This is a genomic window from Ancylobacter crimeensis, assembly GCF_023016805.1.
GTDB lineage: Bacteria > Pseudomonadota > Alphaproteobacteria > Rhizobiales > Xanthobacteraceae > Ancylobacter > Ancylobacter crimeensis.
This window is the reverse complement of sequence record NZ_JALKCH010000006.1, coordinates 57056-282016: the sequence shown is the minus strand read 5'-3', so window position 1 is coordinate 282016 and position 224961 is coordinate 57056. Positions and strand designations below refer to the sequence as shown.

Annotated in this window: 208 protein-coding genes, 2 tRNA genes, 3 pseudogenes and 1 riboswitch (2 of these 214 only partly in view); of the genes and pseudogenes, 128 read left to right on the top strand and 85 right to left on the bottom strand. The window is 66.0% G+C overall.

Annotation, left to right across the window (positions count from 1 at the left end; all coding sequences use genetic code 11):
* Positions 1-710, bottom strand: the 5' portion of a protein-coding gene (locus MWN34_RS11095) for an MFS transporter (protein WP_247029384.1). Its footprint begins 610 nt before the window's first position; the window shows 710 of its 1320 coding nt (coding positions 1-710); the start codon lies at positions 708-710; its stop codon lies off the left edge, out of view.
* Positions 711-903: 193 nt separating this feature from the next.
* On the opposite strand from MWN34_RS11095, the gene MWN34_RS11090 reads away from it, so the two are divergent.
* Positions 904-1797, top strand: a complete 894-nt coding sequence (locus MWN34_RS11090; protein ID WP_247029220.1) for a LysR family transcriptional regulator — start codon at positions 904-906, stop codon at positions 1795-1797.
* Between the two features lie 14 nt (positions 1798-1811).
* Here MWN34_RS11090 and MWN34_RS11085 read toward each other — a convergent pair whose 3' ends face one another.
* A complete protein-coding gene (locus MWN34_RS11085) occupies positions 1812-3341 on the bottom strand; it encodes a YifB family Mg chelatase-like AAA ATPase (protein WP_247029218.1) in 1530 nt (509 codons plus the stop codon).
* Positions 3342-3592: 251 nt separating this feature from the next.
* Between MWN34_RS11085 and MWN34_RS11080 the strand changes: the two genes are divergently transcribed.
* Genes MWN34_RS11080 through MWN34_RS11060 form a run of 5 tightly spaced genes read left to right on the top strand, consistent with a single transcriptional unit; the run spans position 3593 to position 9668 of the window.
* Positions 3593-4066, top strand: a complete 474-nt coding sequence (locus tag MWN34_RS11080) for a formate dehydrogenase subunit gamma (protein ID WP_247029217.1) — start codon at positions 3593-3595, stop codon at positions 4064-4066.
* Entirely contained in the window at positions 4063-5622 is a 1560-nt protein-coding gene (locus MWN34_RS11075; protein WP_247029216.1) for a formate dehydrogenase beta subunit, read from the top strand. The genes MWN34_RS11080 and MWN34_RS11075 overlap by 4 nt, the downstream gene beginning before the upstream one ends.
* Positions 5623-5634: 12 nt before the next feature.
* The gene (gene fdhF, locus MWN34_RS11070; protein ID WP_247029215.1) at positions 5635-8490 is read left to right on the top strand and encodes a formate dehydrogenase subunit alpha; all 2856 of its coding nucleotides are present in this window, start codon (positions 5635-5637) and stop codon (positions 8488-8490) included.
* Between the two features lie 16 nt (positions 8491-8506).
* On the top strand, positions 8507-9403 hold the full coding sequence (gene fdhD, locus MWN34_RS11065; RefSeq protein ID WP_247029214.1) for a formate dehydrogenase accessory sulfurtransferase FdhD: 897 nt from the start codon (positions 8507-8509) through the stop codon (positions 9401-9403).
* Positions 9404-9416: 13 nt separating this feature from the next.
* A complete protein-coding gene (locus MWN34_RS11060) occupies positions 9417-9668 on the top strand; it encodes a formate dehydrogenase subunit delta (RefSeq protein WP_247029213.1) in 252 nt (83 codons plus the stop codon).
* Positions 9669-9866: 198 nt separating this feature from the next.
* Here the strand turns inward: MWN34_RS11060 and MWN34_RS11055 are convergent, their stop codons facing one another.
* Positions 9867-10682, bottom strand: coding sequence for an aminoglycoside phosphotransferase family protein (locus tag MWN34_RS11055; RefSeq protein WP_247029383.1), 816 nt, complete (start codon positions 10680-10682; stop codon positions 9867-9869).
* Positions 10683-10887: 205 nt separating this feature from the next.
* Here MWN34_RS11055 and MWN34_RS11050 point away from each other — a divergent pair, with 205 nt between their 5' ends.
* Positions 10888-12717 carry a monovalent cation:proton antiporter-2 (CPA2) family protein gene (locus MWN34_RS11050; protein WP_247029212.1) on the top strand — a complete coding sequence of 610 codons (1830 nt, stop codon included), beginning with the start codon at positions 10888-10890 and terminating at the stop codon, positions 12715-12717.
* A 26-nt stretch (positions 12718-12743) separates the two neighbouring features.
* Here MWN34_RS11050 and MWN34_RS11045 read toward each other — a convergent pair whose 3' ends face one another.
* Positions 12744-12935 (bottom strand): hypothetical protein, encoded by a 192-nt coding sequence (locus tag MWN34_RS11045; RefSeq protein ID WP_247029211.1) that lies wholly within the window; start codon positions 12933-12935, stop codon positions 12744-12746.
* A 312-nt stretch (positions 12936-13247) separates the two neighbouring features.
* On the opposite strand from MWN34_RS11045, the gene gnd reads away from it, so the two are divergent.
* The 4 genes from gnd (at position 13248) to MWN34_RS11025 (ending at position 17679) form a co-directional block, all read left to right on the top strand.
* Positions 13248-14243, top strand: a complete 996-nt coding sequence (gene gnd / locus MWN34_RS11040) for a phosphogluconate dehydrogenase (NAD(+)-dependent, decarboxylating) (protein WP_247029209.1) — start codon at positions 13248-13250, stop codon at positions 14241-14243.
* Between the two features lie 6 nt (positions 14244-14249).
* Complete coding sequence (gene zwf / locus MWN34_RS11035; protein ID WP_247029207.1) at positions 14250-15815, top strand: glucose-6-phosphate dehydrogenase; 1566 nt, start codon at positions 14250-14252, stop codon at positions 15813-15815.
* On the top strand, positions 15812-16672 hold the full coding sequence (locus tag MWN34_RS11030) for a Cof-type HAD-IIB family hydrolase (protein WP_247029205.1): 861 nt from the start codon (positions 15812-15814) through the stop codon (positions 16670-16672). The genes zwf and MWN34_RS11030 overlap by 4 nt, the downstream gene beginning before the upstream one ends.
* Before the next feature lie 77 nt (positions 16673-16749).
* Positions 16750-17679 (top strand): glutaminase, encoded by a 930-nt coding sequence (locus MWN34_RS11025; RefSeq protein WP_247029203.1) that lies wholly within the window; start codon positions 16750-16752, stop codon positions 17677-17679.
* Positions 17680-17746: 67 nt separating this feature from the next.
* On the opposite strand, the gene MWN34_RS11020 is transcribed toward MWN34_RS11025, so the two are convergent.
* Positions 17747-17956: a DUF2735 domain-containing protein gene (locus tag MWN34_RS11020; protein ID WP_247029201.1), complete on the bottom strand. Its 210-nt coding sequence runs from the start codon at positions 17954-17956 to the stop codon at positions 17747-17749.
* Positions 17957-18507: 551 nt separating this feature from the next.
* Here MWN34_RS11020 and MWN34_RS11015 point away from each other — a divergent pair.
* Positions 18508-19542, top strand: coding sequence for a glutamine synthetase beta-grasp domain-containing protein (locus MWN34_RS11015; protein WP_247029200.1), 1035 nt, complete (start codon positions 18508-18510; stop codon positions 19540-19542).
* 91 nt (positions 19543-19633) lie between these two features.
* On the opposite strand, the gene MWN34_RS11010 is transcribed toward MWN34_RS11015, so the two are convergent.
* The gene (locus MWN34_RS11010; protein WP_247029198.1) at positions 19634-20059 is read right to left on the bottom strand and encodes an Lrp/AsnC family transcriptional regulator; all 426 of its coding nucleotides are present in this window, start codon (positions 20057-20059) and stop codon (positions 19634-19636) included.
* 135 nt (positions 20060-20194) lie between these two features.
* Here MWN34_RS11010 and ctlX point away from each other — a divergent pair, with 135 nt between their 5' ends.
* A complete protein-coding gene (gene ctlX, locus MWN34_RS11005; RefSeq protein ID WP_247029196.1) occupies positions 20195-21160 on the top strand; it encodes a citrulline utilization hydrolase CtlX in 966 nt (321 codons plus the stop codon).
* Between the two features lie 39 nt (positions 21161-21199).
* Here ctlX and MWN34_RS11000 read toward each other — a convergent pair whose 3' ends face one another.
* Positions 21200-22153: an arginase family protein gene (locus MWN34_RS11000; RefSeq protein WP_247029194.1), complete on the bottom strand. Its 954-nt coding sequence runs from the start codon at positions 22151-22153 to the stop codon at positions 21200-21202.
* 189 nt (positions 22154-22342) lie between these two features.
* Between MWN34_RS11000 and MWN34_RS10995 the strand changes: the two genes are divergently transcribed.
* The 11 genes from MWN34_RS10995 (at position 22343) to MWN34_RS10945 (ending at position 35231) form a co-directional block, all read left to right on the top strand.
* A complete protein-coding gene (locus tag MWN34_RS10995; protein ID WP_425532093.1) occupies positions 22343-23155 on the top strand; it encodes an ABC transporter ATP-binding protein in 813 nt (270 codons plus the stop codon).
* A 32-nt stretch (positions 23156-23187) separates the two neighbouring features.
* Entirely contained in the window at positions 23188-23973 is a 786-nt protein-coding gene (locus MWN34_RS10990) for a transporter substrate-binding domain-containing protein (RefSeq protein ID WP_247029192.1), read from the top strand.
* 85 nt (positions 23974-24058) lie between these two features.
* A complete protein-coding gene (locus MWN34_RS10985) occupies positions 24059-24751 on the top strand; it encodes an ABC transporter permease (protein WP_247029190.1) in 693 nt (230 codons plus the stop codon).
* A 9-nt stretch (positions 24752-24760) separates the two neighbouring features.
* Positions 24761-25456: an ABC transporter permease gene (locus MWN34_RS10980; RefSeq protein ID WP_247029188.1), complete on the top strand. Its 696-nt coding sequence runs from the start codon at positions 24761-24763 to the stop codon at positions 25454-25456.
* Between the two features lie 44 nt (positions 25457-25500).
* On the top strand, positions 25501-27003 hold the full coding sequence (locus MWN34_RS10975) for an aldehyde dehydrogenase (RefSeq protein WP_247029186.1): 1503 nt from the start codon (positions 25501-25503) through the stop codon (positions 27001-27003).
* Positions 27000-28259, top strand: coding sequence for a Zn-dependent hydrolase (locus MWN34_RS10970; protein WP_247029184.1), 1260 nt, complete (start codon positions 27000-27002; stop codon positions 28257-28259). Before MWN34_RS10975 ends, MWN34_RS10970 begins: the two co-directional genes overlap by 4 nt.
* Before the next feature lie 9 nt (positions 28260-28268).
* Positions 28269-28850 (top strand): cupin domain-containing protein, encoded by a 582-nt coding sequence (locus tag MWN34_RS10965; RefSeq protein WP_247029182.1) that lies wholly within the window; start codon positions 28269-28271, stop codon positions 28848-28850.
* A 100-nt stretch (positions 28851-28950) separates the two neighbouring features.
* Positions 28951-30213, top strand: coding sequence for a cysteine desulfurase-like protein (locus MWN34_RS10960; protein WP_247029181.1), 1263 nt, complete (start codon positions 28951-28953; stop codon positions 30211-30213).
* 182 nt (positions 30214-30395) lie between these two features.
* Positions 30396-32819 (top strand): GcvT family protein, encoded by a 2424-nt coding sequence (locus MWN34_RS10955; RefSeq protein ID WP_247029178.1) that lies wholly within the window; start codon positions 30396-30398, stop codon positions 32817-32819.
* A gap of 176 nt (positions 32820-32995) precedes the next feature.
* The gene (gene lldD, locus MWN34_RS10950; RefSeq protein WP_247029177.1) at positions 32996-34171 is read left to right on the top strand and encodes an FMN-dependent L-lactate dehydrogenase LldD; all 1176 of its coding nucleotides are present in this window, start codon (positions 32996-32998) and stop codon (positions 34169-34171) included.
* A gap of 352 nt (positions 34172-34523) precedes the next feature.
* The gene (locus MWN34_RS10945; RefSeq protein ID WP_247029176.1) at positions 34524-35231 is read left to right on the top strand and encodes a hypothetical protein; all 708 of its coding nucleotides are present in this window, start codon (positions 34524-34526) and stop codon (positions 35229-35231) included.
* On the opposite strand, the gene MWN34_RS10940 is transcribed toward MWN34_RS10945, so the two are convergent.
* Positions 35206-36087: a tetratricopeptide repeat protein gene (locus MWN34_RS10940; RefSeq protein WP_247029175.1), complete on the bottom strand. Its 882-nt coding sequence runs from the start codon at positions 36085-36087 to the stop codon at positions 35206-35208. The genes MWN34_RS10945 and MWN34_RS10940 overlap by 26 nt on opposite strands.
* A 294-nt stretch (positions 36088-36381) precedes the next feature.
* Here MWN34_RS10940 and MWN34_RS10935 point away from each other — a divergent pair, with 294 nt between their 5' ends.
* The 3 genes from MWN34_RS10935 to MWN34_RS10925 all read left to right on the top strand — a co-directional run bounded on the left by MWN34_RS10935 (position 36382) and on the right by MWN34_RS10925 (position 38328).
* Positions 36382-36543, top strand: coding sequence for a bifunctional aminoacyl-tRNA synthetase (locus tag MWN34_RS10935; protein WP_247029174.1), 162 nt, complete (start codon positions 36382-36384; stop codon positions 36541-36543).
* An 88-nt stretch (positions 36544-36631) separates the two neighbouring features.
* Complete coding sequence (locus MWN34_RS10930) at positions 36632-37042, top strand: hypothetical protein (protein ID WP_247029173.1); 411 nt, start codon at positions 36632-36634, stop codon at positions 37040-37042.
* Positions 37039-38328, top strand: coding sequence for a relaxase/mobilization nuclease domain-containing protein (locus MWN34_RS10925; protein WP_247029172.1), 1290 nt, complete (start codon positions 37039-37041; stop codon positions 38326-38328). The genes MWN34_RS10930 and MWN34_RS10925 overlap by 4 nt, the downstream gene beginning before the upstream one ends.
* Before the next feature lie 93 nt (positions 38329-38421).
* Here the strand turns inward: MWN34_RS10925 and MWN34_RS19805 are convergent.
* From MWN34_RS19805 to MWN34_RS10915, 3 genes and pseudogenes are all read right to left on the bottom strand, one after another.
* Positions 38422-38715, bottom strand: a pseudogene (locus tag MWN34_RS19805) (ankyrin repeat domain-containing protein); the annotation flags it as partial.
* Between the two features lie 18 nt (positions 38716-38733).
* The gene (locus MWN34_RS19710; RefSeq protein WP_247029171.1) at positions 38734-41589 is read right to left on the bottom strand and encodes an ankyrin repeat domain-containing protein; all 2856 of its coding nucleotides are present in this window, start codon (positions 41587-41589) and stop codon (positions 38734-38736) included.
* A gap of 55 nt (positions 41590-41644) precedes the next feature.
* Complete coding sequence (locus MWN34_RS10915; RefSeq protein WP_247029170.1) at positions 41645-42199, bottom strand: hypothetical protein; 555 nt, start codon at positions 42197-42199, stop codon at positions 41645-41647.
* A gap of 169 nt (positions 42200-42368) precedes the next feature.
* On the opposite strand from MWN34_RS10915, the gene MWN34_RS10910 reads away from it, so the two are divergent.
* On the top strand, positions 42369-42659 hold the full coding sequence (locus tag MWN34_RS10910) for a hypothetical protein (protein WP_247029168.1): 291 nt from the start codon (positions 42369-42371) through the stop codon (positions 42657-42659).
* Positions 42652-43377 carry a GNAT family N-acetyltransferase gene (locus MWN34_RS10905; RefSeq protein WP_247029166.1) on the top strand — a complete coding sequence of 242 codons (726 nt, stop codon included), beginning with the start codon at positions 42652-42654 and terminating at the stop codon, positions 43375-43377. The genes MWN34_RS10910 and MWN34_RS10905 overlap by 8 nt, the downstream gene beginning before the upstream one ends.
* Before the next feature lie 136 nt (positions 43378-43513).
* On the opposite strand, the gene MWN34_RS10900 is transcribed toward MWN34_RS10905, so the two are convergent.
* Positions 43514-43786, bottom strand: coding sequence for a hypothetical protein (locus MWN34_RS10900; RefSeq protein ID WP_247029164.1), 273 nt, complete (start codon positions 43784-43786; stop codon positions 43514-43516).
* A gap of 36 nt (positions 43787-43822) precedes the next feature.
* Here MWN34_RS10900 and MWN34_RS10895 point away from each other — a divergent pair, with 36 nt between their 5' ends.
* From MWN34_RS10895 to MWN34_RS10865, 7 genes are read left to right on the top strand one after another with little or no spacing between them, the layout of a single operon-like run.
* Positions 43823-44293, top strand: coding sequence for a hypothetical protein (locus MWN34_RS10895; RefSeq protein ID WP_247029162.1), 471 nt, complete (start codon positions 43823-43825; stop codon positions 44291-44293).
* A gap of 2 nt (positions 44294-44295) precedes the next feature.
* Positions 44296-45969, top strand: coding sequence for a type IV secretory system conjugative DNA transfer family protein (locus tag MWN34_RS10890; RefSeq protein WP_247029159.1), 1674 nt, complete (start codon positions 44296-44298; stop codon positions 45967-45969).
* Positions 45970-46004: 35 nt separating this feature from the next.
* Positions 46005-46334, top strand: a complete 330-nt coding sequence (locus MWN34_RS10885) for a hypothetical protein (protein ID WP_247029157.1) — start codon at positions 46005-46007, stop codon at positions 46332-46334.
* Positions 46331-47494 (top strand): hypothetical protein, encoded by a 1164-nt coding sequence (locus MWN34_RS10880; protein WP_247029155.1) that lies wholly within the window; start codon positions 46331-46333, stop codon positions 47492-47494. Before MWN34_RS10885 ends, MWN34_RS10880 begins: the two co-directional genes overlap by 4 nt.
* Positions 47491-47931 (top strand): hypothetical protein, encoded by a 441-nt coding sequence (locus MWN34_RS10875; protein ID WP_247029153.1) that lies wholly within the window; start codon positions 47491-47493, stop codon positions 47929-47931. The genes MWN34_RS10880 and MWN34_RS10875 overlap by 4 nt, the downstream gene beginning before the upstream one ends.
* Before the next feature lie 3 nt (positions 47932-47934).
* Positions 47935-48420 carry a hypothetical protein gene (locus MWN34_RS10870; protein ID WP_247029151.1) on the top strand — a complete coding sequence of 162 codons (486 nt, stop codon included), beginning with the start codon at positions 47935-47937 and terminating at the stop codon, positions 48418-48420.
* 8 nt (positions 48421-48428) lie between these two features.
* Positions 48429-48872, top strand: a complete 444-nt coding sequence (locus tag MWN34_RS10865; protein ID WP_247029149.1) for a hypothetical protein — start codon at positions 48429-48431, stop codon at positions 48870-48872.
* Positions 48873-48878: 6 nt separating this feature from the next.
* On the opposite strand, the gene MWN34_RS10860 is transcribed toward MWN34_RS10865, so the two are convergent.
* From MWN34_RS10860 to MWN34_RS10850, 3 genes are read right to left on the bottom strand one after another with little or no spacing between them, the layout of a single operon-like run.
* Positions 48879-49166, bottom strand: a complete 288-nt coding sequence (locus tag MWN34_RS10860; RefSeq protein WP_247029147.1) for a type II toxin-antitoxin system RelE/ParE family toxin — start codon at positions 49164-49166, stop codon at positions 48879-48881.
* A gap of 13 nt (positions 49167-49179) precedes the next feature.
* Positions 49180-49416, bottom strand: coding sequence for a CopG family ribbon-helix-helix protein (locus tag MWN34_RS10855; RefSeq protein ID WP_247029146.1), 237 nt, complete (start codon positions 49414-49416; stop codon positions 49180-49182).
* Positions 49417-49420: 4 nt separating this feature from the next.
* On the bottom strand, positions 49421-49621 hold the full coding sequence (locus MWN34_RS10850) for a hypothetical protein (RefSeq protein WP_247029144.1): 201 nt from the start codon (positions 49619-49621) through the stop codon (positions 49421-49423).
* 144 nt (positions 49622-49765) lie between these two features.
* Here MWN34_RS10850 and MWN34_RS10845 point away from each other — a divergent pair, with 144 nt between their 5' ends.
* Positions 49766-50125 carry a DUF7736 domain-containing protein gene (locus MWN34_RS10845; RefSeq protein WP_486187717.1) on the top strand — a complete coding sequence of 120 codons (360 nt, stop codon included), beginning with the start codon at positions 49766-49768 and terminating at the stop codon, positions 50123-50125.
* 143 nt (positions 50126-50268) lie between these two features.
* Here the strand turns inward: MWN34_RS10845 and MWN34_RS10840 are convergent, their stop codons facing one another.
* Positions 50269-50664: a hypothetical protein gene (locus MWN34_RS10840; RefSeq protein WP_247029141.1), complete on the bottom strand. Its 396-nt coding sequence runs from the start codon at positions 50662-50664 to the stop codon at positions 50269-50271.
* A gap of 64 nt (positions 50665-50728) precedes the next feature.
* Between MWN34_RS10840 and MWN34_RS10835 the strand changes: the two genes are divergently transcribed.
* Entirely contained in the window at positions 50729-51634 is a 906-nt protein-coding gene (locus MWN34_RS10835) for a recombinase zinc beta ribbon domain-containing protein (RefSeq protein ID WP_247029139.1), read from the top strand.
* Between the two features lie 533 nt (positions 51635-52167).
* Here MWN34_RS10835 and MWN34_RS10830 read toward each other — a convergent pair.
* The 3 genes from MWN34_RS10830 to MWN34_RS10820 are packed head-to-tail and all read right to left on the bottom strand — an operon-like array spanning position 52168 to position 54444.
* On the bottom strand, positions 52168-53592 hold the full coding sequence (locus MWN34_RS10830) for an exonuclease domain-containing protein (protein ID WP_247029137.1): 1425 nt from the start codon (positions 53590-53592) through the stop codon (positions 52168-52170).
* Positions 53593-53596: 4 nt separating this feature from the next.
* A complete protein-coding gene (locus MWN34_RS10825) occupies positions 53597-54115 on the bottom strand; it encodes an ImmA/IrrE family metallo-endopeptidase (protein ID WP_247029135.1) in 519 nt (172 codons plus the stop codon).
* A complete protein-coding gene (locus MWN34_RS10820) occupies positions 54112-54444 on the bottom strand; it encodes a helix-turn-helix transcriptional regulator (protein ID WP_247029133.1) in 333 nt (110 codons plus the stop codon). The genes MWN34_RS10825 and MWN34_RS10820 overlap by 4 nt, the downstream gene beginning before the upstream one ends.
* A 154-nt stretch (positions 54445-54598) precedes the next feature.
* Between MWN34_RS10820 and MWN34_RS10815 the strand changes: the two genes are divergently transcribed.
* The 7 genes from MWN34_RS10815 to hxsA all read left to right on the top strand — a co-directional run bounded on the left by MWN34_RS10815 (position 54599) and on the right by hxsA (position 60713).
* Entirely contained in the window at positions 54599-54820 is a 222-nt protein-coding gene (locus MWN34_RS10815) for a DUF2188 domain-containing protein (protein WP_247029131.1), read from the top strand.
* 203 nt (positions 54821-55023) lie between these two features.
* Complete coding sequence (locus tag MWN34_RS10810; protein WP_247029129.1) at positions 55024-55290, top strand: DUF3892 domain-containing protein; 267 nt, start codon at positions 55024-55026, stop codon at positions 55288-55290.
* A gap of 123 nt (positions 55291-55413) precedes the next feature.
* Positions 55414-57054 (top strand): hypothetical protein, encoded by a 1641-nt coding sequence (locus MWN34_RS10805; RefSeq protein ID WP_247029127.1) that lies wholly within the window; start codon positions 55414-55416, stop codon positions 57052-57054.
* 263 nt (positions 57055-57317) lie between these two features.
* Positions 57318-57557, top strand: a complete 240-nt coding sequence (locus tag MWN34_RS10800; protein WP_247029126.1) for a hypothetical protein — start codon at positions 57318-57320, stop codon at positions 57555-57557.
* Positions 57554-58963: a His-Xaa-Ser system radical SAM maturase HxsB gene (gene hxsB / locus MWN34_RS10795; RefSeq protein ID WP_247029124.1), complete on the top strand. Its 1410-nt coding sequence runs from the start codon at positions 57554-57556 to the stop codon at positions 58961-58963. Before MWN34_RS10800 ends, hxsB begins: the two co-directional genes overlap by 4 nt.
* Positions 58960-60063, top strand: a complete 1104-nt coding sequence (gene hxsC / locus MWN34_RS10790) for a His-Xaa-Ser system radical SAM maturase HxsC (protein ID WP_247029122.1) — start codon at positions 58960-58962, stop codon at positions 60061-60063. The genes hxsB and hxsC overlap by 4 nt, the downstream gene beginning before the upstream one ends.
* The gene (gene hxsA / locus MWN34_RS10785; RefSeq protein WP_247029120.1) at positions 60060-60713 is read left to right on the top strand and encodes a His-Xaa-Ser repeat protein HxsA; all 654 of its coding nucleotides are present in this window, start codon (positions 60060-60062) and stop codon (positions 60711-60713) included. Before hxsC ends, hxsA begins: the two co-directional genes overlap by 4 nt.
* Before the next feature lie 251 nt (positions 60714-60964).
* Here the strand turns inward: hxsA and MWN34_RS10780 are convergent, their stop codons facing one another.
* Both MWN34_RS10780 and MWN34_RS10775 read right to left on the bottom strand, forming a co-directional pair.
* Positions 60965-63340 carry a P-loop ATPase, Sll1717 family gene (locus MWN34_RS10780; protein ID WP_247029118.1) on the bottom strand — a complete coding sequence of 792 codons (2376 nt, stop codon included), beginning with the start codon at positions 63338-63340 and terminating at the stop codon, positions 60965-60967.
* Positions 63341-63741: 401 nt separating this feature from the next.
* Positions 63742-65115: a hypothetical protein gene (locus MWN34_RS10775; protein WP_247029116.1), complete on the bottom strand. Its 1374-nt coding sequence runs from the start codon at positions 65113-65115 to the stop codon at positions 63742-63744.
* Positions 65116-65225: 110 nt separating this feature from the next.
* On the opposite strand from MWN34_RS10775, the gene MWN34_RS10770 reads away from it, so the two are divergent.
* Positions 65226-65519, top strand: coding sequence for a hypothetical protein (locus MWN34_RS10770; RefSeq protein WP_247029115.1), 294 nt, complete (start codon positions 65226-65228; stop codon positions 65517-65519).
* A gap of 6 nt (positions 65520-65525) precedes the next feature.
* Here MWN34_RS10770 and MWN34_RS10765 read toward each other — a convergent pair whose 3' ends face one another.
* Positions 65526-66035: a recombinase family protein gene (locus tag MWN34_RS10765; RefSeq protein WP_247029113.1), complete on the bottom strand. Its 510-nt coding sequence runs from the start codon at positions 66033-66035 to the stop codon at positions 65526-65528.
* Positions 66036-66207: 172 nt separating this feature from the next.
* Positions 66208-66272: riboswitch (Fluoride riboswitch) on the top strand.
* 57 nt (positions 66273-66329) lie between these two features.
* Here MWN34_RS10765 and crcB point away from each other — a divergent pair.
* Positions 66330-66761: a fluoride efflux transporter CrcB gene (gene crcB / locus MWN34_RS10760; RefSeq protein ID WP_247029111.1), complete on the top strand. Its 432-nt coding sequence runs from the start codon at positions 66330-66332 to the stop codon at positions 66759-66761.
* A 240-nt stretch (positions 66762-67001) separates the two neighbouring features.
* Here crcB and MWN34_RS10755 read toward each other — a convergent pair whose 3' ends face one another.
* A complete protein-coding gene (locus tag MWN34_RS10755) occupies positions 67002-67418 on the bottom strand; it encodes a hypothetical protein (RefSeq protein ID WP_247029110.1) in 417 nt (138 codons plus the stop codon).
* 341 nt (positions 67419-67759) lie between these two features.
* On the opposite strand from MWN34_RS10755, the gene MWN34_RS10750 reads away from it, so the two are divergent.
* The gene (locus MWN34_RS10750; protein ID WP_247029108.1) at positions 67760-68671 is read left to right on the top strand and encodes an Abi family protein; all 912 of its coding nucleotides are present in this window, start codon (positions 67760-67762) and stop codon (positions 68669-68671) included.
* Positions 68672-68685: 14 nt separating this feature from the next.
* Here MWN34_RS10750 and MWN34_RS10745 read toward each other — a convergent pair whose 3' ends face one another.
* Complete coding sequence (locus MWN34_RS10745) at positions 68686-69003, bottom strand: hypothetical protein (RefSeq protein ID WP_247029107.1); 318 nt, start codon at positions 69001-69003, stop codon at positions 68686-68688.
* Positions 69004-69839: 836 nt separating this feature from the next.
* On the opposite strand from MWN34_RS10745, the pseudogene MWN34_RS10740 reads away from it, so the two are divergent.
* The 3 genes and pseudogenes from MWN34_RS10740 to MWN34_RS10725 all read left to right on the top strand — a co-directional run bounded on the left by MWN34_RS10740 (position 69840) and on the right by MWN34_RS10725 (position 70716).
* Positions 69840-70156: pseudogene (locus tag MWN34_RS10740) on the top strand (type II toxin-antitoxin system RelE/ParE family toxin).
* Complete coding sequence (locus MWN34_RS10730) at positions 70153-70455, top strand: helix-turn-helix domain-containing protein (protein ID WP_247029104.1); 303 nt, start codon at positions 70153-70155, stop codon at positions 70453-70455. The pseudogene MWN34_RS10740 and the gene MWN34_RS10730 overlap by 4 nt, the downstream one beginning before the upstream one ends.
* A 12-nt stretch (positions 70456-70467) precedes the next feature.
* Positions 70468-70716: a hypothetical protein gene (locus tag MWN34_RS10725; protein ID WP_247029103.1), complete on the top strand. Its 249-nt coding sequence runs from the start codon at positions 70468-70470 to the stop codon at positions 70714-70716.
* Positions 70717-70796: 80 nt separating this feature from the next.
* Here the strand turns inward: MWN34_RS10725 and MWN34_RS10720 are convergent, their stop codons facing one another.
* From MWN34_RS10720 to MWN34_RS10700, 5 genes are all read right to left on the bottom strand, one after another.
* Positions 70797-70991 carry a DUF6876 family protein gene (locus MWN34_RS10720; protein ID WP_247029102.1) on the bottom strand — a complete coding sequence of 65 codons (195 nt, stop codon included), beginning with the start codon at positions 70989-70991 and terminating at the stop codon, positions 70797-70799.
* A 94-nt stretch (positions 70992-71085) separates the two neighbouring features.
* Positions 71086-71874: a type II secretion system protein gene (locus MWN34_RS10715; protein ID WP_247029101.1), complete on the bottom strand. Its 789-nt coding sequence runs from the start codon at positions 71872-71874 to the stop codon at positions 71086-71088.
* 8 nt (positions 71875-71882) lie between these two features.
* Positions 71883-72662 (bottom strand): type II secretion system protein, encoded by a 780-nt coding sequence (locus MWN34_RS10710; protein WP_247029099.1) that lies wholly within the window; start codon positions 72660-72662, stop codon positions 71883-71885.
* A 384-nt stretch (positions 72663-73046) separates the two neighbouring features.
* Positions 73047-73862: a type II secretion system protein gene (locus MWN34_RS10705; protein ID WP_247029097.1), complete on the bottom strand. Its 816-nt coding sequence runs from the start codon at positions 73860-73862 to the stop codon at positions 73047-73049.
* A gap of 453 nt (positions 73863-74315) precedes the next feature.
* Positions 74316-74645, bottom strand: a complete 330-nt coding sequence (locus MWN34_RS10700) for a hypothetical protein (protein ID WP_247029096.1) — start codon at positions 74643-74645, stop codon at positions 74316-74318.
* 183 nt (positions 74646-74828) lie between these two features.
* Between MWN34_RS10700 and MWN34_RS10695 the strand changes: the two genes are divergently transcribed.
* A complete protein-coding gene (locus MWN34_RS10695; RefSeq protein ID WP_247029095.1) occupies positions 74829-75338 on the top strand; it encodes a hypothetical protein in 510 nt (169 codons plus the stop codon).
* Here the strand turns inward: MWN34_RS10695 and MWN34_RS10690 are convergent.
* Positions 75304-75978, bottom strand: a complete 675-nt coding sequence (locus MWN34_RS10690) for a hypothetical protein (RefSeq protein ID WP_247029094.1) — start codon at positions 75976-75978, stop codon at positions 75304-75306. The two genes, MWN34_RS10695 and MWN34_RS10690, sit on opposite strands and share 35 nt — an antisense overlap.
* A 97-nt stretch (positions 75979-76075) precedes the next feature.
* Between MWN34_RS10690 and MWN34_RS10685 the strand changes: the two genes are divergently transcribed.
* The gene (locus tag MWN34_RS10685; RefSeq protein ID WP_247029093.1) at positions 76076-76402 is read left to right on the top strand and encodes a hypothetical protein; all 327 of its coding nucleotides are present in this window, start codon (positions 76076-76078) and stop codon (positions 76400-76402) included.
* Between the two features lie 44 nt (positions 76403-76446).
* Here the strand turns inward: MWN34_RS10685 and MWN34_RS10680 are convergent, their stop codons facing one another.
* Together MWN34_RS10680 and MWN34_RS10675 are read right to left on the bottom strand one after the other, a co-directional pair.
* A complete protein-coding gene (locus tag MWN34_RS10680) occupies positions 76447-77184 on the bottom strand; it encodes an N-6 DNA methylase (protein WP_247029092.1) in 738 nt (245 codons plus the stop codon).
* Between the two features lie 10 nt (positions 77185-77194).
* Positions 77195-77434, bottom strand: coding sequence for a hypothetical protein (locus tag MWN34_RS10675; protein WP_247029091.1), 240 nt, complete (start codon positions 77432-77434; stop codon positions 77195-77197).
* A gap of 346 nt (positions 77435-77780) precedes the next feature.
* On the opposite strand from MWN34_RS10675, the gene MWN34_RS10670 reads away from it, so the two are divergent.
* Positions 77781-78068, top strand: a complete 288-nt coding sequence (locus MWN34_RS10670) for a type II toxin-antitoxin system ParD family antitoxin (RefSeq protein WP_247029090.1) — start codon at positions 77781-77783, stop codon at positions 78066-78068.
* Complete coding sequence (locus tag MWN34_RS10665) at positions 78061-78369, top strand: type II toxin-antitoxin system RelE/ParE family toxin (protein ID WP_247029088.1); 309 nt, start codon at positions 78061-78063, stop codon at positions 78367-78369. The genes MWN34_RS10670 and MWN34_RS10665 overlap by 8 nt, the downstream gene beginning before the upstream one ends.
* 10 nt (positions 78370-78379) lie before the next feature.
* Here the strand turns inward: MWN34_RS10665 and MWN34_RS10660 are convergent, their stop codons facing one another.
* Entirely contained in the window at positions 78380-78937 is a 558-nt protein-coding gene (locus MWN34_RS10660; RefSeq protein ID WP_247029086.1) for a tyrosine-type recombinase/integrase, read from the bottom strand.
* Positions 78938-79068: 131 nt separating this feature from the next.
* On the opposite strand from MWN34_RS10660, the gene MWN34_RS10655 reads away from it, so the two are divergent.
* The 5 genes from MWN34_RS10655 to MWN34_RS10635 all read left to right on the top strand — a co-directional run bounded on the left by MWN34_RS10655 (position 79069) and on the right by MWN34_RS10635 (position 81473).
* Entirely contained in the window at positions 79069-79533 is a 465-nt protein-coding gene (locus MWN34_RS10655; RefSeq protein WP_247029084.1) for a hypothetical protein, read from the top strand.
* Positions 79534-79636: 103 nt separating this feature from the next.
* Positions 79637-80416 carry a hypothetical protein gene (locus tag MWN34_RS10650; RefSeq protein ID WP_247029082.1) on the top strand — a complete coding sequence of 260 codons (780 nt, stop codon included), beginning with the start codon at positions 79637-79639 and terminating at the stop codon, positions 80414-80416.
* A gap of 48 nt (positions 80417-80464) precedes the next feature.
* Complete coding sequence (locus tag MWN34_RS10645) at positions 80465-80707, top strand: hypothetical protein (protein WP_247029080.1); 243 nt, start codon at positions 80465-80467, stop codon at positions 80705-80707.
* Positions 80708-80769: 62 nt separating this feature from the next.
* Positions 80770-81057, top strand: a complete 288-nt coding sequence (locus tag MWN34_RS10640; protein ID WP_247029079.1) for a type II toxin-antitoxin system prevent-host-death family antitoxin — start codon at positions 80770-80772, stop codon at positions 81055-81057.
* A gap of 5 nt (positions 81058-81062) precedes the next feature.
* Positions 81063-81473 (top strand): type II toxin-antitoxin system VapC family toxin, encoded by a 411-nt coding sequence (locus tag MWN34_RS10635; protein ID WP_247029078.1) that lies wholly within the window; start codon positions 81063-81065, stop codon positions 81471-81473.
* A gap of 61 nt (positions 81474-81534) precedes the next feature.
* Here MWN34_RS10635 and MWN34_RS10630 read toward each other — a convergent pair whose 3' ends face one another.
* Positions 81535-81942, bottom strand: a complete 408-nt coding sequence (locus MWN34_RS10630) for a hypothetical protein (RefSeq protein WP_247029077.1) — start codon at positions 81940-81942, stop codon at positions 81535-81537.
* A gap of 227 nt (positions 81943-82169) precedes the next feature.
* Between MWN34_RS10630 and MWN34_RS10625 the strand changes: the two genes are divergently transcribed.
* The 3 genes from MWN34_RS10625 (at position 82170) to MWN34_RS10615 (ending at position 83727) form a co-directional block, all read left to right on the top strand.
* Complete coding sequence (locus MWN34_RS10625) at positions 82170-83066, top strand: hypothetical protein (protein ID WP_247029076.1); 897 nt, start codon at positions 82170-82172, stop codon at positions 83064-83066.
* A gap of 56 nt (positions 83067-83122) precedes the next feature.
* Positions 83123-83443: a hypothetical protein gene (locus MWN34_RS10620; protein ID WP_247029075.1), complete on the top strand. Its 321-nt coding sequence runs from the start codon at positions 83123-83125 to the stop codon at positions 83441-83443.
* A gap of 131 nt (positions 83444-83574) precedes the next feature.
* Positions 83575-83727 carry a hypothetical protein gene (locus MWN34_RS10615; RefSeq protein ID WP_247029074.1) on the top strand — a complete coding sequence of 51 codons (153 nt, stop codon included), beginning with the start codon at positions 83575-83577 and terminating at the stop codon, positions 83725-83727.
* 383 nt (positions 83728-84110) lie between these two features.
* Here the strand turns inward: MWN34_RS10615 and MWN34_RS10610 are convergent, their stop codons facing one another.
* Positions 84111-85325, bottom strand: coding sequence for a hypothetical protein (locus MWN34_RS10610; protein ID WP_247029073.1), 1215 nt, complete (start codon positions 85323-85325; stop codon positions 84111-84113).
* Between the two features lie 301 nt (positions 85326-85626).
* Between MWN34_RS10610 and MWN34_RS10605 the strand changes: the two genes are divergently transcribed.
* Positions 85627-86043 carry a hypothetical protein gene (locus MWN34_RS10605; RefSeq protein ID WP_247029072.1) on the top strand — a complete coding sequence of 139 codons (417 nt, stop codon included), beginning with the start codon at positions 85627-85629 and terminating at the stop codon, positions 86041-86043.
* A 218-nt stretch (positions 86044-86261) separates the two neighbouring features.
* Here the strand turns inward: MWN34_RS10605 and MWN34_RS10595 are convergent, their stop codons facing one another.
* Positions 86262-86564, bottom strand: coding sequence for a hypothetical protein (locus MWN34_RS10595; RefSeq protein ID WP_247029391.1), 303 nt, complete (start codon positions 86562-86564; stop codon positions 86262-86264).
* Between the two features lie 275 nt (positions 86565-86839).
* Positions 86840-87211, bottom strand: coding sequence for a hypothetical protein (locus tag MWN34_RS10590; RefSeq protein WP_247029070.1), 372 nt, complete (start codon positions 87209-87211; stop codon positions 86840-86842).
* A gap of 79 nt (positions 87212-87290) precedes the next feature.
* Between MWN34_RS10590 and MWN34_RS10585 the strand changes: the two genes are divergently transcribed.
* Genes MWN34_RS10585 through MWN34_RS10575 form a run of 3 tightly spaced genes read left to right on the top strand, consistent with a single transcriptional unit; the run spans position 87291 to position 90633 of the window.
* Positions 87291-88856: a recombinase family protein gene (locus MWN34_RS10585; RefSeq protein ID WP_343311927.1), complete on the top strand. Its 1566-nt coding sequence runs from the start codon at positions 87291-87293 to the stop codon at positions 88854-88856.
* A complete protein-coding gene (locus MWN34_RS10580; RefSeq protein ID WP_247029068.1) occupies positions 88853-89734 on the top strand; it encodes a plasmid partitioning protein RepB C-terminal domain-containing protein in 882 nt (293 codons plus the stop codon). Before MWN34_RS10585 ends, MWN34_RS10580 begins: the two co-directional genes overlap by 4 nt.
* A complete protein-coding gene (locus tag MWN34_RS10575) occupies positions 89734-90633 on the top strand; it encodes a plasmid partitioning protein RepB C-terminal domain-containing protein (protein WP_247029067.1) in 900 nt (299 codons plus the stop codon). Before MWN34_RS10580 ends, MWN34_RS10575 begins: the two co-directional genes overlap by 1 nt.
* Positions 90634-90819: 186 nt before the next feature.
* On the opposite strand, the gene MWN34_RS10570 is transcribed toward MWN34_RS10575, so the two are convergent.
* The 5 genes from MWN34_RS10570 to acnA all read right to left on the bottom strand — a co-directional run bounded on the left by MWN34_RS10570 (position 90820) and on the right by acnA (position 96997).
* Positions 90820-90905: transfer RNA gene (locus MWN34_RS10570), tRNA-Leu, on the bottom strand.
* A gap of 62 nt (positions 90906-90967) precedes the next feature.
* On the bottom strand, positions 90968-92254 hold the full coding sequence (locus MWN34_RS10565; RefSeq protein ID WP_247029066.1) for a site-specific integrase: 1287 nt from the start codon (positions 92252-92254) through the stop codon (positions 90968-90970).
* Between the two features lie 284 nt (positions 92255-92538).
* Positions 92539-92892 carry a DUF2794 domain-containing protein gene (locus MWN34_RS10560; RefSeq protein ID WP_247029065.1) on the bottom strand — a complete coding sequence of 118 codons (354 nt, stop codon included), beginning with the start codon at positions 92890-92892 and terminating at the stop codon, positions 92539-92541.
* A 410-nt stretch (positions 92893-93302) separates the two neighbouring features.
* Positions 93303-94052, bottom strand: a complete 750-nt coding sequence (locus tag MWN34_RS10555) for a DUF1223 domain-containing protein (RefSeq protein WP_247029063.1) — start codon at positions 94050-94052, stop codon at positions 93303-93305.
* A 260-nt stretch (positions 94053-94312) separates the two neighbouring features.
* On the bottom strand, positions 94313-96997 hold the full coding sequence (gene acnA / locus MWN34_RS10550) for an aconitate hydratase AcnA (RefSeq protein WP_247029062.1): 2685 nt from the start codon (positions 96995-96997) through the stop codon (positions 94313-94315).
* A gap of 242 nt (positions 96998-97239) precedes the next feature.
* Here acnA and ccmA point away from each other — a divergent pair, with 242 nt between their 5' ends.
* The 10 genes from ccmA (at position 97240) to MWN34_RS10500 (ending at position 105804) form a co-directional block, all read left to right on the top strand.
* Entirely contained in the window at positions 97240-97869 is a 630-nt protein-coding gene (ccmA, locus tag MWN34_RS10545; RefSeq protein WP_247029061.1) for a heme ABC exporter ATP-binding protein CcmA, read from the top strand.
* Positions 97869-98537 (top strand): heme exporter protein CcmB, encoded by a 669-nt coding sequence (ccmB, locus tag MWN34_RS10540; RefSeq protein WP_247029379.1) that lies wholly within the window; start codon positions 97869-97871, stop codon positions 98535-98537. The genes ccmA and ccmB overlap by 1 nt, the downstream gene beginning before the upstream one ends.
* A gap of 293 nt (positions 98538-98830) precedes the next feature.
* Positions 98831-99385: a F0F1 ATP synthase subunit delta gene (locus MWN34_RS10535; RefSeq protein ID WP_247029060.1), complete on the top strand. Its 555-nt coding sequence runs from the start codon at positions 98831-98833 to the stop codon at positions 99383-99385.
* Complete coding sequence (atpA, locus tag MWN34_RS10530; RefSeq protein ID WP_247029059.1) at positions 99385-100914, top strand: F0F1 ATP synthase subunit alpha; 1530 nt, start codon at positions 99385-99387, stop codon at positions 100912-100914. Before MWN34_RS10535 ends, atpA begins: the two co-directional genes overlap by 1 nt.
* Positions 100915-100939: 25 nt before the next feature.
* Positions 100940-101818 (top strand): F0F1 ATP synthase subunit gamma, encoded by an 879-nt coding sequence (locus tag MWN34_RS10525; RefSeq protein WP_247029058.1) that lies wholly within the window; start codon positions 100940-100942, stop codon positions 101816-101818.
* A gap of 36 nt (positions 101819-101854) precedes the next feature.
* On the top strand, positions 101855-103291 hold the full coding sequence (gene atpD / locus MWN34_RS10520) for a F0F1 ATP synthase subunit beta (RefSeq protein ID WP_247029057.1): 1437 nt from the start codon (positions 101855-101857) through the stop codon (positions 103289-103291).
* Positions 103291-103530: an eL24 family ribosomal protein gene (locus MWN34_RS10515; protein WP_247029055.1), complete on the top strand. Its 240-nt coding sequence runs from the start codon at positions 103291-103293 to the stop codon at positions 103528-103530. The genes atpD and MWN34_RS10515 overlap by 1 nt, the downstream gene beginning before the upstream one ends.
* A 3-nt stretch (positions 103531-103533) precedes the next feature.
* Complete coding sequence (locus MWN34_RS10510) at positions 103534-103950, top strand: F0F1 ATP synthase subunit epsilon (RefSeq protein WP_247029053.1); 417 nt, start codon at positions 103534-103536, stop codon at positions 103948-103950.
* A gap of 191 nt (positions 103951-104141) precedes the next feature.
* Positions 104142-104813, top strand: a complete 672-nt coding sequence (tenA, locus tag MWN34_RS10505) for a thiaminase II (RefSeq protein WP_247029051.1) — start codon at positions 104142-104144, stop codon at positions 104811-104813.
* Between the two features lie 175 nt (positions 104814-104988).
* On the top strand, positions 104989-105804 hold the full coding sequence (locus tag MWN34_RS10500) for a GntR family transcriptional regulator (RefSeq protein ID WP_247029049.1): 816 nt from the start codon (positions 104989-104991) through the stop codon (positions 105802-105804).
* 26 nt (positions 105805-105830) lie between these two features.
* Here MWN34_RS10500 and infA read toward each other — a convergent pair whose 3' ends face one another.
* Together infA and MWN34_RS10490 are read right to left on the bottom strand one after the other, a co-directional pair.
* Complete coding sequence (infA, locus tag MWN34_RS10495; protein WP_013168254.1) at positions 105831-106112, bottom strand: translation initiation factor IF-1; 282 nt, start codon at positions 106110-106112, stop codon at positions 105831-105833.
* A 182-nt stretch (positions 106113-106294) separates the two neighbouring features.
* Entirely contained in the window at positions 106295-107890 is a 1596-nt protein-coding gene (locus tag MWN34_RS10490) for a DEAD/DEAH box helicase (protein ID WP_247029047.1), read from the bottom strand.
* A gap of 277 nt (positions 107891-108167) precedes the next feature.
* Here MWN34_RS10490 and MWN34_RS10485 point away from each other — a divergent pair, with 277 nt between their 5' ends.
* Both MWN34_RS10485 and MWN34_RS10480 read left to right on the top strand, forming a co-directional pair.
* Positions 108168-108896, top strand: coding sequence for a class I SAM-dependent methyltransferase (locus tag MWN34_RS10485; protein ID WP_247029045.1), 729 nt, complete (start codon positions 108168-108170; stop codon positions 108894-108896).
* A gap of 134 nt (positions 108897-109030) precedes the next feature.
* Positions 109031-110830, top strand: coding sequence for a uracil-xanthine permease family protein (locus MWN34_RS10480; protein WP_247029043.1), 1800 nt, complete (start codon positions 109031-109033; stop codon positions 110828-110830).
* Between the two features lie 15 nt (positions 110831-110845).
* Here MWN34_RS10480 and MWN34_RS10475 read toward each other — a convergent pair whose 3' ends face one another.
* Genes MWN34_RS10475 through MWN34_RS10460 form a run of 4 tightly spaced genes read right to left on the bottom strand, consistent with a single transcriptional unit; the run spans position 110846 to position 115608 of the window.
* Entirely contained in the window at positions 110846-112999 is a 2154-nt protein-coding gene (locus MWN34_RS10475; protein ID WP_247029041.1) for a SpoIIE family protein phosphatase, read from the bottom strand.
* On the bottom strand, positions 112999-113841 hold the full coding sequence (locus MWN34_RS10470) for a hypothetical protein (protein WP_247029039.1): 843 nt from the start codon (positions 113839-113841) through the stop codon (positions 112999-113001). Before MWN34_RS10470 ends, MWN34_RS10475 begins: the two co-directional genes overlap by 1 nt.
* Positions 113834-114580, bottom strand: coding sequence for a hypothetical protein (locus tag MWN34_RS10465; protein ID WP_247029037.1), 747 nt, complete (start codon positions 114578-114580; stop codon positions 113834-113836). The genes MWN34_RS10470 and MWN34_RS10465 overlap by 8 nt, the downstream gene beginning before the upstream one ends.
* Entirely contained in the window at positions 114577-115608 is a 1032-nt protein-coding gene (locus tag MWN34_RS10460) for an ABC transporter substrate binding protein (RefSeq protein ID WP_247029035.1), read from the bottom strand. The genes MWN34_RS10465 and MWN34_RS10460 overlap by 4 nt, the downstream gene beginning before the upstream one ends.
* Before the next feature lie 123 nt (positions 115609-115731).
* Between MWN34_RS10460 and MWN34_RS10455 the strand changes: the two genes are divergently transcribed.
* Both MWN34_RS10455 and MWN34_RS10450 read left to right on the top strand, forming a co-directional pair.
* Positions 115732-116199 (top strand): ATP-binding protein, encoded by a 468-nt coding sequence (locus tag MWN34_RS10455; protein ID WP_247029034.1) that lies wholly within the window; start codon positions 115732-115734, stop codon positions 116197-116199.
* 44 nt (positions 116200-116243) lie between these two features.
* Positions 116244-116546 (top strand): STAS domain-containing protein, encoded by a 303-nt coding sequence (locus MWN34_RS10450; protein ID WP_247029032.1) that lies wholly within the window; start codon positions 116244-116246, stop codon positions 116544-116546.
* Positions 116547-116562: 16 nt separating this feature from the next.
* On the opposite strand, the gene glpK is transcribed toward MWN34_RS10450, so the two are convergent.
* The 8 genes from glpK to glpD form a co-directional block, all read right to left on the bottom strand.
* Positions 116563-118080, bottom strand: a complete 1518-nt coding sequence (gene glpK / locus MWN34_RS10445) for a glycerol kinase GlpK (protein WP_247029030.1) — start codon at positions 118078-118080, stop codon at positions 116563-116565.
* 134 nt (positions 118081-118214) lie between these two features.
* On the bottom strand, positions 118215-119972 hold the full coding sequence (locus MWN34_RS10440) for an ABC transporter substrate-binding protein (RefSeq protein ID WP_247029028.1): 1758 nt from the start codon (positions 119970-119972) through the stop codon (positions 118215-118217).
* Between the two features lie 81 nt (positions 119973-120053).
* Positions 120054-120368 carry a DUF2160 domain-containing protein gene (locus tag MWN34_RS10435; RefSeq protein ID WP_247029026.1) on the bottom strand — a complete coding sequence of 105 codons (315 nt, stop codon included), beginning with the start codon at positions 120366-120368 and terminating at the stop codon, positions 120054-120056.
* 12 nt (positions 120369-120380) lie between these two features.
* Entirely contained in the window at positions 120381-121190 is an 810-nt protein-coding gene (locus tag MWN34_RS10430; protein ID WP_247029024.1) for a carbohydrate ABC transporter permease, read from the bottom strand.
* Entirely contained in the window at positions 121187-122089 is a 903-nt protein-coding gene (locus MWN34_RS10425; RefSeq protein WP_247029022.1) for a carbohydrate ABC transporter permease, read from the bottom strand. Before MWN34_RS10425 ends, MWN34_RS10430 begins: the two co-directional genes overlap by 4 nt.
* Entirely contained in the window at positions 122089-123177 is a 1089-nt protein-coding gene (locus MWN34_RS10420; protein WP_247029021.1) for an ABC transporter ATP-binding protein, read from the bottom strand. The genes MWN34_RS10425 and MWN34_RS10420 overlap by 1 nt, the downstream gene beginning before the upstream one ends.
* Positions 123178-123262: 85 nt before the next feature.
* Entirely contained in the window at positions 123263-124372 is a 1110-nt protein-coding gene (locus MWN34_RS10415; protein ID WP_247029020.1) for an ABC transporter ATP-binding protein, read from the bottom strand.
* Positions 124369-125937 carry a glycerol-3-phosphate dehydrogenase gene (glpD, locus tag MWN34_RS10410; RefSeq protein ID WP_247029377.1) on the bottom strand — a complete coding sequence of 523 codons (1569 nt, stop codon included), beginning with the start codon at positions 125935-125937 and terminating at the stop codon, positions 124369-124371. Before glpD ends, MWN34_RS10415 begins: the two co-directional genes overlap by 4 nt.
* 326 nt (positions 125938-126263) lie before the next feature.
* Here glpD and fgd point away from each other — a divergent pair, with 326 nt between their 5' ends.
* The 14 genes from fgd to MWN34_RS10340 all read left to right on the top strand — a co-directional run bounded on the left by fgd (position 126264) and on the right by MWN34_RS10340 (position 140758).
* The gene (fgd, locus tag MWN34_RS10405; RefSeq protein ID WP_247029019.1) at positions 126264-127268 is read left to right on the top strand and encodes a glucose-6-phosphate dehydrogenase (coenzyme-F420); all 1005 of its coding nucleotides are present in this window, start codon (positions 126264-126266) and stop codon (positions 127266-127268) included.
* A 37-nt stretch (positions 127269-127305) separates the two neighbouring features.
* Positions 127306-128076, top strand: a complete 771-nt coding sequence (gene cofE / locus MWN34_RS10400) for a coenzyme F420-0:L-glutamate ligase (RefSeq protein ID WP_247029018.1) — start codon at positions 127306-127308, stop codon at positions 128074-128076.
* On the top strand, positions 128073-129032 hold the full coding sequence (gene cofD, locus MWN34_RS10395) for a 2-phospho-L-lactate transferase (RefSeq protein WP_247029017.1): 960 nt from the start codon (positions 128073-128075) through the stop codon (positions 129030-129032). The genes cofE and cofD overlap by 4 nt, the downstream gene beginning before the upstream one ends.
* The gene (gene cofC, locus MWN34_RS10390) at positions 129029-129895 is read left to right on the top strand and encodes a 2-phospho-L-lactate guanylyltransferase (protein ID WP_247029016.1); all 867 of its coding nucleotides are present in this window, start codon (positions 129029-129031) and stop codon (positions 129893-129895) included. The genes cofD and cofC overlap by 4 nt, the downstream gene beginning before the upstream one ends.
* 172 nt (positions 129896-130067) lie before the next feature.
* A complete protein-coding gene (locus MWN34_RS10385; RefSeq protein ID WP_247029015.1) occupies positions 130068-131162 on the top strand; it encodes an ABC transporter ATP-binding protein in 1095 nt (364 codons plus the stop codon).
* Positions 131159-132301 carry an ABC transporter ATP-binding protein gene (locus tag MWN34_RS10380; RefSeq protein ID WP_247029014.1) on the top strand — a complete coding sequence of 381 codons (1143 nt, stop codon included), beginning with the start codon at positions 131159-131161 and terminating at the stop codon, positions 132299-132301. Before MWN34_RS10385 ends, MWN34_RS10380 begins: the two co-directional genes overlap by 4 nt.
* A gap of 42 nt (positions 132302-132343) precedes the next feature.
* Complete coding sequence (locus MWN34_RS10375) at positions 132344-133753, top strand: extracellular solute-binding protein (RefSeq protein WP_247029012.1); 1410 nt, start codon at positions 132344-132346, stop codon at positions 133751-133753.
* Between the two features lie 116 nt (positions 133754-133869).
* A complete protein-coding gene (locus MWN34_RS10370) occupies positions 133870-134790 on the top strand; it encodes a carbohydrate ABC transporter permease (RefSeq protein WP_247029010.1) in 921 nt (306 codons plus the stop codon).
* A gap of 16 nt (positions 134791-134806) precedes the next feature.
* Positions 134807-135643 carry a carbohydrate ABC transporter permease gene (locus tag MWN34_RS10365; RefSeq protein ID WP_247029009.1) on the top strand — a complete coding sequence of 279 codons (837 nt, stop codon included), beginning with the start codon at positions 134807-134809 and terminating at the stop codon, positions 135641-135643.
* Positions 135644-135655: 12 nt separating this feature from the next.
* Positions 135656-136606, top strand: coding sequence for an acetamidase/formamidase family protein (locus MWN34_RS10360; protein WP_247029007.1), 951 nt, complete (start codon positions 135656-135658; stop codon positions 136604-136606).
* 19 nt (positions 136607-136625) lie between these two features.
* Positions 136626-137798, top strand: coding sequence for an LLM class flavin-dependent oxidoreductase (locus tag MWN34_RS10355; RefSeq protein WP_247029005.1), 1173 nt, complete (start codon positions 136626-136628; stop codon positions 137796-137798).
* Between the two features lie 103 nt (positions 137799-137901).
* On the top strand, positions 137902-138414 hold the full coding sequence (locus MWN34_RS10350; RefSeq protein WP_247029003.1) for a hypothetical protein: 513 nt from the start codon (positions 137902-137904) through the stop codon (positions 138412-138414).
* Positions 138415-138452: 38 nt separating this feature from the next.
* Positions 138453-140015: a GMC family oxidoreductase gene (locus MWN34_RS10345; RefSeq protein ID WP_247029002.1), complete on the top strand. Its 1563-nt coding sequence runs from the start codon at positions 138453-138455 to the stop codon at positions 140013-140015.
* The gene (locus tag MWN34_RS10340) at positions 140012-140758 is read left to right on the top strand and encodes a phosphoribosyltransferase (RefSeq protein ID WP_247029001.1); all 747 of its coding nucleotides are present in this window, start codon (positions 140012-140014) and stop codon (positions 140756-140758) included. Before MWN34_RS10345 ends, MWN34_RS10340 begins: the two co-directional genes overlap by 4 nt.
* A gap of 1 nt (position 140759) precedes the next feature.
* On the opposite strand, the gene MWN34_RS10335 is transcribed toward MWN34_RS10340, so the two are convergent.
* Positions 140760-143063: a xanthine dehydrogenase family protein molybdopterin-binding subunit gene (locus tag MWN34_RS10335; protein WP_247029000.1), complete on the bottom strand. Its 2304-nt coding sequence runs from the start codon at positions 143061-143063 to the stop codon at positions 140760-140762.
* A gap of 156 nt (positions 143064-143219) precedes the next feature.
* Between MWN34_RS10335 and MWN34_RS10330 the strand changes: the two genes are divergently transcribed.
* The 3 genes from MWN34_RS10330 to MWN34_RS10320 are packed head-to-tail and all read left to right on the top strand — an operon-like array spanning position 143220 to position 147654.
* Positions 143220-145670 carry a xanthine dehydrogenase family protein molybdopterin-binding subunit gene (locus tag MWN34_RS10330; protein WP_247028999.1) on the top strand — a complete coding sequence of 817 codons (2451 nt, stop codon included), beginning with the start codon at positions 143220-143222 and terminating at the stop codon, positions 145668-145670.
* Positions 145667-146476 carry an FAD binding domain-containing protein gene (locus tag MWN34_RS10325; protein ID WP_247028998.1) on the top strand — a complete coding sequence of 270 codons (810 nt, stop codon included), beginning with the start codon at positions 145667-145669 and terminating at the stop codon, positions 146474-146476. Before MWN34_RS10330 ends, MWN34_RS10325 begins: the two co-directional genes overlap by 4 nt.
* Positions 146473-147654 carry a xanthine dehydrogenase family Fe-S subunit gene (locus tag MWN34_RS10320; protein ID WP_247028997.1) on the top strand — a complete coding sequence of 394 codons (1182 nt, stop codon included), beginning with the start codon at positions 146473-146475 and terminating at the stop codon, positions 147652-147654. Before MWN34_RS10325 ends, MWN34_RS10320 begins: the two co-directional genes overlap by 4 nt.
* A 21-nt stretch (positions 147655-147675) precedes the next feature.
* On the opposite strand, the gene MWN34_RS10315 is transcribed toward MWN34_RS10320, so the two are convergent.
* The 3 genes from MWN34_RS10315 to pxpB all read right to left on the bottom strand — a co-directional run bounded on the left by MWN34_RS10315 (position 147676) and on the right by pxpB (position 150297).
* Positions 147676-148431, bottom strand: coding sequence for a GntR family transcriptional regulator (locus tag MWN34_RS10315; protein ID WP_247028995.1), 756 nt, complete (start codon positions 148429-148431; stop codon positions 147676-147678).
* 91 nt (positions 148432-148522) lie between these two features.
* Positions 148523-149587 (bottom strand): 5-oxoprolinase subunit C family protein, encoded by a 1065-nt coding sequence (locus tag MWN34_RS10310; RefSeq protein WP_247028993.1) that lies wholly within the window; start codon positions 149585-149587, stop codon positions 148523-148525.
* Complete coding sequence (gene pxpB / locus MWN34_RS10305; protein ID WP_281502971.1) at positions 149584-150297, bottom strand: 5-oxoprolinase subunit PxpB; 714 nt, start codon at positions 150295-150297, stop codon at positions 149584-149586. The genes MWN34_RS10310 and pxpB overlap by 4 nt, the downstream gene beginning before the upstream one ends.
* A gap of 209 nt (positions 150298-150506) precedes the next feature.
* Here pxpB and MWN34_RS10300 point away from each other — a divergent pair, with 209 nt between their 5' ends.
* Both MWN34_RS10300 and cofH read left to right on the top strand, forming a co-directional pair.
* Positions 150507-151280: a LamB/YcsF family protein gene (locus MWN34_RS10300; RefSeq protein ID WP_247028991.1), complete on the top strand. Its 774-nt coding sequence runs from the start codon at positions 150507-150509 to the stop codon at positions 151278-151280.
* A complete protein-coding gene (gene cofH / locus MWN34_RS10295) occupies positions 151280-153769 on the top strand; it encodes a 5-amino-6-(D-ribitylamino)uracil--L-tyrosine 4-hydroxyphenyl transferase CofH (RefSeq protein ID WP_425532090.1) in 2490 nt (829 codons plus the stop codon). Before MWN34_RS10300 ends, cofH begins: the two co-directional genes overlap by 1 nt.
* A gap of 73 nt (positions 153770-153842) precedes the next feature.
* Here cofH and MWN34_RS10290 read toward each other — a convergent pair whose 3' ends face one another.
* From MWN34_RS10290 to MWN34_RS10270, 5 genes are all read right to left on the bottom strand, one after another.
* Positions 153843-154055 (bottom strand): hypothetical protein, encoded by a 213-nt coding sequence (locus MWN34_RS10290; protein ID WP_247028989.1) that lies wholly within the window; start codon positions 154053-154055, stop codon positions 153843-153845.
* A 116-nt stretch (positions 154056-154171) separates the two neighbouring features.
* Complete coding sequence (locus MWN34_RS10285) at positions 154172-155119, bottom strand: LLM class flavin-dependent oxidoreductase (RefSeq protein ID WP_247028988.1); 948 nt, start codon at positions 155117-155119, stop codon at positions 154172-154174.
* Positions 155120-155155: 36 nt separating this feature from the next.
* A complete protein-coding gene (locus tag MWN34_RS10280; RefSeq protein WP_247028986.1) occupies positions 155156-155947 on the bottom strand; it encodes a CoA-transferase subunit beta in 792 nt (263 codons plus the stop codon).
* Complete coding sequence (locus MWN34_RS10275) at positions 155937-156917, bottom strand: CoA transferase subunit A (protein WP_247028984.1); 981 nt, start codon at positions 156915-156917, stop codon at positions 155937-155939. The genes MWN34_RS10280 and MWN34_RS10275 overlap by 11 nt, the downstream gene beginning before the upstream one ends.
* A 10-nt stretch (positions 156918-156927) precedes the next feature.
* Positions 156928-157137, bottom strand: coding sequence for a hypothetical protein (locus tag MWN34_RS10270; RefSeq protein WP_247028982.1), 210 nt, complete (start codon positions 157135-157137; stop codon positions 156928-156930).
* 492 nt (positions 157138-157629) lie between these two features.
* Here MWN34_RS10270 and MWN34_RS10265 point away from each other — a divergent pair, with 492 nt between their 5' ends.
* Complete coding sequence (locus MWN34_RS10265) at positions 157630-158154, top strand: (2Fe-2S)-binding protein (RefSeq protein WP_247028980.1); 525 nt, start codon at positions 157630-157632, stop codon at positions 158152-158154.
* Positions 158155-158172: 18 nt separating this feature from the next.
* Positions 158173-158970, top strand: coding sequence for an FAD binding domain-containing protein (locus MWN34_RS10260; protein ID WP_247028978.1), 798 nt, complete (start codon positions 158173-158175; stop codon positions 158968-158970).
* 64 nt (positions 158971-159034) lie between these two features.
* On the opposite strand, the gene MWN34_RS10255 is transcribed toward MWN34_RS10260, so the two are convergent.
* The 6 genes from MWN34_RS10255 to MWN34_RS10230 all read right to left on the bottom strand — a co-directional run bounded on the left by MWN34_RS10255 (position 159035) and on the right by MWN34_RS10230 (position 165164).
* Positions 159035-159868, bottom strand: a complete 834-nt coding sequence (locus MWN34_RS10255) for an ABC transporter ATP-binding protein (RefSeq protein WP_247028976.1) — start codon at positions 159866-159868, stop codon at positions 159035-159037.
* Positions 159869-159911: 43 nt separating this feature from the next.
* Positions 159912-160715: an ABC transporter permease gene (locus MWN34_RS10250; protein ID WP_247028974.1), complete on the bottom strand. Its 804-nt coding sequence runs from the start codon at positions 160713-160715 to the stop codon at positions 159912-159914.
* Between the two features lie 96 nt (positions 160716-160811).
* A complete protein-coding gene (locus MWN34_RS10245; RefSeq protein ID WP_247028972.1) occupies positions 160812-161798 on the bottom strand; it encodes an ABC transporter substrate-binding protein in 987 nt (328 codons plus the stop codon).
* A gap of 553 nt (positions 161799-162351) precedes the next feature.
* Positions 162352-163287, bottom strand: a complete 936-nt coding sequence (locus MWN34_RS10240) for a 2-hydroxyacid dehydrogenase (RefSeq protein ID WP_247028970.1) — start codon at positions 163285-163287, stop codon at positions 162352-162354.
* Positions 163288-163437: 150 nt separating this feature from the next.
* Complete coding sequence (locus MWN34_RS10235; RefSeq protein ID WP_247028969.1) at positions 163438-164076, bottom strand: HutD/Ves family protein; 639 nt, start codon at positions 164074-164076, stop codon at positions 163438-163440.
* A 143-nt stretch (positions 164077-164219) separates the two neighbouring features.
* The gene (locus tag MWN34_RS10230; RefSeq protein ID WP_247028968.1) at positions 164220-165164 is read right to left on the bottom strand and encodes a LysR family transcriptional regulator; all 945 of its coding nucleotides are present in this window, start codon (positions 165162-165164) and stop codon (positions 164220-164222) included.
* Positions 165165-165253: 89 nt separating this feature from the next.
* Between MWN34_RS10230 and MWN34_RS10225 the strand changes: the two genes are divergently transcribed.
* The 7 genes from MWN34_RS10225 to MWN34_RS10195 all read left to right on the top strand — a co-directional run bounded on the left by MWN34_RS10225 (position 165254) and on the right by MWN34_RS10195 (position 170551).
* On the top strand, positions 165254-166711 hold the full coding sequence (locus MWN34_RS10225) for a 4-hydroxyphenylacetate 3-hydroxylase family protein (protein ID WP_247028967.1): 1458 nt from the start codon (positions 165254-165256) through the stop codon (positions 166709-166711).
* On the top strand, positions 166708-167193 hold the full coding sequence (locus tag MWN34_RS10220; RefSeq protein ID WP_247028966.1) for a flavin reductase family protein: 486 nt from the start codon (positions 166708-166710) through the stop codon (positions 167191-167193). The genes MWN34_RS10225 and MWN34_RS10220 overlap by 4 nt, the downstream gene beginning before the upstream one ends.
* A gap of 93 nt (positions 167194-167286) precedes the next feature.
* Complete coding sequence (argE, locus tag MWN34_RS10215) at positions 167287-168516, top strand: acetylornithine deacetylase (RefSeq protein ID WP_247028965.1); 1230 nt, start codon at positions 167287-167289, stop codon at positions 168514-168516.
* Positions 168517-168543: 27 nt separating this feature from the next.
* Complete coding sequence (locus MWN34_RS10210) at positions 168544-168966, top strand: RidA family protein (RefSeq protein WP_247028964.1); 423 nt, start codon at positions 168544-168546, stop codon at positions 168964-168966.
* Between the two features lie 11 nt (positions 168967-168977).
* Entirely contained in the window at positions 168978-169655 is a 678-nt protein-coding gene (locus MWN34_RS10205) for a DUF1028 domain-containing protein (RefSeq protein WP_247028962.1), read from the top strand.
* Positions 169656-169661: 6 nt separating this feature from the next.
* Positions 169662-170087 carry a GlcG/HbpS family heme-binding protein gene (locus MWN34_RS10200; protein WP_247028960.1) on the top strand — a complete coding sequence of 142 codons (426 nt, stop codon included), beginning with the start codon at positions 169662-169664 and terminating at the stop codon, positions 170085-170087.
* A 17-nt stretch (positions 170088-170104) separates the two neighbouring features.
* Entirely contained in the window at positions 170105-170551 is a 447-nt protein-coding gene (locus tag MWN34_RS10195) for a type II 3-dehydroquinate dehydratase (protein ID WP_247028958.1), read from the top strand.
* Positions 170552-170555: 4 nt separating this feature from the next.
* Here the strand turns inward: MWN34_RS10195 and aguA are convergent, their stop codons facing one another.
* Together aguA and aguB are read right to left on the bottom strand one after the other, a co-directional pair.
* Positions 170556-171644 carry an agmatine deiminase gene (aguA, locus tag MWN34_RS10190; protein ID WP_281502961.1) on the bottom strand — a complete coding sequence of 363 codons (1089 nt, stop codon included), beginning with the start codon at positions 171642-171644 and terminating at the stop codon, positions 170556-170558.
* A gap of 16 nt (positions 171645-171660) precedes the next feature.
* Positions 171661-172554 (bottom strand): N-carbamoylputrescine amidase, encoded by an 894-nt coding sequence (aguB, locus tag MWN34_RS10185; RefSeq protein WP_247028954.1) that lies wholly within the window; start codon positions 172552-172554, stop codon positions 171661-171663.
* Between the two features lie 261 nt (positions 172555-172815).
* On the opposite strand from aguB, the gene MWN34_RS10180 reads away from it, so the two are divergent.
* Together MWN34_RS10180 and MWN34_RS10175 are read left to right on the top strand one after the other, a co-directional pair.
* A tRNA-Gly gene (locus MWN34_RS10180) sits at positions 172816-172890 on the top strand.
* A gap of 395 nt (positions 172891-173285) precedes the next feature.
* Positions 173286-173453, top strand: a pseudogene (locus MWN34_RS10175) (DUF932 domain-containing protein); the annotation flags it as partial.
* Between the two features lie 407 nt (positions 173454-173860).
* On the opposite strand, the gene MWN34_RS10170 reads toward MWN34_RS10175, so the two are convergent.
* The 3 genes from MWN34_RS10170 to MWN34_RS10160 are packed head-to-tail and all read right to left on the bottom strand — an operon-like array spanning position 173861 to position 175402.
* A complete protein-coding gene (locus tag MWN34_RS10170) occupies positions 173861-174940 on the bottom strand; it encodes an acetamidase/formamidase family protein (RefSeq protein WP_247028953.1) in 1080 nt (359 codons plus the stop codon).
* Between the two features lie 31 nt (positions 174941-174971).
* A complete protein-coding gene (locus MWN34_RS10165) occupies positions 174972-175163 on the bottom strand; it encodes a DUF1427 family protein (RefSeq protein ID WP_247028952.1) in 192 nt (63 codons plus the stop codon).
* Between the two features lie 2 nt (positions 175164-175165).
* Entirely contained in the window at positions 175166-175402 is a 237-nt protein-coding gene (locus MWN34_RS10160) for a XapX domain-containing protein (RefSeq protein ID WP_247028951.1), read from the bottom strand.
* Positions 175403-175860: 458 nt separating this feature from the next.
* Here MWN34_RS10160 and MWN34_RS10155 point away from each other — a divergent pair, with 458 nt between their 5' ends.
* The gene (locus tag MWN34_RS10155) at positions 175861-178146 is read left to right on the top strand and encodes an acetamidase/formamidase family protein (protein ID WP_247028950.1); all 2286 of its coding nucleotides are present in this window, start codon (positions 175861-175863) and stop codon (positions 178144-178146) included.
* Between the two features lie 127 nt (positions 178147-178273).
* On the opposite strand, the gene MWN34_RS10150 is transcribed toward MWN34_RS10155, so the two are convergent.
* Both MWN34_RS10150 and MWN34_RS10145 read right to left on the bottom strand, forming a co-directional pair.
* Complete coding sequence (locus MWN34_RS10150) at positions 178274-179695, bottom strand: polysaccharide biosynthesis/export family protein (protein ID WP_247028949.1); 1422 nt, start codon at positions 179693-179695, stop codon at positions 178274-178276.
* A gap of 4 nt (positions 179696-179699) precedes the next feature.
* Positions 179700-180572, bottom strand: coding sequence for a glycosyltransferase family 2 protein (locus MWN34_RS10145; protein ID WP_247028947.1), 873 nt, complete (start codon positions 180570-180572; stop codon positions 179700-179702).
* Positions 180573-180880: 308 nt separating this feature from the next.
* Between MWN34_RS10145 and MWN34_RS10140 the strand changes: the two genes are divergently transcribed.
* Positions 180881-182134, top strand: coding sequence for a glycosyltransferase (locus MWN34_RS10140; protein ID WP_425532089.1), 1254 nt, complete (start codon positions 180881-180883; stop codon positions 182132-182134).
* A gap of 103 nt (positions 182135-182237) precedes the next feature.
* Here MWN34_RS10140 and MWN34_RS10135 read toward each other — a convergent pair whose 3' ends face one another.
* Positions 182238-183401: a glycosyltransferase family 4 protein gene (locus MWN34_RS10135; RefSeq protein WP_247028944.1), complete on the bottom strand. Its 1164-nt coding sequence runs from the start codon at positions 183399-183401 to the stop codon at positions 182238-182240.
* Positions 183402-183662: 261 nt separating this feature from the next.
* Here MWN34_RS10135 and MWN34_RS10130 point away from each other — a divergent pair, with 261 nt between their 5' ends.
* The gene (locus tag MWN34_RS10130; RefSeq protein ID WP_247028941.1) at positions 183663-184829 is read left to right on the top strand and encodes a glycosyltransferase family 4 protein; all 1167 of its coding nucleotides are present in this window, start codon (positions 183663-183665) and stop codon (positions 184827-184829) included.
* A gap of 1 nt (position 184830) precedes the next feature.
* On the opposite strand, the gene MWN34_RS10125 is transcribed toward MWN34_RS10130, so the two are convergent.
* Together MWN34_RS10125 and MWN34_RS10120 are read right to left on the bottom strand one after the other, a co-directional pair.
* Positions 184831-186390, bottom strand: a complete 1560-nt coding sequence (locus MWN34_RS10125; RefSeq protein WP_247028940.1) for an oligosaccharide flippase family protein — start codon at positions 186388-186390, stop codon at positions 184831-184833.
* Between the two features lie 206 nt (positions 186391-186596).
* Complete coding sequence (locus MWN34_RS10120; protein ID WP_247028939.1) at positions 186597-188129, bottom strand: hypothetical protein; 1533 nt, start codon at positions 188127-188129, stop codon at positions 186597-186599.
* 100 nt (positions 188130-188229) lie between these two features.
* On the opposite strand from MWN34_RS10120, the gene MWN34_RS10115 reads away from it, so the two are divergent.
* A complete protein-coding gene (locus MWN34_RS10115; RefSeq protein WP_247028938.1) occupies positions 188230-188457 on the top strand; it encodes a hypothetical protein in 228 nt (75 codons plus the stop codon).
* A gap of 42 nt (positions 188458-188499) precedes the next feature.
* Here the strand turns inward: MWN34_RS10115 and MWN34_RS10110 are convergent, their stop codons facing one another.
* Positions 188500-189087 (bottom strand): sugar transferase, encoded by a 588-nt coding sequence (locus tag MWN34_RS10110; RefSeq protein WP_247028937.1) that lies wholly within the window; start codon positions 189085-189087, stop codon positions 188500-188502.
* 414 nt (positions 189088-189501) lie between these two features.
* Positions 189502-190524, bottom strand: a complete 1023-nt coding sequence (locus tag MWN34_RS10105; RefSeq protein WP_247028936.1) for a glycosyl hydrolase — start codon at positions 190522-190524, stop codon at positions 189502-189504.
* Positions 190525-191105: 581 nt separating this feature from the next.
* Here MWN34_RS10105 and MWN34_RS10100 point away from each other — a divergent pair.
* The 5 genes from MWN34_RS10100 to MWN34_RS10080 all read left to right on the top strand — a co-directional run bounded on the left by MWN34_RS10100 (position 191106) and on the right by MWN34_RS10080 (position 206563).
* Positions 191106-193004 (top strand): non-ribosomal peptide synthetase, encoded by a 1899-nt coding sequence (locus MWN34_RS10100; protein WP_247028935.1) that lies wholly within the window; start codon positions 191106-191108, stop codon positions 193002-193004.
* Positions 193001-201124 (top strand): non-ribosomal peptide synthetase/type I polyketide synthase, encoded by an 8124-nt coding sequence (locus MWN34_RS10095; protein ID WP_247028934.1) that lies wholly within the window; start codon positions 193001-193003, stop codon positions 201122-201124. Before MWN34_RS10100 ends, MWN34_RS10095 begins: the two co-directional genes overlap by 4 nt.
* Before the next feature lie 41 nt (positions 201125-201165).
* Positions 201166-203817 (top strand): condensation domain-containing protein, encoded by a 2652-nt coding sequence (locus MWN34_RS10090; protein ID WP_247028933.1) that lies wholly within the window; start codon positions 201166-201168, stop codon positions 203815-203817.
* 52 nt (positions 203818-203869) lie between these two features.
* Positions 203870-204988 (top strand): alpha/beta hydrolase, encoded by a 1119-nt coding sequence (locus MWN34_RS10085; protein ID WP_247028932.1) that lies wholly within the window; start codon positions 203870-203872, stop codon positions 204986-204988.
* A gap of 738 nt (positions 204989-205726) precedes the next feature.
* Positions 205727-206563, top strand: a complete 837-nt coding sequence (locus MWN34_RS10080; protein WP_247028930.1) for a response regulator transcription factor — start codon at positions 205727-205729, stop codon at positions 206561-206563.
* A 793-nt stretch (positions 206564-207356) separates the two neighbouring features.
* On the opposite strand, the gene MWN34_RS10075 is transcribed toward MWN34_RS10080, so the two are convergent.
* A complete protein-coding gene (locus MWN34_RS10075) occupies positions 207357-209243 on the bottom strand; it encodes a GumC family protein (protein ID WP_281502960.1) in 1887 nt (628 codons plus the stop codon).
* 948 nt (positions 209244-210191) lie between these two features.
* Here MWN34_RS10075 and MWN34_RS10070 point away from each other — a divergent pair.
* Genes MWN34_RS10070 through MWN34_RS10045 form a run of 6 tightly spaced genes read left to right on the top strand, consistent with a single transcriptional unit; the run spans position 210192 to position 222197 of the window.
* A complete protein-coding gene (locus MWN34_RS10070; protein ID WP_247028926.1) occupies positions 210192-216245 on the top strand; it encodes a cupredoxin domain-containing protein in 6054 nt (2017 codons plus the stop codon).
* Between the two features lie 34 nt (positions 216246-216279).
* Entirely contained in the window at positions 216280-216882 is a 603-nt protein-coding gene (locus tag MWN34_RS10065; protein ID WP_247028925.1) for a hypothetical protein, read from the top strand.
* Positions 216883-216932: 50 nt separating this feature from the next.
* On the top strand, positions 216933-218816 hold the full coding sequence (locus MWN34_RS10060; RefSeq protein WP_247028924.1) for a hypothetical protein: 1884 nt from the start codon (positions 216933-216935) through the stop codon (positions 218814-218816).
* Positions 218813-219391, top strand: a complete 579-nt coding sequence (locus MWN34_RS10055) for an SCO family protein (protein WP_247028923.1) — start codon at positions 218813-218815, stop codon at positions 219389-219391. Before MWN34_RS10060 ends, MWN34_RS10055 begins: the two co-directional genes overlap by 4 nt.
* Positions 219388-220719 carry an ABC transporter substrate-binding protein gene (locus tag MWN34_RS10050; protein ID WP_247028922.1) on the top strand — a complete coding sequence of 444 codons (1332 nt, stop codon included), beginning with the start codon at positions 219388-219390 and terminating at the stop codon, positions 220717-220719. Before MWN34_RS10055 ends, MWN34_RS10050 begins: the two co-directional genes overlap by 4 nt.
* Positions 220720-220721: 2 nt before the next feature.
* Complete coding sequence (locus tag MWN34_RS10045) at positions 220722-222197, top strand: hypothetical protein (protein WP_247028921.1); 1476 nt, start codon at positions 220722-220724, stop codon at positions 222195-222197.
* A 12-nt stretch (positions 222198-222209) separates the two neighbouring features.
* On the opposite strand, the gene MWN34_RS10040 is transcribed toward MWN34_RS10045, so the two are convergent.
* On the bottom strand, positions 222210-223010 hold the full coding sequence (locus tag MWN34_RS10040; protein WP_247028920.1) for an inositol monophosphatase family protein: 801 nt from the start codon (positions 223008-223010) through the stop codon (positions 222210-222212).
* 339 nt (positions 223011-223349) lie between these two features.
* On the opposite strand from MWN34_RS10040, the gene MWN34_RS10035 reads away from it, so the two are divergent.
* Positions 223350-224699, top strand: a complete 1350-nt coding sequence (locus tag MWN34_RS10035) for an ABC transporter substrate-binding protein (protein WP_247028919.1) — start codon at positions 223350-223352, stop codon at positions 224697-224699.
* Positions 224700-224825: 126 nt separating this feature from the next.
* Positions 224826-224961 carry the 5' end (the start) of an SIS domain-containing protein gene (locus MWN34_RS10030; RefSeq protein ID WP_247028918.1) on the top strand. 416 nt of this gene lie beyond the right edge of the window, so only the first 136 of its 552 coding nucleotides appear in the window; it begins with the start codon at positions 224826-224828; its stop codon lies beyond the right edge, outside the window.

The window sequence follows — 224961 nt, the reverse complement described above, 5'->3', positions numbered from 1 at the left end:
GGCACGATGGGGGCTGGGTTGCCGCGCTCGCGGGCCAGGATGGCGCCGAGGCAGGCGAGCGCGGCGGCGATCAGGGCCGCGCTCTGCAGCGGGGCCTCCGCGATCCGGTCGGCTCCCCAGAACAGCAGCACGAACATCGCGGTGTTGAGGAGCAGGGTCAGCGCGTCGATGCGCTTCCGGCTGCCCGGTCGCGCATGCAGGGCCCGCCCGCCGGCAAGGATGACGAGGCCGAGCGGAATGTTGACGGCGAACAGCCAGGACCAGTGCGCGACCGACAGGATCGCCCCGGCGACGGCCGGGCCAGCCGCGGACGACGCCGCGACGGTGACGGCGTTGAAGCCGATGATGGTGCCCAGCATGCGCTGCGGCACCGCGAGGCGCAGGTTCATCGCCGCCAGCGCCATGATCGCGCCGCCGCCCAGCCCCTGGACGAAGCGGGCGGCGACCAGCACCGGCAGGCTGCCGGCGAAGGTGCAGCCCGCCGAGGCCAGCACGAAGAGCACGACGCCGGCGAGATAGACCCGCCGCGCCCCGAAGATCTCGCCCAGCGCGCCGCAGGGCAGCAGCGCGACCAGCACGGCAAGCTGATAGCTCGAGACGACCCACACGGTGTGGCTGGCGTCGGCATTGAGCGAGGCCGCAATGGAGGGCAGCGCGACATTGGCGATCGCGCCGTCCAGCACCACGAGGATCAGCGCCATGAGCAGCACGGCGACGGCGAGATGGCGCCGCGGCGAGGGCAGCCCGTCTTCGAACGGGGCTGCATGGGGGGCATCGGTCGTCGGTGTCGGCGTGCGCTGTTCCATGACCGGACGGATACCCCCGCATGGATGGTTGCACCAGACGCACAGATGAAAACCCATGCTTGCGTATAACGGCATGGGTATCTAGCCTCGGTGCGCGATGATCGATGTAGACCTCAATCTTTTGCGGGCGCTCGACGCGCTGCTGCGGGAGCGCAGCGTGACCGGCGCCGCGCGTCGCGTCGGCCTCAGCACCTCGGCCATGAGCCGAACATTGTCGCGGCTGCGATCGACGATCGGCGACCCGCTGCTGGTGCCCGCCGGCCGCGACATGGTCGCCACCCCCCACGCCGAGGCCATCGCCGACGAGGTGCACCGGCTGGCGGCAGCAGTGAGCGAGGTGCTGTCGCCGCCGCCGGCTCTGGACCTCGGCCGGGTGCAGCGCGACGTCGCGATCCGCGCCAATGACGCCTTCGTGCTGCTCCACGCCGCCCGGCTCAGCGCGGCGATCTCCGCGACGGCACCGGGCCTGCGGCTGCGCTTCGTGCCGAAGCCCGACAAGAACATCCAGGCGCTGCGGGATGCCGATGTCGATCTCGATATCGGCGTGGTGGGCGGGGAGGCCGCCGAGCTGCGCGGGCGCATCCTGTTCCGGGACCGGTTCGTGGGGGCGGTGCGGCGGGGCCACGCGCTGCTGGGCCCGGATCCGGTCGCGGTCGGCGACTATGCCGCCTGCGAGCATGTCGTCGCGTCCCGGCACGCCCGCTTCACCGGTCCGGTCGACGAGGCGCTCGCGCTGTTGGGCCTCACTCGCATGGTGCGGCTGGTGGTGCCGACCTATCAGGCGGTGCTCGCTGTGGTCGCGGCTTCGGATCTGGTCGGGCTGGTGCCGCGCTCTTTCTGCGGGCCGGCGCCGGATGACCGGATCGCGCTGTTCGACCTGCCGGTCGCCACGCCCTCGATCGCCGTCGCGCTGACCTGGCACCCGCGGATGGACGCCGATCCGCTGCATCAATGGCTGCGGGCGACGATCTTCAGGCTGTTCCGGGCGTAAGGGGCGGCGGATCGCTACGCCGCCGCCTGGCGGTCCGCGCTCGCCCGATAGGCCAGCGCCTCGGCGAGATGCGCGCGGCCTACGGTCTCGGCACCGGCGAGGTCGGCGAGGGTGCGGGCGACCTTGAGCACGCGGTGATAGCCGCGCGCGGACAGCCGCATCAGCCGGGCGGCGTCGGCCAGCAGCGCGGTGCCGGCGTCGTCGGGGCTGGCGATGGCGTCGAGCAGCGGACCGTTCGCCTCGGCATTGGTGGACAGGTCGGGCCGCCCGAGCGCGCGGAACCGCGCGGCCTGCAAGGCACGGGCTTGCGCCACCCGGGCGGCGACGGCGGCGCTGCTCTCGGTCGGGGCCGGACGCACGAGATCGACGGCGGAGACCGCCGGCACCTCCAGATGCAGGTCGATGCGGTCCAGCAGCGGGCCGGACAGCCGGGCCTGGTAATCGATGGCGCAGCGCGGTCCGCGCCGGCAGGTGTGGCCGGGCTGGCCGGCATGGCCGCAGCGGCAGGGGTTCATCGCCGCGACGAGCTGGAATCGGGCGGGATAGGCCACGCGGTGGTTGGCGCGGGCGATGACCGCCTGCCCGCTCTCCAGCGGCTGGCGCAGCGAATCGAGCACCGCCGGCTGGAACTCCGGCAGCTCGTCGAGGAACAGCACGCCGTTATGGGCCAGCGACACCTCGCCGGGCCGCGCCCGCATGCCCCCGCCCACCATCGCCGCCATGCTGGCCGAATGGTGGGGCGCGCGGAACGGCCGGCGGGCGGTGAGCGCACCGCCTTCCAGCGTGCCGGCGACGGAGGCGATCATCGACACGTCGAGCAACTCCGCCGGGCCGAGCGGCGGCAGGATCGAGGGCAGGCGCTGCGCCAGCATCGACTTGCCGGCGCCGGGCGGGCCGATGAACAGCAGGTTGTGCCGACCGGCCGCGGCGATCTCCAAGGCGCGCCGCGCGCTTTCCTGTCCCTTCACATCTGCGAGATCGGGCAGCAGCGCTTCGCCCTTCGTCAATTCGGGATGCGGACGCTCCAGCACCTGCCGGCCGGCGAAATGGTTCACCAGTTCGATCAGCGTCGACGCGGCGAGGATCGGCAGGTCCGGGCTCGCCCACGCGGCCTCCGGCCCGCAGGCGGCGGGGCAGATGAGGCCGTGGCCGCGCCCGTCCGCGCCGATCGCGGCCGGCAGCACGCCGGCCACCGGGGCCAGCCGCCCGTCCAGCGCCAGCTCGCCGAGCACGGTGTAGCCGTCCAGCGCGTCGGCCGGAATGGCGCCGATCGCCGCCATCAGCCCGAGCGCTATGGGCAGGTCGTAATGACTGCCTTCCTTGGGAAGATCGGCCGGCGCAAGGTTCACGGTGATGCGCCGCGCCGGCAGGGCAAGACCGGAGGCAATGAGAGCGGCGCGCACCCGCTCCTTCGCCTCGTTCACCGCCTTGTCGGCGAGGCCGACCAGGTTGAACGCCGGCAGGCCCGGCGCGACCTGGATCTGCACGTCGACCGGGCGCGCCTCCACCCCTTCGAACGCGACCGTCGCCACGCGCTGAACCATGCCTGCCTGCCTGGGAAAGTGCCTGCTTCCAATACCGCCAGCTTAAGGGCCGCTGCCGCTTCGTCAAGAACAGGAGTGGAACGGATCGGCGGCCCGGGGATTGGTTCCTTCGACCGGAGGCGCGACGGACGCAGCGTCCGCCGTGTTCACGATAGAATTTTTCTATTGCAGCACGGAAGTCCCGAATTGATTCAGTTTCAAGGAAGCTTCATGGTGTCCTTGGAAAATTTTAAAAGAAGGCCGGGAGAGAGATGCCGCATTACGAGCCCTGGAGTGAGGCGCGTGCCCGCGAGGTGATCAACGAGTTCGCGCATCTCGAAGGCCCCCTCATGCCGATGCTTCACGGGATCCAGGAAACCTTCGGCCATGTGCCGGAGGAGGTGGTCCCGATGCTGGCCGAAACCCTCAATCAGTCGCGCGCCGAGATCCACGGCGTGATCACCTTCTACCACGATTTCCGCCACGAGCCCGCCGGGCGTCATGTGCTGAAGCTCTGCCGCGCCGAGGCCTGCCAGGCCGCCGGCGGCGACGCGCTCGCCGCCCATGCCGAGGATCGCCTCGGCTGCAAGCTCGGCGAAACCACGGCCGACGGCCGCGTGACGGTGGAGCCCATCTACTGCCTCGGCCTGTGCGCCACCGCTCCCTCCGCCATGCTCGACGGGCGCATCGTCGCCCGCCTCACCGAGCGCCGCCTCGAGGCCCTGATCACGGAGGCGCAGTCGTGACCGTTCGCCTGTTCATTCCCAAGGACGCCTGCGCCATCGCCTGCGGCGCCGACGAGGTGGTTGCCGCCATCGAGGCCGCCGCCCGCAAGACCGGCACCGCCATCGAGATCGTGCGCACCGGCTCGCGCGGCATGCTCTGGCTGGAGCCGCTCGTCGAGGTCGAGACCGCCGACGGGCGCATCGGCTATGGTCCGGTGACCGAGGACGACGTCTATGGCCTCGTGGCTGCGGGCCTGTTCCAGGGCGGCGCGCATGAGCTGCGCATCGGCAAGCCCGAAGAGCATCCGTTCATGGCGAAGCAGACGCGCCTCACCTTCGCGCGCTGCGGCATCATCGACCCGGCCTCCTACACCGATTACTGCCGCCTCGGCGGCTATAAGGGGCTGGAGCGCGCGCTCCAGCTCGGCCCGGCCGAGATCATCGAGGAAGTGAAGAAGTCCGGCCTTCGCGGCCGCGGCGGCGCAGGCTTTCCGACCGCGATCAAGTGGAAGACCGTCGCCGATGCCAAGGACGACCGCAAATACATCGTCTGCAATGCCGACGAGGGTGACAGCGGGACCTTCGCGGACCGCATGATCATGGAGGGCGACCCCTTCCAGCTCATCGAGGGCATGACCATCGCCGGCCTCGCGGTGGGCGCCACCAAGGGGTTCGTCTACACCCGCTCGGAATATCCCCACGCCATCGCCGCGATGGCCAAGGCGATCGAGGTCGCCCGGCAGCACGGCATGCTGGGCGTGAACATCGCCGGCAGCCAGCACTCCTTCGACATGGAAGTGCGGATGGGCGCCGGCGCCTATGTCTGCGGCGAGGAAACCGCGCTGCTCGACAGCCTGGAAGGCGGGCGCGGCACGGTGCGCGCCAAGCCGCCGCTGCCGGCGCACAAGGGCCTGTTCCAGAAGCCGACCGTCATCAACAACGTGCTCTCGCTCGTCGCGGTCCCGCACATCCTCGCCGACGGTGCGCAGAAATATGCCGATTTCGGCATGGGACGCTCGCGCGGCACCATGCCGGTCCAGATCGCCGGCAATGTGCGCTATGGCGGCCTGTTCGAGACCGCCTTCGGCATCCCGCTCGGCGAGCTGATCAACGACATCGGCGGCGGCACCGCCTCCGGCCGCCCGGTCAAGGCGGCGCAGGTGGGCGGCCCCCTCGGCGCCTATGTGCCGACCTGGGACTTCGACCTGCCCTTCGACTACGAGGAATTCGCCAAGCGCGACGCGCTGATCGGCCATGGCGGCATCGTGGTGTTCGACGACACCGCGGACCTCGCCAAGATGGCCCGCTTCGCCATGGAGTTCTGCTCCGTCGAAAGCTGCGGGAAGTGCACGCCCTGCCGCATCGGCTCGACCCGCGGCGTGGAACTGATGGACCGCATCATGAGGGGCGAGCGGCGCGAGGCCAATCTCGCGGTGCTCACCGACCTCTGCCACACCATGAAGCTTGGTTCGCTCTGCGCCCTGGGCGGTTTCACGCCCTATCCGGTGATGAGCGCGCTCAAGCACTTCCCCGAAGATTTCGGTGCCGCCCCGCGCACCCTCGAAGCCGCCGAGTGAGGAGGACGCATCATGTCTCTCGTTCATGAGATCGATTACGGTACGCCCGCCCCGAAAACCGACAAGATGGTGACCCTCACCATCGACGGCGTTGAGATCAGCGTCGCCGAGGGCACCTCGATCATGCGCGCGGCGATGGAGATGGGGACGCAGATCCCCAAGCTCTGCGCCACCGACATGCTGGACGCCTTCGGCTCCTGCCGGCTCTGCCTTATCGAGATCGAGGGCCGCGCCGGCACGCCGGCCTCCTGCACCACCCCGGTCGGCCCGGGCATGAAGGTGCACACCCAGACCGAGCGGCTCAAGCAGCTCCGCAAGGGGGTGATGGAACTCTACATCTCCGACCACCCGCTGGACTGCCTGACCTGCGCCGCCAATGGCGACTGCGAACTTCAGGACATGGCCGGCGCGGTCGGCCTGCGCGAGGTGCGCTACGGCATGGAGGGCGCGAACCATTTCGCCCCGGCCTCCGAGCTCACCATGCCGAAGGACGAGTCGAACCCCTATTTCACCTATGACCCGGCCAAGTGCATCGTCTGCAACCGGTGCGTGCGGGCCTGCGAGGAAGTGCAGGGCACCTTCGCGCTGACCATCGCCGGCCGCGGCTTCTCGTCCCGCGTCTCGCCCGGCCAGTCGGAAGCCTTCCTCACCTCGGAATGCGTGTCCTGCGGCGCCTGCGTGCAGGCCTGCCCGACCGCGACGCTGGCCGAGAAGGCGCTGATCCAGATCGGCCAGCCGGAGCATTCCGTCGTCACCACCTGCGCCTATTGCGGCGTCGGCTGCGCCTTCAAGGCGGAGATGCGCGGCCAGGAAGTGGTGCGCATGGTGCCGTGGAAGGACGGCAAGGCCAATCGCGGCCATAGCTGCGTGAAGGGCCGCTTCGCCTGGGGCTATGCCATGCACCAGGACCGCATCCTGAAGCCGATGATCCGCGACAAGGTCTCCGACCCGTGGCGCGAGGTCTCGTGGGACGAGGCGCTGAGCTTCACCGCGCAGAAGCTGACCCATATCCGCGACACCTATGGCCGCCGCGCCATCGGCGGCATCACCTCCTCGCGCTGCACCAATGAGGAAGCCTATCTCGTCCAGAAGCTGATCCGCGCCGGCTTCGGCACCAACAATGTCGACACCTGCGCCCGCGTCTGCCACTCGCCGACCGGCTACGGTCTCAACCAGGCCTTCGGCACCTCGGCGGGCACGCAGGACTTCGATTCGGTCGAGGATTCCGACGTCATCCTCGTCATCGGCGCCAACCCGACCGACGGCCACCCGGTGTTCGGCTCGCGCATGAAGAAGCGGCTGCGCGAGGGCGCGAAGCTGATCGTGCTCGATCCGCGCCGCATCGACCTCGTGCGCTCGCCGCACATCAAGGCCGATTTCCATCTCCCGCTGCAGCCGGGCACCAATGTCGCCGTCGTCACCTCGATGGCCCATGTCATTGTCACCGAAGGCCTGGTGAACGAGGACTATGTCCGCCAGTTCTGCGACTGGGAGGAATTCCAGGACTGGGCCGAGTTCGCAGCCGACCAGCGGAATTCGCCGGAAGAGGTCGAGAAGCTGTCCGGCGTGCCGGCCCATCTCATCCGCGGCGCGGCCCGGCTCTATGCCACCGGCGGCAATGCGGCGATCTATTACGGCCTCGGCGTCACCGAGCATTCGCAGGGCTCAACCACCGTCATGGCGATCGCCAACCTCGCCATGGCGACCGGCAATATCGGCCGCCGCGGTGTCGGCGTGAACCCGCTGCGCGGCCAGAACAACGTGCAGGGTTCGTGCGACATGGGCTCGTTCCCCCATGAGCTGCCCGGCTACCGCCACATCTCCGACGACGCCACCCGCGCCACCTTCGAGGCGATGTGGGGCCGTCCGCTCGATCCCGAGCCCGGCCTGCGTATCCCGAACATGCTGGACGCCGCGGTCGACGGCACCTTCAAGGCCATCTACATCCAGGGCGAAGACATCCTGCAGTCCGACCCCGACACCCGCCACGTCTCGGCGGGCCTCGCGGCGATGGACCTCGTGATCGTGCAGGACCTGTTCCTGAACGAGACGGCGCGCTTCGCCCATGTCTTCCTGCCGGGCTGCACCTTCCTGGAGAAGGACGGCACCTTCACCAATGCCGAGCGCCGCATCCAGCTCGTGCGCAAGGTGATGGCGCCGAAGAACGGCTATGCCGACTGGGAAGTCACCCAGCTCCTCGCCAATGCGATGGACATGGGCTGGACCTACACCCACCCCTCGCAGGTGATGGACGAGATCGCGGCGCTGACGCCGAGCTTCTCCGGCGTGTCCTTCGCCCGGCTCGACGAGATGGGCTCGGTGCAGTGGCCGTGCAACGAAGCCAATCCCGAAGGTGTGCCGATCATGCACATCAACGGCTTCGCGCGCGGCAAGGGCAAGTTCGTCATCACCGAATATGTGCCGACCGACGAGCGCACCGGGGCCCGCTTCCCGCTGCTGCTCACCACCGGGCGCATCCTGTCGCACTACAATGTCGGCGCGCAGACCCGCCGCACCGCCAACGTCGCCTGGCACCCGGAGGATCGCCTCGAGCTTCATCCGAACGATGCCGAGCTGCGCGGCGTGCGTGACGGCGACTGGGTGCGGATCGACAGCCGCGCCGGCGCCACCACGCTGCGCGCGCTGATCACCGACCGCGTCGCGCCGGGCGTCGTCTACACCACCTTCCATCACCCGGACACGCAGGCTAACGTCGTCACCACGGACTTCTCCGACTGGGCGACCAATTGCCCCGAGTTCAAGGTGACGGCGGTGCAGATCTCGCGTTCCAACGGCCCGTCCGAGTGGCAGGAAGAATACGACGCCTTCTCGCGCCAGAGCCGTCGCATCGCGACGGCGGCGGAGTGAGGCGGAGCGTATCGCGATGATCCCGGTCGTTCGCCGTGCCCCGCGTCTTGCCGTCACCGGCGATGGCGTCGTGGCCGGCGAGCGGACCATCCCCGAGGAAGTGCCGGTCGCCATCGTCCATAACGGCTCGACCTATGCCGTGATGATGGCAACCCCGGCCGACCTCGAGGATTTCGGCGTCGGCTTCAGCCTCACCGAAGGGGTGATCCGCGATCTGTCCGAGATCGAGCAGATCGAGACCCTGTCCTTCGAGAAGGAAGGCCTTCCCGGCGTCGAGGTGCGGCTCTGGCTTTCGGGCGAGCGCGCCGCCGATGCCGCCGACCGGCGCCGGCGCCTCGCCGGTCCGACCGGCTGCGGCCTGTGCGGGGTGGAGAGCCTGGAGATCGCGGTGCGCCCTGCCCGGCAGGTCGGGGCGGGCCGCGCTTTCACCGGCACGCAGATCGCCCGCGCCATCGCCGCCTTGCGACCGGCGCAGGCATTGAACCGGGAAACGCGCGCGGTCCACGCCGCCGCCTTCTGGGAGCCGGAGGCCGGGCTGATCGCGGTGCGCGAGGATGTCGGGCGCCATAATGCGCTCGACAAGCTGGTCGGCCATCTGGTCCGCGAGGGCCGTGCGGCGGAGGGGGGCATCGTCCTGCTCACCAGCCGGGTGTCGATCGAGATGGTGCAGAAGACCGCGATGCTCGGCGCCGTCGTGCTGGTCGCAGTGTCCGCCCCCACGGCGCTGGCGGTCCGCACCGCGGAAGCCGCCGGCATCACCCTGGTCGCGGTCGCCCGCGACGACGGATTCGAGGTCTTCACCCACCCGCACCGGGTGCTGACGGACGATTCGCAGACCCAAGACCGCCTTAAGCAAGACACCACCCCTACGCACGACACGCAGAGCACGGACCAGACCGCCCATGTCGCATGACCCGGAAGAAACGATGCGCCGCCTCGTCTATATGGCGAACCAGATCGGCACCTTCTTCGACGCCCAGCGCAAGGAGACGGTGGTGCCGGGCATTGCCGGGCATATCGAGAAGTTCTGGGATCCGCGCATGCGCGCCCGCATGGAGGACCACATCGCGAAGACCGACGGCCAAGGCCTGAAGCCGCATGTGCTGGAAGCCTTCCGCACCCTCAAGCCGGTGAGCCGCACCGCGATTCCCCACGCCGTCGCCCCGGCCCATCACTGAGCCTCGCATCGTTGACGAAAAGCTGCCGTCTTCTCCGTGACGGCGGCTTTTGCGCGTGCCGGGCCTGGAGTATTTTCGAGCGACGTGGATACCGGTTCGCGTGAAGAAAATGCGTGGAAACGGAGACCGAGGGCATTTCCGGTGAACCGGTCTTCACCGGAAATGCCCTTGCCTCGTGAACGAAAGACCGGCAGGCCGTCACCGGTCCAGTTCCCCGGCGGCAAGCCGGGCAAGGGCGAGGGCGATGGCGGCGCGGGTGTCGTCGCCATCTTCCATGAACCACGCCGCCGATAGTCCGGCCCACGCCAGAATCCACAGCAGCAGCCGTCGAGGCTCCAGATCGGCCGCCGCCGCGACCACCGCCACGCGGCGCGCGAGGCGGCCGGGCACGCTCGCCACCGGCCGCGCCGGATCGGCGAGATCGGGATTGATGAAAAGATTGGCGAGGTCGAAGCCGGGTTCGCCCAGCAACCCTTTGGGGTCGATCGCGAGCCAGCCGCGCGCCACGAAATCCAGCACATTGCCGTGGTGCAGGTCGCCATGGAGCACACGCAGCCGGCACGGCTCGGCCAACAGCCCGCGCGCCGCCTGCGCGCTCCGCACGAGCAGGCCGCCATGGCGCGCCGCGGCCGACTCCAGTGCCCGGAACCACACCCCGAGCGGCACAAGCTCGGGAGGCGGCAGGGCGCGTGGACGATGCAGCCGCGCGGCGGTGGCGCAGAGAATCCGGCAGGCGTCGTCGTCCTGCCCCTCGCGCGCCATGTCGGCGAGCGCGCCGCCTCCGGTCGCCCGTTCCAGCAGCAGCGCCGTCCCGTCGCGGGCGAGGACGCGCGCCGCGCCGTCCCCCGCCCACCACGCCATCAGCGCCGCGCCGCGGCGCCTCTCCTCCCCGTCGGCGATCCTGAGCATGGCGGGCGCGCCGTCGCGGCGCACCGGCAGTAGCCGGGCGAGGGGCGTGGCGAGCGGCTCGCCATCGGGGACGAGGCGCCAGCGCTCGATCCAGGTGCGGAACATGGCGGAACGATAGCACGCAGCCATGCGGCTCGCCCGTTTGGCTCCTGCCCGGCCGCGAGCGACGGGTTGACGGCGTTCGCCCGCCCGCCCGACACTATGGACGATTGCCGTTACGGACGGTGCCCCGCGACCATCCTTCCGCCATGCCGTCCGGTCACAGACGGAAGGTCCGAAGGCCCGCGGACGACAAGCGAGGGAGCCGCCCATGCATCAAGACGCCCACAGCCTGCTGTTCGGCGCTTTGGTCTTCCTCGGCATGGCGGTCATCGCGGTTCCGCTCACCAAGCGGCTCGGACTGTCCCCCATCGTCGGCTATCTCATCGCCGGCGTCGCCATCGGGCCCTCGGGGTTCAAGGTGTTCAGCGAACCGGAGCGCATCCTCACCGTCGCCGAGATCGGCGTGGTGCTGCTGCTCTTCATCATCGGGCTGGAACTGCAACCCTCGCGCCTGCTTGCCTTGCGCAAGGCAATCTTCGGGCTCGGCACGGCGCAGCTCATCATCAGCGGCACCGCCATCGCGACGCTGGTGCATTATCTCGGCTATGGCTTCGACTGGCGCAGCGGCTTCGTCGCCGGTCTCGCGCTGGCGCTTTCCGCCACATCCATCGCGCTGCAATTGCTGGAGGAGAAGAACGGGCTGAATCAGCCCTATGGCCAGCGCGCCTTCGGGGTGCTGCTGTTCCAGGACATGGCGGTGGTGCCGCTGCTGGCGATGATGCCCCTCATCGCGCCCGGCGTGCACGAGCAGGAGAGCTGGGGAGAGGCGCTGGCCGATGTCGGGCTGGTGGTGCTGGCGGTCGCGGCGGTGGTGCTGGCGGGACGCTATGCGCTGAATCCCCTGTTCCGCATGCTGGCCCGCACCGGCGCGCGCGAGGCGATGACGGCGGCCGCCCTGCTGGTGGTGCTGGGCGCCGGGGCGCTGATGGCTTCCGTCGGCATGTCGATGGCGCTCGGCGCGTTCCTCGCGGGCGTGGTGCTGTCCGAATCCGCCTTCCGCCACGAGCTCGAAGCCAATCTCGACGCGTTTCGCGGACTGCTGCTGGCGCTGTTCTTCATGGGCGTCGGCATGTCGATCAATGCCGATGTCGTCATCAGCAATGCCGGTCTGCTGATCGCCGGAACGGTGCTCATCACCCTCGTCAAGGCGGTGTCGGTGTGGGCGGTGTTCCGCTTTTCCGAGGGGACGCGGGCGGATGCGGTGCGCTCGGCCACGGTGCTGACCTCGGCGGGCGAGTTCTCCTTCGTGCTGTTCCCGGTTGCCCTCAGTTTCGGTCTCATCAGTTCGCGGCAGTCCGACATGCTGTCCGCCTGCGCGGCGATGTCGATGCTGCTCGGGCCGCCGGTCTCGCTCATCGGCGAGCGCATCGCCCGCCGGCTGGAGCCCGCGCCCGTCGTGCCGGACGCCGATGATTTCTCCGACGCGCATGGCTCGGTGCTGGTGGTCGGCTTCGGCCGGTTCGGCCAGATCGTCTCCCAATGCCTGCTGGCGCAGGGGTTGGAGGTCACGATCATCGACAATGATGTGGAGATGATCCAGGGGGCCGGCCGCTTCGGCTTCCGCATCTTCTATGGCGACGGAACCCGGCTCGACGTGCTGCGCGCCGCGGGCGCGGAGAAGGTGCGGGTCATCGCCGTCTGCGTCGACAAGCGCGAGGTCACCAACCGGATCGTCGACATCCTGCGGACCAACATGCCCGACGCCAGGCTCTATGTCCGCTCCTATGACCGCACCCATTCGCTGGAGCTGCGGGCGATGGCGGTCGATTACGAGATGCGCGAGACGCTGGAATCGGCCCTTGCCTTCGGCGAATCGACCTTGCGGGCGGCGGGCATCGATGCCGAGACGTCGAAGGGTGTCATCGAGACCGTGCGCGAGCGCGATTACGAGCGGCTGCTGCGGCAGGAGGCGGAAGGCGTGGACTACGGCATCGACCGCGCCGAGCCCGAGCCGCTGGTCGTGCCCGGCCGCAGCGCCCAGCCCCTCAACCCGGAGGCCGAGGACGTGCTGCGCCACGAGACCGAGTTCTCCGGCTGATTCCGGGCGAATCGCCCGCGAGCTCATCAGTGGTCGCGGCGGCTCGGCAGCCAGTCCGGATCGAGCCGGCGGAAGACCGCGACCGCGAGCGCCAGCGTACCGAGCAGGATCCCGGCGCAGGCCTCGTCACCCAGCGCAGGGCCGTAGGCATGGATCGCAAGAAGGCCTGCCAGCAGAACGCCGGTTACGGAGATCAGGCGGGTGCGCATGCGGTGCATGGAGGTACCTCAGGATGCCGGGCCGGAGGGGCGACGCAGCCACATGACGCAGGATGAAGCGTTCCGGTTCCCGCCCGTATGGGTGTTTTCGTCGCATTTGAGCGCGTGTGACATTGATGCAGCCCGCAAAGCCGCGGAGTCCGGCCGGTTTTCTGCACAGCGCTGCGGCGAACCCCGCGGGAACTTGCGTCGGCCCCGCGCGCGTGGCGTAGTGTCGCGCGCCTGCCGCACAGCCATGTCATTGCTGCGCGTCGGTTTTCAGCCGGCCGTGCCGGCCGGTCGGCCGCTACCCCGGCGGCGATGGAGGAATGGATGCAACTCGGAATTGTCGGTCTCGGGCGTATGGGCGGTAACATTGCGCGGCGGCTCACCCGCGCCGGCCATTCCTGCGTGGTGTGGGACCGCAACGAGGCCGCGGTCTCCGACCTTGCCGCCGACGGCTCGACCGGGGCTGCAGGGCTGGAGGATCTGGTCGGCAAGCTCGATGCGCCGCGCGCGGTGTGGGTGATGCTGCCCGCCGGCGCGCCGACCGAGCAGACCGTGAACGCGCTGGCCGCCGTGATGGAGCCCGGCGATGTCATCATCGACGGCGGCAACAGCTTCTACAAGGACGACATCCGCCGCGCCGCCAGCCTGCGCGAGAAGGGCATCGTCTATGTCGATGTCGGAACCTCGGGCGGGGTGTGGGGACTGGAGCGCGGCTATTGCATGATGATCGGCGGCGAGAAGGCCTCCGTGGACCGGCTCGATCCGATCTTCGCGGCACTGGCGCCCGGCCGCGGCGAGATCCCCGCGACCCCCGGCCGCGAAAGCCGCGACCACCGTGTCGAGCAGGGCTACCTGCACACCGGCCCGGCCGGTTCCGGCCATTTCGTGAAGATGATCCACAACGGCATCGAATACGGCATGATGCAGGCCTATGCCGAGGGCTTCGAGATCCTGAAGCGCAAGGATTCGACCGAGCTGCCGGAAAACGAGCGCTACAGCCTCGACATGGCCGACATCGCCGAGGTGTGGCGGCGCGGCAGCGTGGTGTCGTCCTGGCTGCTCGACCTGTGCGCCATCGCGCTCGCCAAGAACGAGACGCTGTCCGATTTCTCCGGGGCGGTGGCGGATTCGGGCGAGGGGCGCTGGACCGTGATGGCGGCGATCGAGGAGGCGGTGTCCGCCGAGGTGCTCTCCGCCGCGCTCTACACCCGGTTCCGCTCGCGGCAGGACCACACCTTCGGCGAGAAGCTGCTGTCCGCCATGCGCTTCCAGTTCGGCGGCCATGTCGAGCAGCCGGTCACCCCGGTCAAGGAAGGTTGAGCGCACATGAACGACCAGGCAGTCCTGCCCGCCGGCTACGGCCAGGCGGTGCTCCCGGCGGATGCCGCGCCCGCACCGCCCTCCGCGCTCTTCATCTTCGGCGGCTATGGCGACCTGACCAAGCGCCTGTTGATGCCTTCGCTCTACAATCTCGCCCATGAGGGCGTGCTGGACGGGCATTTCGATGTGATCGGTGTCGACCACATCGAAGGCTCGACCGAGGATTTCCGCAACCACCTCACCGAATCGGTGCACCAGCTCGCGGCGGCCGGCCACGAGATCAAGGAGCCGATCTGGAACTGGCTGGTCCAGCGCATCGACTATCTGTCCGGCGATTTCGAAAATCCGGAAACCTATGACCGCATCCGCGAGCGGCTGGAAAAGCGGATGAAGGAAGCCGGCGACGGCAATGCGGTGTTCTATTTCGCCGTGGCGCCGCGCTTCTTCTCCATCATCGCCGAGCAGCTCGGCGCTGCCGGGCTGATGCAGGAGGGCGACAAGGCCTTCCGCCGCATCGTCATCGAAAAGCCCTTCGGCACCGATCTCGCCTCGGCGCGCGCTCTCAACCGCACGCTGCTCTCGGTGGGCGGAGAGAGCCAGATCTACCGGATCGACCATTTCCTCGGCAAGGAAACGGTCCAGAATGTCATGGCCTTCCGGTTCGGCAACGGCATCTTCGAGCCGATCTGGAACCGCGACCATGTCGAGCATGTGCAGATCACCGCGGCCGAGACGGTGGGCGTGGAAAAGCGCGCCCGCTTCTACGACGCCACGGGCGCGCTGCGCGACATGGTGCCGAACCACATCTTCCAGCTTCTCGCCATGACCGCAATGGAGCCGCCGAACTCCTTCGACGCCGACGCGGTGCGCACCGAGAAGGCCAAGGTGATCGAGGCGGTGCGGCGCATCCGCAAGTCCGACGCGCCGAACTACGTGGTGCGTGGCCAGTACCGCGCGGGCACCGTGCTCGGCCAGCATGTCGCGGACTATCGCCGCGAGCCGGATGTCGACCCCTCAAGCCGCACCGAAACCTATGTCGCGATGAAGTGCTTCGTCGACAACTGGCGCTGGAACGGCGTGCCCTTCTACATCCGCACCGGCAAGTCGCTGGCGGTGCGGCGCACCGAGATCGCGATCCATTTCAAGCGGGCGCCGGGCGTGCTGTTCCGCGACAAGCCGGATTGCGAACTCTCGCCCAACGTGCTGGTCATCAATGTGCAGCCGGACGAAGGCATTTCGCTGCGCTTCGCCGCCAAGGTGCCGGGGCGGCGGGTGCGGCTCTCCGAGGTGGATATGGATTTCCGCTATGCCGACTACTTCAAGGCGGCGCCTTCCACCGGCTACGAGACGCTCATCTATGACTGTCTCAGCGGCGACCCGACCCTGTTCCAGCGCGCCGACAACATCGAGGCCGGCTGGAGCGCGGTGGAGCCGATCCTGCAGGCGACCTCGGAAGGCCTGCTCGACATCCATGGCTATGTCGCCGGCACCAGCGGCCCGGTGATGGCGGAGGTTCTGCTGGCGCAGGACGGCTTCCAGTGGCTGCCGCTCGAACAGGGGCTGATGCCATGAGTGATGCAACCTCCCACGCTACGACGTCCAGCACTGCGAGCCCCACCTCGCCGATCCGGCTGATGGTGTCGGATGTCGACGGAACGCTGGTGAACCGCGAAAAGGCGGTGAGCCCCGCGACAGTGGAGGCGGTGGCGAAGCTGCGCGCGGCGGGCTGCCACTTCGCCGCGGTGTCGAGCCGGCCGCCGCGGGGCATGACGCTGCTGATCGAGCCCCTGAGGCTGGAGATCCTCGGCGGATTCAACGGCTCCTGCATCGTGCGGCCGGACCTTTCCGTCATCGAGCAGCATGTGGTGCCGCTCGCGGCCGCCCGCACCGCGATCGAGGTGATGAGCGCGCGCGGCGCCGACATCTGGGTGTTCGCCGACAATGAGTGGTACGTCACCAACCCGGCCAACCCCTATGTCGCCCGCGAGACCCGGACCGTCGCCTTCGACGCGATCGCGGTGAGCGATTTCGGCGACAGCATCGGACGGGCGGGCAAGATCGTCGGCACGTCGAGCGATTACGACATGCTGGCGCAGTGCGAAGCCGATCTTCAGGCGATGCTCGGCGACACCGCCTCGGCGCATCGCTCGCAGCATTACTACCTCGACATCACCCATCCGGGCACCGACAAGGGCCATGCGGTGGAGGTGTTCGCCCGCCATTTCGGCGTGGCGCTCGACGAAGTTGCGGTGATCGGCGACATGGCGAACGACCTGCCCATGTTCGCCAAGGCCGGGCTCGCCATCGCCATGGGCAACGCCACCGATGCGGTGAAGGCGAAGGCGGATGCGGTGACCGCGACCAATGCCGAGGACGGCGTGGCGCAGGCCATCGCGCGCTTCGTGCTGCCGCGCGCGCCGGGTGCCTGAGGGACTGGCCGACAGGTGACGCCGGCGCCGGCTTGCGGTATCGGCGGGGGAGGCCCGCCGAAGGAGGCACGTACCGCATGACGGACATCCAGCGCGTCGTCGAGGAGATCGCGGAGGAGATGCGCGCCCGGCCGGACCGTGGCGAGGTCGCGACCTATATTCCCGAACTGGCCCGTGTCGATGTCCGGCAGTTCGGGCTCGCCGTCATCGACACCGAGGGGAATGTCGCGGCGGCCGGCGATTGCGACGTGCCGTTCTCGATCCAGAGCGTGTCGAAGGTGTTCACCCTGACGCTCGCGCTCGGCAAGGCGGGCGACCGATTGTGGAAGAAGGTGGGGCGCGAGCCCTCCGGCAGCGCCTTCAACTCCATCGTCCAGCTCGAATATGAGAAGGGCATTCCCCGCAATCCCTTCATCAATGCCGGTGCCATCGCGGTGACCGACACCATCCTCTCCGGCCACCAGCCGCGCGAGGCGCTGGGCGAGATCGTGCGCTTCATGCGCTTTCTCGCCGACGACCAGAACGTGCACATCGACGAGGCGGTGGCGGCCTCCGAGCAGCGCACCGGCTTCCGCAATGCGGCGCTCGCCAATTACATGAAGGCCTATGGGGTGCTGGAGAACCCGGTGGATTTCACGCTGGGCGTTTATTTCCACCATTGCGCGATCGCGATGAACTGCCGCCAGCTCGCCATGGCGGGCCGCTTCCTCGCGCAGCGCGGCAAGCATCCGGTGACGGGGCTTTCGGTGGTGCCTCCGGAACGAGCGCGGCGCATCAATGCGGTGATGCTGACCTGCGGCCATTATGACGGCTCGGGCGAGTTCGCCTATCGCGTCGGCTTGCCGGGCAAGAGCGGGGTGGGGGGAGGCATCCTCGCCATCGCGCCGGGCAAGGCGTCGATCGCGGTGTGGGCGCCGGGGCTGGATGCCGCCGGCAATTCCCATCTCGGCCGCATCGCGCTGGAAGCGCTGACCCGGCGGCTGGGCTGGTCGATCTTCGGCGCCTGATCCCCACAAAAAAGGGCCGCACCTCACGGGAGCGGCCCCTCATGGGAGACAGGATACGCGCATGTCGTCAGTTCTTGCGCTCGTGTTCGGCGGCGTGCTCGGCATCCTGGATCGCCTCGGCATGGTACCAGCTGCCATCGAGGGCGGCGGCGATCTGCAGCGAGGGGATCTCGAAGGGCTGCGGGGCCTTTGCGCGGGCGCCCGTCAGGCCGGCGCGGCCGCCCTTCGGGAACTGGAAGATCTGCGCCCCTTCGGGGGCGATGGTCGGTGTCGGCATCGTCTTACTCCTTACGTGCTGCGCAGCGTGGCGTCAGCTCTTGAACCCTATATAGCATTCAATGCCCCGTTGTGCAGCAGATTGCCTAATCTAAAAGCAGTATTTGCCGTAAATTTCAGCACAATCCATATTGCCACGGCTCCCGGCAAATCTCCGCCCCCGACCTGTCGATACGAGCATCCGCCGAATATTTGTGCGCCCACAAATTGGACGTCTGCCGCGCTTCTGTGCCGATCGGATAGGCGGCCTGCCTTCCAAGTGGGCAAACCCTGCTTCGCCGTACCGTGGGTCGGTCGCCCGCTGCCGCCTCTCCGTTTGCGACATGGCAGCCCTGCGTTTTACCTCTCGCCGCTCACCGTCCCGCGAGACCCTTGGTCAACGGGGATCGGCGCCGCCTGTTCCATGGCCGGGCGTCGTGCGAATCACGGCGCGGGCGCGGGGTCGTCCCATCTGGCACGCTTCCTGCTTATGTCTTGCCAGCCTCTGGCGGTGGCGATGCCCCTTGCGCGGCATCGGCAAGCCTCGCGCTCCGAGCTTATGAGAGACCCGCAATGACGAAGTACAAACTCGAGTACATCTGGCTGGACGGCTACACCCCCGTCCCGAATCTGCGCGGCAAGACGCAGATCAAGGAATTCGACCATTTCCCGGCGCTCGAGGAGCTTCCGCTCTGGGGTTTCGACGGCTCGTCGACCATGCAGGCGGAAGGCCGCAGCTCCGACTGCGTGCTGAAGCCCGTCGCGTGCTACCCCGATCCGGCCCGCAAGAACGGCGTTCTGGTGATGTGCGAAGTGATGATGCCGGATGGCGTCACCCCGCATGCTTCCAACGCCCGCGCCACGATCCTCGACGATGAAGGCGCCTGGTTCGGCTTCGAGCAGGAGTACTTCTTCTACAAGGACGGCCGTCCGCTCGGCTTCCCGGAGCACGGCTATCCCGCGCCGCAGGGCCCGTACTACACCGGCGTCGGCTTCAAGAATGTCGGCGACGTCGCCCGCCAGATCGTGGAAGAGCATCTCGAGCTCTGCCTCGAGGCCGGCATCAACCATGAAGGCATCAACGCGGAAGTCGCGAAGGGCCAGTGGGAATTCCAGATCTTCGGCAAGGGCTCCAAGAAGGCGGCCGACGAAGTGTGGATGGCCCGCTATCTGCTGCAGCGCCTGACCGAAAAGTACGGCATCGACATCGAGTGGCACTGCAAGCCGCTCGGCGACACCGACTGGAACGGCTCGGGCATGCACTGCAACTTCTCCACGAAGTATATGCGCGAAGTGGGCGGCAAGGCCTATTTCGAGGCGCTGATGGCGCAGTTCGACAAGAACCTCGACGACCACATCGCCGTCTACGGCCCGGACAACCACATGCGCCTCACCGGCAAGCATGAGACGGCGCCGTGGAACAAGTTCTCCTACGGCGTGGCCGACCGCGGTGCTTCGATCCGCGTGCCCCACTCCTTCATCAAGAACGACTACAAGGGCTATCTCGAGGACCGCCGCCCGAATTCCCAGGGCGACCCCTACCAGATCGCTTCCCAGGTTCTGAAGACCATCTCGGAAGTCTCGACCGCGGCCTCCGCTGCGGCCTGATCGACCTTACCGAACGGCTTGAGATCCAGCGGCGCCGGTCCTCGTGACCGGCGCCGTTTTCGTCTGCAGCCGGCTCGCTTCCCCCGGTAACTCAGACCGAACTCAGCAGGATACTGGTTTCGCTGTTCAGCACCCCGTCTATGGTGCGCACCTGGCGAAGCACGCGGTCGAAATCGCTGAGGCTCGCGGCACGGATCTCGGCGATCAGGTCCCAGCCACCGTTGGTGGTGTGCAGCGCATGCAGCTCCGGCAGGCCGCGCAACGTCCGGATCACCGCGGTCGTGGAGCGGCCGGTCACCTCGATCAGCATCACCGCCCGGATCGCGGAGGCGTCATAGTCCTGTCGCACCCGCAGGGTGAAGCCGAGCACGGCGCCTGATTCCAGCAGCCGGTCGATCCGCTTCTGCACCGTGGCCCGCGTGATACCGAGGATGGTCGCCAGTTTCGACACCGGAGCCCGCCCGTCCTCGCGCAGGATGGCGATCAGGCGATGATCGAGATCGTCGAAGACGTGCATATCGGATCGATCATTCATACTGAGCAAAATGTTCAGAAGGATTGATAAATTTATACAGGATGGAGATTCTAGGCGCAAACTGCGTAGTCCTAGCATCCCCCTCGCATCGTTCATCGCCAGCGAGGGGTTTTAACCATGCACGCCGCCGCCATCCTGAGCCGTCCCGTCCCGTCCCACGCCAAGCGCTCCGTGCAGGCTCCCCGTGCGGTTGTGATGATCCGCCCGCATCACTTCACGCCGAATGAGGCGACGGCGGCGGACAATGCCTTCCAGTGCCCGGTCACCGGCAGCCGCGGAAGCCTCGCCTCCCATGCCTATCGGGAGGTGAGCGCGGTCGCGGAGGCGCTGGCACAAGCGGGCGTCGACGTGCACCTGTTCGAGGACGAGGGCACCGAGACGCCGGATTCGGTGTTCCCCAACAACTGGTTCTCCACTCATTCGGGCGGCCATGTCGCGCTCTATCCGATGTTCTCGCCCAGCCGGCGGCGGGAGCGGCGCGCGGATGTGGTGGAGATGCTCAAGCAGCGCTACCGCGTGCAGGACATCATCGACTATTCGGGGCTGGAGCAGGACGAGGTCTATCTCGAAGGGACCGGCGCCATGGTGCTGGACCATATTGAACGCGTCGCCTATGCCGCCCGGTCGAACCGGACCAATGAGATCGCGCTGGAGCGCTTCTGCACGCACTTCAATTTCGAGCCGGTGGTGTTCGATGCGGCGGATGCGGCGGGCCGGCCGATCTACCACACGAATGTGCTGATGTGCGTCGGCACCGAGGTTGCGCTGATTGGGCTCGACACCATCCGCGATGCGCGCCGGCGTGCCGAGGTCGCCGACCGGCTGTCCGATGCCGGGCGCGCGGTGGTGGCGCTGAGCCATCGCCAGATCGAGGACTTTGCCGGCAATGCAATAGAGCTCGACGGGCGCGGGGGGCGCATTCTCGCCCTGTCCGCCCGCGCCGCCCGCAGCCTCACCGCGGAACAGCGCGGGGTGCTGGAGCGCTCCGTCGAGCTATTGCCGCTGGAAGTGCCGACCATCGAACTTGCCGGCGGGTCGGTGCGCTGCATGCTCGCCGGCATCCACCTGTCGCCGCGCGGCTGAGGAGCGGCGCGCCCGGCCCGGCCGGGCGCGCCGGCATCGTCAGCGGGCAGCCTGCCGGGCCAGCACGCCCATCGCGGTCATGATGAGACGGGCGATATTGAGCGCGCCGAGGCCGCTGACATCGCGTTCCGGCATGAACTCGACGAAGTTCATCGCCGCGATCCGCCCGCGCGCGGCGGCACCCTTGATGAGATCGACCATCTGGTAATAGTTCAGCCCGCCGGGGCAGCGGCCGATGACTCCGGGCACGAGCGCGGGGTCCATCACATCGGCGTCGGTGGTGACGATGATGTTGGAGCCTTCCGGGATCAGGGCGAGTGCGGCCTCCACGCCCTGCCGGTGCAGTTCATATCCGGTGACGAAGCGCACGCCCCAGTCCAGCGCGTCCTGATAGTCCTGCGGGCGGGCCGAGCCGATGCTGCGCGCGCCGACCTGGACGATGCGCTCGATGTGCTTCATCTCGGAGGCGCGGCGCATGGTGGAGGAGAGGCCCTGTCGCTCGCCCATATATTCGTCGCGCCAGTCGATATGGGCGTCGAGCTGGAGAATGGTGTAGCGCTCGCCTGTCTCGCCAAGAGCCTCCAGGACCGGGATCGGGATGGAATCGTCGCCGCCGACCGTGATCGGCACCGCACCGCGGGCGCGAATGGTACGAATGGCGTTGCGGATGATCTCGCGGTTGCCGGGGGCATCCGCCTCGTCATAGGGCAGGTTGCCGCAATCGACCGCCGCCAGCTCGCGGCTCGGGAACATGGGGCCGCCCAGGTCGAAATCGTAGTGCCAGAGATTGGCGGCAAGCGAGACGGTTGCCGCCCGTAGCGCGTCGGGCGCGTGGCGGCAATAGGCGCCCACCGCGCTGTAGGGGCTCGCGCAGGGCGCGCCGATGAAGGCGACCGGCGCCTTGAGTTGGTTCAGGTCGCTGCAGGCTTCCAGACCCATGAAGGTCGAGGCGGCGGAACCGTAGAGGGCGGCGAGGTCGGGCGTGTCGGTCATTGGAGCCTCGATTGGGCGGGACGGGCGGGACAAGGCAAGGCAAGGCAAAGGCTAAGTCAGGACGACAGGGCGGCGGCTTCGGAGCTGCGGCGCAGCGCGCGGCGACAGTCCATGCCTTGTGTGAATAGGCATATCGCGTATGTCAAGTAACTTGACTTACGCGACAGACAGATGCCATGTACCCGCCCAATGGACGGGGGGCAGCACGGCGTGGACAGGGACAGCGAGGCAGCCGGCGCGCAGCCGATCATCGCGGCGCAGCGCATCTGCAAGGATTTCGGCTCGCTTTCCGTGCTGCGCGGCATCTCGCTCGAGGCTGCGAACCACGACGTGATTTCAATCATCGGCGCCAGCGGTTCGGGCAAGAGCACCTTCCTGCGCTGTCTCAACCTCCTGGAAATGCCGACCAGCGGATCCCTGCGCATCGGCGGCGAGGACCTCGACCTACGGCCCGGTCCGCAGGGACTCGTAGCCGGCGACAGAAAGCAGGTGCGCCGCATCCGCGCCATGCTCGGCATGGTGTTCCAGGGGTTCAATCTCTGGTCGCACATGAATGTGCTGGACAACGTCATGGCCGGACCGGTCCACGTTCAGGGCAGGTCGAAGGCCGAGGCCCGGGAGAGCGCGGAGCATTATCTCCAGCGCGTCGGGCTCTACGAAAAGCGCGACGCCTATCCCGCCTTCATGTCCGGTGGCCAGCAGCAGCGCGCCGCCATTGCCCGCGCGCTGGCCATGGAGCCGGCGGCGGTGCTGTTCGACGAGCCGACCTCCGCGCTCGACCCGGAACTCGTCGGCGAGGTGCTGAAGGTCATACGCGGTCTCGCCGAGGAGGGGCGCACCATGATCGTGGTGACCCACGAAATGGCCTTCGCCCGCGATGTCTCCTCGAAGGTCCTGTTTCTCCACAAGGGCGAGGTGGAGGAGGCCGGCCCGCCCGGCGAACTCTTCCGCGCGCCCCGTTCCGAACGCCTGAAAGCCTTCCTGACCCGGGCCGCCGTCTGAAACGCGGCCTCAATGAAAACTGGGGACTCTCGATGAAGAACTATCTGGCCCTCGGCTTCGCGCTGTCCTGCGTGATGGGCGCCCTCGCCGGCCCGGTCGCAGCGCAGGACAAGACCCAGGACAAGACCATCGTCTTCGCCACGGAGGCGGCCTATCCGCCCTTCAACCTGCTGACCTCGGACGGCAAGATCGTCGGCTTCGACGTCGATATCGCAATGGCCGCCTGCGAGAAGATGAAGCGCACATGCGCGTTCGTCCAGCAGGACTGGGACGGCATCGTCGCCGGCCTGCAGACCCGCCGCTACGACGCCATCTTCTCCTCGATGGGCATCACCGAGGAACGCAAGAAGCAGCTTCTCTTCACCGATCCCTATTACCGTCCCTCCGCCGCCTTCGTCGGCACGTCGGACGTGAAGGTCGACTTCAAGGATCCGGCGCTCGGCGGTGCCACGGTCGGCGCGGTGCCGGGAATCTATGAGTGTTATGTGAAGAAGGCCTATCCGAAGGCCAAGCTCACGGTCTATCCGAACTCCGATGCCCTTTATCTCGACCTGACCTCGGGGCGGATCGACCTTGCCTTCAACGGCATGGTGGCGATCACCAACTCCTTCCTGAAGAGCGATGACGGCAAGGGCTTCGCGCTGGTCGGCGAGCCGGTGCGCGATGCCGGCTGCCTCGGCGAGGGCGCCGGCGTCGCCATGCGCAAGGACGACGTCGCGCTGAAGGAGGCGCTGGACAAGGCGTTCAAGGACATGCGTGCCGACGGCACCTACAAGGCGATCAACGACAAGTACTTCACCTTCGACATCTACGAGTGATCCGGCGGAAGGCCGGCATGCCGCGCGCGAGCGGCCTGCCGGCCTCGCCCTTCCCGCAAGCTCCGGACGCCGTGAAGCCGCTCCCATGAAAGTGCTCACCGACTTCCTGCCGATCGTGCTGCACGGCATGCTGGTGACCGTCGCGCTCAGTCTCGGGGCGATGGTGCTGGCGACCGCGATCGGCCTCGGCGGTGCCTGGGCGCGGCTCGCCGGCAACCGGGCGGTGCGGCTGGCGGCGCTCGCCTATACGGTGCTGGTGCGCGGCATGCCGCCCCTGGTGCTGATGCTGCTGCTCTATTTCGGCGGTCAGACCGCCATCAACGCCACCGCCGACGCGCTCCGGCTCGAGCCGCTGCGGATCGAACCCTTCACCGCGGGCATCGTGTCGATCGGGGTTATCTTCGGCGCCTATCTCACAGAGACCTTCCGCGGCGCCTATCTCTCCATCCCGCAGGGCGAGATCGAGGCCGGCATCGCCGTCGGCATGCCGCCCTTGACGCTGGCTCGTGTCGTCGTCCTGCCGCCACTGATGCGGCTCGCCCTTCCGGGCTACTGGAACATCTGGCTGACGCTGGTGAAGTCCTGCGCGCTGGTTTCGGTGATCGGGCTCCAGGATGCGGTCTATGCCGCGCTTTCGATCGGCCGTTCAACCCGCGAACCCTTCACCTTCATGCTGGTCGTGATGGTGCTGTACCTCGCTTATACGGGGCTTGCGGACCTTGCCTTCCGCGCCCTCGGCCGCAGGCTCGCGCGCGGCACGCGCACGGCCGGGGTGTGAGGGCGCGCCATGTATGCCTTTCAGGTTCTTTCCGACCACATCCCGCTCTTCCTCACCGGTCTCGGCAACACCCTGCTGCTGCTGGTGCTTTCGGCGGTACTCGCCTTCGCGCTGGCGCTTCCTTTGGCGCTGGTCGTGACCCGCAAGGTGCGTGTAGCGACGCCGCTGATCGAAGCGGTGAGCTATATGTTCCGCGGCACTCCCCTGATTGTTCAGGTGTATCTGCTCTATTACGGCCTCGCCCAGTTCGCCTTCATCCGCGGCAGCCTGCTCTGGCCCTGGCTGCGCGAGGCCTGGACCTGCCTGCTCATCGCCTTCACGCTGGGCAGCTGCGCCTATCTCATCCAGATCCTGCGCGGCGCGATCGAAGCGGTTCCCCATGGCGAGGTCGAGGCGGCGCGCGCGATCGGCATGTCGCCCTTCCAGACGCTGCGCATCGTCGTGTTGCCCAATGCGCTGCGCCGCTCGCTGCCGAGCCTCGAGAACGAGACCATCTTCCTGCTGCACGCCACCGCCATCGCCAGCCTCGTGACAGTGATCGACCTGCTGGGGGCGGGGCGCAACTTCAACACCATCTACTATTTCACCTATGAAGGCTTCGCGATCGCCGGCCTGCTGTATCTGGCCATCGTCGGCTTTCTGCGCCTCACCTTCGCTCTCCTCGAAAAGAAGCTGCTGGTCCACCTGCGGCGCGCCGGCATCTAGCTGCGCGCCGCGCCGCTCCTGAGCGGTTGCGACAGGGAAACGCCATGAACATCGTCACCGCCACCCGAACCCCCGCCGATTGGCAGGCCCGCGCCGCGGCCCTGTCCATCCGTACCGAGGCTTTCATCGATGGGCGCTACCGTCCCGCCGTCGAGGGGCGCAGCTTCGAGAATGTGAACCCGGCGACGGGCGCGAAGATCGCGGACATCGCCGCCTGCACAACGGCCGATGTCGATCTCGCGGTAATCGCGGCGCGGCGCAGCTTCGAGTCCGGGGTCTGGTCGCGGTGCGATCCGGCCGAGCGCCGGCGCGTGCTGGTGCGGCTCGCCGACCTTATCCTCGTCCATGCCGAGGAGCTCGCTCTGCTCGAGACGCTCGACATGGGCAAGCTTCTGCGCGATTCGGCGATGCTGGACATTCCCGGCTCGGCCGAGGTGTTCCGCTGGTATGGAGAGGCCTGCGACAAGCTGAACGGTGAGGTGGTGCGGGCCGGCGAGGGTGCGTTCGCCCTCATCGACCATGAGCCGGTGGGGGTCATCGGCGCGGTGGTGCCGTGGAACTTCCCGCTCAAGATGGCGGCGTGGAAATGCGCGCCCGCCCTCGCGGCCGGCAACAGCGTCATTCTGAAGCCGGCCGAGCAGTCCCCGCTCACCGCGTTGCGCCTCGCCGAGCTGGCCGCGGAAGCCGGGGTGCCGGACGGGGTGTTCAACGTGCTGCCCGGATTCGGACACGAGGCGGGGCAGGCGATCGGCCTGCATGCCGGCATCGATTGTGTCGCCTTCACCGGCTCGACCGAGATCGGCAAGCGGTTCCTCAGCTATGCCGGCGCCTCGAACATGAAGCGCATCTGGCTGGAATGCGGCGGCAAGAGCGCCAATCTCGTCTTTCCCGAGGCGAAGGACCTCGACCGTGCCGCGACCTTCGCCGTGCAGGGCATCTTCTTCAACCAGGGCGAGGTCTGCTCGGCAACGTCGCGGCTCTTTGTCCATCGCGATATCGCAGAGGACTTCATCGCCCGCGTGCTGGCGAAGGTCGATGCCTACCGGCCGGGCGATCCGCTGGATGCGGCCTCGGGCATGGGTGCGATGGTGAGCGAGGAGCACACCGCGCGGGTGATGGACTATATCGCCATCGGCCGTGAAGGTGCGACGCTGGCCTGCGGCGGTGAGCGCGTTCTCGCCGAGACCGGTGGCTGTTTCATCGCCCCCACCGTGTTCACCGGCGTCGACCCTGCCTCGCGGCTGGCGCGCGAGGAGGTGTTCGGGCCCGTTCTCGCCATCTCCACCTTTGCGGACGAGGCCGAGGTCGTGCGCCTCGCCAATGATTCCGTGTACGGCCTTGGCGCCTCGGTCTGGACCAATGATCTCGCCCAGGCCCATCGCGTCGCACGCACTCTTCACGTCGGTTCGGTGAGCGTGAACACCGTGGACGCGGTGGATGTGCGCACGCCCTTCGGCGGGGTGAAGCAGTCCGGCAGCGGGCGCGATCTCTCGCTGCACGCCTTCGACAAATACACCGACCTCAAGACGACGTGGATCTCGCTGTGAACGCGCATGTGCGGCCCGGCCGCCTGACCGACGGGACGCGGCTGTGGTCGAGCCTCATGGACATGGCCCGGATCGGTGCCTTGCCGAACGGAGGCTGCTGCCGGCTGGCACTCACCGACGAGGATCGCGCCGCCCGCGATCTGTTCGTGCGGTGGTGCCGGGAAGAAGGCCTGACGATGCAGGTCGATCCGTTCGGCAACGTCTTCGCGACACGTGCGGGCCGGCGTCCGGATGCCGGCCATGTGCTGGTGGGCAGCCACCTCGACACCCAGCCGCATGGCGGCCGGTTCGACGGCGTGCTCGGCGTGCTGGCGGGGCTCGAGGCGGTGCGTGGATTGAACGCGGCCGGGATCGAGACGGAACAGGCCATTACGCTCGTGAACTGGACCAATGAGGAAGGCGTACGTTTTTCGCCTGGCCTCACCGGTTCGGCGGGCTTCATAGGCGCGATCGGGGCTTATGACGGCATGGCGGTGAGCGGGGTCGGACAGGTGCCGTTCCAGTCCGAGCTGCACCGGATCGGCTATGCCGGACGCGAGCGGTTCTCCGGGCGCATTGCCGGCTATTATGAGCTGCACATCGAGCAGGGACCGGTGCTGGAACGCGCGGGCGTTCCCATCGGCGTGGTCGAGGGCGTGCAGGGGGTGCGCTGGCTGGAGATCGACCTCGCCGGGGAGGATCGGCACGCCGGCACGACGCCCGCCGCCGACCGGCGCGACGCCTTCATGGCCGCCGCCGGCCTCGCCACGAGAATGCGCGGCGCGGCGCTCGCCCATGATCGCGCCTTCCGCATCACCTTCGGCCGCGTCGCGGTCGAACCCGGCTCGGTCAACACCGTGCCGGGGCGGGTCACGATGAGCGTCGACCTGCGCCATTCGGATGTCGGTCTGCTGGAGCGGGTGGAGCAGGAAATCACCGAGGCGGTTGCAGCCTTGCGCGGCACTGAGGGCGTCGTCGGCACGGTGCGCCGGACCATGGATGTCGCGCCGGTGGCGTTCGATCCGGCGATGCAGGACGTCATCGAGGGTGCCGCCTGCGAGATCGGCGCCGCCACGCGTCGGCTGCCGAGCGGAGCGATGCACGATGCGAGCAACCTCGCCCGCATCGTGCCCGGCGCCATGGTCTTCGTGCCCTCGCGGGGCGGCATCAGCCACAACGAAAACGAATGGACCGAGCCGGAGCACATCGCGGATGGTTGCGAGGTTCTGGCACGCGCCATGCTGCGCCATGCCATGGGAATGGTCGCGGCACATTAAGGGGTACCAATGGAAACGCCCGACGCGAATGTCAGGATCGGCGCCCGGCTCAAGCATGCCCGGCTGCTGATGGGCCTCAGCCTGGCCGAACTCGGCCAGCGGGTCGGCGTCACCGAAGGCTTCCTGTCCAAGCTGGAGAACGGGCGCTCGCAGGCCTCCATCGGAACGCTGCACAAGCTGGTGCAGGCGCTGGACACCAATATGAGCACGCTCTTCGCCGCTCCGCCGGAGGGCGAGGGAGCCGTGACCGTGGTGCGGGCGAATGAGCGCCCGCGACTCGAAACCGGGCACATAAGGGCCGGCAACAAGGTGGTGCTGGAGCGGCTGGTACCGCACCGGCCGGACCAACTACTGCAGATCAACATTCACGTCATTCCGGCCGGGGGCGGCAGCCCGGATGTCATCAGCCACGGCGGACAGGAGTTCGGCTATGTGCTGACGGGAGCCTTCACCCTCATCGTCGACGGCCATCAGCGCCGGCTCGCCGAGGGTGACTCCTTCTATTTCGATTCGTCGCTGCCCCATGGCTATCGCAACGAAGGCACCGCAGAGGCCCGCGTGCTGTGGGTCAATACCCCGCCGACCTTCTGACAGCGACAGTCAAGCTCTGATCCCTTAAGTCAAGTAACTTGACTAGTGCCTCACTCCTGCCTATTGACGAGTCCTTCCCATTCCAGCGCGAGACACGCTCATGGCCTATGATGTGCACGACGTCCGGCGGCATTTTCCCGGGCTTGCGCGCGAGCGCGACGGCAAACCGGTCGCGTTCCTCGACAATCCGGCCGGCACCCAGGTGCCGCTCTCGGTGGTCGACCGCATGGCTTCCGCCATGCTGCACACCAATGCCAATCTCGGCGGCGCCTTCGACACCTCGATCGAAGCCGGCGAGATGGTCGATGGCGCACACCGGGCGGCGGCGACGCTGGTGAATGCCGCCGAGACCGGCGAGGTGTTCTTCGGGCAGAACATGACCACGCTCACCTTCGCCATGTCGCGCAGCATCGGCTCGCTGCTGAAGGAGGGCGACGAGATCGTGCTCTCGCGCATGGACCACGACGCCAATGTCGCGCCGTGGCTGATGCTGGCGGAAGACAGAGGGCTGGTGGTGCGCTGGCTCGACTTCTCGCCGGAGACCTACGAGTTCGACCTCGCCGACCTCGCTGCCCTGATGAACCCGCGGACCCGTCTCGTCGCGGTCTGCTATGCCAGCAACATTACCGGCACCATCAACGACATCGCCGGCATTTCGAAGATCGCCCACGAGGCCGGGGCGCTGGTCTATGTCGATGCCGTGCAATACGCCCCGCACGGCCTGATCGACGTGCAGGCGCTCGGCTGCGATTTCCTCGTCTGTTCGGCCTACAAGTTCTTCGGCCCGCATTACGGCATCTTCTGGGGCCGGCGGGAGGTTCTGGACCGGCTGCGCGCCTACAAGGTGCGTGCTGCGTCCGGCGACCTGCCGTGGCGCTTCACCACCGGCACCACCAATCGCGAGCAACTCGCCGGCGTCCACGCCGCGATCGATTACATCGCCGGCCTGTCCCGCTTCGAACCGGCGCTCGGCACCACGGTGGACCTGCGCGGAAGGCTCGCCGCCGGCTTCAGGGTGATGAAGCGGCACGACGACATGCTGACCTTGCGGCTGATCGAGGGGCTGAAGCCTTTCAACCGGGTACGAATCCTCGGCATCACCGATCCCGCCGCCATCGCCCGGCGCGTCTCGACCGTGAGCTTTTATGTGGAGGAGGCTTCCTCCGCCGATATCGTGGCGCCCTGGAACAGCGAGGGCATCCAGGTCTGGAGCGGGCACAATTACGGTCTCGAGCCCAATAGGCGCCTGGGCATTCTCGAAAAGGGGAGCGGCATCCGCGTAGGGCCGGTGCACTACAACACGCCGGAGGAGATCGACCGCGTGATCGCCGCTGTGGACCGCTCGCTCGGCGAGAGAAACTGAGCCGGCCGAAGCTGATCCTTGCCGACGGAGATGAGGAGGGCCGTGGTTCGATGAACCGGGGCCTTTTCCGTCAGGCCGCCATGTTTCGGGGGATGGCGACGCCGTGGCCGGTGACGGCGGCCGGCGCTGATGAAATCATCTGCCCGAAAATGTGCCACGAGGCATAAATGAGCGGAGCGGTCATGAGCGAACATGTGCGTGTCGTGGTCATCGGGGGTGGTGCGGTCGGGGCGAGCTGCCTCTACCATCTTGCCCTGATGGGCTGGAGCGATGCGCTGCTGATCGAGCAGAACGAGCTGACCTCCGGCTCGACCTGGCACGCCGCCGGCAATGTGCCGACCTATTCCTCCAGCCTCACCCTGTTGAAGCTGCAGGACTATTCGGCGTCCCTCTATCGCCGGCTCGGTGCCGAGGTCGACTACCCGATCAACTACCATGTCGTGGGGGCGCTGCGCCTCGCCCATACCGACGAGCGCATGGCCGAGTTCCGGCACATCGCCGCCATGGCCGCGTTGAACGGCATGGCGTTCGACATCCTGGCGCCCGACGAGATCCCGGAAAAGCACCCCTTCATCGGGCTCGACGACCTCAAGGGCGCGCTGTGGGATCCCTATGACGGCGACATCGACCCCGCCCAGCTGACGCAGGCGCTCGCCAAGGGCGCCCGCGACCTCGGCGCCCGCGTGCAGCGCTTCACCCGGGTCATCGGGCTGGAGCAGCTCGCCTCCGGGGACTGGAAGGTGACCACCGACAAGGGCGAGATCATCGCCGGAGTGGTGGTGAATGCCGCCGGTTACCGCGCCGGCGAGGTGATGGCGCTCCTTGGCCGGCATCTGCCCATCGTCGCCATGCAGCACCAGTATCTCGTCACCGAGGACGTGCCGGAACTGGCGGGACGCGCCACGCGGCTGCCGCTGATGCGCGACCCGGACGTTTCCTACTACATGCGGCAGGAGCGCGGCGGCTTCATCCTCGGCCCCTATGAATGGGACGCCCGTCCGATGTGGCTCGACGGATTGCCGGCCGACTTCTCCTTCCAGCTCTGGAACGACGACCTCGACCGGGTCGCGCCGGTCGTCGAGGCGATCATCGAGCGGGTGCCGATCCTCGCCAGCGCCGGCATCCGCAAGGTGGTGAACGGCCCGATTCCCTATTCGCCGGACGGCAATCCCTATATCGGCCCCGAGCACGAGCTCACCAATTTCTTCCACTGCAACACCTTCAGCTTCGGCATCGCGCAGGCCGGCGGGGCCGGCAAATGCCTTGCCGAATGGGTGGTGGAAGGACGCCCGGAATGGGACCTGTGGTCGCTCGACCGCCGTCGCTACACCGGCTATGCCGACCAGGCCTTCACCGTGGCGAAGGCGGTGGAGGTCTACCAGAACGAGTATGCCCCCGCCTTCCCGAACGAGGAGCGGCCCGCCGGCCGACCTCAGCGCACCTCGCCGACCTATCCGCTGCTGAAGGAGCGCGGCGCGGTGTTCGGCATGCGCGGTGGCTGGGAGAGGGCGGTCTATTTCGACGTCGACGGCGTCGCGCCCGTCCCTTCTCTCAGCTTTGCCCGCCGCCGCAACTGGTTCGACCTCGTCGGCCGCGAAGTGGAGGCGGTGCGCACGGCCGCGGGCCTGATCGAGCTTGCCGGGCTCACGCGCCTTGAGGTCGGCGGCCCCGGCGCGGCGGCCTTCCTCGACCGCCTCCTCGCCTCCCCGCTGCCGCCGGTCGGTCGCGCCGGCCTCGGTTATGCTCTGGACGCGGCCGGCGGCATTCTCAGCGAATTCCTCGTTGTGCGGCGGGCGGAGGATGCCTTCCTCCTCACCGCGGCCGCTGCGGCGGAGTGGCACGATGACGACCTGCTGCGCCACGCCTTGCCGGCGGACGGCTCGGTGACGCTGCGGGTCGCGAGCCTCACGGAGACGCTGCTGGCGCTTGCCGGGCCGAAGGCGCGCGAGGTGCTGTCCCGGCTCACGGAGGCCGATCTCTCCAATGACGGTTTCCCCTGGCTCGGTGCGCGCACGATCCATGTCGCGGGCATCGAGGTGCTGGCGGTGCGCACCTCCTATGTGGGCGAGCTCGGCTGGGAGCTGCATGTGCGCAATGGCGATGCGGTCGCACTCTATCGCGCGCTGCTGGAGGCGGGGGAGGCATCAGGGCTCCGGGAATTCGGCCTCTACGCGCTCGAAAGCCTTCGGCTCGACAAGGGCTATCGTGGTTGGAAGACGGATATCGAGACCGGCTTCACCCCCTACGAGGCCTCGCTGGGCTGGGCGGTGGACCTCGGCAAGCCGGACTTCATCGGCAAGGCGGCGCTGCTGGAGGGCGGCATGCAGCAACCCCGGCAGGTTCTGGTGCCGTTCCTGCTGGACGAAGCCGGCGAAGCCGATGCCCCGGCGGCGGCGCCGGTCTTCGTCGCTGGCCAGCGGGCGGGCATGGTGACCTCAGGCGGCTGGAGCTACACGCTCGGCCGCAGCATCGGCCTCGCCATCGTGCCGCAGGAGGCCGCCGCGCGGGGTACGGCGATCGTTATCGAGATCTACGGCCGGCGCTGCCCGGCGACCATCGGTGCCGAACCTATGTTCGACCCCGCCAATGAGCGTGCGCAGGCATAGCAACGAGACAGCGACGCCGGTCATGACTCCCCCCGAAAGCCCAAGCGCGGGGGCGCGTGTTGCGGCTGGACAACCGCGTCCCGACGCCGCATACCGCTTGCCACAGCTCCCGGGGGGCGGGGCGAGGAATGGGGCAACGGGAGTCCGTAGGGGGCGCCGTTGATAGTGGAACGCCGATGATCATTTCCGCAGCAACCGACTACCGCGAAGCCGCCCGCCGCAAGGTTCCGCCCTTCCTGTTCCACTATGCCGACGGCGGCGCCTATGCCGAGCGCACGCTGCGCCGCAATGTCGACGACCTCTCGGAGATCGCGCTGCGCCAGCGCATCCTGCGCAACATGTCCTCCCTCAGCCTCGAGACGGAGCTCTTCGGCCGCAGGATGGCGATGCCGGTGGCGCTCGCCCCCGTCGGCCTGTGCGGCATGTATGCCCGGCGCGGCGAGGTGCAGGTGGCGCGGGCGGCCCACAAGAAGGGCATCCCGATGACGCTCTCCACCGTGTCGGTCTGCCCGATCGAGGAGGTGCAGGCGGCCTCGCCTTCCCCGCTCTGGTTCCAGCTCTACGTGCTGAAGGACCGCGGCTTCATGCGCAATGCGCTGGAACGCGCCAAGGCGGCCGGAATCAACACGCTGGTCTTCACGGTCGACATGCCCGTCCCCGGGGCGCGCTACCGCGACGCCCATGCCGGCATGTCCGGCCCGCACGGCCCGCTGCGCCGCGTCCTTCAGGCGATGACCCATCCCGCCTGGGCCTGGGATGTCGGCGTGATGGGCCGGCCGCACGATCTCGGCAACATCTCGGCCTATCGCGGCAACCCGACCGGGCTGGCCGACTATATCGGCTGGCTCGGTGCCAATTTCGATCCCTCCATCGATTGGAAGGACCTCGAATGGATCCGTGAGTTCTGGACCGGTCCCATGGTCATCAAGGGCATTCTCGATCCCGATGACGCGCGCGACGCGGTGACGTTCGGTGCGGACGGCATCGTGGTGTCGAACCATGGCGGCCGCCAGCTCGACGGCGTGCTCTCCACCGCCCGCGCGCTTCCGGTCATCGCCGATGCGGTGAAGGGCAAGCTGAAGATCCTTGCCGATTCCGGCATCCGCTCCGGTCTCGACGTGGTGCGCATGATCGCGCTGGGCGCCGATGCGGTGCTGCTGGGCCGGGCCTTCGTCTACGCGCTCGCGGTGGCTGGCGAAGCGGGCGTCACCCACATGCTCGACCTGTTCGAGAAGGAGATGCGCGTCGCCATGACCCTCACCGGCGCACACAGCATTTCCGAGATCACGCGGGACAGCCTGATCAATTACGGCGAAGCCCTCAAGGGAGCCCCCGACAGCAACGTCGGCTGATCCGCCCAAGGGCTTCCGGGCTCGCACGGAGAATGCTGATGTGTTCCCGGTTCTGGTTCGGTCTGGTCTGGAGGTTGCCACCTGTGGCGCCCGGTTCAGGGGCGAAGAACGCGTCCTGAAGAGGTCGACCGTCGCCGCGGCCGGATCGCGCGTTCGTGCCGGCAGAAGAGGCGGCGTGGCGGGTCTCGTGCGGCATCCACCTCCCGTCGCCGACCTGTAGGGACCGCGATTCCTGTCACCGCCGACCATGGACGGGCCGCGACTTGCATCCGGCAACGCCATGGGTGAGATACTGCCGGTCTTAGGTGCGGGCCCGGATGACCGGCAGTGCCGAGCGGAAGGCGTTGCGTCGATGAAGATCGTGTTCCGTTGCGATCCTGCCCTCGCCGATCATCTGCCGCGTCCGGTGGCGGCGGGCGACGCGCTGCCGGACTGGCTGAGACGCATGCCCGTCACGGCTCGCTCCGAGCTGACCGGGCAGGCCGTACGGACGGTGAAGCAGTGCCCGCCTTTCGTCGAGGCGATGCGGACCGGCTTCCTCATGCCGCTACCCTGCGACGTCCGGGTCGAGGCCGGTCGTTTCGAATGGGATTGGCAGATTCCGGGACCGAGCGTGCGCGAGCATCCCCGCGCTCCGCTGGCGTTCCACGTTCCGGCGCAGCTCTCCGGGATGCCGGGACACGATCCCCGCCACGCCGCGATCAAGTTCAACAGTTTCTGGACCATCGAGCTGGAGCCTGGCTGGTCGCTCTTTGCCACCCATCCCGCCAATCGCGAGGATCTGCCGTTCCGTACCCTGACCGGGCTGGTCCATGCCGATCTCTTCAACGACGCCGGCATCAATTTTCCGGCGCTGTGGACTGAGCCGGATTTCAGCGGCGTGCTGCCGAAGGGCCTGCCGGTCGTCCAGTGCTTCGCCGTTCCGCGTGAGCCGGCCGAACTGGTGTTCGAGTCGCTCGATGCTTCCCGCGCGGCCGGCTACAGCGCGCTGGTTCAGGCCGTGATGGCGGAGCCGGGGGTCTATCGCAAGCGCTTCAGGCCGCGCCGTCCGCGGGGGTAAAGGCCGCAAGGGACGGCTCGGGCGCCGCCGCCAATGTGCCGGTGAGGCCATCGAGATCAAGCCACAACGCGCCATGGGGTCCAGCCGTCAATGCCAGCGCTATGGCAGGTAACGTCGAGCGATCGAGCCGGTAGGCCCGGCCGAAAGCAGCGAAGGCTTCCTCCCGCACGCCACGTTCCAATTGTACGACGCCGAGATTGACCCACCCATCCGCCCGTTCCGGGCAGAGCGCCAAGGTGCGTGCGAAAGCTTCGGCGGCCGCAGCAAGAGCGCCGCAATCCTGCTGCGCAAGGCCGAGATCGAACCATGCCGCGGGCGATACCGGGGCAAGCGCAACCGCCCGCTCAAGGTAGCGGCACGCCGCTGCCGCGTCGCCGCGCCGCTGTGCGACATGGCCGAGCGTCGCGAGTGCCGGGGCATGGTCTGGATCGGCCCGCAGCACAGCGGCGAGCTGCTCGGCGGCGTCGTCCAGCGCACCGGTCTCGGCCAGCAATACCCCCGTCATGAAGGCCGGACGCGGGTCGGAGGGATCTAGGTGCGCGGCCCGGCGCAGCCGTTCCAGCGCTCGCTGCGGCTCCCCGGCGCGATAGGCGATACGGCCGGCCAGCGTCAGGGTCGCAATGTGATCGGGCTCACCGGCAAGTGCGGCGGCCACCTCGCTTTCCGCCTCCTCGAGCCGGCCGGCGGATTCGAGGAGCGCGGCAAGGAAACGCCGGGTCGGTGCATGGCCGGGCACATGAGTCGCCAGCGAGCGAGCGAGGGCCAGCGCCTCGCCGCGCCGCCCCGCCTCCAGCGCCCGCGCTGCGAGAGCAAGGCCGCGATCGGCGGCGGCAGGGGTGAGCGAGGGAGCGGGCATGGAGGGGTGATGCCTGGGTCGGGGAGAAGACGACCTTCTATATTAGGCACCTCGGGCATGGGATCCTGCAAGGGCGCCACCTTACCGCCCGCCTCTTGTTGAGGGTGTTGGATCCGTCGCGCCTTGATGGTGTGGCCGGACAGGACTTGATGGCGGTGGCGTCGACGGCCTCGCCCGGCGGCTTCCATCCTGAAGCCGAGAGATCGACCGCACTTCTGTGCCCAGCTCAAGGCGGTCCTCGCCGAGAGCCTGATCCACATGCGCGGAGAGAGCTATCGGACCGCCCAGATCTCCATGCCCTTCAAACTCGCGGGTGACATGGAAAATGAAGGGACAGAAATGGTGCGCCAGTCCGGCGAGAATTCAAACCGTTTGTCAGAACTCTTTGCCGAGTTCGCGAACTGGACTCATATCCTCAAGGATACGAGCTTGAACGTCTCCCCGCCGTCCCCGTGACGGCGCTGCCGGCTTTGATTTCACGCTTTTCCGCCTGACCACCCTCGGCCGCCGCGCGCAAGGCGGCCGATTTTCCCCTCATCCTCACATGAAAAAGCCCATTCATCTGCGCGGTCATGCCGCCGCACCGATATCCCTGCGCCTGACGCCGGAGGAGCGCCACCAGCTCGAATGCGACGCCGCCGGACGCAGCCTGAGCGCCTACATCCGGTCCCGCCTGTTCGGAGCCGATACCAAGGCGGAGACCACCAGCCAAACGTCCGGTCGTCTGGGTCCCGCTGAGCGCCAGAAGCTTCTTGCACAGATCCTGGCGAAACTTGGCGCCTCGAAGGCCCTCCCTTCGCTGAACGAACTCGCCGACGCGGCCCGGATCGGGGTGCTGCCCCTGACGCCCGACGTCCTCGCCGACATCCGCGGCGCCTGCCTGGACATTGCCGAGATTCGCGACGGCCTCTTGCGTGGGCTTGGACTCCGCCCGGCTGACGGGGGGGCACGATGATCCTTAAGGCGAGCCAACGCGGCGGCGGCCGGCAGCTCGCGCTGCACCTCCTCAACACACGCGACAACGACCATGTCGAAGTCGTCTCCGTCGACGGCTGCATCGCTGCCGACGTGGCCGGCGCCTTCGCGGAGATGTACGCCATCAGCCGGGCGACGCGCTGCCGACAGTACCTGTTCTCGGTCAGCCTCAGCCCACCCAAAGATGCGTTTGTGCAGGTGGCCGACTTCGAAGCCGCCATCGATCAAATCGCGGAGAAGCTCGGCCTCAGTGGCCAGCCGAAGGTCGTCCTATTCCATGAGAAGCAAGGTCGCCGTCATGCCCACTGCGTGTGGTCCCGCATCAATGTGGAGAAGATGCGGGCGGTCAATCTGCCGTTCTTCAAGGAGCGCCTGACCGAGCTGTCCCGCGAGCTCTACCTGACGCATGACTGGGATCTGCCCAAAGGACTCGCCGATCCGTCTTTCGCCGATCCGCTGAACTTCGGCCTCACAGAATGGCACGAGGCCAAGAACGCGAAGCGCGATCCGCGCGAGATCAAGGCGGTTATGAAGCGCTGCTGGGCACAGTCGGACAGTGCCGAAGCATTTACGGCGGCGCTAAAGGAGCGTGGCTTTTGGTTGGCGCAGGGCGACCGACGCGGCTTCGTCGCCTTGGACTATAAGGGGAATGTCTATTCGCTGAGCCGTTGGCTAGATGTCAAGGGAAAGGAATTGCAGGCTCGGCTCGGCGTACCATCCCGCTATCGATCCGTCGTCGATACGCAAGCCGAGATCGTATCGACCACGAGTGCGGTGGCACAACGGCTGCTGGAGGAAATCGAACGAAAGCAATCTGCCGATCTGCAGCCTTTGCTGGAACAACGCGTGCAGATCGTAGCGCGTCAACGACGGGAGCGGCGCGAAGTGGAACAGAGGCAGATTGCCCTGTGCGAGGCAGAGACGCGCAAGCAGACGCAACGCGTGCGGCGCGGCCTAATTGGCATGTGGGATTGGGTCACGGGCCGACGTCACAAACTCATTCAACAAGCCAAGTTGGAAATGCTCCGCCTTGAACAAGGCATTACCGAACAACGGGAAGCACTTCGTAAGAGGCAGCGAGACGAGATGGTTCGCCTGTACATTAAAATTTCGCGTGTACGCGGCCTGCATGCCAAGGTTCGCGACACGACGTGGCGCGCTCTTGACGAAGAAGTGCACAGTCCACCTATAATGTTTAGGCATGAAAAAGATATTCAGAAACATTTGGTTAGACGCAGAACGGATCTCGAGCTTGATCAAGGGTAGATAAAATACAATAATTGTCCAATCCGGACAATTTAGTCAGGATAATTTGAGAAAATTAACGGTGAAATATCAAATGACGCAATTTCTACCCTTCTATATATTAATGATTTCCTTTCCATGTTTAGCTCCCGAACCAATCAAAATCATTGCAATATCAGAATTATATTCATTATAAGCGTAATCTAGAGCCGTATTTCCTTCAAAATCAACCGCATTAATGTCTATATTCTTCAATCTCAATAGAAACTTTATAGAATCAATTTGATTCATTGTAGACGACAATATGAGGGCAGATATCCCTTGATTATTTGTTTTATTTACATCAGCTCCATTATCAATTAATATTGACAATATTTCAATATATCCATGCCCAGAAGCTGCGTGAAGGGCTGTAAATCCCGATACTCATATTTTGTCTATGTCCATATCGTAAGATATTATTAAATTTATCATTTTTAAATCGCCTATGTATGCAGAAATAAAAAGAGCATGCATTCCATCATTCATTGAATTGTTAATAGATCTGGAAGATTTATTTAATATATTCATTGCGAGTTGATGATTCTTGGCTTGACAAGCCATTATCAGCGCAGTGAGGCCGTTGTCGGCTGATGCAATATCCGGATCGGCTCCCCAATTAAGCAGCAGGGCAGCGGTCTCCGTGCGGCCTGCCTCACAGGCCGCCATCAGGGCGGTCCAGCCATTGTCGGTGGTGCCCTGGTTGACCTCTGCGTCGCGGTGGAGCAGCAGGGCAGCGGTCTCCGTGTGGCCTCCCGCGCAGGCCACCATTAGGGCGGTTCTGCCATCATCCGTCGTGCTCTGGTTGACCTTGGCACCGCGGTCCAGCAGCAGCTCAGCGGTCTTCGTGTGGTCTCGTGTGCAGGCCCCCATCAGGGCAGTCCAGCCAGTGTCCGTCATGCCTTGGTTGACCTCCCCGCCGCGATTGAGCAACAGCGCCGCGGTCTCCGTGTGGCCTCCCTGACAGGCCCCCATCAGGGCGGTCCTGCCGTCATCCGTCGCGCCTTGGTTGACCTTGCCGCCGCGGTCGAGCAGCAGGGCGGCTGTGTCCGTGTGGCCTGCCGCGCAGGCCGCCATCAGGGCGGTCCAACCATCGACCGTCATGCCTTGGTTGACCTTCGCTGAGTCCAGGCAACCTTCGGAGGCCGCCAACATAAGCGCGGGCCAGCGAGTTTCCGACTTGTCTTTAAATCGAGCGAGGCTCGCGAATAGAATATCGACGTCACCCGTCTTCAATCGTCCTTTGGACGCTTGCCAGTCATAGTGAATCACAAGCGCGGTACAGGACTGGCGCCAAAGCGGCCCTGCGCTCGCGGTGTGCAGATCGGCGACGTTCACGCGATCGGCGAAGCGGTTTATGAGCTTGGCTTCCAGGGATCCACGGCCTTGTCTGACGACATCCGCACCGCTGACGGATACTGCATGTCGGAGCAGGCTATCCGTAGGGAAGCGCTCTGGATCGAGGAAATGCAGAAGCGTCGACCACGCGCTCCGGACCTCGCTAAGCGCCCGATCGTCATTCAGTAGATTTCGTGTAAGTCGTTGTATCGTTTCTATGAAATTAAGCGCGCATTTTTCTTCATCGTCATTCATAAAAATCGAATAAATCATATTGATAAATGATGCTAATAAATCGTCGTCATTCTTCACTTCCTGTAAGAAAAAAATAAGGGAGTTTTCTCCGAGAATGTCGGGCTCAAACGGTTTCAGGATCTCAAGATCAGACGAGGAAACAATCCTGTTTGCCGATTGGGCCGCTACGTGCGAAAGACGGATGGGCGACCGATCGGATAGGATTTTCCTCGGAAGATTTTCCTCAAGATCCGAAAAGTCTACACCTCGCAACAAGGTGGCTATGGACACATAGGCGCCCACCCATATACCGATCGTCGCTGCGTGGGGATTGTCGTCCGATTGCACCCAGGGCAAGCGCGTCCGCCGGTCGAAATAATGCCGGATGAGATCCCTCCGGCTCCACTTCGAGATGTCTCTTTTGGAATCCCGAATGGCTTGCCCCAGCAGGGCGGCAAACAGCGGATGGCGAACGGCGTCGGGAGAGCCGGCCCGCGTACTACCGGACATCCGGTCCAATATCTTCTCGGCGGCGACGATGGCCGCGTCGTCGGGGGAAAATTCCCGAGCCTCCGTCCGTGCCGCTGTGGCGATGATTTCGCGGATGAAGCGCGAATCTTGCTTCTCGGCTTTGATTTCGATCGGGGAGGCTTCATACAACACACGGCTCTTGTGGCCGTCGATCCGCTTCTGATCGGTGAACGAACTGCCCCAGAAGAAGTCGTCATGAAGTATGTCGGGGTAGACGTGATCGACGACGAGGACCCGCACCTTGGGGCCACCATGGCGGAGGCATTTTTCGGCGATGGCCCTCATCACCCTCTCATAGCCATAGGTGTAGTCGATGACGATGAGGGTTTTGCGGGTGATCTCCCACTCTTTCCAGCTACTCGGATCGCGGCTCCGGACGAACCCAGCATCCCAGTCCGTATCGTTGCCATCGACCGGTACATAGGGGCGCATCCATTCGGACACTAGGCGGGTTTTTCCCGCGCCGGAGGAGGCCACGAGCGCGCAGATCAGGAAGGGCCGGTCATCCTTCATGAAGGCGTCGAGGCGCGCCTTCTCGGTCTGCCGATGCGAGAACGGGATCGAATAGTGATTGAACGGATTGAGCCAAATGCCCTCATGGGCGTCCGGCGAGCGGGCATCCGCTTCCGAGACGTAGGGGGGCCATTCGAACGGCGCCGAAGGCGTTGAAATCGGGGCGTTCTGATCGCCAGGCTTCGGCAAGGGTGCCGACGATTTTCGCGAGTTTGCGTGCTCAATCTTCGCGGCGCGTCGCAACTTCTCACGCTCTAGCTGCTCGCGTTCGAAATTCGCAAACTCTTCCTCCGGCGCGCGGCCCCAGATCGCTTGGGCGATCATGCTGGCCTGTTCGCGCAGGCGTTCCTTGTCGTGAAAAAATGTATTGTCTTGATGCATCCAGTATATGATCAGCAGAGCAATGTGATCATTGACATGCGGATCTTCGCGGGCGATATTACTTCCAAATATCGCAAAATCATCCTCAGACCGTTTTATTTTATGCCAATTAAATAATTGGGCGTGAATTTTTCGCCATCTTATTTTAGTGCGGAAAGTCTTTCGCAGGGCATCCCTCAGTGCTCGTCGATGCTCCGGCTCTGGGCGCCTGAGCGTCATGAACTGCTCAAAGGAAAGCTTCGCCACGGCAGAATCCAGATTGAGGACAACCCGCGTAACGCTAGCACTTCATCCTAGGGTTTCAATCGGGTCTTGGCGCCCGGGAACTTGGCTGACGCGCTCCGTCGACAAAATATCCGACCTCGGTGATCGCACCCGAGCTTCGATCGCGCAGCACGATCGCGGCGCCGTCGGAGCGATGGCGCTCTCCCCAGCGATACCATTCCTCTCGTGTCACTATTCCGGTTTGGGGGTCCCGTTCGACGATCGCGGGGCCGTGCGGGCGATGAAGCTGCCCGTCCTTCATCCACTCCTGGCGGACGACATTGCCCTGGGCGTCGTAGGTGACAAACGCTGGGCCCTTGTTGCGATGGCCGTACCCATGAAAGCACCAGCGCTCGCTGGTGACAGCGCCCGTGGCGACGTCGAAAGATTGGGCGCACGGTCCCCTGGTCCGATGCATGCGTCCGGCCGTGTACCACTCCTGGCGGATCGGCTTTCCCGACTGCACGTCGTATTCGATCAGCGCCGGGCCGTTTTCCCGGTCGCGCTGCTTGTCCCTGAACCATTCTTCGCGAACGGGCTTCCCCGTAGCCTCATCACGCTCGATCTGAACAATGTAGAAGTCTAAAACCAACGCCTGCGTACCTCAATGAGGTAACTATATACATAATGAAGTAAAATTGCAACATATAAACATCGTATCGGAACCTCGTAACGAATTATTAGCAGTTACGATGTTTTTCTGGCATGTTGTTCTCAAGAAATTCTGGGCAAGTTCCTCTCGCACCAAAGAGGAGGTCCCTATGCGTGGTGAAATTTCCAACTTTCCTGCTTGCCGCCAGCTCGCGGCTGTAGGCGCAACCCTCTGTCAGATCTGTCGTGACTGTCCCTATTCGGACCTCGCGAACGATCCTCTGAATGACGACCTGCCTCGGTCTGAAGACCTGGATACCCGACGGGAGCGCCATCTGCGGCTCAACGTCGAAGATGTCCTGGCGCGGCTGATTTTCCTGGAGCAGGAGAACCGAGATCTCCGGCGGGAGCTCGCCGACCGCCTGTTCGCGGCGGACAGCAAGGAGGGCGCCGATGTCTAGGTCCCTCGTCCCCACCATCCCCCCGGCCGCGTCGCGGCCGGGGGAGGCGATCAGCCCGGCGGCGGCTCGGTCGTCGACCCGGCACGAAAACCTGAACCTCGGCTTTGCGATCGAGACCGGTGCCGTCGGCGCCAATCTCGACCTCTTCGCCGAGGGGCGGCGCCTGCAGGCCCGCATGATCCAGTCCGATCAGCGGCACTTCCTGTTCGACAGCCTCCCGGACGACGCCTTCGCCCGCTCGGCGTGCATGGCGGTCGCCCGGAACGGCGACGAGGTATTCGGCACCGTGCTTGCGCATCCCGATGCGGACGGGGCGCTTCTCGTCCGTACGCTCATCGTGAACCCGGCCTACGCGGGTCTCAGGATGGGCTCGGCCCTGGCGAGCGCGGTCATCCTCGATGCCTTCGTTCGTGGCGTGTCGTTCGCGTCGGTGACCTGCGCCGTTCGGGTGCTTCGCGACGGCGGCCTCAACAAGCCTTCCGCGAAATCGCTCGATCGGATCGGCTTCGCCACCGAGCCGGGCATTCATAAGGCCCGGCTCGCGGGTACCCTCCGCGACCGGCATCTGGTGCCGACTGCGGAAGTCGACGAGTTCGGGTACTTCGTCCGGTATGTCCGGCTCCGCGGCGTGCGCGCCGAGGTGGTGGATCGCAGCGTGGCAATGCTCGCGGAATGGCGTGACATCCCCATCCCGCTCGATCGCCTGCTGGCGGAGTAGCCGAGCCGGCCGCCCCGGAAAAATTCTCCGACCGCCCTCTTGCGGCGGCATCGAACGCTTCCCATCGTCATGGTAGGCGGCATGGTCCTACCGGCCGTCATTTCCCCGCAAAGTCCGCTTCCACCGTGCCGGCGCCTCAATGCGCATGGCGGCGGACGGCCTCGCCGACGACGGCGCGGATGTCCCGCGCTTCGTCCGAGAGGATCGCGACGAGCTTCTCGGTGAACTCCAGATACACGTCCAGCGTCTGCTCGCGCTGCACATGCTTGAGAAGCATCTGCGCGACCGTCCAGGCGAGATCGAGCCTCTCCAGCTCGTAATCGGCGGTCCACGCCGACAGGGACGACAAGATCTCGCCTTTGAGGCGGGCATCGGCGTCGTGGGATGCGCCGTGATGAACATCCTGCATTTCAAAACTCCTTCCTGAAATCATGAGGTGACTATCATGTCCGAGGATACCAAATCCGGCGGCGGCTCCGCCAATTCCGGCGGCCGCGGTCCCATGCGGGAGGCCTTCAATCGCGACAACGATCTCGACAGCCAGATCGCGGCGTTGCCGCCGGAGACGCGCCGGAAGGTCGAGGTTCTCCAGGAGCTGAAGGGCGAACGGCTGGAGGCCGAGCATCGAGCGCAGCAGCGCAGCCACGGCTTCCGGCTGATGCGCACCAAGGTCGAACTGCTTGAGAACTATATTCGCGACCAGTCCGAGCGTCCGCCGGAGGTGCGGGCGGACCCGACGCAGGACCTCGTCATCATCAACGAGCAAGCCGAGCGCATGGTCGCCGAGCGCGAGGCCTTCTACCTCCGGAATATCGAGCGGGAAGCCGAGGCCAACATCCGGCAGATCATCGCCAGCGCGCGCAGTGGCGAGGACCGTTCCCGCCAGCCCGATCATGACCGCGAGCCGGAGCGGTGAGCATGGGCCGGCCGGTCAGCCCCTGGAGCGCGGCGCTGTCGGCCGCGCTGCTCTTCCTGATCTGGCGTTTCCTGGTCTCGATCGACGCCAGCCCGATCCTCATCTGGCTCTATGCTGGACTGGTCGGGCTGTTCGCCCTCGTGACGTTCCGCGGGCTCATCGCCGCCTTCCGCTGGAGCCGTCTGCTCAAGGCGATGCGCGAGCCTAGCGGGCTGTTCGGGCGCACCTCGTTCCCGACGGCGGCGGATGCGGAAGACCTCGGCCTGTCCTTCTCCAATGAGGACGGCAACGGCATTCCGCTCGGCGGCGTCGGCGACAGGATCATTTACTACAAAGGCCCGGCTCCAGTGAGTATTAGAGCCTCTACAAATGCCGGGAAGACAGAGTCAAGTTCTACGAATATTTGCTTCGCACTCGGCGTTCACCGCAACATCATCGCCACCGCAAAGGGCGCCGAGCTTGCGTGGTTATGTGGACGGTATCGAAGCAAGATACTCCGGCAGAACGTCGTCTATGTCGACCCTTGGCGGCTGATGAGGAAGCTCGGCCTGCCCTCGCACGACTTCAACCCGATCGGCCATCTTGTCGACTATGCCACCGGCGGCTCCTTCGAGCTCATCGACAAGGCCCGCGCCGCCGCGCTGATCCTGCTGCCAGAGCCGGACAGCGGAGGCGGAGGCGAAAACAAGATCTTCCGAATCCTCGGTCGCGATCTGATTACCTGGTGCATCGTCTATCTTGCCCTATGGCAGGCCGAGACCGGGGAACTCTCCTGCAATCTGCCCTACCTTTTTCGCAAGCTCAGCGGGTCGACCTCCGACGTCGAGGCCTTCTTCCGTGAGATGCTGCTGTGCGACGCCTATGAGGGCAGCGTGCGCCGCGGCGCCGAGCGCTTCCTCAGCCGGATGATGAAGGCGGAGAAGTTCGCCGAATCCATCCTGAGCGAGGCCATTGCCGCCCTGGACCTCTACGATCCGGCCGGGCCGCTCGGCGGGACAACCGAGCTCAGTGAGTTTGATCCGCGGGACTTGAAGAACCCCGATCGACCTACCACTGTCTTTCTTATCGTCCCGCCCGAAAAGACCACGCTGTATGGTCCGCATATCGGGCTGTGCATGAACACGCTGATCGACCTGTGCATCGAGGCGGACCGCTTTCTCCCCCAAGTTACTGTCGTTGCTAACGAATTCGCCTCTCTGGGCGTGATGCCTTCAGCGGTTCCCGCCCTCATGATGGGCAGGTCGCGGGGCTTACAGCTCATTACCTATGTACAGGATACTCTGAGCTACGCCCGCTACGCGAAGGAAGCCAGCGCCTTCACCACGCAGAGCGAGGTGGTCGTGGCCTGGTCGATCCGCAGCACCAAGGACAGTGAGGAATATTCCAAGCGGTCCGGCCAGCGCAGTGTGATCGTCGAGAGCAACAGCGTGCCGCAGCAGGCGGGAAGCCCCGCCGGCAATCATTCTCTGAGCCTCTCCGAGAAGAATATCCCCAATCTGCGGTCCGACGAGTTCCTGCAACTGCCCGACTTCACCGCGGCGGTCTTCTACAAGCAAAACCCGCCGATCATCGTCGACCTCGTCTCCTATCGCATGGTCGACGGCTGGCATCAGCACGCCGACCCGATGCCCGGCGCGCCGCCGCTGAAGGACCTGCCGGTCAAATACCGCGCCTGATCCCTTCCTGAACCCCCACATCTATGGAGACTGCCATGTCGCTGTTCCGGCGCGTGCCGTCGCGCGCTTCCACCACGCCCGTCTTCGATGGTACCGCCCGTGCGACCTTCTGGCCGGCGCTCGTCAAGGTCGCCGCCGTGCCGGCGATCGCGGTCGCACTGCTGGCCTGGTTCGGCCAGCCCGCGCTGCGCATCCAGTACTGGTACCACGGCACGACATCGGCCCCGGTCTATGACCGCTGCCTGTACCTGTCCGCCTTCTCCGGCTGGCACGACCGCCGGGTGACGCCGTTCGACGGCGACGATCCGTGCCCCGTCATCGACTTCCTCCCCATCACCGACTGGACCTTCGGAGTGCTGCCATGAACGCACGCCTGATCAATGCCGGCCTGCTGGTCGTCGCCTTCCTGGCGGCGCTGGCGAACTATGAGGGCCTCGCCCTCACCATCGACGCCCAGACCTTCTGGGACCGCGCCTTCTGCGCGGCGATCGCGATCGGCGTGATGTCGTCGATCCTGGTCTTCTGGCATCTCGCCTTCCACGTGGTGCCGCAGATGCTCGATCCCGACCATCGTCTCGTCGCCTGGCTGACGACGCTGTTCGGCACGCTGTGCATCGTCGGGCTCAGCGCCGCGCTGAACGTCGCCGCGCTCGGCGGTCACGAGGCCCGGCAGGTCGGGCTGCAGGAGGTGGTCGCCTCGGCGGAGCGCAGCTTCGCCGCCGGTAGCCAGGGGAGCGGGCGCTCGATCCAGCCGCTGCTGCCCGACCTCGACGCCTTCCGTACCTATCTCGCGGGACTGGCCGAATGCGAGGCCGAAGCGGGCTGCGTGACCTCGACCAAGGGCCGCAGCGGCGTCGCCGCAACCCTGCAGCAGTTGGCCGGCGCCGCCGGGACGATCGTCGAGGCGGTGAGCCGGTCGCAGGCCGATCTCGGCGCCAAGGGCGATGCGGCCCGGTCCTGCCTCGCCGCGATGCGGGCGGCGCTGACCAAGCCGGTCGCGATCGAGAGGCGCAGCGAGGAGGTCGCCCGGCAGGTCGACTGCTTCAACGCCGCCATGACGGAGGCGCGCGGCATCGACGGCGCCGCCCAGGTCGGCCAGGCGCTCGGCTCCTTCACCAGCGGCATCGTCATCCCGGTGACGGTGAAGACGGCGCAGCAGAAGGAGGCGGTCGCCCGCATCCTCGCGACCATCAAGCAGAAGGCCGACGAACTGGCCCGCCGTGCCGCGGCGCTCCCCATCAGCGAGGCGGCCGAGCCGGTGACGATGACCCGGCAGAACGCGCTGCAGGCCGTGGTCACCCATGCCTCGGCGATCGTGCCGATCTGGATCGTCGGCATCGCCCTCGACGTGCTGCCGCTGGTGCTCTTGGTGTTCGTCACCATCCATGCCGCGGCGGGGCGCAAGGATCCCGACGAGCGGATGCTCGACCGTCCGGTGCGCGACGTCATCGAGGCCCGCCGCGCCCTGCCGGAGATCGAGGCGCCGCGCCGCCGCCTGCCGGCTCCCAAGGAGGCGCGCCGGTGAAGCGGCTGGTCGCCCATCTTCGCGATTATGGGGCGGCCTGGCTGATGGGCGGGATTGCGACCAGCGTGGTCCTCGCCAGCATCCTCGCCGGAGAGGGCGGCCCGTTTCGACACACGACGGGCGCTGCCGTGCGGACCGGAGACGAAGTGTCGAATTTCGTGCTGTTCACCACGGTGCCGTATCGCGACCTGTCCGTCACCACCGGCACCGAATTCGCCTCCATGACCGACCGGAGCATCACCTCGCAATGGTGCTATCTGCGCCGCGACGGCCGCGACGGCGACCTCGTGCCCTGGGTCGAGCTCGCGAGTGCCCGATCCGGCGCATCGCCGTCCCTCAACCCGCTCTCGTCTTCCGCCCTTGCCGCGCTCGGCCTGACCTCGCCGGAGGCCGCCAGGCTCGTCACCACCCATTGCCGCTTTCAGAGGGAAAGCTGACCCATGCTGGACATCCCGTTCAAGATCTTTCCGCCGGCGCTGCTTGCCGGACTTCTTCTCTATGCCGGCATCACCGCGCTGTGGCTGCAGCCGCTGGTCGAGCGCCGTCTCGCCGACCGCATCTATATCCCTCAATGCGAGGCCGGGCTCATCAAGGCGCAATCGAGGGCGCGGGCCGAGCAGGACGGCAAGCGCAACGCCGCCCGGCAGATGATGGACATGTTCCGCAACTCGCCGCTCGGCCAGTTCCCCGGCTTCAACGAGATGATGGAACAGGGTCGCACCATGGCCGAGGCCGGCGTGCCGGAGCTTCCGAGCGCCGGGATCGACCACTCCTCGCGCTGCGCCTGCGCGGTATCCTCGGCCTTCGACGCCGCCCGCCTGCCGATGCTGCTGCATGTGATGAGCCTGCGCACCTACCAGCCCGCCGCGCTGACGGCGCTGCCCTTCACCGCCGGTACCTTCCTCGACAGCTCCTGCGCCTCCTGAGGTCGGTCATGGCCAAGCAAACGGACACGAAGCATCGTCTCTATTATTCCGATCGTCATGGCGTGCGGGTGAGCGGCACCTATCTGCGCACCCGCCACAAGGACCAGGCGCTGGCGCCGGTCACTTCGCTCCATGTCGGGCGCGATCCGCTCCATGTCGCGCTCGCCTGCGGGCTCGGCCTCGCGCTGTTCGCCCTGCAGTTCGGCGACCTGCTCTATGTGCCGGAACAACTCGGCCTTGTCGGCCTCGGCGCCACGATCCTGGTCGGGGGGTATTCCATTGCCGCGCTGGAGATGGGCAGCTACCGCCATGAGAGCCGGGTGCTCTGGGGAAATTATTGGCGCATGCTACGGATCCGCGATGCCATCATCGAGGCGCGGCAGGACCGGCTCGACGTCGAAGGCATGGTGCTCGCCGATATGGATGAAGATGACAATGAGGACGAAAGCTGAAGCTCTTTACGCCTCATCCGGCCACTGCCGCGCACCGTGCTGGACGAATAGCACTTCGATCGAAGTGTCGGTGACGCGATAGGCGACGATATAGGGCGTACCGGGAATGACGAGCTCGCGCGTGCCGGCGATCTCGCCGGCGCGGCCGATGAAGGGATTGGCTTCAAGAAGCCTGCCGGTCTTGGAATGGATGTCGTTGACCAGTTTCGCCGCCGCCCGCGGGCTGTGCTCGGCGACGTAATCGCCGATGGCGGCGAGCTCGTTCAGATAGCGACGGGTCCAGACGATGCGCACGCAGGCCCGGCTTTCAGGCGGGGCCGTATTTGCTCAGCACCGCGGCGATCTCCTGCTCGGTGGCGAAGTCGCCGCGATCGGCATCGGCGATGCCGTCTTCGACCCCGGCGATCCACTTCTCCTGCCAGGCGAGCGAGCGCCCATGCGCCAGCGCATCCTCGATGATCTGCTCGCGCGTGAGCGAGGACCGTGCCGCCAGCGCATCAAGGCGGCGGCTGAGATCGTCGGAGATGTCGGTCTTGTGCTTCATAGGTTCAGTCTGCCACAGGCGGGGGTAATTTACCAGAAATTTCCGTGGGATGAGACGTTGCAGCCGGGTGGCATTCCCGGAAGATCGCCTCCGCCTCTGCGAAGATGTCATCGACGGTACGCGGATTAATGCCGCTGGCTTTCGAGCGGGCCAGCCGCCCCCGCAACTCGTCGAGGGTCAGGATCTGATGCGTGGGCTCGGTCATGAGGTCTCCCTGAAGCGATGATGATCCGCTCCCATGCTGCTGGCGAGGCCGGGGCGCAGCCGGTCCGGCCTCGCCAGATGTTTGATTTGTAGTCACTTTTAGTTTTTGTTGAAATTGTCTGATTAATTTTAGTACAATATCTTCATGAATAGGAAATCATTTCATATAACGGAAGTTATAAGCATTGTTAGCGGCAAGATGGTGTCGACCTCGCACATGGACGGAATTCACCAAATGCTTGAGTTCATGTACGGCGAGCCGATCTATAGTCATCAGATTCCTAGGGCCGTCAGGGAATGCGCGCCGTATCTGCTCCGGCAGTTTCCTGCACTCGCCGACGAGAACGCCGATGATGTCACTGCGGAGACCTTGGGCGAATGGTCGTCGCGCGTTGCAGAAAAGTACGGGACCATGCTGAGCGTGGAGCCTCTTCCTGCCGGCGTTCATCTCACGTGCGATCCGATCAGCGAATTGGAAAGCATGAAGAACCCCGCGAAGCACTGACAGCGCAAACGTTCATTGCCGGGTCGGCCTTTTGAGAGCGCGGGTCAGAGTCCGCTGATCTACCTCATATTCCTGGCGAAGATGGCTTCGGTCATGAGGTCTCCCTGAAGCGATGATGATCCGCCCCCACGTCGCCGTCGGGATCAGGGCGCAGCCGGCTCGGTCACGATAGGCGTCTGCGACCGAAGATCCATTCCGGCGTCGCGTTGCCGGGGGCCATCCCGACCCAGTGTGGGATCCTCGCCCATCAGCTTGCGGACCCGGTCCGGCGTCGAAGCGTCGATGTCGCCTTCCATGTCGTCGAGCGCGTCGGCGGTCAGGTCCTTGTCGTCCAGCCTATCGCGGGCCTCGTCCAGCTTCTGCTGGAATTTGTGAAGCTGCGCGCGTTCCTCCATCAGGGCACGCTGCTGCTCGCGGTCGCGCATGAACGGCTCGAAGCGTTTTCTGGCGTCGGGAATCTGGTCGGCGCCAAGTTCCTCCGGCGAGACTTCGGTGCCGTGCTCGTCGAAGACGCGCTTGCCGTCCTCGGTCTTGAACACCCGGCGCCCGTCGGGAAGCTGCACCGCCTCGTTCAGCGCCTTGTCGATGCGCTCGGTGACCCGGGTGGAAGAGATCTTCTCCCGCCCGATCTATGCCGGACGCATCACCATCCCCGAATGGGACCTGCATCTCATACCCGCCAAGCATGAGGCCCTTGTGAGCTTCGAGACCTGGCAGGCGGTGCAGCGGCGCCGGCAAGGTACGGCCGTCGCGCCGGTGCGGAAGGACATCAATGAGGACTTCCCGCTCCGGGGCTTCGTCACTTGCGGCCACTGCAACCAGCCGATGACCGCCTGCTGGTCAAAGGGCCGCAGCGCCTATTATCCCTATTATCTGTGCGACACGCGCGGCTGCGTCGCCCATCGCAAGTCGGTGCGCCGGGAGACCATCGAAGGCGACTTCGAGAAGCTGCTGGCCGAACTCACGCCGAGCGAGGAGCTCTTCGTGCTCGCCTTCGAGATGTTCCGCGACCTTTGGAACGCCCGCACCAATGCCGCGCAGTCCGACACGTCGGCGCTGAAGCGCGACCTCGCGCAGATCGAGAAGAAGGTCGCGCAATTCCTCGACCGGATCGTCGAGACCGACAATCGCTCGGTCATCGCTGCCTATGAAGCGCGCATTCGCGATCTGGAGACTGAGAAGGCCCTTGTTGCCGAAAAGATCGGCCGAAGCGGCAAGCCGGTCGCCATGTTCGACGAGACTTATCGAACCGCTTTTTCGTTCCTCGCAAACCCTTGCAATCTCTGGGCTTCCGATCGCCTGGAGGATAAGCGCGCGGTCCTGCGACTCGTGTTTGCGGAGAGGTTGCCCTATGTCCGTGGAGAGGGCTATCGAACCGCAAAAACCTCCTTGCCCTTCAGGGCTTTAGGAGACTTCCGCATGGGAAAGTATGAAATGGTGCGGGTGGTCGGACTCGAACCGACACTCTGTCACCAGAAACGGATTTTGAGTCCGCTTATGCTAGAATAAGTGATTGATTTGTAAGGGGAATTTTTGAAAATTTTAAAAATGTGTAAGGATTTGTGTAAATGTGTAAGGCATGTGTAAGTCGAAATATAACGCGCCTATCTTGACCGAACCAGGCATCGGCACAAGCAGGGTCTCGAACCCACCCACAGGCAATTTACACGTCGTGCTCTCTTAGAAAATTCAACTTCTGGTAGACTGCCTCCAGCCCGGACCTTGCTAGGTATTTTGGGAGGGCGGCATTCTGAGTGTTTAGCCGCCACCGGAGTATGTTCGTTCAAGCCGACGAAGCCAGATTTGACCCGAAGCGGCCTCCCCGGCACGGCGTTGCGAATGGCCGCTTTGCGCCCCGATCTCGGCCGTAGCGATCGGACTTGCGGTTTCCTGAAAGCAGACGTTGCTGAGTACCGCATCACAGGTCATGGAGCGCCATAAGCGGAAGTTGTGATTAGCGCGAATACCAGACATTCAGCGAACCGATCAAAACTCGTCACCCGCTCTAACTTCTCGCCAGGCTTCGTTGGCCTGCTACCTCTCTACCTCACCTCAGAATGGCGTTCACTGCGGAATCGGTCGATACGCTCAATCCTTTCCATGATCCATCCACGATAATCCGGCAGCAGACCGATGGGATCGGCAGCGCCGGATGCCATCAACTCGTCGACGGCGGCGAGGGCCCCGCCAAGCGTCAGCGGCCCGTCGCGCTCCTCGACCAGCCTCTCTGCAAGATCGAGGTCGGCGGCAAGGCGCTCCGCTTCCGGCAGACTGCTCCGGTGCTCAGCGTGGATCAGACGCAGCCCGAAGGTCGTCAGGCGGGGATCATCGAAGTTCCGGACAATCCCGAGGCGCTGATCGCGCGGCGCGTCGTGGAAGTCGAATCTGCGCTGACTGTCGGCATCGCCGGGGAAGCCGCCATCGTAGAGCTGGCGTTCCGGAAAAGGGGAGAGCGGACGCTCTTCCCATGTCGCCGTGTAGACCGAGATTATCCTGGCACAAAGATCGGCATCATCCTTCATGCGCCGGGCCCGCTCCTCGGCCGTGTCCACGTCGAGATCGCCGAGCAGCTCGGCGGGAGCGGACCATAACTCCGTCAGCGCCGGACAGGCGTTGGTGGCGAGGCGGCGCACCGGCGTCCCCTTGCGGCAGATCTCCTGGCGCAATTCTTCATCGGACATCTCCGCCAGATGGTCGGGATCGGCGGTGAGGTCGAGACAGAAACGGCCATTGGCGTTTCCCGGCACAGAGCCGAGCAGCCCGACGGAACGGTGGCGCGCTTCACCACCGAAGAACTCCGTGAGGACAAAGCCGTCCTCCGATGCCACGAAATCCGCAACCGCCGCTTTATTGGCGAAGCGCTGGAAGCGCTGCCAAGTATCATCGGCCCGGTCCCGGACCAGCCGACACAGGTCAAGGGTCACGAGCGCGTCGGCAAGGGCGTCATGCGCCCGCACATGGGAGAGGCCATTGGCTTCCGCGATGTCGGGGAGCCTGAAACTTTTCCGACCGTCCGCGCGCAGGGGAGCGATCAGGCATTGGGGCGGAAGGGCATGCGCTGCCAGCGCGAGGGCCATGGCGTCGGCACGGCCGCAGCCCCTGCCGCTGGTCAGGTAGGGGTTATGAAGCGCTTGAAACAGGGCATGTCGCAGCATCTCCTCATCGAAGGAGATGGAATTGTAGCCGACGAAGATTGCTGGCGACCATTCCGTCAACTTCCGGCCTATGGCGCCGATCATGTCGTAGTGGGATGGGCGTTCCGGATCGGTCAGCTCGCCGATGCGCAGGCCGTTGGTCAGCAGTGCTGCAGGATGCGGTACGACATGCGGCTGGAGCCGCGAGTATGCCTCGAAGCGATCAAGTTCATTCAGTTCGTGGTTGGTGCGGACAGCCGCGAAATGGATGATCTGGTCAAAACCCTTCTTCAGCCCGGTCGTCTCCGTATCGAAGAAGACAAAGCCGGTCATGGTTCTACCCGCGCGGGGCCAGCCGGTAGCGCAAGGCCGAGGTACTCACCCGGAATTTGCGGGCAAGGGCTTCGAGGCGCTCGTCATCGTCGAGATCGAGACCGGCGGGGTCAACATAGTCCTCTAGGAAGGCGGTGGGCATCAGGAGCTCCGACGCGAAGGCATTCGCCTGGATTTCCAGTTGGTCAATGCCCTGGGAGGTCATGCCGTCGCGCATCAGGACACGAAACGCCTTGTCAAGATGGACTTCGGAGCGCAGATGCTCGGGATGAAGGACATGATGTCCGAGCTCATGCGCGATCGTGAATCGCTGCCGGTTGGGATGATGCAGGGCGTTGACGCCGATGATACTCACACCGTCGCGGATATAGGCCATTCCCGAAATCTCATCATCCAACGGCGCGTGCTGTAGGACGATTCCGCGTGCCTTCACGACGCGCTCGATAGGCACCGGCGCCGCCCGGACCGGGAAGTCCCGGATGATAGCTCGAGCCTTCTCGCGAGCCTCCTCGACTTTGCTCATGACTTCGCCTTGGCGGTAGCCTTGGCAATCATACTGTTGATCTGCGCTTGCGCATTCCGGCTGACCGGCTCCGAGAGCGTCAGCGCCTGATCCTCGAGCGAAGCCTCTGCCTGAACGGGAAGAAGATCGCCCACGTCAGAGAGGCCGAGCGCGGCGGCGATGCTGCAGGCATGATGCAGTAGTACGTTCTGCCGGCCGCCCTCGATATTGGCAATCGAAGCGCGGGACAGTCCCACGCGCGCCGCGAGCTGCGCCTGCGTCATGCCGAGATGGTCGCGTCTCAGAGCCACGGCCTCTCCGAACGCCACATAGAGTGAATCACCAATCATACGCCATGTTTGGTACGGTGCGAGGGGTGTGTCAACGCTGCAAACATTTGTTTGTATTGCAAACATGTTAATGTTGGCTATTGACGCCGGTGTCAGACTCGGGAATCCTTCTCCCATCGGCCGACACAGTGCCGGCCCACAGAAGGAACGGGTCATGTCCAAGCGTATTCATGTAGTTCCTCACCCTGACGGATGGGCCACCCGCCGCGAGGGCGCCTCGCGCGCTGGTTCGGTTCACGACACCCAGGCCGAGGCAAGCCAGGCTGCGCGGTCGACGGCGATCCGGGAGGGTGGCGAGGTGATCATCCACCGTCCGGACGGGCGCATCCGTGATGCCGATTCCTACGGCAACGATCCCTTCCCGCCGAAGGGCTGACAGCGAGGGTCGCGCCCTGCGCGACCCTTTTTCCGCCGGCCTCACCGGCTTTAAGAACGACAGGTGATACGAATGGCCAAGATTCCGAGCAACTGGCCGCCGATCCAGCGGCCTTCCCCTCCGCCCTATGAGCGCCCGTCGCCGCCGCCGACCGAGCGACCCCGGCCGCGCCCCAACTAGTCTTTCCAACGCAGGAACATCAAATGGCTTTGCTTCAGGTGAAATGCATCAGCAAGTTGCCGCGTAACGACACCTACGAGGGGATCACCCATCTTGGCGGTGACGGCTGGAAATGGACCCGTTCCCAGGTTATCGCGTCAATCGAGGCCGGCACGCACGGCTTCTACACGCTGGTGCGCGGCAATCACGCCACAGTCGGCGTTGTGAACGGCCCGAACGGCAAGTATGTCCGGACCTATGCCGACGGCAAATGGAACGACAACCTGCTGGCGCTCTACGAGTGTGTCTAGCTCTCAAAAGATGCGGCGGCTCGGCATAGGCCGGCCGCCGTTTTTGCCGCAACCCTTCCGGCATTCATCATGATGGAGAGCAATATGGGTTCTGTGCTCTCTCACTTTGAGTGATCAAAGGCCATGAAGTTCAAGAAACTTGGCCGGTACAGGACCGGCGGCACGGATGACCACATGCAACTCGGTGTGCCCCCGCCACGGACTCCGGACGGGCGAGTCTATCGCTTCTCACCTAATGAAAATGCCCATCCGCGCCACTTCGTGATCGGCCCGGTTGCGGCCGAGGTACCTTTGACCGACGGCCTGCGCGCCCGCATGAAACTTGAGCCGCGCTCTAGGCAGTGTGTCTGCCCTTACACCGGCGCGGTCGGCACCGATGATGACTTCCTACATCCCGAGGATCGCGACGCGGCTATCGAGGTGGTGAAGCATGCGGCAATGCAGGATGTCGAGGATGCAATCGTTGGCATGTTGACGTCAGCGTTCGGTGGTCGGACATCCCGGAAAGGCCCGATCAGCATCTCGATGAAGCTAGCCCGCGGTGCGCCGCCGCCGGCGCCGCGCTTCGCACGCCGGGATCTCATGCGTGAACTGGTCTGCGATCACTGCGGCCGCGACTATGGTGTCTTCGCGATCGGCCTTTTCTGTCCCGATTGTGGCGCTCCGAACCTCCGCCTGCATTTCGCGCGCGAGGCCGAGCTGGTCGGGAATCAGGCATCGATGGCCGAAGCACTTACCGACAGCAAGGAAGAGCTGGCGTATCGCTTGCTCGGCAACGCACATGAGGATGTCCTCACAGCGTTCGAGGCAACCATGAAGACCGTGTATCTGTACGGCAAGGTACAAGCTGGGATCGAGACGAGGCCCAAGGTCGGCAACGACTTTCAAAATGTGGAGAAGAGTGGGCGGCGCTTCGCGGAGTTGGGCCTCGATCCTTTCGATAGCCTAGCCGAACCGGAGATGGCGGCGTTGGAACTGAATATCCAGAAGCGCCACATCATCGGACACAATCTTAGTGTGATCGACGACAAGTTCGCCGTGCAGGCCGCAGACGCTAGAATCGGCGAGACGGTCCAGCTTGTCGGTGACGATATCCGCACATTCGCGGCGATCTGCCAGAAGGTTGTAGACGGGCTCGACGCATGGCTGGGAGGATCGCCGTCACCCACAATCAGTAGGCAGCCTCTACTGTTGACGATCAAGGAGCCGCAGATGGCACCTGACGATCCCCGCGGCCTTATGGGCCTCGATCTTCAGCTTTCTTTGCTGGCGCGGCGGATCGCACTATGGGCAGTCGAGCAGGACGCTGAGGGTATGCGAGATTCCGTCGACGGCGATACTTTGCGCGACGCTTTCAGCGAGAGTTCTGAGCAAGAACTTGGTGAAGCCATCGCCGAATTGAGCGTGGACAGCCTTGTCGAGGTATCTCATGCGATGGGTTCCGACGTGACGTCCTTTCGACCCAATCTCGAGCTCTACCTAACCTTTGATGGCATCGCGTTCGGCACCGATCCGCTCGTCGACGCGAGGACATTGGCCGAAATGGCCCTGGCGTGCGAGTACAGCGTCGATGTCGAGGCGCTTTTTAAGGCGACAGGCTGGACGTTGCGCCGCTTCAATCCGAGCATAGAATACGTGGCGTCGCAACTCTCGAACGACCGGGTGAGCCGCTACCACGGCACCAGTCTCGCCGTCGATTCCTTCTTCCTGATTGACGAAGATCGGGTGGTATTGAAGCGCTTCATCAAGCGCCTAAAGGGCTAGGCTACCGCAACTGACGCGGGCGTCGCCGCTGTCATCGCCCGTGTTCGCGAGCATCAACTTAGATTTGGAGACCGGCAATGCGATCGGGTCATTGACGGCTTTGTAGTCAACGTAGCTGGGCAGGGTTGCGTCAGGAAGCCGATCGGCACTTCAGAATATCAGAAATAACGACTGGCCAATTCTCGCCGAGATTGTAGATTGGGATCGCTTGGCCGTTTCTATATGGACGCGGTGGATCTTGGTCATTTGGTGCACGCGCCGTCATGCAAATCGATATTCCATCGCCGCTCGCCAACTTCATCGATGCAGCTCTGATTCGCCTGCAAGGCCAGTTTCCCGATATCGCTTTTGAGCGGACACAGGATGGCATTCGGGCAAGTGCCGGAAAGCAATCAGCGCCGGAACATCTTCGATCTGTCGTGCTACATGCGATCTACCGTGAAAAAATCTATACCGAAACGCTGCCCCTGCGCGAGGCTTTGCTGAATGTGGTGCTCAGGTGAACATCTGGCCTCTTCGCTTTCGCGACCTCGGCTGCGGCTCACTGCTTTTCGCTGATGACGCCGGGGGATTCTTCAAGGGAACCGAAGACTTTCTGCATCGCTATGCCTTTGATGCTCTCACCGACGAGGACCAAGCGTTTCTCCACGAAGGCGGCCATACCTTTCAGCGAGAACTCGATCTCTCCTATCTCGGTTTCGCCTATCGCTGGTGCGCGCGCCAGGCACCCCGCCGCCAACTGGGATATGTAATCCTCGTCCCGACGCTTCGTTGCAATCTGACCTGCAGCTATTGCCAAGTGTCGCGGGCGCCCGAAGGTGCGCGTGGCTTCGACTGGACCGAAGACACCCTCGACGCCGTGCTGGCCTTTATCGGGGGACTGGCAGCCCCGGAAATCAAGATCGAATTCCAGGGAGGTGAGCCGCTACTACGCCTCGACCTCCTTGAGCGCGTGCGGGATTTTTGCCGCCAACGGTTCGGCAAAGCCGAGTTCGTCGTGTGCACGAACTTGCAAGCGGTGAGCGCGGAGGCATGGGACTATTTGGCGGCACCGGATACCTTCATCAGCACTTCGCTCGACGGCGATGCAGTGACGCACCAGCGCCAACGTACCCGGTCAACCGAGCTTACTAATGCATTCTTTGGCAACCTTGACCGAGCCATCGAGCAGTTCGGTTCGAGCAAGGTCTCGGCTCTGCCAACCATCGACATTGAACGCCCGCCTGCGGTCGACGAAATCATCAGCAGTTTCGTGGACCGCGGCTTGCGATCGATTTATCTCCGTCCGATCAATCATCAAGGCTTTGCCCGTCGCGGCAGGGACCCTGATGTGGGTCTTGATCGCTGGAATGCCTGGCATGCGGCCTTCATCGAGCATCTGATCGAGCGGAACTTCCGTACAGGCACTATCCTTGAGGAGTATTATTTCAGTCAGTGTCTCAAGCGTGTGCTGCGCGCTGGCGCCGACGAGCATGTCGATCTGCGCAACCCCAATTTCTTCGCGTCGGACTACCTCGTCATTGACCACGATGGCGTGCTGTATCCAACGGATGAGGCCCGCATGCAGTCGCGCATCGGTCGGATCGATCTGTCAGTCGGCCATGTCCACCATGGCATCGACACCGAGAAGGTCGCTACGCTCAACGCGGCCTCGTGCAACAATTTCGACCCGGACTGCATCCATTGTCCCTATCAGCCGTTCTGCGGCTCTGATCTGGTCGACGACATTTCGCGATACGGCCGCATTGACCTCCCCAAGCAAGCCACATGGTTTTGCCGCCGCCACACAAGCCTGTTCGATAAGGTTTTCGAGCTCTTGTATCGCCGTGATGAGGCGACGCGCTTCTCTCTGAGCCGCTGGGCGGACCTGGAGAGCTGGCCCGAACATCTCGTGCGAGAGCACCAATGATTCCGCTCAGGTTCGCAGCTCGATCGTCACAGCCTGAACCCTTCGTCATGCGGCTTAACGCCGAGGTGCGGGCATACGAACTCGATAGAACGGGCCTGCGTACGGAATTTGATGGAGACCTGGTTGAGGTGGCGGGTCAGCGTCTGACCTATGCGAGCCCCCGGGGCACACTCGTCATCGACGGTACGACCGCCGAAGAGGTTGACGGCGACGTAGTGCTGGCGTTGCCTGGCGGACGGGCTGCCCAGCGACTGATCCGGGCAACATCACCCCACAACACGTTTTTGATCACCGAGCGCTGCGACCAGCTATGCCTAATGTGCTCTCAGCCACCGAAGCATCATCACGCGGATTTGCTGCCGTTCTTCGAGGCGGCGGCGCTGCTCGCGCCCGCCGGCACGACAATCGGCATCTCAGGGGGAGAGCCGCTGCTCTATAAGGCGGCGCTCCTGCCGATGATGCAGAGGGTCCTCACGCACAGACCGGACCTCGGATTTCACGTACTGAGCAACGCCCAGCATATCGACGAAGACGATCTGGATCCTCTGGCTGGCATGCGCGACCGCGTGCTGTGGGGCATTCCGCTTTATGCGGCCGACGCCGCCACGCACGATCGCATCGTCGGCAAGTCGGGGGCTTTCCTCCAGCTGATGGAGACCCTTCCCATCTTCGCCCGTGCCGGTGCATCGATCGAACTGCGTACGGTCATCATGCGCGAGAACGCTGCCTTACTTGCGCGCCTCGCCAGCTTCGTGATCATGCATTTGCCGTTCATCAACCGCTGGGCTCTCATGCAGCTGGAGAGCATCGGCTTCGGCCGGCAGAATTGGGACCGGCTTTTCTTCGACCATTCGACCGAGTTCACGCCGATTGCAGATGCCCTGAATATCGCAAAAGCGCGAAACGTCGAAGCCGTGCTCTTCAACTTTCCTCGCTGCACGGTCCCACAGCCTTATCGCGATCGCGCGCCGTCGACGATCTCAGACTGGAAACGACGCTATCTGGGGGAGTGCAGCGGCTGCCAAGAGCGGGACATTTGCGGTGGGTTCTTTGAGTGGTATCCAGAGGATCGAGGCTTCCAGAGGCTCGCTCGCATATGAAACGCAGGCTTTTTGCCATTCCCTCGCTGCTCGCGGCTGGCCTTCTCCCGTCAAAAGGCCTGGCCCTTCCGCTCAGCGCGCCGCCAGGCTTTGACCCCCAGAAGAGCAAATCGCTCTTCGACATCTTCAAACTCGACCACATTTATACGTTGGCCGGACATCGCAGTCATAGCTCGCATCGAAGCCATAGCAGCCACACGAGCCACCGCTCCTCGACTGGCGGCAGCTACTATAGTCCGAGCTATAGCCCCTCACCCTCCTACGCGACGCCCCTCTATGCGCCGCCGCCAGTTGTACCAACACGACCGGCCGCACCGGCCCCCACCATCAGCGGTTCACCAGCAACAGGAAGCTACGCGACGACGCCGGCACCGGCTCTGTCCGCGCCTGTGGAGATTGGACCAAACCCTGTTCCGCCGACGCGCACCGGACCGGTCCCCCTTCCTGGAAACACCGACAAGTTTGCGGCTATCGTTCGTCAGGTTCAGACCGCGATGGTTGCCTTCGGATATTTCAACGGGCCTGTTGACGGTAAGGTCGGCCCGCAGACACGCGAGGCACTGACGCGTCTGCAGACAGATTATGGATTGAAGCCGACAGGAACAATTACACCAGAGACATTGAATGCGCTGAGGATTGTTGCTCGATAGTATCGCTCATCCGGAAGCCCGCGCTGAGTCGTCGACAGAAATGCCGATTTTATTAGGACGTGTGAAATCAAGGTGGCGGCAGAGCTGACGTTGGAGCTTCGTTCGAAACCGGCTAGTTGTGGCGTCGTTGGCTATCGGTAGCAGCAGCAACCGTTCGCCCGTCCGCTCCCATCCCCGGGGTGAAGCTCCAAGAGAAAGCCTGACGAGCTCGTCTCGGCAGATATCGCTGAATCGGGCATTCACCTCGAAGATCAGAGCGGTAGCGCCGGTTCGTCGAGATCGACAACTTCCTGTTTGAACTCCTTCAGACCTAGTGCAGGACCGAACGCCGGATTGATTAGATAAAGCGTATCGGCGCCTCCCCGCTTGGCTCTAATCTTCAATGCCTTTAGGTCATAGGCGACATTAAAGATGAAGAGGTCGCTGTTCTCGGTGCGCACGCCGAGAACGCCGTAGTAGAGAAGAAAGTCGACCACGCCTTCAGCAACCTCTTGCTCAATGCCAGCCTCGCGTACGATGTTGTGCAGGGCCGCAGTGTCAAGGACGCTTGGCGCGTCGATGAAGTGGTAGAGTAAGTCCTTGGCCGAGGGTAAAACGTCGCCGAGCTCCCGATCGAGTTCAATCAGCAGATCCTGAGAATAGGCCCGCATCCCCTTCTCGATGTCGCCTTCACTGATCCGCGCCCGATTGAAATTACTGGCGAAGCCGCGGGCGTGATTGAAAATCTTCAGTACGTTGCGGGGCCTCATGAGGGAGCGGTCGATGATGAACGTCGAACTTTCCTCGCCATGATAGTGAGAGGTGCAGATTGTAGGCCAGATCTGCTCGAAAGACACTTCGGCCGCCTTGCCGTCAAGACCTGAGACGAGGCGAAGGCGTAACATCTCTCGCAGCATGTCCGGATCAGTCCAGTCCAGGGTCGCACGCATCTCCTTGCCGTAGTCAGCCGAGTTGGCCATCAGGTGCTCGTAGACGTCGTTCCGGACAAAGACGATGCAGCGGAACAGATGCCCTGCTCGCTGCATCTCCCGTTCGACCTTGCGGCCGGCGTCAATCAGGCAGCGCAGCGCGATGGCGTCGATGACGTCGACTCCCTGGGTCGACCATCCCTTGTCGAGATTGTCGAAGAGCACCCAGACGCTCTCCTTCTTCTCGAGATAGCGCGAGACGCGGTCGCGGAGCTTGCGAAGGTCGTGGGTATAGAGGAGTTCGGTGACCTGTTGCGTGGTGAGCTTGCGTGCGTCATCGCGGCCGTATCGGGCGGAGTATTGCTCGCTGATCCTTTGAGAGAGTGTGAGGAGGCGCTCCGAGAAATCTCCTTCCGCCGAGAAGTTATCCACCCTGTATGCGGCGTCGAGCTCCAGATAGAGCTCGTTGATCTCGTGGTTGAACTTGTAGGTATTGCGGTCTTTCTCGAGAAGCTTGTATGTCACCTCCAACAGGATGAGGTACTCCCAGAAAGCTGTGATAAGGTGCTGCCGTGCTCCCTCGGTCAGGTAGGACAGGATGTCATCCTTAAGTTTGAGCAGCTGATAGCCCTCGGGCTTAAGGTCCACGACGATATTGCGTTTGTCCATACGGATTTTGTCGCGCACACGAATGAATAGCGCCGTCTTTCCTGACCCTTTTCGACCAACCACGAGATTTACGTCCCCTCGCAATGCCCGGTCGTATTGGCTCGTCTTTAAGAAATACTGTGACAGCGTCGTCATCTCGTTCTCGGCGGTCGGGTCACCGATGGACATACTTTGCAGCAGGCCACCGGTTTCAATCGGCGCCGGGTCCGCTTGCTGCAGGTGATCGTTGATCCCAGGGCAGTAATCTGCGACCCGTTCGACGATGTCGTCAGGGAAGCGATAGGTCCTCACGGCATCGCGGATGTCGAGGGGTGCTTCATAACCAGCCGGCGACAGAATCAGAGTCGGCTTGTTCATTCCATGAGCCAAGCCCGCGACGAAGAGTGCTCGCACGTTGTGCACATCCGCGCCTTCGACGTCGGGTTGCTGCAGTAGAAGGACGACCCCAGCCGAGGCGGCCACCTGCCGCACGGCATCGGCTGCCGCCAGACGGGTGTCCTCGGTGGGCATGAAACTGCGGTATCGATAGCCCGCCTTCTTTACACGAGACACTACCATCGTCGCGGCGGCTGTTCGGGTCGGGGGTTCAATGAGATAAACCGGCGCCTTCCGATCAAGCGTCAGGTTGAATGGGAGCGAGGTTTCGTCAACGTGGCTTGTCAACCTGTTCCTGATGTCTTCGGCCGTGGCGTACTCGTGGTAGCCGAGCGTGTCGAAGATCCCGGCCTCCTTGGCGACGCTCTTATCACCGGCCGTTTCGGCATGTCGGATCAGGAAGGCGCGTTTCCCGCGGCCGACGGTGAATCCCACCTCGTAGATGACGTTCAGGTTGAGGTAGCTGATGTCCGCAACGACGAACGGCGCCTCTTCGATCTTCGCGAGGATCGGGGAGATCAGTGGGTTGCCGGGGATATCGTTGAAGACCCAGGGTTCGTAACGGATGGGTTGAGCGGCGACCGCGTTCGCACGCCGCACTCCCTCTAAGATGATAGACGCGACGGCCGGGTCACGCGACGAATACGCTACGAACGCAACCTTTTGTTCCAGCATTCTCCTCGTCGCCTCCCGCGTGAGATAGCAGGGAGATAGCCCCCACATCGGCAGTAAGATGAGGCGAACATGATGAGGAAACAACCTCAGCACCATCGCCTGATCGTCGGTAGGCCTGAGGCGGACCGGGTCTCGCGCGGTGGGAGAGGCGGTCCCGTGGGATAGACAAGTTGTACAGCCAGAAACCGGACCCGTTGAGAGTCCGAGAAGGGTCAATTTCTGCCTCGGTCACTCATCGGCGATAGGTCCGCTTCTCGTTTGAAGTCCCCAATAGCGGACAGTCTGCTACCGGCCCCATACCGGACGTTCAGACACGCGCTGGGGAATGTCTGCTTCTGGCGCGAAACGGTCGGGTCAACCGAGCTGGCCGGGCCTTACCCGGCCAGATCGACGACACCCGGTCAGGCGGCAATGGCTTGAGAAATGTCGATGCGTGCTTCGTCCTGCCCGCCCTCGACGGTCGCGGATTCTACGCTGCGCAGCGGTGCGGGCAACCACCCCGTTCCCGCCATGGCCTTCGCCACATAGCGGGCGGCTTCCTGCTTCTTGAGATTGGACACCGATACCGCCATGGGCGCGCTCGCTTCGCTCACGGCATGGACCAGTGCGGCCTTCGGCACGTTCCCGTAAAAGCCATCGGCGGTGCCCTGCCAGTGCTTGGTCATATCGAGCTTGAGGGCCTGTGCCAGTTGCTCGGCATGTCGCAGATGAAGCGGCGTTCCCTTCCAATGCCGCTCGCGCACCGCCGTGACCGACATGGCCGTACAGAAGGCCAGCAGGTTGAACAGGGTCATCGCATCGGCCTTGATGCACCACTCGAACAGGTCGGCCGCGTTCTCGGGGAGGATACCGACCCAATGCTCTTTCTGCTGCTGCAAGGCGGCATGGGCGGGGCAATCCTCCTGCGCTTTCACCCGGCCCGTCAGCTCGACCCGCTCCACGCGCAGCTTTATGCAACTTCTTGTCGTCGCATAGGGGTAAAGCAGTTCGAGCGTCATGGCGTGGACGGTCACGGCAAGTGCCATGGCGGTATCGCAGGAGAGTTCAAGACGTATCGCGGCGGTTTTGTGGGCGGTCAAATCCTCCACGATGGTCGCGGCATATTCGCCCTTCGCAGCATCGGGCTTCACGGTATCGGATGCACCCTGACGCTCGGGTCGCTGCTGGTCGTCGGGATGCACCAATCCGCGCAGGATATCGAGGGTTCCGTCACGGGTGATGCGGAGCAGCGCGCCTGCCTTCTCCAAGTCCTCGGGGCCATAGACGGGCGGGATGCTGTCATCCTCTTCCGGTTCTGCATCTTCCTCGCAGGTGTCGTCGTCACTCTCGCGATAGGTCTCGGCTTTGTCGTATTCCGCCCCCTCTTCGCCCGCCTCCTCGTCGTCCTCGGTCGTGAGAGGCTGCAACGGAACGATACGCCCGTAGCGGATGGAGTGGTCGGTCTCCAGTTCGGAGCGTACCCATTTCCAACCCTCGGCCCGTACCTCCGCTTCGGCGGCGGTGAGCTTGTCGGTAGCGAGCTGCATCAGCAATGCGCTGTCGGTGAGGAAACCTTCATTCTGCATGTCGAACAGGTCACGCATCACGGCTCCGCCTGCGGCGGTGTAGGCGTCGATGCCGACGAAACGCGCGAGTTTGTGCGTGGCGGGAATCGTGTTCTCGGTCAAGGCACGGCGGATGGTCGGTGGTGACAGATGCATGCGCTTGCGCTCGCCCCACAGGTTCCGCCAATGGTGATAGTGGCGAGATGTTTCAATATTGGCGGCAATTGGCACTCGCCGGGCTCGTTGAGGGGACCTTCACTGGTATCAATGGTGGCGACTCCGACACGGCACTGATCGGAACCAATGTTCCCGCTTCTCGGCTTAGCAAAGCCGGATGGAGCATGACCTACACCAATCTCAACTCCCCGAACTTCTTTCCGCTGAATCCCAGTCGGAACCTCTATGTTTTCGGGCTCGCATATACGAACGACATCACCTCGAACGCAGCCCTGAAGCCCGAGGAGGCATGGAACATCGATGTGAAACTGGACGATGGGCAACCTGCGAACGGTGCGATCATGGGCGGGCGCATCACGACCTGCACCACGGCCACGGCCAATACCGACACAAGCGCCACCTACCTGTTCAGCAGTAGCAGCATCGGCTGCGCGCTGATCTTCACCAAACCGTTCTGACGATGTTCACGCCCGCAACCTCGAAATCATCGAATGGCTCACCCCGTAGCTATTGGCGATGTCCTTGACCTTTTCCTCGCCCTTGTTCCGGCGTTCCAGCGCCTCGGCCCGCTGGTGCGCCGTGAGCTTCGGCTTGCGGCCCATCTTCACACCCCGCGCTCTCGCACGCTCGCGGCCTTCGACCGTGCGAGAGCGGATTAGCTCGCGCTCGAACTCGGCCAGTCCACCCAACACGGTAAGCATCAGGCGACCGTGCGGCGTGGTGGTGTCGGCCCATGCGTCGGCCAGCGAACGGAACAGCGCTCCGCGCTCCCCGATCGCGGCAAGGATGTTGAGAAGGTCGCGCTGCGATCGGGCGAGGCGATCGAGGCGCGTCACCATGAGCACGTCACCGGAGGCGAGTTGCTGGATGGCGCGGGCGAGCTGGCGGCGGTCGGTGCGGGCACCGCTGGCGGTTTCCTCGAACACGCGCACGGCTCCGGCGTCGCTCAACGCGGCCCGCTGCGCATCGAGCATCTGCCCGTCCGTTGACACCCTCGCATAGCCGTAGATCACGCCCATAAAACCCCATCACTTTCGCACCTGATTTATGCACAAAGTAACGTGTTGATTTTGCTGGGTCTAGAAGTTCGTGCAAAACTCCTGAATTTTGCACGACGATTGCCCATTGCTGCGGCTGCGGGTAATATGTAGGCAAGGGGATGGGGTTCCCCCTTCGACCGCCCGCCGTGGGCTGATGACTCCTAGCAACCGAACGGCACCTCCCCGGCCTCATGCCGGGCGTTTCGTGCCGCCAGAGCAGGAGCCACCATGTCTTTCACCACCACCCTCATCGTCATCCTCGGCGGCGCGCTCGGCACCTTCCTGCGCTACGCGGTGTCCGTCGCCGCCCTGCCCATCAGCCGCTCGCTGCCATGGGGCACCATCCTTATCAACATCAGCGGATCGTTCCTCATCGGCCTGTTCGGCACCCTGACCCTTGCCTCGGGCCGCTTCCCCGTTTCGGAGAATGTCCGGCTGTTCGTGATGATCGGCATCTGCGGGGGCTACACCACCTTTTCCTCCTTCAGCCTCCAGACCCTCGATCTGTTGCGGGCGGGGGCCTCGCTGCGCGCAGCGCTCAATGTCGGGCTATCCGTCGTGCTGTGCGTGGCGGCCGTCGCCCTCGGGCATGTCATCGCCGCGCATTTCAATGCAGGTGCGCGCCAGGTCGCGCAGCTCGCCATCGAGGAGGATGCCTAACCGCCCCCGAACAGGTCGCCCTGCCGCGACCGGGCAAGATGCTCCTGCCATTCCTCGGAGGCCTCGGGGCCGCCCCCGATGCACGGTTCCTCGGGCCATCCTTGATCGACTCGGCCTCAAAGCAACTCGCGTCGGCAAAGCTCTTTGGAACCTGCCGTCGGTATCTGGGTATTGAATTTCGAGGCGTCGAGCTTCGCCCGTTCGGTCTTCACTTTTAGGCTGCAACTCGGCAAAGCCGGATTAGCTGAAAATATCCGTCGCTTTGGAAGTAGGAGAGGGCTGGGGAGCGATAGCGCGCCAACGGCCGGGCTGCCCTGCACTCGCAATGAGACCCCGCTGCTTCAACCGATGCAGATAGGTGCGGAAGGTATTCTCCTTCAGCTCAAAGTTCGCATAGCGAGCGTTCTGGAACAGCTCGTAGGACGACAATGGCTTGTTGGCAGAGCGCAGTGCATCGAGCACCCTGTTCTCGATCATGATGCGCATGACGCTGTTCCTGCGACTGACCTCGCTAAGGCCACTCGCTTCCTGCCGCGCCTTCAAGAGCTGACGTTGCAGGGCACTTTTCTCCTGCGTCAGCTCGCGGATACGCACATCGATCTGCTCAATTTCGCGCTGAAGCCGGCGCTCGTAATAGGAAATCGGCTCATCGGCCACTGCGCGTTTCACTTTCTTTTTTGCAACGGATAGCGCGTTTCAAATATACAAAAAGTCATCAGATTTCAAGGCAGTTAGACGCATTGACTGGACATATAAAATATGATAGCAACGCTGCAGACCTGCAGCGTTGCTATCATATTCATGGTGTTGTGAATTAATTCTCGTTGCAATTACGAGTCCGGTTGCCATTATAGAAAACGACATGGCCGGCCCCTCTGCACATTTGTGTACGGGTCGGTCTTCGTTTTTAAGTCCCTTATTCTCTTACCCCCGTGACCATCTATCGGAAGCCATACCTCACCACTGACCAGCAGGTAGCCCTCTTAGTTTCGAGGGGGATGGTGATATCCGATATAGGCAAGGCAAAATCTTGCCTCGCGCGCATAGGGTATTATCGGCTCAGCGCGTACTGGTTTCCGTTCCGCAAGTCGCAGCAGGTCATTGACGCCGCCACGGGCCTTCCGGCAACGCAGGTGCTCGATGACTTTCAAGACGGAACCGACTTCCCGACCATCCTCGGCCTGTATGTCTTCGATAAGAAGCTGCGCATGATCGTCCTCGATGCGCTGGAACGCATCGAGATCGCCCTGCGGACGGAAATAGCCTTGCTGCTCGGCCAGCACGGGGCTTGGGCGCACCGCGACCCTCAGGTGCTCCATGGCAATTTTGCCCGCCGCAATAAGAAGGGCGCGACATTCACCCCGCACCAGGAATGGCTCGACCGACTGGACGACAAATTCCGCCGCTCGAAAGAGGACTTCGCCAAGCACTTCAAGGCGAGGTATTCAAGTAGCGACCCACCTATCTGGATAGCGGTCGAGTTGCTGGATTTTGGCGCGCTCTCGCATTTTTACGCCGGCATGACCATTGCGGACCAAGACACCATCGCGGCGCGCTATGGCCTCTCGGCCGGCAAGGCCTTCGAGGCGTGGTTGCGGTGCCTGAATGACGTGCGCAACATCTGCGCGCACCATTCCCGCCTCTGGAATAAACCGCTCGTGGCGCAGCCCCGCTGGCCAGCCTTGGGGGCAATCCCTGACCTCGACCACCTCGACGGCGACATCCACGGACAGACCCGTCTTTACGCCGCACTGGCAATCATGCGCTGCATGCTGAAGGTGGTGAACCCGTCCAGCTCATGGGGGCAACGGCTGGTGGAGCATCTCGACACCATGCCGGCCAATCCCATTCTGTCGCTCAAGAGCGCCGGCTTCCCCACGAACTGGCGGACCGAAGCCCTCTGGGCTTGAGGACGGTACACAGTTCACGGAGTGAAAGCGTTCCAGCCGCCCCCGAACAGGTCGCCCTGCCGCGACCGGGCAAGATGCTCCTGCCACTCCTCAGAGGCCTCGGCCTCAGCGAGCCATGCGCGTGTGAAGGCCTCGGGGCCGCCTTCGGCCTCGATGGTGCCGCAGGGCACGAAATGCGAGCGATAGCCCGTCGAGGTGATGGGGTTCGGCCCGTCGGAGCGCAGTTCTAAGTGGGAGATGACCCCGCCGAATTTTGCGGGCGCGAAGCGGATGCGGATAGGGAGCTGAGCCCATTGGAGGGTGGTGCTGAAAGTGTAATCGCTGTCGGTCATGTCGGCCCTTTCGTCATTGTTGAACACGCCCCTTGCGGGGACGCGGGACGTTTGATGGGGCGAACGAGCCCCATCGTCACCGACGACACGGGAGCGCAGCGAATGGAGCGGGCTGGAGATTGACGAGGGGGCGCGCGCCGTCATGGCTCGCGGTCATCCTCGCCGGGTGTGGGCGCTGACGATCGGGGCACAGATGTATGGCTGCATTATCCACCTGCACGGCTTAGAATCCGGCCGATGCCCTGGAACAGCGAAGCGATACAGGCGCTCATGCGCTATCGGGAGCGGCCTGACCCGTTCGTGCTGCACCTGTTCGACTGGTCGTATCGCGCCCATGGCTGTCTGGACGTGACCGAGCTTGCCGCGCGCGGCCGGGAGTTGATGGCGCAACGCTATAGCCAGCCCCCGGGACGGGATACCCGCCGAGGTATGGCGAGCGGTGTGGGAGGAAGCCCAACGGGCGCTGAAGCACATGCCGCTGTCCTGCCCCTATGTGACGGATCATCCGTGCTTTGCCGAAGCGCTCGCATGGATGTTGCCGGAGATCATGCAGCACCTGGTCGCAGCGGACGTTGCCCTAACGACGATCGGGCTCGTGCAACAAGGGTCGTGCTGGAACCGGAGGAGAGCGGCCGGATGTTGCGACTGCATGTGGAGGGCGCCCAATCTTTCCTGCTCCCTTATCCAGAGGCGCTGACCGCTCGTACCCACGCACTTCTCGTCGCGATCGGCGAAGTGATCAAGCAAGGCCCGGCCGGAGACGCGTCGGGGCCCGTGCCGTCGGGTCCGCCTGAATAAGCTGGACACGACTTATCATTTTTGCTAAGTTCTTTTGCATGTGGACAGTGGAATATCTGCCGGCGGCGCAGGCTGAAGAAGCCGCATTGCCGTTGGGCATGCAGGCCCGACTGGGACGGATGCTCGCTGTCATCCGCCAGAACGGCTTCCAGGATTTCCCGCGCGACTGGGTGAAGCCGCTCGAGGGCAAGCTGTGGGAGCTGCGGATCACCGGCAGGGATGGCATCGCGCGGGCGATCTATGTGACAGCGCCGGCCGGCGGGTCGTGATCGTCAGGATATTCGAGAAGAAGACCCAGAAGACGCCACGGAAGGAACTGGAACTGGCCCGGCAGCGGGCAAAGGAGGTGCTATGAGCAAGGTCAAGCTGATCAGTGCACAGGAGGTGCACGCACAGGACATGAAGGACCCGGCCTACCGGGCCGAATATGAGGCGCTGGAGGAGGAGTTCGCGCTGATCACCTCGATGATCCAGGCGCGCGCGCGGGCGCATCTGACGCAGGCCGAAGTGGCCGCGAAGATGGGCACGACCGAGAGCGCGGTGAGCCGGCTGGAGAGCGGGCGCACTATGCCGTCGACCCGCACGCTGAAGCGCTACGCCGAGGCGACGGGCACGCGCCTGCGCATCACCTTAGAGCCCGCGCCGCAAGGATAGGGATGCATCCGCATGACGAGCCACCGGTCCAGACACGCCTGCTCAGAAGCGATCCTCGTCTCGGCTGCTGCGCTTCACAAGGTCGGGGCGCTTGATGACGATGCGTTGCGGGCGCTTGCTGCGCGGCATGATTCCCGTCGTAAGGCATTCGCGACCACCAGCCTTTCTGCGTCCGATATCGATGCGATCGCGGCGTCGCGCATAGCGGCCGAGCATGCGTCTTTGGACAAACTGCCCCTAAAAGACGACCGCGATGGGTGAGCGGCCCACGATCGCGCCCGACGGCGCTCAACAGGCGGGGGCCGTGAAAGGGCGTGGCCTGCGCCGCACCCCTGCTGCCGCTAATACTCGCTGGGGAGCAGCAGTACGGCGTCGGTAAGGAAGAAGTGGATACCCTCGGCCGGGAAGTCGGTGAAGGTGAGGCGCTTGGTGTAGACCGGGCGACCATTGCCATCCTCGCAGGCGAGTTCGCCCGTCTGGTCGGAGGCCACGGTGAGCGCCCAGACCTGGAAGGGCTCTTTCGCGATAATCGGCACGGCGTGGGCCAGCGGGTGAAGATCTCTCCTGATCGTCGGCCTGCTGCCGGCCGGCCGATCGTGCGGCGCCACAATTGGTTCAGCAAGGCATGGATCAATAGGCCTTGTCGAACAGCAGCGCGCACAGCAGGCTATTGTCGCCCAGCAGATAGGCTGCGTCGAGGTTGGTATTGTCCGCAGCGTCGGTGCACGTGTCCCACTGGATCGCAATGGCCTTGCCCCGGCCGGGTCGGCCGTCGTCCAATTTGGTATCGATGTTCCATGCCTCCGCCGGACGAAACAGTGGGGCAATATTGGAACCGCTGGCCCGTGCCGTGCCGACCTGAAGCGTATGGCCATAAGGGATATCGAAGAAATAGGCTGGGGCGCTGCCCTCCTCGCTCAGCACGCGCTTGATGGTGAACCACAGACCCTTGCCTAGTTTGGAACTTGGCACATTCTGGGCCGTGGGGGTTATGCCGTTGTCCACCGTGAGGCCGGAGTACTCGCCCTCGATCAGGCCGGCGAGCGCCAGATGACGCCAGAACTGGAACAACTCGGTGCTCACGCCGGCGCCGACGTCCTTTCGATTGACGATGCCGCTACCGTCGCCGTCGCAGGCGCCGGGAGTCGTGACGGCCGCCCCGCCGTTGGCGGCGCAATCCACCGTGCTTGTCTGCCTGCCCCAGAACCGTGTCGCGTTGCTGAAATCGCCAGGGAGGGCCAGGTATTTATCGCGGAATGCATGGGTGGCGCTGCTGTAACGGCTGTACTCGGCGCTGACGCTGCGCAGTTCGGCGGCGCGGATGAGCGACTGCCCGGCGAGGATGCCGCCCGTGAGCAGGCCGAGGATGACCAGCACGATGGACAGTTCGACAAGGGAGAATCCGTGACGCGGATGCATGATCGCTCTCACCTCCGCGCCAGCGTGAAGGTGAGCGCGCACAGCACGTTGCTGTCGGTGAGGTTGTAGTCCCCCGGCGACGGGAAGGCCGTGTAGCAGGCGGAATTGGCATTTTCTCCGCCGCCTTGTACCGTGCCGAAATCGGGCTTGCCGTCATCGAGCTTGGCGTCGATGTTCCAGGCTTCCTGCGGTGCCAGCGCCGGGCCGGTCGCACTGGCACCGTAGCCGAAGAAGAACCCGATGCCCGCATTGGTCTGAGGCCCCCAGACCACCGTATAGCCGGTGCCGTAGGTCGCCCCGCCGAAGGCCGTGGCCCGGAACGCCGTGTTCGACAGTTTTCCCGCTGGATGGTTCTCCCCGATGACGAAGCGCGGCGAAGTCCCGACCACCCCGGTATAGCTTCCCTCGATGAGCCCCGCATTGGCGAGGTGCTGCCAGAAGCGTGTTCCCTCGTAATAAACGCCGTCCGATGTATCGAGCCGGTTGTTACCGTTGCCGTCGCAGGTGTGTGTGCCGGTGCCGAGCCCGTTCGGGCAGCTTGCCCCGTCGCTCGTCACCGAGCCCCAGAATTGGGTGGCGTTCGTCATGTCGCCCGGCGCGGCCATGTATCTGTCGCGGAACGCATGGAATGCCGACAGATAACGGCTCATATCCGCCGTCACGCTGCGCAGCTCTGCCACGCGTATCAGGCTTTGCCCCACCAGTATCCCGCCCGTGAGCAATCCAAGGATGACGAGTACGATGCTCAATTCGACAAGGGAGAATCCGTTGTAATGACTGGATGGCATAGGCCTCCTGAACGATGGTGATCGGGGAGTTAGAAGAACCTGTAAGAGTAAGGTCGCACCGGCCTTTAGTCGTAGGACCTGAACATACGCCGACGCCTCCCCGACCGCAGGGTCGAGGAGTGTGAGTAACGGTCACACAAACCGCTCTTACAGAAGCTTCTACACTCCGGAAACGCTTCGCATTTCTACGTTTTACTATAGACTATCAGATTATTATTTCTATTTATTTTTACCGAAGCCATCCTTCTGCACGCGCAGCGTGTCGGGAGTGGATTTACAGGCGCGACAGGTGAAGGCCTCTCCTGATCGTGCGCGCATCCCGCATCTGGGGCTCGGGCAAGGGCGCCACGATCTCACCCGAGCTTTTTCCGTTAAATCAACCTGCTAGAATGGGTTCACAAACAGAAAAGAACAGTACACAGTGCTGCTAGACATGTTGTATGTACCCGTATAGTCGGTATTGCTGCTGGATGTTGTGCACTGATTCGCAGCGCGCCATTGGGGTATGATAAAGCCGGTTCCCGGCTTTCCATCATCCAGCTTCACGTCAATGTTCCAGGCTTCATCAGGCAATAATACAGCCGTATTTGGAATATTTCCTCCGGTGTAAGCACCAAATGCTAGGTAATTTCTATAAACTGACGCTGTCGTACCGTAAAAACACTGGCTTCCATTGCTTCCGCAATTGTATTTTCCTCCGGCTCCCCATCCTGCATGGGTCAATTTCGATGACGGCGAATTGGTTCCCGGAACTACGCTAGCCGAATTATTGATGGCGAACCCTGTATAGTTCCCGTCAATGAACCCTGCGGCGGCCAGTTGCCTCCAGAACTGGTGCATTTCGTTGACATGCGTGGCTCCCGTGGCGCTGTTATCCCACGCGATCATCCCGTCGCCCGTGCCATCACATACACCCGTATCGACGACGGTCGCGCTGGAATTGGTCACACAATCGGTCGTGTTACGCATCCGCTGCCAGAAACGCGTCGCATTGGCCATATCACCGGGGATTGCCATGTACTTGTCACGAAATCCATTAATAGCGGAAATCCATCGTTGATATTCCGTTGCTACAGAGCGCAGCTCAGCCGCGCGGATGAGCGATTGCCCCGCCAATATCCCACCTGTGAGCAGGCCGAGAATCACGAGCACGATGCTCAATTCGACAAGTGAAAATCCTTTGCAATGACTCGACGGCATAGGTCTCCCGGACGATGGTGATCGGGGAGTTTCCAAACCTGCAAAAGAGAGGCGCACCGACCTTTAGCACAAGGTGCCTGAACATACGCCGATGCCTCCCCGACCGGATAGGTCGAGGAGTGCGAATAACGGTCACACAAACCGCTTTTGCTGAGGTTGGAACACCCCGGAAATGCTTCGCATTTCTACGTATTACTATAGACTAGCAGATTATTATTTCTATTGATTTCTACTGTGGTCATCCGTCTGTGCGGGACGCATCACGCGGACCGTGCCGTCCCAGCCTTTGGGGGCGCGCGCCGCCTTCGGGCGCGTACGGCGGCGAAGGAGGCGGCGCAGGCCTGAAAGGCCGATAGCGGCTCCAAGCACCCCCACGCCACCGTACAGGGCCAGCGGATGCAGGGCCGCGGCCGCGGTCATCTCGAACGCCTGCGCCACCAGCTCGTTGCCGTTTTAGCCCATGAGCCCGGCCGTGAAGTGGTAGGCGAGGAACAGCGCCGCCGCCCAGAAGGGCACAAGCACGAGCAAGCGCCAGCGTGACGGTGCGGGAAGCGGTCGGCCTAGGGCGACGGATTTTTCCTCCTGCCAGCGCGCATCCGCCACCACGTGGTTACGGCGGCCGTTCGAGACGATGGCGAGGAATCCGAGGATGAACGGCAGGAACTGGTTGGGGGCCTTGCCGTCGAACCACAGAATGAGGGTGATGATGAACCCCTCCCACAGCGCCAGGAACACGGGCAGGCTGCCAATGAAGCGGTCGAACAAGGTCGGCGGCGGCAACATGGGACGTCCCTATTGCCCTTGATGCCAGCAAGAAAACGGGACTTGCCGTTGTCGAGGTCGTGGGAATCGGCGTGTATTTCTTTGCAGGCTGGCATTCCTAGTGATAATTGGCCGGGCCAAACACGACGATAGCCTTATTGCTGTTCAATATCGCGACATCGGACGCTAAGCGCGGGGGGGCGCATGGAAAACGTCTTTGACTCCATCGGCAACGCCCTGAAATCGGCGGGAGAAGGCAGCCACGGCCTCGCTCGGGGACTGGAATACGTCACTGGCAATGCGACTGCCGCCGCTCTTTTCGCGCTGTTCCTATGGTTCGCACTCAGCCTCATTCGAGGTGCAGCAGGCGCGCGGCATTTCACCCTCTACGGCAACAGCATCCGCCTTCTCGGGGGCGCGGGCCTCGTCGGCCTTGCGCTGCTTGCGGTATACGAGGCCATCATCGAGCCGCCGCCCATCGCCGCGACGCCTGAAGACCGCGCCCTCGTTTACAAGGGGCTCACGGGGAAAGATTTCGTCGAGCCCAGCGCGGTCCTCACCACAAGCGAAAACCTAATAAAATGGGTATCATTCTTTAAATGGTATGCCTTGGTCTTCGTCATCATGGTCGTGGTCGGCAGCATCGTCGTGAAAAGCGGCCAGCTCTTCGCCCGCATGGCTAAGGCACGAGATTCTCACCGATCTCCTGAATGAAATTCCGTGTCTGATATTGTGTCGCGCATTCCTGCGCCCGCCACTCCCGCACGGCCGCTTCTATCCGCGGACGATTCCGATCGTGCCAACCCATAACATCGTATCCGTAACGGGCTCGAACAGCTTCATCCGCAGCATTAATGTCTCCAGACTTACCAGCTCTCATCGAACCCTGATATCCGACATCAATTACTTCTATTGCGTCATTTACCAGTTTCGTGTGTTTCCGAACGATATTCGGCCGTCCCTCCGATATTGAACAAGCGAATATATTCCGCACCTGCTCCCGCGTGAGTTTTTTCCGATCATTATCCGGCACGAAGGAAGTGAACGCCAAGGCTATCACGCCGGATTGTTTCTTATCGTATCCTATTCTTTGATAAAAATCCCTCGTATGGATCGCATATTCCTGAACATATGCGTTGCGATTACCTACGCCTATCTTGAGATCCAAATCGTTCTCAAGATCGATACAACCGCAGAGCGACGAGGCAAGGCCAGCCACCGCTAAAATTCGCAGATGAAAATCGCGCATCGAAGCCCCACACAGGAAGATCGCCCCATCTTCGGAAACCTTGCTTAGCTTGGCAACAGGACCGCGACTGCGACGGCAGCATAGATGGCGGAATTGCATTCCCATGACGGACACGCCCATCTTAATGAAAATGAAATATTATGCCGTTAATATTTCGATATTAATCGATCTTTATTTTGATAAACTACAATAAAGGATATTTATGTCAGATGACATCAACATTTCGCTAAACCAAACCGACAAATCCCGTTCAGCATCCATAACGGACAATCACGGAAATTCCGCCACCGTCCACCTCAAGGATCTTTCCAATATCAGGGCCGAGGCCAAGGACATAATTTGTGGTAACGGCGCTCATCCGCAGGGCGATGTGCAGATGCCGGAGAAATTGAAAGACAACCTCCTTCCTATTGGGGTTGGGCTTTTGCTGGGCGGGCATGCTTCGGTCGATCTGGGCGAGGATAAAAGCCCGTTGCAGACTGCCTGCGAGGGCGCACGCAAGGCCGCGGACAAAGGGCCTACCCGGTAGGGCGCCATAGGCGCCGCCACATTCCTCGAACCTGACCAGCCCCGCTACAGCAGCAGGAGCTGTTGCCCGGCGCGCAGGGCGGGCTCGGCCGGGCGGGCTTCGCTGCGCCAACGGGCGAAGGCCTCGCCATGGCAGGCGAGGAATCCCACCATGTCAGGCGTCCATGCCGCCTCGAAGCATTCGGGCCTGAGGCTGTCGGCATGGCGCACAAGGGCGGGCACGCCGCGCGCGGCGAGCTGGAGATAGGCCATCTTGAACGCCGTGGCCGACAGGTCGGCCGCCTCGACATAGAGCGCCTGGCCGATATCGTGCCCGGTCGCCGTGAGGGCATCGGCGGCAGCGATGACCATGCACCCCGCCCCGCAGGCGGGCTCGTCGAGCGTGACGAAACCGCGTTCGGCAATGACGGCAGGCGCATCGCCCATGGAGATCTCCGCCATCAGGCGGGATACCTCGTAGGGCGTGAAGAACTGCCCGGCCTCGGTATCGAGCGCGCCCAGCTCGGCGGCGATGCCGCCGAGGAAGTCACAGCCGCCCTCGATGAGGGCGAGCTGGATGAGGGCCAGTAGCTTCGGCAGCGCGCGTATGTCGTCGGCCGGGTAGCGCCTCACCACGTTCATGTACCGCGCCTCCAGCAGCTCGGCGCGCGGCGCGTCGGCGGTCTGTTTGGCGACGGCGCAATAGGCCAGCTCCAGGAAGTCACCGAACCGGTCGTACCGGGCGCGATCGCGCCCGATACTCCCGAGGGTGGCGATGAACTCCTTGTGGAAGGGGGTTTGCATCGCCGCCTCCCTACGCTTCGGATTTGGCGGTCGGGGTGCGCAGGTAGATGCGCCCGTCGATCGGCAGGGCATCGAGCACCAGGTCCCAACCTTCGCCGCTCTTGGCGGGGAACGCCGCGCCAATGGTCTTCCAGTGGACCTTGTCGTCCTTGCCTTCACGGCCGACGAGGGCGTTGAGGTAAACGGGTCTGCCTTCGGCCTGCTTGGATTCGGCCTGTTGGCGGGTCTGGGTGTTGCGGTTGTAAGCCATCGTTTGTCTCCTTTGGTTTGATGGGTCGCGTCCCGAAGGACGGCACCAAAGGAGCCCGGCGGATGAGGCCGCTTGTCCCCAACACGGGAGCGCAGCGAATGGAGCGGGCAGGAGCGGGACAAGCGGCCGACGCCGGGCATACGGGGCCCGTTCAAGCTTTCGGGCGCACCCTCAAAACGCAGAGGAACAGGGGCGGCACTGCTGCGGGCTCAGCCCACCAGCAGGCCGATCGAACATGCCGCTGAGCTATCAGCAGCCGGGCATGCGGGAGCGCAGCTTGGGGCATGGCCGCGAAAAGAGTGGCACAAAGTAATACAAAATGGCATTATGTGGGATGGAGGTTATCATGCAGAACGTTGAACGCCTGAGCATCACGCTCCCGGCCGACATGGTGCGGATGATCCGCGCCAAGGTGCAGGGTGGCGGCTACGCCTCGAACAGCGAGGTCATCCGTGAAGCCATGAGGGCATGGCAAGAGCAGGAGCAGCACCACGCTGAACGCCTTGCGCGTATCCGCGCCAAGATCGACGAGGCCGAGAACGACCCTCGCCCGTCCTTGGCGGAGGCCGAGGTGGAAACGCATTTTGCGGAGCGCCTGAAAAAGTCGCTCGCCGTTCCGGACGATCATGCGTGAGCTGACCTACCGCCCGGCCGCGCTGGACGATCTCGACGGAATTTACGACTACATCGAGCCGGAGAATCCGCGTCGCGCCTTCAGCTTCGTGGAAGATATCAGGAAGCGGTGCCGGACGCTCTGCGAGCACCCGGAACTCGGGCCTGCCCGGTCCGATATCAAGCCGGGGCTGCGCATCTATCCCATGTTCGGCCGCATCGTGGTCTTCTACCGCATCACCGAGAGCGCCATCGTGATCGTGCGCGTCTTCTCCGGCGGGATGGATTACGAAACGCTCATGCGGGATGAGCCCCTGGAATAGGGAGCGGTCACTACCATGTCCGGCTCGCCAACTGGCGCTCTTCCGGGCCGCTCACATCCATATAGATGACGGTCGAACGCGGGCTGGCATGGCCCATCCATTTCTGGATGAAATTGAGCTGGGTGCCGGCGATGACGTTACGCGCGCCGAAGCCATGGCGCAGGCCACGCGGGCAGGCCTGACGGCCATGCACATCGGCCAGCCGCATTGCGCGCTTTACCCAGCGGTAGGCCGTGCTGCGGTTGACGCTCCATAGCCGCTGGTCGGGCATGCCGCCCCTAGCGAGCGCGCGAAGCTGCGCCGCCAGCGGTGCGGGCAGGTGCACGAGGCGGTAGACCGTGGTGCGCCTTTTGAGGGTGCGCAGCACGACATATCCGGTCCCGACCCGCGACAGGCTCACTTCCAACGCCTCGGAGATCCGGCACCCGCTGACCGCCACGAGTTGCACGAAGAGGCTCTTGTGCAGCGGCAAATGCTGCGCGACCGCGCGAAGCCGCACGTACTCACTCCAGTCACAATATTTGCGCTGACCGTCGCCGTCGAACAGGTGAGAGGATGGCTGTTTCATGACTCATGTTTTCGATGCACCAAAATAGGCAATACGGTTGCATCAAAAAACTCTCAAGCGGTTTATGTCAGTATTTTTCGGATAAATGCTCCGATATGGACAATGTATTGAGAGTGATTCGATAGAATATCATGCATCAAAATTGCCTATTTTGGTGCATTATTCATAATTTACCCCCGGAACACGGCCATTTAGGGGCTGTGACGGGGACCTCCATGAACTCTCTCTTTCGATCACGTCGCGGCAGCCTGACGCGCTCCAGCGTCATCGGGTTGTTGGCCCTGGTGCTTTCAGGCGGCGGCGCGTTCGCAGAGAGCTGCGCCGATCTTATCGAAACGCAGGCCCGCATCGGGGCCATGAAAGGCAAGCTGCTGGCGACCTATCCGGGCACCGCCGCAACCTTGTTCGGCTGCGCCGCATTGGCCAACCAGCAGCCCGAGGGCGACCGCCTCGGCACGGTCCTCGTATGCGCGGGTGTGGCCTGTCTTTCGATTGGCGTCGGCACCTGCATGGAGCTCGGAACGGCCGCCTCGGAGCTGGAGAAGGCCGCAGAGGAAGTAAAGCGGCGCAAACTCGCCCTCGGATGCGGAGCCTGAGCCCATGGCCGCCGGATCACAGAGGAATCTTCTCCAAATCGTCACACTCAGCTTTGCCGTTCTCGTGTACTCGTCATGTATCCAACCAGGATACGGAGGCGATATGGCGTCGAAATCGAAACGAGCGGCACGGATTACAAAGGCTGTTGAAGCCGAAAAGGCACGATCCATCAAGGATGCGCTGAACGAGCTCAAATACATCGATGCCATATCCCTGGACGACACCCGCCTGAACTGCGCACAGGGCCTCACCCCCAAGCTCAAGGCTATGCAGGAAGCACGCAGCAACGGGTTCCCGGAGGTGTGGGAGTATTGCGCCGCTGCGGTCGACGCCGCCGCCGAACGCAAACTCTCCGCCGCCCTCTATGGCTCGCTCACGGTGCGGGAGATGGGCATCGGCAACCAGGTGGACAGCGAAGGTACCATGGAAGCCGTCGCCAACGGCGAGGATCTGCAGACCATGCTGGCCATCCGCCGCGCGGCCGCGAAGGGCGACAGCAGCTATACCGGCATCACAGGCAAGGTCATGCCGCTAAGGCCTGAGCTGGCCTATGACCTCGGCCATTATCAGGGGCAGGCGAAGCCGGAGAGCATTCCGGCGATCAGCGCCGGGGCGCAGGCGCAAGGTGTTGTCGCCTGCTATGCGGAAACGCCGCTCGATAGCATCACGCTCGACGGACATGTACTGCCTGCGACCAAGGCCTGTTTCATCGTGGGCGGCAATGCGGGCAAGCGCTATGCGGTGTCGCCCGAGCAGACGGGCTCGACCACGCCGCCGAACCCGGCCCCGGAGGACACAGGCGCACTCACGCCAGCACCGACGCCCGGCACGGCGATCGCCAACCGCGATGCCGACGTGCTGCGCTCGCCCCCGACGCGCTGAGGCTCCCCCTCACGTTCCCCATGTTCCCCGTCGTCGCTGGAGAAGACCATGGATGCATTTCAGGTGCAGAACCTAGAGCGCTATCTGGACAGCCTTGGCGAGTTCGAGCTTCGCCAAGTCAATATGTATGCCGTTGAAGCGTTCATGCATGTCTACGAGCCGCAGCACAACTCCTGGAGGGAGATGCGGCTCGTGGCCCGGAAGGCTGGCTTAGGCATCTCACAGGACGCGACTGGGTTCGCGCTCCTGAAGGAGATGGCGGACATGCTCTCGCATTACCGGCGGGGCTGAGCCTCCGCTCACCAGAAGGAAAACCGCTTGCGCACCAGACTAGTCTGGACTATATTTTCTTTATGGAACGTCGCTCACATACACTGACGCAAGGGGCCTGGACGATAGCGGAGGCCAAGGCCCGGCTGTCGGAATTGCTGCGTCGGGTCGAGAGGGACGGGCCTCAGCGGATCGGCACCCGGCAAGGGTATATGGTCGTCTCGGAAGCCGAATGGCAGCGATTGCAGGTCGCACGCCCGCCGCTCGGCCAATGGCTGCGGATGCATCTGCCGCAAGGCGAGGCGCTAGAGCTGCCGGCGCGGGACGAACCCGACCGCCCGAACCCCTTCGCGCCCGATGAGGCGGTGTGACGGGCGTGCTCCTTGACACCAATGTGATTTCCGAGATCACCCGGCCCGCGCGCAGCGAGCAGGTGATGCGCTTTCTCGACGCGCTCGAGGACGGCTATATCTCCGTCGTCACGCTGCATGAGCTGACCTACGGGCTGGAACGGCTACCCTCCGGCACACGGCGCAACGCCCTGTCGGAGGCGATCGCGCAGTTCCTCGCACTCTACAGCGACCGGATTCTCGGGATTGGCACGGCAGAGGCGAGAACCGCCGCGGTCCTGCGGGCGGGGCAGGCGGAACGTGGCCGTACGCTGCATCTTGCCGATGCGCTGATCGCCGGCACCGCCCTTGTCCACGGGCTCACCATCGCCACGCGCAACATTGCGGATTTCGAGGGGCTGGGCGTGCCGCTGCATGATCCCTGGGCCGATTCCTAATTCGGGACGGGGAAGCATTTTACGGCTTGCGCAGCCCCGGGAACCCTAGCTGGCACCCTTTTCACCGCGTTTTATCCGCGATTTCCCTGACCTTGGCGCTGGCGGCCGAGAGCGGCCCCTGTTCAACATCAATGGAGACCGACATCACCCCGTCACGTACAAGCGTATGGGCCTCCAAACTCGCACGGTCCTTGATGGCAGGCCCAAGGGCTGCCCCCATGCCCTTCAGCACCGGTTCGAGTTCCGCTTCGGACACCGGAATATGACGCCCGTCCTTGCGAACACTCCAATCAATCTGGGACTTGTCAGCCTTCGCGAGTGCGGCGGCGAAGTCCATATGCATCGATGATCCATCCGCGCAAAGCAGAGCCTGCTCCCCTCTAATGGTGCTGTAATCGATGCGGTTCCCTTCCGGGTCCGATGCAATAACCTCTACATTCTTAAAATCATTGCTCTTATCCTCTGCCATAAACACTCCGTAATTACCTATTTTCGGATGACACTACGCCATCCGTTCTTTTCATATTACATAGCCATTGTTACAGTTCAGGGTCATCTCTCTCCTTCCGCGCGATTCTGATGCCTAGACGGTCGCATCACGAACGGACTGCGACTTGCCCGCATCGGCAGCAGAAGGATTTACTTCCGCAACGGAGGGACACGCCCTATGCTACCAGCAATCGATGGGGAGCTTGGATGGCTGATACAGCTTCACGCCCAAGGCCGCTGCGCCGCAATCTTCCGCAAATCGTCACACTCAGCCTTGCCGCTCTCGTGTACTCGTCATGTATCCAACCGGGATACGGAGGCGATATGGCGTCAAAATCCAAAGTAGCGGCACGGAATACGAAGGCTGTCGAAGCCGAAAAGGCACAAGCCATCAAGGACAGGCTTAGCGAGCTCAAATACATCAATGCCATATCCCTGGACGAAACACGCTTGGTCTGCGTGCTGGGCGGCACCTCTCAGGTGAAGGCCCGACAGGAAGCACGCGGGAACGGGTTCCCCGAGGTGTGGGAGTATTGCGCCGCTGCGGTCGATGCCGCCGCCGAACGCAAACTCTCCGGCACCCTCTATGGCTCGCTCACGGTGCGGGAGATGGGCATCGGCAACCAGGTGGACAGCGAAGGCACCATGGAAGCCGTCGCCAACGGCGAGGATCTGCAGACCATGCTGGCCATCCGCCGCGCGGCCGCGAAGGGCGACAGCAGCTATACCGGCATCACAGGCAAGGTCATGCCGCTAAGGCCTGAGCTGGCCTATGACCTCGGCCATTATCAGGGGCAGGCGAAGCCGGAGAGCATTCCGGCGATCAGCGCCGGGGCGCAGGCGCAAGGTGTTGTCGCCTGCTATGCGGAAACGCCGCTCGATAGCATCACGCTCGACGGACATGTACTGCCTGCGACCAAGGCCTGTTTCATCGTGGGCGGCAATGCGGGCAAGCGCTATGCGGTGTCGCCCGAGCAGACGGGCTCGACCACGCCGCCGAACCCGGCCCCGGAGGACACAGGCGCACTCACGCCAGCACCGACGCCCGGCACGGCGATCGCCAACCGTGACGCCGACGTGCGGCGCTCGACCCCGCCGCGCTGAAACGCCTCCGCTTCCCCTGTCCCCTCAATGCCGCGTAGGCATCTGGAGCACCGTTCATGTATCTTCATGTCGACCTGAGCACCTTTGCCGACGATCTGCGTGATGTGGTGGCATCCTTCGCCAAGATCCAACTGGCGACGGACAAGCATGCCTCGCTGTCGCGCAGCCTGCTCGACGCCAAACATCCCAATCCGAAACAGGCGCGGTTCACTGTCGTCGCCAACTGCGCCGATTGCGGCACGAGCCTGCACCGGAACATTGAAACCATCTGGCAGCGAAGAAGCCCGGTACAGTTCTCCCTGACGGAGAAAACCTGCCCCCATTGCCGGGGACAGGGCGGGTTCCATTACGCAAAAACCCAGTCACTGCACGCGTAAGCCGGACAGACGGGCCCCTGACCATCTTCGCGCTGACGGCCGCGCCGGCAGAGGCAACGGGCGGCCCCTATGCCGTCTTGCCTTAGGAGCTTTCGCACCATGGCGCATACGATACGACAACGCCTGAATTCGTGACGTTCGAACGCGCTGTGCAGCTTGCGCGTCTGGCGGCCGCGAAGGATATCGCGCCCTATCTGCTGCTCTATCAGTTGGGCACGATGAGCGCCCCGGCGCTCGGTCAGTTCTGTCTGCGGCTCGGCTACGATGGTCCGTGCATTAAATAATAAAAGTAGTTTACTTAAGAAGTATATATTAAATTTAATTATGCGTGATCAAATAATCGAATCAAATGAGAAGAACGATGGCTCCGATATGTCGGAGTGTCGCGTTGTTCTCAAGAACGAGCAGCTACCGGAATCGCTCGGGCTCGTGGTGATGCGTGGCGCGGATATCAAGACAGGACCGATTCAATTCACTGCGGTTGAGTTGGACTGTCCTGGAGCGGCGGACGGTCCTGCGCCGTCTCCCGCGCCGACCTCGTCGACAGGTCGCGGTCGGTAATAATCAGCCTCCTCCTTGGTCGGAGGCTTCCGTTCAGTCTGCCAGTTTCTGGAAAATTCGCCGCCATTCACGTCAGATTTTGGGACGTTGCTTATAGGTCTGCCGCTCAGACGGCCGCACCGCGACCGGACTGCGGCTTGCCCGCATCGGCGGTCTGGACGGGCGCGGGTTTGGCGTCGCCGGAGAGGTCGGCGGTCTTCGAGCTATCGGCCGCACCCGCCGCTGCGGCGGGAATCGCCGCCTGTTTCGCCTGTGCCTTCACGGCATCCGGCGCAGCCAGGGCGAGCTGCATATCGTCGTCGGACGCGGCCCCCAGTGCAGCATAGGCCGTATCACGTTGTTTCATACCTACTGCCGCCTCCTCCTCCTTCTGCGCCGCCGTCACGGTACGGGTTCCCTCACCCTGCTGGGCATCTGTCCCAAGCCGTAATTTCTTCTCATCGGCCCTGCGTTCCAATGCTTGCGCGGTACGGAGGTCACTCCCGCCATAGACCTGCGTAAGCGCCGCTTCCGCCTCGGCGGTGCGCCGTGTGGCCTGGCCATGTCCGCCAGCGCCCTTGTCCTGTGCCTCCCGCTCGCGGTTCACACTTTCCAATTCCCTGAGAGACTGACGCCTGCGGGCGGCAATCCTGTCCTTAGCGGCCGGGGGCACCTTGTCGCTATCCAGCAGCTCATCATAGCCGCTGATCTGGTTGCGCAGACGGTCGCCATGGATGCCGAGGGCGCCGACGATATCGCCCTTGTCGCGCAGCTCCTGTTCCTTCTTCTTCAGCTCGCGCTCGCGTTCTTCCTGCTCGCTGAGATCCACGCCGTATTGTTTGCCCCAGGCGAGCATTTCACCCGCTCGCTCGGTGATACGGGCGCTGCCCTCGGTGAGCAGGCGGCGGGTTTCGGCGCTCGCCATATGCAGGGCGATGTTCCCTGCGGCGCTCACACCAACACCCGAGGCCTGCACGGCCTGCGCGGTGTCGGTCGCGGCGCGGGTGGATTCGGCTATCTGGTGTTTGAGCTGGGCAATGGTGGCGAGGTTTCCACTCTGTTCGACCTGCTGCAGGAGCGCCTGCAGGTCGCCCTCGCGGCGCTCGATCGCGGCCAGTTGCGGGTCGTTCGGCGCGGTCGCGCGAAGCTGGGCCCGTTGCTCGCGCAGCAGGGCCAACGGGCCTTCTATCTGGTGCGCCAGCTCGTCCTTGGCCTGTTGCAGCGGGTCGGGCCGTTCGCCGTGCAGCGCACCTTTGGCCTGCCCGAGGGCGCGGCCGAAGCGCTCGCCGTAATCTCCCTGCGTCGGGCGCATGGTCAGCGCCCTTTCCGCATCACGATGCATGCATCGTAAGTCATACACTTATCTCCCTGCCCGCCTCTCATTCGCGGAGGCGGTACAGGGTGATTGTTAGGTCATAATGGTTAATTACCGTTTAATTATGTGGATAATTTTGCATTATTTCTTTGGAGAAATAAATATAACTCAAGTTTAGTAAAGAATTAATGTTTTCTATCTACGATAATAACTGGAGACATCCTCTCCGCTAAAATTCCCAAATGTTACTTAAGCCGGGCCAAAAGCCCGGTTTTCTTTTATTGAGAAACGTATTTATTGATATAATCTGCTACTTCTATGAGGCTCTATGTCCGACAAACTACATCTGATTTCCGATTCCCTATCCGATTTCACCGTTGTCGATAACCGGGGCAACTCGGTTTCCATCCAGCTCGACGGGGCGCTGGCCTTTGAAAAGATAAAAGAAGGTTCAGTGACCTGTAACAACGGCATTTCAGGGCGCGACGATGGAAAAGCGATGGTCGCTACCGTAGATGGGGTCGAGTATCGGGGCGACAGCTACGTGAACAAACCCCGCCCGGGTATTGAACCGGACGGCCTTTCCAAGGCGCTGGAAAAGATGGGCCCTGTCGAGCGCCTTTTTACGGCCGCGAAGTTGCTCGTCACCGGGCATGTCGCGGTTGATCTGGGCGACGACAAAAGCCCGTTGCAGACCCAATGCGACCAGGTACGCAAGGAAGCCGACAAGGGCACGAAGCGTTAGGATGAGCGCACCCGACAGCAGATGGGGCGCCCTTTCCTCGCGGTTCTGCACGGCCGGGGTGCTGCTGGCGCTGTATGTGTCCCCGTTCGTGCTGCTGTACCTGACCGTGCGTCGCCTCCGGCGTTTCCGTCGCCTGCGGGGTCAGTTATGGTAGCGGCATTGGGCGATCAGCAATCGGTCGCCCTCGGCCCGGTAGACCAGGCGATGCTCCGTGGGGATCAGCCCGCTTCCAGGTCCACGAAGACCGAGAGGCCCGTTGCAACGGGCTCGATGGTCACGAGATAGCCGAGACGGTTGCTGATGGAGAGGCCGTTGATGACGGCGAAACAATCACCGTCATCGATGATGGTCCATACGCGTTCACGCGGCTGCGCGCGCACGAAATCCCATTCCTCGCCATAGGTCTCGAACATCAGTCCGTCGAAGGCAGCGGCGGGATAGAGCGAATTCGTCATCGGCGTATAGCGATCGAGGAAGTCGCTCCAGGATAGCTCAAGCGTGTCTTTCGGGGTTGCGGTCATGGGAGGTCCTTTCGTCATTGTTGAACATGTCCTCGGCCGAGGACGCGTGACGAAGGACGGCTCGCACCAGGCGTCCGGTCATCGACGACACGGGAGCCGCCTCGAGGCGGCGAATGGAGCGGGCTGGAGATTGACGGGGCGACGCGAGCCGTCAGGGTCAGCGTCTTTCCCTCGGCCCTGTGTGAAGGATGAAGAGGAGACGTGACTGTCGGAAGCCGAAGGTAATCGCTAGCAGTGATCATCGATCAGAGGGGGCGCGGAGCAGGTCATAGCCGCTAATCCATACGGTCGATGATTGCTAACATTTCGCGCAGCTTCCGCTTCGCATCAATGAGGCTTTTGTTCATCACCAGATCTGCCCGCCCAGTCAGTATCAAAACCGCCTCCATCACTCGATCGGAGTGTCGGCATAATAGGATCAAGAATTCTCCGCTTGGTCCGTTTTTGCCACTGAGCCAATTCTTCACTGCCCGCTCATTGGCGGTCGTTAATACAGAAATTGTCTTTACGGCGGCCCCTGTCATTCCGAATTCCTCGCGCAATGCCCGCGAAATAGCCGCAGCGAAGCCCCCCGATCCCAAGCGTTGCCCAGGAACATTTTTTCCATTTTGGGACCTATCATTTCGGTTCTTATCCGTGAGCGACATTCCCAGTGTTCCTTGCTTATGAGTCGAGGCCCAGCAGGGTAAATTTTGGGGATACCTCCCCTTTTAGCGGCTGATCGATGTGGCTCGATGGACACCATCATCTCCGGGCGCCGATGAGCCCGCCTCCGTCCGGGCGGCGCAGTACGTGCGCATGTCGACAGAGCATCAAAAATACTCGACCGAGAACCAGGCCGCAGCGATAGCCAAGTACGCCGAGGAACGCGGCTTCGACATTATAAGAACTTACGCCGACGAAGGTAAAAGCGGCCTTAAACTTGACGGTCGTGAAGCTCTACAACGACTGATAGAGGATGTCGTCTCGGGTTCAGCGAGCTTTCGCGTCATTCTTGTTTATGACGTGAGCCGATGGGGCCGCTTCCAGGATCCCGATCAGGCGGCTTATCTGGAGGCGATCTGCAAGAATGCGGGAATTCATGTTCGGTATTGCGCGGAGGAATTCGAGAATGACGGTAGTCTGACCGCCACCATTATCAAGAGCATGAAACGCGCAATGGCAGGAGAATATTGTCGCGAGTTATCGCGAAAAGTCTTTGATGGACAGTGTCGGCTGATAAGCCTCGGCTTCCGACAAGGAGGACTGGCTGGCTACGGTCTTCGTCGTCAACTAGTCGATGAGCACGGTCTTCCAAAGGCAGAATTACGGTTGGGAGAGCGAAAAAGCCTTCAGACCGATCGTGTCGTTTTGGTGCCAGGGCCAGAGGAAGAAGTCCGCACAGTACGCCGCATGTATCGTCTATTTGTGGATGCTCATCTCAATGAAAAACAGATCGCGATGGTGCTGAATGACGAGAGCAAACTAACCGATCTGGGGCGCCCGTGGACGCGCGGAACCGTGCATCAGGTGCTGACCAACGAGAAATATGTCGGTCACAATGTCTTCAATCGCGTGTCCTTTAAACTAAAAGAGCACCGGGTTCGCAATCCACCGGACCAGATCGTTCGCACCGAGAACGCTTTCGAGCCACTGATTGATTCTCATACATTCGGCTTGGCCGCTGCGCTCATCGCCGCGCGAAGCCAGCGCCTCTCGGATAATGAAATGTTGCAGAGGCTTGCCAATCTGCTTCGGGAAACGAGCACGTTGACGGCGCTAATCATCGACGAGCGTGACGACATGCCATCGAGCTCGGCATATTCGTCACGCTTCGGCAGCTTGCTCAGAGCTTATGAACTGATCGGCTATAGCCCTCAACGCGACTATCGCTATATCGAGACGAACCGCTTTTTGAGAACCCTTCATCCCGCTCAAATCACCGCTGTCATACAAGCAATCGAAATAGCCGGGGGAAGCGTACAGGTCGATCCGGCGTCCGAGCTCCTCTGTGTGAACGGCGAATTCACTGTGTCGGTCGTAATCGCAAGGTGTCTTACCACGGAAGGAGGGACTTCCCGCTGGAAGATCCGCTTTGATGCCGGGCTTCGGCCGGACATCACTATCGCGGTTCGCATGCGCGAGAATAACCGCGAGCTTCTCGATTACTACCTGCTGCCGCGAGTCGATTTTCCCGTCGAGCGGCTTCGTATCGCGCCCGCCAACGGCGTCTATCTGGATGCATATCGCGTCGATACTCTCGACGCCTTCCAGTCTCTTTCAGCCCGGGTCCCGGTCAGGAGGACGGCATGAGTCCAGCGGCTTCGCAGATTGTCTCCATTCCAGTTGACCAAATCCACATTCTTAATCCAAGGACCCGGAACAAGAAGATTTTCAATGAACTCGTGACCAGTATTGCGCGTCTCGGCTTGAAGAAGCCGATCACTGTCAGCACGAGATGCGATGGTAAAGGATATGAACTGGTCTGCGGTCAAGGAAGGCTGGAGGCCTTTGTCGTCCTCGGGCAACGCCAGATTCCGGCGATCGTCATCGAGGCTTCTGTCGAAGATTGCTATGTTATGAGTTTGGTCGAGAACTTGGCGAGGCGGCAGCACTCACCTTTGGAGTTGATCGAGGAAATCGGTGCCCTACGGGATCGGGGCTACTCGACGGCCGAGATCGCGGCAAAGACCGACTTTAGCGATGAGTATGTCTACGCCGTTTCATGCCTACTCGATCATGGGGAAAGGCGTCTCCTGGCAGGCGTGGAACGAGGCATTATCCCGGCGGCCATAGCTATGGAGATCGCGCGCGCTAAAGATGGCGAGGTGCAGCGCGTCCTGGCTGATGCATATGAACGCCAAGCACTGCCAGGCAACCAGGTGCTGGCAATTCGGCGCATCGTCGAGCAGCGCAATTTGCTCGGCAAACGGATCGTCGATCACGGGGCTGGCAAGGCCAGCAAGCAGCCGCTCTCGGCAGCGGCTCTCGTCCGAGCCTATCAAAAGGAGACAGACCGGCAGAAGTATATGGTGCGCAAGGCGTCGCTCGCTCAAGGACGCCTTCTGTTCGCAGTGAACGCGCTCAAGCGCCTATTGGCGGACGAGCACTTTGTGACCCTGCTCAGAGCCGAGGCGATCCACACGATGCCACGCCCGCTGGCGGAGCGGCTGGGCAGGGAGTTTGTCTGATGGAAAGGGAAGTCCGCAGCGCCTTTGAGCGTGAAATCATCATCCTACCCGTTGACGAGATCTTGCCACGTCGGCAAGTCACGGCGGCCCAGCGTTCAGGGGTCAAGTTTCGGCGGATAGCCGCCTCTGTCAAAGAGGTTGGGATCATCGAGCCGCTGATGGTGGCACGCCTCCCTAACGTATCGGATCGTCATGTGTTGCTTGACGGCCACATGCGCTGGGCGATCTTGCAGGAATTGGGTACCAGGGAGGTCCGCTGCCTCATTGCACATGACGATGAGGCTTTTACCTATAACAAACGGATCAATCGCCTCGCCACGATTCAGGAGCACTACATGATCCTGAGGGCCATCAAAAACGGGGTCTCCGAGGAGAAGCTGGCCAAAGCGCTCGATCTAAATATTGGGCAGATACAACGGCGCCGGACGCTTCTGGACGGCATCTGCCCTGAAGTCATCGAACTTCTTAGGGATCGCTCGGTCAATCCGGCGACATTCGATTCGTTGCGTCGAATGAAACCAATGCGGCAGATCGAGGTGGTCGAACTCATGGAGATTGCGGGAAATTGGACCGCTACCTATGCCCGGTCGTTGCTTGCCGCTACGAGGCAGGAAGATCTAGCGAAATCGGAGCGGCCAAAGAAAGTGGCCGGACTAACAGCCGAACAGATGGCCCGGATGGAGCGTGAGATGGCCTCCCTTCATCAGGATTTTAAGCAGATCGAGAGCAGCTATGGTGACGACATTCTCCATCTCGTCATCGTTTCCGGTTTTCTGGCGAAATTGATCGGTAACCCGGAGATAGAACGTTATCTCGTTCAACATCACCGCGAGCTGCTGGAGGGCTTTCGCTCCATAGTCGCCGCTACTAATTTGGACCAGGCAGGCGCGGCTGCTTAGGCTTTGATGAGTGTCTTGTGCGTCCGAAGGGCTTAAGTCCGGACAAGCCAGAACCGACACCATCATCCCTTTACCGGAGCCGTACGGACCCTTCCGTCATGGCAATGACTGGCGGTAACGGCGGCATGATCCGTTCGGGGCCTTCCCCCGTTCGAGGGAGGCTGCATGCCGATAGAGAGTGGGAAATGGTGCGGGCGGTCGGAATCGAACCGACATTCCTTTTGGGAGCGGCATTTTGAGTGCCGTGCGTCTACCAGTTTCGCCACGCCCGCATATCAGATCCACGCTATATAGCGGCCTTGCTGGTGGCGCAACCGATAAACGCTGCTTGAATTTACTTGCGTGACTTTGGCTTAAGTTTGTTCGGGTTCACTGATTTCGGCTTGATTTTTCGCGTATTGACTGAGGCTGCGCTAATAATGTTCTTCAAATGAACAGCGTAGTGTTTTTCGATCATCTCAACGCTTGTACGGCAGTTCTTGGCAAGTGCGTAGATATCCGCTCCTTCAAGAAGGCGCATACAAATATAAGTGTGGCGCAGGCTGTAGCAGGTACGCACATGCCCATCGCGATCGAACTTCAGTTCCAGTTCGTCCAGAACCGTGTTCATCAATTCGCGGGGCGTTTTGCCAAAAATCTTGGAGGTAGGCGATAGCTGTTTGCGTTTGCGAAGTCGTTCAAGCGGGTGAACGGCCCCCGGCATGCTTTTGCAGTGACCGACACCACGTTTGCCGCGAACCTCGATCTCAAGAATACGTTCGCCCGTTTCCTCATCCTTCACCACTTTGACATCGCGTAGTTCGAGCCGGGCGGACTCGTCGGGCCGGAGACCGGTGTTGACCATGAACAGCACGTAGTCATGGAAATTCTCGCACACCTCGCGCCAGCGCTCCTTCGGTGGGTCCTTGGCGCGTTCGCGGGTTGCCTCGTAGAGGGTCCGGTATTCCTCGGGCGAGAACCACGCTCGGTGCTCGACCTTCCCTGATGTTTTGTAAGCGGCAGACAGGTCGGGTACCACCTCGATCCACTGCTTGCGCTTCGCCGTTTTGAGGATCTGACGAAGGGTGACGATTTCGCTGTGCAGGGTGCTGCGCGCCGGGCGGCGCACCTCTCCCGTCTTGGGGTTGATGCGCGAAGTCAGGCGATGCACGCGGTAGTCCTGAACTTTCCCTTCCGTTACGTCGGCGACCGGCTTACCGGCGCCGAAAAATGGCTTCAGGTGCACGTCGATCTGCATACGCTTTTGCGCCACATAGGCGGCGTTGCGCTCGCCAGCGACGCTGATTTCGTACTCCTTGAAAAAGGTGTCGGCGGCCTCATCGAATGTTGGGCCGCTCGGCGTTCGCCTGCGCCGCCTATCGGGCGGCGTGTCGGTTCCGACCGAAGAGCGCTGAACGGTGCCGTTCAGCGGAGCGCCATTACGCCTGCGGTGACGCTCTTCGACGTAACGCTCCATATACCATTCGCGCGCAAACTCTTGAGCGAGTAGAAGGCTTTCTTCCTTGGTGGTCGCGCGATGGTTGCGGCCACCCATGTAGGTCGAGCACTGCCAGAACCGACTATTCTCCCGTTTGTAAACGTGGAGTTTGCCATCCATCAGACTGTGCGTTTCGAGCTCCATTCATATGCCAAAATGTGTAAGACATGTGTAAGGGTATCAGGCGCGTTTGAAATTGCAAATGTTTTTGATTTTATTGATATTTTTTCGTTCGAAATTTTTCGTAAGGGGATTTTGAGTCCGCCGCGTCTACCGGTTCCGCCACACCCGCAGCGGGCCCTCGACCATGCAAGATCCGGCGTCGCGAGAATCCTGTCGGGCAAGAATCCGGCTCGGTACGTGGGCACGCCGCTATGTGCCATGAGCGGAGGGCGGAAGTCCAGAGAGAGTGCGCCGCCCCCACGTGTTCAGTTCACGGCGCGCAGCGGCTTGTCGAGCACCGCGATGACGCGGGCGAGGTCGTGGCCGCGCTTGAGGATGAGCCCGGTCTGCGACACCACCGCATAGGCACCCTGCTTGCGGCTGAGGCGGGGATCCTTTTCGATGCGGTAGATCGGATATTCGGTGGAGCGCCGGAAGATCGAGAACACCGCCCGGTCCTTCAGGAAGTCGATGGCGTAATCGCGCCATTCGCCGATGGCCACCATGCGTCCGTAGAGATCGAGGATGCGGTCCAGTTCGCGCCGGTCGAAGGTTACGCAGGCCGGGCGCTCGCCCGCGGCAGCCTGACCGGGAAAGGCTATGGGTTCGATGTCCGCCACGCGGTCCTCCCCTCCTCGCTTCGCCGCGGCATTCGTGCGCGCGGCCATCAGCGGCCGGCCCGACGGGCGACGCACGGGGCGACGTGTCACCGGCCGGTCATGATCACTCCGCTCTCGCCGGGCATCAAGTCACCCCGTGCGATCATCGGCACATCACGCGCTCGTAACCGATTTCATGAAGTCGCCCGAATTCGGCCCTTCCGACGCCAAGCGGGCGGCCGATAACGTCACCATCGCGTGGGCCGGTCCGTAGGGCATCCGGTTCCCCAGCCCCCAGCCCCCTGGGTGTCCGGCGGACCGGCCTCCGATATGTTCTTGGTTCAATCCCCCGACCAATGTTTCTCAGGGCCGTTCGCACGGCCCTTTTTCTTTGCACATAGGCGGGCCATGAGCGGAAGGGGTGAGGGGCGTCAGCGCGAGATCGGCATCAGCGCCGCGCCGAGGATCGGGCCAGGGGCGACCGCGGTGCCCGATTGCACCAGCACCGCCACCGCATCCACATCCTCGCCGCGCAATTCGTCCAGCCTGGCGGTAAAGCGGGCCTTGCCGCCGGTCCAGTCTCCAAGCTTGAACCAGCCGCGCACGACATTGTGGTAGTCGACTGTCGTGCCCTCGTTCTCGCCGCGACCGATCTTCACGGTCTCGCTGCGGCTGACCGGGCAGAGCCACACCTCTCCGGCGCCGAGCCCGTTACCGATGGTGATGGCGAGACGATCATTGTCCGACTGCATCACGCTGACCGGCACCGTGAGGGGCGGGGCCTTGGCGAGCGCGGCATCGAGCGCCGGCTTGTCGTTGCCGACCGTCATCATCTGGCCGTTGATCACCACTTGGGGTGTGAACATCTTGCCGTCGCCGCGCATCCGGGCATAGGCCTTCTGCCGCACCGAATGGCCATGCTTGGCCAGCGTGTCCTTCCAGCCGAGATAGTCCCAGTAATCCACCGCCAGCGTGAGGGGCACATAACCCGGTGTCGCGGCCAGCGCGCCGAGAAGGGTGTCGGCCGGCGGACAGGAGGAGCAGCCCTGGCTGGTGTAGAGTTCGACCACCGCAACGGGAATGGCGCTGGTGGCGCCAGGCCCGGTGGGCGTCGCTGGTGCAGTGCTGTCGGCCCATGCGGCGAAGGGAGCGAGAACGCTCGCCAGCATGCCGACGAACATCGCCAGCCCCAATGGCGGTATGAGCCATGCGGGGCGGAGAGATCGGGTGGCGCTGTGCGCAGCCGGACCCGGCGTCGAGGCGGAGATCAGGTGCAAGGCGGCTCCCGGAGGCAGATCACTGGCTTGTCGCTTCAGCAGCTTCGTTGCCATTAAGGCCGGGGCGGCCGGCGGCACCAGTCACATTCGGGTGTCGCCGCTGCACGGAAAGGTGAGGTGGGAAGGGCGGCGGCTCGGCTCCGATCGCCACCCTCCCCATCACGTCACGCCGCAAGATTGCGCAGCACGTATTGCAGGATGCCGCCATTGCGGAAGTAATCCAGCTCGTCCAGCGTGTCGATGCGGCAGGTGAGCGGCACGTTCTTCACGCTCCCATCGCCGAACCGGATCTCGGCGGTTAGCGTCTGGCGCGGCTTGAGGTCGCCCTCGATGCCGCGAATGGTGACGATCTCGTCGCCCTTGAGGCCGAGCGTCTGCCAGGAATCCTCGCCCTGGAACACCAGCGGCACGATGCCCATGCCGACGAGGTTCGAACGGTGGATGCGCTCGAAGCTCTGGGCGATCACCGCACGGATGCCGAGCAGCTTGGTGCCCTTGGCCGCCCAGTCGCGCGAGGAGCCAGTGCCGTATTCCTTGCCGGCGAACACCACGAGCGGTACGCCCTCGCTCTTGTAGAGCATGGCGGCGTCGTAGATCGGCATTTCGGTGCCGTCCGGCCAGTGCCGGGTGAAGCCGCCCTCCTTGCCGCCCAGCATCTGATTCTTGATGCGGATATTGGCGAAGGTGCCGCGCATCATGACCTGATGATTTCCGCGCCGGGTGCCGTACTGGTTGAAGTCGGCCGGGCGCACCTGGTGGTCGCGCAGATAGACGCCCGCGGGGCTCGCTTCCTTGATCGAACCGGCCGGAGAGATGTGGTCGGTTGTGATCGAATCGAGGAACAGGCCCATCACCCGCGCCGAGAGGATATCGGTGACCGGCTCCGGCACCATGCCCATGCCCTCGAAATAGGGCGGGTTCTGCACATAGGTGGAGCGGTCGTCCCAGGCATAGGTCTCGCCTTGCGGGACGGCGATCTTCTGCCAGTTCTCGTCGCCCTTGAAGACGTCGGCATATTTCTCCTGGAACATCTTCTTGGTGACGTTCTCGCGGATGAAGGTCGCGATCTCCTGGTTCGAGGGCCAGATGTCCTTGAGATAGACCGGCTGCCCGTCCGAACCCGTGCCGAGCGGCTCGGTGGTGAGGTCGATCTGCAGCGAGCCCGCCAGCGCATAGGCGACGACCAGCGGCGGCGAGGCGAGGTAGTTCGCCTTCACATCCGGGTTTACGCGGCCTTCGAAGTTGCGGTTGCCGGAGATGACGGCGCCGGCGACGAGGTCGTTCTTGTTGATGGCTTCCGAGATCGGCTCCGGCAGCGGGCCGGAATTGCCGATGCAGGTGGTGCAGCCGAAGCCGACCAGATTGAAGCCGATCGCGTCGAGGTCATGCTGCAGGCCAGCGGCGTTCAGATAGCCCTCGACGACCTGCGAGCCGGGCGCCAGAGAGGTTTTCACCCACGGCTTCGAGGTCAGCCTCCTGGCGACCGCGTTGCGGGCGAGCAGGCCGGCGGCGATCAGCACGCTGGGGTTCGAGGTGTTGGTGCAGGAGGTGATGGCGGCGATCGTCACGTCGCCATGGCCGAGCGTGTAGTCGGTGCCTTCCACCGGCACCCGCTTGGCGGCCTCACCGGCCTTCTTGAACTCGCCTTCCAGCGCCGAGAGGAAGCCCGCCTTGGTGCCGGAAAGCAGCACCCGGTCCTGCGGGCGCTTGGGGCCGGCGAGCGAGGGCAGCACCGAGGAGATGTCCAGCTCGAGGATGTCGGTGAACACGGGATCAGCGGTGCCCTCGTGGCGCCACATGCCCTGCGCCTTGGAGTAGGCCTCGACCAGCGCGATCCGCTCGTCGCTGCGGCCGGTCTCGTCGAGATAGGCGATCGTCTCCGAATCCACGGGGAAGAAGCCGCAGGTCGCGCCGTATTCGGGCGCCATATTGCCGATGGTGGCGCGGTCGGCCAGCGAGAGGTGGTCGAGGCCGGGACCGAAGAACTCGACGAACTTGCCGACCACGCCCTTCTTGCGCAGCATCTGGGTGACGGTGAGCACAAGGTCGGTGGCGGTGATGCCTTCGTTCAGCCGGCCGGTGAGCTTGAAGCCGATGACCTCGGGAATGAGCATGGAGACCGGCTGACCCAGCATGGCCGCCTCCGCCTCGATGCCGCCCACGCCCCAGCCGAGCACGCCGAGGCCGTTTACCATGGTGGTGTGCGAATCGGTGCCCACGCAGGTGTCCGGATAGGCGAGGGTTTCGCCGTCCTCATCCCGGGTCCAGACGGTCTGGGCCAGATATTCGAGGTTTACCTGGTGGCAGATGCCGGTGCCCGGCGGCACCACGCGGAAATTGTCGAACGCCGACTGGCCCCATTTCAGGAAGCGGTAGCGCTCCTGGTTCTGCTTGTACTCCTCCTCGACATTCTTGCCGAAGGCGGCGTTGTTGCCGAAGAAGTTCACGATCACGGAATGGTCGATGACGAGGTCGACCGGCACCAGCGGGTTGATGCGCTTGGGGTCGCCGCCGAGATTCACCATGGCGTCGCGCATCGCGGCGAGGTCGACCACCGCCGGCACGCCGGTGAAGTCCTGCATCAGCACGCGCGAGGGGCGGTAGGCGATCTCGCGCTCCGCCTTGCCGCGATTGACCAGCCAATCCTTGATGGCGACGATGTCGTTCTTGGTGACCGAGCGGCCGTCCTCGAAGCGCAGCAGGTTCTCCAGCAGCACCTTCATCGAGAAGGGCAGCGCGGACACGCCCTCGAGGCCGTTTCGCTCGGCGTCGGGAAGGCTGAAATAGACGTAGGTCTTGGATCCGACGGTGAGGGTCTTGCGGCTTTTGAAGCTGTCGAGCGCGGTCACTTTGGACAGGTCCCCGATTGTATGGTCCCAGCGACGTACCGACCGGGTCCCAGGGCGGGCTTGGAGGGAAGCACACGGGCGGGCTATAGCTCGTCGGGCTTCCGTGGGACGGCGCGTCGTTCGAAAATCTATATAGAGCTATTTCAAACGACGATCATAGGGGGTTGGTGCGGTGCATCGACGAATTGCGCATTGCGATGTGGCGCGCCGGGAGGTGGCAGGGGACCGGAACGGGCGGGATCATGCGCCTGGTCGGTGAGGGCCTCGCCTGTACGCGCGGCCTGCGCCGGCTGTTCGCCGCGCTCGATTTCACCGTCGAGGCCGGCACCGCTCTCCTCGTCACCGGGCCGAACGGGGCGGGTAAATCCTCGCTGCTGCGCCTCATCGCCGGTCTTGCGGTGCCCACGGCCGGCGCCGTGCGGCTCGAAGGCGAGGGCGCCGATCCGGAGGCGGGCGTGGCGGAGCAGGCGCATTATCTCGGCCATCTCGACGCACACAAGGCGGCGCTCCCCGCCGCGCGCAACCTTGCCTTCTGGCGCGACGTGCTCGGTCGCAGCGGGCTCGGCGTCGAGGAGGCGCTGGAGACCGTCGGTCTCGGCGGTCTCGGCGGTCTTCCCGTCGCCGTCCTGTCGGCGGGACAGAAGCGCCGTCTGGCGCTTGCCAGGCTGCTGGTGGCGCATCGCCCCCTCTGGCTGCTCGACGAGCCGACCACCGCGCTGGACGTCGGCGCGCAGGCGCGCTTCGCCGAGATCATGCAGGCTCATCTGGCGCGCGGCGGCCTCATCGTCGCCGCCACCCATGCCCCGCTGGGACTGTCCGGCACCCGCGAACTCCGGCTCGGCCGCATCGCGGTCGAGGAGGTGCCGGCATGATGGGGGCCTTCCTGGCGGTGCTGCGCCGCGATCTGGCGCTCGCGCTGCGGGCGGGTGGCGGCGCCGGGCTCGGTGTCGTCTTCTTCCTGGCGGTCGTGGTGGTAACGCCCTTCGCCATCGGGCCGGACCTTGCCCTGCTCGGGCGGATCGGGCCCGCGATCCTGTGGATCGGCGCGCTGCTCGCCTCGCTGATCGGGCTCGACCGCCTGTTCGCCGCCGATGGCGAGGACGGTTCGCTGGACCTGATGTTCACGCTGGATCTGCCGCTCGAGTTGGTCGCCGCCGCCAAGGGCCTCGCCCATTGGATCGCGACCGGCCTGCCGCTCGTCGCGGCGGCACCGCTGCTGGCCCTGCTTCTCAACATCGAGCCGAAGGCGACCGGCGCGCTGGTCGCGACCCTGCTGGCGGGGACGCCCGCCATCACCTTTCTCGGCCTGATCGGGGCGGCCTTCGCCGGTGCCTTCCGGCGCGGCGGCCTGCTGGTGGCGGTCCTGGTGATGCCGCTCACCATTCCGGTGCTGATCTTCGGCGTGGCCGCGACCACCGCGGCGATAACCGGCCCGGTGCCCTTCGGCACGCCGTTTCGAATCCTTCTCGGTCTCGCGCTCGGCGCGCTGGTGCTGGGGCCGGTTGCCGCAGCGGCGGCGCTCCGGGTCGCGCGGAACTGAGCAGGTGGTGCGACGGCGCGGTGCAGCAATGCGCCGCACTCGGTCCAAGGGCATGAATTTGCTCGTTTCCGGCGACGGCGCATGAGCAAGGCTGCGCAACGTCATCTGGAGTCTCTCCACGGTCGCCGCATCGTGTTGCAGCACGGTGGAAGCCGTGTTAGGGAACCCGCCGACCGTTCGGGGATGGGGGCTTTTCCGAATTTCCGGGTCCGGTCGAAACCCTTGCAAATGTTCATGGCCCCGATGCGGCGCGCAAGCACCGACGCGGGCCGAGCCAAGCCGAGAGAGGCACGGTGGCCGAGACATTGATTTCCGGGGTGGCGGGACGCTACGCGAATGCTCTGTTCGAGCTTGCGCGCGAGGCTGGTGCCATCGATGCGGTGAAGGCCGACCTCGACGCGTTCGTGGCTCTGCTCGCGGAGAGCGACGACCTGAAGCGTCTCGTGCGCAGTCCTGTCTTCACGTCCGAGGAACAGGAGAAGGCGATCGCCGCTCTCCTCGCCAAGGCGGGCATCTCCGGCCTGTCCGGCAATTTCTTCAAGACGGTTGCCGCCAATCGCCGCCTGTTCGCCGTCGAGGCGATCATCCGCGGCTACAACGCGCTGGTCGCCGCCCACAAGGGCGAGGTGGTCGCCGAGGTGGCCGTCGCCCAGCCGCTTTCCGACGCCCATGCGGCGACGCTGAAGGGCGCCCTCGACGCGATGACCGGCAAGGATGTCCGGCTCGACGTCTCCGTTGATCCCTCCCTGCTCGGCGGGCTGAAGGTGAAGATCGGCTCGCGCCTGGTCGACGCCTCGCTCAGGACCAAGCTCAATTCGATCCGCACTGCGATGAAAGAGGTTCGCTGATGGATATCCGCGCCGCTGAAATTTCCGCGATCCTCAAGGAGCAGATCAAGAACTTCGGCCAGGAAGCCGAAGTTTCCGAGGTCGGCCAGGTCCTCTCCGTCGGTGACGGCATTGCCCGCGTCTACGGCCTCGACAATGTCCAGGCCGGCGAAATGGTCGAGTTCGAGAGCGGCGTGCGCGGCATGGCCCTCAACCTCGAAATCGACAATGTCGGCATCGTGATCTTCGGTTCCGACCGCGAGATCAAGGAAGGCCAGACCGTCAAGCGCACCGGCGCCATCGTCGACGTGCCGGTCGGCAAGGGCCTGCTCGGCCGCGTCGTCGACGCCCTCGGCAATCCGATCGACGGCAAGGGCCCGATCGAATCCACCGAGCGTCGCCGCGTCGACGTGAAGGCGCCCGGCATCATTCCGCGCAAGTCGGTCCACGAGCCGATGCAGACCGGCCTGAAGGCGATCGACGCCCTCATCCCGGTGGGCCGCGGCCAGCGCGAACTCATCATCGGCGATCGCCAGACCGGCAAGACCGCCATCGCGCTCGACAGCATCCTGAACCAGAAGCCCATCAACCAGGGTACCGACGAGAAGGCCAAGCTCTACTGCGTTTATGTCGCGGTCGGGCAGAAGCGCTCCACCGTCGCGCAGTTCGTGAAGGTGCTCGAGGAGCAGGGCGCGCTCGACTACTCCATCGTCGTCGCGGCCACCGCCTCGGACGCCGCCCCGATGCAGTTCCTGGCGCCGTTCGCCGGCACCGCGATGGGCGAGTTCTTCCGTGACAACGGCATGCACGCGCTCATCATCCACGACGACCTGTCCAAGCAGGCCGTGGCCTACCGCCAGATGTCGCTGCTGCTGCGCCGCCCGCCGGGCCGCGAAGCCTATCCCGGCGACGTGTTCTACCTGCACTCCCGCCTTCTGGAGCGCGCCGCGAAGCTGAACGACGAGAACGGCGCCGGCTCGCTGACCGCCCTGCCGGTCATCGAGACCCAGGCCAACGACGTGTCGGCCTATATCCCGACCAACGTGATCTCGATCACCGACGGCCAGATCTTCCTCGAATCCGACCTGTTCTTCCAGGGCATCCGCCCGGCGGTGAATGTCGGCCTCTCGGTCTCGCGCGTCGGCTCCTCGGCGCAGATCAAGGCGATGAAGCAGGTCGCGGGCAAGATCAAGGGCGAGCTCGCCCAGTATCGCGAGCTGGCCGCTTTCGCCCAGTTCGGCTCGGACCTCGACGCCTCGACCCAGAAGCTGCTGAACCGCGGCGCCCGCCTGACCGAGCTGCTGAAGCAGTCGCAGTTCTCGCCCCTCAAGGTCGAGGAGCAGGTGGTGGTGATCTTCGCCGGCACCAACGGCTATCTCGATCCGCTCCCGGTCTCCAAGGTTCGCGAGTTCGAGGATGGCGTGCTGCTGTTCCTGCGCTCCAAGCACGCCGACATCCTGGACACCATCCGCACCTCGAAGGAGCTGTCCAAGGACACCACCGCGAAGCTGACGGCGGCGCTCGACGCCTTCGCCAAGTCGTTCGCCTGAGCGGCGCGGAAGCGGATCGGCTCACATGGCCAGCCTGAAGGACCTACGCAACCGCATCGCCTCGGTTAAGGCGACGCAGAAGATCACCAAGGCGATGCAGATGGTCGCCGCCGCGAAGTTGCGGCGCGCCCAGATGGCCGCCGAGGCGGCGCGTCCCTATGCCGAGCGCATGGAAAGCGTGCTCGGCAACATCGCGTCGGGGATCGCGGGCGGGCCCGACGCGCCGCTCCTGCTCACCGGCACCGGCAAGGACCAGACGCACCTGCTGCTCGTGCTCACCGCCGAGCGCGGCCTGTGCGGCGCGTTCAACTCCTCGATCGTGCGCATGGCGCGCGATCGCGCCTTCGCCCTGATGAACCAGGGCAAGACCGTCAAGATCTTCTGCGTCGGCCGCAAGGGGCATGACCCGCTGCGTCGGCTGTTCCCGAACCAGATCGTCGACTTCGTCGAACTGCGCGCCAACAAGGGCGTGACATTTGCCGATGCCCAGGCGATCGCGGAGAAGATCTCGGCCATGTTCGTAGCCGGCGAATTCGACATCGCCACCCAGTTCTACAGCCGCTTCCAGTCGGTGATCTCGCAGATCCCGACGGCGCAGCAGATCATTCCCGCCACCTTCCCGGAAGCGAAGCCGGCGGATGGCGCTGCGGCGGTCTATGAATATGAGCCCGACGAAAGCGAGATTCTCGCGGATCTGCTGCCGCGCAGTCTCGCGGTGCAGGTCTTCAAGGCTCTGCTCGAGAACGGCGCCTCCGAACAGGGCGCGCGCATGAGCGCAATGGACAATGCGACCCGCAATGCGGGCGAGATGATCAAGAAGCAGACGCTCACCTACAACCGCACCCGCCAGGCCATGATCACGAAGGAACTCATCGAGATCATTTCCGGCGCGGAAGCGCTGTAATCGACGTCGACAGCGGATAAGATTTAGGAGACTGAAATGGCCATCGCTAAGGGACGGATCTCCCAGGTCATCGGCGCCGTCGTCGACGTCCAGTTCGACGATCACCTGCCCGAAATCCTCAACGCGCTCGAGACCACCAACCAGGGCAACCGCCTTGTGCTGGAGGTCGCGCAGCACCTCGGCGAGAACACCGTCCGCACCATCGCGATGGACTCGACCGAAGGCCTGGTGCGCGGCCAGGAGGTCAGCGACACCGGCGGCCCGATCATGGTGCCGGTCGGCGACGCCACCCTCGGCCGCATCATGAACGTCATCGGCCAGCCGGTCGACGAGGCCGGCCCGGTGACCGGCGAGACGATGCGCGCCATTCACCAGCCGGCCCCCTCCTATGCCGAGCAGTCAACCGAGGCCGAGATCCTCGTCACCGGCATCAAGGTGGTGGACCTGCTGGCGCCCTATTCCAAGGGCGGCAAGGTCGGCCTGTTCGGCGGCGCCGGCGTCGGCAAGACCGTGCTCATCATGGAGCTCATCAACAACATCGCGAAGGCGCATGGCGGTTATTCCGTCTTCGCCGGCGTGGGTGAGCGCACCCGTGAGGGCAACGACCTCTATCACGAGATGATCGAGTCGAACGTGAACGTCGATCCGCACGAGAACGGCGGCTCCTCGGCCGGTTCGAAGTGCGCGCTGGTCTATGGCCAGATGAACGAGCCGCCGGGCGCCCGTGCCCGCGTCGCGTTGACCGGCCTCACCGTCGCCGAGCATTTCCGCGACCAGGGCCAGGACGTGCTGTTCTTCGTCGACAACATCTTCCGCTTCACCCAGGCGGGTTCGGAAGTGTCGGCGCTGCTCGGCCGCATTCCCTCGGCGGTGGGCTACCAGCCGACGCTGGCGACCGACATGGGTGCGCTGCAGGAGCGCATCACCACCACCACCAAGGGTTCGATCACCTCGGTGCAGGCGATCTACGTGCCGGCCGACGACCTGACCGACCCGGCTCCGGCCGCCTCCTTCGCCCATCTCGACGCCACGACCGTGCTGTCGCGCTCGATCGCGGAAAAGGGCATCTATCCGGCGGTCGACCCGCTCGACTCGACCTCGCGCATTCTCTCGCCGCAGGTCATCGGCGAGGAGCACTACACCACCGCCCGCCGGGTGCAGCAGACCCTGCAGCGCTACAAGGCGCTCCAGGACATCATCGCGATCCTGGGCATGGACGAGCTTTCGGAAGAGGACAAGCTCACTGTGGCCCGCGCCCGCAAGATCGAGCGCTTCCTGTCGCAGCCCTTCCACGTCGCCGAAGTCTTCACCGGCTCGCCGGGCAAGCTCGTCGACCTCGCCGACACCATCAAGGGCTTCAAGGGGCTGGTGGACGGCAAGTATGATCACCTCCCAGAGCAGGCCTTCTACATGGTCGGCACCATCGACGAGGCGATCGAGAAGGGCAAGAAGCTGGCCGCCGAGGCGGCGTGATGCCGGACATGGCACAGCTCTCGCTTGCCGACGCGGTGAATGAGAGCTGTCCGTGGTCGGGCAAGCCGATCTCGGCCGATTCGCTGACCCTCTATCGGGGAGTGGTGGTCGGTTTCTGCAATCCGGGCTGCCGCGATAAGTTTGCCGCGGCGGTCGAGCATTTCGAGCGGGCGGCAGCGGCGCGTGGCGCTCTGCCGGAGCCCAACGACCCGTCCCACGCGCCGGGTGTCACGGAGTAGACGATGGCCAGCTTTCCCTTCGAACTCGTTTCGCCCGAGCGGCTCGTCTATTCGGGCTCGGTTACTGAGGTGATCGTTCCGGGTGCCGAGGGCGAGTTCACCGTGCTCGCCGGCCATGCGCCCTTCGTTTCAACGCTCAAGCCGGGCGTGCTGACGATCAAGGGCGACGGTGCGTTGCGGAAGCTGTTCGTGCGGGGCGGTTTCGCCGAAGCCAACCCGCAGGGACTGACGGTGCTCGCAGAAATGACCGTTCCGCTGACGGAAACCAGCATGGAACAGTTCACGCAGATGATTCGCAATGCGGAAGAGGATCTCGAGGACGCCCGCGACGATGCCACCCGGCAGAAGCGCGCGACCTATCTCGGCGATCTCAAGGCCGCAGCGCTTGCCATCGAGGCTGCCGGACGCGTCACGCACTGACAGGGTCGGCGCGCTTCGCGCCACGCCTTACATTCTTTGAAATGGCCGGGTCCTGCCCGGCCATTGTCATGTCCGATATCCCGTGCGATCCACGATCGCACCGTCCGGCATGGCGAAGGCGCCCGTCATGACCGACCGGCTGGGCGTCAGACGATCCGCCTGGATCAGCATTCGCGTCGAAAGGGTGCGAGATGAGCGAAACCTTCAGCAGCGCCGCCTGGTCCCGTACCCTGCCGATCTTCGAGGCGATCCGCACCATGCCGTTCGTGACGGCGTTGGCGGACGGGACTCTGCCGCTGGACCGCTTCCGACACTTCATCATCCAGGATTCGCACTACCTCATCGCCTTTGCGCGCGCATTGGCGCTGGCGGCGGCCAAGGCGCCGGAGGCCGCCGAGATCGTGCAGTTTTCCCGTGCCGCGCACGATTCCGTGGTGGTGGAGCGCGCGTTGCATGACGATTATTTCGTCCGCTTCGGCATCGCTCCGGAGGATTTCACGCAGACCCCGCTCTCGCCGGTTTGCGATCACTATGTGAATTTCCTTGTCGCGAAAGGCTTTGCCGAGCCCTATCCGGTGGTTCTGGCGGCAACGCTGCCCTGCTTCTGGATCTATGCCGAAGTCGGCCGCGACATCCTTGCCCGCGCGGTGCGGCCGAACCCCTACGATGCGTGGATCGACACCTATGCTGGCGAGGAGTTCCACGATGTGGTGCGCGCGGCGATCGCGGCCACGGATCGTGCCGCCGCGCAGGCCGATCCCCTCACCCTCGTGGCGATGCACGCCGCCTATCGGCGGGCCTGCCAGCTCGAATGGATGTTCTGGGATTCCGCCTGGCGCCTCGCCGATTGGCCAGTCGGCTGAAGGCCGGCTGCCGGCAACGGAGGGTGAATGATGCCCGGTCGGTTCCCGATGGCGGCAGCTTTCCCAGGGGTCGATGGACTTTCGTGGAAAATGCGTCGAACACTTGATGGAAGCACGTTTCCGTCGATGAGGCGATTCCGCCCGGTCGGACGGGACTCGAGGACGATCGAGAGGCATGACGACAGACGCAGCTACCGCGGGTCGGGGCCGAGCCGAGGAAGTCATTCGCACCCGTATACTCGATGCCATTCTGGAGCGGCGGCTGCCGCCCGGCGAGAAGCTGACCGAAGAGCGGCTGGCCCAGCTTTTCGGCGTGAGCCGCACCATCGTGCGGCAGGCCCTGGCACGGCTTGCACAGGACGGCATCGTCGAACAGCATGCCAACCGCGGCACCTTCGTCGCCGCCCCGACGCGTGAAGGCGCGCGCCATGTGCTGGAAGCCCGCTGCATCGTGGAGCCTGAGATCGCCGCCCTCGTCGCGGGGCGGTGCGCCTGTCAGGCCGGCATCCTCCGGGCTCATCTCGCGCGCGAGGATAGGGCCCGAGCGGCGGGCGACCGCGCGACCCTGGTGCGCCTGACGGGTGAATTTCACGTCCGCCTGGCCGAGCTTGCGGGCAATACGGTGTTCCAGCGACTGCTCACCGAACTGCAGGCGCTCAGCTCGCTGGCGATCCTGCTCTACGCCCGCGGCGGCCATGAGAGCTGCCCGCCGGAGGACCATGCCAACATCGTGGCCGCCATCGAGCAAGGCGATGCCGGGGAGGCGGCGCGGCTGATGCACGCCCATCTCGGCCATGTTGCGGCGGATCTCGATCTCGCCGAACCACCGGATCGGCCGACCGATCTTGCCGACGCGCTCGGCATCGGGACGACGGCAGAGGGCGAGGGAACGGGCGCACGCCGCGGCGCGGCGTCACGCAGGACAGATGCCGATTCCTCGCGCGCGATGCCGACCGGCGCTTCTCGCAGGGAGATCGCGCCCGGCCGCTGATCGCCGGAGGTTCCGTGGTTGTCCGCTCAGCGACGGCGACCCGGAGGCGGACGACGCTGGCCGCTGCCGATCGGCGGGGTCGGACCCCCCGTCTTGTGGCGGAAATTGATGCGCCCGCGCTCAAGATCATAAGGCGACATCTCGACGACGACGCGGTCGCCGACGATCGTGCGGATTCGATTCTTCTTCATCTTGCCCGCCGCATAGGCGAGAATCTCGTGCTCATTGTCGAGCACGACCCGGAAATTGCCGTCCGGAAGCACTTCCGTCACGGTGCCGTCGAACTCGAGCAGTTCCTCTTTCGCCATTCCTGGCCTCCTCGTCAGAACATCTCAGCGCCGTTCCGGTCGGGAGGCATCGCCGCATCGACCGGATGGCAGTCTGAATTCTTCAAGCCGAAGCCTTTTCGCCGCGAAGGTCGGAAGACGTTCGGGCAAGAAGGCTGCGGCCGCCGCAGGGGAATACTCCGGCGGCGGCACTTTGTCTCGTGTCAACGTGCGGGACGGCGTCCGGCATGGGTGCCGTCGCGGCGCGGGGCGTCGCCGCCCTTGCCAGCCGGGCGCTCGCCGCGCGGCTTCATGAAGCGCACGCCGGCGAAATCGCCGCCGCGCTCATGACGCTCGCCACGCGGATGATCGCCACGTGCATGTCCGTCCTGGCGGGGCTGACGCTCGGCGTGAGGACGATCGCCGTGGCTGCGCTCCCCATGGCTGCGCTCCCCATGGTTGCGCTCCCCATGGCCGCGTTCGCCGTGACGCTCGCCCTGCGGGCGTTCGCCGCGCGGAGAGCGGGCGCCGTTCTCGCCATCGCCCTGGCGCGGGCCGGAACGGAAGCGATTGCCGGCCTCGCCGTTGCGTGGACCGGGACGCCCGCCAGGGCGGCTACCGTCGCGGCGCTGATTGCGACCTTCGCCACGCCCGTCCCCACGCGGCTCGCCGGCATCCTCGCGCCGGTCGGTGCGGCGATCCTCGGAAGGGATCTGCAGGCGGATCAGGCGCTCGATGTCGCGCAGATAGGCCCGCTCCTCGCCGTCGCAGAAAGAGATCGCGATGCCCTCGCGGCCGGCGCGCGCGGTGCGGCCGATACGGTGGACATAGCTTTCCGGGATGTTCGGCAGGTCGAAGTTCACCACATGGCTCACGCCCGGCACGTCGATGCCGCGGGCGGCGATGTCGGTGGCGACCAGCACCCGCACCTTGCCATCGCGGAAGGCCGCGAGAGCACGTTCGCGCTGGGGCTGCGACTTGTTGCCGTGGATCGCCTCGGCGCCGATGCCGGCGCTCGCCAGCCCCTTCACCACGCGGTCGGCGCCGTGCTTGGTGCGGCTGAAGACGAGGGCGCGGTCGATGGTGGCGTCGGACAGCACCTCGGCGAGCAGGTTCGGCTTGCCGTTGCGGTCGGTGAAGATCACCTTCTGCTCGATCTTGTCGGCGGTCTTGGCGACCGGGGTCACCGCGACGCGCACCGGATCGGTCAGCAGGGCGCTGGCCAGCTTCTCGATCTCCTTCGGCATGGTGGCCGAGAAGAACAGGTTGCGCCGCACCTTCGGCAGCTTGGCGACGATGGCGCGGATGGCATGGATGAAGCCCATGTCCAGCATCTGGTCGGCTTCGTCGAGCACGAACATCTCGACGAGGTCGAGCCGCACCGCATTGTTCTCGACGAGGTCGACGAGGCGGCCGGGGGTCGCGACGAGGACATCGACGCCCGCCATCATGGCGCGGGCCTGCCGGCCGAGCGGCACGCCGCCGATGGCGAGCGCGGTCGTCGGGCGCACATGGCGGCCATAGAGGCGGAAGCTGTCGAGGATCTGGCCGGAGAGCTCGCGGGTCGGGCTCAGCACCAGAACGCGGGCGGAGCGGCGCTCGGGGCGGCGACGCTCGGTGGCGATGTGATGGAGGATCGGGAGGGCGAAGGCAGCGGTCTTGCCGGTGCCGGTCTGGGCGATGCCGATCAGATCGTGGCCGGCCAGCACATGGGGTACGGCCTGGGCCTGGATGGGAGTCGGGGTCTCGTGACTGGCCTCGGCCAGCGCTTTGAGAATGGGCTCGGCAAGGCCGAGCTCGGCAAAGCTGTTCAAGTGCATACTTTCAAATGCGAAGGGCGGCGAGCTGCCGGGCAAACCGGCACGCGCACCGCTCGACGCGGGGGGATGGTAGACACCCCGCGTGGCCTGGGACGTCGGCTCTCTTCGGATGACAGGGGGGCCGAAAACCGGCGCCGATACGGCCGCGCAAAGCGCATGACGAGCGGAGCGGAAATCGGGCAACGCGGCCCCGATACGGGGAGGACCCGTACACGCCGCTCTATGTGGCGCAAATGCGTGGTGATTTCAAGGCGCGGGCCACGTTATAGAGAGAGCCATGTATCCCGATGTCGTCGATCTTCGCAGCTATTACGCCCAGCCGATCGGCGTCGTCACCCGCCGGCTGATCGGCCGCGCCATCCGTGCGCGGCTGACGGACGTGACCGGCCTGTCCGTTCTCGGCATCGGCTATGCGACGCCCTATCTCGGCGTTTTCCGCGAGGAGTGCGAGCGGGCCCTGGCCTTCATGCCCGGCGCGCAGGGCGTGACGCGCTGGCCTTCCGCCGCACCGACACTGGCCGCCCTCGTCGACGAGACCGAGATGCCGCTGCCCAATGCGGTTATCGACCGCGTCATCGCCGTGCATCTTCTCGAGAACACGCCAAATGCGGCGGACGTGCTGAAGGAGGTCTGGCGCATCCTCGCCCCCGGCGGACGGCTGGTGTGCGTGGTGCCGAACCGGCGCAGCGTCTGGGCGCGAGCGGAAGGTACGCCCTTCGGCCATGGCCGTCCCTTCTCGCGCAGCCAGCTCACCGTGCTGTTGCGCGAGGCGCTGTTCACCCCCGTCGGCTGGGGCGAGGCGCTCTATGTGCCGCCGCTGGCGCGCAACTGGTTCCTGCGCACCGCCGTCGCATGGGAGCGGTCCGGCGCGCGCCTCGCCTTGCCCTTCGCCGGGGTGCATGTGGTGGAGGCGACCAAGCAGGTCTACAAGCCCGTGCCGGTGCGCAAGCGCGACCGACTGCGCGTGCTCGGTCCCGTGCTTGCGCCGCAGCCGATGGGCGGCTGACGGGTACGGCATGCGCGCTGCGGCAATCATGCGCGTGCCCGGCGATTGCCTCCGGCCTCGCGTCGGGTGAGTGTTTACCTCCAGGGATATAAGCCGCTCCGCCCTGTCACGCCCGCATCTGCCGCAGGATCAACATGTTCTCTCGCTCGTCCGCCGCTCATTCGCCCGCCGCCGGGGGCTTTTTGTCCGCCTTCCGGCTGCCGCCGTCCCGGAAGCGGCGCAAGCCGGCAGACCTGGCCTATGGCGCGGATGACCGTCCCGGTGCCGGGCTCATCTTCGGCCTCGGCGTGCAGCATGCCGGCATGGCGATCGCGCTGTCGTCCTATGCGCTGGTGGCGGCGAAGATGGCGGGGCTTTCGCTGGAGGACACCCAGTCCTTCCTCGCCTGCACCATCATCGGCATGGCGATCGCGACGTTCTTCCAGTCCTTCGGCGGGCGCATCGGTGCCGGCGCGCTGATCGTCCACCTGCCGGATCCGGTGATGGCGCCCTTCGTCGCTTCCATCGTGGCAGCCTACGGGCTGGGCAGCCTGGTGCCGCTCGGCATCACCGCGGGCATAGCGGGCATCGTCATCAGCCGGCTGCTGCCTCATCTGCGTCCGCTCTTCCCGCCCACCGTCATCGGCGTGGTGGTGTGCGTCGGCGGCTTCACGCTGATCTCCGGCGCGCTGAAGCATTCCCTGGGCCTCAACGCGACCTTTGCGGTCGACCTGCCAAGCATACTGATCTCCGGCGTCACGCTGGCGGTCATCGTCGGTTTCTCGATCTGGGGCAATCGGCCGATGAAGCTGTTCAGCCTCATGGCGGGCATCCTCGCGGGCGTGATCGTCGCGGCGTTGTGCGGCTATGTCGAGGGAGCGGAGCGCTTCGCCTCGGCGCCGGTCTTCGCCCTGCCGAAGCTGCCGAGCCCGGATTTCTCCGTTCCGGCGAGCGCGCTGGTGGTGGTCGGCATCGTCGCCCTGCTCGTGCAACTCGACACCTTCGCCAGCGTCGTCATCATGGACAAGATGGACGATGCCGACTGGCACCGCGCCGACATGAAGATGGTGGGCAGCAGCATCCTCGGCGCCGGCATCGCCAATATCGCGACCGGCTTCCTCGGCGGCATGACCAATGCCACCTCTTCCGCCAATATCGGCCTCGCCCACGCCACGCGTTGCACCTCGCGCTATGTCGGCCTGGCTGCGGCGGCGATGATCCTTCTGGTGGCGCTGATGCCGCTGGCGACGCTGGCGCTGACCCTGATCCCGGACGCGGTGATCGGCGGGGTCGAGATCTATGCCGCCGCCTTCTTCATCGTCTCCGGCCTCGAACTCGCCGCCTCGCGCGAACTCGACAGCCGCGGCGTGTTCATGATCGGCATCTCGATCACCATCGGGCTCGGCGTCATGCTGCTGCCCGGCATCGTCGCGAACGTGCCGGAGGCGCTGCACCACATGGTCGGCAGCGGCTTCGTCATGGCCGGCATCACCGCGGTGTCGCTGAACCTTCTGTTCCGGCTCGGCACCGCCATGAAGGCGCGGCGCGAGCTGCCATCTTCGCCGGCGGAAGCCTCGCAGGCCATCGTCGAGTTCCTGGAAATCCAGGGCGGCGCCTGGGCAGCGCGGCGCGAGGTGGTCAAGCGTGCGACGCTGGCCGCGCTGGAGGCGGCGGAGTTCATCGCCGGTGCCGGCGAAGGCCGCCATCCCATCGCGATCCAGGCGCGGTTCGACGAGTTCAACCTCGATGTCGACATCGTACACAGCGGCCCGCCGCTCGTGCTTCGTCCCGCCGTCGCCGCGCCCGACCTGAACGCCCTGTTCGACGCCGACGATGCGGCCATCGACGCGGCGATCGCCAATGTTTCCCATGTGCTGATCGAGCGACTGGCCGACCGGGTGCGCGCCGGCACGCGCGACGGGTTTGCCCACGTCACGCTGCATTTCAACCATTGATGCACCGCGTGCCGTTCAGCTCACGCTCGCCTCGCCCGGTCCGCGATAGCGCACCACGAGGCAGGTGAGGTCGTCGGCCGGCGGTGCGCCACGCTCGAAGCGGCGTACCGAAGCCCGCACCGCCTCGGTGAGGGCGGCGGGCGAGGTGTCCGGGGTGCAGGATGCGTCCAGCACGTCGACGAGCCGGGCATCGCCATAGGCCTCCCCGTCGGGATCGAAGGCCTCCGTCACCCCGTCGGTGAAGAGGAACAGCGTCTCGCCGGGCGCGAGCGTCAGCTCGCCCTCGGCATAGGGGAAGTCCTCCACCACCGCCACCGCCATGCCCCCCGTCGAGGGCAGCGTGAAGGGCGGATGACCGGCGTCGATGCGATAAGGCGGATTGTGCCCGGCATTGACATAGGTCACCCGGCCGCTTCTCAGGTCGAGCACGCCGTAGACGAGGGTTACGAACAGCATCTGGTCGTTCTCGGCGGCGAGCACGTCGTTGATGCGGCGCAGGCATTGCGCGGGCGAGGGCTCGAACAGCGCGGTCGATTTCAGCAGCGTGCGCGAGATCGCCATGAACAGCGCCGCCGGTACGCCCTTGCCGGAGACGTCGGCGATGACGAAGCCCAGGGTATTCCGGTCCAGCATGAAATAGTCGAAGAAGTCGCCGCCCACCTCATTGGCCGGCGTCATGTGGCCGCTCACCTCGATCCGGGCGTCGCGCGGCACGTCGCGGGGCAGGATGGCGAGCTGCACCTGCCGGGCGATCTCCAGCTCCTGCTGCAGGCCGGCCAGCTTGGTCTTGGTGATCAGGGCCTCGCGCAGCTCGTGCACCATGGAGGACAGGGTCTGGTGCTGTTCGACGATGCGGCGCGAGAGATCGCGCATCACCCCCGCCAGCCGCCGCAGCGGATCCTCCGGCGCGCCCTCCCCGGCCTTGCGGTCGAGCAGCGAGAGCACGCCTTCGCGGCCGACCGAATCGAGCGCGGCAGCGAGCCCCTCCAGCTCATGCCGGATCACCGCCTCCTGCCGGCGGCGGATGCGCTCGCGCTGCACGCGGGCGTCGGCGAGCGCGCGGGCGTTGCTGCGAAACGTGTCCACCGCCTCAGCGATGCGGCCGATCTCGTCGCGCGTGCCGGTCGCTTCCAGCCGGGCCGAAAGATCGCCGCGGGCGATGGCCTGCAGTGCGCCGATCGCGCTTTCCAGCGGACGGAAGCCTCGCCACAGATAGAGGTTGAGGCCGATGATCCCGATGAGCGACAGCGCCAGCGCGCCGATGAGCGAGGTCCGCGCTATGAAGCGCGACGGACCGAAGGTGTCGGTGATGTCGCGCAACGTGGCGACCGCGCCGGTCACGCTGCCGGTGATGTCGGTGATCGGAACGCTGATGAAGCTGAAATAGCGCCCGTCGATCCCGATCTGCTCCACCAGGGGCATGCGGGGGGTGAAACCGTTGCCGAGTTCCGGCACCGCCTGCTGCCACAATTCGGCATCGGTCGAACCGGCCGTGCGCCCGCGCAGCGTCACCAGCGTGGCACCGGCTTCGGTCAGCTCGGCGAAATGGGAGAGGATCTCTTCGGTGCTGCGGGCAATGAGGAGCGCCGTCGGGCCGTTGCCGATGTCGATCTGCCGGGCGGCGAGCAGCACATAGGCGTTCGCGGAGAGTTGGCGCAGGCCGGCGACCCGGCGGCCGCCCAGCACCCGGTCCAGCGTGCCGGCATCGAGGAGGGCGGTGGCGGTTGCGGTGGTCGTTCCCGCCCGAGCCGCTGTCCCTCCATCCGCTCCGCCGCCTTGTGCGGCGCCGGCCGGCGCCGGTGCGTCGAAGGCGCCGAAGGTCGCGACCGGCTCGCGGTCGGAGCCGATCAGCACCACCATGGTCCCGGTATCGCCGGGGCCGACCGCGAGGCCCTGTGCGGACAACGCCGCCAACATGCCGGCACGGTCTCCGGCATGAGCGGCGTTCCGAAAGGCGGGGCTGTCCTGCAGATCGTCCTGCAGAGCAGTGAGGCTGCCACTGGCGCCGCGCACGATCTCCTCCCACAGCGCCGAGCGGGAGAGCGTGGCGATGGAGGCGAAGCGGGCCTCGTCCTGCTGGTCGCTCAATCGGTTGGCGATGGTCAGCACCGCGAGCACCAGCACGAAGCCGATGGCGACGAGGAGGGTGATCCGGGTGCGCAGCAGCATCAGCGCCCGTCCTCGCGCACGGCCCCGGGCGCCGCCGTCCGACCGTGAAGGCTGCGGACCGCGGCCTCGATGCGTGGGCGGAGCTGGTCGTCGAAATCCACACCCAGCAGCTCTTCGGCATAGGCCTCGACCGCGGCCTGTTCCTCCAGCACGTGTTGTTCCCCGTTGCGCAGCGCGCGAAAGGTGCGGGCGATGCGGTCGCGCCCGCGCAGCATCGGGACGGGACTGCCCTCCCCGAAGCGCCCTTCCGCATTCCGGCGCAGATGGAGCGTCAGCTCGGCGCGCCGCGAATCGACACCCGCCCCCACGGTGAAGGCGGCGAGAAGGCCTGCGAGCGTGGCAAAGCCGAGCACGAGGGGGGCGATCATGCGATGCAGGGCGGTGAGCGAGCCGGTCAGCTCGCTGGCGTCGGTCAGCACCTCGATCTGGCCGTGATTGACGCCGTCCGCGATGAGCTGGGCGAACACGGTCTCGCGGCTGGCATCGCCGTTGCCGCTTTCGGAATCGGCGCGCAGCTCCTGCCCGTTGGAGAGCCGTACCACGATGCGGGCGACGCCGGGAATGTCGTGGGCGGTTCGGGCGAGATAGGCCTCGATGCCGGGCAGCTTCTCCAGCGGCACGCCATAGGTCAATGCCCGCTCGAATTGCTGCGCAAGGGCGTTGGCGACCGAGGTGCCGATGGCGGCGACGTCGTCGGAGGAATTGGTCTTGATGGTGTCGGTGAAGCGGGCGAGCGCGAAGCTCGCCCCCACCCAGCCGAGCAGGGCGACGACGAGGAAGGTCGCAAGGCCGCAGGCGAGCGTCGCCGCGTGGCGGAACAGGAAGCCCGGGCGTTCAGGCATCGTCGATCGCCCTGAGGTGGTCATTGGCACGTTCCGCAGCGCGATGTGCCTCGCGCCAGCGCTGCCGCGCCTCGAAGGCCAGCGCGCCGAGCCGGCTGCGCGGCGCGGCGTGCGACATCGTGCCGGTCAGCGTCCTGAGGGCGCGGGCGAAGGGGCGCTCCACGGTGTGGGCGAGAACGCCCATCAGCAGAGCAGCGAACAGCGCGCCGGCACCGGCCACCACGAGCGTGAGGCCGATGAGGTCCAGCCGCAGCGCCGCCTCCCGATTGGCCCGCTCGGCGTCCGAGGTGGTGATGGCGATACCCCCGCCGGTCTCGCCGATATCGTTCTCGATGCTGGTGCCGAAGATGATCTCGCCATGCTCGTCGAGCCGCCAGGGACTGTGGTGCTGCAGCGCCTCCACCCAGCTCGCCGGCACCGGTTCGCCGAGCGCGCCGCGATCCGTGCTGAACACCGCGCGCCCTTCCGGATAGAAGATGTCGATGGCGAGGATCTGTGGGTTGGAGATCTTCTCCCGCTCGATCAGCGCCTGCATGGTGCTGATCTGCTCCAGCGGCACGCCGAAGGAGAGGTTGGTTTCGGCGGCGGTGCGCAGCACGCCGAGCAGATAGGTGGAGCGCCCGCGCCCCACCTTCTGGCCGACCTCGCGTCCCGCGACATCTCCGAGCGTGGCCACGACCGCAGCCAGCGCCACCAGCGCCAGCACCGCGATCGCGACCAGCCTGCGGGTGACGCTCACGCAATGATCTCCGCGTAATTGAGCATCTCGATCGGCGGGTAGATGCCGAGCTTCTTGGCCACGGTGATGTTGATCGTCAGCGAGAACCGCTTGAGCGGCTGCACCGCGATCGTGCCGGGTGGAACCTTCTCGACGAGGATCTGCACCGCCTTGCTGGCCGCGAGCTGACCGATGGAATAGCCGCGCGCCACGAGCCCGGCCAGCGCGCCGAAGCGCACCGCTTCCTCGGAGGAGCCGAAGACCGGGATGCCGTGAGCCAGCGCCGCCTGATTGGCGTCGTGATACACGGTTTCGAAGAAGGGCTCGGGAGCGAGGTACAGCCATTGCGCACCGGCCTGCGCCATTTCGCCGACGAAGCCGGCGACATTGCCGGCTTCGGGCCGCCCATCCGCGCCGAGCGGGATGACGCGTTCCACGACGGTGATCCTGGCCCGCTCGCACCACGCCTTCACTTCGGCAATCATCGCCAGCGTTTCGCCCCGCCCATCGGAATGCAGCACTCCCAACGTGGTAAAGGGGCGGTAGGACTGCATTGCGCGGAGCTGGATGTCGGTCGGCACCAGCGAGATCGCGCCCGTGACGTTGCCGCCGGGATGCTCCAGCGAGGGCACGATGCGGGCCTGGATCGGGAAGGTGATGTTGGCGAAGACCACCGGCCGGTCGCGCACATAGGCCTGCGGATCGGGGGCGTCATACGGCCCGACCACGGCGAGCGTCGGCGGGCTGGAGGCGGTGTAGACGAGGTCCGGCGTCATCGCCTCGACCCGGGTCCGCAGCGAAGGCGCGGATGTTCCAGGCGTGGACGACGCATCCGACGCGCCGAGATCGAGCCGCAGCGCGCTGATGGCGGCCGGCACGTTCTCGGAGGCGAGGTAATCGCGAAAGCCGCGCTCGATATCCGTGTCGGGGCCGCGCGTCACCATCAGGATGCGGAAGCCCTCGGCCGCCCGCGCCAGCCGTAGCCGGCCAAGCACGGCCCCACCCAGGCCGGCGGCGCCTGCGCCGAGAAGCTGGCGGCGATGCAGCACAAGAGCCATCCTGTCCGCAGACATACCGATTCGGCGATCCGCTCACCGTGGTATCTTCTTAGTGCGTTTGCATATCCTGCGCGACCGTTGCCAGTGTCGCAACGGAAGAAAGTGGAGGCCGTGTTGGCTGACGAGGTGGGCGCGGATTCCGGTGACGGCTTCGCCGGCGGCGACAGCCTCGCCCTTGCGCCGGAGCTCAACGAATTGCCGCGCGCGGCCGGCTGGCTCGAGGCGCTCGCCAATCGCGACGGGCTGCCGGAGGCGGTGCTGTTCAAGCTCCAGCTCGGCCTCGAGGAAGCGCTCGTGAATGTGCTGTCCTACGCCTTTCCCGCCGAAGGCAAGGCCCGCGCGCAGATCCGGCTCGATTATGCGCGCGCGACGGGTCTGGCCCGCCTGCGGATCACCGACAACGGTGTGCCCTTCGACCCGACATGCAAGCCGGACGTGGTGAATGCCGCCTCGATCGAGGAGGCGGAAGTCGGCGGCCACGGCATCCAGCTGATGCGCCACCTGCTGGACGAATTTTCGTATTGCCACGTCGACGGCAATAACAGACTGATACTCGGCACCCGGCTCGACACCGCCGGATGACGGCGCCGCAGAACCCGCCTTTCGCAGACCCAAGGGCCTTTCCGATGCAGATCGACAGCGAGCAGCAGGACGACCACACCGTGGTTCGGGTGAAGGGGCGGCTCGACACCGTGCACGCCAAGACCTTCGAGGCTTCTCTGTGCGACACCATCCGGGACGTGCCCGGCGCCATCGTGATCGACATGAGCCAGGTCGACTACATCGCCAGCTCGGGCCTACGCTCCCTGCTCATCGCCGGCAAGCAGATGAAGGCGGCGCAGCGCGACCTCAGCCTGTCCGGCCTGCAGCCGCATGTGCGCGAGGTGTTCGACATTTCCGGCTTCGCGACGATCTTCCGCATCGTCTGACGAGCCTCGTTTCCCGTCAGGGCATGGTCAGCCGGCGCACCGCATCGTGCCAGCCGGCGAGCTTGCGCGTGCGCTGGGCCGGTTCCATGGTCGGCACGAAGCGGCGGTCGAGCCGCCAGCCGTCGGCGAAGCGCGCGGGCGGGGGAAACAGTCCCGCCCGCAGCCCCGCCAGATAGGCGGCGCCGAGCGCCGTGGTCTCCTTCACCACCGGGCGATCGACCGGCGCGGCCAGCAGGTCGGACAGGCGCTGCATGGCAAGGCTCGACGCCACCATGCCGCCATCGACCCGCAGCACCATCTCGCCGGGTGCCGCCTCGCCGGGCGTAGCGTGCCGGGCATCGCGCCAGTCGGTCTGCATCGCGTCGATCAGGTCGGCGGTCTGGTAGCAGACGCTTTCCAGCGTCGCGAGCGCGATCTCGGCGCCGGTGGTGGCGCGGGTGAGCCCGAACAGGGCGCCGCGCACGTCCGGATTCCAGTGTGGCGCGCCCATGCCGACGAAGGCCGGCACCAGATAGATCTCCTGCGCCGGGTCCGCGGCCAGGGCCAGCTCCTCGCTCTCGGCCGAGGTACGGATGATGCCGAGTCCGTCGCGCAGCCACTGCACCGCGGCCCCGGCGACAAAGATCGAGCCTTCCAGCGCATAGGTCCTGACGCCGTCGAGCTGGTAGGCAATGGTCGAGAGCAGCTTGTTCTTCGAGGCGACGACCGTGGTGCCGGTGTTGAGTAGCGCGAAGCAGCCGGTGCCGTAGGTCGACTTGATCATACCCGGCTCGAAGCAGGCCTGTCCCACGGTTGCCGCCTGCTGGTCGCCGGCGATGCCGCAGATCGCGATCGGCCCGCCGAACAGCTCCGGCAGAGTGGTGCCGAAATCGGCGGAGGAATCCTTCACCTCCGGCAGCAGCGAGGCCGGCACGCGCAGCAAGGCGAGCAGCTCCGGGTCCCACGCCCCGGTATGGATGTTGAAGAGCAGCGTCCGGGCGGCATTGGTGGCGTCGGTGGCGTGCACCGCTCCGCCGGTGAGATGCCACAGCAGGAAGCTGTCCACCGTTCCGAAGGCCAGTTCGCCGCGCTCCGCCCGCGCCCGCGCGCCGGGCACGTTGTCGAGGATCCAGGCGATCTTGGTGCCGGAGAAATAGGGATCGAGGATGAGCCCGGTGCGGGCCGACACCTCGGGCTCATGGCCGTCCGCCTTCAGCGCGGCGCACAGCTCTGCGGTGCGGCGGTCCTGCCACACGATGGCACGGTGGATGGCGCGGCCAGTGGCGCGATCCCAGACCACGGTGGTTTCGCGCTGGTTGGTGATGCCGATCGCCGCGATGTCGGCGGCGCTCGCATGGGCGCGCGCCATCGCTTCCCGGCAGGTGTCCAGCGTGGTCTGCCAGAGATCGTCCGCCTCGTGCTCCACCCAGCCGGAGGCCGGGAAGTGCTGCGGAAATTCCTGCTGTGCGCTGGCCGCGACCGAGGTGTCCGGCCGGAACAGGATGGCGCGCGTCGAGGTGGTGCCCTGGTCGATGGCGAGGATGCAGGTCGTCATGCGGAATCCATCTGGCGAAACCCATCTGGCGGAGCCCGTCGCCGAAGCGAGGCGGCAAGGATGCACCGTCGGCCGGCATGGTTCGAGGCGGCCCCGGCCCGGCGGGGCCGCCTCCTGTCGATCAGCCTGTTCGATCAGTCCCGCTTGGGCGGGGTGGCCGGCCAGGACTTGATGAGGGTGTCGTAGTCGACCGTCTCGCCCTGCGGCTTCTCATTGGCGAGCTTGGGCTGAGGGGCGAGGTTGCCTTCCTTCTTGGCAAGATCGACCCAATACTCCATCGGGTGCTTCTCGTTCAGCTTGGGACCGCATTCACCCTGGACACCGGACTTCTCGAGGCGCGCCATCACCGATTCCTGCGCCGCCGCGAGCGCATCCATGGCTTCCTGCGGGCTCTTGGCGCCCGAGGAGGCATCGCCGATGTTCTGCCACCAGAGCTGCGCGAGTTTGGGATAGTCCGGCACGTTGACGCCGGTCGGGGTCCACTGCTTGCGGGCCGGCGAGCGGTAGAACTCGATCAGGCCGCCGAGCTTGGGCGCGCGTTCGGTGAAGCTCTTGTCCCAGATGTCGCTCTCGCGGATGAAGGTGAGGCCGACATGGCTCTTCTTCAGCGAGACGGTCTTGGAGGTCACGAACTGGGCGTACAGCCAGGCTGCCTTGCGGCGATCGACCGGGGTGGACTTCAGCAGCGTCCAGGATCCCACGTCCTGGTAGCCGAGCTTCATGCCGTCCTTCCAGTAGGCGCCCTTGGGCGAGGGGGCGACGCGCCATTTCGGCGTGCCGTCGGCATTCACCACCGGCAGGCCGGGCTTCACCATGTCGGCCGTGAAGGCGGTGTACCAGAACATCTGCTGGGCGATGTTGCCCTGCGCCGGCACCGGGCCGGCCTCGGAGAAGGTCATGCCGGCGGCCTGGGCGGGCGTGTACTTCTTCAGCCACTCCAGATACTTCACGATGGAGTAGACCGCGGCCGGGCCGTTGGTGTCGCCGCCGCGTTCCACGGTGGAGCCGACAGGGCGGCAGCCTTCCATGCGGATGCCCCATTCGTCGACCGGCTTGCCGTTGGGCAGGCCGCGGTCGCCCGAACCGGCCATGGAGAGCCACGCATCGGTGAAGCGCCAGCCGAGCGAGGGGTCCTTCTTGCCGTAGTCCATGTTGCCATAGACCCGGACGCCGTCGATCTCCTTCACCTCGTTGGTGAAGAACTCGGCGATGTCCTCATAGGCGGACCAGTTCACCGGAACGCCGAGCTCATAGCCATACTTGGCCTTGAACTTCGCCTTGTAGTCCGGGTTGGTGAACCAGTCGTAGCGGAACCAGTAGAGGTTGCCGAACTGCTGGTCGGGAAGCTGGTAGAGCTTGCCGTCCGGGGCCGTTGTGAAGCTGGTGCCGATGAAGTCCTTGATGTCGAGGGTGGGCGAGGTGACGTCCTTGCCGTCGCCGTCCATCCAGTCGCTCAGCGCGATGGCCTGATGATAGCGGAAATGGGTGCCGATCAGGTCGGAATCGTTGACCCAGCCGTCATAGATGTTCTTGCCGGACTGCATCTGGGTCTGGATCTTCTCCACCACGTCGCCTTCCTGCAGAAGGTCGTGGGTCACCTTGATGCCGGTGATCTCGGTGAAGGCCTTGGCCAGTACCTTCGATTCATACTCGTGGGTGGTCAGGGTCTCGGAGACGACATTGATCTCCATACCCTTGAACGGCTCGGCCGCCTTGATGAACCAGTCCAGTTCCTTGAGCTGCTCGTCCTTCGACAGTGTCGAGGGCTGGAATTCCTGGTCGATCCACTTCTTGGCGGCGGCCTCGTCGGCGCGCGCGGCCACACTCCCGGCGAGGAGCGCCATCGCGCTCGCCGCCAGCATCAGCCGCATCCTGCGGTTCATCTGGAGCATTCGGTCTTTCCTCCCAGTGGCCGGCCTCTCGCCGGCGTTTCTTTCAGGGGCTCCGCCGATTGGCGCCGGCGGGGTTCGGGGTCACACGAAGCGGAACACCGCCAGCGCGTAGACGAGGCAGATGGGCAGCGCGAAGGTCAGGTCACCGCGCAGATCGGCGCTGGCGAAGGCCATCCAGCCAAGGCAGATGAAGGCGCTACCGAGAAGGGTGATGAACAGGCGGTCGCCGCGCGTGGTCGGGATGCGCAGCACGCCCACCCGCTCGCGCTCCGGGAAGCGGACCGCGAGGACGGTGAAGATGGCGAGCAGCAGCGCGATGGTGGCGAAGAAGGCCGCGGTCTGCCAGGTCCACGCCATCCAGGCGAGGCTGTCGGGCAGAAGGCTGGTCTCGTCCATGACAGGGCCTCCTCAGACCCGCCCCAGGGCAAAGCCCTTGGCGATGTAGTTGCGCACGAACCAGATCACGAGCGCGCCGGGGATGATGGTCAGCACGCCGGCGGCGGCGAGCAGGCCCCAGTCCATGCCCGCCGCCGAGACGGTGCGGGTCATGATGGCGGCGATGGGCTTGGCGTTGGTGGCGGTGAGCGTGCGGGCGAGCAGCAGCTCCACCCAGGAGAACATGAAGCAGAAGAATGCCGCGACCCCGATGCCGCTGGCGATCAGCGGCATGTAGATCTTCACGAAGAAGCGCGGGAAGGAATAGCCGTCGATCGCCGCGGTCTCGTCGATTTCGCGCGGCACGCCGGACATGAAGCCCTCGAGGATCCACACCGCCAGCGGCACGTTGAAGAGGCAATGCGCCAGCGCCACCGCCCAGGGCGTGTCGAAAAGCCCGATCGCCGAATAGAGGTTGAAGAAGGGAAGCGCGAACACCGCCGGAGGCGCCATGCGGTTCGACAGCAGCCAGAAGAACAGGTGCTTGTCGCCGACGAAGCGGTAGCGGGAGAAGGCATAGGCCGCCGGCAGAGCAAGGCCGATCGAGATGATGGTGTTCAGCACCACATAGCTGAGCGAGTTGATGTAGCCGGAATACCAGCTCGAATCGGTGAAGATCTTTATGTAGTGCTCGAAGGTGATCGCCCGCGGCCAGAGTGTGACGCCGCTGGTGATCTCGTAATTGGTCTTGAGGCTCATGTTCACGAGCCAGTAGATCGGCAGCATGAGGAAGAGGAGGTAGAGCACCATCACCAGTGTGGCGCCGCGCGAGGAACGGTTCATTGCGCGATCTCCGTCTCGGCGCGGCCGGAGCCGGCGTGGGTCATCACGGTGTAGAAGACCCAGCACACGGCCAGCACGATGAGGTTGTAGACCAGCGACATGGCCGCGGCCTTGCCGAGGTCGAACTGGCCGAGCGCCAGCTTCACGAGGTCGATGGACAGGAAGGTGGTGGCGTTGCCGGGCCCGCCGCCGGTCAGCACGAAGGGCTCGGTGTAGATCATGAAGCTGTCCATGAAGCGCAGCAGCACGGCGATCAGCAGCACCCGCTTCATCTTGGGAAGCTGGATGGTGGTGAAGATCGCCCAGCGCGAGGCGCCGTCGATGCGGGCGGCCTGGTAATAGGCGTCGGGGATCGACTTCAGGCCGGCATAGCAGAGCAGCGCGACGAGGCTGGTCCAGTGCCACACATCCATCACCACGATGGTGATCCAGGCGTGCAGCGCATTGCCGGTGTAGTTGTAGTCGAGCCCCAGCGCGCTCGCGACCCAGCCGAGCAGCCCGATGTCGGTGCGGGCGAAGACCTGCCAGATGGTGCCGACCACGTTCCATGGGATGAGCAGCGGCAGCGCCATCAGCACCAGCGTGGCGGCGACCTTCCAGCCGTCGCGGGGCATGGAGAGCGCGACGAGGATGCCGAGCGGCACCTCGATGGCGAGGATGATCGCGGAGAACAGCAGATTGCGCCACAGCGCCGCGAAGAAGCGGCCGCCGAGATCGGTGGAGGGGTCGAGCAGCTCGCCGAACCAGCCGAGGCCGTTCCAGAAGAACTGGTTGTTGCCGAAGGTGTCCTGCACCGAATAGTTCACCACCGTCATCAGCGGCACCACGGCCGAGAAGGCGACGACGAAGAAGACCGGGGCAACCAGCCACCAGGCACGATTGTTGAGGGTCTTTTCCATCAGCGGATGGCCTCGCCGGTCACGAGATGGCTGTCGGCATAGATGTGGATCTGGCGCGGATCGAAGCGGATGCCGGCCTCGGAGCCGTCGAGCCGCACCTCGCCCGGCACCATGGCGGCGAAGGGGCGGCCGGCGATCTCGGCGCGGGCGATGCGGGCGCGGCCGATGTCGTCGATGCGATTCAGCTTCGCCGGCACACCGTCGCCCGGCGCCGCCAGGGTGGCGAATTCCGGGCGTATGCCGAGCTCGATCCGGGCGCCCGCGGGCAGGTGCGGATAGGCGTGGGCCAGCGCCAGCGTGGTGTCGCCGATCCGCGCGGTCGATCCCTCGACCGTGGCGGGCAGCACGTTCATGCCCGGCGAGCCGATGAAATGCCCGACGAAGGTGTGGGCGGGCCGCTCGAAGAGTTCTTCCGGCGTGCCGGTCTGCACCACGGCGCCGTCATGCATGACCACCACCTTGTCGGCGAAGGTCAGCGCCTCGGTCTGGTCGTGGGTCACGTAGATCATGGTGAGGTCGAGCGCGCGATGGATCTCCTTCAGCATCGAGCGCAGCTGCCATTTCAGGTGCGGGTCGATCACCGTCAGCGGCTCGTCGAACAGGATGGCGGCGACGTCCGGGCGCACCAGCCCGCGGCCGAGTGAGATCTTCTGCTTGGCGTCGGCGGTGAGGTTCGAGGCCTTCCGGTCGAGGCTGGCGGACAGGCCGAGCCGGTCGGCGATCTCCTCGACGCGGGCGCGGATGCGTTCGGCCGGCACGCCGCGGTTCTTCAGCGGGAAGGCGAGATTCTGGCGCACCGTCATGGTGTCGTAGACGACCGGAAACTGGAACACCTGCGCGATGTTGCGGGCCTCGGTCGGCAGCCGCGTCACGTCCCGCCCGTCGAACAGGATGCGCCCGCGGGTCGGGATCACGAGGCCGGAGATGATGTTGAGCAGCGTGGTCTTGCCGCAGCCCGAGGGTCCGAGCAGCGCATAGGCGCCGCCCTGCTGCCAGACATGGTTGATCTCCTTCAGCGCATAGTCCTTCGGGCCCTGCGGATCGGGCCGGTAGGCATGGGCGAGGCCGTCGAGCGTGATGCTGGCCATGGGCGTTCCTCGGGCGGTTCGGCGGGTCGGGTGCCCGGTGGTCCGGGGTCGTCTTGTCGTTGGCGGCGGCCGAAAGGCCCGCGCGTCAGGCGGCCTGTTCGAGCTGCCGGCCGGTGCGCCGGCCTTGCGTGTCGAACAGCAGGATGTGCAGCGGGTCGATGTGCACCGCGACCGCCGCGCCCGGCTCCAGACGGCGCACGCCGGGCAGCAGCGCGGTCAGGCGGCGGCTTCCGGCCCCGGTCGCGACATCCACATGGACGAAGCTTTCCGAGCCGGTGATCTCGGAGACCGAGACCTCGGCATCGAGGCTCAGCGCCCCGGCGGGTGCCGGCGTGCCGGGGGTGGCGAGTTCGAGGTGGTGGGCCCGGACGCCGAGCGTATAGGTGCCGTCCGGCACGCTGGCGAAGACACCCGTCGCGGGAACGGGCGCCGCGCCGGAGAGACGCACCCGCCCGTCCGCCTTCACGATCTCCAGCGTGTTGATCGGCGGGTCGGAGAACACCCTGGCGGTGTCGAGGTCGACCGGATGGCGGTAGACCTGCGGCGTCGGGCCGAACTGGGTGAGCGCGCCCTCGCGCAGCGTCGCGGTGTCGCCGCCCAGCAGCAGCGCCTCGGTCGGCTCCGTCGTCGCATAGACGAAGATGGCACCGGTGGAGGCGAAGATGCGGGGCAGTTCCTCGCGCAGTTCCTCGCGCAGCTTGTAGTCGAGATTGGCGAGCGGCTCGTCGAGCAGAACGAGGTCGGCCCGCTTCACCAGCGCGCGGGCGATGGCACAGCGCTGCTGCTGGCCGCCCGACATCTCCAGCGGCCGGCGGTCGAGATAGGGATCGAGGCGCAGCAGCCGCGCCGCCTCGCGCACCCGGGCATCGATCTCGGCTCGCGGCAGTTTCTGGATGCGCAGCGGCGAAGCGATGTTCTCATACACGCTGAGCGCCGGATAATTGATGAACTGCTGGTAGACCATGGCCACCGAGCGGTGCTTCACCGGGAGGCCGGTGACATCCTTGCCGTCGGCGATGATGCGGCCGGAGGTGGGGGCGTCCAGCCCGGCCATGAGGCGCATCAGCGAGGTCTTGCCGGCCAGCGTCGCGCCGAGCAGCACGTTGAGGCTGCCGCGGGCGAGCTCCAGCGAGATGTCGCGAATGTGGGTCTGCCCGGCGACATCGCGGCGGACCTGTTCGAGAACGAGGCTCATCGCACTCCTCCCGCGGTTCGAAGCCGCGCGGTACCGCCGGCAAGGGTCTGGCGGACATAGTCCTCCAGCGCGATCGCCTGTTCGGCGGTGAGCCGCAGGCCGAGCTTGGAGCGTCGCCACAATATGTCGGCAGCGTTCCGGGCCCATTCCTCGCGGATGAGGTAGAGGACCTCGGCCTCGGTCAGGTCGGTGCCGAAGCTGCGCCCGAGATCGGCCGGTCCGCGGGCGCCGTCCAGCAGGCGCAGCGCGCGGGTGCCATAGGCGCGCACCAGCCGGCGGGTCAGTTTCGCATCCAGCCACGGATGGGCGCGCTGCACCTGACCGATCACCCGGCCGACGTCCCGCACGTCGAAATCCCCGCCCGGCAAGGGCTGGGCGCCGGTCCAGGACGGCTTGTCGCCGCCCGGCAGATGAGCCTTCAGCTTTTGGATGGCGTGCTCGGCGAGCCGGCGATAGGTCGTGATCTTGCCGCCGAACACCGAGAGCATCGGCGGCTGGCCGGCGGTCTCGTCGAGCTCCAGCACATAATCGCGCGTCGCCTCCTGCGCCTTGGAGGCGCCGTCGTCATAGAGCGGGCGCACGCCGGAATAGGTCCACACCACGTCGGCAGGCGTCACCGGCTTGCGGAAATATTCGCTGGCCGCGGCGCAGAGATAGGCGATCTCCTCGCTGCTCGCCTTCACCTCGTGGGGGGCACCGGTGTAGTCGCGGTCGGTGGTGCCGATCAGGGTGAAATCGCCTTCATAGGGCACCGAGAAGATGATGCGCCCGTCGGCGTTCTGGAAGATGTAGGCGCGGTCGTGCTCATAGAGCCGCGGCACCACGATGTGGCTGCCTTGCACGAGCCGCACCGAGGCCGGGGCGTTGGCGCGCACCACCTTCGCCAGAACCTCGTGTACCCACGGGCCGGCGGCGTTGACGAGGACGCGGGCAGAAACCTCCGAGCGGGTGCCGTCGATCCCGTCCTCGACGCCGAGGCGCCAGTGGGCGGGGGTCTCGCCCTCGGCCTCGTGGCGCTCGGCCGAGACCACCCGGGTGCGGGAGCGGATGTCGGCGCCGCGCTCGGCGGCATCGAGTGCGTTGAGGACGACGAGCCGGCTATCCTCCACCCAGCAGTCGGAATATTCGAAGGCGCGGGAATAGTCGGTGCGCAGCGGAGCGCCGGCGGGATCGCGCTTCAGGTCCAGCGTGCGGGTGGGCGGCAGCAGCTTGCGCCCGCCCAGATGGTCGTAGAGGAACAGCCCCAGCCGCAGCAGCCAGGCCGGCCGCAGCCCTGCATGGTGGGGCAGGATGAAGCGCAGCGGCCAGATGATGTGCGGGGCGATGGACCACAGCACCTCCCGCTCCAGCAGCGCCTCGCGCACCAGCCGAAACTCGTAGTGCTCCAGATAGCGCAGGCCGCCATGGATCAGCTTGGTGGAGGCGGAGGAGGTGGCGCCTGCAAGGTCGCCCTGCTCCAGCAGAACGACCGAAGCGCCGCGGCCTGCGGCGTCGCGGGCGATGCCGCAGCCATTCACGCCGCCGCCGATGATGGCGAGGTCATAGAACGGATCGAGCGTTCTCAGCGTCACGCGTCCTCTCCCGGCACGCCGTCCCTTAAAATGGGAGGCTTTCGTTTTATGTTCGAATTAAAGCCTAAAACGACATAATCGCGCTTGCAAGAGGTTCGAACGAAAGTTTTTCGGTTTCGAATAGATGCAGTGCGGCAGAAAAATGGCACATGTGGCCGCTCTGCCGACCCGGCTCCTCATTGCCTTCGTCCCGGCACGGGGGACCGGAGCGATATCTTTTGTAAAAGCCTGATATAAAAATAAAAATTCAATGATTGTGCTATATATGCAGATCATTCTATCCTGCGCGCCACAGCGGCCGCTGGTGGAGGGAGGATCGTGTGCTCAGGCTCGGTTACAAAGCATCTGCGGAACAGTTCGACGCCCGGACCCTGCTCGATTTCGCAGTTGCGGCGGAACGCGCCGGCTTCGATTCGGTGTTTGTCAGCGATCATTTCCAGCCCTGGAGGCACACCGGGGGGCACGCGCCTTCCGCCATCGCCTGGCTGGGCGCGGTGGGAGCCGCGACTTCGCGGATCGTGATGGGCACCAGCGTCCTGACACCCACCTTCCGTCATCATCCCTCCATGGTGGCGCAGGCCTTCGGCACGCTCGGCCAGATGTTCCCGGGCCGGATCATCCTCGGCGTCGGCACCGGCGAATCGCTGAACGAGGTGCCGGCGACCGGCGCCGCATGGCCGGAGATGAAGGAGCGTTCGGCCCGGCTGCGCGAGGCGGTGCGCCTCATCCGCCAGCTCTGGAGCGAGGAGCGCGTGACCTTCGAGGGCGACTATTACCGCACCGAGCGCGCCACCATCTATGACCGACCCGAACAGCCGGTGCCGATCTACATAGCCGGCGCAGGACCGATGATCGCCAAATATGCCGGTCGCGCCGGCGACGGTTTCATCTGCACTTCCGGCAAGGGCTGGGAACTGTATCGCGACACGCTCCTGCCCAACGTCGCGGAGGGCCTCGCCGCCGCGGGGCGGGATCCGGCGGGTTACGACCGGATGATCGAGATGAAGGTCTCCTTCGATCCCGACCCTGCCCGCGCCCGCGACGACACGCGGCTGTGGGCGGCGCTTGCGCTCTCGCCCGAGGAGAAGATGAGCGTGGAGGATCCGCTGGAAATGGAGCGTCTCGCCGACGCCCTGCCGGCCGAGCGGACGGCGAAGCGCTGGATCGTCTCGTCCGACCCAGACGAGCATGTCGCGCGCATCGGCGACTACATCGCGCTGGGCTTCCGGCATCTGGTGTTCCATGCTCCCGGCACCGACCAGGAGCGATTCCTGAAGCTCTATTCCACCGAGATCCTGCCGCGCCTGCGAGCCCTTCACGGCTGAGCGGCGCCGGCGCCCGATGAGGCCTCCAGACCCCGCGATGCAGCCGTCCGCCTCCCTCGAACTCCTCGCCCTGCCGGATGTGCCGCTCGTCGGGCCGGGCCAGGATCTCGCCGCATTGGTGCTGGACGGGCTGGCGCGCGCCGGGCGCAGCCTCGCGCCGGACGATGTGCTGGTGCTGGCGCAGAAGATCGTCTCCAAGGCCGAGGGCCGGCTGGTCGATCTTGAAACGGTCGTGCCCTCCGCGCCCGCTTTGGAACTTGCCGCCACCGTGCGCAAGGACCCGCGCTTCGTCGAACTGGTGCTGTCCGAAAGCACGCGGGTGGTGCGGGCCAGGGCGGGCGTGCTCATCGTCGAGCACCGGCTCGGCTTCGTCATGGCCAATGCCGGCATCGACCGCTCCAATGTCGCGGCCGGGGAACGGGAGCATGCGCTGCTGCTGCCGCTGGACCCGGACGCCAGCGCGGCGCGGCTGCGGGACGACCTCTCCGCCCGCACCGGCATCGCGCCCGGCATCGTCATCAATGACAGTTTCGGCCGGGCGTGGCGGCAGGGCACCATGGGCATCGCGCTCGGCGTCGCCGGGCTGCCGGCGCTGGTGGACCAGCGAGGCGAGAGCGACCTCTTCGGCCGCACGCTGGAGGTCACGGTCATCGGCTTCGCCGACGAGATCGCCTCCGCCGCCTCGCTGCTGATGGGACAGGCCGGCGAGGGGCGGCCGATCGTGCTGGTGCGCGGCCTCGCATCGCGCTATCCCCATGGCTGCGCGGGTGATTTGGTTCGGCCTGCGGGCGAGGACCTGTTTCGATGAGCGCGGATGCGCAGCTTCTGGCCCTGTCGGGCGGCATAGGCGGGGCAAAGCTCGCCCTCGGGCTCGACCGGGTGCTGCCGGCCGGCCGGCTCACGGTGCTGGCCAATACCGGCGACGATTTCGTCCATCTCGGCCTTCACGTCTCGCCGGACATCGACACCCTGCTCTATACGCTGGCCGGCCTCGACGACCCGGTGCGCGGCTGGGGCCGCAAGGATGAGACCTGGACCTTCATGGCGGCGCTGAAGGCGCTGGGCGGGGAGGACTGGTTCCTGCTCGGCGACGGCGACCTCGCCACCCATGTCGAACGCAGCCGGCTGCTGGCGGCGGGCGAGACGCTGTCCGCGGTGACGGAGCGCCTGCGCAGCCGTCTCGGCATCGGCTCGGCCGTCCTGCCGATGAGCGATGATCCCGTGCGTACGCGGGTGAAGACGAAAAGCGAGGGCTGGCTCGACTTCCAGCCCTATTTCGTCGGCCGGCGCTGCGAGCCGGAAGTGGAGGCGCTGGCCTTCGACGGGGCGGAGGACGCGCGCTTGGCGCCCGGGGTCGCGGCGGCGCTCGATGATCCGGCGCTGGCGGCCATCATCATCTGCCCGTCCAATCCCTATCTGTCGATCGACCCGATCCTCGCCGTGCCGGGCATGCGCGCGTCGCTGGAGAATCGCCGGGTGCCGGTGCTGGCGGTCTCCCCGATCATCGCCGGGCAGGCGGTGAAGGGACCGACCGCCAAGATGATGCGCGAGCTGGGGCTGGAGCCTTCGGCCGCCACGGTGGCGCGGCATTATGAGGGGCTGGTCGACATATTGGTCGTCGACGAAGCCGATGAAGGGCTCGCCGTGCCCGCCGGCATGCGCGCGGTGGCGGCGCCCACATGGATGCGCACGCTGGAGGACCGGACGCGCCTCGCCCGCCGAGTTCTCGAGGCGCTGGGATGGCAGGCGGGGGCAGCTTCATGAGTGACGGGAATGCGGGCCTCGCCGGGGGCCTTTGCGCGGTGGTGCCGGTCAAGGCCTTCGATGCCGCCAAGAGCCGGCTGGCCGAGGCCCTGCCGCTCGCCGCGCGCCCCGGCCTTGCGAGCGCCATGCTGGAGGATGTGCTCGCCGCGCTCGCGGCCGCTGCCGTGCTCCGTCCGGAACGGCTGGTTGCGATAAGGGTCGTGACCTCGGAACCCGGCGCGGCGGCGATCGCGGCCCGCCACGGCGCGGTGGTGGAGCCGGAAGCGGCTCCCCCGGCCGGCGGGCAGGGCCCGGAAGCCGGGCTCAACGCGGCGGTGGATGGCGCGGCGCGGCGCCTTGCCGCACAGGGGACGGAGGGCATGCTGGTGCTGCCGGCCGACCTGCCCTGCATCACCGCGGCCGAGATCGTCGGGCTGATCGATGCCCATGGTGCGGGCACGCCCGGCCGCAGCCCGGCGGTGACGCTGGCCCCGGCGCGGGCGGGCGGGGGCACCAATGCGCTGCTGGCGAGCCCGCCGGCGTTGCTGCCGGCGGCCTATGGGCCGGGCAGCCTCGCCCGCCATTCCGCCTCCGCCTCGGCTCGCGGGGTGCGCCCGCGCATCCATGGCTCGCGCGGCATCGCGCTCGACATCGACACGCCGGACGACCTCGCGGCGCTGGCCGGGATGCAGCCCGGCCCCTGCACGGCGCGCCTGCTGGCCGGCGAGCCGGCGCTTGCCGCCGATCCGGTGCCGGACGCGGAGGCGGCGCGGCGCGCTGAGGCGCAGGCCGCGGCGCAGGAACAGGCCGCGGCGGCCAAGGAGCGGCTCGGGGCCCTCTGGTCCATGCTGCGCACCGCGGTGCCGGGGTCCGGCCGGAGCTGACGCCGGTCCGCCGCCGCAGCATAGATTCGAGGCAGTCCGGCGCATTTGCAGGCAGCGGGGAGCGATCGTCGGTCCTTACGCTGCGTCCATTCATAAGTGTCTATAGACCAGCACACTTTGGCACAGAACTTGGATAATCCATCGACATAGCGCCGGAGCCCCGGAGAGCCCTATGTCGTCGATCGCCTTCCAGTCGGTTTTCAAGCGTTATGGCGCGGTGGATGCGGTGAAGCATCTCGATCTCGCCTGCGCGGCGGGGGAGATGCTGGCCCTGCTCGGCCCGTCGGGCTGCGGGAAGAGCACCACGCTGAAGATGGCGGCGGGCATCGAGCAGGTGTCGTCCGGCGAGATCTGGTTCGGCGAGCGTCCGGTCTCGCGCCTCGCCCCCGGCGCCCGCAACATCGCGATGGTGTTCGAGGATTACGCCCTCTACCCGCAGATGACGGTGTGGGAGAACGTCGCCTTTCCTCTCAAGGTGCGCGGCATGGCCGGGCAGCCGGCGGCGGCGCGGGTCGGGGAGGTGCTGCAGCTTCTCGGCCTCCGGCAGATGGCCGACCAGTCGGTGCGCGGCCTCTCCGGCGGGGCGATGCAGCGCGTCTCGATCGGCCGGGCGCTGGTGCGCGACCCGGAAGTGATCCTGTTCGACGAGCCGCTCTCCCATCTCGATGCCGACCAGAAGGTGCAGCTGCGTGCCGAGATCAAGCGGCTGCAGAAGCTGAGGCAGGTCACCTCCATCCTCGTCACCCACGACCAGACCGAAGCGATCGCCATGGCCGACCGGGTGGCGGTGATGAATCACGGCGTGCTGCAGCAGGTGGGCGCGCCGCAGGACCTTTATGAGCGCCCGGCCAACCTGTTCGTCGCCAATTTCATCGGCGAGCCGCCAATGAACCTGATGAAGGCGGCGTGGGACGGTCCCCGCGTGGTCGGCGAGGGCTGGGCCGTCACGCTGCCGGCGGCGCGGCGGGCGAAACTCTCCGACGGTGCCATCGTCGCCGGCATAAGACCCGAGCATGTGCGCCTGCTTCCTCCCGGCACGGCCGGCGATGCGCAGGGGGTCGTCTCCTATCGCGAGCCGCGCGGCGATGCCGACGTGCTGACCGTGGTGCTGGACGATGCCGGCGGAGTGAAGGGCGGGCGGATGGTGGCGGAAATCCCCGGTCCCGCCGCCTTCAGGGCCGGCGACCGGGTGAGCGTCGGGCTCGATGTCGGCCGGCTGCTGGTGTTCGACGCCGCCAGCCAGACCAATCTGGAGGCTGCATCGTGACCGCTGCCCATTCCGGTCTCATCGCGCGCGGCCTTGCCAAGAGCTTCGCCGTCGGGGGGGCCGCCCGCGAAGTGCTGACCGATATCGGCCTTGACGTGTCTCCCGGCGAAGTGCTGGCGCTCACCGGGCCTTCGGGCGCCGGCAAGACCACGCTGTGCCGGCTCCTGGCCGGGCTGGAGCGGCCGGACGCGGGATCGGTCGCGCTCGGCGGCAGGACGCTCGACGCCTTCGCACCGGGCCAGCGCCGGGTGGCGCTGATGTTCGAGAGCTACGCGCTCTATCCCCACCTCACCGTCCGCGGCAACGCGCTCTCTCCCCTTCAGGCGCCGGGTGGCCGCTTGCCGGCGGCGGAGGCGGAAAAGCGCGTCGACGAGGTGCTGGAGCTTCTGGAGATGGCCCATCTCGCGGCGCGCCTGCCGGGCGCGCTGTCGGGCGGCCAGAAGCAGCGCGTGGCGCTGGCGCGCCTGCTGGTGCAGTCGCCCGCACTCTATCTGCTGGACGAGCCGATTTCCCATCTCGACGCCAAGCTCCGCTACAAGCTGCGCGGGGAAATCCGCCGCCGCCTCGCCGCCGGGACGGTGCCCACGATCTGGTCGACCCCGGACGGCATGGAGGCGCTGTCGGTCGGCGACCGGGTGGCGGTGATCGCGGAGGGGCGGATCGAGCAGGTCGGCACGCCGGAGGACATCTGGCTGCGCCCGGCGACGACGCGGGTGGCGAAGCTGATCGGCGACCCGCCGATGAACCTCATTGAGGGCGAGCTCCTGCGCGAGGGCGGTGCGCTGTTCTTCATGCGCCGCGAGTTGCGGGTGCCGCTGGCGGGTGCGCTGGCGGCCGCCGCCGGCGAGGCGACGACACCGGCGGTGACGCTCGGCGTGCGCCCCGACGCAATGGGCTTCGCCGCGCCCGAGGTACCCGGCGCGGTGCAGGCCGAGATCTATTCCAACGAACCCTTCGGAAAGCACGCCATCGTCACCGCCGATCTCGGCGGGCTGCTCGCCAAGGTGAAGACCTCCATGGCCATCTCGCAGCGCTTCGGCGCCGATGGCGGCATCGGCCGGGCTGCCGGCCTTACACTTCCCGTCGGAGGGATGGTCCTCTTCGACGGCGCGAGCGGCCGGGCGCTTCCCGGCAACTGACGACGGACACAAGCCGCTAGGGCATCACAGAGGGACAGTGCGATGACGCGTAAGATCTGGTGTTTCGCCGCCGCCTTGGCGGCAACGACCGTGCTGGCGCCGCCCCTGCGGCCCGCGCTCGCGGACGAGGCCGCCTTCTATGCCAAGGCCGCCGCGCCCTACAAGGGCACCACCATCCGGGTGCTGGACGAGATCACCCCGCTGCAGGAGACGCTCTCCAAGATCGTGCCGGACTTCGAGAAGGAGACCGGGATCAAGGTCGAGTGGGAGCTGCTCAACCATTTCGAGGTGATCAACAAGGGCCAGGCCGACATGCTGTCGGGCCGCGGCCATTACGACGCGATCATGCTGCACGGCTCGCAGCTCGGCCCGATGCTCTCCGCCGGCGTCATCCTGCCGCTCGACGGCTTCGTCGCCGATCCCAAGCTGATGGACCCCGGCCTCAACGCCGCCGATTTCATCGCCGCGCCCTACAAGACCACCGCCTTCTATGATGGCAAGCAGTACGGCTTCATCAACTGGAACTACAACCACGTCTACTGGGCGCGCGCCGACCTTCTGAACGACCCGACCGAAAAGGCGGCGTTCAAGGCGAAGTACGGCTATGACCTCGCCCCGGCCAAGACCATCGAGCAGATGCGCGACATCGCCCAGTTCTTCACCCGCAAGAAGGGCGAGATGCTGGCCGGCAAGCCGCTGGAGAGCGATTTCTACGGAATCGTGCTGGAAGGCATCAAGGGCGGCTCGACCTTCTCGAACCTCTGGGTGAACTTCATCGAGAACTATGGCGGCGACGTTCTGGACAAGGACGGCAAGCCGACCTTCGACACCCCGCAGGTCGTGGCCGCGCTGAAGATGTGGCGCGAATTGTGGACCTATGCCCCGCCCGGCATCGCCGAATATTCGCTGGTGGACGTGCCGACCGTGATGGGCAACGGCATCGCCGCCCAGTCGCTGGCGTGGTCCGACTTCGTGCTGGGCATCGACAAGCCGGGCGTGTCTCCTTATGCGGGCAAGTTCGTCTACGGCCCGGTTCCGGCCAAGGCCGGCAACGAGGCGCACCGCCATGCCGACGCCGAGCCCTCGGTCACCGTCATCAACGCCGCCAGCAAGCAGCCGCAGGCGACCTTCCTGTTCCTGCAATGGCTCGCCGACAAGCGCCAGCAGGACAAGCTGATCGAGATGGGCCAGGGCGGCGTGCCGATCCGCGAGAGCTCGTGGGCGCTTCCCGCCATCAAGGACAGCACCAACCCGACCCTGTTCGCGGCGATGAAGTCCTCGCTCGACGTCGCGGTGGCGCGCCCGAAGATGGAGAAGTACCCGGAGATGTTCGACGCCATGAGCGGCATCGCCCAGCAGGTCGGCCTCGGCAAGATGACGCCCGAGGAAGGCGCCAAAGAGGGCCAGGCGACGCTCCTGAAGCTGTGCGGCGGCAAATCCTGCACGTTGTGATCGGCATCCGGTGACGGGCTGAATCCAAACCCGCGACGCCGCTCCCCGCACGCGGGGGGCGGCACGGCACGAGAGGGGCGGGAGCCGATTCCGCCCGCATCGCAACCGGAGGTTCCATGGCCAGCGCAGGCGACACGATCCTCGACGCACCGGCGCGCGCCGCGCCGCGCGAGCCCGCATGGTATCCCTATCTGCTGATCGCGCCGGCCATGCTGATGCTGGTGGTGGTGTCGCTGGTGCCGTTCCTCTACGCCATCTGGCTGAGCTTCCACGAGGCGAAGTTCGGCCGGGTGAAGGATTTCGTCGGCTTCGACAACTACCTGACCCTGCTCACCGACGGCCGGTTCTGGAACTCTATCGGGGTCGCGGCGACCTTCGTCTTCATCGCGGTGCCGATCGAGTTCATGCTCGGCCTCGCCGGGGCGCTGGTGCTGAACCAGAACGTGCGCGGGCGCTCCCTCCTCATCCCGCTGCTCTTCATGCCTGCGATGATGGCGCCGATCGTGGTCGGGCTCCTGTGGAAAATCATGCTGGCCGGCTCGTGGGGGTTCTTTTCCTACAACGTGCTGGAGCGCTTCCACATCCTCACCGACACCTCGGTCTTTGCTTCGCCGGATCTGGCGCTCTATGCGCTGATCTTCGTCGATATCTGGCAGTGGACGCCCTTCATGATGCTGGCCTTCTTCGCCGGCCTGCAGGCGCTGCCGCTCGGCCCCTACCGCGCCGCCGCGGTGGACGGGGCGAACCCCTTCCAGATGTTCCTGCACATCACCCTGCCGCTGATGACGCCGCTGCTGGCGGTGATCGGGCTGCTGCGCTTCATCGACGCCTTCAAGGTGTTCGACACCATCTACATCCTCACCAATGGCGGGCCGGGCACCTCCACCGAGACGCCGTCGATCCTCGCCAACAAGATGACCTTCGAGTTCTGGAACATCGGCGAGGCCTCGGCGCTGGCGGTGCTGGTGTGGATCGCCTTCTTCGCCTTCTGCTCGGTCTTCTACCAGGTCGCCAAGAAGCGCCTGAACGCGTTCTGAGGGGGAGATCATCGTCATGGCCGAGATCACCGAGCGTTCCCGAGGCCGGAGCGGCCTGTTCTGGACCGCCGCCGTCGTCGTCTACGCCCTCATCGTGCTGTTCCCCATCTTCTGGATGGCGACGATGATGGTGAAGCCGAACGACGCCATGTTCGCGCGTCCCACCCAGTGGCTGTTCACCCCGACGCTCGACCACTTCGCCTATGTGATCGAGCAGGGCTTCCACTGGAGCCTCCTCACCTCCTTCGTCCTGTGCACGGTGTCGACGGCCCTCGTCGTCCTCATCGGCACGCCGGCGGCCTATGCGTTCGCGCGGTTCGAGATGAAGGGCAAGGACGACCTGTTCCTCTTCATCCTCGGCTCGCGCATGGCTCCGCCGGTCTGCCTCGTCATCCCGTTCTACCTGATCTACGCCAAGGTCGGCCTGCTCGACAGCTTCCTCGGGCTGACGCTGGCCTACATGACCTTCAATCTCTCGTTCTATGTCTGGGTGCTGCGCTCCTTCTGCCGCGACCTGCCGGTGGAGCTGGAGGAGGCGGCGGCGCTGGAAGGCTGGTCGCGGGTGCAGATCTTCCGCCGGGTGGTGTTCCCGCTGCTGCGCAACGGGATCGTGGCGACGGCGGTGCTGTGCTTCATCTTCGCGTGGAACGAGTTCCTGTTCGCCTTCATGCTCGGCGGCTCCAGCGTGACCACGCTGCCGGTCTCGATCCCCAAGCTCATCACCAGCCAGGGCGTGCGCTGGGGCGAGATGGCGGTGGTCGGCATGACCGCACTGGTCCCCGTGCTCGCCGTCGTCTTCGTGCTGCAGCGTCACATCGTCCGGGGACTCACCCTCGGCGCCGTCAAGGGTTGAGGAGGAACCGCCATGGCCGAGCATCATCTGCCCTCTACCCCCAGCAATGTGCAGTGGGGCCTGTGGGATGCGAGCATTCCGCCGGTGCTCACCATCCGTTCCGGCGACACCGTCGTCATCGACACCCTGTCCGGCGAGCCGGAAGACATGCCGGACCCTGCCTCCGGCATGGCCATGCTGCCCGAGCATCAAGCCGTGTTCGACCACGCCTTCCGCGGCCCCGGCCCGCATCTGCTCACCGGCCCGGTGGCGGTGGAGGGCGCCGAGCCGGGCGACGTGCTGGAGGTGCGGATCCTCGACATCGCCTTCCGCTCCAACTGGGGCTGGAACATCCAGATGCCGTTCTGGGGCACGCTGCCGGAGGATTTCCCCACCCTGCGCCGGCTTCACATCCCCATCGACACCGCGCGAAACCTCGCTCTGCTGCCCTGGGGCCAGGAGCTGCCGCTGCTGCCGTTCTTCGGCAATTTCGGCGTCGCGCCGGCGCCGGAATGGGGTCGCCTGTCCTCCACCCAGCCGCGGGTCTTCGGCGGCAACATGGACAACAAGGAGCTCGGCGTCGGCGCGACCGTGTTCTTCCCGGTCTTCGTGAAGGGGGCGAACTTTTCGGTCGGCGACGGTCATGGCGTACAGGGCGACGGCGAGGTCTGCCTGACAGCGCTGGAGACCGCGCTCACCGGCACCTTCGCGTTCCACCTGCACAAGGGCATGACGCTGACGACCCCGCGCGCCGAGCGGGCCGACAGCTTCATCACGATGGGCTTCGACGAGGACCTCGACGATGCCGCCCGCATCGCGCTGCGCGACATGATCGCGTGGATCGCGGAGCGGTCCGGCCTCTCCCCGCAGGACGCCTACACGCTGTGTTCGCTGGCCGCCGACCTGCGCGTCACCCAGACGGTGGACCTCAACAAGGGCATCCATTGCGTGCTGCCGCGCAGCGCCATGCCGGCGCGGCGATGAACCGGCACGGGAGGAGGGCATGAACAGGAAGACACGCTTCGGCATCTTCATGCCGCCGTGGAATTCGCCGCCGACGCAGAACATCACCACCTCGCTCCAGCGCAATCTGGAGACGATCCAGTGGATCGACGCGCTGGGCTATGACGAGGCGTGGGTCGGCGAGCACCATTCCGCCGGCAGCGAGATCGTCGCCGATCCGATGATCTTCCTCGCCCATGCGGCGGCGCAGACCCGTTCGATCCGGCTCGGCACCGGCATCGTTCCGCTGCCCTATCACAACCCCTACCATGTGGCGGAACGGATGATCCTGATGGATCATTTGCTGCGCGGGCGCTTCATGGCGGGGTTCGGGCCCGGCGGCCTGCCGAGCGACGCCGCCATGTTCGGCCTCGATCCGCGCGAGCTGCGCCCGGCGCTCGACCACGATCTCGGCGTGCTGATGCGCCTGCTCACCTCCACGGAGCCGGTGAGCGTGAAGACCGACCGCTACACGCTGGTCGACGCGGTCTGCCAGCTCGCCCCCTTCACCGATCCGCTGTTCGATGTCTGCGTCGCCGCCACCCGCTCGGAGGCCGGGCCGCGCATTGCCGGCCGGCACGGGCTGGGGCTGCTCTCCACCGGCGTGATCTCGCCGCAGGAAGGCGAGCCCGCCCCGCCGCTGCACTGGGACGTCTATGCCGCCGAGGCCCGCGCCGCCGGCCATGTGCCGGATCCGCGCCGCTGGCGGCTGGTGGTCAACATCCATGTCGCCGAGACCCGCCGGCAGGCGATCGAGGACATGCGCTACGGCTATGATGCGTTCTGCGAATACACCCAGCGCACCATCGCCATGCCCGCCATCACCGCGCAGGGCGCCACCTTCGAGGAACGCATCGCCTGGATGAACGAGGGCGGCATCGGGGTCGTCGGCACCCCGGACGATGCGGTGGACTTCCTGAAACGCCTCGCCGCGCGGGCCGGAGATTTCGGCTGCATCCTGATGCTGGCCCATGACTGGGTGAACACCGAGGCCAGCCGCCGCCATTACGAGCTGTTCGCGCGCCATGTGGTGCCGCATTTCCAGCCAAGCCGCGCCCGCCTGCTGGAGGCCGAGCGCCGGGCGCAGGCGAGCCATGCCGGCGATCTCGCGAAGAACACCGCCGCCCTCAATGCCTGGCTGCCCGCCGGCCAGCGGCTGGACCTGCCCTCATGAGCGGCGGCCCGATGTTTGCTCGTCCATTCCGTTCGCGTCGTCCGGCGCTGGCGCCGGCCCTCTGCCGCCGCCGCGCCCGCGCGCCGTTCTCGTGAGGAAAGCCATGTCCGAGCCCGTCCGCCCTGCGATCGCCCACCGCGATCCCAAGCTGCCGCCGCTTCCCGACGTGCCGGAAGGCCCGGACTGGGCCGGGGGGCTCAAGGTGTTCGATGCACCGATGGCGACGGCGCTGCTCGCCGTCACCCGCACGCTCTACCCCCATCAGGGGCTGCGCGAGCAGATCTACCGGCGGGTGATCGCCCGGTTCGACGCCGCGGCGGCAGCCTCGCCCGTGGTGGCGCAGGGCTTCGCCGCCTTCGTCGACGGCGTGAACGGCGCCATGCCCCTGCCCTTCGCCGAGCTGTCGGAGGGCTTCCGCGAGCAGGTGCTGAAGAGGCTGGAGGGCACGGCGGCCTTCACCCTGGTGCAGCGGCTGACGGTCCGCTTCCTCTATGACGACGTCGAGGTGTGGGAGGCGTTCGGCTATGAGGGCGCGGCGGTCCATCTCGGGGGCTATGTGACGCGCGGCTTCGACGATCTCGACTGGCTGCCCACCCCGCAGCCCGGCGACTACTGAACCCCGCCCGCACCCTTCCGTTTTCAGGACGTCCTTCCATGACCCGTTACGAACACGACGATTCCGGCGTCGTCGTCATCATCGGTTCCGGCGCGGGCGGCGGCACGCTCGCCCATGAGCTCGCCCGGCGCGGCGTCGAAGTGGTGCTGCTGGAAGCCGGCAAGCATCTGACCGCCGAGGATTTCGTCAATGACGAATGGGCCGGCTACGAGATGCTCACCTGGCTCGACAAGCGCACCGCCTCCGGCACCTGGCGGGCGGCGAAGGACCACCCCACGTCGCCGAGCTGGAGCTGCCAGGTGGTGGGGGGCACCTCGGTGCACTGGTCGGCCTGCTGCTACCGCTTCGCCGAGCACGAATTGCGCGCGCGGACCGTCTATGGCGACATCCCCGGCACCACCCTGATCGACTGGCCGCTCACCCTCGCCGAGCTGGAGCCTTATTACGACCTCGCCGAGACCAAGATGGGCGTCACCCGCACCAACGGCCTGCCGCCCCTGCCGCCGAACAACAATTTCAAGGTCATGCATGCGGGCGCGAAGGCGCTCGGCCTCACCGTTTCCACCGGCCGCCATGCCATCAACTCCATTCCCTATGACGGCCGCCCTGCGACGATGCAGGACGGCTTCACCATCACCGGCGACAAGGTCGGCTCGCGCTGGTCGACGCTGAATGTCGAGATCCCGCGCGGCCTCGCCACGGGCAAGCTGGAGCTGCGCCCGCAGGCCCGCGCGGTGCGGATCGAGCATGACGACGGCGGCAAGGCCTCGGCTGTGGTCTATGTCGACGCGCAGGGTGTCACCCACCGGCAGAAGGCCCGCGCGGTGGTCCTGGCCGGCAATTGCGTCGAGAGCTCGCGCCTGCTGCTGCATTCCGCCAGCGCCCGCTTCCCGCAGGGCCTCGCCAATGGCTGGGGCCATGTCGGCCGGCACTATCTGCGCCATGTGGTGCAGACGGTGTGGTCGATCTTCGACAAGCCGGTGAACATGCATCGCGGCGAGCTGATGGCCGGCCTCGTCACCGACTACCTGCCGCACGACCCCGGGCGGGGCTTCGCCGGTGGCTATCTCATCGAGATGAACTCGATGGGCCTGCCCACCACCGCGGCCTTCCTCGATCCCGGCTGGTGGGGGCGCGACTTCGTTTCGGTCATCGAGCAGTACCGCAACATGGCCGGCATCTTCATGACCGGCGAGGACATGCCGCAGGCCGGCAACCGGGTGACGCTGACCGACGAGCTGGATGCCTTCGGCGTGCCGGTCGCCAACATCCATTATGACGACCACCCCAACGACCTCAGGATGCGCAATCACGGCTACAAGGCGCTCACCGCCATCCACAAGGCGGCCGGGGCGAAGCGCTGCGTCGAGGCGCCGGCCTATCCGGCGAGCCACAATATCGGCTCCAACCGCATGGCGGCGAACGCCGAGGACGGCGTGCTGGACGGCAACGGCCGGGCATGGGAGGTGCCGAACCTCTTCATCGCCGACGGTTCCGGCTTCGCCACCGGCGGGGCCTGCAACCCGACGCTCACCATCGTGGCGCTCGCCATCCGCCAGGCCGAATTCATGGCCGGCGAGATGGCGGCGGGCGCGTTGTGAGCGGGACCGGCGCCGGCGCGGACTTCACCGAGCCGACGCTCGGCTACTGGCAGGCGCTGCATGACGGGGTGCCGGCCGGGGTCGCCGATACCCCGCCCTATCGCTTCGGCTATCCGGCGCGGCTGCCGGATGGCCGGGTACTGGTGCTGCCGCTGCGCGCCGTCCCGCCGGGCGAGCGGGCGGTGGCTTCGCTCATCGCCAATCAGGCGAGCCATCAGGTGGTGGGGGCGCTCGCCGGCCATATGGCGGCGCTCGCACGCGATCTCGGCACGGAGCTCGTTGTCGGCCTGCCGACGCTGGGCCTCGCCTTCGCCGCGCAGGTGGCGGAACGGCTCGGCCAGACGCGCTACGCCCCGCTCGGCTATTCCGCCAAGTTCTGGTACCGCGAGGAACTGTCCGAGCCCGTCTCCTCCCTGACCTCGCCCGGCGGCGGCAAGCGGCTCAGGGTCGATCCGAACCTGCTGCCGCTGATCGAAGGCCGGCGCGTCGTGATCGTCGACGACGCCATCTCGACCGGCGCCACCGCCTGCGCCGCGGTGCGACTGCTGGCGCGGCTGGGTGCGGAGGTCGCCGGCATCGTGGTGGCGATGAAGCAGACACGGGCGTGGGAAGAGGCCGTCGCCGGACTGGCGGGCGAGGGGCTCGCCGTGCCCCCGGTCCGCGCCGTCTATGGCTGTCCGCTCTTCGCGCGCTTTCCCGAAGGCTGGGTGCCGGTGGAAGGCACGCTGCCCGACGCGCCTTAGATCACTTCGTCTTCGCCGCCTCGATCGCCTCCCACACCCGCGCGGGCGTCAGCGGCATGTCGAGATGGGCGATGCCGTAGGGCACCAGCGCGTCCATCACCGCATTGACGAAGGCCGGCGGCGCGCCGATCGCGCCCGCCTCGCCCGCGCCCTTGATGCCGAGCGGGTTGGTGGTGCAGGGCACGTTCTGCGTCGCGACCTGGAAGAAGGGCAGGTCGTCGGCGCGCGGCAGGCCGTAATCCATGAAGGAGCCGGAGAGCATCTGCCCGGTGTCGGGATCGTAGACCGTGTGCTCGATCATCGCCTGCCCGATGCCCTGCGCGATGCCGCCATGGATCTGGCCGGAGAGCACCAGCGGGTTGAGGGTGCGGCCGAAATCGTCGACCACGGTGTAGCGCTCCACCACGATCCGCCCGGTCTCGGGGTCCACCGCGACCTCGCACACATGGGCGCCGTTCGGGAAGGTGCCGATGTTCTGCTCGAAATCGCCGACCCCGGTGAGCCCGCCCGCCGCCCGCGCGACGTCGATCAGCCCCATCGTCCGGTTGGTGCCCTCGGCGCGGAACATGCCTTCATCGAAGGTCACGGCCTCGTCCGCCACGTCGAGCAGCCGCGCCGCCGCCGCCCGCCCCTTGCCGATCACGTCCGCCCCGGCGAGCCGCAGCGCGCCGCCGCCATGCACCATGGTGCGCGAGGCGACCGTGCCGCCGGCGGAGGGCAAGGGCTGGTCGGTGTCGCCGGTCTTCACCGTGATGAGGGCGGGATCGACGGCGAGCTGCTCGGCCAGCATCTGCACATAGGTCGTCTCGTGCCCCTGCCCGGTGGACTGGGTGCCGACATGGAGCAGGATGCGCCCCTCGGCGCCGATCTCCACCACCGCGCCCTCCTTGCCCGGCACGCCGGTGCGCTCGATGTAATAGGCGAGCCCGATGCCGCGCAGAAGGCCATCCCTCTTGCCGTCGCCTTTCGCGCGCCGGTCGGGGAAGCCGTCCCAGTCCGCCGCCGCCATCCCGGCCCGCATCACGGCGGCGAAGTCGCCGGAATCATAGGTCACGCCGGTGTCGGTGGTGTGGGGCATCTCCTCCGGCGCGATCATGTTGAGGGCGCGCAGGCGATCCGGGGCGATGCCGGTTTCGCGCGCCGCCTTGTCCACCAGCCGCTCGATGAGATAGGCCGCCTCCGGCCGGCCGGCGCCGCGATAGGCGTCCATCGGCGCATTGTTGGTGTAGGCGATCCGCACATCGGTCGAGACCTTCGGGATGCGGTAGACGCCCGGCGCCATGGGCGGACCGGACAGCGTCGGGCAATAGACCCCGAAGGCGGAGAGCGCGCCGCCGGCGCTCGCCAGCGTCTCCACCTTCAGCGCGGTGAAGCGGCCTTCGGCGCCGAGGCCGAGCCACGCCTTCGAGACATTGTCCCGGCCCTGCGTGTCGGAGAGGAACGCCTCCGAGCGCGAAGACTGCCAGCGCACCGGCCGGCCGAGTTCCCGGGCCGCGAACAGCACCAGCCCCTGCTCGGGATAGGGCACCGCCTTCATGCCGAAGCCGCCGCCGACATCCGGCGTGACGACCCGCAGCGCCTCGGGCTTCAGCCCGAACACCGGCTCGAACAGCCATGCCCGGATCATGTGGCTGCCCTGCGATCCGGTGACGAGGGTGAACCGGCCGCTCTCCGCATCGTGCAGGCCGATGGCGTTGCGTGGCTCCATGGAGGACACCACGATGCGGTTGTTGACCAGCTCCAGCTCCACCACCCGGTCGGAGGCCTCGAGCGCGGCGGTGGTGGCGGCGGCGTCGCCCAGCGCCCAGTGCACAGCGAGATTGCCCGGCGCTTCCTCGAACAGCAGCGGCGCGCCGTCCGCCAGCGCGCTCGCAGGATCGATGGCGACCGGCAGCTCGTCGATCTCCAGCACCGCCGCCTCCGCGGCCTCCACCGCCTGCGCCAGCGTCTTCGCCACGATGAAGGCGACCGGCTCGCCGACATGGCGTATCTTGTCGCGGGCGAGCAGGGGGCGCGCCGGGGTCGGCATCCGGCCGCCCTCGGCATGCTCCAGCACCACCACCGCCGGCAGGGTGCCGAGGCCGGCGGCATCGAGATCCGCAGCCGACCACGCGCCCAGCACGCCGGGCATGGCGCGCGCGGCCGTGAGGTCGAGGCGGCTTATGAGACCGTGGGCCATCGGCGCGCGCAGCACGAAGCCATGGGCCTCGCCGTCATAATGGTGGTCGTCGGTGAACCGCCCGGTGCCGGTGATGAAGCGCAGGTCCTCGACACGACGGAAGGGCTGGCCGACGCCGAACTTCATCACCCGGTCTCCACCTGTCCCGGCCGCCGTCAGGGGCGGTCCGGGAGATTGATACTGTTTATACGATCATCAGCACTTAAGTCTTGATAAGCTCGATAATTAAATAGGATAGTGCGTCCCACAAGCCGTTATCAGAACGTTTCTACGGAACCGCGCATGAGTGCTCCCAACGGTGTCCTGAACGGCGCAGACAGTGTCGCGGACCACCCCGCCGCCGGCTCTCCTTCGACCCGCGGCGTCGGCGCGCCGGTCCGCCGCAAGGAGGATGCGCGCCTGCTGGAAGGCCGCGGCCGCTTCATCGGCGACATGCGATTTCCGGGCCAGCTCGAGGCCGCGTTCTACCGCTCCCCCATCGCCCATGGCCGGATCCGGGCGATCCATATTCCCGACCATCTCAGGGGCCGGGCCTTCACCCATGCCGACATGGCGGGTCCGGCCGGCGGTGGCGTGAAGGACATTCTCGCCCGCACCGGGCTGCCCGGCTTCCGCGTCTCCGCCCAGCCGGCGCTGGCGGCGGAGAAGGTGCGCTTCGCCGGCGAGCCGGTGGTGATGGTGCTGGCCGAGAGCCGGGCCGAGGCGGAGGACCTCGTCGAGGAGATCGAGGTCGTCTTCGAGGAGCTGCCCGCCAATCACGACATCCTCGGTGCGGTCGCGCCCGGCGCGGCGCTGATCCATGAGGACTGGCCGGAGAACGTCTTCCTCGTCTCGCAGGCCGAGCGCAATTTCGAGGCCAGCCGGGCGATGCTGGACGCCGCTCCGGTCAAGGTGACACGTACCGTGCGCACGGCGCGCCAATGCATGGCTCCGCTGGAGGGCAAGGGCTGCATCGCGCTGTTCGAGCGCCATGTCGAGCAATTGACGCTGTGGACCTCCACCCAGATGCCGCACATCGTGCGCTCCGGTCTTGCCGAATGCCTCGGGCTGGAGGAGCGCAGGATCCGCGTGGTGGCGCCCGATGTCGGCGGCGGCTTCGGCTGGAAGGGCCTGCTGCAGCCGGAGGAGGTGTGCTGCGCCTGGGCGGCGCTTCGGCTCGACCGGCCGGTGAAATGGCTGGAGGACCGGCGCGAGCACCTGATCGCCGCCGCCAATTGCCGCGAGCACCATTACGTCATGACCGCCTGGGCGGATGCGCAGGGCCGCATCCTCGGCCTCGACGCCAGGGCCCATGTCGATGCCGGGGCCTATTCGGTCTATCCGTTTTCCGCCTGCCTCGAAGGCGCGCAGGTGGTGTCGAACCTGCCGGGCCCCTACGACATCCCGGCGTATCGCTGCACCGCGCTGTCGGTGTGCTCCAACAAGCCGCCGATCGTGCCCTATCGCGGGGTCGCCCGCACCGGAGTCTGTACCGCCATCGAGTTCATGGTGGAGGCGGTGGCGCGCGCGGCCGGGCTCGACCCGGTGGAGGTGCGGCTGCGCAACCTGGTGAGGCCGGAACAGATGCCGTTCCGCTCCATCACCGGCAAGGATTTCGACATGGGCGACTATCCCGAAAGCCTCCGGCGGGCGCGGGAGATGATCGGCGAGGCCGCGGTGCGGGCGCGGCAGAAGGCAAGCGAGGCCAAAGGGGAGACCGCAAGGGAGACAGACGCGCGGCGCATCGGGCTCGGTTACGCGGTCTATTGCGAGCAGGGTGCTCACGGCACCTCGGTCTATCACGGCTGGGGCATCCCCATGGTGCCGGGCTTCGAGCAGTGCGGGGCCCGGATGACGCCGGACGGCACGCTGGAGATCCGGGTCGGCAACCAGAGCCACGGCCAGTCCATGGAGACGACGCTGGCGCAGATCGCCTGCGAAATCTTGGGGCTCGATCCCGAGCGGGTGAACGTCGTGCATGGCGATACCGCGTTGACCCCCTATTCCACCGGCACCTGGGGCTCCCGCTCGGCGGTGATGGCCGGCGGCGCGGTGGCGAGCGCCTGCGAGGCGATGGCGGAGCGGCTGAAGGGCATCGGCGCCCATCTGCTGCAGGCCCCGCGCGACGCGGTGCGGATCGAGGCGGCGCAGGTCGTCGGGCCGCAGGGATCGGTGAGCTTCCGCGAGATCGCCCACACCTTCTACCGCGCCCCGCAGAACCTGCCGGCCGACGCCGACCCCGGCGGGCTCGATCTTGTTGCCGGCTATCGGCCGACGGTGGATACCGGCACCTTCTCCTATGCCAGCCATGCCGCCGTGGTGGCGGTGACCCCGGCGACCGGCGAGGTCGAGATCCTCGATTACGTCATCGTCGAGGATGGCGGGGTGCTCATCAATCCGATGGTGGTGGACGGCCAGATCTATGGCGGCACCGCGCAGGGCATCGGCACCGCGCTCTATGAGGAGATGACCTACGACGCCAACGGCCAGCCGCTGGCCTCGACCTTCGCCGACTATCTGCTGCCCGGCGCCGGCGAGATGCCGCCGGTGCGGATCGCGCATATGCAGACGCCCTCGCCCAACACCCGGTTCGGCCAGAAGGGCATCGGCGAAGGCGGCGCCATCGCCCCGCCGGCGGCGATCGGCAACGCCATCAACGACGCGCTGGCCGGGCTCGGCGTCGAGGTGACCACCTGCCCGATGACCCCGCGCCGGCTTCGCGAGGCTCTGGCGGGCGCGGGGAGCGCGCCATGAAGGCCGCGCGTTTCGACTACCACCGCCCCGCAGATCTCACCGCGGCGCTGACCGGCCTCGGCGCGGCGGGGGGCAAGCCCCTTTCGGGTGGCCAGAGCCTCGGCCCGATGCTGAACCTGCGCCTCGCCCGGCCGGCGGCGCTGGTCGATGTCGGCCGCCTCGCCGAACTGCGGCGGGTGGAGGAGCGGGCCGACGGGGTGCTCTATGGCGCGGCCATCACCCATGCCGAGATCGAGGACGGCGCGGTGCCGGACCCGACCGGGGGCATCCTGCCCGCCATCGCCTCCGGCATCGCCTACCGGGCGGTGCGCAACCGGGGCACGATGGGCGGCAGCCTCGCCCATGCCGACCCGGCGGCGGACTGGCCGACCACGCTGGCCGCACTTGGTGCCATCATCCACCTCACTGCACTGACTGGACCGCGCGAATCCCGCGTGCCGGACCTCATCCGCGGCGCCTTCGACACGACGCTTGAAGAGGGCGAGATCATCAGCGGGATTTTCGTTCCCCGGTTGAGCCCGGACGCCCGCTGGGGCTACCGCAAATCCTGCCGGAAGGTGGGCGAGTTCGCCGAGGCCATGGCCGCGGTGCTCATCGACCCGCCCCGCAACATCGCCCGCCTGGTGATCGGCGCCACGGAGACCCGCCATCTGGTGCTGGAAGGGCGGGATATCGAGGATTCCGCCGTCCTCGACGCCGCCCTTGCCGGCATCGGCATCGCCGCCGACCCGGCGAGGGCGCGCCTGTTCCGCGCGGTGGTGGCCGATGCGCTGTCCGCCGCCCAAACGTCGCATGTGTCCGCATGAGCCTCGTCAACCTCACCGTCAACGGGCGCGCCATCTCGGCGAATATCGAGCCGCGTCAACATCTTGGCGACTTCCTGCGCGAGAACCTGCTGCTCACCGCCACCCATCTCGGCTGCGAGCACGGGGTCTGCGGGGCCTGCACCGTGCTGATCGACGGCGCCCCCGCCCGCTCCTGCATCGCCTTCCCGGCGGCGCTGGAAGGAGCGAGGATCACCACGCTGGAAGGCCTTGCGGACGATCCCGTCGCCGCCGAGCTACGCGAGGCCTTCACCGTCGAGCATGGCCTGCAATGCGGCTTCTGCACGCCCGGCATGCTGATGATGGCGCGCGACATCGTGCTGCGCCGCCCGGGCGCCGGCGAGGAGGCGATCCGGCACGAGCTCGCCGGAAATCTGTGCCGCTGCACGGGTTATGTCGGCATCGTGCGGGCGGTGGAGAGCGTGGCGGCGAGACATGCCGGCGCGGCGCCGGTGGTGACGCGCGGGACCGAGGTCGCCCCGTCCGCCTTCGTCTCGCCCCTGACGCTGCCGGTCGCCGGGACGCTGGTCAGCAAGCAGGCGCAAGACGCCGTGACGCCGAAGGCCGCACCGGCGGCGAGTGCCGACATATCCTTCGAAACACTACACAATCCGGTGCGGATGACACAGCACTTCGAGGTGCCGGCGCCGCTCGGCGAGGTCTGGAATGTCTTCCAGCAACCGGAGAAGGTGGTGGCCTGCCTGCCGGGCGCGCGGCTGACGGCGCCCACCGACGGGCGCAGCTTCGAGGCCGAGATGGGTGTGAAGCTCGGCCCGATGGCGGCGACCTTCCGCGGCGCCGGAACCATCATGGCGGATGAGGCGACGCTCAGCGGGATCATTCGTGGACAGGGCGTCGATGGCCGCAGCGCCAGCCGGGTGCGGGCGGAACTGACCTACAGACTCGCCCCGTTGCAGGACGGTTCTGCCACTGCCGTCGCGGTGGAGATCGCCTATGAGTTGAAGGGCCCGCTCGCCCAGATGAGCCGCGGCACCATCGCCCGCGATCTCGCCGGCCGGCTGACGGAGATCTTCGCCGCCAATCTCGCCGCCGCCCTGACCGGCGTCCCGGCCGCGTCGAAACCCGCCGCGCTCGATGGCGGAGCGTTGTTCCTCGCCATGCTGAAAGGATTTTTCCTTCGGCTCTTCCGGAGAGGTTAATTCTTATATTTCAATGAATTGTCACTCGCCGCGCAGCAGGTCGACGTCGAGCTGAACGCAGTCGCCACGATAGATGATGTCAGCGACATAGATCACCGTGCCGCCCGCATCCGTTACCACCAGATGCGCCTCGACGGTGGGAAAGCCGATACCGGTGGCGAGCAGATTGGCGATGCGCGGCTCCACCGTGCCGACGATGAAGCTCTGCCGCGCCCGCTCCACATCGAGTTCCGGCAGCGAGGCGACGACCGCGATGGTCGGTTCGCGGCCGAAACGTTCCTCGGCGAGGCGATAGACCTCCTCGGCCAGATGAACGCGGGCAAAGGAATAGGGCTGGCCGCGCCGCGACTGCACGCTCTCGAAATAGCGATAGGCGCTCGCCGGTGTGCCGTCCTCCGGGCGAAGAACAGGGGCCGGAGCGGGGGTCGGGACGGGAAGGAAGCGCGGCACGTTCATGCCGATGGTGCCGGCCAGCGAGCGCCATTTGAGGTCGAGCTTGAGCCAGCGCTTTTCCTCCACCTGTCCGGCAACGAAGGTGCCCTTGCCCTGGATGCGGCGAACCAGACCCTCGGCCTCCAGCACCTCGACCGCCTGCCGGACGGTGACGCGAGCGACCTGGAACTCGGCTTCAAGCTCCTGGAGAGTCGATATTTTTTCGTTCGGCCGCCAGACCCCGTCCTCGATGCGCCGGCGGATCACGCCGGCAATCTGCAGATAGCGGGGCACCGGGCTGCGGCGGTAGTCGGGATTGGCGAGGACGGTGGAATCCTTGGGCATGAAGGTCCGCTGCGCAATCGTGAACGGGCAGGTTCGAGTCGATAGGGTTGTCCTGTCTTCTGTATCACGTAATCCGATTGTGCCATCCGCCTCAATCGAAAGGATGAACCTCTTCCAGCGCGCTGACGGCGCCGGAGATGAGGTTGCTCGCATAAAGCGCCGCCTCGTCGAGGCTGACAGGCGACCGCACGGGGGCAAGGGTGCCGATCGACCGCGCGATTTCCGCTTCGAGCTGCCGCCTCGCCTCCTCCGCCTCGGCGACCGACACTGCGACGAAGCGCAACGAGGCCCCCGGCAGCAGTCGCCCCGCGGCGGGAAGGTCGGCGGAAATCACGGTCGCGACCTTGGCATAGCCGCCGATGGTCTGGTGATCGACCAGTAGCACGATCGGCTGTCCGGAGCCCGGAACCTGGATCGAACCGGTGGCGATGCCGTCCGACACGATATCGGCACCGCGGACGAAGGAGAAGGCGGGTCCCGACAGCCGCATTCCCATCCGGTCGGCCTCGCGCGTCACCTCGAACGGCCCGCCCAGAAAGGCGGCGATACCCTCGTCGGTGAAGGCGTCCGCCTGCGGGCCGAGCACCACCCGCAGCGTCCCGGAAAAGGCGAGCGGCGGCGCGGCCGGGAGTTCGAGGCACGGACCATCGGCGGCGGCGGTCCCCACCGGCAAGAGGTCGCCCGCCGCGAGCGGCCGCCCTTCATGGCCGCCGAACCGCCCCTTGAGATCGGTGGCGCGCGAGCCGAGCACCGGGGCGACAGCGATGCCGCCGGCGACGGCAAGGCTCGCACAACCGGACCCGCGCAGCGGCCCGATGCGCACCGTGGCGCCGGTGGGCGCGTCGAAGCCGCGCCATGCGGGAAAGGCGAGGCTCGTGCCGCCGGCTTCCACCGTGATGGTCGCCTCCGCGCCGGCAAGCGCCAGACGCAGCGGCGCGCCGGTGACCTCGAAGGCCGGGCCGGCGAGGCGGCATTCGATGATGGCGGCGTCCTCGGCATTGCCGACCAGCGCATTGGCAAGGCGCATCGCCACCGGATCGAGCGCGCCGCACACCGGCACGCCGAGCGCCTGGTGGCCTTTGCGTCCAAGATCCTGCACGGTGGTCTGCGGGCCGGGTTGCAGGATGCGCAGCCCGGCACCGGGCGCGGTGTTCATCGGGCGGCCTCCCCGTCGCGACATTCGGGTTCATAGGCGCCGCGTGCCACCGCCGCGCGGATCGCCGCATGCTCGTCCGCCATCACGGGCCGGAACTGCACTCCGTCGCCGGGGGCGAACAGGGTCGGGGGCTCGCGCGCGGCATCGAAGAAGCGCACCGGCGTGTTGCCCAGCAGCCGCCAGCCGCCGGGCGATTCGATGGGATAGACTCCGGTCATGCGCTGGGCGATGGCGACCGAGCCGGGCGGCACCCGCACCCGTGGCGTCGAAAGGCGCGGAAGGTCGAGGCGCGGATCAAGATCGCCGAGATAGGCGAAGCCGGGCAGGAAGCCCTGCACATAGACGCGGTAGAGACCGCCCGAGTGGAGTGCGACCACCTCCTCCGGCGGCAGGCCGAGCGTGGTGGCGGTGTCGGCGAGATCCGGCCCGGCTTCGCCGCCATACAGCACCGGCAGCACCCAGATTCGCGCCGGCGCGGCCGTCGCCGTATCGCCCAGATCGCAGGAGCCGAGCGCGGCCTGGATGGATTCGGCCCCGGCGATGCGCGGGTCGTAATGCACCAGAAGCGAACGGAAGGTCGGAACCGTCTCGATCACGCCGGGCGGCGGGTCGGCCGCGATCCGCGCGGCGGCGCGATGCACCAGGGCGTTCAGCGCCGGGTCGATCGCCGCACCGAACTCGATGGCGAAGGCGGTGTCGCCGACGGGCAGGAAACGGGCAAGATCAGCGATGCTGCGAGCCGACAGGGGAGCCTCCTCGATCGGATGCGATGTGGGCGGCGCCCACCATCGCCCGATTTGGGCCAGGGAGGCGCCTTGCCGCTGGGAAAGTCATACTAAGAATAGTATGTTTCCTCTTGAAAGACATGATAATTTAATGTGTTAATCATATCCATAGGCCGAACCAATGGAGACTCGCCATGACCCTGCGCATCAATATTAACGCCGACATGGGCGAGGGCTATGGCCGTTACGACATCGGGAATGACGATGCCATTCTCGGTCTGGTGAAGAGCGTGAACGTCGCCTGCGGCCAGCATGGCGGCGACGCGACGGTGATGCGCCGGGTTTGCCTGAAGGCGAAGGAGAACGGTGTTTCGATCGGAGCCCATCCCGGCTTCAACGACATCTGGGGCTTCGGTCGCCGCAACATCCAGATGAGCGCGTCGGACCTCGAATATCTCGTGGCCTACCAGCTCGGCGCGCTCGCCGCCATGGCGAGCTATGCCGGTATCAAGGTAACGCATGTGAAGCCTCATGGCGCCCTCAACAACATGGCTGCGGTGAATGCCGATTATGCCATGGCGATCGGCCGGGCGATCAAGACGGTGGATCCCTCCCTCTATTATCTCGCGCTCTCCGGCTCGGAGATGGAGAAGGCCGCGCTGGCGCTCGACCTGAAGCTGGCCCGCGAGGCCTTCGTCGACCGGATGTATGACGATGATGGCAACCTTCAGTCCCGTGCCATTGCCGGCTCGGTGATCCGCGATCCGGCGCTGGCGGCGGAGCGCACCGTACGCATGGTCGAAACCGGCGAGATCCTCTCGGTGAACGGCAAGCGGCTGGCGACGCAGTTCGATTCGCTCTGCATCCACGGCGACGAGCCCACCGCGGTCGCGGTCGCAACCGCGGTTCAGCAGGGCCTCAAGGCCGCCGGCATCGAAATGGTGACGCTGCCCGAGATGATGGCCTGATGGCGGGGCTGGCGAGCGGATCTCTCGACGAGGTTGCCGGCCGCCTTGCCGGCGGCGGCCGGCTCCCGGAAGCCGACGCAATGAAACTGGCCGGCCTGGACGACCTCGGCGCGCTGATGCGTGCGGGCGCGCGGGTACGCGATGCCGGCTTTGGCAGCCTCGTCACCGTCTCGCGCAAGGTGTTCATCCCGCTCACCCAGCTCTGCCGCGACGTCTGCCACTACTGTACCTTCGCCCACCCGCCGAGGAGGGGCCAGCGCGCCTTCCTGACCCCCGACGAGGTGCTGGCGATCGCCCAGGCCGGAGCGCGGGTAGGGTGCGACGAGGCGCTGTTCACGCTCGGCGACAAGCCCGAGCTGCGCTACGCCGTCGCGCGTGAGGAACTCGCCGCGCTTGGCTTCGCCACGACGCTCGACTATCTCGCCGCCATGGCGAAGCGCGTGGCGGAAGAAACGGGACTGCTGCCGCACATCAATGCCGGTGTGATGGACGAGGCCGATCTGGCCCGGCTGCGTCAGGTCTCCGCCTCGCAGGGGCTCATGATCGAGACGACGGCCGCACGGCTTTCCGCGCGGGGCGGTCCGCATTTCGGCTCGCCGGACAAGCAGCCGACCGTGCGCCTCGCGACGCTGGAGGCGGCCGGGCGCGCGAAGGTGCCCTTCACCACCGGGCTCCTGATCGGCATCGGCGAGACGCGGGTCGAACGGATCGAGGCACTGCTCGCCATCCGGGCCTCGCATGAGCGGCACGGCCATGTGCAGGAAGTCATCATCCAGAACTTCCGCGCCAAGGCCGGGACCAGGATGGCCGATGCGCCCGAGCCGGCGCTGGAGGACCATCTCTGGACCGTGGCCGTGGCGCGGCTGATCCTTGGGCCCGGCATCAGCGTGCAGGCGCCGCCAAACCTTCGGCCGGACGGACTGGCGGCGCTCATCGATGCCGGCATCAATGACTGGGGCGGCGTTTCCCCGGTGACGCCGGATCACGTGAATCCCGAGGCGCCATGGCCGGCGCTGGCCGCGCTCGCGGCCGCGACACGGCGTGCTGGCAAGGTGCTGGCGCCACGCCTCGCCATCTATCCGCGGCACCTCGCGCAGCCGGATGTCTGGCTGGATTCCGCGCTGCGTGCACGGGTGCAGCGCCGCGCCGATGCCGCCGGGCTGGCCCATGAGAGCCTGTGGCGCGTGGGCGGGAGCGATACCTTCGGCGATACGGTGGTGGAGTGGCCCGGCGCGGCTTCGACGCCCGCCGCACCCATGCTCCGCGGGCCGGCGGGCGCGCTCGCCACGTTGCTGGAAAAGCCCTTCGCCGGGAGCACGCTAGGCGAGGTGGAGATCGTCCGGCTGTTCGAGGCACGCGGGGAAGAAGCCGAAGCGGTGTTCGTGGCGGCCGATGCTCTGCGCCGGGACAGGGTCGGGGAGCGCGTCTCCTATGTCGTCACCCGCAACATCAACTACACCAATGTCTGCTCCTATCGCTGCGGCTTCTGCGCCTTCTCGAAAGGCAAGGCGGCGGAACATCTGCGCGGCCGGCCCTATGAGCTCGATCTCGACGAGATTCGCCGCCGCGCCCGCGAGGCGTGGGCGCGGGGGGCGACCGAGGTGTGCATGCAGGGCGGCATCCACCCGGATTATTCAGGCCACACCTATCTCTCCATCGTCCGCGCGGTGAAGGCGGCGGTGCCGGACCTCCATGTCCATGCCTTCTCCGCGCTGGAAGTGCGGCACGGTGCGGCGACGCTGGGCGTCCCGGTGTCGGAATTTCTTGCCATGCTGAAGGCAGCCGGGCTGGGCACCTTGCCCGGCACGGCGGCGGAGGTGCTCGATGACGAGGTGCGCCGCCTCATCTGCACCGACAAGCTCACGACGCAGGACTGGCTCGACACCATCGCCAGCGCGCATCGGGTGGGGCTGAAGACCACCTCGACCATCATGTTCGGCCATGTCGATGGCTATGTGCACTGGGCCCGGCACCTGCTCCGGCTGCGCCATCTCCAGCAGGAGACGGGCGGGCTAACTGAATTCGTGCCGCTGCCGTTCCTTCACATGGAAGCGCCGCTGTTCCTGAAGGGCGGCACCCGTGCCGGGCCGAGCCGCCGCGAGGCCCTGCTGATGCACGCGGTGGCGCGGCTGGCGCTCGATCCGGTGGTGAGCCATGTGCAGGCGTCCTGGGTGAAACTCGGCGAAGGCGGGCTTGCCGCCGCGTTGCAGGCCGGCGCCGACGATGCGGGGGGCACCTTGATGGACGAATCCATCAGTCGCGCAGCCGGCGGCATCCATGGGCAGGAGTTTCCGCCTGCCCGGATGGAAGCCGTCATCCACGGGCTGGGGCGCATTCCGCGCCAGCGCACCACGCTGTATGGCGATGCGCCGGAAGCGCAGAGGCGGGCTTCGCTCGCCGCGCCCGTGCTCACGCCGCGCTTGGAGGCGCCGGCCGGGAAGCGGGCAAAGATCGGCAGCCTCGCGGCGCTGCGCGAACAATCCGCGTAATATTCGGTGTGGAGAATCTCTGTGTGTCGTCGCCCAGGCGATAAGGGCCGCGCAGAATCTCACTACGGCCGGATCAGCCGGGTCCGGGGCCGTGGCGGGCGGTGTCGGCGCTGAACATACGGGTCAGCCAGCTGCCGACGAGGCTGCGCGCGCTCTCAACCACATCGAATCCGCCCGCCATGCCCGCCTTGACGGCAGGGGCAGCACGACCGCTGTCCGAGATGGACGCGGTGAAGATACAGATCGCGATGGCCGCGGAACCGGCCATTCCCGACAGGACGCGCACGGGACCTCCCCAAGCTTTTCTTTAGAGCAATGCTCAGCTGTGGAGGTCGCGAAGTCAACAGAAACGGCCGGGTCAAAGCGATGTTTTGTCGCAAGGGCCGGAGGCGCCGCCCTCGTTCAGCGCCGCAGCAGCGGCAGCACGTCCCGCGCCAGCGCCTCGACCTGCTCGCGATGGTAGCGCCAGGGCACGAAGCAGATGTTCTTCACGCCGGTGGCGACATGAGCGGCGATCTGTTCGGCGCATTCCTCCGGCGTGCCGACGATGGCGCTGTCGAAAGTGGACTGGCTGCCCTTGGACAGGTCCCATTCCGCGTTCAGCCACTCCGTCATGAGGGGCATACCTTCCTCGCGCGGGCCGACATAGATCGGAAGCTGGTTGAGGCTGTCGAGGTCCGCCGGGTCGCGGCCGGCTTCCTCGGCATAGGCGCAGATCTTCGCCCAGGCCTCGCGATAGCCCTCCGGCGTGTAGAAATAGGTGAGCCAGCCGTCGCCCTTGGTCGCCGCGCGCTTCAGCACCACGTCGACATAGCCGCCGACCAGGATCGGGGGATGCGGCTTCTGCACGGGCTTGGGGAACATCACCGCATTGCGCAGGTTCAGCTCGTCCCATTCGCCGGTGACGCTCTCTTCGGTCCAGAGCCGGCGCAGGATGTCGAGGTTGCGGTCCATGATCCTGCCGCGGCGATCATGGGGGATGCCGACGGCGTCGAACTCCCGCTTGTACCAGCCCACCGCCGCACCGAGCGTGAGGCGCCCGTTCGAGATCAGGTCCATCGAGGACAGCTGCTTGGCGAGGATCACCGGGTTGCGCAGCGGCAGCACCAGAACCCCGGTGCCGATGCGGATCTTCGAGGTAAGGGCCGCGACCGCCGTGAGCAGCGAGAGCGAATCGATGATCGGGAAATTGGGGTCAGTGCCGAGCAGGATGTGGTCCCACACCCACAGCGATTCGAAGCCGAATTCCTCCATGCGCACGCCATAGTCGATCAGCGCGCGCGCATCCGGCATTTCCGGGAAGCGGGTGAAGTTGCGCATCGCGATGCCGTAGGAGACGGGTGCTGGCATGGGAGGTCTTTCCGCTGTGGGGCCGGAGACGGAGAATCAGGCGGTGTAGAGCCGCTCGGGGTCGAGTTCGCGCAGGATGCCGAGCTCATGGTCCGTGGGCGGCATGGTGACGGGCACATCCGCCGGCACGGGCAGCGGAAAGCCGGTCTTGGCCTTGATGGTCTCGGCGCTCACGCCGGGATGCAGGGCCAGCACGGTCATCGCGCGCGTCTCGGCATCGAAGCCGAGAATGCCGAGATCGGTCACCACCCGGAACATGCCGCCCGCCGGCAGGCCGGCGTCGCGCCGGCTGGTTCCGCCGTCGAGGAAGCCGGGCGATGTGATGAAGTCCACCTTCTCCACGAAGCGTCGCTTCTCGTGCTTCATGGCAACGATCATCTCGGCGAGGCTGGCGATGTCGTTGCCTCCTCCGGTGCCGGGCAGGCGGATCTTCGGACGTTCGGCATCGCCGATGAAGGAGGAGTTCAGATTGCCGTAGCGGTCGATCTGCGCACCGCCCATGAAGCCGACATCGACATAGCCGCGCTGCAGCATCAGCAGCACGTCTGTGATCGAGACCAGCATGTTGGCGCGCCGGGCGCAGCGCTGCTCATTGGTGGAGGGTGGCAGCTTGCCGGGCTCGACGAAGGGGCCGATCACCCCGCCTTCGAACAGGATGGTGAGGCCCGGCGCGCGGGTGCGCTGGGCGAGGATGGCGGCCAGAAGGGGAATGCCAACCCCGGCGAAGACGGTCTGCCCGTCCGCCAGCAGCCGCGCGCTCATCACCGCCAGCAGTTCCGATCCGGTATAGGCCGCGGCATCCGGCGCGTTTGCGGTTTCAGTCGTCATAGATGCTGCTCCCGCGGCGGCGGGCGTCGAGCAGCTCGGCCATGCCGATGCGCTCCAGATAGGCCGCCCAGTTCTTCGGTTCGTGATAGAAGCGCTCGAGATAGGCCTTGGCACCGGCATCGGGATCTTTCGCGGTCATTGCCGCATAGAGATCCATATGGCCGTAGAAGGGCTCATAGATGCCGTAGCACTCATGGGGCGCCGAGCCGAACGGCACCTCTACAACGGCATCCACGGTGAAGAAGCCGATCTTGGTCTGGTCGGGCGCGCGGCGGATCTGTTCGTTGGAGACGATGCGCTCGGTGGTGAGGATGACGCGCTTCGCCGCCATCGCCATGTCGACATCCATGAAGGTCAGGCCGTCGAGCTGGGCGTTGCCATAGGCGTCGCAGCGCTGGACATGGATGAGCGCGACGTCGGGATTGAGCGCGGGCACCAGCAGCAGCGTTTCGCCGGTGAAGGGGCATTCCATGGTGCGTGCGCCCTCGGCGCGGTCCAGCACGCCCGAGCCCAGCATGGAGCGCATCGGCATGAAGGGCACGCCCATGGCTCCTGCCTTGTAGCGCAGGCCCATCGCCATGTGGCTCCACTCCTCGAAGCGGGCGCGGCCGCTCTCGGTGTGGGCCCGCATGACCTTGGAGACGCCCCAGACGATGCCCTGGCTGAACCAGCTCGTCATGATGTGGCGGGACGCCCCGGAGGCGAACAGCAGGTCGCCCTCGGTGGAGATGATGGAGCGCGAGACGGCGAGGTCCTTCACGCCCCGCCGGATCAGCGCCCAGATCATCGCGAAGGGGGTGCGCGAGGCCGTGCAGCCGCCGAGCGAGACGTGCTCTCCATCGGAGACGAGCTTCGCCGCCTCTTCCAGCGACATCACCTTGTCGCGCAGCGAGCGGTCGCGGTCGCGGGTCGCCGCGCGCAGTTCGAGATAGGGCGTGACGCCGCCGCGCCGTTCGCCGGTGCTGTCCATCCCCGTCTCCTCAGGCTGCCGTCGCGACGCCGGCGTCGCGGTTCATGGCGGTGATGCGTTCGTCATGGGCGGCGAGCCGGTCGGTCACCCCCTTCCGGAACGAGGCGTGCCGGCGGCGCTCGAAATCCTCGACCGCGATGCCGCGCTCGGCAAGGTGGGTCACCGTGCGGCGATGGACGGCCGGATCCACGATCTCGGTGGGGAGGTCAAACGGGTTCATGCGCGTCCTGTGGGGGTCGGACGTGTCCCGATGTCCGGGTTTCACGATGATGAATGTCATACTATCTATAGTACCATTCAGACAAAATCTGCTGTCTTTGCAAGAGTGTCAATCGGTTAAATAATCAGGCGCGGCTGTTCCTTCCGCTTCTGTCGGCGGCAATGCGTGCGGCGCCACCGATGCTGCCGGCGGTTGGCGGATCTGTTGAGGAGAGACGGAGCCGTGGTCGCCGGCCATCGCGTCATCTGCGTGCTATCGGTCGTCATCATCCTATGTGCCGTATCACCATATTCCATTGTCGAAATCAGACGTCATATCCAACGCTTGTCACGATCAATCATTGGGCAGATGGCGCCGTATTTCGATGCAGATGATCGCATCGACGGTGTCCTCCGGTGGCCGGGAGCGGCGTGAAACCGATCGCCGCCTGCCGAAAGGCTGGCACGGGCGTTGCGACGTGCGTGCGGGAGCGCAAGCAGGAGGAGAACAGCGATGCCGGCCATCGCCCTGACCGTGAACGGGACGCCGCACGGCATCGACATCGACGGCCGGGCCTTGCTCGTTGATGTGCTGCGCGAGGGTCTCGGCCTTACCGGCACCCATGTGGGCTGCGACACCAGCCAGTGCGGAGCCTGCACGGTCCATCTCGACGGGCGTGCCGTAAAGGCCTGCACGGTACTGGCGGTGCAGGCGGACGGCCACGAGGTGCTGACCATCGAGGGCATCGGCACCGCAGGCGCGCTGCATCCGATGCAGGTCGCCTTCCGCGAGCATCACGGCCTGCAATGCGGGTTCTGCACGCCAGGCATGATCATGGCAGGGCTCGACATTGCCCGCCGCAACGGGCCATCCGTCGGGCCGGAGGTGGTTCGGGAGGAGCTGGAGGGCAATCTCTGCCGCTGCACCGGCTACCACAACATCGTCAACGCCATCATGGCCGGCGCACAGGCCATGGGCGGAATGCAGATCGTCGGCGGTGCGCCGGATGCCGACGCGCCAACCGTCTCCGCCGCTTGAGCCCGCGAGAAGCGACCGATGTTTCCCTTCGACTATCATCGCCCGGACAGCCTTGATGCGGCCCGCGTGCTCGTCGCGGCCGGTGACGACATCAAATTCCTCGCCGGGGGGCAGACGCTGATCCCGACGCTGAAGCAGCGCCTGGCCGCACCGGGCGGGTTGGTCGATCTCGCCGGGATCGCATCTCTGCGGGGGATCGCGGTGGGGCCGGGGAGCGTGACGATCGGAGCGATGACACCGCATGCCGATGTCGCCGAACATGCCGGGCTGCGTGCGGTGCTGCCCGCGCTGGCTGGCCTCGCCGGGCTTATCGGCGATCCGGCGGTGCGCAATCGCGGCACCCTCGGCGGATCCCTCGCCAATAATGATCCCACCGCCGATTATCCTGCCGCCTGCCTCGCCTTCGATGCGGTGATCCTGACCAGCGGGCGTGAGATTCCGGCGGGGCTCTTCTTCCTCGGCCTCTTCGAGACCGCGCTGGAGCCGGACGAGGCGATCGTCGCGGTGCGGTTTCCGATCCCGCGCCGTGCAGCCTATGAGAAGTTTCCCAACCCCGCGTCGCGCTACGCCATGGCCGGAGTGATGGTCGCGGAAACGGCGGACGGCGTTCGCGTGGCGGTGACCGGGGCCGGCCAGTCCGGGGTGTTCCGCTGGGAGGAGGCCGAGACGGCGCTGGAAGCCGGCTTCATCGTCTCGGCATTGGACGGCCTGCAACTGCCGGCGGAGGACATGATCGCCGACATCCACGGCAGCGGCGCCTATCGCGCCCGTCTCGCATGGGTGATGGCCCGACGGGCGGTGGCGCGGCTGGCGTAAGCGCATCGACCCGCCATCGCCGGATCCGCGGCCTGTTCCCGAAGGGCGGGCCGCGTATGAAGGCTCAGTGCTCGTCGTCCTTGATCTCGTTCTTCAGCAGTTCGAGGATCCGGCGCTTCACCGCGATGAATTCCGGCTCCATTACCATGTCGAGCGAGCGCGGCCGCGGAATCGGCACCACGATCTCCTCCTTCAGCCGGCCCGGCCGGGCGGTCATGACATAGATGCGGTCGCCCAGCAGGATCGCCTCGTCGATGTCGTGGGTGACGAACAGCACCGTCTTCTGGTGCTGCTCCCAAACCTTGAGCAGCAGCTTCTGCATCGAGGTGCGGGTCTGGCTGTCCAACGCGCCGAACGGCTCGTCCATCAGCAGGATGCGCGGATCATTGGCCAGCGCCCGGGCGATGGCCACGCGCTGCATCATGCCGCCGGAGAGCTGCTTGGGATAGGCGTCATGGAAGGCGGCGAGGCCGGTGTCGTTCAGGTATTGGCTGACGATCCGCTCGCGCTCCTCCGCCGGCACCTTGCGGCGCTTGAGGCCGAACTCGACGTTTTCGCGGACCGTGAGCCACGGGAACAGCGTGTAGGACTGGAACACCATGCCCCGGTCGGCGCCTGGGCCGTTCACCTCGGTGCCGTCCAGCAGGATGTGCCCTTCGGTCGGTTCGGCGAGGCCGGCGACGAGGTAGAGCAGGCTCGACTTGCCGCAGCCGGACGGCCCGACGATGACGGCGAATTCGTTGTCCGGCACCTCGATCGAAATCCGGTCGATGGCGAGCACGCTCTTGCCGGTGCGCGCCTTGTATTCGAGGCGCACGTCCTTGATCGACAGATGCGGGCCGGCCGGTTCCGGTTGGGCCGGGTACGGGCCGGTCTTGGGGGCGACTGCAACGCTCATCGGGAAATCTCTCGCAAAAGGGTTCGCCGGCTCCGTTCGCCGCTCAGTTCGCCCACGCCACCAGCCGCATGCGGAACAGGCGGAAGACGAGGTCGGTGAGCAGTCCCAGAAGGCCGATGATGGCGATGGCGAGGAAGATCACGTCGACCTGGAAGCCGCGCATGGCCTTCATCGAGATGTAGCCGAGGCCCGAGGAGGCGGCGACCAGTTCGGCGACCACGAGATAGGTCCAGGCCCAGCCCATGGTGACGCGCAGCGTGTCGATGATGCCGGGCAGCGCCGCCGGGGTGAGGACGTGGAGCAGCGCGTCGCGCCGCGAGGCGCCGAGCGTGTAGGAGGCGTTCAGCAGATCCTTCGGCACGCTGCGCGAGACGTCCGCGATCATCACGAGTTGCTGGAAGAAGGTGCCGAAGATGATGACCATGATCCGCTGCTCGATGCCGATGCCGATCCACAGGATGAACAGCGGCACGAAGGACGTGACCGGCAGGTAGCGGATGAAGTTCACCAGCGGCTCGAGCGCGGCCTGCACCACCTTGAACGTGCCCATCAGCAGGCCGAGCGGGACGGCGACGATGGAGGAGATGACGAAGCCGGTGACCACCACCTGCACGCTCGCCCAGATGTGCTGGCCCAGGGTGCCGTCGTCGAGCAGGCGGAAGAAGGCGTCGGTCACCTGCGTCGGCGAGGGCAGGAAGATGTCCTGCATGAAGCCGCCATAGGTGAGAATCGACCACACCCCGATCACCGCCACCCAGGTGACGGCGGAAACGGTGAATTTGAGGGCCGTCGGAATCTCGGCCTTGGGCGTCAGGCACTGGTCGAGGAGGGAGGTCTTGCGGGCCATGGCTCTTCCGTCGGCATCGGAGGGCGGTGCCGGCCGGCGCCGCGAGGGAGCCGGCCGGCGGCAGATGGTGCGCGGCGGGCAGACGCCCGCCCGTCCTCACTTGAGGTGGCCGGAATCCACGACCTGATCGTAGGTGACGGTGCTCTTCATCTTGCCGAGATCGGACCAGATCTCGTTGCCGAGCTTGATCACGTCGGCGATCGGGCCCGGCTTCTCCTTGGTGCCCAGATAGTCGATGGTCATCGGCTTGTCGTAGAACTTCACGCCCGCGGCGGCGTCGGCGAAGTCCTTCGGATCCTTGAGGTAGCCGCCGACGCCCTTGGCCATGATGGCGTTGGCCTTCTCCGGGTTGGCCTTCATGTAGTCGACCGCCTTGTAGAGCGCGTCGAGGAAGCCCTTCACGTCCTTGGGCTGCTTCTCGATCACCGAGCAGGACAGCTCCAGCACGTCGACGATGACGCCGGGAGTATCGGCGCTGGAGGTCAGCACCTTGCCGACATTCTTGGTCCTCACCAGAGTGAGGTTGGGCTCCCAGGTCACCGCGGCGGGAACCTGTCCGGCGATGAAGGCGGCCGCGGCGGCGTCGGCGCTCATGTTGAGCACCTCGATCTCCTTCAGCGGGATGGCCTTCTTCTTGAGCAGGTAGGAGAACCAGAACTGCGAGGTCGAGCCCTCGTTCATCGCGACCGTCTTGCCCTTGAGGTCGTCGAGGCTGTTGATGGCGCTGGTGGTCACCATGCCGTCGCCGCCATGGCTCTCGTCGAACACGCCGACCGCCTTGAAGCAGAACTTGTCGGAGCGGTACTTCAGGATCTCGTCGATCGTGGTCGCGGTGCCGGAGAGCTTGCCGGCGGCCTGTGCCGCCATGGCGAGCGCGGAATCGTCCACCACCTGAAACTCGACGTCGACGCCGTTTTCCTTGAAGTAGCCGAGCTCCTTGGCGAGATAGAGCGGGCCGTAGCCGACCCAGATCGTGTGGCCGATGGAGATCTTGCCTGCGAAGGCCGCCTGCGAGGCGAGCGCCGCCAGCACCGTCCCGCACAGCGCGCCGGCGACGTGCCGGCGGAAAAACGTGTTCAGCATTGGGTCAATTCCTCAGATCATGCCAAGGGTGCAGGCGAAGCCTCCGCGCATCCATGCGGCGGGAAGGCCCGGCCGAAATGTTTGCGAGAGCCCATGGACGGAACCGCCAGCGCGGTGAACCGTCTCAAGTTGAAAAGCAATTGCTATGCCAGACGCGGGGCATGACGGCCGCTGAGGAAGGTGCGCGGTCCGTGCAAAAACTTGCGGCAAAACGGTAACAGCGTCGCAGGGCCGGGATTTACTTGCAGGAAGGCGACCGGGAACTACCGGAAAACTGAATAGGGGCCACCTGTATCAAGGTATTCGCTGGCGATGGCTGGCAGCGCGGCAATGAAGTGGGCGCCGGCAGAGGCTGAGGCATGCCGCAAGGGTTCGTACAACGCCCGCGGCCCGTGCGCCATTCAGCGCGGTCCCGCTCGAGCATTGTCGCAGCACGGGCTCCGCTTCGTCCGAGATTATGTCTATACCTAGGAGCGCGCCGGGCGAGACTTGACCGGGCAGAGAGAATGGGGCGGCGGCGCGGGCCGCCCCTTCTGCCACCCTTGGCAGTGCCTCAATAGCCCCGCATCGGATGCACCTCGTGCAGCGGCGGTTCGCCGCGACGCACGCGCCGGATGCTCTCCGCAACGTCGCGGGCGGCGCCGGAGGGCACGGTGATGCTGGCGATGTGCGGGGTGATGAGCACGTTCGGCGTGGTCCAGAGCGTGTGGCTTGCGGGCAGCGGTTCCTCGACGAAGACATCCAGCGTCGCCCCGCCGAGATGGCCGCTCGCGAGCGCCGCGATCAAGGCCGGCTCGTCCACGAGGCGGCCGCGCGAGGCGTTCACCAGTTTCGCGCCTTTCTTCATCAGCGCCAGCTCGGCCGCGCCGATCAGGCCCTCGCTGTCGCGCGTCAGCGGCACCAGCACCACCACGATCTCGCTGTCGGAGAGGATGTGCTCCAGCCCGTCGCGCCCGGTGAAGCTGGTGACGCCCTCGATCCGCTTGGCGCTGCGCGACCAGCCGGAGACGGTGAAGCCCATCCGTGCCAGGGCCGCTGCCGCCGGGCCGCCGAGTTCGCCCAACCCCAGCACGCCGACCCTGATCTCGGAGAGCGCGCGCGGGTGCACATAGGTCCATTCGCCGCGCCGCTGCGCCTCTTCGAAAACCGGGATGTCGCGGGCGTAGCGGGTGACGGCGAAGATGATGTAGCTCGCCATCATCTGCACCATGCCGGGATCGTTGAGCCGGGAGATCGGCACCGGCACCAGGTCATCGCGGCGCACCAGCGCATCGACGCCGGCCCCGAGATTGGTGACGAGCTTCAGGTTGGGAAAGCCCGCGAAGAAGCCGGCCGGCGGCGACCACACCAGCGCATAGCTCACCTCGGACGGATCGCCGATCTCGGGCGCCACGCGGAAATCGAGCTCGGGCAGCTCGGCGGTGAGCGCCTCGCGCCAGGCGGCCGGATCGTCGACGGCGCTGTAGAAGACGAGGGCTTCCTTGCTCATGCCGACATCGCTCCGATCCTATGCTCTGTCCGTCCGTCCTGTGCAGCTCTCACGCCCCTTGACTCCTCACCTGTCGGGCCGCAGCCCGGAACCTCGCCCCGGTCGAAGCAATGGCCATGCCGCCCGGGCGATGCAAGCAGCCGGAAGGTCTCATGGGTCGGCGCCGTCGTCCCGGACAGGGGCGAGGAAGCCTGCGAGGGCGCTCGCGCCTGCCCTTCCCTCGTGCGGGGCGGCGCTGAGCGTGACCTCGCCATGGGTCACCAGCGTGTCGCCGGGCGCGAGCTCGATTGCGCCGCGCTCCCCGCTCACCCGCCACGTTCCGGCCGCCGCATGGAGCACGACATGGCCGCCGGCTGGCGCGGCGAGGAGGGATGCCGAGCGGTCGGTGAGCGGCATCACCTGCGCCGTCCAGCGCCCGCGTCGGGTCATGATGTTCAGCACCTCGACCGGCCCGTCCGGCAGGCGGGAGGTCGGCGCCTGGGCGCTGTCGAAATAGAGCGGTGCCAGCGGCAGAAGGGTGCGGGTGCCGTTGGCGAAGACGAGTTCCAGCCGCGAGCCGTGCAGCAGCGTGATGTGGCGGTCGATGCCGGGAAAGGACGAGAAGGGTCCCTCGACGGGAATCGGCGCGAGGCTGATGCGGATATCGAAATCCTCATGCCCCGCCCCCTCGGGAAGCAGCAGCACGTCGCGGGTCACCCCGGCGCCGTTCTTCCACGGCGTCACGCGGTGGTCGACTGGGCGGATGAGCTGGAGACGGGGCGTGATCCCCTTCTCCGTTCCTGTCTCCATGATTGCCGTCATTCCGCGCACTCTCGCAATGTGCCGCGCACTCGCGCAGCCTGCTCCGTCAGGCTAGCGAGCGCTCCCGCCTCCCGGCAATGCCCTGCGGCAGACCGTTTTTCGATCCAGCGCATCGGGCCGGCCTATCCCGCTCAACGCAGCGTGTGGCGCGGGGAGAGGGTGCCCGGCGCGAACAGGCCGCCTTCGCTGAAGCTGGCGGCGAGGTGGCGCGCGAACACCTCGACCGCCGGGCGTGCCGCCTGCCGCTTGAGCCGCAGCGCGACGAGGCGCACCGGCTCCAGCGCATCGACGATCGGCACCGAGGCGACCCGCCCGCCATCGGCGGTGAGCTGGGTGCGGGGCATGACGTTCTGGATGGTGTAGCCGAGCCCTTGTCCCACAAGGCCGCGCGTCAGCTCATAGACCCGCGAGCGAAAGGCGATGCGCGGCTCCAGCCCGGCGGAGCGGAACAGCCGGACGAAATAGTCCCGCGAATAGGGCAGATCGAGCAGGATGAAGGGCTCCGGCGCAAGGTCGGCCAGCGTCACGCTCTCGCGCGCGGCCAGCGGATGGTCGGGGGGCAGCACCGCATAGGGCGGCAGTTCGGCCAGGCTGTCGGCCACGATCTCTTCGGGGCGGGCGAAATCATAGGAGAGCGCGATCTCTGTGCGCCCGGCAATGAGGGCGTCGAGGACGAGCTGCTGGTCGCCCTCGTCGAGATTGACGCTGATGCCGGGATGGGTCTGGGTGAAGCGCGAGATGAGGCCGGGCATGAAATGGGTGGCGAGCGTCCAGAAGCAGCCCACCGAGATTTCGCCGCGAACCTCGTTGGTCATGTCGCGCGCGTTCTGACCGAAGTCGCGGGCATGGTTCAGCAGCAGCCGCGCCTCGTTGATGATGCGGGTGCCGGCGATGGTGGTGGTCACGCCCTTGGCGTGGTGGCGCACGAAGATCTGCACCCCGCATTCCGCCTCGAACTGGGCGATGGCCGCCGAGATGGAAGGCTGCGAGACGTTGAGCTGGCGCGCCGCCTCGGTGAGATTGCCGCAATCGGCGGTCGCCACGATGTAGCGCAGGGCGCGGAGCGATAGGTTCATCGGAAAATATTATCTCAAGGAACGACGAAAAATATTTTACCGATCCATTCGTATCGCACAAGATTTGCCCACGAGAAAAGGATGGGCACATGATCCGCACGGGTGATGAATATCGCAACGGGCTGCGCGACGGGCGCGAGGTCTGGATCGACGGCGAGCGGGTGTCGGACATCACCGGTCATCCGGCCTTCCGTCCGATCATCGACGTGAAGGCGCGCATGTACGACATGCAGCATGAGGCCGCCTATCAGGACCGCCTCACCTATGTCGAGGACAACAAGCGCAACACCATATTCTACAAGCCGCCGAAAGAAACCAGGGACTGGACCGACAAGGTTACCGCGGTCGATCTGGTGATGAAGGACATCGGCGGCGTCGTTACCCGCGTCGGCGACGAGACGATCGGCGAGGTCTGGTCACTGATCGACGGGCGCGACGTGCTGGCCGAGTTCGACCCGCGCTTTGCCGACAATGTCGACCGGCATGTCCAGAACATCTTCGACAACGACATCTTCCATGTCTCGGCCAACACCGATCCGAAGGGCGACCGCTCCAAGCCCCCGCAGGATCAGGATCCCGACATGATGGTGCATGTCGTGAAGGAGACAGACGCCGGCATCGTCATCCGCGGCGCCAAATACGAGACCGCCGCCGCCTATGCCGACCAGGCCTTCCTGAAGCCGACCGTCGGCGCCTGGGCGAACGAGAAGCTCTCCGATTACGCGGTAGGCTGCATCGTGAAGATGGGCGCGCCGGGCGTGAAGCATATCTGCCGCTCGGGCTTCGCCGGCCGTTCCGACCCGAAGGACTACCCGCTCGCCAACCGCTTCGACGAGGTCGAGGCGCTGGTGGTGTTCGACAACGTGCTGATCCCGTGGGAGGACGTGTTCTTCTACCGTCACACCAAGGCGGCGCAGTACATCCGCGCCACGCTGCACCGCTACTCGGCCTTCCCCTATGTGCAGCGCCTGCTCTATGTCGCCGACATGATGATCGGCGCTGCGATGTGGAACGCGAAGCAGACCGGCCTCGACAAGCTGCAGTCGGTTCGCGAGAAGCTCGCCGATCTCGTCTGCTATCGCGAGGGCATCAACGCCCACCTCACCGCCTCGATCACCTTGGCGGAGAAGAGCCCCGGCGGCCTTTTGATGCCCAACCAGTCGTTGCTCTATGCCGGCCGCGTCCACGCCTGCTCGCAGCTTCCCGCCATGATGCACATCGCCCGCGAGCTGTGCGGCGGCCAGATCTGCGTCACCCCGAACGCCGCCGCCTTCGAGGCGCCGGGCTCCGGCGAGTGGCTGAAGAAGTTCTACTCGCTCAACGAGGAGTGGGAGGCGGAGGACCGGCGCAAGCTGCTCGCCTTTGCCCGCGATCTCCTGAACTCCGATTATGCCGGCCACCGGCTCACCTTCGTGCAGTTCGCGCAGGCTCCGCACTTCAACCACCTCGCGGCGGTGTATGGTGCCTTCGATTTCGAAGGCCCGCTCGATTTCGTGCGCAAGGCGGCCGGCCTGTCCGACAAGGTTCTCGGAGCGAAGAAACAATGACCATCGATCCCGCCCTTTTCCGCGAGGCCATGGGCCGCACCGCCGCCGGCGTCACCGTGGTGACCACCGACGGCGAGGCGGGGCGCGCGGGGCTCACCGTCTCCTCGCTGTGCTCGCTCTCCATGGAGCCGCCCTCGGTGCTATTCTGCGTGCACCGGGACAGCCGCTCGCTGCCCGCGCTGATCGCCAACGGCGTCTTCGCCGCGAACATCCTCGGCCATGAGCAGCACCGTATCGCCGACAGCTTCGCCGGCCTGATCCCGGAGCTGCGCGACGACCGCTTCGCCGCCGGCGAATGGGACATCCGCGAGACCGGATCGCCGCTGCTGGTCGGTGCGCTCTGCCGCTTCGACTGCCGCATCGCCGGCCTGTTCGATTTCGGCACGCATCGCATCGTCGCCGGCGAGGTGGTGGCGGTGGAAACCCATGCCGAGGAACCGCTGGTCTATTCCCGCCGCGCCTATCGCCGCCTGTCGGCGTGAGGGGAGCGCTCGTTCACGGTCATTCCGACCGGAGGCGCAGTCGAGGGCGGCGAGAGTCGGGACGAACGAGGCGGGAAAGCAGGGGACGCGGCATTGAACGAAGGTGCGCTGATGGCGATGGCGGCGGACGCGACCCCGGCCCGGATGATGGTGGGCACTGAGGCGCTGCTCGCCGATCTTATCGGTTTCGACAGCGTGAGCCGCCATTCCAACCGCGCCATCGTCGACTATATCGTGGCCCATCTCGCCAGCCATGGCGTGCCGAGCTACCTGCTGCCGAATGCGGCCGGCGACAAATGGGCCATCCTCGCCTCCATCGGTCCGCTCGACCGGCCGGGCGTTGTGCTCTCGGCCCACACCGATGTCGTCCCGGTCGAGGGGCAGGACTGGTCAAGCCCTCCCTTCGCCGCGACCACGCGCGGTGGTCGGATCTTCGGCCGTGGCGCGACCGACATGAAGGGCTTCATCGCCACGGTTCTTGCCGCGGTGCCGGATTTCATCGCCGCCGCCAGCGAAACGCCGATCCACATCGCTCTTTCCTATGATGAGGAACTGGGCTGCGCGGGGGCCGACGATCTCGTGGCCGCGGTGGCCGCGCTCCCCGCCCGCCCGGCGCTCTGCATCGTCGGCGAACCGACCGGGCTCAACGTTGCCTGCGCCCACAAGGGCAAGCTGGCGCGCCGACTGGTCTTCACCGGTCGCGGCGGACACTCCGCCTTGCCGCACCGGGCCGCCAATGCGGTGGAGGCCGCTGCGCGCATGGCGGTGGCGCTGGCCGATCTCGGCCGCGACCTGCGCCTGCGCAGCGATGCCGCCTTCGATCCCCCATGGTCGAGCGTGCATGTCGGCTCGCTTCATGGCGGCGGTGCGCTCAACCTCGTGCCCGATCGCGCGGTGCTGGAATTTGAGGTGCGTACCATTCCCGGCGAGGATGAGGCGGCGCTTGTCGCCCGGCTCGACGCGCTGGTTGAGGAGGCGCGCGCCGCCCTGAAGGCTCAGGCGCCGGAGGCCGATGTCGCGGTCGAGCCGATCAGCGCCTATCCCGGGCTCGCCACCGCGCCGGACAGCCGCGCCACGCGCCTTGCCTGCGATCTGGCGCAGATGGAAGGCGAGCCGGTCACGCTCGCCTTCGGCACCGAAGCGGGCCTCTACGCAAAGGCAGGCATTCCCACCATCGTGTGCGGGCCGGGCGACATTTCGCGGGCCCACAAGGCGGATGAGTGGATCGGGCGGGACGAGCTGGCGGCGGCCGGGGCCATGATGGCCCGCATCGCCGCCCGTCTCGGCACGCCCGTCGAGGACTGGCCGGCGTCGCCGGTCTGAGGATCACACTGGAGAGAAGCGTCGACCATGCCCGTCCACAAGCGCATCCGCCCCTTCAACACCAAGGACACCTATCCCGAGCAGAAGCTCGACAACGATCTCTGCCAGGCGGTGGTGGCACGGGGGACCATGGTGTTCCTGCGCGGCCAGATCGCGCAGGACCTCGACACCCGCGAGAGTCTGCATGTCGGCGATCCCGGAAAGCAGGCCGAGAAGGCGATGTCGAACATCAAGATGCTGCTGGAGGAAGCCGGCGGCGAGATGCAGCACATCTGCCGCATCGTGGTCTATCTCACCGACATTCGCTATCGCGAGGCGGTCTATCGCGAGATGGGCAAGTGGCTGAAGGGCGTGTTCCCGGTCTCCACCGGCCTCGTGGTGCCGGCCCTCGCCCGCCCCGAATGGGTGGTCGAGATCGAGGCTACCGCCGTCATCCCCGACGAAGCCTGAGGGAGCGCAGCGTGACCTTCTCCGTTTCCGCCCGCTGCGCGCGCACCGGCATGTTCGGCATCGCGGTGTCGTCCTCCTCGCCCTGCGTTGCGGCGCGCTGCGCCCATGCCCGCGCCGGGGTCGGCGTGGTTGCGACGCAGAACATCACCGACCCCATGCTCGGCCCCAAGGGGCTGGACCTGATGGCGTCCGGCCTTTCCGCCGATGCGGTGATGGAGCGCTTCCGTGAGGAGGCGCCACATTTCGACTACCGGCAGGTGGTGGTGCTGGACCGCGAAGGGCATGTCGCTTTCCATTCCGGCGCCAGGACGCTCGGCACCCATGCTGTCGCGGTGGGCAGGGATGTGGCGGCGGCGGGCAACCTGCTCGCCTCCACCGCCGTGCCAGAGGCCATGGTCGCCGCCTTCGAGGCCGAGCCTGAGGCGCCGCTGGGCGAGCGCATCCTCGCCGCCATGGCGGCGGCGGTGGCGGCGGGCGGCGAGGAAGGCCCGGTCCATTCCGCCGGCATGCTGCTGGTGGACAAGGTGGGCTGGCCGGTCGCCGACCTCAGGGTCGACTGGACGGAGGGCGACCCCATCGCGGAGCTCGCCGGGCTGTGGACATTGTGGCAGCCCCAGATGGACGCCTATGTGACGCGCGCGCTCGATCCCTCCACCGCGCCGTCCTACGGCGTGCCCGGCGACAAGTGAGGCCACATGCCCGTGACACGCCCGAGCCTGCGGCTCACCCATGACGGCGCGCTGAAAGCCCTTGGCGGCGCGCTGGACAAGGCCGAGGAACTCGGCGTGCCGCAGAACATCACCATCGTGGACGAGGGCGGCAACCTGCTGGCCTTCGTCCGCATGGACGGCGCCAAGTTGCTCTCGCGCGAGACCTCGCTGTCCAAGGCCGTCACCGCCGCCTCGCACCGGCAGCCCAGCTCCCGGCTCAACCCGGCCGACGAGGTGAAGCTCTCGCTCGCCGCCGGCCAGCGCCTCACCAATCTGGAGGGCGGCCTGCCGATCGTGATCGACGGCCACTGCATCGGCGCCATCGGTGTCGGCTCGGGCACCGGTGCGCAGGATGTCGAGGTGGCGCGGGCCGGGCTCAGGGCGATCGGCGCCGACGACCAGATTCCCTGAGGCCTGACGGATCAATCATGCACATCGCGGTCATCAGCGGTCCCAACACCAATCTGTACGGGCTCGACCCCTCCGGCCCCTATGGCACGCTCACCATCGCCGACATCGAGGCCGATTGCCGGCGGCGCGCGCAGGCGCTGGGGGCGAGCCTTGATTTCGCCCAGTCGAACCATGAGGGCGAGCTGGTGGACCTGATCCAGTCCTGCCGGCGTGGGGGCGCGCGGGAGGCCGACGGCCTCGTGATCAATGCCGGCAGCCTGTCCTACACCTCGATCGCCATACCCGACGCCCTCGCCGCCAGCGGCCGGCCGGCGATCCAGGTCCATGTCAGCAACGTCTTCACCCGGGAGGCCTTCCGTCACCACTCGCCGATCTCGGCAGTGGCCGTCGGCTGCATCATCGGGTTGGGCCCGACGGGCTATGGCATGGCGGTGGAGGCCCTGATCCGGCGGCTGACGGCCTGACAGCTCAGCCGGGCGTGCCGGCCGGCATCTGCTGGGTGATGCAGTGGATGTTGCCGCCGCCGAGCAGGATCTCGCGCGTCGGCAGCGCCACCACCTCGCGATCCGGGAACAGCCGGACGAGGATGGCACGCGCCTCCTCATCATGGCGCGGGTCGAGCGCAGGCATCAGCACGAAGCCGTTGCCGACGTAATAATTCACATAGGAGCCGCCCAGCCGCTCGCCGACGCCGCGATTCATGGTGCCGCCCGCGGCGACCTCCATCGCGACGGCTTCCTCCGGGGTACGGTAGAGCGGGCCGGGCAGCGGCAGCTTCACCACCTCCAGCGTGCGCCCCTGTGCGTCGCGGGCGCGGGTCAGACGCTCATAGGCGTCCTTCGAGATGGCGTGCTGCGGGTCGGCAGGATCCTCGCACCAGGTCAGTGCGACGACACCCGGCCGCACGAAGCAGGCGATGTTGTCGATGTGCCCACTGGTCTCATCGTCCACCAGACCGGACTCCAGCCAGATGACTGAAGACACCCCGAGATAGTCGCGCAGGCTGCGCTCGATCTCTTCGCGGGAGAGCGCGGGATTGCGGTTGGGATTGAGCAGGCACTCAGCCGTGGTCAGCACCGTGCCTTCGCCATCGACATGGATCGACCCGCCTTCCAGCACGAAGGGGGCGCGATATTCGGGTACGCCGGCCCGCGCCAGCACCTCACCGCCGAGGGCGCGGTCCTGCTCGAAATCGGGATAGAGCGCGCCCCAAGCGTTGAAATCCCAATGAATTCCCCGCACGCGGCCGCCCTTGTCGGTCACGAAGGTCGGCCCGCTGTCGCGACACCAGGAATCGTTGCTCGCCATCTCGACGACGGTCACGGAGGGCAGCAGGGTCGCACGGGCGCTGGCGAGCCCGGCCGGCGGCACCAGCATGGTGCAGGGCTCGAACCGCGCAATGGCGCCGGCCACCAGCGCGAAGGCCTGCTGCGCGGGAACCGCTCCGGCCCGCCAATTGTCGGGACGCATCGGCCAGATCATGTAGGTGCCGGCATGCGGTTCCCATTCCGCTGGCATGCGGAAGCCATCGGCCGCGGGGAGAGTGAGCAAAGTCATGGGGTTGCGGCCTCTCTCAGCGCGATCCGATACCGGCATGTGCATGGCGCCCGTCGAGGCTCAGCAGCGGCGTGTAGAGCTCCGGCCGGCGGTCGCGGAACACGCCCCAGGACTGGCGCTGCCGGGCGATGGCGTCGAGATCGAAGCTCGCCGTCAGCACGGCTTCCTCCTGTCCGGCCTCGGCGACCTTTTCGCCTGTCGGCCCGGCGATGAAGGAGGAGCCGTAGAAGGTGAGCGAGGTGGCGGCCCGCCCGGGCTCGGTCCCGATGCGGTTGGAGGCGAGGAGCGGCATGAGGTTCGCGCCGGCATGGCCCTGCATCACCCGCTGCCAGTGCGCGGCGGAATCGAGCTCCGCATCGTGCGGCTCGGAGCCGATGGCGGTGGGATAGAGCAGAATCTCCGCGCCCATCAGCGCCATGGCGCGCGCGCATTCGGGGAACCACTGATCCCAGCAGATGCCGATGCCGACACGCCCGACCGCCGTGTCCCACACGCGGAAGCCGGTGTCGCCGGGCGAGAAGTAGAACTTCTCCGTATAGCCCGGCCCGTCGGGAATGTGGCTCTTGCGGTAGATGCCGAGCACCGAGCCGTCCGCGTCGATCACCGCGAGGCTGTTGAACGCGGCCTGTCCCGCCCGCTCGAAGAAGCTGAGCGGCAGCACCACGCCAAGCTCGCGCGCCAGTGCCGAGAAATGCGCGATCAGGGGGTTGTCGTCCGCCGGTCTGGCGAGGGCGAGGAACTCGTAGAGCTGGTCCTGGCAGAAATAGGGGGTCTCGAACAGCTCCTGCAGCAGGATCAACCGGGCTCCGCGGCCGGCCGCCTCCCGTACCAGCTTCTCCGCACGGGCGATATTGCCGGGAATGTCCCAGTCGCAGGCCATCTGGGTGGCTGCCACGGTGAGTTCACGCATGCCTTCTTCCTTCGCAGGGTCGCCGGATTTCGCGCACCACGCCGGGAGGGGCGCCCTCAGGGCCTCCCATATTCCATTGGGAGAGACAAGCGGCAAGGCGTGCCGTTTTCATTGCTCGGCTGTCGGATCGCGGCGCTGTCGCATTCGATTTTTCCACTGGCTGTGGAAAGTGACGTGACAAGGCAGTTGCATTCGCCGGCGGCGTGGGGCATAGAGGCGCCACGTTCGACGCGCCGCCCGGCGCTGGCGAACAGGAGCGGTGCGGGTGTAGCTCAGGGGTAGAGCACAACCTTGCCAAGGTTGGGGTCGTGGGTTCGAATCCCATCGCCCGCTCCAATTTTCCTAGAAAAATCAGATATTTAGCAAGCGCCCTTCGGGGCGTTTTCTGCTTCCGAAGCTCTTGGCTGCGCGCGCTGGAAGCAAAACGGAAGCATCGGCACGAAAGTCGCCGGATAGCATGGCGCGCTGACGGCGCCCTTCCTCGCCTCTGCCAGGTGCAATGCGAGGTCGACAACGCCCGAAAATGGCCTATGCGTCATTTGCCCTGCAGTCCCCGGATGCCGATCTGTGGCCTATCCGAGCTCAGGCGGTCAGCTCGGCGGGCTCGGACAATCAATGACGTCATCGTCATCCACCGGTGGTTCTGGGAGCGGCGGAAGGAAGGCTCCGCTCGACGTAACGCATCTCCCGGTACCTCACCGTGCCGGTAAGAGTGAGAGGTCGGATGGGGATTCCTGCGCAACCGGGGCTTCTCCAAGGCCGACTCCGCCAAGATCATCGACACGGTGCTGGCCGAGGAAGGGCGCGAGGCCGAGAGCATCTTCGACTTCGTGCAGGGCATCATCGCCATCGCCTGCGACAAGCCGAACCAGGATGCGCGGCTCGATCGGGCAACCTGATTTCCGGAAAACCGGAGATGCGGACATCCGTGCCTCCGGCTTTGTGTCTTTTCACTTGTGCGGTTCTGGAGCGTCGCCCTCCAGAGTGAGAGGGCGGCGCTGCGCTTCGTGACGGGTCGGAGGTCGAGAGAGAGAGAGAGAGAGAGAGAGAGGCTCTTGGCCGCCCGCCGCGGCCTTCTTCGTCTCCGTCCGCGTGGTCAAGCAGCGTTTCAAGCTCGCCTCGGTATCGTCGGTGCTGCTGGAGGTCTATGGCGAGGACGGTATGACGCTCGACCAGATCATGGCCTTCACCTGGTTACAACCACGACCGCGAAGCGACGCATGCAAGGCCACCGCACGATAGAGAGCCTAATCGTCATGCTGGGCGACTCGGATGCACCGCGCCGCCCAGCCTTTCCTGCACTCTGTCAGCGCTTGATATCGCGCCGCATCGCCATGTGGATGCCCTTCACGCCATCGACCACCTGCGTCACGCGCAGATCGCCGGCGACAGAGCAGAGCGAATAGGCCTCGACCCGGGTGATGCCCCATTCGCGCACGAGAAGGTCGATCATCTCCAACACGGCCTCGCGCGCGGCCTCGTCGAGATCTTCGTTGAAACCGTGCGTGATCCAGAGTTCTGGCGTCTCCAGAACCGGATTCTTCATCGTGCGGCCGGGGTTATGCTCGCCTCTGCCCTTGTGGAGGATGAGCTGGATCGTGGCGTTCACATGCGCCTCGATGGCCGTGCCGTTCACCTCGCCATCGCCCTCCGCGAAATGGGTGTCGCCGGCCCAGAACAGCGCGCCCTTGCGGTTCACCGGATAGAACATGGCGGTTCCGGCGACAAATTCGCGGTTGTCAACATTGCCGCCCCAGGAGCCGGGTGGCACGGTGCTGAGGCGCCCGTCCTCCGCGGGGCAGACGCCCGCCGTGCCGAAATGCAGGCGCAGCGGCACCGCGATGCCTTCGGGCGCATGCTTGCGCTCCGAGGCCGGCACCGTGGTGATGCGACCAGGCACACCCTTCTCCGGGCTGTCATACTCGAACTGGAACACCGGCCGGGCGACGTTCTTGTGCACGTCGGCCTCATAGATCAGCACATGCTCCTTGCGGCCGAATTCCTCGTGCAGCAGACCCCACTGCGCGACGAAGTTGACGCCGTATTTCAGCCGGGGCGCCATGTGCAGCACGCGGCATTCGAGCGTGTCGCCGGGTTCCGCGCCTTCGATATAGATCGGTCCGGTGAGGATATGCACGCCGGGAGAGCGGGTCTCTTCCGGCACCTTCTCGTAGATCTCCCGGATAACGTCATCCATCAGATAGTCGGGTGCATCGCCGGCGTGGTGGCACAGGCACTCGATCTCGACATAGTCGCCGGAATTGACCCGAAGCACCGGCTCGACGCTGCCGTCAAAATAGCCCCACTGGATGGTTTCCAGCGTCGCGGGAAGATGATGGACCTTGTGGGAGGTCGTTTCGGCCTTGATTGGGGTCACCGCATTCATGGTCGTCTCCTGTCTTTTCTTGAGTTTTAATTCACCCGAAGGTGAGCTGTCCGCGCGCTGCGGCGACCGCCGCAAAGCCGATGAACGTGCCGATGATCGCGAAGATTCCGCCAAGAACATTCGGCGCGGGTATGGGAGCGCGTACGGTCGTGTAAAGAAGACCTGTCACCAGACCGACGGCTGCGGCCTGAAGTTCGATGGAGCCAATGGCAATATTGAGCATCGTCATTCTCCCGGAGCGAAGGATTTGTTGATCGCTGGCGGCGGCCCGAAAGCGACCTGTCCGCGTACTTTCTGCACGATCACGTAGCCAATGAAGGTGAAGATGATCGCGATAATGCCGCCGATCACGTTCGGCGCCGGAATGGGCAGTTCTAGCCACGAGTAGAGCGTACCGGTCACCAGACCGACGACAAGGGCAACAAGTTCATTTCGCCCCACATAGATGTAATGTATCGACATCCAAGCTTCCTCCCAGACGCCCGAAATCATCGGGCGGTCTTAATTGTTTTGATTGTTTTTCGATGGTACCGCGTGCTTTTCGCATCGGCACAGACGCGTCGGACGAAAGAGACGAAGCGTCAATTCCGTTAAGGTCTGAAGTGCGCTTCGACTGAGTTGCCAGATATTTTGGCGAAGTCCCTTTCCATCTCTCGCCCAAAGACGCTAGCGCGCGATTTTATTCGGCGCTACATGCTAATACTCGAGCCTTCGCCGAGGCGCCGCGTAGGCTACCGACGTGGCGGCGGCCGTAAAATACGGATTACCAACGGGTTGAGGCCATGCGCCGGCCCTTGGTCCGGCCCCAGCGATGCGCGATCGTCACAATCTTTGATCGCGCCCATCCCAATCGAGCGCCGCGATTTTGTTAAGCTTCCCTGACGGTGGCGATGCCGCCGGCGACCAAAGGGTGGCAAGCGATGAATGTCAGCCTCGCGACGATTCCGCTGGCGGCGCAGCGCGGCAAATGGGCCGAAGCGCTGGCCGATCTCGGCCTGCAGGAGGCGGGCGACACCGACACGCCCGTCTGGGCCGCCATCGACGTACGGACGGCACCCAGCGGGTCGCTTTTCGCCCGCATCCGCAGCGGCCCGACTGACCTCGCGTACCGCCCTGCTGCTGCCACCCGGGCGAGCGCTTATGTGATGTTCGACCGGACCTCTCCCGACGCTCTCAGCGAGGACGCGGCACTCCACATTAGCGACGGCGCGCTGCCCTGGCGCCTGGCCCTTGACGGCGAGGTCGATCTCCTCGTTCTGCGGGTACGACGGGACCTGATCTTTGGTGCGCTCGGCAGCAGCGCCTGCCCCTCGCCATTGCGGCTCGGCGGCGGGGTCCTTGGCCAGTCCGCGCGCCAGTTGCTCGGCACGATCCATGACCGTTTCGACGCGCTGGAGGCGATGGAACTCGCCCCGCTGGAGACGGCACTGATGGGGCTGTTGTCGTCACTCCTCCGTCTTGATCGCCGTATGGAGAAAGCGGGCGCAACGCAGGTGCAGTCCTCGCACTTCCAGCGCGTGACGGCGGCTGTGGAGGCAAAGCTGTCCCAACCTGAACTCGCCATGCGCGATGTCGCAGCGAGCGAAGGCATGTCGCAACGCTACCTGCAAAAGCTGTTCGAGCTTCATCACACGACTTTCTCGGATTTCGTGCGCACGCGCCGGCTTGAGAAAGCGCGCGCGGCCCTGCAGTCGCAGGACCAGAAGAGCGCCAGCATCGCGCAGATCGCGTTCCAGTGCGGTTTCAGCGACCAAGGACATTTCAGCCGCCTGTTCCGCGCCGCCTTCGGCCTCACGCCCCGCGCGTGTCGTGCGATGGCGCAGGAGCCCGCGATAGCCAGACCGTATAATCGCGGGCGACCGACTGGAACCCATCACGCCGGGCAGTCAATCACAGCGGACGCCCCAAGGCCGCTTCCTCATCAGGAGAGCCATGCGCGCGAAGGCGAGCCGCTACGGATGCGGGCTCACGCGGAAACGGTCCACTGGGGCTTTCTGAGCCGCGATATCCCGCCGGTTCTCAGGGTCCCGTCAGGCTCGGAGGTTGTGATCGAGACATTGACCCAACACGCCTCGGACGATCATGACCGCATGATCCGCGGCGATGCCGGTGCGGAAAGTGTGTTCCACTGGACCGCCGAGGGCAAGAATGTCGAACGTCGCGGTGCAGGCCCGCTCGATGCCTCGCTGCTCGGCCGCGGCGCGGGAGAAGGCTTCGGCGTCCACATCCTGACGGGACCGATCTTCATCGAGGACGCGGCGCCTGGCGACATACTGGAAGTCCAGATACTCGACATCGCGCCCCGGCCGAGCGCCAACCCTGACTTCGAGGGTCGATGCTTCGCGAGCAACACCTCCACCTGGTGGGGCTACCAATATTCGGACTATCTCGACAGCGCGGATTTCCGCGAGGTCGTCACCATTTTCGAGGTGGAGCCCGACGGCGACACCGCCCGCGCGGTCTATTCGTTCCGCTGGACACCACAGACCGACCCCTACGGTATCCGCCACCCGATTATCGACTATCCCGGCGTGCCGGTCGACCACTCGACTGTCACCAAGACCTTCGACCCGATGCCAAACATAAGGGTGCCGCTGTTTCCGCATTTCGGCTGCATGGCGGTCGCGCCAAAGGAGCATGTGCTGGTCGATTCCATCCCACCGGGCAATTTCGGTGGCAATCTCGACAATTGGCGCGCAGGCAAGGGATCGACGCTCTATCTGCCCGTGCTGGTGCCCGGCGCACTGTTTTCGGTGGGCGATGGACACCTCGCGCTGGGCGATGGCGAGGTGAATGGTACGGCGCTGGAATGCTCGCTGAACGGTACATTCCGCTTCATCCTGCACAAGAAAGGCGAGACGGCGAGCAAGCCGTTCCTTTCCGGCCTCAACTGCCCGCTCTTGGAAACTCCGGCGGAGTTCGTCATCCACGGGTTCAGCTATCCCGACTATCTGCGAGATCTCGGACAGGACGCGCAGGCTGAGGTCTATAGGCGCTCGTCGCTCGATCTCGCGCTACGCTCGGCCTTTCGTGCCACGCGAAAATTCCTCATGGATGCGTGGACTCTAGACGAGGACGCGGCCACGACCTTCATGTCCACCGCCGTCGATTTCGGCATCACGCAGGTTGCGGATGGCAACTGGGGTATCCACGCTGTCATTCCTAAAGCGGCTTTCGTGCCGGAACATTGCGTCGATAACGGTTGAGTATATGAAGCTGACGAGGCGTCACCAGCATAGAGCTGTGAACCGCCCCGCGTTTTCCAGACGCCCGCTGCTTTGGCTTTGTGCTGCCGTTAGCGCGACGCCAGACAACATATGCCGCCCTCTATCTTCAAGGCTGGGCACCCAGCGTCTGAAGCGGGGCGCTGCCGGAGTCGAGGGTGGGGTCGTCCGGGTCATCCGGCAGGGGCAGGGTCACCTTCAGCGTGTCGCCGGGCTGGACCAGCGTCGTCTCGGTGGCGTCGATCTCGGTAATTTCGGTTCCGGTGTTTCGGACGATCACATAGCTTGCCTCGGTCTGCAGGCCGCGATTGCGCTGCTGATACCGGTGGGGCGCGACCACGCTGGCTTCGTAGAGAAGCTGCTGGGCGGTCTTCATCTTCTGGCGGGTGTCGTCGATCTTGGCCTGGGTGGCGCGCAGGTCGGCGGTCAGCTCGTTGGTGCGCGTGTTCTTCAGGTCGTTCATCGAGATGTCGGCGCGGCTGCTGTCCTGCCGCACGCGCAGCAGCTCCGTCTCGAGCCGCAGCTTGTCGCCCTGGATCTGCGCGACGGTGCGCTCCAGCCCAAGCTGGCGGGATGAGACCGCGTAGCCCTTCTCCACCAGGCCGGAGATGGTCTGAAGCTCCTGGTTGACCAGCGCCATCTGCTTGTCCTGGGCATCGAGCTGGCCCTGAAGGGTGACGACTTCCTTGTCGAGGAATGATTTCAGGTTCACCAACGCATCGTTCTGCGACTTGAAGGCGTCCCGCCGGCCGACGAAGATCTGGCGTTCCTGCTGCATCAGCAGCGTGATGGCGCGCTCATCCGTTCGCTTCATGAGTTCGGGCGAGAAGGCGATATCGGCGGCATTGTCCAGCTCGGACTGCAGCCGGGCGAGCTTGGCGCGCAGCGCGTCGAGCTCCTGGCCGAGCACGGTGATCTCGCCGCGGCCGGAAATGACGTCGCGCCCGAGCCGCATCATGCCGGCATCGGCTGGACGCTGGATTCCCCCGGCGATGGCGACCGCCTGCAGCACGGTGAGTTTGGGCCGGTAAGGATAGGGGCCCGGCTTCGCCACTTCGCCGGTTGCGTAGAAGGGGCGGAACGAGGAAATCTCGATCGCGACACGCGGCACCTCGGCAAGGCCCATGAGGTGCTGCAGGCTTTCGCCCACCTCGCGGCCGATATCGGCGGATGTGCGCCCGCTGGCCTGTACCGTGCCGATGAGCGGCAGCTCGAGATGGCCTTCCGGATTGACCGCGAATTCACCGGTCATGGACTGCCATTCGAAGATCTCGTCCTGCGTCGCCCGCCATTCGAGAACCTTCAGGCGGATCTTGTCCTCTGGTCCGAGGCGATATTCATTGCTCGCGGTGCTCGCGGTGCTCGCGGTGCTCGCGGCCGCCACGTCCGACGCGCTCGCCGTGCTGGTCCACAGGGCGATGGCGGCAACGGCGATGGCGAGGGCTGTCGTGCGCTTCACGGCGTGAAGGAGCGGAAACCGCCCGGCCGCCGGCGGGTTGCTCTGTCCGGGTGTGTGGCGTTGATGGTCCATTGCCTTACAGCTCCAGAACATATTCGGGCTCGACGCGACCCGTGAACAAATGGCGGATGCCAATAAGGTTGCCCTTGAGCCGCCCGCGCCGATCGACATGGGGTTCCGGTGACAGGCTCCTGGCGACATTGGCGCAGAGATTGCGGATGACCAGCTCTGCCGCGAATCGTACCGGCATGGTGCCCTTGCGGGCGAGATACACCGGGTTGACCACCTGCGAATAACCAAAGCGCACGCCGCTGACGCGACCGCTCTTGATCCCGAGATGAACCCCGAGCAGCGAGGCGAGGCGCACGATGCGGCCATGCCGGCGCATCTGGGCGGTGAAGTCGATGTCTTCCTGCCAGCCATAGAGCGGCAGCTTCTCGTCGAACCGCACGTCGCCGATCGCGCTTGCCCGGATCGACATGTTGCACCCATAGGCACCGGGATGATCGACCGGGTCGTGATAGGGCGGCGGGTCGATCGCGGCCTGGCGGAGGATGGCGAAGCCTTCCTCGAAGCTGCAGCCGGTGTCGCGCGCGCCGTCGCGCAGCACGTCGCCCATCAGCACGGCGTAATCGGCATGTTCCGTGAACGCGCGCTCGATTTCCTCGAGATAGTCGACAGCCGGCAGGAAATCGTCGTCGAAGAAGGTCACCACGTCAAAGTCGCCCACGACCTGCTCCAGCGCCCGGTTGCGCTGCGCACACAGGCCGCGCGCGCCCAGAACCAGCGACACGGGGTAGGAAAAAGCCTGCCCGCTCTCGATGTGGCTTTCATCGGGCGCGGTGATGAAGACGTGGTCGGGCAGCCTACGTTGTTCTTCGAGATACGAAAGAAGACGGCTTACGACCGCCTTGCGACCCAGCGTCGGGATCACGACGGCAAGTTTCATGCGGTTCACTCGCGGGTTCGGCAATCTGCCAGCGGCAGGGTCAATGAATAATCTCCGGAGGATAGGCCGCACCGCAACGGAAGGGGCCGCGTCAGGCGGCGGTTTTCGTATCAATCCGACTGAACCTGGATGCGCAAAAGGCCATACCTGCGAGAAGGAGGTGGGGCACATCCGTTCGGAGGATGCAGATACGCCTAAAGCGCTTCCACCGCGCCCGCCTTCGCTCTTTCTCCGATGGTGTCCGGATGAAAACCTTCGCGGACCAGCGGTGTTTTCATCATATCATTTTTCACGTGGATTTTCGGCTTATGAGCGATGTAGCGGTCGAGCCGCCTGCAGCCGCAGTGACAGCCCGTCCCCTCACGACCCAAGGACCGGCGACGCTTTCTGCAGGACACAGCTCTCCTTTCACCTCCGTGGGTAGCATCGCCCTCGTCCATGACTGGTGTCCGTCGTTCCGAGGCGGCGAGCGGGTGCTTGCCGAGCTGTGCAAGATCACGGGATCGACGGATGTCTACACGCTGTTCGACTTCCTGACGGCGGACGTAAAGGAAGACTTCTTTCCCGGCGTCTCGTTTCACACCTCCGCGGCCGACCGCCTGCCGCTGATCGAGAAATACTACCGCTCGCTCTTCTTCCTCTGCCCGTTTCTGATCGAGCAGTTCGACGTTACGCAGCACGACGCGGTCATTTCATCGTCGGCGGCCTTCGCGCGTGGCGTGCTTACCCGGCCCGACCAGCCCCATCTGTGCTATGTGCACAGCCCGGTGCGCTATGCCTGGGACGAGCAGTTCTCCTATCTGAGCGAGGGGCGGCTCGGCTATGGGCCGAAGGGGCTGCTGTTCCGCCACATGCTGCACAATCTGCGCATATGGGACACTCGCACTGCCCATGGCCCGGACGTGATGCTGGCGAATTCCTGCTATGTGCGCGACCGCATCCGCCGTATCTACGGGCGGGATGCCGAGGTGGTGCATCCGCCGGTGCCGATCGATCCTTCCGGAAGCGAATACATCGCAACCAAGGACGATTACTATGTGACGGCCTCGTTCCTGGCGCCTTACAAACGCACCGACCTCGTCATCCGGGCCTTCAACGAGATGCCGACGCGGCGGCTGGTGGTGGTCGGCGACGGCCAGCAGGCCCGCTCGCTGCGCTCCCTGGCGACCGGTAGCAACATCGAGTTCACGAGTTACCTGCCGCGTCCCGATTATGTCTCGACCGTGGGCCATGCACGGGCGCTGGTCTTTGCCGGCTGCGAGGATTTCGGCATCGCCATGGCCGAAGCGCAGGCCTATGGCACGCCGGTCATCGCCTTCGGGAGAGGCGGAGCGCGCGACATCGTCCGCCCGCTGGGCTCGTCGACAGAGCCCACCGGCCTCCTGTTCCGCCAGCAGACCGTGGAGTCCATCAAGGACGCGATCGGCTGTTTCGAGGTCAATGAGAGCGACATCTCACCGGATGCCTGCTGGTTGAACGCGACCCGCTTCTCACCCGAGCGTTTCCGCGTTCAGATCGAGCAGGCGATGGAGCGGGCCGTGGCCATGCGGAATTCCGTCTGACAGACGATGATCCAAGAAAAACCGGGCGGCCCGCGCAAACGGGTCGCCCGATCTCTTTCGGGGACAGACAGGGGATGAAGGGGGCGGTCGTCCCGGTGCCCGTTCAGACTAGGATCCTGTGTGCGATTCCGCCGGCCTTCCCGGCTCCCCACCGGGCTTCGGCGAGTCCGTCGAGCGCAGCCATCGCCTCGAGATAGAGACCGGCCGAGACGTGCCAGGAGAAGCGCTGGGTACGCTTGTGTCCTGCCGCGATCATCCGCTCGCGCAAGCCCTCCTCCCGGCGCAGTCGCGCGAAGCGGTCCATCCAGGCGTCGGGGTTGCCGGGCGAGGCATAGAGCGCCGCCGGGCCGCAGACCTCGGGCATGCTGGCGGTGTCGGAGGTCACCACGGGGCAGCCGATCGCCATGGCTTCGAGCAGTGGCAGCCCGAAGCCCTCGACGAAGGACGGGAAGGCGAGACAGAGCGAATCCTGCAGCAGCGCCGCCAGCGCATCGTCCGACAGCCTGCCCAGCCAATGGATGTTCTCGCCTGTCGCCCGGTCGCCGCCATTGCGCAGCACCCGCCCGTCCACATTGCCTACGATGGCGAGCTGCAGGTCCTGCGCCGCGAGGCGATCGGCGATGCCGAGCAGGAGGTCCATGTTCTTGTGAGGCGCCGGGCTTCCGAGCAGCACGATGGTGCCCGGCCCGGCGACGGCGCGCGTGGCGGGCGTATGCTGCGGGTGCCAGTGGCGCGTGTGCTCGTGGCCATTGGGGGCGACCAGCAGCTTGTCGGCGGCACAGAGACCGCGCTCGGTCAGCTCGCCCGCCGAATGGTGCGACACCGTTGAAATCATGGCGGCGGCGCGCCCGATGGCCGGCACCATGACGCGCTGGAGCAGGCGGAAGGGCACGGAATAGCTCTGCGGAAAGCTGCGCGTACTGACGTCGTGTATGCAGGCGATCTGCCGGCGATGAAGCAGCGGCCCGCCATTGCCGAGGCTGATGAGACCACCTTCGAGGCCGCGGGGCAGGCTGAACTGTTCCCACAGATGCCCGGAGGCCAGCGGCCCGCGGGCCGGCCCGACCACACGGGGCCGGATCGCCGTGAGATGGAGCGTGGTCGCCGCGCCGGCAGGCACCAGCAGTTCGACATCGAGGCCCCGTGTCAGCGGATCTCCGGCAGCGATCCGGCGGTCCAACGCTTCCACGATCTCGCGGGCATAGCGCTGGACACCTGTGACCTTCTGGGTCAGGAACCGGCCATTGATGGCCCAGTGACGCCGCATAGCGATGATCCAGCCAAAATATGCTTGCGCGGCAGGATTTGCCGGCACCTCATTCTCCCACCCGTTTGCCTCGGGGTGGCGCACGCCTAAGGTGGGGTTGCATGACCAAAAGTGACCTGCCTTCTCCCTTGCGTCAGCACTGCTACCGCTTTTCCTGCCCCAGCGGCCGCAATGCGTTGCCGGAGGGGACGCGGGCTGGGACCAGAATGGGGCAAGGATCCAGCGCCGGGGTTCCGTACGCTCCGGCTTGCGCGAGGTTGCATGTTCAGGCCTGACGAGGACGAGGGCGGCCGGCGCCTCCCGCAGACGCCGCCGATGACCCGCCGATGGACCATCAATGGCGACTTCACCACTCTCAGCCCGACGGGGGTTGCGCGCTATGCGCGGGAGGTGACGCTGGCGCTGGACGCGCTACTCGACGAGGGGCACCCCTTGACCCTTGGCCTTTCGCTGGACCTCGTCATGCCCCGGCCGCCGGCCGGCGATCTCGGGCTGCAGGCGATCCCCACGCGCCTCGTTCCCGAATATGCCCGCCCCCGCCTCCCGCAGTTCTGGGTGCAGGCGCAATTGCCACGCCATGTGCCGGGAGGTCTGCTCAGCTTCTGCAATCTTGCACCCGTCGGCGTGAGGCGGCAGATCGTCTGCATCCACGATCTGCAGACCTTCACCTCGCCGGCGAGCTATTCGCGCGGCTTCCGGCTGGCGCATCGCGTCGTCCTGCCGTTGCTCGGCCGGCGCGCCGCGGCCGTCACCACGGTGTCGAGCCTGTCGCGCGACGATCTGGTCCGCTTCGGCGTGGCGCCGGCGGAGAAGATCGTGGTGACCTATAATGGCAGCGACCATGCGCGCGGATGGAAGCCGGAGCGTTCGACGCTCCGGCTTGGCGGCGAGCGTCCCTTCGCACTCTGCCTGTTGCGCAACCAGCCGCACAAGAACCCTGACCTGCTGATCCGCCTCGCCCGCCCGCTCGACGCTCTCGGCGTCGACCTTGTCATGATGGGCCAGCTCGATGCGGAACTGGAGGCACGGGTGCAGCGGGAGGGAGCGCCGAACATCCGCCTGCTCGGCCGCATCAGCGACGATGACTTCGCTGCCGTGCTGAAGCAGGCCCTGTGCTTCCTCTTTCCCTCGCGTACCGAAGGGTTCGGACTGCCGGTCGTCGAGGCGATGAGCTGGGGCTGTCCCGTGATCTCCTCGAACGCGCCCTGCCTGCCGGAGGTCTGCGGCGAGGCGGCGCTGTTCGCCGATCCCGATGACGATGCAGCGTGGGTGGCAGCGGTGCAGCGTGTGCTGGCCGATGCGCCGTTGCATCGGCGCCTGGCGGCCGCCGGCCGGGAGCGCGCCGCCTATTTCAGCTGGCGTCGCATTGCCGTGACCTATCTCGGCTTGATGGCCGGGATCGACGCGAAAGACCCGGTGACGGCGTAGCTCAGGTTTCGGCCTGCGAGCGCCGGGTGACGGCGAGCCGGCCGCGGATGTCGCCGAGCAGGCTGCCGAGCGCCCGGGCCGCGACGTCGAGCACGAGGTTCAGCTCGGCGGCAAGGGCATGTCGGGTGAGCCGGATCGCGATGATCCACGCGATCACCGCACCGATGCCGATCGCGATGCCGGCCAGCGGCGAGAATGCGAAGGAAAATCCGTTGACGGCGAAGGCGGCCAGCGGCACCAGCGTCGAGATGCCGGCGACCATTGCGCTCTTGCGCAGGCTGAGGAACATTTCCCGCAGTTCGAAGGGCGCATAGATGCGCACCAGGCGCAACGAGATCACCGCCTGGATGGAGACCGTCGCCGCGACGCCGAGCGCCATTGCGGTGAGGCCCCAGCGGGCGGTCAGCAGCGCCAGCATCGAGCTCGTGAGCAGGGTGAGCAGCGCGGAGAGCATCGCATGGCGGATGCCGCCGGATGCGGCCAGCAGCGGATAGGCGAGTACGTTCGGAAAAGCCGCCAGCAGGCCGAGCGCGATGATCTGCACCAGCGGCACGATGCTTTCCCATTGCCCGCCCAGCAGGATGAGCACGGCGGGATGGGCGAGGCAGGCGAGCAGCAGCAGCGCCGGCCACTGCACCGCGGTGATGAAGGTCGTTGCCTTGAGATAGGCGGCGGCGAGGCTGCGCCCCGCGCGCGCCTCCACCGCCAAAGCGGGGAGGGCGACGGGCATCAGGCCGCTCAGCAGGCATTTGTCGGGCAACTGGCAGACCATGACGGCCCGGCTGAACAGGCCGACGGCATCGAAGCCGATGAGGCGCCCGACGATCAGCGAGGGCACGAATTCCTGAAGCTTTCCGAACATGCCGGCTGCACTCGAATAGCCTCCGAAGGACAGCACGGCACGCCAGTCGGAAACGCTCGGCCAGAAGATGCGGATATCGCCCTGCAGCAGGATGGCGAGCCCGGCCGTCACATAGGCGCCTGCCAGGATTCCCCAGGCGAAGCTCATATAGCTGGCGCCCGCCAGGGCGAGCAGCACGGTGACGCCTGTAAGAGTGACGGCGCTCGCCACGTTGATGATCGCCACCGAGCGGAACTGCAGGTCCCGGCGCAGCAGGGCGAGCGAAGGCGCGGCGAACGGCCCGGACAGCAGGCCGAGCGCAGTGACGTGCAGGTAATGGGTCAATCCCTCCTTGTGGTAGAAGGAGGCGATGGTTTCCGCACCCAGCCACAGCGTGCCGGCCACCGCCAGCGACAGCACCAGCATGACGGTGAAGGCGGTCCGCGTCGCCTGGCGGGTGACGGTCTGCGCCTGCACCAGATAGCCGCTGGTGCCGAAATCGCGCAGGCATTCGACGAAGCCGATCGTTGCCGCGCCGATGACCGAATAGCCGAATTCCTCGGGCGTCAGCAGCCGGGCGAGGGTCGCCACCATGACGAAGTTCAGGGCGATGGCGACGTAGCGCTCGGTGATGGAGAAGAAAAGTGCCCGTCGCAGGCCGATCATGAAGTCCTCGCGTCTCGTACCCGGATGAGCGCCTTCGGCGGGCAGGCCGCCCATGAAGAGCGGATTGCACCTGCCCCATGCAGCCGCTGCGGGAGACAGGGCCGATCCCTGCAGTCTAGCAGCCATGTGCCGCCACATCGGGGTTCGATCGCGTGCCGGCCTCCACCTAGAAGCCGAAAACAGTGCCTGTCGAACGCCGCTTCACCCGAAAGGCGTAGCCAAAACGGATAGTCTTCCGGCTTTTCGCGCGTCGGTTGCGATCAGCCGGTCTGTCCGATCTGCCCCCGCGCATGTTCGCGGGGCGACCACAGCGGCAGATGTTCCACCGGTTGAGCGGGCTTGCAGACGCGCTCCAGATAGCGCCGGCAGCCGAGCACGGTGGCGAGCGCCATGAAGAAGAGGATGCCCGGATCCGCCGCGCCGCCGCCGATGGTAGCCGCCAGCAGCATGGCGAGGGCCATGGCGCGGGAGCTGTCGTGCAGCGCGACTACGCTGCGGGCCTCCGAGCCCAGAGGCGGGTCGCCCCAGACGTGCCGGCGCAGCGGGAGGGCAAGAGCGGCGACGAGGACGCCGATCAGCAGCGAACCGATGAGACCGAGCTGAGAGAGCACCGCGATCACCCAGCTCGATGAGCGCGAACTGCCGAGCCCGATGCCGAGCATCGAAGTGGTGAAGAAGGAGTCGAGGCTGCGCTGGTTCCAGTAGGCGCGCTCGACGCCGGACGCCGAGCCGGACTTTTCCAGGATCGTGACCCGCAGGAGGGTGTCGATCTTGTCGAAGGCGGCGCTGTCCACCAGCAGCAGGGTCAGGACCACGGCCAGAACGACGAGCAGCAGGCCGATCCAACCCGCATCCGTGTGCAGCAGGCGCCCGGACAGGACCGAGCGTGCGACGGTTCCCATCGCCACCGCCGACATGACGGCGAGACCGGCATAGGCCGTGGTGGAGGTCGACAGCAATGTCAGGGTGAGCAGTCCGATGGCAAGGCCGAGCGCCATCCGCGAGCGCGTGGCGCGCCAATAGGTGAAGGAGAAGGCCAGCCCGCCCAGTGCCGCGGCGCCGAAGGCCGAGGCTTCGGAATACAGGCCGGCGATGCGGAAGAAACCCGCATGTTCGGTATCGGTGAGGAAGGCGTAGGCGGCGGTGCGCAGCGGCAGCATCAGGTCGCCGCCTCCGGCCATCTTGCCCAGGAGGTCGAGCGCCCCGGTCGCCGTGTTCAGGATGATCCAGAACATGAAGCCCTTGCGGATCGCCAGCAGCATGGCGAGATGGCCGTCGCCCGCTGCCGCGCTGGATCCGGATGCGCCGCCATGCGCCGCCGTGGCCTCGTGCTCCCGCACCGCGAGCAGCAGGCACACCGCCAGGAAGGTCAATCCACCGACGACGAAATAGCCGCTCTGGGCGATGTTGCCGGGCACCGGACCGAGCGGAACCTCGGAGATCAGCCCCTGCACCGGCACGAAGGCCCCGGTCGTTCCGGCGAACAGCCGCGGCAGGATCACCGCGCTGCCCGCGGAATAGATGAGCAAGGCGAGCAGGATCCAGCAGATCGGATAAAGCCGGAAGGTGTGGGCCAGATCGTCGATGAAGCGCCGGCGCAGCAGCACGACGAGGATGATGACAAGTTCGAAGACGATGTAGATCAGCGGCGTGCCGAGACCGCCCAGCGAAGCGATGGAGGTGCTGCCGAATGCGGAGGAAGCGAGCAGGGCGACAATGAGCGAGGCACCGGGCGTGCGACCGATGAGCAGCAGCAGGGCGCAAACCGTTACGCCAATCAAGGTGACCTGCACGACGTGTATCCTGACAGCGAGGGGTCGACAATCCTGTTGTAAAATTCCCGTGAGCTACCTATGCTCTCCCGGCGTCACCTGGACCGCCGGATAGAGATAAATGCTGGTCATGTCGACATTTGTATTCGGCATCATTTCTGGATTTATCTTCCAGGCCTATCTTTTGTTCCTGTTTTGCCCCTCGATATTCTCGGGCGGTATCTGCTATGGACTTTATACCGGCCAAGGTATTGGCGAGGCGATCGGTTTCGGGCTCATCCTGATGGTTCTCTACCAGATCGCCTATCTCATCGGAGCGATCGCCGATTCGCTGCTGCGGGCCGAATGAAGCCCGGCGAGCGCAGGGACCGGCCGGTGCAGGACCGCTCGCTCAGGATGTCTGGTGTGACTTGAGCATGGCCGGCACGGTGCGGGCCATGATCTCGACATCCGACCAGATCGACCAGGCGTTCACATATTCCGCATCGAGCGCGACGCGCTCGGCATAGCTGAGGGTGCTGCGCCCGCTGACCTGCCACAGCCCGGTCAGACCCGGACGGGCGGCGAGGTATTTGGCGGCATCGGTGCCATAGAGCTCCAGCTCGTCCGCGATGATAGGACGGGGGCCGACACAGCTCATGTCACCCTTGATGATGTTGATGAGCTGGGGCAACTCGTCAAGGCTCGACGTCCGCAGCGCCCGGCCGAGCCAGGTGACGCGGGGGTCCTTCTTCAGCTTGCGGGTACGCTGCCATTCCTCCGCGGCTGCGGGGTCGGCGGCGAGGTGCCGTGCAAGCACAGCCTCGCTGTCCACGACCATGGTGCGGAACTTCAGGCACTCGAACGGAATGCCGCCATGACCCACGCGAACATGACGGAAGATCGCCGGGCCACCCATGGTGCAGCGGATGAGCGCTGCGATGACGATCATCAGAATCGACAGGAAAAGCAGGCCGATCGTGGCAAGCGTCAGATCCATGAAACGCTTTCCACCACCGCCAACGCAATCATTGTTCATGGAAGGCTGACGCTGGGAGCCGAGATGGCCGCCCTTTACGAGGGCAAATGCGTTAAGGTTGATGTCCGCGTCCATGATGTGCTCGCCCCGGGGAATTTTAATACTTAAAATCGCCGACTAAATACTATTTTACCTACGCAATCGAAGAGCAATACGCTTCTGCCGGTATGCCATTGATTGGATGCTAAATTTCTCTTTTTCGGTGAGATTTAGTTTGAATTCCGTTGCAGTCATTTCAGACTGGAGCGTCCGTCGCGTAAAGGAGCGCATTAGGCGTAGCCTGGTTATCGTCCGCGGCCCGGTCTAATCCCATAGATGGCGGATTATCAGTTCGGGTTTGCCGCAGTGCACCACGAGCGACGTAGCCTGGGTGATTCAGCGGTTTCCGGACGCCAGAAACTGTTGCACGGCATGGAATGCCGGCTTGGGTGCGTCGGGAGCCCAACCCCCGTCATCGGGGCGTGGCGTCAGGCGGTAGAGCCCCATATGGGCTTCCGGATTGGGGGCCCAGTAAGCCTCGTCGAACAGCTCGTAGATCTGCGCGGCCTCGACGCGATAGGTCGCGCTCAGCGCCTTCAGGCGTTCCATCCAGTGGACGATGCCCTTGGCTTGCCCGGCCTCGCGGTCGGCCTCGTTCTGCGTGCTGTCGAAGGGATGGTTGAATTCCGTCACCCAGATCGGCTTGCCGAAGGCGGCGAGACGCTGGAAGGCGGGTTCGGGATCCTGGCCGTACATGTGCCAGACCGAAATGTCCCATTCGATGCCGTCGGCATGGTAGCGGTCGAAGATGCCGAGATGGCCCCACCCTGCCGAGCCGATGGCGCGGCGGGCCGCCGGGTTGCCCTCCTTCACGCCTTCCGAGAGGCCGCGCAGCACGGCCGCGATCTTCTTGTAGCGCGGGCCGTAATAGTCGAGCGGACCCATGCCCCCGGCGGTGCCCCATTCGCAGGGATAGGTCGTTCCGTCGTCGCGCATCTCGCAGGGCTCGAGCAGCGCATAGTTCTCCATTTCGTTGCCGAGCTCCCACACGTCGATGGTGGAGGCAAAGCGGCGCGCAAGGGCGGAGGCGAAGGCGAAAGCGTCGCGATGCAGCGTCGTCTCGTCGGTGGTGTCGAGATCGTCGGAGGCGACCAGAACCGGCAGGATGGAGACGCCGCGCTTGCGCCCGGCCTCGACGAGAGCGGCCAGGCGGTCGACTTGGTCGATGGTCGTGACGTCGACGCGGTAGGAGCGCAGGCCCAGATGCTGGATCAGGTCCATCTGCTCGTCGATCGTCACTCCGGTGTAGGAAACCAGCGGATGACCGTTGACGCCCCACAGCATTTCAGCCAGCGCCACCCGGCCGAGGGAGCCCAGAACCAGCAGCGCGACGACAAGTCGAAGCAACAGGCCGTGCATGCTGGTCTCCATCCGCGGCTGCGGGATCATCCTGCGTCGCTCTCGGTGGGCGCGACAGGTCGGGGGAAGGGCGCATGCCGGAAAGCCGGGCGGCCGCCGACGGCAACATGCGCCCCGACAGGTCGGCATCGCAATCGAAGCCGGATACGCGCCCGATCCCTTCTGCGTGAAGATGTTCGTTGGCCGGGAGATGATTTCGCGTGCCCGAAGGCCGATCCGCCGAAGGGTGGAGGGTCCGGCCCGGGCGGTGGCGCTTCGCATATCGCTGCGGAAGACTGTGACAAGTTGACCTAACGGCGAGGAGACAGGTTGCGCCTTCCCCGTTTTCGCGGCGTGGGGCCGAAATCCATACCGAAGGATAGCGAGGAGGTAGGGGGGTCGGCAGACTTATCCTTCCGATCATCGGAAACTGGCTGAAAGGCGTAGCCAACTCGACGTTTTCCGAGGATGCAAGTTGGGCATCGGTCGCGGACCATGAGGTCGTGGCCGGGTGCTCTTTCCCCGTGCGGCCAGTCGTGAAGGAGATTACCGGAAGTACATTTCGTTGCCATGGATTTGATATGTTTTATTTCAGACAAAATATGACCGTTCATGGACTTTTTGCCCGGCAGGTTCATTCGGCACCTAACGCTACGTCAATAAGAGAAGGCGGGCTGCGCCTTACCTATGCGGATCTCGATTTCCGCTCCAATCAACTTGCCCGTTATCTGCTGGAGCGCGATGTCGGTGCCGGCGATCGCGTGGCGTTGCTGACCGGGCGTTCGGCCGATGCCATCCTCGCCATCCTCGCCATCCTCAAGGTCGGCGCGGTGTTCGTTCCGCTGGACCCGGCCTACCCGGCCGAGCGCCTTGCCCACATGCTGGGCGACGCCGCGCCCGTGCTGGTTGTCGGGCATGCGGAGCTCTCGCCCGGCATCGCGCAGGCGGCCGGCGAGCGGTTCGTCGATCTCGCCGGGGCCCGTGACGCCTCCGCCGCGCTGTCGGCCGAGGTGTTGCCCGAATGCGTATCGGGCGAGGACCCGGCCTATGTGATGTACACGTCCGGCTCGACCGGGCGCCCAAAGGGCGTGGTGGTGCCGCATCGGGCCATCGCCCGGCTGGTGAGCGGGCAGACCTATGCCCGCTTCGCGCCGGACGAGGTGATCCTTCATCTCGCACCGCTTGCCTTCGATGCCAGCACCTTCGAGATCTGGGGCGCGCTGCTCAATGGCGGCAGCCTCGGCGTGGTGCCGGCGGCGAAGCCGGCGCTCGACGACATCGTGGCCGCGATCGCCGCCTATGGCGTGTCGACGGCGTGGTTCACGGCTGGGCTGTTCCATCTGCTGGTCGACCAGCGGCTCGAGGGCCTGCGCCCGCTGCGCCGTATTCTCACCGGCGGCGACGTCGTTTCGCCGGCTCACATCGCCCGCGCCCGCGCCGCGCTGCCTCACTGCACCTTCGTCAACGGCTACGGCCCGACCGAGAACACCACCTTTTCCTGCTGCCACATCATCGACCGGATCGAGGGCGGCGCACTGCCGATCGGCCGGCCCATCGCCCATAGCACGGCCTATGTCCTCGACCAGGATTTCCATCCGGTCCCGGCGGGAGAGGCCGGGCAGCTTTGCGTCGGCGGCGCGGGGCTGGCGCTCGGTTACCTCAATGCGCCGGAGCTGACGGCGGAGAAGTTCCGCGTGGTCCCCTCCGTCGGCGAGCGGCTCTATCTCACCGGCGATCTCGCACGGTGCCGGCCCGGCGGTACCTTCGAGTTTCTCGGGCGACTGGACCAGCAGGTCAAGATCGACGGCAACCGGGTCGAGATCGAGGAGATCGAGAGCGCGCTGCGCCGGGAGCCCGAGGTCGCCGACGCCGCGATCGTCGCCTGCGGCAGTCCCGCGGCGGGTCGTCGCCTCGTCGCCTTCGTGAAGCCGGCCATGCCGGCGGCACGGGAGACGCTGGCATCCGCGCTGACGGAGCGCCTGCGTCGTTCGCTGCCGGCCTATATGGTGCCCTCCGGTTTCCGCCTGATCGACGAGCTGCCCCTGACCGCGAACGGCAAGACCGACCGGAAGGCACTTGTCGGCCTCGCCGAAACGCCGGAGGTCGAAACCCCCGACGTATCCGCGGCTGCCGCGCAGGCGATGTCCGGCATCGAGGCCCGGCTCGCCCGGCTGTGGGGTGAGGTGCTTGGCCTGACCCATGTGCCGCGCGACGTGAACTTCTTCGAACTCGGCGGTACCTCGCTACGGCTGATGAACATCCACGCCCGACTCGGCGAGATCGCCGGTACGCCGCTCCGCCTGGTGGAGCTCTTCGATCACCCGACCGTCGCCAGCCTCGCGGCACGGCTCGATCCCGGCGCAGGTGCCGGGGAGCGCCTCGCCGGCGATCGCGGCGGCGACTTTGGCGGCGTCCTCGGCGGCGACCTGGCCACCCGGGCCGATTCCCGCCAGGCGGCGCTCAGGCGCATGCGCGACAACCGGCTCGGGAGGACGCCATGAACATGCACAGCTTCGACCAGCCCGACGAGTCACTGCGCGCATTGCTGGACCTCGGCGCCGTCGCCATCGTGGGCATGGCCGGGCGTTTCCCCGGCGCCCCTTCGGTGCGCCAGTTCTGGGAGAACATCCGGGCCGGCGTGGACAGCATCTCCGCCTTCGGTCCCGATCAGATCGAGGACACGTTCGGCGCGGAGGTGCACCGGGATCCGAACTATGTCGCGGCCCGGCCCATTTTGACCGACGTCGATCGATTCGACGCGCCCTTCTTCGGTATGCACGCCCGCGAGAGCGCGCTGACGGACCCCCAGCAGCGCGTGCTGCTGGAATGCGCATGGGAGGGGCTGGAGGATGCCGGCCATGACCCGGCGGCGTTCGAGGGGCTGATCGGCGTCTTCGCCGGCTGCTCGATGAACACCTATTTTCTGCGCCACGTCCTTGCCAACCGGCGCATCATCGAGGGTTTCACCGACGAGTTCCAGGTCGGGCAATATCCGCTTCTGGTCGGCGCCGGCCACGATTTCGTCGCCACCCGCATCGCCTACAAGCTCGGCCTGCACGGCCCGGCGATGACGCTGGCGAGCGCCTGCTCGACCTCGCTGCTGGCGGTGTCGCAGGCGGTGCAGAGTCTCCAGACCTATCAGTGCGACATGGCGCTGGCGGGCGGGGCCTCCATCTCCTTCCCGCAGCAGCGCGGCTACATGCACCAGGAAGGCGGCATGGTCTCGCCGGACGGGCGTTGCCGTCCCTTCGACGCGGCCGCCGGCGGCACCGTGTTCGGCAGCGGCGCCGGCCTCGTGGTGCTGCGCCGGCTGGAAGACGCGCTCAATGACGGCGATCAGGTCTATGCGGTCATCCGCGGCTGCGGCGTCAACAATGACGGCGCCGGCAAGGTCGGCTTCACCTCGCCGAGCCCGGAATGGCAGGCCCGCGCCATCGCCACCGCGCACCAGCTCGCCGGCATCACCGCCGACACCGTGGGCTATGTCGAGGCGCACGGCACGGCGACCTCGCTCGGCGACCCGATCGAGTTCACCGGGCTCCTCAAGGCCTTTCGCGCGACGAGCGATGTCAACGGCACCTGCGCGCTGGGTTCGGTGAAGGCGAATGTCGGCCATCTCGACGCCGCCGCCGGCGTCACCGGGCTCATCAAGACCGCGCTGGTGCTGCACCATGGCGAGATCCCGCCGCAGCTGCATTTCGAGCGCGCCAACCCCGAGATCGATCTCGCCGCCAGCCCGTTCTTCATCAGCGCCGAAGCGCGGCAATGGCCTGCCGGCCCGACGCCGCGGCGCACCGGCACCAGTGCCTTCGGCGTCGGCGGCACGAACGTCCATGTGGTGATGGAGGAAGCCCCGCGCGCCGCCATCCGTGCCGCGCGCGGCGAGGGCCGGGCTCTGCTGTTCCCGCTTTCCGCCCGCACGCCGGCCGCGCTTGGCGAGGCCGCGGCGGCGCTTGCCGACCATGCGCTGGCCCATCCCGAGCAGCGACTGGAGGACATCGCGCACACGCTCGCCGCCGGCCGCCGGGGCTTCGACCATCGCGCCGCCGTGGTCGCGCGTTCGCATGAGGAGCTGGCGGCCAAGCTGCGGGCGGCGCCCGCCGCGGGTCGGGTCGAGGAGAAGCGGCCCATCGTCTTCCTGTTCCCCGGCCAGGGCGCGCAGGCGGTCGGGATGGGGCGCGGGCTCTACGAGAGCGAACCGCTGTTCCGCGACATCGTCGATCGCGGCGCCGCCTGCGTCGCGGAGGTCACCGGCACCGACATCCGTGAGGTGCTGTTTCCCTCCGGGCCGGACACCGGTGCGCTCGACGTCACCCTGAACACCCAACCGGCGCTGTTCCTGATCGAATACGCCACCGCCCGCCTGCTGATGGAGTGGGGCATCCGGCCCGACGCCATGGCGGGCCACAGCCTCGGCGAACTGGTGGCGGCGACGCTCGCCGGCGTTTACCGCTTCGAGGATGCTGCCCGCGCCATTGCCCGGCGCGCGCAGCTCATCCATGCCCAGCCCGCCGGCTCCATGCTCTCGGTGCGGCTGGCGGTCGAGGAACTGGAGCCGCTGCTGCCCGCAGGGGTCACCATCGCCGCGGTGAACGGCCGTCGGCAGACCGTCGCGGCCGGCGAACATGCCGGCATCGACGCGCTGCAGGCGCTGCTGGACGGCCGAGGGATCGCGACCCAGCGGCTGCGGACCTCGCACGCCTTCCATTCAGCGATGATGGAGCCCGTGGCCGAGCCGCTGACGGCGTGCTTTGCCGCGCTGCCGGCGCAGGCGCCGGCCATTCCCTTCCTGTCGTGCGTCACCGGCACCTGGATCGACGCCGGTTCGGCGCCGGAGCCCACCTATTGGGGCCGGCAATGCCGCTCCCCGGTGCGGTTCAGCCAGGCGCTGGACGCCATCGCCGCGCTCGGCCAGCCGCTGCTGGTCGAAATCGGGCCCGGCCGCGTGCTCACGACCTTCGCCCGGCAGACGCTGGCGAAGGACGATTATGCCGGCGTGATCCAGACCTTCGGCACGCCCGGCGAGGAGGCCCTCACGCTGCGCGAAGCCGTCGCCGCGCTCTGGGTCCGCGGCGTCGCCCCGGACTGGGCCGTCCTCACCGGGCCCGGCTGCCGCCGGGTGTCGCTGCCGACCTATCGCTTCCAGCGCGAGCGGCACTGGATCGAGCCGCCCCCGCCTGCATCACAGACTCCGATTGCTTCGACCCCGCAGCCACAGCCGTTGCATGACGCGATTTCCGGCAGCGCCACACCTGATTCATCTGCTCCCCTTTTCGAGACGGGAACTCCTTCGATGGCCACCATTGCCGAACAGATTGCCCCGCAGGCCCAGAGCCGAGGCGCGGCACGCGCCGCCGCGGTGGAAACCGACCTTGTTGCGGTGCTGGAAGACCTGTCCGGTGAAACCATTCCGGCTGGCGAGCGCCATACCTCCTTCCTCGAACTGGGCTTCGATTCGCTGTTCCTTGCGCAGGTAGCGACGCGGGTGCAGCAGAGCTTCAAGGTACCGGTCACCTTCCGCCAGCTGCTCGCCGACCTGCCGACCATCGCGGATCTCGCCTGCCACCTCGTCGCGCAGATGCCGGAGCCCGCGGAGGATGCGACCCCGGTGGCAGCGGTGCCCCCGGTCTCTGCGCCGGTCCCCGCGGCGCCGGCCGCGCCCGTTCTTCTCGCAGGAGCGCCCGTTCCCTTCGCAGCGGCGCATGCCGTGCCTGGCGGTGCCGGCGGGATGGCCGATCTGTTCCGTCTCCAGCTCGGGGCGATGCAGCAGGTCATCAACCAGCAGATCGCCGCCCTGCAGGGCGCTCCCGCCGTCCTTCTGCCTGCGGAAGCGGTGGCAGCGGCGGTCCCGGCCGTGGCACCCGCTCCAGCCGCCGTGTCGGTTCCGCCCGCGGTGTCGGTTCCGCCTGCGGTTCCTGCCCCCGCCGCGCTCGCCTCTGAAGCCCCTGCCGATTCCGGCGAACAGCCGCTGCGCTTCCAGGTCTATCGCGCGGCAAAGTCCGCCCCCGTGCCGCTCACCGACCGGCAGAAGGCCTTCATCGCCGATCTGGAGACGCGCTTCAGCGCCCGCGCCGCCGGCTCGAAGGCCTACACCCAGCAGCATCGCGGCGTGCTGGCCGATCCGCGTGCGGCCGCCGGCTTCCGCGCGGAGTGGAAGGAACTCGTGTTCCCCGTCGTCTGCGCCCGCTCCAAGGGTTCGCGGATCTGGGACGTGGACGGCAATGCCTATGTCGACCTCGTGAACGGCTACGGCCAGACCGCCTTCGGTCATGCACCGGACTTCGTTCTGGAGGCCGTCGCGGCGCAGATGGCCGAAGGCTTCGCCATCGGCCCGCAATCCCCGCTCGCCGGGGAGGTGGCGGATCTGGTGCGCGAGCTCACCGGCAATGAGCGCGTGACCTTCTGCAACACCGGTTCGGAAGCGGTGATGGCGGCGATGCGCGTCGCCCGCACGGTTACCGGTCGCAACCGCGTCGTGCTGTTCGGCGGTGGCTATCACGGCCAGTTCGACGAGGTGCTGGTGAAGGGCGGCAGCCTTACCGCGCCGCCGCGCGCGCTGCCGGTGGCGCCGGGAATCCCGACCGGCTCGGTCGGCAACATGGTGGTGCTCCCCTTCGCCTCGCCGGACAGCCTGTCCTGGATCCGTGCGAATGCGGACAGCATCGCCTGCGTCATCACCGAGCCGGTGCAGAGCCGCCATCCCGGCCTCGTTCCGGTCGATTTTCTGCGCGAGCTGCGCGCCATCACCGAGGAAGCGGGCACCGCCTTCGTCATGGACGAGGTGGTGACCGGCTTCCGCACCCATCCGGGCGGCATGCAGGCGGTGCTTGGCATCCGCGCCGACCTCGCCACCTACGGCAAGGTGATCGGCGGCGGCCTGCCGATCGGCGTGCTCGCTGGCAAGGCCCGCTTCATGGACGCGCTCGACGGCGGCCAGTGGCGCTATGGCGACGAGTCAGTGCCGGAGGTGGCGCCGACCTTCTTCGCCGGCACCTTCGTGCGCCACCCGATGGCCCTCGCCGCTGCCCGCGCCGTGCTGCTGCATCTGAAGGCGGCTGGCCCCGCGCTCCAGCAGGGTCTTGCCGCGCGCACCGCCGGTTTGGTCGGGCGCATCAATGCGGATCTGGAACGCCGTGGCATCGCCACGCGCGCCGAAACCTATTCGAGCTGGTTCTACCTGAATTTCCACGAGGAAGACCGCTTCGGCTCGCTGTTCTTCCCGCAGGCCCGCTCGCTCGGCCTGCACATTCAGGACGGCTTTCCCAAATTCCTCACCACCTGCCACGGGCCGGAGGAAATCGACGAGGTGGTGCGCATCTTCGGCGAGAGCCTCGATGCGTTGCAGGAGGTCGGCATCCTCCCCGGCGCGAAGGGCGCGGGCGCGGCTGCGCCGGTCGCACCGGCCCACGCCGCGGCCCCGGCGGCTCCCGTTTCCGCTCCCTTGCCTCGCGCCATCGCGCCCACCGAACCGCAACGCGAGATCTGGCTGGCGGCGCAGATCGGCCCGGAAGCCTCCTGCGCCTTCAATGAATCGGTGAGCGTGCGTCTCGACGGCGCCATCGACGCCGAAGCGCTCGGGCGCGCCCTCAATGCGGTGGTGGCACGGCACGACGCCCTGCGCGGCCGGTTCGATGCCGGGGGCGAGACCTTTATCGTCGAGGACACGCTCGATGTGCCGTTGCAGGCGATCGACCTGTCCGGCGTGCCCGACCCGGAAGGCGAGCTTGCCGCGATCCTGAGGAACGACGCCGCCACCCCCTTCGACCTGGTGCGCGGCCCGCTGCTGCGCGCGGCGCTGGCGACGCTGTCGCCGGCGTCTCATGTGCTGGTGCTGACCGGCCATCACATCGTCTGCGACGGCTGGTCGATGAACATAATCCTCGACGAGATGGCGCGGCACTACGGTCAGGCGGCCCCAGCTCTCGACACGCCGCTGCCGTTCCGCCGTTATGCCGCCGACGTAGCGGCCCTCGCCGGCAGCGGCACGGCTGATCGCACCTATTGGCTCAAGCGCTTCGACACCCTGCCGCCGGATGCCGAGCTGCCGTCCGACCGGCCGCGCGAGGCGATGAAGAGCTTTCGCGGCGCGACCTACCGTTCGCAGATCGACGCCGATCTCGCCCGCGCGGTGAAGAAGGCCGGAGCCAGGCAAGGCGCCACACTGTTCACCACGCTCGCCACCGCGTTCCAGATCGTGACGTGGCGGCTGACCGGGCAATCCGATCAGGTGGTGGCGATCCCGACCGCCGGGCAGAGCCTGGCGGAGGGCGGCCCGCTGGTCGGGCACTGCGTGAACTTCCTGCCGCTGCGCACGCTCATCGAGGCGGATGCGCCGGCCGGCGGCCTGCTCAAGACCGTGCAGAAGGCGATGGTGGAGCTCAACGAGCACCAGAACTTTACCTTCGGCACGCTGGTGCGCGAACTCACGCTGCCGCGCAACCGCGCGCGCCTGCCGTTGACGCAGGTGCAGTTCAACCTCGAGCGGCTCGGCGACAGGCTGCGCTTCGGCGAGGTCGAGGCCGCCGTGACGCCGAACGCCAAGGCGTTCACCAATTTCGACATCTTCCTCAATGTGATCGAAGGGCCCGACGGGCTCCGTCTCGATTGCGACTACAGCACCGATCTGTTCGACGAGAGCACCGTCGCCCGCTGGCTCGGCCATTTCGAGCAGGTGCTGCGCGCCCTGGTCGAGGACGCCGGCCGTCCGGTCCGCGAGCTCCCGATCTTCGACGCGGTGAGCCTTCGCTGGATCACAGAAACCCTCAACGCGACGGCTGTGGACGTCGACCTCACGCCTCTGCCGGACCTCGTCCGCGCGCAGGCGGCGCGTACGCCCGAGGCGGTGGCGGTGCGCTGGCACGAACGCTCGCTCTCCTATGCCGAGCTCGATGCGGCCTCCGACGTGCTGGCGGCCCGGCTGCAGAAGCTGGTACCGCAGCCCGGCGGCCGCGTCGGTATCCTGATGAAGCGCTCCGCCGATCTGGTGGCGGGCCTCGTCGCCATCGTGAAGGCCGGGCACGCCTTCGTCCCGCTCGACCCCGAGCACCCGGAGACGCGGCTCGGTCTCGTCACCCGCACGGCCGAGCTCGATGCGCTGGTAAGCGACGATCCCCGCGCCGCCGATCTGGTGCCGGGCCTTCCGCTGGTCGATCTCTCGGTCGCGGTGCCGGTGGCCGGCCCGCAGGCGGCGGCCGAGCCTGCGCCGGTGCGGGTGCGGCCGGAGGACAGCGCCTATGTCATCTTCACTTCGGGTTCGACCGGGGTGCCGAAGGGCGTCGAGATCAGTCATGCGGCGCTGTCGAACCTGTTGTGGTCCTTCGCGGAAAAGCCGGGCTTCCGCGCCGGCCAGACGCTGCTGGCCGTCACCACCGTGTCGTTCGATATTGCGCTGCTGGAGCTGTTCCTGCCGCTCGTGACCGGCGGCACGGTCATCATCGCCGACCGCGACGCGGTGCGCAGCGGTTTCGGCCTGAAGGACCTGATCGACGCCGAACGGCCGACCCACATCCAGGCGACGCCTTCGCTGTGGCGCATGCTGCTGGAAACCGGTTTCCGGCCCTATCAAGGCCTCGTCATGCTGTGTGGCGGCGAACCGCTGCCGCGCGACCTCGCCGACCAGCTCTCGGGCGGGGCCGGCGAGCTGTGGAACGTCTATGGCCCTACGGAGACCACGATCTGGTCGAGCGCCGGGCGCGTGCAGCCGGGCACCGGTCCGGTCACCATCGGCGAGCCGATCCAGAACACGCAGCTCCATGTTGTCGACGCCAGCGGCCATGTCGCGTCGCTCGGGGTCGCGGGCGAATTGGTGATCGGGGGCATGGGACTGGCGAAGGGCTATTTCCACCAGCCCGCGCTCACCGAGGCGACGTTCCGCACCGAGCAGCCGGGTACCGGCGCGGCGGCGCGGTTCTACCACACTGGCGATCTCGCCCGGCGGCTGCCGGACGGGCGCATCCAGCATCTCGGCCGGCGCGACCTGCAGATCAAGCTGCACGGGTTCCGCATCGAGCTGGAGGACATCGAATCCGCAGCGCGCGGGTGCCCCGGCGTCGCCGCCGCGGCGGTGGCACTGGTGGGCGAAGGCGAGGCGGCGCGCCTCGTCGGCTACTATGTCGCGGCACCGGATGTCGAAGGGCTCGGCGCGGAAGGCCTGCCGGCCGCGCTGCAGCGCCATGTCGGGCAACTTCTGCCGGACTACATGCGTCCGGCGCTCTGGATGAAGCTTGACGCGCTTCCCCAGACCCTGAACCGCAAGCTCGACCGCAAGGCCCTGCCGCGGCCGGAATGGACGGCGGTAGCGGCCGAGCGTACCGTGCTGCGCCCGCGTAACGCCATGGAGCAGAAGCTGGCGGACATCTGGTGCGAGGTGCTGCAGCTTCGCGAGGTCGGCGTCGAGGACGACCTGTTCGAGCTCGGGGCCGACTCGATCCAGCTGTTCAAGATCGCCGCGCGCATGTTGAGCAACGGACTGGGCCTTGAAGCCCGGCACGTCATGCAACATCCTACCATCGCCGGCCTCGCCCGTGCTGCCGAGGAGATCGCGCGCAGCGGCGTGACGGCGGCACCGAGGCTCAGCAGCTTCCGCCGCAGCGCCGGGCGCGCCATCGGCGAGGCAAATTGATCGTCGGGCCGTGGGGGGCTGACATCATGAATGAAACGGCCATGAAGACGGACGCCACCCAGGCCTTCGTACCGGACGTGCCGGAGAGCGGGTCGCAAGATCTGCTCCGTTTTCCGTGTTCGTCGTCGCAGCAGCGCTGCTGGTTCATCAATGCGCTGGACCCCGGCAGCGCCGCCCTCAACGTGGCGCTGCGCTGGGATCTCACCGGGCCGGTTCGGGACGAGGCGATCGAACAGGCGTTCAATATGATCGTGGCGCGCCACGAGGCGCTCCGCACCCGCTTCGTGGACGTCGACGGCGAGCCGATGCAGGAGGTGGTGCCCGAGCTGACCCTCACGCTCGACGTCGTCGACCTGCGGCACCTGCCGCCCGAGAGCCGGGCCCAGACCGCGCGGCAGCTCGCCGAACGGGAATCGCACCTTCCCTTCGACCTCTATGCCCTGCCGCTGACCCGCATCACCCTGTTGCGCATGGCCGACGACCGGGTGAACATTCTCCTCACCGTGCACCAGATCGTGTTCGACGGCTGGTCGATCCGGGTGATGGCCAACGAATTCGGCGAATGCCTCGCCGCCATCGAGGAGGGGCGTGCCCCGGAGCTGCCCGAGCTGCCGCTGCAATATGGCGACTATGCCCGTTGGCAGAAGGAATATCTCGCGGTCGAGGCGCCCCGGCATGAGCGCTACTGGTACGATCAGCTGGTCCACGCGCCCTATTTCGAAGTGCCCGGCGACTTCCCCAAGCCCGACCGACCCTCGCATCGCGGCATCATCCTTGCCGAAATGCTCTCGCCCGAGATGGGCGGCCGGATGGAGGAGACCGCGCGCCGGCTCGGCGTCACGCCCTTCGCGCTCGGCTGCGCGGCGACCGTCGCCATGCTCCGCTGCGTGAGCGGCTGGCGCGACATCACCATCGGCACGCAGGTGGCGGGGCGCGACGACGCGGATCTGGAGAACCTCGTCGGCGTCTTCATCAACAATGTCGTGCTGCGGGTCGATACGCGGCATGTGACGCGCTTTTCCGAGCTGCTGGCGCGGACCAACGACACGGTGCGCGAAGGGCTGGTGCATCAGGCCATGCCCTTCCATCGGCTGGTGGAACTGCTCAATCCCCCGCGCGATCCGGCCCGCACCCCGCTGATCTCGGTGAACTTTACCATGCTCAAGGGCGCGCTCGACGCCAGGAGCTATGGCCCCTTCCATCTGGATGGCGTGCCCTCGGTTTCGGCGGGCTCGCTCTACGACCTCAACTTCTTCGTCGTGCGCTGGCCGGATGGCTGGCGCATGGCGATGGAATACAACCCCGACATCTTCAGCGAGGAGACCGGGCGCGCCTTTCTCGCGCTGTGGCACGCGACCATGCAGCGGGCCACCCTGGAGCCCGACTTCGCGCTGGAAAGCCTGGTAGCGCCCGAACGCAAACCGGTGCCGCCGCGCGAGGTGAAGCCGGCGGCCGCCGGTCATCCCGGCGCGGCATCCGCGGTCCCCGCGCGCGTCGCCAGCCCGGCGACCGAGCAGGCGCTGGCCGCCATCTGGCGCGATGTGCTCGGTGTCGCGGAGCCGAAGGCCGATGCCGATTTCTTCGCGCTGGGCGGCCATTCGCTGCTGGCGATCCGCATGCTGTCGCGGGTGCGCGAGCATTTCGGCCACCGTATCGACCCGCTGACCCTGTTCGAGGCGCCGACCCTCGGCCAGCTCGCCGCCCATATCGATGGCTTGACGGAAGGGGCCCAGGCGGACGAGGCGAGCGCAGATGCGGCGCGCGCGGATGCGGCGCGCGCGGATGCGGCGCAGGCGGGCCTGCCCGCCGCGGCCGGTCGCGACGCCCCGCCCCGGATCGAGAGCTGGAACGTGGTGCGGATCCAGCCCGAAGGGCAGGACGTGCCGATCATCGCCATCAACAACACGCTGGCCTATCGCAATGTCGCGCTCGCCATCGGGACGGCGCATCCCTTCATCGGGGTGCAGCTCTTCGACCCCAACAGCCCGCGCGTGATCGAGGAGCGTCCGCTCGAGGCCTTCGCCACCGACTATGTCGCGCTGATCCGCGCCGCCCGTCCGCACGGGCCCTATGTGCTGTTCGGCCTGTGCGTGGCCGGCGCGCTGGCCTATGAGGCGGCGCGGCAGCTCGAGGAAGCGGGGGAGGTCGTCTCCCTCGTCGTGCTGGCCGATACCTGGCGGCCGGGCTTCATCGCCGACCTGCCCGCGCCCCGGCGCGCCCGGTTCCAGCGCGCCTATCGCTGGCACATGCTGAAGCGGCACATGGCGCGCCTTTCGGCGCGCGAGACCGGGCTCGCCGACGTGCTGGCGACCTATCCGAGCATCCGCCGCACCGGCGTTCTCCGGCTCGCCGGCCGGGTCGGGATGATCGAGGACCGCGCCTACAACCAGGAGGACTGGGGGAACCGCTGGTTCCTGGCGACGCTGGAGCGCGCCCGCAACGCCTACCGGCCCCGTCCGATCAAGGCGCCGATCGTGCTGCTGCGCAGCGAGGAGATGATCACCGCCGATCTCGGGGAAGACATGGGATGGTCTCCCCTGCTGCCGCAGGTTCCGAAATCCTACGCGATACCGGGCTGGCACGCCGACATGTTCCAGGGCGAGGGCGCGCGGATCATCGCGGCGCATCTGCAACCGCTGCTCCGGCAGATCCCGGCAAGGAAGCCGCGCTCGCCCCAATTGGCGGCCGAGTGAGCGGGCGATGCCCGCGGGCCGGCAACGGCAAGGCCGATGGCGGTCCGCGATCGTGCTTGCGGTGCTGGTCGCGATCCTCGCCTTTTCCGGGTTGGCCCTCGCCGCGCTGGGCCTTGCCGGAATTGGCCGGCCGGAGAGCTGGCGCGTGAGCGGGCAGGCGGGGCGGCCGATCGCCACCTTCGCCGCCACGCTGCTCTCGCAGGCCCGCCGGGCCGTCGCCGGCCCCCGCGACATCCTCCACGAGACGCTTCGCCTGCCGGATGATGGAACGTCGCGATCGACCCCCTTCATCACCGTGGATGTCTGGCATTCGGCCGCCGCCGGCCGGCGGGAGCGCCGTCTGCTGCTCTACACCCCCGGCTCGGGCAAGACCCGCCGCGACAACGCTGCGACGGCGGCGGATCTCGCCGCGCGGGGTTTCGTCGTGGTGGCGCTGGACGACATCGAGCAGGCGCCGGAACTCGCGCAGAGCGGAATGCGGCCGCTGGCGTTCGATTTCAGCTCGGGCTCGGCCTATGAGGCGACGCTCGGGGACGGCGACGTGAAGGTCGCGCTGCAGGCGGCGCGGCTGTCGAGCGTGCTGGACCGCCTCGCCGCTCTGCAACGGCAGCCGGATGCGCCGGCATGGCTGGCCGGCCTGCCGCTCGATCGCGTAGGCGCCTTCGGCTGGTCGTTCGGCGGCTCGACGGCCGCGGAAGCCAGCATCGGCGACCCGCGCATCGTCGCCGTCGCCAATCTCGACGGCTGGCTGTTCGGCATGGCGGCGCGCGGGGGCGTCGCGGTGCCCTATCTGCTGATGCTGAGCGACTTCCCCTTTCCGGCGGATCCCGTGCTCGACGATCCGGTGCCGGAGCGGCGCTACGAGGCACGGCTGACCCGTCGCGATCTCATCGAGGAGCGCCGCCTCATCGAACGGCCGGAGAGCCTCGCCATCCGCTTTCCGCGCACGGTTCACGAAAACTTGTCCGACCTCGCTGCGGCACCCGCATACTGGCGCACCTGGTTTCGGGTTGACCCGATCCGCACCAAGGCGTTGGCCGATTCCTGCCTGGCCGCTTTCTTCGGCCGTCATCTGCATGACCAGGCGGATGATGGCCGGAAGGATGCGGGCTGCCTGGACGAGAGTGTCCTGCCGTCCGGGGTGGAGCGTCTGCACACGCTCGCGTGGTAGCCTGATTGCCCGTTTCCGTGCGGCATTGAGCCGAACGGTGTTGCCCAAGGGGCACGGTTATTCCAGGCGCCCATACAATTTCACGAAAGTAAAAACCATTCCTCCATGAGAAATATTCCACGTCTTATGGATGAAATGTGGCCTTCGAAATAATCCGAAGGGTGTGGGACGGCGATATCTTTCGGATGATGCCGCAAGCGAATTGAGTGGCTGTCAATCATTCATTCTGATATATTTCGAAAATCAAATTTTTCAAAAGTCGATGCGGATCTGGATTTATAAAGTGGAAATATCGCTCATAATTTGTGAGCGAGATGTGAGTCGCCCACCGCCAAATGATTAGGCTCCGCTGCCTGATTATTCGCCAAAGGGTGCATCTGGATGGTCCATCCCGTCCTCGGGTCCGGACCCAACTGGGGGTCGTCGCGTCAGACGCGACCCTCTCTTCCGTGCAGAGCGTTTCGGCAGGGTATGAACATGTGGGCTCATTCCCTTCAGCAATGTCCTCGAAAAAATTAGTTGCATTTTCGTTTTAATTATCGGAACATTTTCGCGTCGAGTTGGTTAGGGTCCTACTACGAAGTTGCGGACCCGCCTGTCCTGTCTCGTGTTCCGCGTATGCGGTTGGCGGCAGACGCTCAGTAATTTGGTAAGGTCGGAAGCCTCCTGCTGGTTTCCGGATAAGCATAATTGCGACATGAATATCCACACGGTCCTGGGCCTTCGATGGCTTGATCCATGTGGAGCATGCGCATCCCCGGGGGGTACGAAAGCATGGAAAGCGCCAATTTTGATGTAACGATCGACAGGGTTTCGCGTTACATCGATGTCGCGCCGCGAAACAGCGGTGCGAATTCTGAGCTGAAGGCTCTGAAAGCGAATAATATTCCCGTCGCAGGTCAGGCAGATGCCTGCATTGCTCTGATCGAGCCCCGGCGTCTGCTTGGCCAGTGCCTATCGATCGCGCTGCGTTCGGTGGACCAGGCGAATGCCCTGCGCGTTTATGGAAGCGTGGCGGAATGGCGGCAGTCCTCCGACGCGTCGACGACCGCGCTGGTCATCATCTCCGCGCCGGACCTCTCCGAAGACCTGACGGCGAGCTTCGACGTGAAGAAGGAGCTCGCCGATCTGAAGGCCTGCAAGCCGCCGGTCAAGTTCGCGATCCTCTCGGACCGGGAGTCGCCCAAGCACGTCATGAACGCCATCCAGAGCGGTGCGCAGGGCTATATCCCGACCAGCATCTCCATCGAGGTGATCGCGCAGATCCTGCAGCTGATGAAGTTCGGCGGCACCTTCGTTCCGGCGACCAGCCTGATGGCGATGGCGGACAATCCCGCCGCGCCGCAGATGCGGCCCACCGACGACAATTCGATCTTCACCTCGCAGCGCCAGCTCATGGTGGCGCGCGCCCTGCGCAAGGGTGCGCCCAACAAGGTCATCGCCTATCAGCTCAACATGTGCGAAAGCACCGTGAAGGTTCACGTGCGCAACATCATGAAGAAGCTGAAGGCCAAGAACCGGACGGAGGTTGCCCTCCTCACGGCCAACATGTTCCCGGACGATACCGGCAACTGATGACATCTTGCCGATGTCCCCGGCGTTTCGATGATAGGTGCCTTGCGTGTTTCTTAAAGACCCGTGCCTTTTCAAACGTTGTTATATTGCCTTTTTCGTTTTCATGATCCGCATCGCCGGTCACGGCCGTCGATGCTCCGTTGATGACGCGTCCGGCCTTTATGCCGGGTCATGTTGTGAGGCCGGCACCATCTTCATGGTGTCGGCCTCAACGTTTTCCGGCCCGAGCCGAAGGCGCAGAAGGCCAGGATCGTGCATGCAGCCCCGGGCCGCCGCGAGACGCGCGCCTCCTCCATGGCACGCGCGGAGGGGGTCCATAGGCGCCGACGAAGGTGCGACACACCCGAAAGTGACCATCCCCCGCCGCTTCCCCCAGCGCCTGTGTCCGGCCTTGTTGCCGAAGACGTAGCCCCGCCGCCGCAGTCATGGCGGTGACGGAGCGGAGGGGTGCCGCTGTCGTCGGGGCATCGCCTGCGCAGACGCTTCGCCGGCAAGGACCATCGCCGGCAACCGCACGGCTGCAACCTCTCCAGCCGCCATAGAGAGGCCGCCACCGGCCGCCCTACGGGTTGCTGCCCGCCATGCGGGTCGGTCCGGCGGGAGTGGAAACGGATGTCGGAAGGTGGCAGCGCCCGGACCGATGATTGTCCATAAGGCGCCGCGCTCCGCTCGGGCTTGCTGCGCGGCGCGGCCGGAGAAGCCGTGGCCGGGGAGACGGGCGGATGGATATGGCGGCGACGGAAATCGTCTGCGCCCGAAACGTCGGCCGCCTCCTGTTCCGTCTGCCGGGGCCTTATTGCCCGGCCTTGGTGATGACGGCGCCCAGCAGCCTGGCCTGCAGCGTCTGGAGCCAGTGCATGTCTTCCTCCAGCACGTTCCGGGTGATGCGCCCGGATTCGACCACCAGCAGCAGCGCGTCGAGGCAGACATACAGCGCGAGGCCGCCATGGGAGGGCGTCATCGGCGGCAGGTCGACCAGCACCACGTCGTAGTCCTTCATCACGCCGGCGAGAACCGCGCGCAGGGCCGTGGCGTTTTCCTGGTGGAAGGCGGCGGGCCGGGTCGAGTGGCCGAGCGGCAGCACGTCCACCCCCGAGCCCGGCAGGTTCTCCAGCGCGTCCGCCAGCCGCGCATGACCCTTCATGACCTCCAGCAGACCGGGCCGGTCGGTGGAGTCGGTGGCGCGGGTCAGGGTCGGGTTGGTCGTGTTGGCGTCGATCAGCAGCGTGCGTCGGCCGCTCATCGCGAACATGCCGGCCAGGTGGCAGGCGAGCACGGTCTTGCCCTCGCCCTCGCGATGCGAGGTGATGCCGAGGGTGAAGCGCTCGGCCGGGCGCATGCAGATGTCGACGCGCTCCCGGATCTCGATGAGCGCCTCGCGGGCGCGACGGCCGGGGAGGGGCAGCAGACCCGCGGCGGGCGCGGTCTGGGTGGTGGCCGAGAGCGTCGCCGGCAGCGCCGCCTGCGTCCGGCGGCGCGCTTTCGTGCGCAGCCGCTTCAGCCAGCTTCGCAACGCGCTGGTGGGCGAGGGCATGGAGCCCGGCAGGCTGCCGAGATATTCCAGCCCCAGTTCGCTGCGGATCTGCCGCGGCGAGCGGATGGTGTGGTCGAGCTGGTGGCGCAGCAGGCCGACGCCGGTGCCGAACAGCGCGCTGATCAGCAGACCGAGCGCCAGCACCATGGTACCGCGCGGCTCGGTCTTGGAAAACGGCGCCGTGGCCGACGTCAACACCCGCGCATCGGCGACCGGGAAGGACTGCCGCTGCACCGCTTCGGTGAAGCCCTGGAGGAAGCTCTCATAGACCCGCTGGTAGATCTGCGCGGTGGTCTCCAGCTCTTCCAGCGTCGCGGGGGGCTTGCCGCCATCGGCGGGGGCCGCATCGGGGTTGCCGGGGCTCGCGGCGGGTGCGCCGGTTCCTTCCGAGGGGCGGGCGATGCGGTAGTCGCGGCGGGCCTTGAACTCCTGCACCGCGCGCATCGCCGCGCTCATCTGGGTGCGCAGCTCCAGCGTGCGCGCCTCCAGCCAGTCGCCGCCGACGCGGGCGGTTTCCGACCGCGCGGCGAGCTGGTGGCGGATATAGGACTCGGCCGTCGCATTGGCGACCTCTGCCGCACGCTCGGGATTGGTCGAGCTGAAGGAGATGTCGATGGCGTAGGAAAGGCCGGAGCGGCGCACATCGAGATTGCCGGCAAAGGATTCGATGATGAAACGTTCCTTCGCCTCCGGGGACATCTGGATCGGCTGCGGCTTCCAGATGCGCGCCAGCATCCGGCGCATGATGCCCGGACGAGGCTGGAAGTCGGGATCCTCGCCGAGATTGAGCTCGGCGATCACCGCCTTGGCGATGCGTTCGGAGCGCAGCACCGCGATCTGGCTCTCCACCTGGGCGGTGTCGAGCGCGAGCACGGCGTTGCCGGTCTGGCTGTTCCACTGTTCCTGCACGCGAGGGTCGATGATGATCTGCGCACGGGCGGTGAACAGCGGGGTCGCCACCTTGAGGTAGAACCCGCAGACCAGAACCGCGAACACCATCGGAATGGCGATCGTCATCCAGTAGCGGAGAAAAAAGGAGGTAATATCGGAAAGGCTGAAATGATCGCGTGCCGGCGGTTCCTGAGACCAGTTGGGGCCGGCGGAAATCTGATTTCTCCTGAACGACGTCGAAGACGAAATGAACATCTTGCCTCACGCGCAATGGCTACGCTGTGCATCGGGATCGTCGGTCGGAGACGCGCTGCACGGGTGTTGAAAAAACCTCTCCGAGTTTAATGGAATTCCCGCACGGAACCTCGATCCAAAGGGACAAATCCGGGCATCCGGCTATCCTTTGGGAGCGTGCGCAGAGCGATAGGCCTATCCGTTCGATACCGGCATCGCCCATGTTTTCGCCCTGCTTGCGTGCCGTCGACCGACCCTGCCTGCGCGCCCCTCGCCGCGACCGCGCAAGCCGGAGAGAGCACCCCGGTCGGGCCGCGCGCTGGCGTGGTTCATCCGATACCAGCTTTAACGCATCGGAATACCGTTTCGAGTGTTGCGCCGCGACGTGCCCGAGCATGTCGCAAAGGCAAGTCAAACCATTGATGGAAGAGTGGTTTCATCCCTCTGCGGAAGGCATTCGCAGAGGAAGGATCCAGTATATTGCCTACCCCAGCGTTTTCGGATTCGTCTTGCTTGCGGGATCAGGGGAAAAGTGCGATAAACCGCCAACAAGTCGTAATTTGTGATCTTTATCGACCTGTGTTCGCCGCGTTTTTCGCGCATGTCGATGATTGTGTGTCTCTATTCCCGGGCTTTCCGGGTAACTGCGACTGGTGCCTGCGGGCGTATCCTTCGACCGAAGGCATGGCCGGATCGAACGGCGTTGTTCTGCTGACGTCGTGTATTGCGCAGTGAATCGTCCGTACATTTTCAAAGAGTACGATCTGTGAGGGCGTGATGGTTCCTCATCGCATGCTGTGTCCCTTCGGCAGGCCGCTCATCGGCGCGCTTTTCACGGGTGCCGTTCTGTCGGGCCTGGCAGCCGGCTTCCCCATGCCGCGCCGGGCGGAAGCGGCAGTCGCCCCCGCCGCCACATCCTCCGCCCCATCCCCGGCCGCTCCCGCGTGCAAGCGCAGGACCGTGGCGGAGGTGGTGGCATTCGAACAGGCCTATCTGCTGAACCGCTTCGGCTCCTACGTGCCCGCGGGCATGATGTTCGCGCTGAAGAGCGACGTGGTTCCCACCGACGGCCGCGCGCGTCTCGAGCCCGGCCACGTCCGGCTGAGGCCGGACAAGCGGCCCCGGCCCATCGTGCTGCGCGCCAATGAGGGCGATTGCCTCGACGTCCGCTTCACCAACCTTCTCGCCGATGCCAAATCGGAGGAAGGCGGCATCCCGCGCGAGAATGGCGGGCGCCTGCCGGACTATGCCGCGCCGCTGCGCGGCACTCCGCAGGACGGCGCTCTGGCGCGGCCGGAAAAGGTGAGCGTCGATGCCCCGCTCACCCGCGCCGCGTCCTTCCACATCACCGGCTTCGAACTGGTGCCGATCCTCGATGCCGAATGCCCGCTCGACGCGGCCTGCGGCGGGGATGGCGGCAATGTCGGCCTGCCGGCGCAGCAGGGCATCGGCTTCAACCCCGCCACCGGCGCCGATGTGCGCGCGAGCTTCGACATCGGTTCGCTGGCGAAGCCCGGCCAGACCGTGGTGACGCGGTGGAAGGCGGGCCGCGAAGGCACCTATTTCGCCTATTCCACCGGGGCTCCGGTGGGCGGGGAGGGCGATGGCGGGCAGATCGGTCTCGGCCTGTTCGGCGCCGTGACGGTCGAGCCGGAGGGCTCGAAATGGTACCGCTCGCAGGTCACTTACGACGTGCTGCAGGCGCTGCGGGGCAACAGCGGCGGCGGCCATCCCTATGGCGCGATCGACTATGACCGCACCGCCAGCATAAGAGGCCGCGTCCAGCCCGTGCTCGGCATGCTGGATGCGGACAACCGGATCGTCGCCACCGATCTCAACGCCATCGTCGTGCTGGACGAAAAGCATCCCGGCCAACCGGAATCCGCCCAGTGCACCGGCGCCGCCTTCGGCAACACCTGCCAGCGCTCGTTCCGCGAATTCACCGTCATCTTCCACGACGAGGTGCACGCCCAGCAGGCCTTCCCGGAGCTGGAGGACGAGGGCAATCCGCTGCACAGCCTGCGCGACGGCATGGGCATCAATTACGGCGTCTCCAGCATGGGATCGCTGGTGATGTCGACCCCGGCGATGCGCGGGGTCTGGCCGGCGAAGAACTGCCCGGAATGCCGGGCGGAGGAGTTCTTCCTCTCCTCCTGGGCCAATGGCGACCCGGCGCTGCTGCTGAAATATGACGACGACGACCGGGCGAGCGGCGCGCTCTACCCCGACGATCCCTCCAACGTGCACCATTCCTATCTCGGCGACCCGGTGCGGTTCCGCAACCTTCATGCCGGGCCGAAGGAGACCCACGTCTTCCACCTGCACGCCCACCAGTGGATGCAGGACGCCAGCAACCCGGATTCGAGCTATCTCGACAGCCAGACCATCTCCCCCGGCGCAACCTTCAGCTACGGCATCGAGTTCGGAGGAGCCGGCAACCGCAACTACACGCCGGGCGACTCGATCTTCCATTGCCACCTCTACCCGCATTTCGCTCAAGGGATGTGGGAGCTGTGGCGGGTACACGATGCGTTCGACGACGGCCGCCCCGGCTTCTTCCATGCCGACCGGCCGGTCGGCCCCGGCAACGACCCCGGCATGATGAACCTGCCGGATCCCGAAATCGCGGAAGGCACGCAATCCCCGGCTCTGGTGCCGATCCCCGGCAGCGCGCTGGCGCCCATGCCGACGGCGGCCTTCCGCGGCTATCCGTTCTACATCCCCGGCAAGGCCGGCCACCGCCCGCCGCAGCCGGTGCTCGACATGGATGTCGAGAACCCGCCCGCCAACCTCGCGGTCGAGCCGGACCCGGCGCAGATCGTCGATGGCGGCCTGCCGCGCCACGTGGTGGCCGACGGCACGCTGAACCGTTCGCAGCCGGTCTATGACGAGGCGATCCGCAAGGGTGGCGATGCCGCGCAGGTCATCGCCCAGCGCGTCGCCCGGCAGGATCCCGGCGCGGTCGAGGCCTTCGCGGCGAACTGGGCCAGCATCCGCATCGACCCGGTGCCCCATAGCGGCACGGCGGACGAGAAGCGCGCCATGTCGTTCCACGAGGGCAAGCTGGTGGCGCCGGGCCTTACCCCGGTGGCGGTGCCGACCTCCGGCCAGCCGCACGAGCGCTGGTGGGCGCCCGACACCGCCTATCGCACCTCATGGGCGGCGACGCTCAGCGCCCTGCAGAAGCCGCGCACGACGCCCGCGCTGTTCTTCGTCAACGACCGGCCGCGCGCCGCCGGGGCGCCCTTCGCCAATCCTTGCCCGGCGGGCATCCCGCAGCGCGACTACCGCGCCGCCTTCATCCAGACCGAGCTGACCTACAACAAGCATGGCTGGTTCGACCCGCAGGGCCGCATCGTCATCCTCGAGAACGACATCAAGGACGTCATCGACCCCAACACCCGCACCAAATTGCCGGAGCCGCTGTTCTTCCGCGCCAATTCGGGCGAGTGCATCGTCTTCAAGTCGTCGAACTTCATGCCCAACGCGCTGAATGCCGACGACTTCCAAGTCTATACGCCGACCGACACCATCGGCCAGCACATCCATCTGGTGAAGTTCGACGTCACCTCCTCGGACGGCTCGGCCAACGGCTTCAACTATGAGGACGCGACCTTCTCGCCGGAGGAGGTGCGCGAGCGCATCTTCGCCTATAACCGCTCGCCCCACGCCCCCGGCCAGCCGGCGCGTCTCGAACCCCGGCCGCATCCCCTGTTCCGGCCCGGCGGCGACATCTACGAGGCCGCGGCCGGCAGCGTCGACACCCCCATCTACGGCCCGATCCTGAAGAAGGGCCTGTGCCCGGCGCAGGAGGCCGGCGAGAGCGACCACGACTACGAGGCCCGGCTGAATCACGAGCACCCGCTCTGCGGCGCCCAGCGCACGGTGCAGCGCTGGTGGGCGGACCCCATCGTCAATCCGGTGACCGGCAAGGACAACACCCTGCGCACCGTCTTCACCCACGACCATCTCGGCCCCAGCTCCCACCAGCAGCACGGGCTCTATGCCGGGCTGGTGATCGAGCCGGCCAATTCGGTGTGGACCACCCTCACCACCAAGCCGGAAAGGACCGACTGGGCCGGGGTCCCCGCCAGCGGCGTGCTGGCCTGCGCCGGGGCGCCGGGAACGCCCGGCCGCCCGGCCTTCTGCGACAAGCTGATCGGCGGCTCCAACCTCGCCGCGAAGACCGCGCTCAATCTGCTGCGGCCGGGCAACCGGCTGGAGGGCCCGGTCGAGCCGCGGGTGCCGCTCAAGCTGCGCGCCGATGGCGGGCCGACCGCGACCAAGGTGAACATCACCGCCCCGGCCTGCATCGGCGACAGCGATTCCAACCCGTCGCAGCCCGCCTCCGGCCTCAACCGCGCCGCCCCCTCACGCGACGCAAGCGGCCAGATCGTCTGCCCGCAGGACCGCTACACCTACGACACCCGCCGTGAATTCGCGCTGGCGATCGCCGATTTCGGCATCGCCTACAACACCGCGCTGGAGCCCATCAATCCCGAGCCGCTCGGCGATTCCGCCATCCGCGACACCACCCGCGTGCGCTTCGGCCAGCGCCATGTCGCGACCGCGCTGGCCCACCCGCTCGGCATTTCCGGCGAGGATCCCGGCAGCCAGTATTTCAACTACCGCCACGAGCCGCTGGCGCTGCGCCTGTCGGAGGCGAGTCCCAATGCCGCGATCGGCGGCTGGGACTACCGGCAGGCGAGGGCGCGGGCCGACGGCACGACCCCTTGCCAGCCCGGCGACACCGATTGCCGGGGCGATCCCGCCAACGGCTTCAGCACCGCCGTCTTCGCCCGCAAGGATGAGGACCTGGCCCGCAACCCGCTGCCTGCCGTGGTGCTGCCGCAGACCCGCGCGCTGCTCGCCGGCACCCCGGCCGAATCCCTGCTCGACCCGGTGCTGGCCGATGTCGAGCAGTGGCGCCGCAACTTCAACTGCGCGCTCTATTCGGAGAGCCTCGTCAGCGCGGGCTGCCCGGCCGGGCTCCAGCGTCTCGAACCGTGGCGCGCCTTCGGCGACCCGGCAACGCCCATCCTGCCGACCTTCGAGCGGGACCCGGTGCAGATCCGCCTCATCCAGGGGGCGCAGGAGGCGCAGCACATCTTCACCATGAACGGGGTGAAGTGGTTCCGCCTGCCCGGCGCCTCGAACGGGGCCGCGATCAACGATTCCGGCTTCACCAACGCGCAGCCGCTCGGCATTTCCGAGCATTTCGAGTTCGACGTCACTGTCAATCCGGTGCAGATGCCGCGAGCCGACTACCTCTATTTCGGCTCCTCGGTCGACCAGCTCTGGGACGGGCTGTGGGGCGTGATGCGCAGCTACACCGCCCCTGCTCCCGGCGAGGCCCGCACGGACCCGCAACGCCCGCCGCTCGCCGCGCTCGACACGCGGCTGCGGGTGCCGAAGACGAGCGGCAATGTCGAGGAGCTCTGCCCGGCCGAAACCCTGCAGAAGAAGGACGCCTTCCGCTTCTTCGGCATCAGCGCGGTACGGGTGTGCGACCTCCACGGCGATTGCGAGGCGCCGTCCCCGACCGGCATCACCTATAACAGCCGCTTCGGCATCACCGACCCGCAGGCCCTCGCCTATGTGCTGGACCAGGACCCGGTCGATTGCGACGACCGCGCCGCCTGCGAGAGCCTGCGCACCAGCTGGTCGCGCCGGCCCAATGCGGAGGTGCTGGCGGAGCTGCGCGGCCAGTTCGTCGCCGGCCGGCCGCTGACGCCCCTCGTGCTGCGGGCGGCGGCGGGCCAGTGCCTCTATATCGGCCTGCGCAACCAGCTTCCCCCCGTGCTCGAAGACGGCCCGCTGCCGGACGATGCCGGCGGCCCCGTGCCGCTGCCGGAAAACCGCGCCTTCTACAATTTCCTGCCGATGATCACCGACGGCTTCAACATCAACCAGTTCCGCATGTCGAGCACGGTCGGGCTGTCGGCGCCGCGGGTGGCGCAGAACCCGGTGTTCGGCGACGGCTCCAATGTCGGTCAGAACAGCACGGCCGCCACCAATCGGGAGCGTGCCGGCTCGCTTGTGCCGCCCTGCACCGGAAACCGCGTGCATGACGGCCCGCTGGAGTTCAACTGCCGCGGCTCCATGATCTGGAGCCTCACCGATTTCCTCGCCACGGCGCAGGGCGCCAATACCCCGGTCGAGTTCGGCGCGCTGCCGCTGCGCAGCTTCGGCGATCCGATCAAGCACCCCGCCCATGGTCTCGTCGGCGCGCTGGTGGTGGGGCCGGTGGGCTCGCGGGTCTGCGCCGATGACCGCTTCGCCACCCGCTGGCGCAATCCCCTCACCGGGGTGATCGAGCGCCGCGAGACCGGCGGGCCGAGTGCGGAGATCTGCGACGCGGCGGGCAAGCACCTCTATGTCGACCATGCCCTCGTCATGCAGGACGCGGTGAATGCCCGGCGCGGCGACATGCCGGTGCCGAATCTGTGGGGCGCGGAGGAGCCGGACGATTACGGGGTGAAGGCCATCAACTATGCCACCGAGCCGCTCTGGGCGCGCACCGGCGGCGACCCCTCCCTCGCCTTCGAGGACCGCAACGACCAGGACCAGAGCCTGATGCTGAGCTCCGCCGAGGAGACGGTGGGCGGCGTGCTGCGCTGTCGGTCCGGCGTCTCGCCGATCCTGGCGCGGACCCATCCCTGCGACCCGGAGACCCCCGTCATGCGGGCCCGCCCCGGCGAGGTGGTGCGGCTCGAGATCGTCCATCCCGGCGGCCACACCCGCCAGCAGGGTCTCGCCCTCAGCGGCCATGTCTGGAACCCCTTTCCCTGGGACAAGGGTTCCCATGTCCTCAACCGGGAGGCCGGCTCCAGCATCCGGCAGGGCGTCTATAACGGCTTCGGCCCGATGATGGGGATCACGCTGGAAGTGCCCGCCGGCGGCGGGCAGGCGCGCCCCATGGACTACCTGTTCCGCAGCCAGGCGAGCTTCCTGTTCGACGGCGGCCTGTGGGGCCTGCTCAGGGTTCAGAACGATGAAACGTCCCCGACGCCTGCCCGCTAAGCGTGCCCGGCTGGTCCAACGCGAGGAGGTCCCCGTGCCCACAGTCACGCAGATCCTGGACGAGACCGGCTTCAGCGCCGGCGCGCAGAGCCTCGACTGGGGCACCGACGCCATGACCGGCCAGAGCATCGTCGGCATGCCCGTCTCCGGCCTGCCCGACATCTACGAGGCCAATGGCAGGCCGGTGGTGGTGAACGACCAAGGCGTGCAGGCCTTCGCTCGCGACACCACCAGCATGAACGTCAACCTGCCGGACCGCTCCTCCATGCTGGTGGCCATCGTGCCGCCGGCGGACCTGCTGCCCGACGCGGCGCCGATCAAGCTGAAATTCTACACCCCGCTCCGCGAGGTCGGCGCCTATGTGACGGCGGCGGGCGATTCCGACGCGCTGTGGAAGCGCCGGCTGCACGCGATCCTGTGGGTGCGCTTCACCGGCTCGCCCAACTGGGTCGCCTCCGTCTCCGCCAACGGCCCGATGGGTCCGGTGCTGCCCCACGGTACCCCGTCCAACGCCGCCTTCGTCGGTGTGCGGGCTCAGGGCACCGATACGATCGACGCGGTGACCTTCGACGGCACGCTGATGGGACGACGGCCGTTTCCCTATCTGGTCCTCTCCAACCTGCTCTGGGTCGCCTGACCATGGCCCGCGCGCGGACCATAGGGTCGCCCGCGGGACCTGTTCGGCGCTTGCTCGCCCATGCGGCGGGCTTTGGACTCATCGTCCTCCTCACTGCACTCACCACCCACCCGTCTGCGGCCCGTGCGGAGGGGGCCCAGAGCGGTGAGGCTGATGACGGCGGGGTGCATGTCGCCTGGACCATAAGGCCGCTGGCAGAGGCCGGCGAACCGGGGCTCGCAACGCTGGAGGTGCGCCTCAGCGAGGGCCTCGGCGGCGCTCCGCTGCGGCTCGATGGCGGGCAGGTCGCCGCCTGGCTGCAACGTCGGCGCAGCAGCGTGCTGGATGCCGAGGAGAATTGCGCGGATCGGGTAAAAGCCCTTACCGGCCCAGGGCTTGGCGCCCGCGCAAGCCTCGATCTCAACGATTACCGGCTGGTGACGCTCAACACCGACCGGACGCTTGCCATCATCAATCCCTTTGTCGGGCTGAGCGGGTCGAAGCTCGAAAGCATCACGGAATTGCCAGGCACGCCAAGGGCTTGGCTTACCATCCCCGAACGTGCCGAGGCCTGGGTCGCACTCGACGAGCCCGCCCGCCTGCTTGCCTTCGACCTGCAGGCCCGCCGCATCGCCCGCACCCTCGACCTTCCCGGCCCGGCGCGAACGCTGGGATATGACCCCGCGAGCCGCCGCCTCTGGCTCGCCTTCGTCGACGGAGGGCTCGCCAGCCTCGACATCGCCCGGCCGGATACGGCACTTTCGTCTGGTCAAGACCTTGGAACCATTGCTCTATTCTCCCAGCCGCAGCGCCTCGGCGAGGATGCGCTGTCGTTGCCCGGCGTGGTCAGCCTGCACCGCGACGGGACCGTGATCCTGCATGGAAACGATGGCGAGCGTCGCTGGATCCTGCCGGAACCGCCCGCCGTCGCCGGCTACAGCCCTCTTGCCCGCACGGTGCTGGTGGCGGCGCGCAACGGCACGCTGTTCTGGCTCGATCTGGCGCGTGGCGACTCTGCTGTGGAACGAAAGATTTCGATATATCATGATGTTAGTGCCATGTCCGTGTTCGATGGAGGCCGCCGGGCGCTGCTGATGGGAGCGGGCCGCGCCTCGGTGGTCGATCTGGCGCAGGGCACCGTGACCATGACCCTCGATGCGCCGGCCGCGGCGGATGCGCTGCTGGTGAGCGAGCGCTTCATCTATGCGATCGGCGCTTCCGAAGGGCGCGCCACCCTCTGGTCGATCGCCGATCTGCGGGCCGGCAAGCTGGCGCCGGTGTCGGTGCAACTCGGCCGTGCCGCTCCCGGCGGATCGGGTGCGGCGTTGACCGTTGCGGCCCCCGGCGGCGACGGCCTGCTCTTCGCCAATCCGACCGACGGCGCCGTCTATCGCTACAATGAAGGCATGATGGCACCGAGCGGGAATTTCTCGAATTATCGCCGCGCCGCCATCGCGCTCGACATCTTCGATCCCTCCGTGCGCGAGGTGGCGCCGGGGTTCTATCGCGGCGTCATCCGGGCGCAGGACGGCGGGGCCTATACGCTGGTCCTCGCCGCCCCGCGGCCGCGCTTTCAGGCCTGTGCAAGCGTGGAGCTGGAGGGAGGGAGACCGCCGCCGACCGAGGTGCCCAAGCCGCGCCCCGCCTTTGTCGGCGCCCGCCCGGCCGACCGCGCCGATCCGCTGTATACGACCATCGAAGTGCGGCTCGATCCTCCGAAGGAAAGCGCTCAGCCTGTTGATTCTGTTTCTGATCTGACGCTTCTTGTGTTCGACCGGCACAGCGGTTGGCAGGAGCGCGTGAAGCTGCGCCGCACCGACGGCGCCCTCTATGAGGCCGAGGTTCGGCTGCCTCGGCCGGGACGCTACGATCTGCTGGCATCGAGCATATCGGCCAATCTCGGCTACACCGACGGCTTCCTCGGCGCGCTGCCGCTCGGCGGGGCACGGCCATGAAACGGCTTTTCGCGACATCCCTCGCTTTGTCCGTCCTGTTCACGGCGGCGGCAACGGCAGGCGTGTCATGGATGTCGCCCGGCCCGCGCCTGCCTGCGGTCGATGTACTCGACCAGGACGGTCGCGCGATCCGGTTCAGCGAACTGTTCGGCGACCGGCCCGTGCTGGTGAGCTTCTTCTTCACCGGCTGCACCCGCATCTGCCCGCCCCAGACCGCTCTGCTGCGGGCCTTGCAGGAGGAACTGCACAATCGCGCCGAGGCCGGCGCGAGGCCGCTGCTGCTCTCGGTTTCGCTCAATCCGCTCACCGACACGCCCGGCGAGATCCGCGCCTATGCCGCCCAGTTCGACGCCCGCCTCGGCCGGCAGGAGGGCTGGCTGATGTTGACCGGCTCTTTCGAGGAACTGACACCGGTCTGGAGCGCCTTCCAGGCCGGAGGGACCGACCCCGACACGCATTCCGACACACTCTGGATCGGCTATCCGTCGCGTCGCCAATGGACGAGAACGAGCGTGCTGTCGCCGGAGGTCACGCCGCAACGGCTGGCCGAACTGCTGCTGCAGGCCGCGCCATGATACGTTACCCCGCCATCCTGTGTGCGTTCCTCGCCGCAACGATGGCGGCAGTCGCGACAACGGGCGCGGGTGCGGCGCCGGACGGACGCGCGCTCTATCAGGGCATCGCCGCCTTCGCACCGGGCACCACCAGCCTTCCCGCGGGCTTCGGCGCATGCGCCCGCTGCCACGGCGCGGATGGAGCCGGCAGCCGGGAGGGCGCGGTGCGCATTCCCCCGCTGGTCTGGTCCGATCTCATGCACCCGCGCGGCGACGCGCCGGCATTTCGCGACGAGGCCGCCGTGCTGGCCGCCATCGCGACCGGGGCAGGACGTGATGGAACGAGCCTGAATGCGGTCATGCCGCGCTTCCGGCTGGCGCCGGCCGAGGCCGCGGCACTCCTCGCCTATCTCCATCGGCTCGGCACGGCGAAGGATCTGCCGCCCGGCGTGAGCGCCGACGCGATCACGCTGGGAACGCTGCTGCCGCTCAGCGGGCCGTCCGGCGAGGTCGGGCGGGATGTGCTCGCCGGTCTGAAGCAGGCTCTCGGCGCAGCGAACGTCTCGGGCGGACCGTTCGGGCGCCGTCTCGATCTGGTTGACGTCGATACCGCCTATGGCGCGGAGGCGGCCGCCGCCCGGCTTGCCGAGGTTCCGGTCTTTGCCGTGGTCGGCGGTCTGTGGCCGACGCGCGGGCCGGTCGACCGGCTGCTGGCGGCGCATCGGATCGCCATCGTCGCACCGCTTGCGCCGGATGAGGCCACGCCGGCCGCCGCGGAATGGAGCGTTGAACTGCTGCCATCCTCCACCGCGCAGCAGGCGGCGCTCGCTGCCACCATGGCGGGATGCTCGCAGGGCGGGGAGCGCTGGATCCTCGCGGCGGACAATCAGGACGGCGCCAGTGCATCGTCCCCCCTCAGGCGATTTGCAGGGCCGGCCGAACTGCGCGCGGCGCTGGGGCAGGCGCCCGCACGCGGCTGCCTCGGCCTCGCCCTGTCGTCCGTGTCGACGCTGCGCGATGCCGTGCCGTCGACCTGGGAGCAGCGCGTCGTGCTGCCGGTCCCGGCGGCGCTGCTGCGCGACGACGAGGAGGACGGGGGCCCGTGGAAACGGCTCGGCGGCATAGCCGGCACGCTGCTCGTCGAGCTGCTTTCGCGCGCGGGCCCGCGTCTTTACGAACACGCCCTGATCGAGGCCGCCGACCGGCTTGGCGACTTCGCGCCACTCCAGCTTGCGCCGCTGCGCCATGCGGGCGGGCGATTCCTCGGCTGGCAGGCGGACATCATGGTCATTCCCGCGGCCCGGCCGGAGCCGGTGCCGCCGGGCACATCCAACCTCAAGGGAGGCTGAACATGACAGACCGCCTGACCGCGGGATTTCTGGCGCTTGCCCTGCTGGGCCCGGTCGGGGCGGCACAGGCGCAGACGCCGTCTTTCGCCACGACCGGCTTCATCGAATCCCTTGCGCTGACCACGCCGGGCGATCCCCTAAGCGCGGGCACGATGGTGGTTTCCAACCAGCCGATCCTGCTGCCGCGCAATCTCATGGTGACGATGCCCGGACGCTACATGACGGTTCAGGACCTGTTCCGCGGGCCGACCGGCGGCGCCGTGGGAACGGCCAGCGGGCTCGCTTTGCTCGATGCGACCCCACCCAAAGTGCCATTCGAGGCGGAGGTGATCGGCAACATCGCCAATGGCCAATATGTCGCCGGCGTCGTGCGCATCTCGCAGGGCGCCCTGCATGCCGGGGCCGGCTTTATCCAGTCCATCGACGCTGCGACCGGGGAACTGCGGGTCGGCGCGCATGGCCGGACCGACGGCGCGCGGGTTCGGCTCAATGACGAAACCGGGATCTATGGCCTGCGCAACGGGGAGGGAGCCAAGGCCGCCATCGTGCTCGACCGCCGCTTCGCCCTCGATCCGGAGAACAGCCCCATCCACGCTCAGACCGGTTTTCCGGTCTGCGTCGCGAGGCCGGGCGGCGGCGATGCCGCATGCCCGGCGGGCAACCGACCGGGCGGCGTGGTCGGACTGCGCTTCACTTGCGGGCCGATTCCGGCCGCGGCGGATGCGCCGCCGGTTCCGGGCTGCGATCCTCGGCGGCCGGCACCGCTGCGCGTCGGGGATTACGTGACCTATCAGGGTATCTTGGTGCCGGATGGCGCGAACAGCTTCCTTATCGCCGCCTATGCGCTGGCCGCCGAATTGGGCATCTACACTTCCCCGCAGGCCGAGCCGGTCTATCTCGCCATCGAGGAGGCGATCCAGGGCACCAAGGGCGAGGCTTTCGGCGATATCCCGCAGGAGGAAACCACCCGTTTCCGCATCGTCGGCTTCACCACCGATCCGAGCCGCAAGGTCGAGGTCCGCATCGTCGACAGCGGTCGCAGTCCGCGCGACGCCAGCGGAAACGAGCTCGGAACCTCCTTCACCACCGGAACCGGCCTCAGCCCTTCCAACGGCCCCCAGCTCGGCCGGTTCCGCAATACCTGGCCGGCCAAGGATGACGCACGGGCGGTACGGCGCGATGTGCTGGCGCTGGTGGTCGGCAGCAGCTACCAGTCTCTGCCCAACGGCCTGATTTCGGGCCGATATACCGCGCCAATGAACGAATACATCTATCCCGAGCCCACGAGCTTCGGCATCCGGGGTTTTCCCGTTCCGGTCCCGTTCGAGAATTTCTGCTTCCTGCAGAATGGCGGGGGCACGATGGAGACCGACGGCGGAACGGTAACCCTCGGCCGGCTCGATCCATTTCCAGATTCGGGCCATCCGCTGTCGCAGCCGGTCGGCACGGGCGCGGCACGCGCCTGCGACGGGCAGTGAGGCCTTCCCGCCTCAGCCCGGCTCGCCACTCAGGCGCTTCAGATCGGCGATGACGCGCTCATTGCCGGCCCAGAGGCGGCCGGGGCGGTGCAGGTCGCCGGAAAATTCGGCCCGGCCGCCGGCCTCGCGGATGATCGCCATGGCGGCCCAGCAGTCCCAGCTGCTGATATGGGGATCGTAATAGCCGGCGAGCCGGTTGGCGGCGACATAGGAGAGCATCAGCGCCCCGGATCCGACCCGGAACAGCACGCCGCCCTCGCGATACAATCCGGCGACAAAGGCTGCCGTTTCCTCGACGGTTGCCTTCTGCGTGGCGCCGAAACCGACATTGGTCGAGGCCAGCGTCCAGTCGGGATTCACCCGCAATGCCGCGCCGTTCAGCGTCGCCCCGCCGCCTTCCACGGCGGAGTAGAGTTCGCGCAGGACAGGCGCGTAGACGACGCCGGCCACCGGCTGCTCGTTCCGCCCGATGGCGATGGAGACGCACCAGTTCGGCTGTCCGACCAGGAACGGCATGGTCCCGTCGATGGGATCGAGCACCCAGACATAGCCCGAGCGGCCGGCGACCGGCACATCCTCCTCCCCGACGATGGCATCCTCGGGAAACTGCCGGCGGATCGCGCGGCGCAGCAAGGCCTCGACGGTGCGGTCGGCCTGGCTGACGAGGTCCTGCGAGGAGGTCTTGACGTCGGTCACGAGAGTTTCGCGGTGAACGAAGAAGGTGCGTGCCTTACGGCCGGCGGCCCTCGCGAGATCCTCGGCAAAGGCCCGTCGCTGCTTCAGCGGGTCGTCCGCGGTGAGGCCTGCCGACATCGAGAGTCTCCCCAATCTTTTCCGGTCGCGCCCGAGCGACGAAATCGGATCACATTCCTGCTGGCTATGCCATTGCAAATTCCAAAATACAAATGTATCGATGTGAACACAAAAAGAGGGCTACACCTTCTTAAGTCACTGATCCTTCATCCGCTTCGGACGACGGGGTGGGTCTGCGTGGTCATGTGCCGCGGCTTGTTTGCCCGGCAGGTGGATCCGCTCCCGATCGCGAAGGCATCAGGCAAATGTGGTCCTCAACCGTTTGGGAGGGGCGGCTTCTTGCCGTCTCGGGGGTCGATGTCGTCCAGGCGCGGACGCTCGACATGCAAGGAGGAACGAATGAAGCGCTTCCTGAAACATTGCGTCAGTGCGTTTGCCCTTGCGGCAGCGACGCTGGCGGTGCCGGCGGCCGCCTCGGCCGACTGGCTCGCCGAGGCGGCCAAGCCCCTGAAGGGCACCGAGATCAGCGGCATCTTCCTCGATCGGCCGGGCTACCGCGCCATCATCAAACTCCTCCCGGAGTTCGAGAAGCGCACCGGCATCAAGGTGAATTACGAGATCGTGCCCTATGAGAACACCCGCGAGAAGGAAGTGCTGAACTTCACCTCGCGCGGCGACCTCACCATGGCGCTCGTGGACCTCGTCTGGATCGGCGAATTCGCCGAGAATGGCTGGCTGGTGCCGGTGAGCGAGCTCGCCAAGGACAAGGCGACCACCGATCCGAACCTCAATCTCGACGGCTTCTTCCCGCTGCTGCTGAACGCGTTCGGCACCTGGGGCGGCACCGTCTACGGCCTGCCCTTCGACAATTATTCCGGCCTGCTGTTCTACAATGCGTGCAAGCTCAAGGAAGCGGGCTTCGACAAGCCGCCGGCGACCTGGGAGGAGTTTGCCACTGCCTATGCTCCCAAGCTGACGGACGCCTCCAAGAACCAGTATGCCTATGCGCTGCAGTCGCTGCGTGGCGAGACCCAGTCCGCCGACAGCTTCATGCGCTTCCTGTGGCCCTTCGGCGGCTCGCTGCTCAACAAGGACTTCAAGTCCAACCTGATGAGCGAAGGCAGCCAGACCGGCCTCAAGTTCCGCCAGGACATGCTGAAGTACATGCCGCCGGGCGTCGTCTCCTTCGACCACGCCGAGGCGGTGAACGCTCTGGCGCAGGGCCAGGTGGCGATGATCACCGAGTGGTCGGCGTTCTACAACACGCTGGTCGATCCCGCGACCTCCAAGCTCGGCGACTGCCTCGCCGTCGCCCCCGAGCCCGCCGGCCCTGCCGGTCGTCTGCCCGCGCTAGGCGGCTTCTCGCTCGCCGTCGCCTCGCAGGCGAGCCCTGAGCAGCAGAAGGCGACCTGGCTCTTCATCCAGTGGGCAACCTCGGAAGAGATCGCCAAGGCGTATGTCGAGGCCGGCGGTGTTTCGGGTCGCATGGCGGTCTACAAGGATCCGGACATCAAGGCGAAGTACAAGTTCGTCGAGCCGATGGTCGCGTCCTGGGAGAAGGGTGTGCCGGAGTATCGTCCCCGCTTCCCCGCCTGGCCCGCGATCTCCGAGGTCGTCGCCGAGTGGGGTTCCAAGATCGAACTGGGTCAGGTCTCTCCCGAGGTGGGCTCCAAGGAGATCGGCACCCGCATGGAAGCCATCCTGCAGAAGGAAGGCTATTACGACGGCAAGAAGAAGCTCCTCCAGTGAGCTGAGAGCGAAGCGTGCCGCCGGTCCTCAGGGGCTGGCGGCGAGCCTTCGGACAATGGCTCGCGCTTATGCGAGCCTTTCGGGTCGGTCCGGGGCCGGTCCCGCCATCATTCTGGATGATTGGACATGTCGGTTTTGTTCGGACGGGCTCTGGATGAACTCCGGGGCTGCCTCGACAAGGTGCGTGGCAGCGATCTCGACGCCGCCATCGACGAGATCGCCAAGGCGGATCGGATCGCGCTGCACGGCGTCGGGCGCGAGG

Excerpts from the sequence above, each read along its gene's own strand:
- MWN34_RS11090 (WP_247029220.1), top strand. The coding sequence starts at position 904 with ATGATCGATGTAGACCTCAATCTTTTGCGGGCGCTCGACGCGCTGCTG.
- MWN34_RS11085 (WP_247029218.1), bottom strand. The coding sequence starts at position 3,341 with ATGGTTCAGCGCGTGGCGACGGTCGCGTTCGAAGGGGTGGAGGCGCGC.
- MWN34_RS11080 (WP_247029217.1), top strand. The coding sequence starts at position 3,593 with ATGCCGCATTACGAGCCCTGGAGTGAGGCGCGTGCCCGCGAGGTGATC.
- fdhF (WP_247029215.1), top strand. The coding sequence starts at position 5,635 with ATGTCTCTCGTTCATGAGATCGATTACGGTACGCCCGCCCCGAAAACC.
- fdhD (WP_247029214.1), top strand. The coding sequence starts at position 8,507 with ATGATCCCGGTCGTTCGCCGTGCCCCGCGTCTTGCCGTCACCGGCGAT.
- MWN34_RS11060 (WP_247029213.1), top strand. The coding sequence starts at position 9,417 with ATGCGCCGCCTCGTCTATATGGCGAACCAGATCGGCACCTTCTTCGAC.
- MWN34_RS11055 (WP_247029383.1), bottom strand. The coding sequence starts at position 10,682 with ATGTTCCGCACCTGGATCGAGCGCTGGCGCCTCGTCCCCGATGGCGAG.
- MWN34_RS11050 (WP_247029212.1), top strand. The coding sequence starts at position 10,888 with ATGCATCAAGACGCCCACAGCCTGCTGTTCGGCGCTTTGGTCTTCCTC.
- MWN34_RS11045 (WP_247029211.1), bottom strand. The coding sequence starts at position 12,935 with ATGCACCGCATGCGCACCCGCCTGATCTCCGTAACCGGCGTTCTGCTG.
- gnd (WP_247029209.1), top strand. The coding sequence starts at position 13,248 with ATGCAACTCGGAATTGTCGGTCTCGGGCGTATGGGCGGTAACATTGCG.
- zwf (WP_247029207.1), top strand. The coding sequence starts at position 14,250 with ATGAACGACCAGGCAGTCCTGCCCGCCGGCTACGGCCAGGCGGTGCTC.
- MWN34_RS11030 (WP_247029205.1), top strand. The coding sequence starts at position 15,812 with ATGAGTGATGCAACCTCCCACGCTACGACGTCCAGCACTGCGAGCCCC.
- MWN34_RS11025 (WP_247029203.1), top strand. The coding sequence starts at position 16,750 with ATGACGGACATCCAGCGCGTCGTCGAGGAGATCGCGGAGGAGATGCGC.
- MWN34_RS11020 (WP_247029201.1), bottom strand. The coding sequence starts at position 17,956 with ATGCCGACACCGACCATCGCCCCCGAAGGGGCGCAGATCTTCCAGTTC.
- MWN34_RS11015 (WP_247029200.1), top strand. The coding sequence starts at position 18,508 with ATGACGAAGTACAAACTCGAGTACATCTGGCTGGACGGCTACACCCCC.
- MWN34_RS11010 (WP_247029198.1), bottom strand. The coding sequence starts at position 20,059 with ATGCACGTCTTCGACGATCTCGATCATCGCCTGATCGCCATCCTGCGC.
- ctlX (WP_247029196.1), top strand. The coding sequence starts at position 20,195 with ATGCACGCCGCCGCCATCCTGAGCCGTCCCGTCCCGTCCCACGCCAAG.
- MWN34_RS11000 (WP_247029194.1), bottom strand. The coding sequence starts at position 22,153 with ATGACCGACACGCCCGACCTCGCCGCCCTCTACGGTTCCGCCGCCTCG.
- MWN34_RS10995 (WP_425532093.1), top strand. The coding sequence starts at position 22,343 with ATGGACGGGGGGCAGCACGGCGTGGACAGGGACAGCGAGGCAGCCGGC.
- MWN34_RS10990 (WP_247029192.1), top strand. The coding sequence starts at position 23,188 with ATGAAGAACTATCTGGCCCTCGGCTTCGCGCTGTCCTGCGTGATGGGC.
- MWN34_RS10985 (WP_247029190.1), top strand. The coding sequence starts at position 24,059 with ATGAAAGTGCTCACCGACTTCCTGCCGATCGTGCTGCACGGCATGCTG.
- MWN34_RS10980 (WP_247029188.1), top strand. The coding sequence starts at position 24,761 with ATGTATGCCTTTCAGGTTCTTTCCGACCACATCCCGCTCTTCCTCACC.
- MWN34_RS10975 (WP_247029186.1), top strand. The coding sequence starts at position 25,501 with ATGAACATCGTCACCGCCACCCGAACCCCCGCCGATTGGCAGGCCCGC.
- MWN34_RS10965 (WP_247029182.1), top strand. The coding sequence starts at position 28,269 with ATGGAAACGCCCGACGCGAATGTCAGGATCGGCGCCCGGCTCAAGCAT.
- MWN34_RS10960 (WP_247029181.1), top strand. The coding sequence starts at position 28,951 with ATGGCCTATGATGTGCACGACGTCCGGCGGCATTTTCCCGGGCTTGCG.
- MWN34_RS10955 (WP_247029178.1), top strand. The coding sequence starts at position 30,396 with ATGAGCGAACATGTGCGTGTCGTGGTCATCGGGGGTGGTGCGGTCGGG.
- lldD (WP_247029177.1), top strand. The coding sequence starts at position 32,996 with ATGATCATTTCCGCAGCAACCGACTACCGCGAAGCCGCCCGCCGCAAG.
- MWN34_RS10945 (WP_247029176.1), top strand. The coding sequence starts at position 34,524 with ATGAAGATCGTGTTCCGTTGCGATCCTGCCCTCGCCGATCATCTGCCG.
- MWN34_RS10940 (WP_247029175.1), bottom strand. The coding sequence starts at position 36,087 with ATGCCCGCTCCCTCGCTCACCCCTGCCGCCGCCGATCGCGGCCTTGCT.
- MWN34_RS10935 (WP_247029174.1), top strand. The coding sequence starts at position 36,382 with ATGCCCTTCAAACTCGCGGGTGACATGGAAAATGAAGGGACAGAAATG.
- MWN34_RS10930 (WP_247029173.1), top strand. The coding sequence starts at position 36,632 with ATGAAAAAGCCCATTCATCTGCGCGGTCATGCCGCCGCACCGATATCC.
- MWN34_RS10925 (WP_247029172.1), top strand. The coding sequence starts at position 37,039 with ATGATCCTTAAGGCGAGCCAACGCGGCGGCGGCCGGCAGCTCGCGCTG.
- MWN34_RS10910 (WP_247029168.1), top strand. The coding sequence starts at position 42,369 with ATGCGTGGTGAAATTTCCAACTTTCCTGCTTGCCGCCAGCTCGCGGCT.
- MWN34_RS10905 (WP_247029166.1), top strand. The coding sequence starts at position 42,652 with ATGTCTAGGTCCCTCGTCCCCACCATCCCCCCGGCCGCGTCGCGGCCG.
- MWN34_RS10900 (WP_247029164.1), bottom strand. The coding sequence starts at position 43,786 with ATGCAGGATGTTCATCACGGCGCATCCCACGACGCCGATGCCCGCCTC.
- MWN34_RS10895 (WP_247029162.1), top strand. The coding sequence starts at position 43,823 with ATGTCCGAGGATACCAAATCCGGCGGCGGCTCCGCCAATTCCGGCGGC.
- MWN34_RS10890 (WP_247029159.1), top strand. The coding sequence starts at position 44,296 with ATGGGCCGGCCGGTCAGCCCCTGGAGCGCGGCGCTGTCGGCCGCGCTG.
- MWN34_RS10885 (WP_247029157.1), top strand. The coding sequence starts at position 46,005 with ATGTCGCTGTTCCGGCGCGTGCCGTCGCGCGCTTCCACCACGCCCGTC.
- MWN34_RS10880 (WP_247029155.1), top strand. The coding sequence starts at position 46,331 with ATGAACGCACGCCTGATCAATGCCGGCCTGCTGGTCGTCGCCTTCCTG.
- MWN34_RS10870 (WP_247029151.1), top strand. The coding sequence starts at position 47,935 with ATGCTGGACATCCCGTTCAAGATCTTTCCGCCGGCGCTGCTTGCCGGA.
- MWN34_RS10865 (WP_247029149.1), top strand. The coding sequence starts at position 48,429 with ATGGCCAAGCAAACGGACACGAAGCATCGTCTCTATTATTCCGATCGT.
- MWN34_RS10855 (WP_247029146.1), bottom strand. The coding sequence starts at position 49,416 with ATGAAGCACAAGACCGACATCTCCGACGATCTCAGCCGCCGCCTTGAT.
- MWN34_RS10850 (WP_247029144.1), bottom strand. The coding sequence starts at position 49,621 with ATGACCGAGCCCACGCATCAGATCCTGACCCTCGACGAGTTGCGGGGG.
- MWN34_RS10845 (WP_486187717.1), top strand. The coding sequence starts at position 49,766 with ATGAATAGGAAATCATTTCATATAACGGAAGTTATAAGCATTGTTAGC.
- MWN34_RS10830 (WP_247029137.1), bottom strand. The coding sequence starts at position 53,592 with ATGACCGGCTTTGTCTTCTTCGATACGGAGACGACCGGGCTGAAGAAG.
- MWN34_RS10825 (WP_247029135.1), bottom strand. The coding sequence starts at position 54,115 with ATGAGCAAAGTCGAGGAGGCTCGCGAGAAGGCTCGAGCTATCATCCGG.
- MWN34_RS10820 (WP_247029133.1), bottom strand. The coding sequence starts at position 54,444 with ATGATTGGTGATTCACTCTATGTGGCGTTCGGAGAGGCCGTGGCTCTG.
- MWN34_RS10815 (WP_247029131.1), top strand. The coding sequence starts at position 54,599 with ATGTCCAAGCGTATTCATGTAGTTCCTCACCCTGACGGATGGGCCACC.
- MWN34_RS10810 (WP_247029129.1), top strand. The coding sequence starts at position 55,024 with ATGGCTTTGCTTCAGGTGAAATGCATCAGCAAGTTGCCGCGTAACGAC.
- MWN34_RS10805 (WP_247029127.1), top strand. The coding sequence starts at position 55,414 with ATGAAGTTCAAGAAACTTGGCCGGTACAGGACCGGCGGCACGGATGAC.
- MWN34_RS10800 (WP_247029126.1), top strand. The coding sequence starts at position 57,318 with ATGCAAATCGATATTCCATCGCCGCTCGCCAACTTCATCGATGCAGCT.
- hxsC (WP_247029122.1), top strand. The coding sequence starts at position 58,960 with ATGATTCCGCTCAGGTTCGCAGCTCGATCGTCACAGCCTGAACCCTTC.
- hxsA (WP_247029120.1), top strand. The coding sequence starts at position 60,060 with ATGAAACGCAGGCTTTTTGCCATTCCCTCGCTGCTCGCGGCTGGCCTT.
- MWN34_RS10780 (WP_247029118.1), bottom strand. The coding sequence starts at position 63,340 with ATGCTGGAACAAAAGGTTGCGTTCGTAGCGTATTCGTCGCGTGACCCG.
- MWN34_RS10770 (WP_247029115.1), top strand. The coding sequence starts at position 65,226 with ATGACCTACACCAATCTCAACTCCCCGAACTTCTTTCCGCTGAATCCC.
- MWN34_RS10765 (WP_247029113.1), bottom strand. The coding sequence starts at position 66,035 with ATGCTCGATGCGCAGCGGGCCGCGTTGAGCGACGCCGGAGCCGTGCGC.
- crcB (WP_247029111.1), top strand. The coding sequence starts at position 66,330 with ATGTCTTTCACCACCACCCTCATCGTCATCCTCGGCGGCGCGCTCGGC.
- MWN34_RS10750 (WP_247029108.1), top strand. The coding sequence starts at position 67,760 with ATGGTGATATCCGATATAGGCAAGGCAAAATCTTGCCTCGCGCGCATA.
- MWN34_RS10745 (WP_247029107.1), bottom strand. The coding sequence starts at position 69,003 with ATGACCGACAGCGATTACACTTTCAGCACCACCCTCCAATGGGCTCAG.
- MWN34_RS10730 (WP_247029104.1), top strand. The coding sequence starts at position 70,153 with ATGAGCAAGGTCAAGCTGATCAGTGCACAGGAGGTGCACGCACAGGAC.
- MWN34_RS10725 (WP_247029103.1), top strand. The coding sequence starts at position 70,468 with ATGACGAGCCACCGGTCCAGACACGCCTGCTCAGAAGCGATCCTCGTC.
- MWN34_RS10715 (WP_247029101.1), bottom strand. The coding sequence starts at position 71,874 with ATGCATCCGCGTCACGGATTCTCCCTTGTCGAACTGTCCATCGTGCTG.
- MWN34_RS10710 (WP_247029099.1), bottom strand. The coding sequence starts at position 72,662 with ATGCCATCCAGTCATTACAACGGATTCTCCCTTGTCGAATTGAGCATC.
- MWN34_RS10705 (WP_247029097.1), bottom strand. The coding sequence starts at position 73,862 with ATGCCGTCGAGTCATTGCAAAGGATTTTCACTTGTCGAATTGAGCATC.
- MWN34_RS10700 (WP_247029096.1), bottom strand. The coding sequence starts at position 74,645 with ATGTTGCCGCCGCCGACCTTGTTCGACCGCTTCATTGGCAGCCTGCCC.
- MWN34_RS10695 (WP_247029095.1), top strand. The coding sequence starts at position 74,829 with ATGGAAAACGTCTTTGACTCCATCGGCAACGCCCTGAAATCGGCGGGA.
- MWN34_RS10690 (WP_247029094.1), bottom strand. The coding sequence starts at position 75,978 with ATGGGAATGCAATTCCGCCATCTATGCTGCCGTCGCAGTCGCGGTCCT.
- MWN34_RS10685 (WP_247029093.1), top strand. The coding sequence starts at position 76,076 with ATGTCAGATGACATCAACATTTCGCTAAACCAAACCGACAAATCCCGT.
- MWN34_RS10680 (WP_247029092.1), bottom strand. The coding sequence starts at position 77,184 with ATGCAAACCCCCTTCCACAAGGAGTTCATCGCCACCCTCGGGAGTATC.
- MWN34_RS10675 (WP_247029091.1), bottom strand. The coding sequence starts at position 77,434 with ATGGCTTACAACCGCAACACCCAGACCCGCCAACAGGCCGAATCCAAG.
- MWN34_RS10670 (WP_247029090.1), top strand. The coding sequence starts at position 77,781 with ATGCAGAACGTTGAACGCCTGAGCATCACGCTCCCGGCCGACATGGTG.
- MWN34_RS10665 (WP_247029088.1), top strand. The coding sequence starts at position 78,061 with ATGCGTGAGCTGACCTACCGCCCGGCCGCGCTGGACGATCTCGACGGA.
- MWN34_RS10660 (WP_247029086.1), bottom strand. The coding sequence starts at position 78,937 with ATGAAACAGCCATCCTCTCACCTGTTCGACGGCGACGGTCAGCGCAAA.
- MWN34_RS10655 (WP_247029084.1), top strand. The coding sequence starts at position 79,069 with ATGCATCAAAATTGCCTATTTTGGTGCATTATTCATAATTTACCCCCG.
- MWN34_RS10650 (WP_247029082.1), top strand. The coding sequence starts at position 79,637 with ATGGCGTCGAAATCGAAACGAGCGGCACGGATTACAAAGGCTGTTGAA.
- MWN34_RS10645 (WP_247029080.1), top strand. The coding sequence starts at position 80,465 with ATGGATGCATTTCAGGTGCAGAACCTAGAGCGCTATCTGGACAGCCTT.
- MWN34_RS10640 (WP_247029079.1), top strand. The coding sequence starts at position 80,770 with ATGGAACGTCGCTCACATACACTGACGCAAGGGGCCTGGACGATAGCG.
- MWN34_RS10630 (WP_247029077.1), bottom strand. The coding sequence starts at position 81,942 with ATGGCAGAGGATAAGAGCAATGATTTTAAGAATGTAGAGGTTATTGCA.
- MWN34_RS10625 (WP_247029076.1), top strand. The coding sequence starts at position 82,170 with ATGGCTGATACAGCTTCACGCCCAAGGCCGCTGCGCCGCAATCTTCCG.
- MWN34_RS10620 (WP_247029075.1), top strand. The coding sequence starts at position 83,123 with ATGTATCTTCATGTCGACCTGAGCACCTTTGCCGACGATCTGCGTGAT.
- MWN34_RS10610 (WP_247029073.1), bottom strand. The coding sequence starts at position 85,325 with ATGCATCGTGATGCGGAAAGGGCGCTGACCATGCGCCCGACGCAGGGA.
- MWN34_RS10605 (WP_247029072.1), top strand. The coding sequence starts at position 85,627 with ATGTCCGACAAACTACATCTGATTTCCGATTCCCTATCCGATTTCACC.
- MWN34_RS10595 (WP_247029391.1), bottom strand. The coding sequence starts at position 86,564 with ATGACCGCAACCCCGAAAGACACGCTTGAGCTATCCTGGAGCGACTTC.
- MWN34_RS10590 (WP_247029070.1), bottom strand. The coding sequence starts at position 87,211 with ATGTCGCTCACGGATAAGAACCGAAATGATAGGTCCCAAAATGGAAAA.
- MWN34_RS10580 (WP_247029068.1), top strand. The coding sequence starts at position 88,853 with ATGAGTCCAGCGGCTTCGCAGATTGTCTCCATTCCAGTTGACCAAATC.
- MWN34_RS10575 (WP_247029067.1), top strand. The coding sequence starts at position 89,734 with ATGGAAAGGGAAGTCCGCAGCGCCTTTGAGCGTGAAATCATCATCCTA.
- MWN34_RS10565 (WP_247029066.1), bottom strand. The coding sequence starts at position 92,254 with ATGGAGCTCGAAACGCACAGTCTGATGGATGGCAAACTCCACGTTTAC.
- MWN34_RS10555 (WP_247029063.1), bottom strand. The coding sequence starts at position 94,052 with ATGTTCGTCGGCATGCTGGCGAGCGTTCTCGCTCCCTTCGCCGCATGG.
- ccmA (WP_247029061.1), top strand. The coding sequence starts at position 97,240 with ATGCGCCTGGTCGGTGAGGGCCTCGCCTGTACGCGCGGCCTGCGCCGG.
- ccmB (WP_247029379.1), top strand. The coding sequence starts at position 97,869 with ATGGGGGCCTTCCTGGCGGTGCTGCGCCGCGATCTGGCGCTCGCGCTG.
- atpA (WP_247029059.1), top strand. The coding sequence starts at position 99,385 with ATGGATATCCGCGCCGCTGAAATTTCCGCGATCCTCAAGGAGCAGATC.
- MWN34_RS10525 (WP_247029058.1), top strand. The coding sequence starts at position 100,940 with ATGGCCAGCCTGAAGGACCTACGCAACCGCATCGCCTCGGTTAAGGCG.
- atpD (WP_247029057.1), top strand. The coding sequence starts at position 101,855 with ATGGCCATCGCTAAGGGACGGATCTCCCAGGTCATCGGCGCCGTCGTC.
- MWN34_RS10515 (WP_247029055.1), top strand. The coding sequence starts at position 103,291 with ATGCCGGACATGGCACAGCTCTCGCTTGCCGACGCGGTGAATGAGAGC.
- MWN34_RS10510 (WP_247029053.1), top strand. The coding sequence starts at position 103,534 with ATGGCCAGCTTTCCCTTCGAACTCGTTTCGCCCGAGCGGCTCGTCTAT.
- tenA (WP_247029051.1), top strand. The coding sequence starts at position 104,142 with ATGAGCGAAACCTTCAGCAGCGCCGCCTGGTCCCGTACCCTGCCGATC.
- MWN34_RS10500 (WP_247029049.1), top strand. The coding sequence starts at position 104,989 with ATGACGACAGACGCAGCTACCGCGGGTCGGGGCCGAGCCGAGGAAGTC.
- infA (WP_013168254.1), bottom strand. The coding sequence starts at position 106,112 with ATGGCGAAAGAGGAACTGCTCGAGTTCGACGGCACCGTGACGGAAGTG.
- MWN34_RS10490 (WP_247029047.1), bottom strand. The coding sequence starts at position 107,890 with ATGCACTTGAACAGCTTTGCCGAGCTCGGCCTTGCCGAGCCCATTCTC.
- MWN34_RS10485 (WP_247029045.1), top strand. The coding sequence starts at position 108,168 with ATGTATCCCGATGTCGTCGATCTTCGCAGCTATTACGCCCAGCCGATC.
- MWN34_RS10480 (WP_247029043.1), top strand. The coding sequence starts at position 109,031 with ATGTTCTCTCGCTCGTCCGCCGCTCATTCGCCCGCCGCCGGGGGCTTT.
- MWN34_RS10475 (WP_247029041.1), bottom strand. The coding sequence starts at position 112,999 with ATGCTGCTGCGCACCCGGATCACCCTCCTCGTCGCCATCGGCTTCGTG.
- MWN34_RS10470 (WP_247029039.1), bottom strand. The coding sequence starts at position 113,841 with ATGCCTGAACGCCCGGGCTTCCTGTTCCGCCACGCGGCGACGCTCGCC.
- MWN34_RS10450 (WP_247029032.1), top strand. The coding sequence starts at position 116,244 with ATGCAGATCGACAGCGAGCAGCAGGACGACCACACCGTGGTTCGGGTG.
- glpK (WP_247029030.1), bottom strand. The coding sequence starts at position 118,080 with ATGACGACCTGCATCCTCGCCATCGACCAGGGCACCACCTCGACGCGC.
- MWN34_RS10440 (WP_247029028.1), bottom strand. The coding sequence starts at position 119,972 with ATGCTCCAGATGAACCGCAGGATGCGGCTGATGCTGGCGGCGAGCGCG.
- MWN34_RS10435 (WP_247029026.1), bottom strand. The coding sequence starts at position 120,368 with ATGGACGAGACCAGCCTTCTGCCCGACAGCCTCGCCTGGATGGCGTGG.
- MWN34_RS10430 (WP_247029024.1), bottom strand. The coding sequence starts at position 121,190 with ATGAACCGTTCCTCGCGCGGCGCCACACTGGTGATGGTGCTCTACCTC.
- MWN34_RS10425 (WP_247029022.1), bottom strand. The coding sequence starts at position 122,089 with ATGGAAAAGACCCTCAACAATCGTGCCTGGTGGCTGGTTGCCCCGGTC.
- MWN34_RS10420 (WP_247029021.1), bottom strand. The coding sequence starts at position 123,177 with ATGGCCAGCATCACGCTCGACGGCCTCGCCCATGCCTACCGGCCCGAT.
- MWN34_RS10415 (WP_247029020.1), bottom strand. The coding sequence starts at position 124,372 with ATGAGCCTCGTTCTCGAACAGGTCCGCCGCGATGTCGCCGGGCAGACC.
- cofE (WP_247029018.1), top strand. The coding sequence starts at position 127,306 with ATGCAGCCGTCCGCCTCCCTCGAACTCCTCGCCCTGCCGGATGTGCCG.
- cofD (WP_247029017.1), top strand. The coding sequence starts at position 128,073 with ATGAGCGCGGATGCGCAGCTTCTGGCCCTGTCGGGCGGCATAGGCGGG.
- cofC (WP_247029016.1), top strand. The coding sequence starts at position 129,029 with ATGAGTGACGGGAATGCGGGCCTCGCCGGGGGCCTTTGCGCGGTGGTG.
- MWN34_RS10385 (WP_247029015.1), top strand. The coding sequence starts at position 130,068 with ATGTCGTCGATCGCCTTCCAGTCGGTTTTCAAGCGTTATGGCGCGGTG.
- MWN34_RS10375 (WP_247029012.1), top strand. The coding sequence starts at position 132,344 with ATGACGCGTAAGATCTGGTGTTTCGCCGCCGCCTTGGCGGCAACGACC.
- MWN34_RS10370 (WP_247029010.1), top strand. The coding sequence starts at position 133,870 with ATGGCCAGCGCAGGCGACACGATCCTCGACGCACCGGCGCGCGCCGCG.
- MWN34_RS10365 (WP_247029009.1), top strand. The coding sequence starts at position 134,807 with ATGGCCGAGATCACCGAGCGTTCCCGAGGCCGGAGCGGCCTGTTCTGG.
- MWN34_RS10360 (WP_247029007.1), top strand. The coding sequence starts at position 135,656 with ATGGCCGAGCATCATCTGCCCTCTACCCCCAGCAATGTGCAGTGGGGC.
- MWN34_RS10355 (WP_247029005.1), top strand. The coding sequence starts at position 136,626 with ATGAACAGGAAGACACGCTTCGGCATCTTCATGCCGCCGTGGAATTCG.
- MWN34_RS10350 (WP_247029003.1), top strand. The coding sequence starts at position 137,902 with ATGTCCGAGCCCGTCCGCCCTGCGATCGCCCACCGCGATCCCAAGCTG.
- MWN34_RS10345 (WP_247029002.1), top strand. The coding sequence starts at position 138,453 with ATGACCCGTTACGAACACGACGATTCCGGCGTCGTCGTCATCATCGGT.
- MWN34_RS10335 (WP_247029000.1), bottom strand. The coding sequence starts at position 143,063 with ATGAAGTTCGGCGTCGGCCAGCCCTTCCGTCGTGTCGAGGACCTGCGC.
- MWN34_RS10330 (WP_247028999.1), top strand. The coding sequence starts at position 143,220 with ATGAGTGCTCCCAACGGTGTCCTGAACGGCGCAGACAGTGTCGCGGAC.
- MWN34_RS10325 (WP_247028998.1), top strand. The coding sequence starts at position 145,667 with ATGAAGGCCGCGCGTTTCGACTACCACCGCCCCGCAGATCTCACCGCG.
- MWN34_RS10320 (WP_247028997.1), top strand. The coding sequence starts at position 146,473 with ATGAGCCTCGTCAACCTCACCGTCAACGGGCGCGCCATCTCGGCGAAT.
- MWN34_RS10315 (WP_247028995.1), bottom strand. The coding sequence starts at position 148,431 with ATGCCCAAGGATTCCACCGTCCTCGCCAATCCCGACTACCGCCGCAGC.
- MWN34_RS10310 (WP_247028993.1), bottom strand. The coding sequence starts at position 149,587 with ATGAACACCGCGCCCGGTGCCGGGCTGCGCATCCTGCAACCCGGCCCG.
- MWN34_RS10300 (WP_247028991.1), top strand. The coding sequence starts at position 150,507 with ATGACCCTGCGCATCAATATTAACGCCGACATGGGCGAGGGCTATGGC.
- cofH (WP_425532090.1), top strand. The coding sequence starts at position 151,280 with ATGGCGGGGCTGGCGAGCGGATCTCTCGACGAGGTTGCCGGCCGCCTT.
- MWN34_RS10285 (WP_247028988.1), bottom strand. The coding sequence starts at position 155,119 with ATGCCAGCACCCGTCTCCTACGGCATCGCGATGCGCAACTTCACCCGC.
- MWN34_RS10280 (WP_247028986.1), bottom strand. The coding sequence starts at position 155,947 with ATGACGACTGAAACCGCAAACGCGCCGGATGCCGCGGCCTATACCGGA.
- MWN34_RS10275 (WP_247028984.1), bottom strand. The coding sequence starts at position 156,917 with ATGGACAGCACCGGCGAACGGCGCGGCGGCGTCACGCCCTATCTCGAA.
- MWN34_RS10270 (WP_247028982.1), bottom strand. The coding sequence starts at position 157,137 with ATGAACCCGTTTGACCTCCCCACCGAGATCGTGGATCCGGCCGTCCAT.
- MWN34_RS10265 (WP_247028980.1), top strand. The coding sequence starts at position 157,630 with ATGCCGGCCATCGCCCTGACCGTGAACGGGACGCCGCACGGCATCGAC.
- MWN34_RS10260 (WP_247028978.1), top strand. The coding sequence starts at position 158,173 with ATGTTTCCCTTCGACTATCATCGCCCGGACAGCCTTGATGCGGCCCGC.
- MWN34_RS10255 (WP_247028976.1), bottom strand. The coding sequence starts at position 159,868 with ATGAGCGTTGCAGTCGCCCCCAAGACCGGCCCGTACCCGGCCCAACCG.
- MWN34_RS10250 (WP_247028974.1), bottom strand. The coding sequence starts at position 160,715 with ATGGCCCGCAAGACCTCCCTCCTCGACCAGTGCCTGACGCCCAAGGCC.
- MWN34_RS10245 (WP_247028972.1), bottom strand. The coding sequence starts at position 161,798 with ATGCTGAACACGTTTTTCCGCCGGCACGTCGCCGGCGCGCTGTGCGGG.
- MWN34_RS10240 (WP_247028970.1), bottom strand. The coding sequence starts at position 163,287 with ATGAGCAAGGAAGCCCTCGTCTTCTACAGCGCCGTCGACGATCCGGCC.
- MWN34_RS10235 (WP_247028969.1), bottom strand. The coding sequence starts at position 164,076 with ATGGAGACAGGAACGGAGAAGGGGATCACGCCCCGTCTCCAGCTCATC.
- MWN34_RS10230 (WP_247028968.1), bottom strand. The coding sequence starts at position 165,164 with ATGAACCTATCGCTCCGCGCCCTGCGCTACATCGTGGCGACCGCCGAT.
- MWN34_RS10225 (WP_247028967.1), top strand. The coding sequence starts at position 165,254 with ATGATCCGCACGGGTGATGAATATCGCAACGGGCTGCGCGACGGGCGC.
- MWN34_RS10220 (WP_247028966.1), top strand. The coding sequence starts at position 166,708 with ATGACCATCGATCCCGCCCTTTTCCGCGAGGCCATGGGCCGCACCGCC.
- MWN34_RS10210 (WP_247028964.1), top strand. The coding sequence starts at position 168,544 with ATGCCCGTCCACAAGCGCATCCGCCCCTTCAACACCAAGGACACCTAT.
- MWN34_RS10200 (WP_247028960.1), top strand. The coding sequence starts at position 169,662 with ATGCCCGTGACACGCCCGAGCCTGCGGCTCACCCATGACGGCGCGCTG.
- MWN34_RS10195 (WP_247028958.1), top strand. The coding sequence starts at position 170,105 with ATGCACATCGCGGTCATCAGCGGTCCCAACACCAATCTGTACGGGCTC.
- aguA (WP_281502961.1), bottom strand. The coding sequence starts at position 171,644 with ATGACTTTGCTCACTCTCCCCGCGGCCGATGGCTTCCGCATGCCAGCG.
- aguB (WP_247028954.1), bottom strand. The coding sequence starts at position 172,554 with ATGCGTGAACTCACCGTGGCAGCCACCCAGATGGCCTGCGACTGGGAC.
- MWN34_RS10170 (WP_247028953.1), bottom strand. The coding sequence starts at position 174,940 with ATGAATGCGGTGACCCCAATCAAGGCCGAAACGACCTCCCACAAGGTC.
- MWN34_RS10165 (WP_247028952.1), bottom strand. The coding sequence starts at position 175,163 with ATGCTCAATATTGCCATTGGCTCCATCGAACTTCAGGCCGCAGCCGTC.
- MWN34_RS10160 (WP_247028951.1), bottom strand. The coding sequence starts at position 175,402 with ATGTCGATACATTACATCTATGTGGGGCGAAATGAACTTGTTGCCCTT.
- MWN34_RS10155 (WP_247028950.1), top strand. The coding sequence starts at position 175,861 with ATGAATGTCAGCCTCGCGACGATTCCGCTGGCGGCGCAGCGCGGCAAA.
- MWN34_RS10150 (WP_247028949.1), bottom strand. The coding sequence starts at position 179,695 with ATGGACCATCAACGCCACACACCCGGACAGAGCAACCCGCCGGCGGCC.
- MWN34_RS10145 (WP_247028947.1), bottom strand. The coding sequence starts at position 180,572 with ATGAAACTTGCCGTCGTGATCCCGACGCTGGGTCGCAAGGCGGTCGTA.
- MWN34_RS10140 (WP_425532089.1), top strand. The coding sequence starts at position 180,881 with ATGAGCGATGTAGCGGTCGAGCCGCCTGCAGCCGCAGTGACAGCCCGT.
- MWN34_RS10135 (WP_247028944.1), bottom strand. The coding sequence starts at position 183,401 with ATGCGGCGTCACTGGGCCATCAATGGCCGGTTCCTGACCCAGAAGGTC.
- MWN34_RS10130 (WP_247028941.1), top strand. The coding sequence starts at position 183,663 with ATGTTCAGGCCTGACGAGGACGAGGGCGGCCGGCGCCTCCCGCAGACG.
- MWN34_RS10125 (WP_247028940.1), bottom strand. The coding sequence starts at position 186,390 with ATGGGCGGCCTGCCCGCCGAAGGCGCTCATCCGGGTACGAGACGCGAG.
- MWN34_RS10115 (WP_247028938.1), top strand. The coding sequence starts at position 188,230 with ATGCTGGTCATGTCGACATTTGTATTCGGCATCATTTCTGGATTTATC.
- MWN34_RS10110 (WP_247028937.1), bottom strand. The coding sequence starts at position 189,087 with ATGGATCTGACGCTTGCCACGATCGGCCTGCTTTTCCTGTCGATTCTG.
- MWN34_RS10105 (WP_247028936.1), bottom strand. The coding sequence starts at position 190,524 with ATGCACGGCCTGTTGCTTCGACTTGTCGTCGCGCTGCTGGTTCTGGGC.
- MWN34_RS10100 (WP_247028935.1), top strand. The coding sequence starts at position 191,106 with ATGACCGTTCATGGACTTTTTGCCCGGCAGGTTCATTCGGCACCTAAC.
- MWN34_RS10095 (WP_247028934.1), top strand. The coding sequence starts at position 193,001 with ATGAACATGCACAGCTTCGACCAGCCCGACGAGTCACTGCGCGCATTG.
- MWN34_RS10090 (WP_247028933.1), top strand. The coding sequence starts at position 201,166 with ATGAAGACGGACGCCACCCAGGCCTTCGTACCGGACGTGCCGGAGAGC.
- MWN34_RS10080 (WP_247028930.1), top strand. The coding sequence starts at position 205,727 with ATGTGGAGCATGCGCATCCCCGGGGGGTACGAAAGCATGGAAAGCGCC.
- MWN34_RS10075 (WP_281502960.1), bottom strand. The coding sequence starts at position 209,243 with ATGTTCATTTCGTCTTCGACGTCGTTCAGGAGAAATCAGATTTCCGCC.
- MWN34_RS10055 (WP_247028923.1), top strand. The coding sequence starts at position 218,813 with ATGAAACGGCTTTTCGCGACATCCCTCGCTTTGTCCGTCCTGTTCACG.
- MWN34_RS10050 (WP_247028922.1), top strand. The coding sequence starts at position 219,388 with ATGATACGTTACCCCGCCATCCTGTGTGCGTTCCTCGCCGCAACGATG.
- MWN34_RS10045 (WP_247028921.1), top strand. The coding sequence starts at position 220,722 with ATGACAGACCGCCTGACCGCGGGATTTCTGGCGCTTGCCCTGCTGGGC.
- MWN34_RS10040 (WP_247028920.1), bottom strand. The coding sequence starts at position 223,010 with ATGTCGGCAGGCCTCACCGCGGACGACCCGCTGAAGCAGCGACGGGCC.
- MWN34_RS10035 (WP_247028919.1), top strand. The coding sequence starts at position 223,350 with ATGAAGCGCTTCCTGAAACATTGCGTCAGTGCGTTTGCCCTTGCGGCA.